At 53.4% G+C, this 230,686-nt stretch carries 199 protein-coding genes, 6 tRNA genes, 1 other RNA gene, 9 pseudogenes and 1 riboswitch (2 of these 216 only partly in view); of the genes and pseudogenes, 103 read left to right on the top strand and 112 right to left on the bottom strand.

Features of this window, described 5'->3' with window-relative positions; all coding sequences use genetic code 11:
- The 17 genes and pseudogenes from tolA to sdhC form a co-directional block, all read right to left on the bottom strand.
- Nucleotides 1–282, bottom strand: partial view of a cell envelope integrity protein TolA gene (tolA, locus tag K6K13_RS06490; protein ID WP_222160038.1) — the 5' portion only. Its footprint begins 903 nt before the window's first position; the window shows 282 of its 1,185 coding nt (coding positions 1–282); the start codon lies at nt 280–282; its stop codon lies off the left edge, out of view.
- Nucleotides 283–359: 77 nt separating this feature from the next.
- A complete protein-coding gene (tolR, locus tag K6K13_RS06485; RefSeq protein ID WP_222160037.1) occupies nt 360–782 on the bottom strand; it encodes a colicin uptake protein TolR in 423 nt (140 codons plus the stop codon).
- A gap of 12 nt (nt 783–794) precedes the next feature.
- The gene (gene tolQ / locus K6K13_RS06480) at nt 795–1,478 is read right to left on the bottom strand and encodes a Tol-Pal system protein TolQ (protein ID WP_222160036.1); all 684 of its coding nucleotides are present in this window, start codon (nt 1,476–1,478) and stop codon (nt 795–797) included.
- Nucleotides 1,475–1,879: pseudogene (gene ybgC, locus K6K13_RS06475) on the bottom strand (tol-pal system-associated acyl-CoA thioesterase). The gene tolQ and the pseudogene ybgC overlap by 4 nt, the downstream one beginning before the upstream one ends.
- A gap of 292 nt (nt 1,880–2,171) precedes the next feature.
- Nucleotides 2,172–2,911, bottom strand: a pseudogene (locus K6K13_RS06470) (IS5 family transposase).
- A 92-nt stretch (nt 2,912–3,003) separates the two neighbouring features.
- On the bottom strand, nt 3,004–3,297 hold the full coding sequence (gene ybgE / locus K6K13_RS06465; protein WP_195314803.1) for a cyd operon protein YbgE: 294 nt from the start codon (nt 3,295–3,297) through the stop codon (nt 3,004–3,006).
- Nucleotides 3,294–3,416, bottom strand: coding sequence for a cytochrome bd-I oxidase subunit CydX (gene cydX / locus K6K13_RS06460; protein ID WP_195314819.1), 123 nt, complete (start codon nt 3,414–3,416; stop codon nt 3,294–3,296). The genes ybgE and cydX overlap by 4 nt, the downstream gene beginning before the upstream one ends.
- A gap of 15 nt (nt 3,417–3,431) precedes the next feature.
- Nucleotides 3,432–4,571 (bottom strand): cytochrome d ubiquinol oxidase subunit II, encoded by a 1,140-nt coding sequence (gene cydB, locus K6K13_RS06455; RefSeq protein ID WP_222160035.1) that lies wholly within the window; start codon nt 4,569–4,571, stop codon nt 3,432–3,434.
- Between the two features lie 13 nt (nt 4,572–4,584).
- Complete coding sequence (gene cydA / locus K6K13_RS06450) at nt 4,585–6,153, bottom strand: cytochrome ubiquinol oxidase subunit I (protein WP_222160034.1); 1,569 nt, start codon at nt 6,151–6,153, stop codon at nt 4,585–4,587.
- A 713-nt stretch (nt 6,154–6,866) separates the two neighbouring features.
- Nucleotides 6,867–7,739, bottom strand: coding sequence for a succinate--CoA ligase subunit alpha (gene sucD / locus K6K13_RS06445; protein WP_222160033.1), 873 nt, complete (start codon nt 7,737–7,739; stop codon nt 6,867–6,869).
- The gene (gene sucC / locus K6K13_RS06440; RefSeq protein ID WP_222160032.1) at nt 7,739–8,905 is read right to left on the bottom strand and encodes an ADP-forming succinate--CoA ligase subunit beta; all 1,167 of its coding nucleotides are present in this window, start codon (nt 8,903–8,905) and stop codon (nt 7,739–7,741) included. Before sucC ends, sucD begins: the two co-directional genes overlap by 1 nt.
- 155 nt (nt 8,906–9,060) lie before the next feature.
- Complete coding sequence (gene odhB / locus K6K13_RS06435; protein ID WP_222160031.1) at nt 9,061–10,281, bottom strand: 2-oxoglutarate dehydrogenase complex dihydrolipoyllysine-residue succinyltransferase; 1,221 nt, start codon at nt 10,279–10,281, stop codon at nt 9,061–9,063.
- Between the two features lie 15 nt (nt 10,282–10,296).
- Nucleotides 10,297–13,104, bottom strand: coding sequence for a 2-oxoglutarate dehydrogenase E1 component (gene sucA / locus K6K13_RS06430; protein WP_222160030.1), 2,808 nt, complete (start codon nt 13,102–13,104; stop codon nt 10,297–10,299).
- Nucleotides 13,105–13,416: 312 nt separating this feature from the next.
- A complete protein-coding gene (locus K6K13_RS06425) occupies nt 13,417–14,133 on the bottom strand; it encodes a succinate dehydrogenase iron-sulfur subunit (RefSeq protein ID WP_222160029.1) in 717 nt (238 codons plus the stop codon).
- A gap of 18 nt (nt 14,134–14,151) precedes the next feature.
- Nucleotides 14,152–15,918, bottom strand: coding sequence for a succinate dehydrogenase flavoprotein subunit (gene sdhA, locus K6K13_RS06420; protein WP_222160028.1), 1,767 nt, complete (start codon nt 15,916–15,918; stop codon nt 14,152–14,154).
- Nucleotides 15,918–16,265, bottom strand: a complete 348-nt coding sequence (gene sdhD / locus K6K13_RS06415; RefSeq protein WP_222160027.1) for a succinate dehydrogenase membrane anchor subunit — start codon at nt 16,263–16,265, stop codon at nt 15,918–15,920. The genes sdhA and sdhD overlap by 1 nt, the downstream gene beginning before the upstream one ends.
- Nucleotides 16,259–16,648, bottom strand: coding sequence for a succinate dehydrogenase cytochrome b556 subunit (gene sdhC / locus K6K13_RS06410; protein ID WP_222160026.1), 390 nt, complete (start codon nt 16,646–16,648; stop codon nt 16,259–16,261). The genes sdhD and sdhC overlap by 7 nt, the downstream gene beginning before the upstream one ends.
- Before the next feature lie 652 nt (nt 16,649–17,300).
- On the opposite strand from sdhC, the gene K6K13_RS06405 reads away from it, so the two are divergent.
- Nucleotides 17,301–18,587: a citrate synthase gene (locus K6K13_RS06405; protein WP_222160025.1), complete on the top strand. Its 1,287-nt coding sequence runs from the start codon at nt 17,301–17,303 to the stop codon at nt 18,585–18,587.
- A gap of 57 nt (nt 18,588–18,644) precedes the next feature.
- Here the strand turns inward: K6K13_RS06405 and nei are convergent.
- From nei to K6K13_RS06360, 9 genes and pseudogenes are all read right to left on the bottom strand, one after another.
- Nucleotides 18,645–19,436 (bottom strand): annotated as a pseudogene (nei, locus tag K6K13_RS06400) (endonuclease VIII).
- A 36-nt stretch (nt 19,437–19,472) separates the two neighbouring features.
- Complete coding sequence (pcp, locus tag K6K13_RS06395) at nt 19,473–20,120, bottom strand: pyroglutamyl-peptidase I (protein WP_222160024.1); 648 nt, start codon at nt 20,118–20,120, stop codon at nt 19,473–19,475.
- A 20-nt stretch (nt 20,121–20,140) separates the two neighbouring features.
- On the bottom strand, nt 20,141–20,878 hold the full coding sequence (gene pxpA, locus K6K13_RS06390) for a 5-oxoprolinase subunit PxpA (RefSeq protein WP_222160023.1): 738 nt from the start codon (nt 20,876–20,878) through the stop codon (nt 20,141–20,143).
- Nucleotides 20,868–21,800, bottom strand: coding sequence for a 5-oxoprolinase subunit PxpC (gene pxpC / locus K6K13_RS06385; RefSeq protein WP_222160022.1), 933 nt, complete (start codon nt 21,798–21,800; stop codon nt 20,868–20,870). The genes pxpA and pxpC overlap by 11 nt, the downstream gene beginning before the upstream one ends.
- Nucleotides 21,794–22,411: a 5-oxoprolinase subunit PxpB gene (gene pxpB, locus K6K13_RS06380; RefSeq protein WP_222160021.1), complete on the bottom strand. Its 618-nt coding sequence runs from the start codon at nt 22,409–22,411 to the stop codon at nt 21,794–21,796. The genes pxpC and pxpB overlap by 7 nt, the downstream gene beginning before the upstream one ends.
- A gap of 206 nt (nt 22,412–22,617) precedes the next feature.
- Nucleotides 22,618–23,361: a type 2 GTP cyclohydrolase I gene (locus K6K13_RS06375; RefSeq protein WP_196906188.1), complete on the bottom strand. Its 744-nt coding sequence runs from the start codon at nt 23,359–23,361 to the stop codon at nt 22,618–22,620.
- 8 nt (nt 23,362–23,369) lie between these two features.
- Nucleotides 23,370–24,824, bottom strand: a complete 1,455-nt coding sequence (gene phrB, locus K6K13_RS06370; RefSeq protein ID WP_222160020.1) for a deoxyribodipyrimidine photo-lyase — start codon at nt 24,822–24,824, stop codon at nt 23,370–23,372.
- A 22-nt stretch (nt 24,825–24,846) separates the two neighbouring features.
- Entirely contained in the window at nt 24,847–25,803 is a 957-nt protein-coding gene (locus K6K13_RS06365) for a YbgA family protein (RefSeq protein WP_222160991.1), read from the bottom strand.
- 221 nt (nt 25,804–26,024) lie between these two features.
- On the bottom strand, nt 26,025–26,231 hold the full coding sequence (locus K6K13_RS06360) for a YbfA family protein (RefSeq protein ID WP_222160019.1): 207 nt from the start codon (nt 26,229–26,231) through the stop codon (nt 26,025–26,027).
- A gap of 378 nt (nt 26,232–26,609) precedes the next feature.
- Between K6K13_RS06360 and kdpE the strand changes: the two genes are divergently transcribed.
- Both kdpE and K6K13_RS06350 read left to right on the top strand, forming a co-directional pair.
- The gene (gene kdpE, locus K6K13_RS06355) at nt 26,610–27,293 is read left to right on the top strand and encodes a two-component system response regulator KdpE (protein WP_222160990.1); all 684 of its coding nucleotides are present in this window, start codon (nt 26,610–26,612) and stop codon (nt 27,291–27,293) included.
- A 112-nt stretch (nt 27,294–27,405) separates the two neighbouring features.
- Nucleotides 27,406–27,834: an EamA family transporter gene (locus tag K6K13_RS06350; RefSeq protein ID WP_222160018.1), complete on the top strand. Its 429-nt coding sequence runs from the start codon at nt 27,406–27,408 to the stop codon at nt 27,832–27,834.
- A 70-nt stretch (nt 27,835–27,904) separates the two neighbouring features.
- Here the strand turns inward: K6K13_RS06350 and K6K13_RS06345 are convergent, their stop codons facing one another.
- Nucleotides 27,905–28,234, bottom strand: coding sequence for a hypothetical protein (locus K6K13_RS06345; RefSeq protein WP_222160017.1), 330 nt, complete (start codon nt 28,232–28,234; stop codon nt 27,905–27,907).
- Nucleotides 28,235–29,171: 937 nt separating this feature from the next.
- On the opposite strand from K6K13_RS06345, the gene K6K13_RS06340 reads away from it, so the two are divergent.
- Nucleotides 29,172–29,777: a response regulator transcription factor gene (locus tag K6K13_RS06340; RefSeq protein ID WP_222160016.1), complete on the top strand. Its 606-nt coding sequence runs from the start codon at nt 29,172–29,174 to the stop codon at nt 29,775–29,777.
- Between the two features lie 167 nt (nt 29,778–29,944).
- Here the strand turns inward: K6K13_RS06340 and pgm are convergent, their stop codons facing one another.
- Both pgm and seqA read right to left on the bottom strand, forming a co-directional pair.
- Nucleotides 29,945–31,588, bottom strand: coding sequence for a phosphoglucomutase (alpha-D-glucose-1,6-bisphosphate-dependent) (pgm, locus tag K6K13_RS06335; RefSeq protein WP_222160015.1), 1,644 nt, complete (start codon nt 31,586–31,588; stop codon nt 29,945–29,947).
- A 39-nt stretch (nt 31,589–31,627) separates the two neighbouring features.
- Nucleotides 31,628–32,161 (bottom strand): replication initiation negative regulator SeqA, encoded by a 534-nt coding sequence (gene seqA / locus K6K13_RS06330; RefSeq protein ID WP_222160014.1) that lies wholly within the window; start codon nt 32,159–32,161, stop codon nt 31,628–31,630.
- Between the two features lie 346 nt (nt 32,162–32,507).
- Between seqA and ybfF the strand changes: the two genes are divergently transcribed.
- Together ybfF and ybfE are read left to right on the top strand one after the other, a co-directional pair.
- On the top strand, nt 32,508–33,299 hold the full coding sequence (gene ybfF / locus K6K13_RS06325; RefSeq protein WP_222160013.1) for an esterase: 792 nt from the start codon (nt 32,508–32,510) through the stop codon (nt 33,297–33,299).
- Nucleotides 33,300–33,466: 167 nt separating this feature from the next.
- Nucleotides 33,467–33,754: a LexA regulated protein gene (ybfE, locus tag K6K13_RS06320; protein WP_222160012.1), complete on the top strand. Its 288-nt coding sequence runs from the start codon at nt 33,467–33,469 to the stop codon at nt 33,752–33,754.
- Nucleotides 33,755–33,829: 75 nt separating this feature from the next.
- On the opposite strand, the gene K6K13_RS06315 is transcribed toward ybfE, so the two are convergent.
- Entirely contained in the window at nt 33,830–35,503 is a 1,674-nt protein-coding gene (locus K6K13_RS06315; protein WP_222160011.1) for a methyl-accepting chemotaxis protein, read from the bottom strand.
- A 453-nt stretch (nt 35,504–35,956) separates the two neighbouring features.
- Between K6K13_RS06315 and fldA the strand changes: the two genes are divergently transcribed.
- Both fldA and fur read left to right on the top strand, forming a co-directional pair.
- Nucleotides 35,957–36,484, top strand: coding sequence for a flavodoxin FldA (fldA, locus tag K6K13_RS06310; RefSeq protein WP_222160010.1), 528 nt, complete (start codon nt 35,957–35,959; stop codon nt 36,482–36,484).
- A gap of 334 nt (nt 36,485–36,818) precedes the next feature.
- Entirely contained in the window at nt 36,819–37,265 is a 447-nt protein-coding gene (gene fur, locus K6K13_RS06305) for a ferric iron uptake transcriptional regulator (protein WP_222160009.1), read from the top strand.
- A gap of 75 nt (nt 37,266–37,340) precedes the next feature.
- Here the strand turns inward: fur and glnS are convergent, their stop codons facing one another.
- Both glnS and nagE read right to left on the bottom strand, forming a co-directional pair.
- Entirely contained in the window at nt 37,341–38,999 is a 1,659-nt protein-coding gene (glnS, locus tag K6K13_RS06300; protein ID WP_222160008.1) for a glutamine--tRNA ligase, read from the bottom strand.
- 230 nt (nt 39,000–39,229) lie between these two features.
- Nucleotides 39,230–40,726 carry an N-acetylglucosamine-specific PTS transporter subunit IIBC gene (gene nagE / locus K6K13_RS06295; RefSeq protein ID WP_222160989.1) on the bottom strand — a complete coding sequence of 499 codons (1,497 nt, stop codon included), beginning with the start codon at nt 40,724–40,726 and terminating at the stop codon, nt 39,230–39,232.
- A 304-nt stretch (nt 40,727–41,030) separates the two neighbouring features.
- Between nagE and nagB the strand changes: the two genes are divergently transcribed.
- The 10 genes from nagB to K6K13_RS06245 all read left to right on the top strand — a co-directional run bounded on the left by nagB (nt 41,031) and on the right by K6K13_RS06245 (nt 47,107).
- Complete coding sequence (gene nagB, locus K6K13_RS06290) at nt 41,031–41,831, top strand: glucosamine-6-phosphate deaminase (RefSeq protein WP_222160007.1); 801 nt, start codon at nt 41,031–41,033, stop codon at nt 41,829–41,831.
- Nucleotides 41,832–41,852: 21 nt separating this feature from the next.
- On the top strand, nt 41,853–43,001 hold the full coding sequence (gene nagA, locus K6K13_RS06285) for an N-acetylglucosamine-6-phosphate deacetylase (protein ID WP_222160006.1): 1,149 nt from the start codon (nt 41,853–41,855) through the stop codon (nt 42,999–43,001).
- Nucleotides 43,002–43,079: 78 nt separating this feature from the next.
- Nucleotides 43,080–44,303 (top strand): DNA-binding transcriptional regulator NagC, encoded by a 1,224-nt coding sequence (nagC, locus tag K6K13_RS06280; RefSeq protein ID WP_222160005.1) that lies wholly within the window; start codon nt 43,080–43,082, stop codon nt 44,301–44,303.
- 280 nt (nt 44,304–44,583) lie between these two features.
- Nucleotides 44,584–46,245 carry an asparagine synthase B gene (gene asnB / locus K6K13_RS06275; RefSeq protein WP_222160004.1) on the top strand — a complete coding sequence of 554 codons (1,662 nt, stop codon included), beginning with the start codon at nt 44,584–44,586 and terminating at the stop codon, nt 46,243–46,245.
- A gap of 245 nt (nt 46,246–46,490) precedes the next feature.
- Nucleotides 46,491–46,567: transfer RNA gene (locus K6K13_RS06270), tRNA-Met, on the top strand.
- A gap of 9 nt (nt 46,568–46,576) precedes the next feature.
- Nucleotides 46,577–46,661: transfer RNA gene (locus tag K6K13_RS06265), tRNA-Leu, on the top strand.
- A 40-nt stretch (nt 46,662–46,701) separates the two neighbouring features.
- A tRNA-Gln gene (locus K6K13_RS06260) sits at nt 46,702–46,776 on the top strand.
- 29 nt (nt 46,777–46,805) lie between these two features.
- Nucleotides 46,806–46,880, top strand: a tRNA-Gln gene (locus K6K13_RS06255).
- Between the two features lie 69 nt (nt 46,881–46,949).
- Nucleotides 46,950–47,026 (top strand) — tRNA-Met (locus K6K13_RS06250).
- Nucleotides 47,027–47,032: 6 nt separating this feature from the next.
- Nucleotides 47,033–47,107 (top strand) — tRNA-Gln (locus tag K6K13_RS06245).
- Between the two features lie 134 nt (nt 47,108–47,241).
- Here the strand turns inward: K6K13_RS06245 and K6K13_RS06240 are convergent.
- From K6K13_RS06240 to ubiF, 3 genes are all read right to left on the bottom strand, one after another.
- The gene (locus tag K6K13_RS06240) at nt 47,242–47,481 is read right to left on the bottom strand and encodes a hypothetical protein (RefSeq protein WP_222160003.1); all 240 of its coding nucleotides are present in this window, start codon (nt 47,479–47,481) and stop codon (nt 47,242–47,244) included.
- Nucleotides 47,482–47,788: 307 nt separating this feature from the next.
- Nucleotides 47,789–48,118, bottom strand: a complete 330-nt coding sequence (locus tag K6K13_RS06235; RefSeq protein WP_222160002.1) for an SMR family transporter — start codon at nt 48,116–48,118, stop codon at nt 47,789–47,791.
- Between the two features lie 75 nt (nt 48,119–48,193).
- On the bottom strand, nt 48,194–49,375 hold the full coding sequence (ubiF, locus tag K6K13_RS06230) for a 3-demethoxyubiquinol 3-hydroxylase (protein WP_222160001.1): 1,182 nt from the start codon (nt 49,373–49,375) through the stop codon (nt 48,194–48,196).
- A gap of 209 nt (nt 49,376–49,584) precedes the next feature.
- On the opposite strand from ubiF, the gene miaB reads away from it, so the two are divergent.
- From miaB to K6K13_RS06185, 9 genes are all read left to right on the top strand, one after another.
- On the top strand, nt 49,585–51,009 hold the full coding sequence (gene miaB / locus K6K13_RS06225) for a tRNA (N6-isopentenyl adenosine(37)-C2)-methylthiotransferase MiaB (protein ID WP_222160000.1): 1,425 nt from the start codon (nt 49,585–49,587) through the stop codon (nt 51,007–51,009).
- 432 nt (nt 51,010–51,441) lie between these two features.
- On the top strand, nt 51,442–52,524 hold the full coding sequence (locus K6K13_RS06220; RefSeq protein WP_222159999.1) for a PhoH family protein: 1,083 nt from the start codon (nt 51,442–51,444) through the stop codon (nt 52,522–52,524).
- Entirely contained in the window at nt 52,521–52,988 is a 468-nt protein-coding gene (ybeY, locus tag K6K13_RS06215; RefSeq protein ID WP_222159998.1) for an rRNA maturation RNase YbeY, read from the top strand. Before K6K13_RS06220 ends, ybeY begins: the two co-directional genes overlap by 4 nt.
- A 286-nt stretch (nt 52,989–53,274) precedes the next feature.
- Nucleotides 53,275–54,153, top strand: a complete 879-nt coding sequence (corC, locus tag K6K13_RS06210; protein ID WP_222159997.1) for a CNNM family magnesium/cobalt transport protein CorC — start codon at nt 53,275–53,277, stop codon at nt 54,151–54,153.
- A 7-nt stretch (nt 54,154–54,160) separates the two neighbouring features.
- Nucleotides 54,161–55,690 (top strand): apolipoprotein N-acyltransferase, encoded by a 1,530-nt coding sequence (gene lnt, locus K6K13_RS06205; RefSeq protein ID WP_222159996.1) that lies wholly within the window; start codon nt 54,161–54,163, stop codon nt 55,688–55,690.
- 438 nt (nt 55,691–56,128) lie between these two features.
- Nucleotides 56,129–57,028, top strand: a complete 900-nt coding sequence (locus K6K13_RS06200; RefSeq protein ID WP_222159995.1) for an amino acid ABC transporter substrate-binding protein — start codon at nt 56,129–56,131, stop codon at nt 57,026–57,028.
- 213 nt (nt 57,029–57,241) lie between these two features.
- Nucleotides 57,242–57,982 (top strand): amino acid ABC transporter permease, encoded by a 741-nt coding sequence (locus K6K13_RS06195; protein WP_222159994.1) that lies wholly within the window; start codon nt 57,242–57,244, stop codon nt 57,980–57,982.
- Entirely contained in the window at nt 57,982–58,659 is a 678-nt protein-coding gene (gene gltK / locus K6K13_RS06190; RefSeq protein ID WP_222159993.1) for a glutamate/aspartate ABC transporter permease GltK, read from the top strand. Before K6K13_RS06195 ends, gltK begins: the two co-directional genes overlap by 1 nt.
- Nucleotides 58,656–59,381, top strand: coding sequence for an amino acid ABC transporter ATP-binding protein (locus tag K6K13_RS06185; protein WP_222159992.1), 726 nt, complete (start codon nt 58,656–58,658; stop codon nt 59,379–59,381). The genes gltK and K6K13_RS06185 overlap by 4 nt, the downstream gene beginning before the upstream one ends.
- Before the next feature lie 82 nt (nt 59,382–59,463).
- Here K6K13_RS06185 and K6K13_RS06180 read toward each other — a convergent pair whose 3' ends face one another.
- The gene (locus K6K13_RS06180; RefSeq protein WP_222159991.1) at nt 59,464–59,949 is read right to left on the bottom strand and encodes a zinc ribbon-containing protein; all 486 of its coding nucleotides are present in this window, start codon (nt 59,947–59,949) and stop codon (nt 59,464–59,466) included.
- 485 nt (nt 59,950–60,434) lie between these two features.
- Between K6K13_RS06180 and leuS the strand changes: the two genes are divergently transcribed.
- From leuS to lipA, 13 genes are all read left to right on the top strand, one after another.
- On the top strand, nt 60,435–63,017 hold the full coding sequence (gene leuS / locus K6K13_RS06175; RefSeq protein WP_222159990.1) for a leucine--tRNA ligase: 2,583 nt from the start codon (nt 60,435–60,437) through the stop codon (nt 63,015–63,017).
- A gap of 14 nt (nt 63,018–63,031) precedes the next feature.
- Entirely contained in the window at nt 63,032–63,589 is a 558-nt protein-coding gene (gene lptE / locus K6K13_RS06170; RefSeq protein WP_222159989.1) for an LPS assembly lipoprotein LptE, read from the top strand.
- Nucleotides 63,586–64,623, top strand: a complete 1,038-nt coding sequence (gene holA / locus K6K13_RS06165) for a DNA polymerase III subunit delta (protein WP_222159988.1) — start codon at nt 63,586–63,588, stop codon at nt 64,621–64,623. The genes lptE and holA overlap by 4 nt, the downstream gene beginning before the upstream one ends.
- Nucleotides 64,616–65,272, top strand: a complete 657-nt coding sequence (gene nadD / locus K6K13_RS06160) for a nicotinate-nucleotide adenylyltransferase (protein ID WP_222159987.1) — start codon at nt 64,616–64,618, stop codon at nt 65,270–65,272. Before holA ends, nadD begins: the two co-directional genes overlap by 8 nt.
- Before the next feature lie 211 nt (nt 65,273–65,483).
- Nucleotides 65,484–65,801 carry a ribosome silencing factor gene (gene rsfS / locus K6K13_RS06155; RefSeq protein ID WP_222159986.1) on the top strand — a complete coding sequence of 106 codons (318 nt, stop codon included), beginning with the start codon at nt 65,484–65,486 and terminating at the stop codon, nt 65,799–65,801.
- Between the two features lies 1 nt (nt 65,802).
- Nucleotides 65,803–66,273 (top strand): 23S rRNA (pseudouridine(1915)-N(3))-methyltransferase RlmH, encoded by a 471-nt coding sequence (gene rlmH, locus K6K13_RS06150; RefSeq protein ID WP_222159985.1) that lies wholly within the window; start codon nt 65,803–65,805, stop codon nt 66,271–66,273.
- A 34-nt stretch (nt 66,274–66,307) separates the two neighbouring features.
- Nucleotides 66,308–68,212 (top strand): peptidoglycan DD-transpeptidase MrdA, encoded by a 1,905-nt coding sequence (gene mrdA, locus K6K13_RS06145; RefSeq protein ID WP_222159984.1) that lies wholly within the window; start codon nt 66,308–66,310, stop codon nt 68,210–68,212.
- Between the two features lie 8 nt (nt 68,213–68,220).
- Nucleotides 68,221–69,333, top strand: a complete 1,113-nt coding sequence (mrdB, locus tag K6K13_RS06140) for a peptidoglycan glycosyltransferase MrdB (RefSeq protein ID WP_222159983.1) — start codon at nt 68,221–68,223, stop codon at nt 69,331–69,333.
- Between the two features lie 14 nt (nt 69,334–69,347).
- Complete coding sequence (gene rlpA, locus K6K13_RS06135) at nt 69,348–70,454, top strand: endolytic peptidoglycan transglycosylase RlpA (protein ID WP_222159982.1); 1,107 nt, start codon at nt 69,348–69,350, stop codon at nt 70,452–70,454.
- 166 nt (nt 70,455–70,620) lie between these two features.
- Nucleotides 70,621–71,832, top strand: coding sequence for a D-alanyl-D-alanine carboxypeptidase DacA (dacA, locus tag K6K13_RS06130; RefSeq protein ID WP_222159981.1), 1,212 nt, complete (start codon nt 70,621–70,623; stop codon nt 71,830–71,832).
- Nucleotides 71,833–71,956: 124 nt separating this feature from the next.
- Nucleotides 71,957–72,220, top strand: a complete 264-nt coding sequence (ybeD, locus tag K6K13_RS06125) for a DUF493 family protein YbeD (RefSeq protein ID WP_222159980.1) — start codon at nt 71,957–71,959, stop codon at nt 72,218–72,220.
- 113 nt (nt 72,221–72,333) lie between these two features.
- Nucleotides 72,334–73,023, top strand: coding sequence for a lipoyl(octanoyl) transferase LipB (lipB, locus tag K6K13_RS06120; protein WP_222159979.1), 690 nt, complete (start codon nt 72,334–72,336; stop codon nt 73,021–73,023).
- A gap of 214 nt (nt 73,024–73,237) precedes the next feature.
- Nucleotides 73,238–74,203, top strand: a complete 966-nt coding sequence (gene lipA / locus K6K13_RS06115; protein WP_222159978.1) for a lipoyl synthase — start codon at nt 73,238–73,240, stop codon at nt 74,201–74,203.
- A gap of 101 nt (nt 74,204–74,304) precedes the next feature.
- Here lipA and tatE read toward each other — a convergent pair whose 3' ends face one another.
- Nucleotides 74,305–74,514, bottom strand: coding sequence for a twin-arginine translocase subunit TatE (gene tatE, locus K6K13_RS06110; RefSeq protein WP_222160988.1), 210 nt, complete (start codon nt 74,512–74,514; stop codon nt 74,305–74,307).
- A 425-nt stretch (nt 74,515–74,939) separates the two neighbouring features.
- Nucleotides 74,940–75,001, top strand: a riboswitch (Fluoride riboswitch).
- A 75-nt stretch (nt 75,002–75,076) separates the two neighbouring features.
- On the opposite strand from tatE, the gene crcB reads away from it, so the two are divergent.
- Entirely contained in the window at nt 75,077–75,460 is a 384-nt protein-coding gene (gene crcB, locus K6K13_RS06105) for a fluoride efflux transporter CrcB (RefSeq protein WP_222159977.1), read from the top strand.
- A gap of 53 nt (nt 75,461–75,513) precedes the next feature.
- Here crcB and cspE read toward each other — a convergent pair whose 3' ends face one another.
- Nucleotides 75,514–75,723, bottom strand: a complete 210-nt coding sequence (gene cspE, locus K6K13_RS06100; RefSeq protein WP_222159976.1) for a transcription antiterminator/RNA stability regulator CspE — start codon at nt 75,721–75,723, stop codon at nt 75,514–75,516.
- A 220-nt stretch (nt 75,724–75,943) separates the two neighbouring features.
- Here cspE and K6K13_RS06095 point away from each other — a divergent pair, with 220 nt between their 5' ends.
- Entirely contained in the window at nt 75,944–76,642 is a 699-nt protein-coding gene (locus K6K13_RS06095; RefSeq protein WP_222159975.1) for an aspartate/glutamate racemase family protein, read from the top strand.
- A gap of 191 nt (nt 76,643–76,833) precedes the next feature.
- Here K6K13_RS06095 and ypfM read toward each other — a convergent pair whose 3' ends face one another.
- Nucleotides 76,834–76,896 carry a protein YpfM gene (gene ypfM / locus K6K13_RS23805; RefSeq protein WP_430361292.1) on the bottom strand — a complete coding sequence of 21 codons (63 nt, stop codon included), beginning with the start codon at nt 76,894–76,896 and terminating at the stop codon, nt 76,834–76,836.
- Between the two features lie 197 nt (nt 76,897–77,093).
- Between ypfM and K6K13_RS06090 the strand changes: the two genes are divergently transcribed.
- From K6K13_RS06090 to K6K13_RS06075, 4 genes are read left to right on the top strand one after another with little or no spacing between them, the layout of a single operon-like run.
- Nucleotides 77,094–77,456 (top strand): ArsC family reductase, encoded by a 363-nt coding sequence (locus tag K6K13_RS06090; RefSeq protein WP_222159974.1) that lies wholly within the window; start codon nt 77,094–77,096, stop codon nt 77,454–77,456.
- A 1-nt stretch (nt 77,457) separates the two neighbouring features.
- A complete protein-coding gene (gene dapE / locus K6K13_RS06085) occupies nt 77,458–78,585 on the top strand; it encodes a succinyl-diaminopimelate desuccinylase (protein WP_222159973.1) in 1,128 nt (375 codons plus the stop codon).
- Nucleotides 78,582–79,256: a M15 family metallopeptidase gene (locus K6K13_RS06080; RefSeq protein ID WP_222159972.1), complete on the top strand. Its 675-nt coding sequence runs from the start codon at nt 78,582–78,584 to the stop codon at nt 79,254–79,256. The genes dapE and K6K13_RS06080 overlap by 4 nt, the downstream gene beginning before the upstream one ends.
- Before the next feature lie 2 nt (nt 79,257–79,258).
- Nucleotides 79,259–79,447, top strand: a complete 189-nt coding sequence (locus tag K6K13_RS06075) for a YpfN family protein (RefSeq protein WP_195314740.1) — start codon at nt 79,259–79,261, stop codon at nt 79,445–79,447.
- A 49-nt stretch (nt 79,448–79,496) separates the two neighbouring features.
- Here the strand turns inward: K6K13_RS06075 and K6K13_RS06070 are convergent, their stop codons facing one another.
- Nucleotides 79,497–80,402, bottom strand: a complete 906-nt coding sequence (locus K6K13_RS06070) for a LysR family transcriptional regulator (RefSeq protein ID WP_222159971.1) — start codon at nt 80,400–80,402, stop codon at nt 79,497–79,499.
- Nucleotides 80,403–80,950: 548 nt separating this feature from the next.
- On the opposite strand from K6K13_RS06070, the gene K6K13_RS23110 reads away from it, so the two are divergent.
- The 7 genes from K6K13_RS23110 (at nt 80,951) to K6K13_RS06040 (ending at nt 86,911) form a co-directional block, all read left to right on the top strand.
- Nucleotides 80,951–81,223, top strand: a complete 273-nt coding sequence (locus tag K6K13_RS23110; protein ID WP_252120433.1) for a hypothetical protein — start codon at nt 80,951–80,953, stop codon at nt 81,221–81,223.
- A gap of 36 nt (nt 81,224–81,259) precedes the next feature.
- Entirely contained in the window at nt 81,260–82,273 is a 1,014-nt protein-coding gene (locus K6K13_RS06065; protein ID WP_252120432.1) for a CitMHS family transporter, read from the top strand.
- 49 nt (nt 82,274–82,322) lie between these two features.
- The gene (locus tag K6K13_RS06060; protein ID WP_222159970.1) at nt 82,323–83,663 is read left to right on the top strand and encodes an acyclic terpene utilization AtuA family protein; all 1,341 of its coding nucleotides are present in this window, start codon (nt 82,323–82,325) and stop codon (nt 83,661–83,663) included.
- Nucleotides 83,663–83,962, top strand: coding sequence for an AtuA-related protein (locus K6K13_RS06055; protein WP_222159969.1), 300 nt, complete (start codon nt 83,663–83,665; stop codon nt 83,960–83,962). Before K6K13_RS06060 ends, K6K13_RS06055 begins: the two co-directional genes overlap by 1 nt.
- 504 nt (nt 83,963–84,466) lie before the next feature.
- Nucleotides 84,467–85,069 carry an acetate CoA-transferase subunit alpha gene (gene atoD, locus K6K13_RS06050; protein WP_222159968.1) on the top strand — a complete coding sequence of 201 codons (603 nt, stop codon included), beginning with the start codon at nt 84,467–84,469 and terminating at the stop codon, nt 85,067–85,069.
- Complete coding sequence (locus K6K13_RS06045) at nt 85,069–85,716, top strand: 3-oxoacid CoA-transferase subunit B (RefSeq protein ID WP_222159967.1); 648 nt, start codon at nt 85,069–85,071, stop codon at nt 85,714–85,716. Before atoD ends, K6K13_RS06045 begins: the two co-directional genes overlap by 1 nt.
- Nucleotides 85,717–85,726: 10 nt before the next feature.
- Nucleotides 85,727–86,911: an acetyl-CoA C-acetyltransferase gene (locus tag K6K13_RS06040; protein WP_222159966.1), complete on the top strand. Its 1,185-nt coding sequence runs from the start codon at nt 85,727–85,729 to the stop codon at nt 86,909–86,911.
- A gap of 39 nt (nt 86,912–86,950) precedes the next feature.
- Here the strand turns inward: K6K13_RS06040 and K6K13_RS06035 are convergent, their stop codons facing one another.
- From K6K13_RS06035 to dapA, 9 genes are all read right to left on the bottom strand, one after another.
- Nucleotides 86,951–88,621, bottom strand: coding sequence for a methyl-accepting chemotaxis protein (locus tag K6K13_RS06035; RefSeq protein ID WP_222159965.1), 1,671 nt, complete (start codon nt 88,619–88,621; stop codon nt 86,951–86,953).
- A 584-nt stretch (nt 88,622–89,205) separates the two neighbouring features.
- A complete protein-coding gene (ypfH, locus tag K6K13_RS06030) occupies nt 89,206–89,823 on the bottom strand; it encodes an esterase (RefSeq protein ID WP_222160987.1) in 618 nt (205 codons plus the stop codon).
- Nucleotides 89,824–90,004: 181 nt separating this feature from the next.
- Nucleotides 90,005–90,409 carry an NUDIX hydrolase gene (locus K6K13_RS06025; protein WP_222159964.1) on the bottom strand — a complete coding sequence of 135 codons (405 nt, stop codon included), beginning with the start codon at nt 90,407–90,409 and terminating at the stop codon, nt 90,005–90,007.
- Nucleotides 90,410–90,416: 7 nt separating this feature from the next.
- Nucleotides 90,417–90,998 carry an LOG family protein gene (locus tag K6K13_RS06020; RefSeq protein ID WP_222160986.1) on the bottom strand — a complete coding sequence of 194 codons (582 nt, stop codon included), beginning with the start codon at nt 90,996–90,998 and terminating at the stop codon, nt 90,417–90,419.
- 64 nt (nt 90,999–91,062) lie between these two features.
- Nucleotides 91,063–93,177, bottom strand: coding sequence for a tRNA(Met) cytidine acetyltransferase TmcA (locus tag K6K13_RS06015; RefSeq protein WP_222159963.1), 2,115 nt, complete (start codon nt 93,175–93,177; stop codon nt 91,063–91,065).
- Nucleotides 93,178–93,190: 13 nt separating this feature from the next.
- Complete coding sequence (locus K6K13_RS06010; RefSeq protein WP_222159962.1) at nt 93,191–93,643, bottom strand: DUF441 domain-containing protein; 453 nt, start codon at nt 93,641–93,643, stop codon at nt 93,191–93,193.
- A 192-nt stretch (nt 93,644–93,835) separates the two neighbouring features.
- A complete protein-coding gene (gene purC, locus K6K13_RS06005; protein ID WP_222159961.1) occupies nt 93,836–94,549 on the bottom strand; it encodes a phosphoribosylaminoimidazolesuccinocarboxamide synthase in 714 nt (237 codons plus the stop codon).
- Nucleotides 94,550–94,677: 128 nt separating this feature from the next.
- Nucleotides 94,678–95,715 (bottom strand): outer membrane protein assembly factor BamC, encoded by a 1,038-nt coding sequence (gene bamC / locus K6K13_RS06000; RefSeq protein WP_222159960.1) that lies wholly within the window; start codon nt 95,713–95,715, stop codon nt 94,678–94,680.
- A gap of 16 nt (nt 95,716–95,731) precedes the next feature.
- Nucleotides 95,732–96,610, bottom strand: a complete 879-nt coding sequence (gene dapA / locus K6K13_RS05995) for a 4-hydroxy-tetrahydrodipicolinate synthase (RefSeq protein ID WP_222159959.1) — start codon at nt 96,608–96,610, stop codon at nt 95,732–95,734.
- A 187-nt stretch (nt 96,611–96,797) separates the two neighbouring features.
- On the opposite strand from dapA, the gene K6K13_RS05990 reads away from it, so the two are divergent.
- The 4 genes from K6K13_RS05990 (at nt 96,798) to arsC (ending at nt 100,207) form a co-directional block, all read left to right on the top strand.
- Complete coding sequence (locus K6K13_RS05990) at nt 96,798–97,403, top strand: glycine cleavage system transcriptional repressor (RefSeq protein ID WP_222159958.1); 606 nt, start codon at nt 96,798–96,800, stop codon at nt 97,401–97,403.
- Nucleotides 97,404–97,405: 2 nt separating this feature from the next.
- Complete coding sequence (bcp, locus tag K6K13_RS05985; protein WP_222159957.1) at nt 97,406–97,873, top strand: thioredoxin-dependent thiol peroxidase; 468 nt, start codon at nt 97,406–97,408, stop codon at nt 97,871–97,873.
- A 321-nt stretch (nt 97,874–98,194) separates the two neighbouring features.
- Nucleotides 98,195–99,610, top strand: coding sequence for a beta-barrel assembly-enhancing protease (gene bepA / locus K6K13_RS05980; protein ID WP_252120495.1), 1,416 nt, complete (start codon nt 98,195–98,197; stop codon nt 99,608–99,610).
- A gap of 240 nt (nt 99,611–99,850) precedes the next feature.
- A complete protein-coding gene (gene arsC, locus K6K13_RS05975) occupies nt 99,851–100,207 on the top strand; it encodes an arsenate reductase (glutaredoxin) (protein WP_222159955.1) in 357 nt (118 codons plus the stop codon).
- On the opposite strand, the gene hda is transcribed toward arsC, so the two are convergent.
- From hda to upp, 4 genes and pseudogenes are all read right to left on the bottom strand, one after another.
- Nucleotides 100,202–100,909: a DnaA inactivator Hda gene (gene hda, locus K6K13_RS05970; protein ID WP_222159954.1), complete on the bottom strand. Its 708-nt coding sequence runs from the start codon at nt 100,907–100,909 to the stop codon at nt 100,202–100,204. The two genes, arsC and hda, sit on opposite strands and share 6 nt — an antisense overlap.
- Before the next feature lie 131 nt (nt 100,910–101,040).
- Entirely contained in the window at nt 101,041–102,510 is a 1,470-nt protein-coding gene (locus K6K13_RS05965) for a tetratricopeptide repeat protein (protein WP_252120431.1), read from the bottom strand.
- A gap of 75 nt (nt 102,511–102,585) precedes the next feature.
- Nucleotides 102,586–103,884, bottom strand: a complete 1,299-nt coding sequence (gene uraA / locus K6K13_RS05960) for a uracil permease (protein ID WP_222159953.1) — start codon at nt 103,882–103,884, stop codon at nt 102,586–102,588.
- A 211-nt stretch (nt 103,885–104,095) separates the two neighbouring features.
- Nucleotides 104,096–104,670, bottom strand: a pseudogene (gene upp / locus K6K13_RS05955) (uracil phosphoribosyltransferase).
- Between the two features lie 370 nt (nt 104,671–105,040).
- Between upp and purM the strand changes: the two are divergent.
- From purM to K6K13_RS05925, 6 genes are all read left to right on the top strand, one after another.
- Nucleotides 105,041–106,078: a phosphoribosylformylglycinamidine cyclo-ligase gene (gene purM, locus K6K13_RS05950; RefSeq protein ID WP_222159952.1), complete on the top strand. Its 1,038-nt coding sequence runs from the start codon at nt 105,041–105,043 to the stop codon at nt 106,076–106,078.
- Nucleotides 106,078–106,716 (top strand): phosphoribosylglycinamide formyltransferase, encoded by a 639-nt coding sequence (gene purN / locus K6K13_RS05945; RefSeq protein ID WP_222159951.1) that lies wholly within the window; start codon nt 106,078–106,080, stop codon nt 106,714–106,716. Before purM ends, purN begins: the two co-directional genes overlap by 1 nt.
- Nucleotides 106,717–106,924: 208 nt before the next feature.
- Nucleotides 106,925–108,049: an ABC transporter substrate-binding protein gene (locus K6K13_RS05940; protein WP_222159950.1), complete on the top strand. Its 1,125-nt coding sequence runs from the start codon at nt 106,925–106,927 to the stop codon at nt 108,047–108,049.
- Nucleotides 108,039–110,159, top strand: coding sequence for a TonB-dependent siderophore receptor (locus K6K13_RS05935; protein WP_222159949.1), 2,121 nt, complete (start codon nt 108,039–108,041; stop codon nt 110,157–110,159). The genes K6K13_RS05940 and K6K13_RS05935 overlap by 11 nt, the downstream gene beginning before the upstream one ends.
- Nucleotides 110,160–110,295: 136 nt before the next feature.
- Entirely contained in the window at nt 110,296–110,871 is a 576-nt protein-coding gene (gene speG / locus K6K13_RS05930; protein WP_222159948.1) for a spermidine N1-acetyltransferase, read from the top strand.
- Between the two features lie 279 nt (nt 110,872–111,150).
- Nucleotides 111,151–111,501 (top strand): hypothetical protein, encoded by a 351-nt coding sequence (locus K6K13_RS05925; protein WP_222159947.1) that lies wholly within the window; start codon nt 111,151–111,153, stop codon nt 111,499–111,501.
- A gap of 122 nt (nt 111,502–111,623) precedes the next feature.
- Here the strand turns inward: K6K13_RS05925 and ybbP are convergent.
- Together ybbP and ybbA are read right to left on the bottom strand one after the other, a co-directional pair.
- Nucleotides 111,624–114,052: pseudogene (gene ybbP, locus K6K13_RS05920) on the bottom strand (putative ABC transporter permease subunit YbbP).
- Nucleotides 114,049–114,768: a putative ABC transporter ATP-binding protein YbbA gene (gene ybbA, locus K6K13_RS05915; RefSeq protein WP_222159946.1), complete on the bottom strand. Its 720-nt coding sequence runs from the start codon at nt 114,766–114,768 to the stop codon at nt 114,049–114,051. The pseudogene ybbP and the gene ybbA overlap by 4 nt, the downstream one beginning before the upstream one ends.
- Between ybbA and tesA the strand changes: the two genes are divergently transcribed.
- The 3 genes from tesA to K6K13_RS05900 all read left to right on the top strand — a co-directional run bounded on the left by tesA (nt 114,706) and on the right by K6K13_RS05900 (nt 117,354).
- On the top strand, nt 114,706–115,371 hold the full coding sequence (tesA, locus tag K6K13_RS05910; protein WP_252120494.1) for a multifunctional acyl-CoA thioesterase I/protease I/lysophospholipase L1: 666 nt from the start codon (nt 114,706–114,708) through the stop codon (nt 115,369–115,371). The genes ybbA and tesA overlap by 63 nt on opposite strands.
- Nucleotides 115,372–115,442: 71 nt before the next feature.
- Nucleotides 115,443–116,219 carry an SDR family oxidoreductase gene (locus K6K13_RS05905; protein ID WP_222159944.1) on the top strand — a complete coding sequence of 259 codons (777 nt, stop codon included), beginning with the start codon at nt 115,443–115,445 and terminating at the stop codon, nt 116,217–116,219.
- 256 nt (nt 116,220–116,475) lie between these two features.
- Nucleotides 116,476–117,354 (top strand): co-chaperone YbbN, encoded by an 879-nt coding sequence (locus tag K6K13_RS05900; protein ID WP_222159943.1) that lies wholly within the window; start codon nt 116,476–116,478, stop codon nt 117,352–117,354.
- Between the two features lie 326 nt (nt 117,355–117,680).
- Here the strand turns inward: K6K13_RS05900 and K6K13_RS05895 are convergent, their stop codons facing one another.
- The gene (locus tag K6K13_RS05895; protein WP_222159942.1) at nt 117,681–118,877 is read right to left on the bottom strand and encodes a nicotinamide mononucleotide deamidase-related protein YfaY; all 1,197 of its coding nucleotides are present in this window, start codon (nt 118,875–118,877) and stop codon (nt 117,681–117,683) included.
- A 206-nt stretch (nt 118,878–119,083) separates the two neighbouring features.
- Between K6K13_RS05895 and tyrP the strand changes: the two genes are divergently transcribed.
- Nucleotides 119,084–120,292, top strand: a complete 1,209-nt coding sequence (tyrP, locus tag K6K13_RS05890; protein WP_222159941.1) for a tyrosine transporter TyrP — start codon at nt 119,084–119,086, stop codon at nt 120,290–120,292.
- Between the two features lie 88 nt (nt 120,293–120,380).
- On the opposite strand, the gene K6K13_RS05885 is transcribed toward tyrP, so the two are convergent.
- The 7 genes from K6K13_RS05885 to menF all read right to left on the bottom strand — a co-directional run bounded on the left by K6K13_RS05885 (nt 120,381) and on the right by menF (nt 128,463).
- Entirely contained in the window at nt 120,381–120,923 is a 543-nt protein-coding gene (locus K6K13_RS05885; protein WP_222159940.1) for a YfaZ family outer membrane protein, read from the bottom strand.
- A gap of 272 nt (nt 120,924–121,195) precedes the next feature.
- On the bottom strand, nt 121,196–122,596 hold the full coding sequence (gene menE / locus K6K13_RS05880) for an o-succinylbenzoate--CoA ligase (RefSeq protein WP_222159939.1): 1,401 nt from the start codon (nt 122,594–122,596) through the stop codon (nt 121,196–121,198).
- Nucleotides 122,584–123,558 carry an o-succinylbenzoate synthase gene (gene menC, locus K6K13_RS05875; protein WP_222159938.1) on the bottom strand — a complete coding sequence of 325 codons (975 nt, stop codon included), beginning with the start codon at nt 123,556–123,558 and terminating at the stop codon, nt 122,584–122,586. Before menC ends, menE begins: the two co-directional genes overlap by 13 nt.
- Nucleotides 123,558–124,415, bottom strand: coding sequence for a 1,4-dihydroxy-2-naphthoyl-CoA synthase (gene menB / locus K6K13_RS05870; protein WP_222159937.1), 858 nt, complete (start codon nt 124,413–124,415; stop codon nt 123,558–123,560). The genes menC and menB overlap by 1 nt, the downstream gene beginning before the upstream one ends.
- A 51-nt stretch (nt 124,416–124,466) precedes the next feature.
- Entirely contained in the window at nt 124,467–125,288 is an 822-nt protein-coding gene (gene menH / locus K6K13_RS05865; RefSeq protein ID WP_252120430.1) for a 2-succinyl-6-hydroxy-2,4-cyclohexadiene-1-carboxylate synthase, read from the bottom strand.
- On the bottom strand, nt 125,285–127,015 hold the full coding sequence (gene menD, locus K6K13_RS05860) for a 2-succinyl-5-enolpyruvyl-6-hydroxy-3-cyclohexene-1-carboxylic-acid synthase (RefSeq protein ID WP_222159936.1): 1,731 nt from the start codon (nt 127,013–127,015) through the stop codon (nt 125,285–125,287). The genes menH and menD overlap by 4 nt, the downstream gene beginning before the upstream one ends.
- 107 nt (nt 127,016–127,122) lie before the next feature.
- Nucleotides 127,123–128,463, bottom strand: coding sequence for an isochorismate synthase MenF (gene menF / locus K6K13_RS05855; RefSeq protein WP_222159935.1), 1,341 nt, complete (start codon nt 128,461–128,463; stop codon nt 127,123–127,125).
- Between the two features lie 593 nt (nt 128,464–129,056).
- On the opposite strand from menF, the gene rcsD reads away from it, so the two are divergent.
- The gene (gene rcsD / locus K6K13_RS05850) at nt 129,057–131,717 is read left to right on the top strand and encodes a phosphotransferase RcsD (protein ID WP_222159934.1); all 2,661 of its coding nucleotides are present in this window, start codon (nt 129,057–129,059) and stop codon (nt 131,715–131,717) included.
- 8 nt (nt 131,718–131,725) lie between these two features.
- A complete protein-coding gene (rcsB, locus tag K6K13_RS05845; RefSeq protein ID WP_222159933.1) occupies nt 131,726–132,379 on the top strand; it encodes a response regulator transcription factor RcsB in 654 nt (217 codons plus the stop codon).
- Between the two features lie 77 nt (nt 132,380–132,456).
- Here the strand turns inward: rcsB and rcsC are convergent, their stop codons facing one another.
- Both rcsC and gyrA read right to left on the bottom strand, forming a co-directional pair.
- Nucleotides 132,457–135,327 carry a two-component system sensor histidine kinase RcsC gene (gene rcsC, locus K6K13_RS05840; protein ID WP_222159932.1) on the bottom strand — a complete coding sequence of 957 codons (2,871 nt, stop codon included), beginning with the start codon at nt 135,325–135,327 and terminating at the stop codon, nt 132,457–132,459.
- 121 nt (nt 135,328–135,448) lie between these two features.
- Nucleotides 135,449–138,085 carry a DNA topoisomerase (ATP-hydrolyzing) subunit A gene (gene gyrA, locus K6K13_RS05835; protein ID WP_222159931.1) on the bottom strand — a complete coding sequence of 879 codons (2,637 nt, stop codon included), beginning with the start codon at nt 138,083–138,085 and terminating at the stop codon, nt 135,449–135,451.
- 220 nt (nt 138,086–138,305) lie between these two features.
- On the opposite strand from gyrA, the gene ubiG reads away from it, so the two are divergent.
- The 15 genes and pseudogenes from ubiG (at nt 138,306) to ybaK (ending at nt 155,062) form a co-directional block, all read left to right on the top strand.
- The gene (ubiG, locus tag K6K13_RS05830) at nt 138,306–139,028 is read left to right on the top strand and encodes a bifunctional 2-polyprenyl-6-hydroxyphenol methylase/3-demethylubiquinol 3-O-methyltransferase UbiG (RefSeq protein WP_222159930.1); all 723 of its coding nucleotides are present in this window, start codon (nt 138,306–138,308) and stop codon (nt 139,026–139,028) included.
- 423 nt (nt 139,029–139,451) lie between these two features.
- The gene (gene nrdA, locus K6K13_RS05825) at nt 139,452–141,737 is read left to right on the top strand and encodes a class 1a ribonucleoside-diphosphate reductase subunit alpha (RefSeq protein ID WP_222159929.1); all 2,286 of its coding nucleotides are present in this window, start codon (nt 139,452–139,454) and stop codon (nt 141,735–141,737) included.
- Nucleotides 141,738–141,824: 87 nt separating this feature from the next.
- Nucleotides 141,825–142,955 (top strand): class Ia ribonucleoside-diphosphate reductase subunit beta, encoded by a 1,131-nt coding sequence (gene nrdB, locus K6K13_RS05820; protein ID WP_222159928.1) that lies wholly within the window; start codon nt 141,825–141,827, stop codon nt 142,953–142,955.
- A gap of 4 nt (nt 142,956–142,959) precedes the next feature.
- Nucleotides 142,960–143,220, top strand: a complete 261-nt coding sequence (gene yfaE / locus K6K13_RS05815; protein ID WP_222159927.1) for a class I ribonucleotide reductase maintenance protein YfaE — start codon at nt 142,960–142,962, stop codon at nt 143,218–143,220.
- 397 nt (nt 143,221–143,617) lie between these two features.
- Nucleotides 143,618–145,645: pseudogene (locus K6K13_RS05810) on the top strand (type VI secretion system Vgr family protein).
- Nucleotides 145,642–146,439 carry a DUF4123 domain-containing protein gene (locus K6K13_RS05805; RefSeq protein ID WP_222159926.1) on the top strand — a complete coding sequence of 266 codons (798 nt, stop codon included), beginning with the start codon at nt 145,642–145,644 and terminating at the stop codon, nt 146,437–146,439. The pseudogene K6K13_RS05810 and the gene K6K13_RS05805 overlap by 4 nt, the downstream one beginning before the upstream one ends.
- Entirely contained in the window at nt 146,439–148,433 is a 1,995-nt protein-coding gene (locus K6K13_RS05800; RefSeq protein ID WP_222159925.1) for a T6SS phospholipase effector Tle1-like catalytic domain-containing protein, read from the top strand. Before K6K13_RS05805 ends, K6K13_RS05800 begins: the two co-directional genes overlap by 1 nt.
- Nucleotides 148,433–149,143, top strand: a complete 711-nt coding sequence (locus K6K13_RS05795; RefSeq protein WP_222159924.1) for a DUF2931 family protein — start codon at nt 148,433–148,435, stop codon at nt 149,141–149,143. Before K6K13_RS05800 ends, K6K13_RS05795 begins: the two co-directional genes overlap by 1 nt.
- An 18-nt stretch (nt 149,144–149,161) precedes the next feature.
- Nucleotides 149,162–149,428 carry a type VI secretion system PAAR protein gene (locus tag K6K13_RS05790; RefSeq protein WP_222159923.1) on the top strand — a complete coding sequence of 89 codons (267 nt, stop codon included), beginning with the start codon at nt 149,162–149,164 and terminating at the stop codon, nt 149,426–149,428.
- A gap of 109 nt (nt 149,429–149,537) precedes the next feature.
- Entirely contained in the window at nt 149,538–149,960 is a 423-nt protein-coding gene (locus tag K6K13_RS05785; RefSeq protein WP_222159922.1) for a tetratricopeptide repeat protein, read from the top strand.
- A gap of 414 nt (nt 149,961–150,374) precedes the next feature.
- The gene (locus tag K6K13_RS05780; protein WP_222159921.1) at nt 150,375–152,039 is read left to right on the top strand and encodes a methyl-accepting chemotaxis protein; all 1,665 of its coding nucleotides are present in this window, start codon (nt 150,375–150,377) and stop codon (nt 152,037–152,039) included.
- Nucleotides 152,040–152,252: 213 nt separating this feature from the next.
- Nucleotides 152,253–153,176: an SPFH domain-containing protein gene (locus K6K13_RS05775; RefSeq protein ID WP_222159920.1), complete on the top strand. Its 924-nt coding sequence runs from the start codon at nt 152,253–152,255 to the stop codon at nt 153,174–153,176.
- On the top strand, nt 153,166–153,624 hold the full coding sequence (locus tag K6K13_RS05770) for an NfeD family protein (RefSeq protein ID WP_222159919.1): 459 nt from the start codon (nt 153,166–153,168) through the stop codon (nt 153,622–153,624). Before K6K13_RS05775 ends, K6K13_RS05770 begins: the two co-directional genes overlap by 11 nt.
- Before the next feature lie 114 nt (nt 153,625–153,738).
- Nucleotides 153,739–154,554, top strand: a complete 816-nt coding sequence (locus K6K13_RS05765; protein WP_222160983.1) for a TraB/GumN family protein — start codon at nt 153,739–153,741, stop codon at nt 154,552–154,554.
- A gap of 28 nt (nt 154,555–154,582) precedes the next feature.
- Nucleotides 154,583–155,062, top strand: a complete 480-nt coding sequence (gene ybaK, locus K6K13_RS05760) for a Cys-tRNA(Pro)/Cys-tRNA(Cys) deacylase YbaK (RefSeq protein ID WP_222159918.1) — start codon at nt 154,583–154,585, stop codon at nt 155,060–155,062.
- 142 nt (nt 155,063–155,204) lie between these two features.
- Here ybaK and K6K13_RS05755 read toward each other — a convergent pair whose 3' ends face one another.
- From K6K13_RS05755 to ushA, 3 genes are all read right to left on the bottom strand, one after another.
- Nucleotides 155,205–155,423: a hypothetical protein gene (locus tag K6K13_RS05755; protein ID WP_222159917.1), complete on the bottom strand. Its 219-nt coding sequence runs from the start codon at nt 155,421–155,423 to the stop codon at nt 155,205–155,207.
- Nucleotides 155,424–155,461: 38 nt separating this feature from the next.
- Entirely contained in the window at nt 155,462–156,847 is a 1,386-nt protein-coding gene (locus K6K13_RS05750; protein WP_222159916.1) for a glycoside hydrolase family 28 protein, read from the bottom strand.
- A gap of 227 nt (nt 156,848–157,074) precedes the next feature.
- Nucleotides 157,075–158,727 carry a bifunctional UDP-sugar hydrolase/5'-nucleotidase UshA gene (ushA, locus tag K6K13_RS05745; protein WP_222159915.1) on the bottom strand — a complete coding sequence of 551 codons (1,653 nt, stop codon included), beginning with the start codon at nt 158,725–158,727 and terminating at the stop codon, nt 157,075–157,077.
- 544 nt (nt 158,728–159,271) lie between these two features.
- Here ushA and ybaL point away from each other — a divergent pair.
- Entirely contained in the window at nt 159,272–160,960 is a 1,689-nt protein-coding gene (gene ybaL / locus K6K13_RS05740; RefSeq protein WP_222159914.1) for a YbaL family putative K(+) efflux transporter, read from the top strand.
- A 52-nt stretch (nt 160,961–161,012) separates the two neighbouring features.
- On the opposite strand, the gene hemH is transcribed toward ybaL, so the two are convergent.
- The 8 genes from hemH to K6K13_RS05700 all read right to left on the bottom strand — a co-directional run bounded on the left by hemH (nt 161,013) and on the right by K6K13_RS05700 (nt 169,246).
- Entirely contained in the window at nt 161,013–161,975 is a 963-nt protein-coding gene (gene hemH / locus K6K13_RS05735) for a ferrochelatase (protein ID WP_222159913.1), read from the bottom strand.
- Nucleotides 161,976–162,203: 228 nt separating this feature from the next.
- Nucleotides 162,204–162,848, bottom strand: a complete 645-nt coding sequence (gene adk / locus K6K13_RS05730; RefSeq protein ID WP_222159912.1) for an adenylate kinase — start codon at nt 162,846–162,848, stop codon at nt 162,204–162,206.
- A gap of 160 nt (nt 162,849–163,008) precedes the next feature.
- A complete protein-coding gene (htpG, locus tag K6K13_RS05725; RefSeq protein WP_222160982.1) occupies nt 163,009–164,898 on the bottom strand; it encodes a molecular chaperone HtpG in 1,890 nt (629 codons plus the stop codon).
- A gap of 207 nt (nt 164,899–165,105) precedes the next feature.
- The gene (recR, locus tag K6K13_RS05720; protein ID WP_222159911.1) at nt 165,106–165,711 is read right to left on the bottom strand and encodes a recombination mediator RecR; all 606 of its coding nucleotides are present in this window, start codon (nt 165,709–165,711) and stop codon (nt 165,106–165,108) included.
- Entirely contained in the window at nt 165,711–166,040 is a 330-nt protein-coding gene (locus tag K6K13_RS05715; RefSeq protein WP_222159910.1) for a YbaB/EbfC family nucleoid-associated protein, read from the bottom strand. Before K6K13_RS05715 ends, recR begins: the two co-directional genes overlap by 1 nt.
- 39 nt (nt 166,041–166,079) lie before the next feature.
- Nucleotides 166,080–168,056 carry a DNA polymerase III subunit gamma/tau gene (gene dnaX, locus K6K13_RS05710; RefSeq protein WP_222159909.1) on the bottom strand — a complete coding sequence of 659 codons (1,977 nt, stop codon included), beginning with the start codon at nt 168,054–168,056 and terminating at the stop codon, nt 166,080–166,082.
- 112 nt (nt 168,057–168,168) lie between these two features.
- Complete coding sequence (gene apt / locus K6K13_RS05705) at nt 168,169–168,720, bottom strand: adenine phosphoribosyltransferase (protein ID WP_222160981.1); 552 nt, start codon at nt 168,718–168,720, stop codon at nt 168,169–168,171.
- A gap of 157 nt (nt 168,721–168,877) precedes the next feature.
- Entirely contained in the window at nt 168,878–169,246 is a 369-nt protein-coding gene (locus K6K13_RS05700; RefSeq protein WP_222160980.1) for a DUF454 family protein, read from the bottom strand.
- 163 nt (nt 169,247–169,409) lie between these two features.
- Between K6K13_RS05700 and priC the strand changes: the two genes are divergently transcribed.
- Together priC and rsmS are read left to right on the top strand one after the other, a co-directional pair.
- The gene (priC, locus tag K6K13_RS05695; protein WP_222159908.1) at nt 169,410–169,949 is read left to right on the top strand and encodes a primosomal replication protein PriC; all 540 of its coding nucleotides are present in this window, start codon (nt 169,410–169,412) and stop codon (nt 169,947–169,949) included.
- Nucleotides 169,950–169,971: 22 nt separating this feature from the next.
- Nucleotides 169,972–170,163 carry a pleiotropic regulatory protein RsmS gene (rsmS, locus tag K6K13_RS05690; RefSeq protein ID WP_222159907.1) on the top strand — a complete coding sequence of 64 codons (192 nt, stop codon included), beginning with the start codon at nt 169,972–169,974 and terminating at the stop codon, nt 170,161–170,163.
- A gap of 159 nt (nt 170,164–170,322) precedes the next feature.
- On the opposite strand, the gene mscK is transcribed toward rsmS, so the two are convergent.
- Together mscK and acrR are read right to left on the bottom strand one after the other, a co-directional pair.
- On the bottom strand, nt 170,323–173,679 hold the full coding sequence (gene mscK / locus K6K13_RS05685; RefSeq protein ID WP_222159906.1) for a mechanosensitive channel MscK: 3,357 nt from the start codon (nt 173,677–173,679) through the stop codon (nt 170,323–170,325).
- 126 nt (nt 173,680–173,805) lie between these two features.
- On the bottom strand, nt 173,806–174,471 hold the full coding sequence (acrR, locus tag K6K13_RS05680) for a multidrug efflux transporter transcriptional repressor AcrR (RefSeq protein ID WP_222159905.1): 666 nt from the start codon (nt 174,469–174,471) through the stop codon (nt 173,806–173,808).
- A gap of 146 nt (nt 174,472–174,617) precedes the next feature.
- On the opposite strand from acrR, the gene K6K13_RS05675 reads away from it, so the two are divergent.
- From K6K13_RS05675 to K6K13_RS05650, 6 genes are all read left to right on the top strand, one after another.
- Entirely contained in the window at nt 174,618–175,799 is a 1,182-nt protein-coding gene (locus tag K6K13_RS05675; RefSeq protein WP_222159904.1) for an efflux RND transporter periplasmic adaptor subunit, read from the top strand.
- Nucleotides 175,800–175,815: 16 nt separating this feature from the next.
- Nucleotides 175,816–178,962, top strand: a complete 3,147-nt coding sequence (locus K6K13_RS05670) for an efflux RND transporter permease subunit (RefSeq protein ID WP_222159903.1) — start codon at nt 175,816–175,818, stop codon at nt 178,960–178,962.
- 163 nt (nt 178,963–179,125) lie between these two features.
- Nucleotides 179,126–179,374 (top strand): type B 50S ribosomal protein L31, encoded by a 249-nt coding sequence (locus K6K13_RS05665; protein WP_222159902.1) that lies wholly within the window; start codon nt 179,126–179,128, stop codon nt 179,372–179,374.
- 30 nt (nt 179,375–179,404) lie between these two features.
- Nucleotides 179,405–179,545, top strand: a complete 141-nt coding sequence (gene ykgO / locus K6K13_RS05660; RefSeq protein ID WP_195315222.1) for a type B 50S ribosomal protein L36 — start codon at nt 179,405–179,407, stop codon at nt 179,543–179,545.
- 497 nt (nt 179,546–180,042) lie between these two features.
- A complete protein-coding gene (gene tomB / locus K6K13_RS05655) occupies nt 180,043–180,411 on the top strand; it encodes an Hha toxicity modulator TomB (protein ID WP_222159901.1) in 369 nt (122 codons plus the stop codon).
- A 62-nt stretch (nt 180,412–180,473) separates the two neighbouring features.
- Nucleotides 180,474–180,677 carry an HHA domain-containing protein gene (locus K6K13_RS05650; protein ID WP_222159900.1) on the top strand — a complete coding sequence of 68 codons (204 nt, stop codon included), beginning with the start codon at nt 180,474–180,476 and terminating at the stop codon, nt 180,675–180,677.
- A gap of 383 nt (nt 180,678–181,060) precedes the next feature.
- Here K6K13_RS05650 and ffs read toward each other — a convergent pair.
- An RNA gene (gene ffs, locus K6K13_RS05645) (signal recognition particle sRNA small type) lies at nt 181,061–181,157 on the bottom strand.
- Nucleotides 181,158–181,480: 323 nt separating this feature from the next.
- Between ffs and K6K13_RS05640 the strand changes: the two genes are divergently transcribed.
- Nucleotides 181,481–181,798 (top strand): MGMT family protein, encoded by a 318-nt coding sequence (locus K6K13_RS05640; protein WP_222159899.1) that lies wholly within the window; start codon nt 181,481–181,483, stop codon nt 181,796–181,798.
- Nucleotides 181,799–181,811: 13 nt separating this feature from the next.
- Here K6K13_RS05640 and K6K13_RS05635 read toward each other — a convergent pair whose 3' ends face one another.
- On the bottom strand, nt 181,812–182,327 hold the full coding sequence (locus K6K13_RS05635; RefSeq protein ID WP_222159898.1) for a YbaY family lipoprotein: 516 nt from the start codon (nt 182,325–182,327) through the stop codon (nt 181,812–181,814).
- A gap of 257 nt (nt 182,328–182,584) precedes the next feature.
- Here K6K13_RS05635 and tesB point away from each other — a divergent pair, with 257 nt between their 5' ends.
- Complete coding sequence (tesB, locus tag K6K13_RS05630; protein WP_222159897.1) at nt 182,585–183,451, top strand: acyl-CoA thioesterase II; 867 nt, start codon at nt 182,585–182,587, stop codon at nt 183,449–183,451.
- A 77-nt stretch (nt 183,452–183,528) separates the two neighbouring features.
- Here tesB and amtB read toward each other — a convergent pair whose 3' ends face one another.
- From amtB to K6K13_RS05605, 5 genes and pseudogenes are all read right to left on the bottom strand, one after another.
- The gene (gene amtB, locus K6K13_RS05625) at nt 183,529–184,821 is read right to left on the bottom strand and encodes an ammonium transporter AmtB (RefSeq protein WP_222159896.1); all 1,293 of its coding nucleotides are present in this window, start codon (nt 184,819–184,821) and stop codon (nt 183,529–183,531) included.
- 33 nt (nt 184,822–184,854) lie between these two features.
- Nucleotides 184,855–185,193, bottom strand: a complete 339-nt coding sequence (gene glnK / locus K6K13_RS05620; protein WP_195315229.1) for a P-II family nitrogen regulator — start codon at nt 185,191–185,193, stop codon at nt 184,855–184,857.
- A gap of 300 nt (nt 185,194–185,493) precedes the next feature.
- Nucleotides 185,494–187,229: pseudogene (locus tag K6K13_RS05615) on the bottom strand (SmdB family multidrug efflux ABC transporter permease/ATP-binding protein).
- Nucleotides 187,222–188,991, bottom strand: a complete 1,770-nt coding sequence (locus tag K6K13_RS05610; RefSeq protein WP_222159895.1) for a SmdA family multidrug ABC transporter permease/ATP-binding protein — start codon at nt 188,989–188,991, stop codon at nt 187,222–187,224. The pseudogene K6K13_RS05615 and the gene K6K13_RS05610 overlap by 8 nt, the downstream one beginning before the upstream one ends.
- Nucleotides 188,992–189,146: 155 nt before the next feature.
- Nucleotides 189,147–189,608 carry an Lrp/AsnC family transcriptional regulator gene (locus tag K6K13_RS05605; protein WP_222159894.1) on the bottom strand — a complete coding sequence of 154 codons (462 nt, stop codon included), beginning with the start codon at nt 189,606–189,608 and terminating at the stop codon, nt 189,147–189,149.
- A 288-nt stretch (nt 189,609–189,896) separates the two neighbouring features.
- Here K6K13_RS05605 and K6K13_RS05600 point away from each other — a divergent pair, with 288 nt between their 5' ends.
- Nucleotides 189,897–190,970, top strand: a complete 1,074-nt coding sequence (locus K6K13_RS05600) for a PLP-dependent cysteine synthase family protein (RefSeq protein ID WP_286206782.1) — start codon at nt 189,897–189,899, stop codon at nt 190,968–190,970.
- Between the two features lie 94 nt (nt 190,971–191,064).
- Nucleotides 191,065–191,763, top strand: coding sequence for a 7-cyano-7-deazaguanine synthase QueC (queC, locus tag K6K13_RS05595; protein ID WP_222159893.1), 699 nt, complete (start codon nt 191,065–191,067; stop codon nt 191,761–191,763).
- A gap of 49 nt (nt 191,764–191,812) precedes the next feature.
- Here the strand turns inward: queC and K6K13_RS05590 are convergent, their stop codons facing one another.
- From K6K13_RS05590 to bolA, 9 genes are all read right to left on the bottom strand, one after another.
- Entirely contained in the window at nt 191,813–192,241 is a 429-nt protein-coding gene (locus tag K6K13_RS05590) for an acyl-CoA thioesterase (RefSeq protein ID WP_222160978.1), read from the bottom strand.
- 126 nt (nt 192,242–192,367) lie between these two features.
- On the bottom strand, nt 192,368–192,706 hold the full coding sequence (locus tag K6K13_RS05585; protein ID WP_222159892.1) for a ComEA family DNA-binding protein: 339 nt from the start codon (nt 192,704–192,706) through the stop codon (nt 192,368–192,370).
- A gap of 176 nt (nt 192,707–192,882) precedes the next feature.
- Nucleotides 192,883–194,769, bottom strand: coding sequence for a peptidylprolyl isomerase (ppiD, locus tag K6K13_RS05580; protein WP_222159891.1), 1,887 nt, complete (start codon nt 194,767–194,769; stop codon nt 192,883–192,885).
- Nucleotides 194,770–195,060: 291 nt separating this feature from the next.
- Nucleotides 195,061–195,333, bottom strand: a complete 273-nt coding sequence (gene hupB, locus K6K13_RS05575; protein ID WP_222159890.1) for a nucleoid-associated protein HU-beta — start codon at nt 195,331–195,333, stop codon at nt 195,061–195,063.
- Between the two features lie 196 nt (nt 195,334–195,529).
- Complete coding sequence (gene lon, locus K6K13_RS05570; protein WP_222159889.1) at nt 195,530–197,938, bottom strand: endopeptidase La; 2,409 nt, start codon at nt 197,936–197,938, stop codon at nt 195,530–195,532.
- A gap of 190 nt (nt 197,939–198,128) precedes the next feature.
- Nucleotides 198,129–199,403, bottom strand: coding sequence for an ATP-dependent protease ATP-binding subunit ClpX (clpX, locus tag K6K13_RS05565; protein ID WP_222159888.1), 1,275 nt, complete (start codon nt 199,401–199,403; stop codon nt 198,129–198,131).
- Between the two features lie 113 nt (nt 199,404–199,516).
- Nucleotides 199,517–200,140, bottom strand: a complete 624-nt coding sequence (gene clpP / locus K6K13_RS05560; protein WP_195315240.1) for an ATP-dependent Clp endopeptidase proteolytic subunit ClpP — start codon at nt 200,138–200,140, stop codon at nt 199,517–199,519.
- A gap of 469 nt (nt 200,141–200,609) precedes the next feature.
- On the bottom strand, nt 200,610–201,914 hold the full coding sequence (gene tig, locus K6K13_RS05555) for a trigger factor (protein ID WP_222159887.1): 1,305 nt from the start codon (nt 201,912–201,914) through the stop codon (nt 200,610–200,612).
- A gap of 286 nt (nt 201,915–202,200) precedes the next feature.
- On the bottom strand, nt 202,201–202,512 hold the full coding sequence (bolA, locus tag K6K13_RS05550; RefSeq protein WP_222159886.1) for a transcriptional regulator BolA: 312 nt from the start codon (nt 202,510–202,512) through the stop codon (nt 202,201–202,203).
- An 11-nt stretch (nt 202,513–202,523) separates the two neighbouring features.
- Here bolA and K6K13_RS05545 point away from each other — a divergent pair, with 11 nt between their 5' ends.
- Genes K6K13_RS05545 through ampG form a run of 3 tightly spaced genes read left to right on the top strand, consistent with a single transcriptional unit; the run spans nt 202,524 to nt 204,869 of the window.
- Entirely contained in the window at nt 202,524–202,697 is a 174-nt protein-coding gene (locus K6K13_RS05545) for a hypothetical protein (RefSeq protein WP_222159885.1), read from the top strand.
- A gap of 54 nt (nt 202,698–202,751) precedes the next feature.
- Nucleotides 202,752–203,330, top strand: a complete 579-nt coding sequence (locus K6K13_RS05540; protein WP_222159884.1) for a lipoprotein — start codon at nt 202,752–202,754, stop codon at nt 203,328–203,330.
- Nucleotides 203,331–203,384: 54 nt separating this feature from the next.
- Complete coding sequence (gene ampG / locus K6K13_RS05535; protein WP_222159883.1) at nt 203,385–204,869, top strand: muropeptide MFS transporter AmpG; 1,485 nt, start codon at nt 203,385–203,387, stop codon at nt 204,867–204,869.
- Nucleotides 204,870–204,938: 69 nt separating this feature from the next.
- On the opposite strand, the pseudogene K6K13_RS05530 reads toward ampG, so the two are convergent.
- Both K6K13_RS05530 and sltY read right to left on the bottom strand, forming a co-directional pair.
- Nucleotides 204,939–205,678: pseudogene (locus K6K13_RS05530) on the bottom strand (IS5 family transposase).
- Nucleotides 205,679–205,777: 99 nt separating this feature from the next.
- Entirely contained in the window at nt 205,778–207,691 is a 1,914-nt protein-coding gene (sltY, locus tag K6K13_RS05525) for a murein transglycosylase (protein ID WP_222160977.1), read from the bottom strand.
- Nucleotides 207,692–208,148: 457 nt separating this feature from the next.
- Between sltY and ettA the strand changes: the two genes are divergently transcribed.
- Nucleotides 208,149–209,816: an energy-dependent translational throttle protein EttA gene (gene ettA / locus K6K13_RS05520; protein WP_222159882.1), complete on the top strand. Its 1,668-nt coding sequence runs from the start codon at nt 208,149–208,151 to the stop codon at nt 209,814–209,816.
- Nucleotides 209,817–209,911: 95 nt separating this feature from the next.
- On the opposite strand, the gene K6K13_RS05515 is transcribed toward ettA, so the two are convergent.
- The gene (locus K6K13_RS05515) at nt 209,912–211,627 is read right to left on the bottom strand and encodes a methyl-accepting chemotaxis protein (protein ID WP_222159881.1); all 1,716 of its coding nucleotides are present in this window, start codon (nt 211,625–211,627) and stop codon (nt 209,912–209,914) included.
- A gap of 225 nt (nt 211,628–211,852) precedes the next feature.
- Nucleotides 211,853–212,764 (bottom strand): LysR family transcriptional regulator, encoded by a 912-nt coding sequence (locus K6K13_RS05510; RefSeq protein ID WP_222160976.1) that lies wholly within the window; start codon nt 212,762–212,764, stop codon nt 211,853–211,855.
- A 116-nt stretch (nt 212,765–212,880) separates the two neighbouring features.
- Here K6K13_RS05510 and K6K13_RS05505 point away from each other — a divergent pair, with 116 nt between their 5' ends.
- Complete coding sequence (locus K6K13_RS05505; protein ID WP_222159880.1) at nt 212,881–213,882, top strand: zinc-binding alcohol dehydrogenase family protein; 1,002 nt, start codon at nt 212,881–212,883, stop codon at nt 213,880–213,882.
- 94 nt (nt 213,883–213,976) lie between these two features.
- Here K6K13_RS05505 and serA read toward each other — a convergent pair whose 3' ends face one another.
- Together serA and rpiA are read right to left on the bottom strand one after the other, a co-directional pair.
- Nucleotides 213,977–215,206 carry a phosphoglycerate dehydrogenase gene (serA, locus tag K6K13_RS05500; RefSeq protein WP_222159879.1) on the bottom strand — a complete coding sequence of 410 codons (1,230 nt, stop codon included), beginning with the start codon at nt 215,204–215,206 and terminating at the stop codon, nt 213,977–213,979.
- Between the two features lie 308 nt (nt 215,207–215,514).
- Nucleotides 215,515–216,171 (bottom strand): ribose-5-phosphate isomerase RpiA, encoded by a 657-nt coding sequence (gene rpiA, locus K6K13_RS05495; RefSeq protein ID WP_222159878.1) that lies wholly within the window; start codon nt 216,169–216,171, stop codon nt 215,515–215,517.
- A 204-nt stretch (nt 216,172–216,375) separates the two neighbouring features.
- Here rpiA and K6K13_RS05490 point away from each other — a divergent pair, with 204 nt between their 5' ends.
- A complete protein-coding gene (locus tag K6K13_RS05490; RefSeq protein WP_222159877.1) occupies nt 216,376–217,269 on the top strand; it encodes a LysR family transcriptional regulator ArgP in 894 nt (297 codons plus the stop codon).
- A 19-nt stretch (nt 217,270–217,288) separates the two neighbouring features.
- Here the strand turns inward: K6K13_RS05490 and K6K13_RS05485 are convergent, their stop codons facing one another.
- The 12 genes and pseudogenes from K6K13_RS05485 to K6K13_RS05430 all read right to left on the bottom strand — a co-directional run.
- Nucleotides 217,289–218,014: an oxidative stress defense protein gene (locus K6K13_RS05485; RefSeq protein ID WP_222159876.1), complete on the bottom strand. Its 726-nt coding sequence runs from the start codon at nt 218,012–218,014 to the stop codon at nt 217,289–217,291.
- 189 nt (nt 218,015–218,203) lie between these two features.
- Complete coding sequence (gene argO, locus K6K13_RS05480; protein WP_222159875.1) at nt 218,204–218,818, bottom strand: arginine exporter ArgO; 615 nt, start codon at nt 218,816–218,818, stop codon at nt 218,204–218,206.
- Between the two features lie 95 nt (nt 218,819–218,913).
- Nucleotides 218,914–219,561, bottom strand: coding sequence for a hypothetical protein (locus K6K13_RS05475; protein ID WP_222159874.1), 648 nt, complete (start codon nt 219,559–219,561; stop codon nt 218,914–218,916).
- Between the two features lie 131 nt (nt 219,562–219,692).
- Nucleotides 219,693–220,556, bottom strand: coding sequence for a small-conductance mechanosensitive channel MscS (gene mscS, locus K6K13_RS05470; RefSeq protein ID WP_222159873.1), 864 nt, complete (start codon nt 220,554–220,556; stop codon nt 219,693–219,695).
- 150 nt (nt 220,557–220,706) lie between these two features.
- Entirely contained in the window at nt 220,707–221,783 is a 1,077-nt protein-coding gene (fbaA, locus tag K6K13_RS05465; RefSeq protein ID WP_222159872.1) for a class II fructose-bisphosphate aldolase, read from the bottom strand.
- A gap of 136 nt (nt 221,784–221,919) precedes the next feature.
- Nucleotides 221,920–223,083 carry a phosphoglycerate kinase gene (gene pgk, locus K6K13_RS05460; RefSeq protein WP_222159871.1) on the bottom strand — a complete coding sequence of 388 codons (1,164 nt, stop codon included), beginning with the start codon at nt 223,081–223,083 and terminating at the stop codon, nt 221,920–221,922.
- Between the two features lie 76 nt (nt 223,084–223,159).
- Nucleotides 223,160–224,176, bottom strand: a complete 1,017-nt coding sequence (gene epd, locus K6K13_RS05455) for an erythrose-4-phosphate dehydrogenase (RefSeq protein ID WP_222159870.1) — start codon at nt 224,174–224,176, stop codon at nt 223,160–223,162.
- A 316-nt stretch (nt 224,177–224,492) separates the two neighbouring features.
- Complete coding sequence (locus tag K6K13_RS05450) at nt 224,493–225,587, bottom strand: glycoside hydrolase family 88/105 protein (protein WP_222159869.1); 1,095 nt, start codon at nt 225,585–225,587, stop codon at nt 224,493–224,495.
- A 67-nt stretch (nt 225,588–225,654) separates the two neighbouring features.
- Nucleotides 225,655–226,567: pseudogene (locus K6K13_RS05445) on the bottom strand (dihydrodipicolinate synthase family protein).
- A gap of 91 nt (nt 226,568–226,658) precedes the next feature.
- Nucleotides 226,659–228,638, bottom strand: a complete 1,980-nt coding sequence (locus K6K13_RS05440) for a YjhG/YagF family D-xylonate dehydratase (RefSeq protein WP_222159868.1) — start codon at nt 228,636–228,638, stop codon at nt 226,659–226,661.
- Nucleotides 228,639–228,751: 113 nt separating this feature from the next.
- On the bottom strand, nt 228,752–229,882 hold the full coding sequence (locus K6K13_RS05435; protein WP_222159867.1) for an ABC transporter ATP-binding protein: 1,131 nt from the start codon (nt 229,880–229,882) through the stop codon (nt 228,752–228,754).
- A 13-nt stretch (nt 229,883–229,895) separates the two neighbouring features.
- A protein-coding gene (locus K6K13_RS05430; protein WP_434064605.1) for a carbohydrate ABC transporter permease crosses the window boundary here: on the bottom strand, nt 229,896–230,686 show its 3' portion. Its footprint extends 94 nt past the window's final position; the window shows 791 of its 885 coding nt (coding positions 95–885); its start codon lies off the right edge, out of view; it ends in the stop codon at nt 229,896–229,898.

The raw sequence follows: 230,686 nt of genomic DNA, 5'->3' as shown, positions 1-230,686 counted from the left end.
TTGCTGTAACTCATCAGCCTGCTGTTCAGCCTGCTTTTTACGCAACTGTTCCGCGCGTTTTGCATCACTTTGTTGCTGTTGCTGGCGGTTGTACTGTTCAACGACGGCATTGGGATCAACCATCACCGCATCGATGGCAGAGCCACCGCCACCACCGCCACTGGCATCCATGGTGGAATTGAATGAGCTCCACACCAGCATAGCAATCAGTATGATGTGCAAAACGGCCGAGACAATAATGGCGCGTTTCAACTTATCAGGTTTTTCGGTGGCCTTTAGCACAAGCGGTTCCCAAATACTGTGTTGCCGTAATAAACGATTGCCAGAAAAAACATCATGCTTTGACTGCAACGCATTGATTATATAGGCTGAGTCATCAGACCTACTGATTTGACCCCAGCCTGGCGCAGCAAGTTCAGCGCTTTGATGATCTCATCATAAGGCACGTCTTTCGCACCGCCGATCAGAAACACCGACTTGGGGTTCTCAGCCATACGCGCCTGGGCTTCCGCCACAATCTGCTCTGCGGGAAGTTGTTCCATCCGCTTTTGCTCAATCACCAGGCTGTACTGACCGACACCAGACACTTCAACGATCACCGGTGGATTATCGTTGCTGGAAACGGTTTTAGAATCTGTCGCATCAGGCAAATCCACTTCCACGCTCTGCGTGATGATCGGTGCCGTTGCCATGAAAATCAGCAACAACACCAACAACACGTCCAGCAATGGAACGATGTTAATTTCGGATTTTAGATCCCGGCGACCACGTGAACGAGCCATGCTGCCTCCTGATTACTTACTACTTTCAGTGAAGGCCTGACGATGCAGGATAGCGATGAACTCTTCCATGAAGTTGTCGTAGTTCTGCTCCAGTTTATTCACACGCTGATTCAGGCGGTTATAGGCCATTACCGCTGGGATCGCCGCAAACAGACCGATTGCAGTCGCAATCAGCGCTTCGGCAATACCCGGCGCCACCATTTGCAACGTAGCCTGCTTCACCGCCCCCAGGGCGATAAAGGCGTGCATGATCCCCCATACCGTACCGAACAGACCGATATACGGACTGATAGAGCCAACGGTGCCCAAAAACGGGATATGGGTTTCGAGCATCTCTAACTCGCGGTTAAAGGAGATGCGCATCGCACGCGAAGCCCCCTCCACCACCGCTTCCGGTGCATGGCTGTTGGCGCGATGCAAACGGGCAAATTCTTTGAAGCCGGAATAGAAGATCTGCTCTGAGCCTGCCAGCGAATCGCGGCGAGTCTGGCTTTCCTGATACAGCCGGGAGAGTTCAATGCCTGACCAGAATTTATCTTCAAAGGCTTCAGCTTCACGCGTGGCGTTGTTCAAAATACGCGTGCGTTGGATGATGATCGCCCAAGAGGCGATAGAAAAACCAATCAAAACCAGCATGATAAGTTTCACTAAAAGACTGGCTTTCAGGAACAAATCAAGGATATTCATGTCAGTCACTGCTTAAACTCCGCGACAATAGACTTAGGAAGCGCGATGGGCTTCATGTGATGTGGATCGATACAAGCGATCAATACGTCGGCCTGACTCAACAGATCGCCGTGAGAATTGAGAATACGCTGAGCAAACGTGAGAGAAGCACCGCGTATCACTGTGATTTCACTCTCTACGTTCAATAAATCATCCAGACGCGCCGGAGAAAAATACTCGACCGCCATACGGCGCACAGCGAAAGCCACATGCTCTTCCAGCAAGGCGCACTGATGAAAGCCGTGCTGGCGTAACATTTATGTCCGCGCACGCTCATAGAAGGCGATATAACGGGCGTGATACACCACGCCACCGGCGTCTGTGTCTTCATAGTAGACACGCACAGGCCAACGAAACAACGTATTGCTCACTCTACATCCCGGTAATACAACGAAACACCGCTACTATACGCAAGAGAAATGAGGTTTGGAATGGGTTGCTTAGAGGGAAATAAAATAATTATGGGTTGGCTGCAACCCATAACCAAACGGAATAGAACATACCCGTCATACTTCAAGCTGTAGGGGCGTTGGCTACGCTCACTCACCAGAATCACTTACCTAAGTAAGTTCACCGAGATTCGCTCGCTTGCGCTGTTCAAAACGCGAACGCTTTGTCCTACAACTCGAATTATTTAGGGTAGATACTAGGGGCTGTTGACAATTAACACAGCCAGACGAATGCAGCAGCGAGCGCAACGAATGATGCGAAGCGTTTTGAGAGTTTGTCGAAGCGTGTAGCTACGCGTCGAAATTGCTTGATACGGCAAAAGAAACGTTCGATCAAATTGCGTGAAGCGTAAAGATGTTTGTCCAGTGGGCGTTGCTCACGGCGATTCTCTTTGCTGGGGATGACAGCCTGAATGCCTACCGACTCCAGATATTGTAGAATCACATTCGTATCGTAGGCTTTGTCTGCAGCCAAGCTTGAAGGTTTCAATTCACCAAGTAAAGGCAATGCTTCTCTGGTGTCGCTCTTTTGACCACCAGTCAAACTAAAACGGGCAAGCATGCCCAGCCCATCAACCAGAGCGTGAATCTTGGTTGTCAATCCCCCGCGAGAACGACCAATCGACTGGTCACCGTTTTTTTGGGAGCGCCCGCTGCATGCTGATGAACCCGTACGATAGTGCTGTCGATGAAGATTTCCTCGAAATCGGCATCGCCCGCAAGTTCAGCAAAAACGGAATGCCATATTTCTGCCCGTGACCATCTGGCAAAGCGTTTGTACACACTGTTCCAGAGTCCGAAATCGGGTGGTAAATCTCTCCATGGGCTTCCAGTTCGGGCGATCCATAAAACCGCTTCGACAAAAAGCCGATTATCTGCTGCTGTTCGTCCCGGATCCGAATCCTTTCCCGGCAAAAACGGGCTAATCCGTTCGTATTGGTCATCACTGAGCATCAATCTTGGCATTCTGCTTTTCCAAAAAAGACAGAATGTAAACAGATTCTTTTACAAAAAAACAGGTTCTTGGCGATGATTGTCAACAGGCCCTAGCGAAAGAAGTAAATAAGCCCTGCGAGCAGGATCACAAAGGCAGGAAAAGGCGCAAAAATTACGCGCCACAGCAGGCGCTGTTGGCGGAACCCTACCCCGTAGATCACTCCGGTACAAACGGCCCATACCAGCAACGGGCCTTGCCACACTTCCAACGCGCTGGTGCGCGCCGCAAAGCGTGTCGGGTCCCACATCACACAGCCCGCCATCAGCAACGCCATGAGCAGGGCAAGAGCCCGTAGAGGGCCCTTGTCCATCAGTTGGTAGAGTTTATCAACCAGACTGCTCATTGCGCGTTATCTTCTGCCGCTTTCGCTTTCGTTGCTTCACTCTGCTCTAACGCCAGAGCGGTAATAATCCCCAGCGAGCAAGCAAGAAGCGTTCCGAGTATCCAGGCAAAATACCACATCATTAAGCTCCTTACTTAGTACAGAGAGTGGGTGTTCTGTTCAATATGCTCTTTGGTGATGCGGCCGAACATTTTGTAGTAACACCATGCGGTATAGGAGAGCACGATGGGTACAAAAATAATCGCGACGATCGTCATCACTTTCAGCGTGTACAGGCTGGAGGTGGCATCCCACATGGTCAGGCTCACGTTCGGTTGTGTGATGGAAGGCATCACAAACGGGAACATGGCAACGCCAGCGGTCAGGATAACGCAGGCGATAGTCAGCGAACTGAACAGGAAGGCCAGACCGCCCTTGTTCGCACGCGCCGTGGCGATGGTCAGCAGCGGCAATACCACACCCAACATCGGGATCGCCCACAGCACTGGATGCGCCGTGAAGTTAGCCAACCAGGCACCGGCCTGATGCGCCACTTCTTTGTGCAGCGGATTAGACTCAGCCGCCTTGTCCAGCACAGAGGTAATGGTAAAACCATCAATACCGTAAATCACCCACACGCCAGCCAACGCAAACGTCACCATCATCACCAACGCCGACAACTGAGCAGCACCTTTCGAACGCACATACAAATCGCCGTTGGTGCGCATCATCAGGTAGGTAGCCCCTTGTGCCAGGATCATGGTCAAGCTGACAACGCCTGCCAACAGGCCAAACGGGTTGAGCAGTTGGAAAAAGCTACCGGTGTAGAACAAGCGCGCACTGGCATCGATATGGAACGGCACGCCCTGCAACAGGTTACCGAACGCCACACCAATGACCACCGGCGGCACAAAGCTACCGATGAAGATGCCCCAGTCCCACATGTTGCGCCAGCGCGCGTCTTCGAGCTTAGAGCGGTAGTCAAAACCGATCGGACGGAAGAACAAGGAGGCCAGCACCAGAATCATCGCAATATAGAAACCGGAGAACGCGGCGGCATACACCATCGGCCAGGCAGCAAACAGCGCTCCGCCCGCGGTGATAAGCCACACCTGGTTACCCTCCCAGTGCGGAGCGATACTGTTGATCATGATACGGCGTTCTACATCATTACGCCCCATCACGCGGACCAGTACGCCAACGCCCATATCAAAGCCGTCAGTGATGGCGAAACCGATCATCAGCACGCCAATCAACAGCCACCAGATAAAACGTAAAACTTCATATTCAAACATAGTGGACTCCTGTTTACCGTGCGTCCTGAGCCAGCGTCAACGGCTGTTCAAAGTGGTAACGCCCTGTTTTCAGGCTGCTTGGACCGAGGCGCGCGAATTTGAACATCAGATACATTTCGGCAACCAGGAACAGCGTATACAAACCGCAGATCAAGCCCATTGATAGCAGGATGTCGCCAGCTGTCAGCGAAGAGTTCGCCACCGCCGTTGGCAGCACCTCACCGATAGCCCACGGTTGACGACCGTATTCAGCAACAAACCAACCGGCTTCAATCGCAATCCACGGTAACGGAATACCGAACAGGGCAGCACGAAGCAGCAGTTTGTTTTTACCGATGCGGTTTCTGATAACACTCCAGAACGACAAGCCGATAATCAGCAGCATCAGCACGCCACAGGCCACCATGATGCGGAATGAGAAGTAGAGCGGTGCAACGCGAGGAATAGAGTCCTTGGTCGCCTGCTGAATTTGCGCTTCAGTCGCATTAGCAACGTCTGCGGTGTAACGTTTGAGCAGCATGCCGTAACCCAGATCCTGTTTGGATTGGTTAAAGGCTTCACGCACTGCAGGATCGGTATTACCTGCGCGCAGCTTTTCCAGCAACTCATACGCTTTCATGCCGTTACGGATACGCACTTGATGACCATCCATCAGTTCACGCAGCCCCAGCACCACACCGTCCGTCGAACGCGTGGCAATAAGCCCCAGCATAAACGGAATACGCACGGCGAATTGGTTCTCCATTCTCTCCTGATTGGGAATGGCGAACAGCGTAAAGCTGGCCGGTGCCGGTTGGGTTTCCCACTCAGCTTCAATCGCGGCCAGTTTGGTTCTTTGTACGTCGCCCATTTCATAACCGGATTCATCACCCAGTACGATAACTGACAGCACAGCAGCGGTGCCGAAGCTGGCAGCAATGGCAAATGAGCGTTTGGCAAAGGCCAAATCACGGCCCTTAAGCAGATAGTAAGCACTGATGCCCAAAATGAACATGGCACCGGTGGTGTAACCTGCAGCGACGGTATGAACGAACTTCACCTGCGCAACCGGGTTCAACACCAGTTGTGAGAAGCTCACCATTTCCATACGCATGGTTTCGAAATTGAATTCGGAAGCGATGGGGTTTTGCATCCAGCCGTTTGCGACCAGAATCCACAGCGCGGAGAAGTTAGACCCCAGCGCCACCAACCAGGTCACTGCCATGTGTTGCACTTTGCCCAGGCGATCCCAGCCAAAGAAGAACAAGCCAACAAACGTTGATTCGAGGAAGAACGCCATCAGGCCTTCGATCGCCAACGGCGCGCCGAAAATGTCCCCGACATAGTGGGAGAAATAGGACCAGTTAGTACCGAACTGGAATTCCATGGTCAGTCCGGTAGCCACGCCCAGTGCAAAGTTGATACCAAACAACTTGCCCCAGAACTTGGTCATATCCTTGTAGATTTGTTTGCCCGTTAGCACGTAGACCGTTTCCATGATCGCCAACAAAAACGCCATCCCCAGCGTTAATGGTACGAAAAGGAAATGGTACATTGCGGTTAAGGCAAACTGTAAACGTGACAGTTCGACTATATCAAACATCTTGACTCCTTGCTCCTCGCAGGAAGGTTTTAGCTTGTCAATGCCAACAAGCCGCTAAACACCCAAAAAGAACACAACAGAAAATTGCTTCAGAACCGGCTTTTATAAACAGCGAGAGTTCACCGTTAAACCAATAACACGCCAAAGAAAACACGTTAAAAATAGCTTAAAACGATACCACAAACAGGGTAGCGGCTATATTACGCCTGTAATCCCCTACAATAAATAGGTTTTTACGTGACACAGATTGTGTTTTTGGTTTCAAATCAACTTTCCCCTTCCGGCGCACCTTTAGTGAAAATTGATGTGGCGCAATTTAAGCGCATTTCCCTATTTATAGCCAGCCTAAGATTTTGATCTGACGCAAATAGCGCCCCGGATGTTAATTTCAGGTTTACCAGGTTTTCTCCATGCGATTATTTGTTAATCAAATGTAGAAATAAACGTAACAACGGTATCAATTAGCAAACCAATTTTTGACTTACTCGCCCAGAGTTAATTTATCGCACTATCAAGCGTAGATGATTTAATGATAACCACATTGTTTAAATTGTTAATTTAATGTTGCTATAGTTAATATATTGAGTGTTAGATTAATAACGGTTCCTAATTATTTTTTGTTTTCATCTTTTATTACTGTACCGACAATAAAAAAGGGCCATCCAAAGATGGCCCTTTTTGCTGTACTTACAGAACGCGTTTATGGCGAGGAACTAACGCGCCAGCACCGCTTTCACGGCATCGCCGATATCCGCCAGGCTGCGCACCGTTTTCACGCCAGCCGCTTCCAGTGCCGCGAATTTATCATCCGCTGTGCCTTTACCGCCTGCAATGATGGCACCGGCATGGCCCATACGCTTGCCCTTCGGCGCTGTTACACCGGCAATGTACCCGACCACCGGTTTGGTGACATGCGCTTTGATATAGGCTGCTGCTTCCTCTTCCGCCGTACCACCGATTTCACCAATCATCACGATGGCCTCGGTTTGCGGATCCTGTTCGAACAACGCCAAAATATCGATAAAGTTGGAGCCCGGAATCGGGTCACCACCAATTCCGACACAGCTTGACTGACCCAGCCCGGTGTCCGTGGTCTGCTTTACCGCTTCATAGGTCAGCGTTCCTGAACGAGAAACGATCCCCACCTTGCCCGGTTTGTGAATATGGCCGGGCATAATGCCAATCTTGCACTCTCCGGGGGTGATAACGCCCGGGCAGTTGGGCCCAATCATTCGCACGCCGCTCTGTTCCAGCTTCACCTTCACGGTCAGCATATCCAGCGTCGGGATGCCCTCAGTGATACAGATGACCAGTTCAATCCCCGCATCAATCGCTTCCAGAATCGAGTCTTTGCAAAACGGTGCCGGAACATAGATCACCGAAGCCGTTGCGCCGGTCGCGGTTACCGCTTCGCGCACGGTATTGAATACCGGTAACCCTAAATGCTCTGTGCCGCCTTTACCGGGCGTCACGCCGCCCACCAATTGCGTACCGTAAGCGAGTGCTTGCTCAGAGTGGAAGGTGCCTTGGCTGCCGGTGAATCCCTGGCAAATCACTTTAGTGTGCTTATCAATCAGAATAGACATTATTTACCCTCCGCTGCCTTCACAACCTGCTGAGCTGCATCTGTCAAACTGGTGGCGGCAATGATATTCAGGCCGCTGTCTGCCAGTTGCTTGGCACCCAGTTCCGCGTTGTTTCCTTCCAGGCGCACCACCACAGGTACGTTAACGCCCACTTCGGCTACCGCACCGATGATGCCGTCAGCGATCAGATCACAGCGCACGATACCGCCAAAGATATTGACCAGTACCGCTTTCACGTTGTCGTCGGAGAGAATGATTTTAAAGGCTTCGGTCACACGCTCTTTGGTTGCACCGCCGCCCACATCCAGAAAGTTGGCCGGCGCGCCGCCGTGCAACTTGACGATATCCATGGTGCCCATGGCAAGACCCGCACCATTCACCATACAACCAATGTTGCCATCGAGTGCCACATAGTTCAGTTCCCACTGCGCAGCATGCGCTTCGCGGGAATCTTCCTGGCTTGGATCGCGCATTTCGCGCAGTTCCGGCTGGCGGAACAGCGCATTGCCATCCGCGCCAAGTTTACCGTCCAGACAGACCAGATCGCCCTGCTTGGTGATCACCAGCGGGTTAATCTCCACCAGTGCCAGATCGCGTTCCAGGAACAGAGTCGCCAGTCCCATGAAAATCTTGGTGAACTGCGCCACTTGCTTGCCGCTCAGCCCCAGTTTAAAGGCCAACTCACGCCCCTGATAAGGCTGCGGACCGGTCAGCGGGTCGAGCGCGGCTTTATGAATCAGCTCCGGCGTCTCTTCCGCCACTTTTTCAATTTCCACGCCGCCTTCAGTCGAGGCCATAAACACCACACGACGCGTAGCGCGATCGACCACGGCACCGAGGTAGAGTTCTTGATCGATGTCAGTTGCAGCTTCCACCAGAATCTGATGCACAGGTTGACCTTGCGCATCCGTTTGATAGGTCAACAAACGTTTGCCCAACCAATTTTCCGCAAACGCGCGAATATCTTCTTTGCTGCTCACCACTTTTACGCCGCCCGCTTTACCGCGGCCACCCGCATGCACCTGACATTTCACTACCCACGGACCGGCACCAATTTTCGAGGCGGCCTCTTCTGCTTCGCGCGGCGTGGTGCAGGCATAACCGGTCGGCGCCGGCAGGCCATATCGAGCAAAGAGCTGTTTTGCCTGATATTCATGTAAATTCATGATGTTCTATCCATCTCGGTTTGAAGATAAGTCGCATGACTTTATTGATATTATTGGATAACGCCGCCAAGGACGGCTGCATAGCACAAAGTAAACCAATACCGTTACCGTATGACCGCCGCTCGGCAGGCGGCGGCGGTCTACGCCATCACGCGCTATACATCCAGCAGCAGGCGTGTTGGATCTTCCAGCATCTCTTTTACCGTGACCAAAAAGCCCACGGATTCACGACCATCGATCAACCGGTGATCGTAAGAAAGCGCCAGATACATCATTGGCAGAATCACCACCTGCCCCTCCACGGCCATCGGTCTGTCTTTGATGGCATGCATGCCGAGAATCGCACTCTGTGGCGGGTTGATGATGGGGGTGGACATCAGGGAGCCGAACACGCCACCGTTGGTAATGGTGAAATTACCGCCGGTCAGTTCTTCTACCGTCAACTTACCGTCGCGCCCTTTTACTGCGAGATCTTTGATTTTCTTCTCAACGTCAGCCATGCCCAGCGCATCGACATCGCGCAGCACTGGCGTAACCAGACCGCGAGGCGTGGAGACCGCGATACTGACATCGAAATAGTTGTGGTACACCACATCTTCGCCGTCGATGGAGGCGTTCACCTCAGGATAGCGTTTCAGCGCTTCCACCACGGCTTTGATGTAGAACGACATAAAGCCCAGGCGCACACCGTGACGTTTCTCAAACGCATCACCGTACTGCTGGCGCAAGTTCATGATCGGCTGCATGTTGACTTCGTTAAAGGTGGTCAACATGGCGGTACTGTTTTTCGCTTCGAGCAGGCGCTCAGCAACACGCTTACGCAGACGCGTCATTGGCACGCGTTTCTCACTGCGATGGGCCAGCGCTGGTGCTGCTTCTGCTACTTTTGCCGCTTTTTTGTCGCTGCCGCTGGCAGCCTGTGCCGCCAGATGCTTTTCAACATCTTCACGCGTGATACGGCCACCGACGCCACTGCCTTTAATCGCAGCCGCATCCAAACCGTGCTCACCGATCAGACGACGAATCGCCGGGCTAAGCGCGTCGCTGTTCTCTTCGGTCAACCCAGCGGTATGGCGCTGGGCAGGCGTAGACTCTTTGTTCTGCGCTTTTTCGCTGGTTTCTTTACCGGAGCTGTCGCCACGGCGCAAGCGACCGAGGATTTGGCGTGATGTCACCGTAGCACCCTCGCTTTCCAGCACGGCATCCAGCACGCCCGCTTCTGGCGCAGGCACTTCCAGCACCACTTTATCGGTTTCAATCTCGACCAGCACTTCATCACGCTGGACGCTGTCACCCGGCTTTTTGTGCCAGGTCGCCACGGAAGCATCGGCTACCGATTCGGGAAGGTCAGGGACAAGAATATCTACGCTACTCATTATCTATCCTTTTATTTAATCAACGTTCAGCGCGTCGTTAACCAGATCTTGCTGTTGTTTCTGGTGCACAGACATATAACCGACCGCCGGAGAGGCGGAGGCCGGGCGTCCGGCGTAACGCAAAGACGCTCCAAAGGGAATCACTTCGCGGAAATGGTGCTGGCTGCAATACCATGCCCCCTGATTGAGCGGCTCTTCCTGACACCAGACAAAATCATTCACGTGCGCAAACGGCGCTAACGCCGCCTGTACCGCCTGCTGCGGGAACGGGTAGAGTTGCTCGATGCGCACAATCGCCACGTTGTTCTGTTCATTCTTACGACGCTGTTCCAATAAATCATAGTAGACCTTGCCGGAACAGAGCACGACGCGCTTCACTCCTTGCGGATCAAGTTCGTCAATTTCACCAATAGCTGGCTGGAACGCACCGTTTGCCAACTCTTCCAGGGAGGAAATCGCCAGCGGATGACGCAACAGCGATTTCGGTGACATCACCACCAGCGGACGCCGCATACCGCGCAGCGCCTGGCGACGTAACATATGGTAAACCTGCGCTGGCGTCGACGGAATGCACACCTGCATGTTTTGCTCAGCACACAATTGCAGGTAGCGCTCAAGACGCGCAGAAGAGTGCTCTGGGCCTTGACCTTCATAGCCGTGCGGCAGCAGCATCACCAGGCCGCACATGCGTCCCCACTTCTGTTCACCGGAGCTGATGAACTGATCGATCACCACTTGCGCACCGTTGGCAAAGTCACCGAACTGCGCTTCCCAAATGGTCAGCGTGCGCGGCTCTGCCGTGGCGTATCCGTATTCAAACGCCAGGATCGCCTCTTCAGACAACACGGAGTCCCAGACGTTAAACGTACCCTGCGCGTTATGCACATGTTCCAGCGGCGTATAGCTTGAGCCATTCTTTTGGTTATGCACCACGGCATGGCGGTGGAAGAACGTACCACGGCCGCTGTCTTCACCGGATATACGAATAGGAATGCCGTCATCCACCAACGTAGCGTAGGCCAGCGTTTCCGCGCCGCCCCAATCAAAGGGCTTGTTACCCAGCGCCATTTCAGCACGGTCAGCGTACACTTTGACAACACGCGGATGCATTTCAATGGCTTCCGGCACTTCACTGATGCGCTTTGCCAATTCTTGCAGGCGTTTCATCTCCACCTTGTGCGGATACGGCTCATCCCACTCGTGGTTCAGGTAAGGCGTCCAGGTGAAGGATTGCATGTCCATTTCACGCCACTCTTCCACCACGCATTCGCCCGCGTCCAGCGCATCGCGATACAGGTTAACCTGCTCGGTGGCATCTTCCAGCGTGATGTTTTTTTCCAGTTCCAGACGATCGGCATACACCTTGCGCGGCGTTGGGTGTTTTTTGATCTTCTGGTACATCATCGGCTGCGTAGCACTTGGTTCATCCGCTTCGTTGTGCCCATGACGACGGTAGCAAATCAGATCGATAAACACATCGCGTTTGAATTCATTGCGGAAATCCAACGCCAGACGCGTCACATAGGCGACCGCTTCCGGATCGTCAGCGTTGACGTGGAAAATCGGCGCCTGCACCATTTTGCCAATGTCGGTGCAATATTCCGTGGAACGAATATCCAGCGGGTTAGAGGTGGTAAAACCAATGCGGTTGTTGATAACGATACGCAACGTACCGCCCACTTCATAGCCACGCACGGTGGACATATTCAGCAGTTCCTGAACCACGCCCTGCCCACTGATGGCCGCATCACCGTGAATCGTCACTGGCAACACGCGCGGACCGCTCTCACTGCTGAGACGATCGAGGCGAGCGCGCACTGAACCGGTCACCACCGGGCTGACAATCTCAAGGTGCGAAGGGTTAAACGCCAGTGCCAGATGCACCAGACCGCCTTCGGTGGCAAATTCAGACGAAAAGCCCTGATGGTATTTCACATCACCGGTGCCGAGATGCTCTTTATGCTTACCGGCAAATTCGTCGAACAAATCCTGCGGTTTTTTCCCCAGCACGTTAACCAGCACGTTAAGGCGGCCACGGTGCGCCATGCCCAGCACCACTTCACGCGTGCCGTTGTTGCCCGCATGGCGGATCATCTCTTTGAGCATCGGCACCAGCGCATCGCCACCTTCCAGCGAGAAGCGCTTAGCACCCGGGTATTTGGCCCCTAAATAGCGCTCCAGCCCTTCCGCCGCCGTCAGCTCTTTCAGGAAGCGATGCTTCTCTTCCAAACTGAAAGAAGGCTGACCGGTAATGGATTCAATACGCTGCTGAATCCAGCGTTTCTCATCGGTGCTGGTGATATGCATGTATTCAGCGCCAATAGAACCGCAGTAGGTGCGCTTCAAGGCGTCATACAATTCACCGAGCTTCATGGTCTCTTTGCCAATGGCGAAAGAGCCCACGTTATAAGTGTCCTGAAGGTCATCTGCCGTCAGGTTGTGGTAAGCCAAATCCAGTTCTGCAACCGGGGCTTGCGGACGTAAATCGATCGGGTCCAGCTTGGCCTGCTGATGTCCACGGAAACGAAACGCGTTTATCAGCTGCAATACTTTGACCTGCTTGGCGTCAATGTCAGGGTCGGTCACAGAGGAGCTAAAGCGCGAGGCATCTTTCGCCAGACGGCGGAAATAGTCGCGCGTTTTGGAATGCAGTTGATCGGGTTTGACCCCCGCCGTAGGCAACTGCTGGAAGATAGACCGCCAGCTAAGATCGATAGAATCCGGATCGGTTAAAAAATCTTCATAGAGCTGTTCTATGTAGGACTGGTTCGCGCCCGCCAGATAGGAGGAATCCAGCCAGGCCTTCATTGCGCCGTTCTGCATTGTGATCCCTTAAGCTAATAAGCTTCGGTTTTCGCCGTGGTTAACATGTCCTGTGCCGTAAAAAAACCAGGCACCGTAAACGGTTCATTTCCCTGTCAGAGACGCAGGGCCAGGGTGTCCTTCCCCTTTAAGGAACCTTTAAAAACCGGTTTGGCGCACAAGCCCGTTTTTAAAGGTTTCCTATCATCCCCCCGCCGTGAGCCGGGGGGATAATCATGTTACGTCTTACCACTGCACAATACGGCAGTTTTACCTCTGCGCCGCGCCGTAATTTCTCTGCGCGGCGGCGCTTACGCCGTTTCGCGGTGTGCCTTAGGCACCGCGTTGCAACAACATCGATTTAATGTGACCAATCGCCCGCGTTGGGTTGAGTCCTTTCGGGCAGACATTAACGCAGTTCATGATGCTGTGGCAGCGGAATACACTGAATGCATCATCCAGCGCATCCAGGCGCGGCTTGGTTTCCGTATCACGGCTGTCGATCAGGAAACGGTAAGCCGCCAGCAGCCCTGCCGGGCCCACAAACTTATCCGGGTTCCACCAGAACGACGGGCAAGACGTGGAACAGCAGGCGCACATGATGCACTCATACAATCCATCCAACTTGGCACGCTGGTCCGGCGACTGCAAATGTTCACGTGCGGGTGGATTCTGCCCATTATTCAACAAGTAAGGCTTTATTTTCTCATATTGGGCATAGAACTGTCCCATGTCCACCACCAAATCACGGATTACCGGTAATCCCGGCAGCGGACGGATAACGATTTTACCTTTGGCCCGTTGCAGCACCGAGACTGGCGTAATGCAAGCCAGCCCGTTTTTGCCGTTCATGTTAAGGCCGTCAGAGCCACATACCCCTTCACGGCAAGAGCGGCGGAACGCCAGCGTAGGATCTTGCTCTTTCAGTTGGATCAGCGCGTCAAGCAGCATCATGTCGCGCCCTTCCTCCGCCTCCAGGGTGTAATCCTGCATGTGCGGTGCGTCATCAACATCCGGGTTGTAGCGATAAATTGAAAATTCAAGTTTCATCGTGCCATCTCCGCGACATTAATAAGTACGTATTTTCGGCGGAAACGCCGGACGTAATTTAGGCTGCATGTTCACCTCACGGCGCGTCATGCTCTCGTGTTGCGGCAAATACAACGAATGACATAACCAGTTTTCATCATCGCGATCCGGATAGTCGAAGCGGCTGTGCGCCCCACGGCTTTCAGTGCGATAATTGGCTGAGACAGCCGTGGCATAGGCCGTTTCCATCAGGTTGTCCAGTTCGAGGCACTCAATGCGCTGGGTATTGAACTCCGTAGAGGTGTCGTCAAGGCGTGCATTTTTCAGACGCTCGCGAATCACCTTCAGCTCTTCCAACCCTTTCGCCATTGCATCTCCTTCACGGAATACCGAGAAGTTGTTCTGCATGCAGGATTGCAATGCCTTACGGATTTCTACCGGATCTTCGCCAGTACGGTTGTTGTTCCAACGATTCAGTCGCTCCAGCGCCGCCTCAACGTCACTGTCGCTGGCATCACGCAGTTCACCCTGCTCTTGCAGTGATTCTTGTAAATGCATGCCCGCAGAACGGCCAAACACCACCAGATCGAGCAGCGAGTTACCGCCCAGACGGTTAGCGCCGTGCACGGAAACGCAGGCAATTTCACCGACGGCGAACAGGCCCGGCACTACCACATCTTCGCCCTTTTCATTAACCGTCAACGCCTGACCGCTTACTTTGGTGGGAATGCCCCCCATCATATAGTGGCAGGTGGGGATGACCGGGATCGGTTCTTTGACTGGATCGACATGCGCAAAGGTGCGCGACAGTTCCAGAATGCCCGGCAGACGCGATTCCAGCACATCTTTACCCAAGTGATCGAGTTTCAGCTTGGCGTGGGGACCCCATGGGCCATCACAGCCACGCCCTTCACGGATTTCAATCATGATGGAACGCGCGACAACATCGCGGCCAGCCAGATCTTTGGCGTTAGGCGCATAGCGCTCCATAAAACGTTCGCCGTGCTTGTTGAGCAGATAGCCCCCCTCACCACGGCAGCCTTCGGTAACCAGCACGCCTGCGCCTGCGATCCCGGTCGGGTGGAACTGCCACATCTCCATATCCTGCACGGGCACACCAGCGCGCAGCGCCATGCCGACGCCGTCGCCGGTGTTGATGTAGGCGTTAGTCGTGGATTGGTAGATACGGCCAGCACCGCCGGTTGCCAGTATCGTTGCACCCGCTTTGAAATAAACCACTTCGCCGGTTTCGATACAGATTGCGGTACAACCTACCACCGCACCATCCTGATTCTTCACCAGATCCAGCGCATACCACTCGGAGAAGATAGTGGTGTGATTTTTCAGGTTTTGCTGATAAAGCGTGTGCAGCAGGGCGTGGCCGGTGCGGTCTGCAGCCGCCGCGGTACGCGCCGCCTGCTCACCGCCGAAATTCTTCGATTGCCCACCGAACGGACGTTGATAAATGCGACCATTATCCAGACGAGAGAAAGGCAGCCCCATATGTTCGAGCTCCAGAATGGCTTCCGGGCCGGTTTTACACATGTATTCGATGGCATCCTGATCGCCAATATAGTCCGACCCTTTTACGGTATCGTACATGTGCCATTCCCAGTTATCTTCATGGGTATTGCCCAGCGCGACAGTAATACCGCCTTGCGCAGACACGGTGTGCGAGCGCGTCGGGAACACCTTGGACAACAGCGCACAGGAGAGCCCCATTTGGGAGATTTGTAACGCAGCGCGCATACCTGCGCCGCCTGCGCCGACAACAACGGCATCAAATTGCCTAATTGGTAAATTCATCACGCACCCCACACCACAACGGTTCCATAAATAACGTACACCAGCAGCGCCACCACGATGGCGAGTTGCAATATCAGACGCAACTCCAGCGGCTTAATGTAGTCAGTCAGCACTTGCCACATCCCTATCCAGGCGTGAACCTGGATGGCGAACAGCGTCAGCAGCGTGAACACTTTGGTGAGGGGCATCGCGAAGAAACCGCGCCAAACGGGATAGGTGATATCCCCCGCCGTCGCGATAAACCCCACGAGATAAATCACGTAGAGCACGATAACAATGGCAGAAGCGCGAATGAGCAGCCAATCGTGAACGCCATTACGTCCTAATGCAGAAGCATTGCTTACCATACGAGGACTCCAGCCAGTAGTGAAAGCACGACAGTAATGATAAAAGAGAGCCTTGCGGAACGATTTCCCGACGCGAGATCTTCTTCCAGAAAGCCAAAGTCCATCATCAGATGGCGTAATCCGCCAACAATGTGGTAGGCCAGCGAGGTGAGGATGCCCCACAGAATAAATTTAACAATCACGCTATCCAGAATGGCCGCGGCGTACAGAAATCCCTCTTCTGAAGCAAGAGAGTGCCCGAGCAGCCACAGCAGAATGCCGACGGCCACAAAGGTAATGACGCCAGAGACACGGTGAAGAATTGAGGCTATCGCAGTTACGGGAAACTGGACCGTTTGCAGATCCAGATTGACAGGTCTTTGTTTTTTCACGGATTTGCCCACACACCTTTATTATTTTTCGTTCCTCCGGACCTGTAACTAGGTCAGACAGCGCGAAGAATGCAGCCACATGCTTCCGGGTGATACGTTGGCCTTAACGTCAACATCCCATGTTAAACGGCACATGACTTATTCACGCTGGGTGCTCCTACTTCAGGGGGTTCCGGAGACCTGACGCGAGTATAAGTACTTCACAATCTTATTACAATTAGCCCACAAATTGTTTAGTGACATTTCGGCTAAACAGTGAGTGAGATCACTTATTTCACATTTTATATAAAATTAACCAACTCATTTGACATGTATTAAACAATTAAATTACAAATAGAGCTGTAATCTGAAAGTCGCCCGTTAAAGAATTCAAGATAGGCTTCCCCAAGTGACATAACTTGTGTAACAGTGGAAAGTCGAATTCCACGTATAAAGTCATGTTAATGACTAGAGTAGACTAGAATTTAGAGAATCGCTACTAACCAGAAGAACACGGTTTTCCTTTGATGGGGTGGTGAGCCCGGCCACTGCCCGATGCTGTATCCTGATAGGTGCAAATGCCAAGACCTCGGCGTTTTGACCGAGTTTCTCCGTTCGGTGTACAGGCATAACGGTATTTCTTCGGTGATAAATTTTTAAAATTAAAGCGCTAAGGAGACTGTAAATGGCTGATAAGAAAGCGACACTTACCCTAAATGGTAAAGAGCCCATCGAGCTTGATGTGTTGTCCGGCACGCTTGGGCAAGATGAAATTGATATCCGTAGCCTCGGTTCCAAAGGCTTTTTCACGTTCGATCCGGGATTTACCTCCACGGCGTCTTGCGAATCCAAAATCACCTACATCGACGGTGACAAAGGGGTGCTGCTGCATCGCGGCTTCCCTATCGACCAGTTGGCGGAGAAATCCACCTATCTGGAAGTCTGCTACATTCTGCTGTTCGGCGAAGCGCCAACGTCGGAGCAGTTTGACACCTTTAAAACCACGGTAACGCGTCACACCATGATCCACGAACAGATTACGCGTCTGTTCCACGGTTTCCGTCGCGACTCTCACCCGATGGCGGTGTTGTGCGGCGTAACCGGTGCATTGGCAGCGTTCTACCACGACTCACTGGATATCAGCATTGAGCGTCACCGCGAAATTGCCGCGTATCGCCTGCTGTCCAAAATGCCGACCGTGGCCGCCATGTGTTACAAATACTCCCTCGGTCAGCCGTTCGTTTACCCGCGTAACGACCTGTCCTATGCCGGCAATTTCCTGCATATGATGTTTGCTACGCCGTGTGAAGAGTATGTGGTGAATCCGGTACTGGAACGCGCAATGGACCGCATCCTGATCCTGCATGCCGATCATGAACAGAACGCGTCCACCTCAACGGTGCGTACCGCAGGTTCTTCCGGCGCCAACCCGTTTGCCTGTATCGCTGCGGGCATCGCGTCGCTATGGGGACCGGCACACGGCGGTGCTAACGAAGCCTGTCTGCGTATGCTGGAAGAGATCAACTCGGTTGAACACATTCCTGAATTCGTCAGACGCGCCAAAGACAAGAACGACTCGTTCCGTCTGATGGGCTTCGGCCACCGGGTCTATAAAAATTATGACCCACGCGCCACCGTGATGCGTGAAACCTGTCATGAAGTGCTTAAAGAGCTGGGCATGAAAGATGACCTGCTGGAAGTGGCCATGGAGCTGGAACACATCGCGCTCAACGATCCCTATTTTATCGAGAAGAAACTCTACCCCAACGTGGATTTCTACTCAGGTATCATCTTGAAAGCGATGGGCATTCCGTCTTCCATGTTTACCGTAATCTTCGCGATGGCACGGACCGTCGGCTGGATTGCCCACTGGAACGAAATGCACGACGACGGCCTGAAGATTGCGCGTCCGCGTCAGCTGTATACCGGCTACGACAAACGCGACTTCACCTCTTCGCTCAACCATCGCTAAGCATCATCAGTAAGGCAAAAACATCAAAAAGCCGGGTTTTCCCGGCTTTTTTACGTCTCAATGCTGGCAATGTGGGCACCAGAAAAACGGGCGCGACGAGAGCATGGTGCGCACGATAGCTTGCCCACAGCGCTCGCACGGTTCTCCTTCACGGTCAAAAACCTTAAAACGGAACAACGCGCCGTGATGGTGGTTGTCATCCACCGTTCCCCGCGTGTGATAGGAAAGGCGCGGCAGTGATAATAACGCGTCACTCAGTTTGGTTCGTTGCCCCTCATCCAACGTCACCGCCGTGTGCTGGGGCGACAGCGCCGCGTGCCATAAAATCTCCGCACGCAAATAGTTGCCCAGTCCGGCTAAAAAAGCCTGATCGAGTAACAAACCACTCAGGCGACGGCGGCGAAACCGCTCGCTTAACAATCGGGCCTGGACTTGCTGCGGAGTGACATGCATATCGAGGACATCAGGGCCAATGCGCTGCAAGAAAGGATGTGCCGCAAGCGCATCCGGCGTGAGCATGGCAATATCCGAGGCGCTATAGAGTAGAATTGCACGGTGTTGCGTTTCCAAGCGTACGCGCAAATCGCGTTTGGTGTCTGGCGTCACGCCCGCCTCAACAACGCGCCACAGGCCATAAAGCTGGTTATGGGTATAAAGCACCCGCCCAGTAGAAAAGTAGGTGAGCAGCGCTTTACCACGCGTTTACAGCTTTTCAATCCTCTGTCCTGTAAGCTCAGTTTCGTAAGGTTTTAATTCAGGGAAAGCAAACCACACTCCGGTTAACGGCTCCCCTGCCACCGCTGCGGCTAATGCGTCGGCGGCACGGCGGATCTCTGGCCCCTCAGGCATCAATCTCTCCTTTCTGGTTGGGTATTTGCCCAGATGCTAATGCGTGGTACCGCCAGAAATAATCGCGTCTTGCTGCTGGGTCACCGCGACAGCAATCATGGAAACCAGCGCCTGCGTCACCATAGCAATCGGCATGGATGGCTCGCCAGGATGGCGCGCAGCCTGTTCCGGTGCATAAGGAATATGAACAAACCCACCGCTGGCCGCATCCGGGTACTGTGCCAGCGCGTGCAATAAGCCGTACATCACATGATTGCACACGAAGGTGCCTGCGGTGTGGGACACCGAAGCGGGAATACCCTGCTCGCGTAATGTATTAACCATCGATTTAATCGGTAAGGTGGAAAAATAGGCGTCTGGTCCCCCTGGGATCACCGGGGTATCAATGGGCTGCTTACCCTGATTGTCAGGAATACGCGCATCATTAATATTGATGGCAATCCGTTCAACGGTGATCTCGGCGCGGCCTCCGGCTTGCCCCACCGCCAGCACGCAGTCGGGCTGATGTTCAGCCAGCGCGGCGTTAAGCTGCTGCAAAGCAAGGTCAAACACGCAGGCTAATTGGCAGGTTACCACCCGTGCGCCAGCAATCTCACGTCCTTGCAATACCTTGACCGCTTCCCAAGACGGATTAATGGCTTCGCCGTCAAAGGGTTCAAACGCGGTCACTAAAACAATTTTCATATTTTATATCTACTTGTGCGTTACGCCGCCCTAACCTGAATCTGGTGCTCATTGAAACACTGACGCAGCTTGCGCGCAAACAGCAGTGCATGATCGCCGTCGCCATGAAGACAAACCGTATCGGCCTCTACGTCAACCCAGGTGCCATCGCTGGCCCGCACCCTTCGCCGTTTAATCATCTCCAGCGTTTGCGCCAGCGCCAACTCATCGCTTTTGATCAACGCGGCAGGTTGGTCACGCGGCACCAGCGTGCCGTCCGGCAGGTAACCGCGATCGGCAAACACCTCCTGCCGTGTTGCCAATCCCAGACGCTGCCCCGCGTGAATCAATTCACTTCCCGCTAGCCCGACCAGCCGCAACGCCGGATTCACCGATTTCACCGCACGCGCAATCGCATCGGCCAGCATGGGATCGCGCGCAGCCTGGTTATACAGCATGCCGTGCGGTTTGACATGCGTCAGCCTGCCACCTTCAACCGCCACAATCGCACTTAACGCCCCCAGTTGATACACTACCTGAGCGAAGACCGTGTCTGCGGATACTGACATCGCTTTACGGCCAAAATTTTCCCGATCCAAAAAGCTGGGATGGGCACCCAGCGCCACGCCGTAACGCATCCCCCAGCGCACCGACTGGCGCATGGTTTGAGCATCGCCCGCATGAAACCCACAGGCAATATTGGCAGACGTCACCAGTTGCAATAGCGCTTCATCGTGGCGACCGCCTTCGCCCAGATCGGCATTTAAATCAATAATCATTGAGCCTCCACGCCAGTTGTTCCAGATAACGCCTTTGCGCCTCTGACGCACGCAGGGCGTCGTCCAGCGTGCAGGGAATGAAATGTATCGGTTCACCGAGTCGAATCTGCGCCAGATGGAATAAATCCGCGTCAATCACGCAGGCAATGCGTGGGTAGCCCCCGGTGGTCTGCGCATCTGCCAGTAACAAGATCGGTTGACCACTGTGCGGCACCTGAATGACTCCCGGCAGCACGCCGTGTGAAAAAAGTTCTCGCGATGTGATACGTGTCAGCGCAGGTCCCTGTAACCGATATCCCATACGGTTACTCTGTGGACTCAATTGCCACCCTGTGCGCCAGAATGTGTCACGCGCCTCTTCACTGAATTCATGATATTCCGGCCCGGGAAGTACCCGCACCCGATTACTGAACAGAATTTGCTTGATGCCCACAGGCTTATGTGGCTTGCGGTAGGCCGCTTTTTTCAGTGGAAGCGTATCGCCATCCTGAAGCGGGCGACCAAGATAACCACCAAATCCGGCTTTCAAATCGGTACTGAGTGACCCGAGCACATCCGGTAGCCCCAGGCCACCCGAAATGGCCAGATAACTGCGCATGCCTCGGCGCGGCATACGCAGCCTGAGCGTTTGCCCCGCTTTCACATGAAAGCGCCAGCCGGTCCAGACCGGTTTCCCGTCGAGCTCGGCGTGACTATCGGCGCCCGTCAACGCAATCCAGCAGGATGAGGTAAAGGTCGCTGCGAATTTTCCGAGCGTAATTTCCAGCCCGGCTTCGGACATTGCGTTGCCCACCAATAAATTGGCGATGCTTAGCGCTGGCGTGTCCAGCGCGCCAGACTGACTGATGCCCAGGTGACGCAGATGGTGACGCCCGGCATCCTGCACCGAAGTATGCAGCCCGGCATGAATGATCTTTAGCATAGGCCCTCCGGTTGCGGTACAAAGCGCACGTTATCACCCGGACGCAGCAACGTGGGTGGCTCCGCGTTCGGATCGAACAGCGCAACTGACGTTCGGCCAATCAACTGCCACCCTCCGGGGGTTGCCAGCGGGTAAATACCGGTTTGCCGGCCACCGATACCTACACTACCAGCGGGCACACTCAGGCGCGGCTCTGCACGCCGTGGAGTATGAAGGCGCTCTGGCAACCCCGCCAGATAAGGAAATCCCGGCTGAAAACCCAGAAAGTAGACCACGTAGTGCACCGCAGCATGCGCTTCCACCACCTGACGAGGAGAAAGCTGGCAATGCGCCGCCACCTGCAACAAATCCGGGCCAGCGTCGCCGCCATACACCACCGGAATCGTGATATCCCTCGCGTCGAGCGTTACCGATTCACTCTCCTCCCACCAGCGCTGCAAACGTTCGATAGCATCGCGCGCTGCCAACTGCGGGTGGGCTAACACCACCGTCAGGTTATTCATCCCAGGGATCGCCGCTTCAACCGCTTCATGCTGTTGAAGACGCTCAGCCAACCCCCAGATACGCTGTTGGCTTTGCAGTGACAGTGGCGGCTCCAATTCCAGCACCACGGCCCGCTAGCCCAATAAGTAACATCGCGCTCGTTGCACGCTCTTCTCCCCATCGCGGTAGGGCATTGCTATGCCATGCCGCCTTGATTCGCACCTCGCCGACACGGTATGGCGATAAGGTTTCTTAATAGACAAGCAATAAAGATGCCACTTTTACCCCACTAAACTTTTTATATTATTTTTAAAAAACAGTGGGTTGATTAACACTAGGCGGGATTGGGGATATCAACAAAGGTCACATCAAACCCGTGCTGCTGTGCCAGCCACTCCCCCAGTGCCTTAATACCGCCACGCTCCGTTGCGTGGTGGCCTGCCGCGTAAAAATGCAGCCCCATCTCGCGCGCGATATGAATCGTCTGTTCCGATACTTCCCCAGTGATGAACGCCTCCACGCCAAAGCGCGCAGCTTGCTCGATAAAGCCCTGGCCACCACCAGAGCACCAGGCCAAGCGTGTTATCTGCGACGGTGCATTATCCCCACAATGCAGCACGGAACGCCCCAATCGCGTCTCCAGACGCTCACGTAATGCCTCACCACTCACCGGCTGAGACAGTTCGCCATAAGGCAGCAGTTGCTCAATCTCACCCAACACGGTGATGTCTAGCAACGCCGCCAGACAGGCGTTATTGCCGAGCTCGGGGTGCGCGTCCAACGGCAAATGATAGCCATACAGGTTGATATCGTTCGCCAGCAATGTTTTCAAGCGGCGCCGCTTCATGCCGGAAATCACCGGAGACTCGTTTTTCCAAAAATAACCGTGGTGTACTAGCACAGCATCGGCCTGTTGAGCAACGGCCACATCCAGCAATGCCTGCGAGGCCGTTACCCCTGTGATAATCCGCTGCACGTTTTCCCGCCCTTCAACCTGCAACCCGTTAGGCGCATAGTCCTGAAATGCGGCAACGTTCAGTTGCTGATTGATCACGGTTTCCAATTCACTGTTGCGCATAACGCTCCTTAATATGCCTGATTGTGGCCTTGTTCCTGCGCTGCTTTCGCCGCTTCAAAAGCCGCCAGCGTCATTTGTCTGGCCTGCTTATGATCGACGATCGGCGTCGGGTAATCCAATGCCCGCCCTTGCCGCTCGGCCCAGCGATGCGGCTGGTGAATGTCGCTGTCCGGCACCTTCGCCAGTTCGGGCACCCACTGGCGGATAAACGTTCCTTGCGGGTCGAAACGCTCCCCCTGCGTGGTGGGGTTAAAAATACGAAAATAGGGCGCTGCGTCCGTACCCGTCGAGGCCGCCCACTGCCACCCGCCATTGTTCGCCGCCAAATCACCGTCCAGCAGTTGAGCAATAAAATAACGCTCCCCTGCCCGCCAGTCGATAAGCAAATCTTTTACCAGAAAACTGGCGCAGATCATGCGTAACCGATTATGCATCCATCCGGTGCCGTTCAGTTGACGCATCGCGGCATCGACAATCGGAAAACCGGTTTTACCCTGTTGCCAGGCGGCCAGCGCTTTTTCGTCTTGTTGCCATAGCACCTGCTGCGTCCACGCCACAAACGGGTGGTGTTGACATAAACGCGGCCAGGCGACCAGCAGATGGCGATAAAACTCACGCCACACCAACTCGCTCAACCAGGTAAATGCCCCGCCGTCAGACTGTTCTAACAGCGTAGGATGCTCTGCACGCAGGCGATTGAAGCACTGACGTGGGGAGAGGACACCCAGTGCCAGATAAGGCGAAAGCTGGCTGGTGCCTTGCTGTGCGGGAAAATCACGCTGTTGGTGATAATCCGCCACGGTGGATTGGCAGAACTGGCGTAATCGTGCCAATGCGGCCTGTTCGCCCGTCGGAAACAGCGTCTCGTCAACCGCCTGTTGAGGGTAATCGAAGGGGGTCAATGCCGCCAATGTCCCCATGTCTACATTGGTGCGCTTTTTCGGCGCTGGGAAGCAGGTAATCTCCATCTCCTGCAAACGCTGAATAAACGCTTTGCGAAACGGGGTAAAGACTTTGTACATCTCCTGCTTTCCCGTCACCAGACTGCCTGGCGCTAGTAGTACGCTATCATCAAACCCCTGACATACCACTTGCCCATGCAGTTTGGCTTCCAGCGCCCGATCCCGATCACGTTCATTGATTTCGTACTGGTAATGATAAAACAGGTGCGAAACATGCTGCTTTTTGCAAAACGCATCAACGGCTTCAACCGCCTGATGAAAGTCGTCACATTGTTGATAAAACAGGGGAATGCCTTTATCTGCCAACGACTGCTGTAATGTCTGGAGATGCTGTAGCAAAAACGTCGCCTGGCGCGCAGCCATGCCGTGCGCCTGCCATTGGCCTGGCGTGGCTATGTAGAGCGCAATAACCTTGGCATCGGGGCTCTGACAGGCCGCATGCAGCGCGGAGTGATCGGTGATCCGTAAATCATGGCGAAACCAGACCAGATGCGTGGTCATAATTGATCCTTACTGGAAAACATTAGTGGCCATAGCGTAAACGCAAAGCTTCGGGATAGGGGTCAAAGTAGCGCTGCTGCGCCAGGTAATCATCAGGGTATTCGGTCATGTAATGACGCAACAGCGTCATCGGCGCCAGCAGCGGTTGCACACCTTGCCGATAACGATCGATGAGATTAGCCAACTCCTGACGTTGCTGGGCGCTAAGGTGGGGACGAAAATAACCCTGAACGTGCATCAATACATTGGTATGGTTGCGACGCGATGCGGGGTGCGACAACAAGCGCATAAAACGCAGCCGGTATTCCGTGGCAAAGGCTTCCAGCGTCGGCCATTGCGCCATGCCGGCAACAAAAGGGCCCAGTTCTCGATAGTCGGGCTGCGAGTGCGCTAGTAATAACAATTTATAGCGACTATGGAACGCCATCAGTGCACCACGCGACAACCCCTGCTGCCAGATCTGCTGCAATTCATGCAAGGCATAAACCCGGGCAATAAAATTTTCTCGCAGCACAGGGTCGTTCAAGCGCCCATTCTCTTCTAACGGCAACCACGGCATATGCCGTTTTAGCGCCTGCGCAAACAGCCCTTCTCCGTTTTTTTGGGCATTTTTCCCCTGACTGTCATAGACCTTTACCCGTTCCATCCCACAACTGGGGGATTTGGCGCACAGGATAAAACCGCACAGATGGCGCAACAATGCCATTTTTTGATCGGAAAACGCGAGCATCTCATCGGTGATATCGATGCCAGAACCGTTGCTGGCACAAAGCCGAATACCCTGCTTACCGGCGTTGACCAAGCGCAGCGCGGGGCGTGGCACCGGTAATCCGACCGCCATTTCGGGACATACTGGCTGAAAATGGCAATAAGGTGCTAATTGATCAACAGCGAAGTCAAAGCGCTTATGCCCTCCGTCAAACCGCACTGGCGCACCGAGTAAACATGCACTTATTCCAACAGGAATAGGAGCTGACATCATAAACGCTCTCCCGTTCGTCAACATTCCCTCAGCATAGCGGATTTCAAGCGGCTACGGAGCACAACGACGAAGATCGAGCGAAAACAAAAATCAGGGTGTATTAGAGGGAAAAGGAAAGAGAGCAAACCAACAGAGCTACTGACCGAGGGGATATAGAGGTCAGTAGCGCACAATGATGTTTTTACTGAATCGATGCTGTTAATTACCCGCGGCGTAGCTTAGAAAAAATCACCGGCCGCCGCTTCTGATTGTGCCATCCAGACCGGTTGATCGCTGGTTTTCAACCAAACACGGTGCAAATAGCTGTAAAAGCGGGCGCGATCGGTACGAAACAGCATCACAGGCAATGCCAGTAAGCCGAAGGCAACAACAGCAACGCGACGCAGGAGAACGCGATACATGGGATAAGCAGTATAAATCGACATAGCGATCCTCCTTCATCAGTGAGCAGCCACTGCAACGACATAGCTCACAAAACCAACACGACGATGAATAACTGCTCAAAATAGTACCGCTTTTGCTGAAACTTTACTACTCATCGGACCAGAAAAAGATCGTGTTTTCGTCATTTTTCCCGAACATTCTGTTATTGGGTTACAAAATGGCTAACGAATTACATTTAATGTATAAATCGATGTTGCGTTTATTGGTTTTTTATCCGCTCCCGCGGTTCGACTCTCCTTTTGCCATCCAAAAGGCTTTTGTCGCAAACGCGCGGAACTATATGATAGCGTCGTAGAGAACCATTTAACGTCGTACTGGCGGGTAAAACCCGCAACTACGAGACAGAAGGAGTCGATGCCCTGCTACCCTCCAGCGTTTTGATCATAGAAGATGAAAAAGAGATCCAGCGCTTTGTACGCAGCGCGCTGGAAAGTGAAGGACTACGCGTTTTTGATGCGCAGACCTTGCAACGTGGCCTGCTGGAAACGGCTACCCGCAAGCCTGATCTGGTGATCCTCGATCTCGGTTTACCTGACGGTGACGGCACCCTCTATCTCCGCGACGTTCGCCAGTGGAGCAGCGTGCCAATTATTGTGCTGTCCGCGCGCAGTGATGAACGGGACAAAATCGACGCGTTGGATGCGGGTGCTGATGATTATCTCGCCAAGCCGTTTGGGATTGGTGAGTTGCTGGCCCGTGTGCGCGTTGCATTGCGTCGCCACAACGCTAATGCGATGGAAAGCCCGGTAGTGACATTCGGCAGCATTACCGTTGATCTCAGCCAACGTTTGGTCAGCCGGGACGGCGAAACACTGCATCTGACGCCGATTGAATTCAAACTGTTGGCACTGCTGCTGGCGAATGCGGGAAAAGTACTGACGCAGCGTCAACTGCTGGTGCAAGTTTGGGGACCCAACGCGGTGGAAAGCAGCCATTATCTGCGCATCTATATGGGGCACCTGCGACAAAAGTTGGAAAGCGACCCCACACGACCTCGTCACTTTATCACCGAAACTGCCGTAGGTTACCGTTTTATGCCTTGAGCTAGCGTACTGAATCAACAGCGGATAACGCTGGTTATCCCCCCGGAGCAGGCGTACCATCCCACGCTCATTCTGTCGATCTCCATCCCGATTTTTAATGCTGAGGCTCATCATGAGTAGTTGGTTACTTTATGCATTGCTCTCCGCCCTGTGCGCCGCCGCAGTGGCCCTGTTTGGTAAAGTGGGATTGCAAAATCTTGACGCCAACACCGCAACAGCGGTTCGTGCCGTGGTGATGGCGCTGTTTTTGGTGGGCGTTGTGGTGGTGCAAGGAAAAACAACCATGATCGGTGAAGTGCTTGCCAATAAAAAAGCACTGACCTTTATTTTGTTAAGCGGGGTTGCAGGAGCGCTTTCCTGGCTGTTTTATTTTTTAGCATTGAAAAGTGGTAATGTGGCTCAAGTTGCCCCCATTGATAAACTCAGCGTTGTGTTTGCTGTTATTTTGGCCGCCGTACTCCTGGGAGAAAAAATATCACTATTAGGCGGCGTTGGCGTTGCCATGATATCCGTTGGTGCACTGCTGGTAGCATTAGGCTGAGGGTATCCCTCGGCTGAGGCCGAGGGCTTATAAAAATAAGGAACAACAGACCGTTAGCAATGGCTCTAGGTTAAAAAAATCTCATCGTATGACAACCGAATCGCTTTCTTTTTTCGCGTAGCCGACATATTGAATAAAATATAAATTGAGAATGCTGTTTATCTCTGCCAGTGAAATAAAAATAGAGATCGTATTTATCCCTCAAACAATTTATCTTTTCCTTATAAACATGCGTCATCATCAAATAAACAGAATCACTCTTTCTTTTAGCATTGATTTTTTTCAATGAACGCGCCGCACATGATTTGTACTGAAGAAAAACATTTTTTCTATCCATATCAATATCCCATAAGGTAAGAATTAAAAAATGCGCTGAGATATAACCCGTTAACGCTGTCATAGACCTATATCCGTTATACCTCACGTTACATATGCGTTGGCTGAGTTCACTCCCCGAATCACTTACCGCCTTCCTGCAACTCGAATTTTTCAGGATATCGTTGTTGTTACTTTTGCCTGCAATTGACCATATTTAGGGGAACGGTCTTCAACCGGGATGCTACGACACGAACACCGTGCTGTATACCACGCATACGCAGCTACAAGCCGTCTCAGGCTGAGAGCGCCAGTTTCACCGTTAATGGTTACAAGTATACGTAATGATAATATCCAATAAACGATAAACGAAAGGCAAACCAATAAAAAAATGCCCCTGCTATGCATAGCGCTACTCGATAAAAATGATCGTCAACTGGGAGAGCAAACGATTACCATTGAAAACCTCAATGAATACCTTTCACTTTTGTCTCTTTAGAGAAAAAACACATCGTAGAACAAAAAAGATATAAATCTCACCATCGTTTTCATTTTAAGAAAATGATTACTATTCATATGTTTTGCTACGGATATCGCACAGTTACAATGGGTATAATTTAAAAGGATAACAGTTACACAACGACTAAACAAAAAAAATGGACATTATAGAAAACCATGCTATTAAATATTAATACAAAGCGCTGTAGACTAAGAGGAAGATTAATCCGCAAACATAAATTCTCATAAAACCAGATAATAAAATAAATACAAGGAAGTTTTTATACCCTAAATAACTCGAGTTGCAGGAAGGCGGCAAGCGAATGAATCCCGATGAGCTTACTTAGGTAAGTGATTCGGGTGAATGAGAGCAGCCAACGCACTTGCAACTTGAAGTATGACGGGTATACATCAATCATTTATTAACTCACCCTCAATGAATGTATTAACCCTACATAGGATCCAGGTGCATTTGCCCATGCAGACAATTTTTCGGGAACAACCGGTTAAATAGGTACTAGACGATGGAAAGAACTGTTGTGCTCCTTCATTTTGATCGCTATTTTACTGTCGGCCTTGGACACCTCATTCATCAATGGTTCCATACCCAGAAACTTGAGGTCAATATTCAATATAACACTGAGCAAATTGAACAAGCGGATATTATTTTCACTACAGCGACTCAGCACGCTCCGCGCTGGTGGCGTCAGTTTCGCCGCAAACGGCGTGCTACCTTGCTTTTCTTGCTGGTAAAGCAGAAGAACACGCTGTGCTGTGGCTATGAAGACGGACAGTTGGCGCTCAGCGATCCACCAGAAGCACTGTCCGCGTTGTTAAATACCTTTGTTGCCAGCCCTTCATCGCCAGGGATTCCGTCCCAGGTACAGCGATATAACATCGTGCAGTGCCTCAGTCCGCGTGAGCGAGAGGTGCTATGGGGCTACAAACAGGGGCTAAATAACAGTAAAATCAATGAGATATCTGGAATATCCATTAAGGCCATCAGCGCGTACCGTAATCACGCAATGCAAAAGCTGATGCTGAAAAATCATGCCGATCTCCATGAGTGGTTACACAGCATCGCCGCCGAGAACCTTTCCTGCTATTTCAAGCAGAAAAAGGAAGTGTGAAAAGGTGAACAACGCAGCAAAATCCGCTGGCCCAGCAATAGCATCCGTCACTCATCTGACAACGGTTCTTATGAAAACAGGCCAAGATTGAATGACAAAGGACGCACAGTGCGTCCTTTGTTCCTCTTCCTCAGTGACCCCCTAAAGACGGCTCACTACAGGAACGCCTATTTGGCATTTGCCAGCACAGCGCTGACAATATCTACCGCTTCTTTCTCAATGCGCTCGCGATGCTCCGCGCCCAGGAAACTTTCGCAGTAAATCTTGTAGGCTTCTTCCGTGCCCGACGGACGCGCCGCAAACCAGCCGTTATCCGTCATCACTTTCAATCCGCCAATCGAGGCGCCGTTACCCGGTGCCGCCGTCAAACGTGCAGTGATCGGATCGCCAGCCAATGTACTGGCAGCAACCTGTTCGGGTGATAGGCGTGACAGTGCCGCTTTTTGCGCATGAGTCGCAGAGGCTTGAATACGGTTGTAACTCGGGGCACCAAAACGCGCCGCCAGCGCATCATAATACTGCTGCGGATTTTTACCGGTTACCGCAGTGATCTCCGCCGCCAGCAAGCACATGATGATGCCATCTTTATCCGTTGACCATGGCGTGCCATCGAAGCGCAAGAAGGACGCCCCTGCGCTCTCTTCGCCGCCAAAACCAAAGCTGCCATCGAATAAACCATCAACAAACCATTTGAACCCGACTGGCACTTCCACCAGTTTACGTCCAAGATCTGCCACTACACGGTCAATCATGGCGCTGGAAACCAGCGTTTTACCGACAGCAACGGATTGCCCCCACTGCGGACGATGGCGGAACAGGTAGTCGATAGCAACGGCCAGATAGTGGTTCGGGTTCATCAGGCCGGCGGGCGTCACAATGCCGTGGCGGTCATAATCAGGATCGTTGGCAAAAGCCAGATCGAATTTATCACGCAGCGACAGTAACCCCGCCATCGCTGACTCTGAAGAGCAGTCCATGCGGATAACGCCGTCATGATCCAGAGTCATAAAGCGGAACGTCTGATCGACCGCATCGTTGACCAAGCGCAAATTCAACTGGTAGTGCTCTGCGATGCGCTGCCAGTAGGCAATGCCCGATCCACCTAACGGATCGACACCCAGTGTTAGCCCTGCTTTCTGAATGGCGGGGATATCCACGACCTCACGCAAGCCTTCAACATAAGGTTGCACCAGATCTTGCTCATGCACATAACCGCTCTGCCAGGCTTTATCCAGCGTCAGGCGTTTTACGGCTTTTAGCCCATCAGCTAACAGGGCGTTGGCACGTTTCTCGATAACGCTGGTGACGTTAGTATCAGCAGGTCCACCATTCGGTGGGTTATATTTGATACCACCATCTTCCGGCGGATTATGAGACGGGGTGATCACAATGCCATCGGCCTGCGCATTGCCCTTGCGGTTATGCACCAGAATGGCATTGGAGATAGCGGGCGTCGGCGTAAAGCCGTTGTCCTGCTGCACCACCACATCAACGCCGTTCGCTGCCAGCACTTCCAGCACCGAGATAAAGGCCGGTTCCGACAGCGCGTGGGTGTCTTTACCCACAAAACAGGGACCGCTGATCCCTTGCTTTTTGCGCTCTTCGGCAATCGCCTGAGCGATAGCCAGAATATGCGCTTCATTAAAACTGTGGCGCGCTGCACTGCCGCGGTGGCCGGATGTTCCGAACTTCACCGCATGTGCGGCGTTATCCACATCGGGGCGTAAGACATAATACTGTGACGTTAATTGCGCCACATTAATCAAATCACTTTGCCGGGTGGGTTGTCCGGCTCTGGGGTGATTAGCCATCGGCGTTCTCCCTGACGCTATTCGTTAAGACACTGTTCGCTAAATGGTACCGCACACTTTTTCGACAAGCTCCGCGGGGAACTGCATCGATTGCATGATTTGTTCAACCATGCTGCGTTTGCGATCCGTATTGGTATTGGTGATGACCCAGTAAGGCGTACCCTGAATATGTTTAGGTTTAGTATGGACGCCATGCTGAAGCAATGTGTGTTCGTCGCCGGCAAAATAAACGCGCGTGCGGCCATGAAGCTGCTCAGTTGCCGCAGAAAAGGTGTTCGGTTCGAGGCAATATAAGGTAGAGAGCACCAGCATAAAGCGATTGATGGCTTTACTTTGCGCGGCATATTCATCGGACAACAGCAGTTCACGCACTGCCCGTACACCATCGCGCGGTTTTGTCGCTACGCTCGCTGGCGCCTGCGCTTTCGTTGTGGCCGTTTCGGAAGCGGCGACAACCTGTCCTGCCCGGAAATTCAGCATACGACGCAGAATATCCGAGGCGCTTTCACCAATGTGCTGCGTGTGGCTGGCAATATAACGATACAGCTCTTCGTCGACCTCAATAGTTTTCATCTTTATCCAGTACTGTTTTTACTCTAATTAATCGGCAAGAAGTATATAGGCGAATCAATACCACCGAACAGCGGCATTACACAAACAATATCGAAAGTCAGACGATCCCCCATCTGCTCCCTCGCCCCATTACCTGTAACCTGCAAAAAGCATATACCCTAAATAATTCGAGTTGCGGGAAGGCGGCAATCGAATGAATCCCGATGAGCTTACTCTGGTAAGTGATTCGGGTGAATGAGTGCAGCCAACGCACCAGCAACGTGAAGTATGACGGGTATAGTCTTCATTTTCCACAGGGCAACACCATCGGCAACAGTCATGATACCCTAAGCGCCTGTGTCTCTGAATGAACTTCACCATGAAATTGAATTATCGCTTGCAAAATGCGCAACAACCCACTCATACGTTGCCTATCGTATTGATTCACGGTCTGTTTGGGAATCTGGATAACCTGGGCATTCTGGCGCGTGACCTGCAAAAGCAGCACGATGTCCTTCAGATTGACTTACGTAATCACGGATTATCACCGCGCACGCCGGAAATGAACTACCCGGCCATGGCTGGCGATGTAAAAGCATTACTGGATGCCTTGTCCATCGATAACGCCATTATCATCGGGCACTCCATGGGAGGGAAAACCGCCATGGCGTTGAGCGCACAGATCCCTGACCGCATTGAAAAAATCGTCGCCATTGATATTGCGCCGGTCGATTACCAACTGCGACGCCACGATGACGTGTTTGCAGCACTGCGTGCGGTTAGCGCTGCAGGCGTTACCACGCGCACCGAAGCTGCAGCCATCATGCGTCATCACCTTAAGGAAGAGGGCGTGGTGCAATTTTTACTGAAATCCTTCCAGCAGGGCGAGTGGCGCTTTAATGTCCCGGTGCTGTGGGAGCAGTATGAGCACATCGTCGGCTGGGAAACCGTACCCGCCTGGCGCAAACCCATCCTGTTCATTCGCGGGGCGTCATCCCCTTATCTGGATGACCGCTATCGAGAAACGCTATTGCAGCAGTTTCCCAATGCCAAGGCGCATGTGATTGCGGGGAGCGGCCACTGGGTTCATGCAGAAAAACCCGATGCGGTTCTGCGCGCAATTCACCGTTTCCTTGAAGAACCCCCGCATAATCCGTAACGATCAGCGGCAGTTACCCATTGTCGCCGCCAGCCTCGCTGGGGTATGATGGCGCCCGCACTAGAGGGACGGCTGAATCAGCCTTATGCACAGTAACCACATCATCAAAATGTCACGCTGAACCGATGCGTGCATTTTGGTCAGACTTCCTTGCAGCAACACTACCTATGGCAAAAGAACAAACGGACCGTACCACGTTGGATCTGTTCGCGGATGAACGTCGGCCTGGTCGTCCCAAAACCAACCCGCTTTCACGCGACGAACAGCTTCGCATTAACAAGCGCAATCAATTGCGTCGTGACAAGGTGCGAGGATTGCGTCGCATTGAATTGAAAATTAATGAGGAAGCCGTGGAAGCACTCAATAGCCTGGCTGAAATGCAGAACATCAGCCGTAGTGAACTCATTGAACGCATGTTGCTGGCGCAGTTGGCGGACAAAGACCTTTCATCCTGATACGTTAATGTCCGGCGTCATCCATGACGCCCTGCATCCCTCCCTGGCAATGACATTGATGGGTAAATCGCTCTCTTAAAATTGTTCCCAGTTATCGTTTCCTGGTGGCAACGCCTTTTTGGCTGCTGTGCCACTTCCAGTGCGTGGCAAGGCGGCAACGGGTGCAGCAGGCGCGGCAACGGGCACGACGGATTCCGACAGTTGGAACACCGCCACCGTCCGGTTAAGCACTGCAGCCTGCTCTTCCAATGACAACGCTGCCGCAGACGCCTGCTCCACCAATGCCGCATTCTGCTGCGTTACGCTGTCCATTTCCGCCACCGCTTGTCCAACCTGTGCAATCCCCTTGCTTTGCTCACCGGAAGCCGAGGCAATTTCCCCCATGATGTCCGTCACATTGGTCACAGCACGTACAATGTCACTCATGGTAACTCCCGCATCTTCAACCAACTGGGAGCCAGTACCCACACAGTGCGCGGATTCAGCGATCAATCCTTCGATCTCTTTTGCCGCCTGTGCACTGCGCTGCGCCAGACTGCGCACTTCACCGGCAACCACGGCAAAGCCGCGCCCTTGCTCACCGGCCCGTGCCGCTTCAACGGCAGCGTTAAGTGCCAGAATGTTAGTCTGGAACGCAATACCGTTGATCACCGTGGTTATCTCGGCAATGCGTTTTGAACTTCCCGAAATCTCCGCCATGGTTTTCACCACGTTATCAACGATCTCGCCCCCTTTTCTCGCCGTATTGGATGCTTGCAACGCCAACTGGCTCGCGTGATTGGCATTTTCCGCATTCTGTTTAACGGTGGCCGTCAACTGCTCCATGCTGGCCGCTGTCTCTTCCAGTGCAGAAGCCTGATGTTCAGTACGCGATGAGAGGTCATTATTACCGGATGCAATCTCGGAGGCGCCAAGGTAGATGGCATACGTGCTGGAACGGATCGTACTGACTGTCGTCGCCAGACTGGTTTGCATATCCCGTAATAGAGGCAACAAACGCCCCACACAGTTACGACCAAAATCATGAATCGGTTTGCCAAGTTGCCCGGAGGCGATAGCGCTAAAGTGCTCGCGTAGCGTATCGAGAGGTTTAACCAAACAGGCCACCAGATAGCGATCGGTGAAAAACAGCAGCAGCAGTCCTACAACCAATCCGGTCAGCAGTATATTTTGGCCAATGGCGGTGATGTGCTGAAAACGCGCGCCCGCTGCGGCGAATTTATCGGAGCCTGCCTTGTTAAAAGCGTTGACCGAGGCCCCGAATTGACGACTCAGTGCTGGCACCGTTTCCTTGGCATAGCGCTGATATTCATCCAAAGCGTTGGCTTGCGCCTTTTGAAACATCGGATCCACGCCCTGAGTAATCAGGTTACCCCAATCGCGCACCACCGCTTCAGCCAGCGCGGCATCCAGCCCTGCGTGATCGATGCTGCTAAAGGTAGCCAGATCGGATTTCAGATTATTTAATGCCGTCAATGCTGACGCCTGTTCTTTATCTGCCAGCGAATTTTCACCACTGCGGCGCCAATCCACTACCCGTGCCAAACGGGTTACCATGCGAAAATATTGATCGTTGCCCTGATTGACTAAATTCATGTTATGAACCAGTAAGGTACTGGTCTGTGACGTCGTGGTCATCTCTTTGAAGGAGAAAATGGTGTAGACGGAAACACCGCCCCAAAGCACACAGAAGCCCCCTAAAACCCATAACATTGCCGTTCTGATGGCGATGTTTCTCAAAAATTGCATAAGCATGCTCCAGATATAAATAACGTGCGGTAGGGTTATTATTTTTTAAAAAATCATAAGGTTTAAAACAATCCCCAACGGGGAAAACGCGCGATGCTTTACGTCTGCAAGCACACGGCGAACCTTCTAGTTTCATCGTCAATATTAAAAGAATATTTAGTAGTTTCCCTCCGTGATCTACCGCACGCCGTCACTAAAAACTAGTGATTATTTATATTTTTCAATAATATAGGGAAACTCGCATTAACAATGCCGCTGCTAAAGTAATTAAAAAAACTGGCGAAATAGCGAAAACGAGCTACCGGATAAATACCCTTGTTTAATAGCGGTTATTTCCGCTTTGGGCCTGGGGAAAGATACAAGTTTCTCCCACCCCCAGCGTCTGATATTATTACTTGATATGTAGGTGATAAACCGCACCATACCATTAAGAATAAAGAGGTTATTTTATCCATGGCACTCATAGGCATTTTCTTTGGCAGTGACACCGGCAATACCGAAAACATTGCCAAGACAATCCAACAGCAACTGGGCAGTGATGTTGCAGAGGTTCATGACATCGCCAAGAGCAGCAAAGAAGATATCGAAGCGTTTGATATCCTGCTGCTTGGCATTCCGACCTGGTACTATGGTGAGGCCCAGTGTGATTGGGACGATTTCTTTCCGACACTGGAAGAAATTGATTTCAATGGAAAAATCGTTGCCTTGTTTGGCTGTGGCGACCAAGAAGATTACGCAGAATATTTTTGTGACGCGATGGGAACGCTGCGCGACATTATTGAACCGCGCGGGGCAACCATCGTCGGCAATTGGTCAACCGAAGGTTACTATTTCGAAGCGTCTAAAGGACTGGCAGACGATAACCATTTCATCGGTCTGGCCATTGATGAAGATCGTCAACCTGAGCTGACCAGTGAACGCGTCAGTGCCTGGGTCAAACAAATCAGCGAAGAACTCAACCTGAAAACGCTGGTGGGTTGATCTCCCCGGTTTAACATAAAGCCCTGATAGCAATGTCAGGGCTTTATTAATAGATAAAACCGATTAAATTAATAGAAACATTTTTTTAACTTCCCGGTCTAAGCCTGTACAATAGTACCCATCGGTTTTGTACGTTTATCAATTTTCTCCATTTTACAACAAGAGATTGCGCGCGAATGCACACTTTCTTTATGGAGACGGTATTGTTAACATCCCATGGTTTTCATTTTTAATGCGCGGTTCTATAATTGGGACGCCATTACAATTTTTGAGCCGACCGATGTCATAGGCTTAATTGCCCCCATCGACGAGAAAGTAACAGGACTAAACCCGCATGACTGACAATAACACCGCATTAAAGAAGGCCGGCTTGAAAGTCACTCTGCCAAGACTGAAGATTCTGGAAGTGTTGCAGGATCCGGAGTGTCATCACGTCAGCGCGGAAGATTTATATAAAAAACTGATAGATATGGGCGAAGAGATCGGTCTGGCGACCGTTTATCGCGTGCTTAACCAGTTTGACGATGCCGGTATTGTCACCCGTCATAATTTTGAAGGTGGTAAGTCAGTGTTCGAGCTGACACAGCAACACCACCATGACCATCTTATTTGCCTGGATTGCGGACGCGTTATTGAATTCCGTGATGAATCTATCGAAGCGCGTCAGCGCGAAATCGCAGACAAACACGGCATCAAACTGACTAACCACAGTTTGTACCTTTATGGTCATTGCAGTACGGGCGACTGCCGTGAAGAAGAAACGCTCCACGACCCGAAATAAGCCAGGCCCTTTTCTGATTGATGCCAAAAAAAACCGCCACACAGGCGGTTTTTTCATTTTAGTCCAGCGCTGGCCTCAGCCAACCCAGGTATCACGCAAACCGACTGTACGGTTAAACACCAAATGTGTTTCGCTAGAATAACGGCGATCGGCACAGAAATACCCTTCACGTTCAAACTGATAGGCTTTTTCCACTTCGGCCTTTGCCAAACTCGGTTCAACAAAGCCCTGAGCCACTTTTAGCGAATCCGGGTTAATCGTTGCGAGGAAATCATCCGCAGCACCGGGGTTTGGCACGTTGAACAGGCGATCGTAAAGGCGGAACTCAGCCGGCAACGCGTGAGCGGCAGAGACCCAATGGATAACGCCCTTTACCTTACGCCCGTCAGCCGGATCTTTACTCAACGTTTCAGCATCATAGGTGCAATACAGCGCGGTGATAACACCCTGTTCATCTTTCTCAACGCGTTCCGCCTTGATGACATACGCATTGCGCAAGCGTACTTCTTTACCCAGCACCAGACGCTTGTACTGTTTGTTCGCTTCTTCACGGAAGTCGGCACGATCGATATAAATCTCACGGCTGAACGGAACCTGACGGGTGCCCATTTCCGGCTGATTAGGATGATTCGGCATGGAAACCCACTCTTCGTGGCCTTCTGGCAGGTTCTCGATGATCACTTTTACCGGATCCAACACCGCCATGGCGCGCGGTGCATGCTCATTCAAATCGTCACGAATGCAGGATTCCAGCGCCGCCATTTCGACATTATTGTCTTGCTTGGTCACGCCGATACGACGACAAAATTCGCGCACGGAAGCAGCCGTGTAACCACGGCGACGCAGGCCGGAGATGGTAGGCATACGGGGATCGTCCCACCCTTCAACCACGTTTTCCGTCACCAACTGATTCAATTTACGTTTGGACGTTACTGCATATTCCAGGTTTAAGCGCGAGAATTCATACTGGCGCGGATGGCAAGGAATGGTGATGTTGTCCAACACCCAATCGTACAGGCGGCGGTTATCCTGAAACTCCAGCGTGCACAGTGAGTGCGTAATCCCTTCCAGCGCATCGGAAATGCAGTGCGTGAAATCGTACATGGGATAGATGCACCATTTTTTCCCGGTCTGGTGGTGCTCGGCAAATTTGATGCGGTACAGCACCGGATCGCGCATCACGATGAACGGGGATGCCATGTCTATCTTGGCACGCAGACAGGCGGTGCCCTCAGCGAATCCACCATTGCGCATTTTTTCAAACAGATTCAGGTTTTCCTGAACGCTGCGATCGCGGTAGGGACTGTTTTTACCGGGGGAGGTCAGCGTGCCACGGTATTCGCGGATCTGCTCGGGAGAGAGTTCGTCCACATAGGCCAGCCCTTTGCCAATCAGTTCGACGGCGTACAGATGCAACTGGTCAAAATAATCAGAAGAGTAGCGAATCTCTCCGCTCCAGGAGAAACCCAGCCATTGCACATCCTGCTTGATGGACTCGACGTACTCGATATCCTCTTTCACCGGGTTGGTGTCATCAAAACGCAGATTACACTGACCGTTGTAATCTTTCGCCACCCCAAAATTGAGGCAAATGGACTTGGCATGGCCGATATGCAAGTAGCCATTAGGTTCCGGCGGAAAACGGGTTTGTACCAGGCTGTGTTTTCCAGACGCCAGATCTTCATCAATGATCTGACGGATAAAATTGGTTGGGCGGGCTTCTGCCTCACTCATGCTTGATTCCTCGATGCAAAACGACACATAACCCGCAATGATCCAACAAGCTACGGCAGGACACAACAGTTACTTGCACTAAATCTTATGAAATACACAGAAAGAAGCAAAACTGCTGATGATTACGCATGAGGTAACTGAAAGTGGGCATCTTGTAATACCCACGGTGATAAAAAATGCGGCGTGAGAAATACCCCACGCCGCACCATTCAACGCTGACAATACAATGATTATTGCCCGTTTTGGATATGCTTCAAGGCCGTGGTGATCGCTTCTGCCTGCGTCCCCACGACAATTTGTACATTCTGTTTATTCAAGCGGATAACCCCTGCCGCTCCCAAGCGTTTTGCCTGTGCCTCATCCACTTGCGCAGAATCCACCACATTGAGCCGCAGACGTGTGATACACGCATCGATCCCCACCAGATTGGCTTTACCGCCCAGCGCCGCCAAATATCCCTGGGCCAGAGACTCCGTATCATTCACTTTCTTTTCGGCAACGCTTTGATTGAGCGTAAAACCATCCGTCTCGCTGCCATCAACCGACTGCTCGCGTCCCGGCGTCAGCAAGTTGAACCGTTTGATAGTGAAACGGAACGTCACATAGTAGATAACAAAGAACACCAGCCCTTGCGGAATCAGCATATACCACTGGGTTGCCAGCGGGTTGCGCGAAGAGAGCACCATGTCGACCAATCCGGCGCTAAAACCGAAGCCCGCAATCCAATGCATACTTGCAGCAATAAATACCGAGATCCCGGTCAACACGGCATGCAGCACATAGAGCACGGGCGCTACGAACATAAACGAAAACTCAAGCGGCTCGGTGATCCCGGTAAAGAACGCGGCAAATGCGGCGGCCATCATAATTCCCGCCACTTTGCTTTTATTTTCCGGACGCGAACAGTGATAAATCGCCAACGCAGCGCCCGGTAAACCAAACATCATGATGGGGAAGAACCCCGCCTGATAGCGTCCCGTGATGCCAACAACTGCTTTGCCCGCATCAATGGACTGCTGCCCGCCAAGGAAATTCGGGATATCGTTGATGCCCGCCACATCAAACCAAAATACCGAGTTCAACGCGTGGTGCAACCCGACAGGAATCAGCAGACGGTTGAAGAACGCGTACACGCCCGCCCCCACCGAACCCAACTGCTGGATATGCTCGCCCAGCGTGACCAACGCGCTAAAAATCACCGGCCAGACATACATCAAGATGAAAGCAACAACGATCATCAGGAACGAGGTCAAGATAGGTACCAACCGACGCCCACTAAAAAACGACAATGCTTCGGGCAATTTGACATGGCTATAACGGTTGTAGAGCTCAGCCGAAATAATACCGACCAGAATACCAATAAACTGGTTTTGGATTTTGCTGAACGCCGCAGGCACTTCCGCCAGCGGGATATGCTGGCTCATTGAAACGGCCGCAGGAGAACACAACGTGGTCAACACCAGAAAACCGACGAACCCGGTTAGCGCCGCGGCACCGTCTTTATCTTTGGACATGCCATAAGCGATGCCCACCGCAAACAGCACCCCCATGTTTTCAATGATGGCAGCACCGGACTTGATCAGCAACGCCGCCAGCGCGCTCTCACTGCCCCAACCGTTTGGATCGATCCAGTACCCTATCCCCATGAGAATCGCTGCGGCTGGCAACGTCGCCACTGGCACCATCAGCGCTCGACCAACCCTTTGTAAATAGCTAAGAACACTCACATTATCCTCTCTCTCCCGCCAGGGGATACTAAACTGCCCGTTAAACTGATTCACAGCAGCCATCCCATACCAGGCGGCTTGTGCTTGAAGTGTAAAAAAAATAATTCGCCACGCAAATTAAACCCTGACATTTTGTGACATAACGCGCAAAACACCCGCATATTAAATCATTATACCTATCGATAGCCCCAGATTATTTCAAGATAAAAAAAAACAGGCTAGACTAACTAATAACCTATCTTTATCATCCAGACAGTAGCAAATCGGTTCACTGGTTTTGGAACGCTTATCCGGAGATTTATGTATGAGACTTATTCCCGTAACCACATCAGAGCAGGTAGGCAAATGGGCGGCACGACACATTGTGCAGCGCATTAATGCCTTTAATCCCAGCGCTGAGCGCCCTTTTGTATTAGGCCTGCCAACAGGCAGCTCGCCGTTAGAAGCCTACAAAGCGCTTATCGTGATGCACAACGCGGGGCTGGTCAGTTTTAAACACGTGGTGACATTTAATATGGATGAATATGTCGGTCTGCCCGCCGCACATCCGCAAAGCTATCACACGTTTATGTATGAGAATTTCTTCAATCACGTTGATATTCAGCAGGAAAATATTAACCTGTTGAACGGTAACGCTCCAGATGTGGTGGCCGAATGCCAACGCTATGAAGAAAAAATGGCCTCCTACGGCAAGATTCACCTGTTCATGGGCGGGGTCGGTAATGACGGGCATATTGCGTTTAATGAACCCGCCTCATCCTTAGCCTCCCGTACGCGGATCAAAACGTTGACCGAAGAGACCCGCACCGCGAATTCCCGTTTCTTCGAGGGTGATGTGTCCCAGGTTCCCAAATACGCACTTACCGTCGGCGTTGGCACTCTGCTGGATGCAGAGGAAGTGATGATTCTGGTGTCTGGCCGTAATAAAGCTCAAACATTACAGGCAGTCGTAGAGGGCAATGTGAATCACATGTGGACCATCAGTTGTCTGCAACTGCATGCCAAGGCAATCATTGTTTGCGATGAGCCTTCGACCATGGAGTTGAAAGTGAAAACCGTGAAATACTTCCACGAGTTGGAAGCTGAAAGCATTATCGGTCTTTAATCTGTAAGCCGGGAGTTCAAGATGTATGCGTTAACCCATTGTCGTATCTATACCGGGCACCAAATACTGGATGACCATGCTATCGTTATCAACGATGACACGATCGACAGCGTGTGTCCCGAATCCGATCTTCCCGACACCCTGCCGCGCCACGATCTGAAGGGCGGGTCGGTGGCCCCCGGCTTTATCGATTTACAGCTTAACGGCTGCGGTGGCGTCCAGTTCAATGACAGCATTGATGCCATTTCCATTGCCACGCTGGAAACCATGCAACATGCCAACCAACGCTCTGGCTGCACCAGCTTTCTCCCTACGCTTATCACCTCCAGTGATGCTTTTATCAAGCACGCGGTTGAAACCCTACGTGCTTATCTCGCGTTACACACCAATCAGGCACTCGGCCTGCACATTGAAGGACCGTGGCTGAATGTAATCAAAAAAGGGACACACGATGTCCGCCTAATCCGTGCGCCCGAGCAACAACTGGTTGACTATCTTTGTGCCAATGCGGATGTGATTGGTCAAATCACGCTGGCACCGGAAAAGGTGCCAGCCGCGATGATTCGACAGCTTAGCCAGGCGGGGATCGTGGTTTCGGCAGGGCATTCCAATGCCACCTGGCAGGAAGCAAAACGCGGATTTGCTGCCGGTATTCGCTTTGCCACTCACCTGTTTAATGCCATGCCGTATATTAGCGGACGCGAACCGGGTTTGGTGGGCGCTATTTATGACGCCCCTGAGATCTATTGCGGCATCATTGCCGATGGCATGCACGTTGATTGGGCCAATATCCGCAACAGCAAACGGATCAAAGGTGAGAAGCTCGTACTGGTCACCGATGCCACGGCCCCGGCTGGCGCTGATATCGATAGGTTCACTTTTGCCGGTAAAACCATATACTACCGTGATGGGTTGTGCGTGGACGATAACGGCACGCTAAGCGGTTCGGCACTGACGATGATCGATGCCGTCAAGAACAGCGTGCAACATGTCGGTATTGCGCTAGATGAAGCGCTGCGTATGGCAACCCTTTACCCAGCGCGCGCCATGCATCTGGACGATCGGTTAGGCAGTATCGAAAGTGGAAAAATCGTCAACCTGACAGTATTTGATGATGGGTACCACGTCCTTCATACCTTCGTGAATGGCAATAGCGTCTATACGCGATAACACGCGTAGCAAACGCTTAGGCTATCTGAGGTAAGGGGGATATAAAACGAGGCCGGAAAGATAAGCGAGCGTTCAAGAATGACGACAGGCGGACAAGCACAAATAGGGAATGTTGATCTGGTCAAGCAGTTAAATAGTGCCGTTGTCTATCGTCTGATTGATCAACAAGGCCCCATTTCCCGCATTCAGATAGCCGAATTCAGCCAACTGGCGCCGGCCAGCGTCACAAAAATCACGCGGCAGTTGTTGGAGCGTGGGCTGATAAAAGAAGTTGACCAACAGGCCTCTACCGGTGGGCGTCGTGCCATTTCCATTATTTGTGAAACGCGGCCTTTCCACGCGATCGCCGTGCGTCTGGGTCGCCACGGCGCCACGATTGCGCTCTACGATCTTCAGGGTAAATCGCTGTGCGATGCCCACTATCCGTTGACAGAAAGTACACAGGATACGCTGGAAGCCTCGCTGTTTGACGCGATCAGCGACTTTATTGCCATCAATCAACGCCGTATTCGGGAACTGATCGCTATCTCGGTCGTGCTCCCCGGCTTGGTCGATCCCTCGGCGGGCATTGTGCATTACATGCCGCACATTAGCGTCGATAACTGGCCCCTCGTACAGTTGCTACAACAGCGCTTCAAGGTCACGTGCTTTGTCGGCCATGATATTCGCAGCCTGGCGCTGGCTGAACACTATTTTGGTGCCACTCACGACTACCCTGACTCCATTCTGGTCCGGGTTCACCGTAGCACCGGTGCAGGCATTTTGGTCAACGGGCAAATCTTCCTCGGTAGCAACGGCAATGTGGGCGAAATCGGGCATATTCAAATCGATCCCCTTGGCGAACGCTGCCACTGCGGCAACTTTGGCTGTCTGGAAACAGTGGTGTCCAACGGAGCGATTGAGCAACGTGTCGCTCACCTTCTGTCGCAAGGGTTCAGCAGCAAGCTGACGCGCGAAGAGTGCACCATCACTGCCATCTGCAAAGCCGCTAACCGGGGTGATACGCTGGCGCAAGATGTGCTTGAGCATGCCGGTAAATATTTAGGCAAAGCGCTTGCCATCGCCATCAATCTGTTCAACCCGCAAAAGGTCGTGATTGCGGGTGAGATCACCGATGCCGAGAAAATTCTGCTGCCTGCCATTCAACGCTGCATCAACACCCAGGTGCTGAAAGAATTTCGGCAGCACCTGCCGATTGAAGTCTCCACATTGAACCACCTCTCCCCCATTGGGGCTTTCGCGCTGGTAAAACGCGCCATGCTTAACGGTGTCCTGTTGCAGCATTTACTCGAGCCCGCTTGATCGTGGACGTTTGCGGGATTATGAAATCAGCAAAAATTCGCCCTCAATAGCGACACTGATTATCATTTTGTCACAAACAAGCCTTTTGCATTGAATAAAACACATGCCAAAGGCTTTTTTCATTAAATGATATTGAATTCAAGTGGCATTTTGATGCTAAATCATTGTCATTGGTACCGCAGAAGGCAACGCGAACCGTTGTGGCATTGTCCCACTCAAGGTTGCTGACGCCATAACCGTGTTATTTCACTTCAGACAGGTGAGCAAGAGGGAGTTCTTTATGTGTTCTATTTTTGGTGTGTTGGATATCAAAACCGATCCGGTTGAATTGCGTAAAAAAGCGCTGGAGCTGTCTCGGCTGATGCGCCATCGCGGCCCGGACTGGTCTGGTATTTATGCCAATGAAAAAGCGATTTTGGCCCACGAACGTCTGTCTATCGTTGACGTCAACACCGGTGCCCAACCGCTCTACAACCAGGCACACACCCATATTCTGGCTGTCAACGGTGAAATCTATAACCATCAGGCACTGCGCCAGCAGTACGGCGACCGTTATGCCTTCCAGACCGGTTCTGACTGCGAAGTCATTTTGGCACTGTACCAGGAAAAAGGGCCGGAATTCTTAGACGATCTGCGCGGCATGTTCGCTTTTGCCCTGTATGACAGTGAAAAAGACGCATACCTGATTGGTCGTGACCATTTGGGCATTATCCCGCTGTATATGGGCTACGACGAACACGGCAACCTGTACGTGGCCTCGGAAATGAAAGCGCTGGTGCCAGTATGCCCCACCATCAAGGAATTCCCGGCAGGCAGCTACCTGTGGAGCAAAGACGGTGAAATTCGCGAATACTACCGTCGTGACTGGTTCGACTACGATGCCGTCAAAGACAACGTGACCGACAAAGAAGCGCTGCGTGAAGCGTTGGAAGAATCGGTGAAAAGCCACCTGATGTCCGATGTGCCTTACGGCGTACTGCTCTCTGGCGGCTTGGACTCTTCCGTTATTTCCGCGATCACCAAGAAATTTGCCGCACGCCGCGTGGAAGACGACGAGCGCAGCGAAGCCTGGTGGCCGCAGTTGCACTCTTTCGCCGTTGGTCTGGAAGGTGCACCGGATCTGAAAGCCGCGCAGGAAGTGGCAGAGCATTTGGGCACAGTGCACCATGAAATTCATTTCACCGTGCAGGAAGGTCTGGATGCCATTCGCGACGTGATTTATCACATCGAAACCTATGACGTCACCACCATTCGTGCGTCTACCCCGATGTATCTGATGTCACGTAAAATCAAAGCGATGGGCATCAAAATGGTGCTGTCCGGTGAAGGCTCTGATGAAGTGTTCGGGGGTTACCTGTACTTCCACAAAGCGCCTAACGCCAAAGAGCTGCACGAAGAAACGGTACGTAAGCTGCTCGCGCTGCATCAATACGATTGCGCGCGTGCCAACAAGGCCATGTCCGCCTGGGGCGTGGAAGCGCGTGTACCGTTCCTGGATAAAAAATTCCTGGATGTAGCAATGCGCATCAACCCTCAGGACAAAATGTGCGGCAACGGGAAAATGGAGAAACACATTCTGCGTGAATGTTTTGAATCCTACCTGCCACACAGCGTCGCCTGGCGTCAGAAAGAGCAGTTCTCTGATGGCGTAGGGTATAGCTGGATTGACACGCTGAAAGAAGTAGCAGCAAAACAGGTTACCGATCAGCAACTGGAAACTGCCCACTTCCGTTTCCCGTACAACACGCCGACCTCCAAAGAAGGCTACTTGTATCGCGAAATCTTCGAAGAGCTGTTCCCGGTACCGAGCGCCGCAGAATGCGTGCCTGGAGGCCCTTCTGTCGCCTGTTCTTCGGCAAAAGCGATCGAATGGGATGAATCCTTCAAAAAGATGGACGATCCGTCAGGTCGTGCGGTTGGCGTTCACCAATCAGCATACTGAGCGTAGCCCTTATAGAACATTGCCTTATGGTAATTGTCTCGAATAAAAACGGGCCCTTTATGGGCCCGTTTTTTTCCCTTTTGTCGCAGGAAAACCTGTTTTATTGTCGCTTTTCTCATCATACTGTTCACAACCCAAACAAACGAACCGTCACAGGCGTTTTTAGGGAAAAAATGTGTTGACGCAATTCGGCCAACTACGCATAATGCGCCCCGCAACGCCGATGAAGGTGACGCGGAAAAGATGGCTACGTAGCTCAGCTGGTTAGAGCACAGCACTCATAATGCTGGGGTCACAGGTTCGATTCCCGTCGTAGCCACCATATTTTCTTGCGGGAGTGGCGAAATTGGTAGACGCACCAGATTTAGGTTCTGGCGCCGCAAGGTGTGCGAGTTCAAGTCTCGCCTCCCGCACCATTCCTTCACGGTGGTTAAGCAACAAGGCATGTTAGGGTATTGGGGTATCGCCAAGCGGTAAGGCACCGGTTTTTGATACCGGCATTCCCTGGTTCGAATCCAGGTACCCCAGCCACCTTAATGCCGCATCAGATTGCACGTTGTTGGGGTATCGCCAAGCGGTAAGGCACCGGTTTTTGATACCGGCATTCCCTGGTTCGAATCCAGGTACCCCAGCCATGTAATTGATGCTATGTGATTGAAGTTAAAAGTTTTTATTGAAAAGCAAAAAACCAAGATGTACTATTTGGCTACGTAGCTCAGCTGGTTAGAGCACAGCACTCATAATGCTGGGGTCACAGGTTCGATTCCCGTCGTAGCCACCACATTTTTGGGGTATCGCCAAGCGGTAAGGCAGTGGATTCTGATTCCACCATTCCGAGGTTCGAATCCTCGTACCCCAGCCAAAAAAACGCTGGTAACACAGCGAGAAACAGGGCGACAGTCGAAAGACGTCGCCCTGTTTGCTTTTGTGCATGATTCAATAAACGATTAAAGGCCACCGGGCGGTAACCCGGTGGCCTTAGTTACGTTTCCGGCATTATGTCAGGAAAATGCGGATCAGCGCCAAAAAGGCTAACAGCGCCTTTAGAACGATGATCGCCGATTCTACAATCGCTCTCATCCGTTTGCTCCCGTTGGGAGCGCGATTCCCCTGATCGTTACCTTTACGCTGCCTGCACGAAGGATTATCGCCTTTGTTAGTAACAATTGTCGCGCTCAGGCCAAGGTACCGAACCAGCACCACCTGTAACCCGGGCAGGTCTTTACCTCTCAACATGACGTGTTCTACATAACCATGGCTCTGGAACGCAACCGCACACTAACGACTAAAGAGTAAAAAGCGGTCCTGAGTAACACCATTAACGCACAGTAAACAGGCAAAAAAAAAACCCAACAGCGAAGTTGGGTTTTTTGCTTGCCAAGGGTGGTAGCCTCAGCATAGCGCGACAATCGTTACTAACGGATTGAGTCTACCTTCTCCATCGGCTAATGACAACACTACCAAGGTGACGATCGTAGCGAGAATGTTAAACCGCGATTCAACAAAAGAAGGCCACTTCGGTTTACCTGTCAACGATACCGTTTCAATGCGCCACCGACTTAGAAAACAGGTTAATCACAATCACGCCCAGGATAATCAGTAACATCCCCAGTATCGCCGGCAAATCGAGCTTTTGGCCGTAAAATAGCCAGCTCACCGTGGCGATCAGCACAATCCCAACCCCAGACCAGATGGCATAAATAATGCCAGTTGGCAGCGTGCGCATGGTCAGAGAGAGGCAATAGAACGACACACCATAAAAGATCACAGTAATGATGCTGGGCATTAAACGACTAAAGCCGTCCGAAAGCTTGAGCGCCGAAGTGGCGATCACCTCTGCCACAATGGCGAGAGAAAGAAACAGATACGTCATAAACAACCGCTACCTTACAGAATTGCGCCAAGCGCTTTAGATATCGACAACTGCCACCACACTAACTCCCGCGCATTACACACCGATGGCATATTTCAGCGCCAGCGTTTTGAGATGTCCTGCGCGTTCAGCAGCCAGCAATGCCATGTTTCTGGCAAAGGTTAACGGCGGTAAATTATTGCTAAACGCGTTATAAAACAGGTCCATGCCATTTTGCATTAACACGTTATCGGCCTTACGCCGACGCTGATAGCGCAGCAAAACGGCTTCACTGTGCCAGCACTCCCCTGCATCCCGCGCGCCAGTGACCACATCAATCAACGCGTCGACGTCACGATAGCCGAGATTCACGCCCTGCCCGGCGAGTGGATTAATGGTATGGGCGGCATCGCCCACCAAGGCGACGCCTTCAGCCACATACCGTTGTGCATGCCGACGCACCAGCGGGAACGCACCGGCGGCAACCGACTTCACGGACCCCAACCGCGCGGGAAAGGTTTCTGCAATCGCGTTATCCAGTTGCGGCAACGACAGTGATTGGAGTTGACGAATGCGGCGCGGACTGTCATACCACGCCAGCGCACCCCATGACCCAAACAGCGGCAAAAATGCGCGCGGCCCCTGAGTGGTAAACTGCTGCCAGGTACAATCCTGTTGAGGTTGCTGGGTATCCACGGCAACCAACATACACGATTGCCGATACTGCCACCCATTGATGCCGATACCCGCCCACTGGCGCACACGCGAGTTCGCACCATCCGCGCCGAGCACCAAAGGCGCACTCAATGTCTCTCCGCTCTCCAGCGCGATATGCCAGCTCGCCGGCGTGCGAACCATGCTGCGTATCTGCGCGGGGCAGCGAATATCACACCGCTGCAGCTCAGCCAGGCATTGCCACAATGCCAGTTGCAATACCCGATTTTCCACCATAAATCCCAATTCGGGCAGGTGCAGGTCGGCAGCGCTGAAAGCAACGCGTGCATCATCCCATTCCCAGGTTTCCAACCGACGATAAGGCGCACAGCGCATCTGCTCAACGCCCGACCATGCTCCCAACGACTTTAACAGTGCAACAGAGGCATATCCCAGCGCTGACACCCGAATATCCGGTACGCCGTCGTCTATAAAGGCAGCGGGGGCCGTCTGCTCCAACACCGCGACCTGAAAACCGTTGCGCGCGAGCCCGAGCGCGACTGCGGCACCGACCATCCCGCCACCGACCACGATGGCATCATACCGTTGATTTATTCCGTTCATCGTGCCTAAACCGACTCAAACTGTGTGACTGATAGGCACAGTGTACTGGATTTTCGACGACCGCGTTGACTCTGCGAAAAAACGCTCAACAAATTTCGCGCGCTGGTCACAACCGCAGCAAAAGATTACAATACGTGCCCCGTCCGTATTTCCGGGCATCTATGATTTGGTAATACGCTTTTTCACCCGCACTGAGTAATGACAAGTCGATGACAAAGAAACTGCACATTAAAACCTGGGGCTGTCAGATGAATGAATACGATTCATCCAAGATGGCTGACCTGCTGGAAAGTACGCACGGTTATGAGCTGACCGAGGTGGCCGAAGAGGCTGACGTTCTGCTGCTGAATACCTGTTCTATCCGTGAAAAGGCACAGGAAAAAGTTTTCCATCAACTTGGCCGCTGGAGAGCGCTGAAAGAGAACAATCCCGACCTGATTATTGGTGTGGGCGGTTGTGTTGCTTCTCAGGAAGGCGAGCATATTCGCGAACGCGCCAGCTATGTCGATCTGATTTTTGGCCCACAAACGCTGCACCGCCTGCCAGAAATGATTAACCACGTTCAGGGCACACGTAGCCCGGTGGTGGATATCAGCTTCCCGGAAGTTGAAAAATTTGACCGACTGCCGGAACCGCGTGCCGAAGGACCAACGGCGTTTGTTTCTATCATGGAAGGGTGCAACAAATACTGCTCATTTTGCGTGGTGCCTTATACGCGCGGTGAAGAAGTCAGCCGCCCTTGTGACGACGTCTTATATGAAATTGCGCAGTTGGCCGCACAAGGGGTACGCGAAGTTAACCTGTTGGGTCAAAACGTCAACGCCTATCGTGGCGAAAATTTTGATGGCAGCATCTGCTCGTTTGCCGATTTGCTGCGTCTGGTGGCCGCGATAGACGGTATCGACCGCGTGCGCTTTATCACCAGTCACCCGATTGAATTTACCGACGATATCATTAGCGTCTATGAAGATACGCCAGAGTTGGTGAGCTTCCTTCATCTGCCGGTGCAAAGCGGTTCCGATCGTATTCTGACCATGATGAAACGTCGCCATACCGCGTTGGAATACAAAGCCATTATTCGTAAACTGCGCAGCGCGCGACCGGATATTAATATTAGCTCCGACTTTATAATCGGCTTCCCCGGTGAAACCCAGGAAGATTTTGAACAAACCATGAAACTGATTGGTGACGTCAATTTTGATATGAGTTTTAGCTTTATCTACTCTGCGCGTCCGGGGACACCCGCCGCAGACATGGTTGATGATGTCAGCGAAGAAGAAAAAAAGCAGCGCCTGTATATTCTGCAAGAACGTATCAGCCAGCAGGCAATGCAGTTCAGCCGTCGTATGTTAGGCAGCATCCAACGTATTTTGGTGGAAGGAACATCACGTAAAAGCGTGATGGAACTGTCAGGCCGCACGGAAAATAACCGCGTGGTTAACTTCGAAGGCACCCCGGATATGATCGGTAAGTTCGTTGACGTTGAAATTGTCGACGTTCGTCCGAATTCACTGCGCGGAGTGGTTGTCAAAACCGAAGACCAGATGGGCCTGCGCATCAGCGAATCTCCTGCCTCCGTGATTGCGCGTACTCGTAAAGAGAATGATATCGGCGTTGGCCTCTACCAGCCCTGATGAATGCGCTGCACGGGCGATGTCCTCGCCCGTGCACTTACCTGCCGCACACTGTCATATACCCTACATACTTCGAGTTGCAGGACAAAACGTTAACGTTGTGAACCGCGTTTGCGCTGGTCCTTTAAGGCGAGGCTGATTGATAAGTCTCGTAACGCGGCAAGCGAATGAATCCCGATGCGCTTACTCAGGTCAGTGATTCGGGTGACAACTCTGCCGGGAGCCGATTTGAACGGCCTCGTAAGAGGTGAGGCCCAGGAATGGGCCGAATAACGAACGCCGCCTACGCCTCTGCAACTTGAAGTATGACGGGTATGACCATATTGCCACTTGCACCTTTCCCTATTACCGATAAATAATTCAATCATCATCTCGCACTTTATTGTTCTCATCACTCACGATGACGAGCCTTGATATACCAAGAGGAATAATTTGAACGTTACGATAAAAGAGATTGCCCTCGAACCTGCTGATAATAAACGCCTGCTCAACTTGTGTGGCCACTTTGATATTAATATCAAACAGTTAGAGCGCCGCCTCGGAATCGAAATCAACCGTCGAGACAATAAATTCAAACTGGTCGGAAAAGGGCTGTGCATTGAGGCGGCGGCAGACATTCTGCAACGTCTCTATGTTGATACCGCCCCCGTGCGCGGCGTGGAAGGGGATATTGACCCCGAGCAGATTCATTTGGCAATCAAAGAATCGGGCGTGCTGGAGCAAAGCGCCGAGAGCGTGCCGGATTTTGGCAAGGCGATCAACATTCGCACTAAACGCGGCATCATCAAGCCACGCACGCCGAATCAGGCGCAGTATATCGCCAACATACTCGACCACGATATTACCTTCGGTGTAGGTCCTGCGGGTACAGGGAAAACCTATCTGGCCGTCGCGGCGGCGGTGGATGCGCTCGAGCGTCAGGATATCCGCCGCATTTTGTTAACACGCCCGGCCGTTGAAGCGGGAGAAAAACTCGGCTTTCTGCCCGGTGATTTGAGCCAAAAGGTCGATCCTTATCTGCGCCCGCTCTACGATGCGTTATTCGAAATGCTGGGGTTTGAGCGCGTGGAAAAACTCATTGAGCGTAACGTGATTGAAGTAGCGCCGTTGGCCTATATGCGCGGTCGCACGCTGAACGATGCCTTCATCATCCTCGATGAGAGTCAGAACACCACGATCGAACAGATGAAGATGTTCCTGACCCGTATTGGCTTCAACTCCAAGGCCGTCATCACCGGCGACATCACCCAGATTGACCTGCCACGCAATATCAAATCGGGGCTACGCCACGCCATCGACGTATTGGCCGATGTGGAAGAGATCAGCTTTAACTTCTTTCACAGTGAAGATGTGGTACGCCATCCTGTGGTCGCACGCATCGTAAATTCCTATGAAGCCTGGGAAGAAGCTGACCAGAAACGTCGTGCCGCGCAGGCAGAAGAGCGTAAACGCGAAGCACAAGCCGTCAGTACACCCGCCGCGTCAGAGGCAGGTGATAAGCAGGAGTCACAATGAGTCAGGTTATTCTCGATTTACAAATCGCCAGCGACAATACAGCAGGACTGCCGAGCGAACAGGATTTTCAGCGTTGGCTGGAGGCGGTACTGCCGCAGTTTCAGCCAGAAGCGGAAGTGACCATTCGTATCGTCGATGAAGCGGAAAGCCATGAGCTGAATCACACCTATCGCGGCAAAGACAAACCCACCAACGTGCTCTCTTTTCCCTTTGAAGCACCGCCGGAAGTCGAACTGCCGTTATTGGGCGATCTGATCATTTGTCGCCAGGTGGTGGAACAGGAAGCCATTGAACAGCAAATAACCGCAGACGCCCACTGGGCACATATGGTGATACACGGTTGCCTGCATCTGCTGGGTTATGATCATATCGAGGACGACGAAGCGGAAGAGATGGAAGCATTGGAAACCGATATCATGCAACAAATGGGCTATGCGGACCCTTATCTGTCCGAGAAAGAGTAAGCCGATACACCAGCAAGTTGAAGTATCACGGGTATATTCTGTTATTATGAAAAATACAGTAGATTACGATAAGCCTCGGTATTTTTCTTGATGGCGCACTTTTCGCTATGATGCCGTCTTCGTCATCATAGCGTAACGGCGTTATGGTTAAACATAACGCCACGCGCGGTTATCACCGTGCACCTTTATGTCAACCCGCCCGCGCGCCTGATGGTCTTAACAGCGCATGCCCCTTTTGCGTGGTTGATGATGATTGACTAACCAGAGAGACAGTAAATAAAACGCCATGAGCGACGACCATTCTCAAAACAGCGATAGCCCCAGTCCCAAGAAAGGATTCTTCTCACTGATCCTTAATCAGCTTTTTCATGGTGAACCCAAGGATCGTAGTGACCTCCTCGCCTTTATCCGAGATTCCGAACAAAACGATCTGATCGATCCAGACACCCGCGACATGCTCGAAGGGGTGATGGATATCGGGGAGCAACGCGTACGGGATATCATGATACCCCGTTCGCAGATGATCACTCTGAAGCACAATCAAACGCTGGAAGAGTGTTTGGATGTGATTATCGAATCAGCGCATTCGCGTTTTCCGGTGATCAGCGAAGATAAGGACCACATTGAAGGCATCCTGATGGCCAAGGATCTGCTGCCGTTTATGCGCAGCGATGCTGAGCCGTTCAGCATGGAACAGGTGCTGCGTCCCGCGGTCGTAGTGCCGGAAAGCAAACGCGTGGATCGCATGCTGCATGAGTTCCGTTCGCTGCGTTACCACATGGCTATCGTCATCGATGAGTTTGGCGGTGTTTCTGGTCTGGTCACCATTGAAGATATTCTTGAGCTGATCGTTGGCGAAATTGAAGATGAGTACGACGACGAAGAAGATCGCGATATCCGCCAACTGAACCGACATACCTACACCGTCCGTGCGTTAACACTGATTGAAGATTTCAACGAGGTGTTTGGCACCCAGTTCAGCGATGAAGAAGTGGACACCATCGGCGGGCTGGTGATGCAGGCCTTCGGCCATCTGCCAGCGCGTGGTGAAACCATCGACATCAACGGTTACCTGTTCAAAGTTGCCATGGCGGACAGCCGACGTATTATTCAGACTCATGTCAGAATCCCTGACGAGGCGCCTCAACCAACACTGGAACCTTAATTCGACAATGTCTGTCATGTCTGTTTTACGACGCCAACGGGTGCGCATCCTGTTGGCGCTGTTCTGCGGTGCCTGGGGCACCCTGGCGTTTTCACCGTTTGATTTCTGGCCTGCCGCGCTGGTTTCGCTATGCGGATTGCAAGCCCTGACGTTGAACAGAACCTGGCGGCAATCCGCCGCCATTGGTTTTAGCTGGGGCTTTGGCCTGTTTGGCAGCGGCGTGAACTGGGTGTACGTCAGCATCGCCGAGTTCGGTGGCATGCCGGAAGCCGTTAACGTGTTTCTGGTGGTGCTGCTGGCGCTCTATTTATCGCTTTACCCCGCGATCTTCTCGGGACTGTTAACACGTATATGGCCGCGAACGACGCTGGTGCGCCTGATCGTGGTCGCGCCAGTCCTGTGGCAGTTCACTGAGTGGTTGCGCGGTTGGGTACTCACCGGCTTTCCCTGGCTGCAATTTGGCTACAGCCAGATTGACGGCCCGCTACAAGGCCTGGCGCCACTGCTTGGGGTTGATGGTATCAACCTCTTGTTGGTCATCATTGCCGGCCTGCTGGTGTTCGGTACCACACGCCGCAAAACCATCCCGCTTTACTGCGCCATTGCGTTGCTGCTGCTTCCCTGGCCGTTGAAGTTTATCCACTGGTTTACGCCTCAACCTGAGCGCGCGGTCAACGTTGCATTAGTGCAAGGCAATATTGCCCAGGCCCAAAAATGGGATCCCAACGCGCTGCAACAGATTCTGAATATCTACCGCGACGCCACGCTGCCTTATCTGGATAAAGCACCGATCGTTATCTGGCCAGAATCGGCCATCCCTGATATAGAAACGCGTCAGCAAGACTACTTGCAGTACATCGACGACTTGCTGCGTGCACACAGCAGCAGTCTGGTCACCGGCGTTGTGGATGCACGCCGCCGCACAAACGAGCAGGTTGACTTCTACAACAGCATTATCGTGCTGGGCGGCAGCGAACCGTACCGTTATCCCAGCACCAACCGCTATAACAAGAATCATCTGGTGCCGTTTGGTGAATTTGTTCCTCTGGAAACACTGCTCCGCCCGTTAGCACCGTTCTTCGATCTGCCGATGTCTTCGTTCAGCCGTGGTCCTTACCAACAGCCTCAGCTCACGGTCAACGGCATACGGATGACAGCCACGGTGTGCTATGAAATTATTCTCGGTCAACAAGTACGCGATAATTTCCGGCCTGATACCGATATGCTGCTGACTATTTCAAACGATGCCTGGTTTGGTCGTTCTATCGGCCCATGGCAACATTTCCAGATGGCCCGCATGCGTGCTCTGGAGTTAGGGCGTCCACTGCTGCGTGCGACCAACAATGGCGTGACAGCCGTTATCGGCCCACAGGGTGAGATCAGTGCCGAACTGCCGCAGTTTACGCGCAAAGTGCTGCTTACCAAGGTGACACCGACCACCGGCATCACCCCTTACGCCCGCTTCGGCGCCTGGCCAATGTGGATCATTCTCGCCGTGCTGGCCGGTATAGCCTGCGTCATTCGCCTGCGGCGTTAACGCGACCACCGGCAGGCGCGGCCTGCCGGTTTCTCATCAATCCCCACCATACCTTTGTGTAATACCCGCCATCGCCCATTTGCACAATTGGCACATCATTTGCTTGTTATTCATTGAATAACAGAGTGTAACGGGATGATTCCGTTGTTTGTTCTCTGAAAACCAGCGAAAAAGCACCCTGATGGGGCAATCAGCGCACCAAAATAGTGCTAAACGATTTTAGTGCAGTGATTTAGTGCAGTTGAGTTCTCAAAAGACAAACAAATTTATTTCATTTTGTTCACAATCGGCTATTTTTTAAAGATAAAGGCAAGTACTCGCTCTTTTATGGTGCATACCCTGTCGCACCCGGGAGAGCGCTCTATCGGCATGATTGAATTCGCAACCGCCTTAGCGTCATAGCGACTGCCGTCATCACAACAGCAAAGGAGTTACAACATGCAAATGCGTAAACTGGCACTGTCACTGCTTCTGATTGGTACAGCCGCAAGCAGCCTGGCTCATGCAGAAGAATTAACGGGGACGCTCAAAAAAATCAAAGAAAATGGCGTCATCGTTGTAGGCCACCGTGAGTCTTCCGTGCCATTTTCCTACTATGACAACCAGCAGAAAGTGGTTGGTTACTCTCAGGATTACTCGAACAAAATTGTCGATGCGGTAAAAGCGAAAATTGGCGTTGCCGATCTTCAGGTCAAACTGATCCCGATCACGTCTCAGAACCGTATCCCGTTGCTGCAAAACGGCACCTTTGATTTTGAATGTGGTTCCACCACCAACAACCTGGAACGCCAGCAACAAGCGGCTTTCTCCAATACCATCTTTATCGTTGGTACGCGTCTGCTGACTAAAAAAGACTCTGGTATTAAAGACTTCCCGGATCTGGCAGGCAAAACCGTGGTGGTTACCTCCGGCACCACCTCTGAGAAATTGCTGAATAAGCTGAACGAAGAGAAAAAACTGGATATGCGCATCATCAGTGCCAAAGACCATGGCGATGCCTTCCGCACCATGGAAACCGGCCGTGCCGTTGCCTTTATGATGGATGATGCGTTGCTGGCTGGTGAACGCGCCAAAGCCAAACAGCAGAGCGACTGGGTGATCGTCGGTACCGCACAATCCGAAGAAGCTTATGGCTGTATGCTGCGTAAAGACGACCCGCAGTTCAAAAAACTGGTTGATGACACCATCGCGACGTTGCAAACCTCCGGTGAAGCGGAAAAATCCTTTGATCGCTGGTTCAAACAGCCAATTCCGCCTAAAGATCTCAACATGAACTTCGATTTGTCAGCAGAAATGAAGGCGCTGTTCACAGCCCCTAACAATAAAGCATTAAACTAACAACAAGTGAAAACAAGGGCAGACAGCTTGCCCTCGATTGTTGACTTGTGGCTGGACAGACAGGCGTCAGACGGTCGTTCCCCGTCTGGCGTCCCGGCCCACGCGGTGGATGTCGCAGGTGTTGATTAACCGCACTGCCCTCTCACCAATGGGTTATCGCCACTCATCAATCTTCAGGGTAGCTCTGCTACCCTTTTTTTACCGGATTTTGCTATGTCTATAGATTGGAACTGGGGTATTTTTTTACAAGCCGCCCCGTTCGGTAATACCACGTATCTTGGGTGGATTTGGTCTGGGTTGCAGGTCACTGTAGCGCTGTCCATTTGCGCCTGGATCATTGCCTTCGTTGTCGGCTCTGTTTTCGGCATTTTGCGCACCGTACCCAACCGGTTTCTGTCAGGTCTCGGCACCTGCTATGTGGAAATGTTCCGTAACGTTCCGCTTATCGTTCAATTTTTCGCTTGGTATCTGGTGGTTCCTGAATTGCTGCCGCAAAGCATCGGCATGTGGTTCAAGGCGGAGCTGGATCCCAACATTCAGTTTTTTGTCTCCTCCATGGTCTGTTTGGGCCTGTTTACCGCGGCTCGCGTCTGCGAGCAGGTGCGCGCAGGTATCCAATCCCTGCCGCGTGGCCAGAAAGCCGCTGCACTTGCCATGGGGCTAACGCTGCCGCAGACCTACCGCTACGTTCTGCTGCCCAATGCCTATCGCATTATCGTACCGCCCCTGACGTCTGAAATGCTCAACCTGGTGAAGAACTCGGCCATCGCCTCGACCATCGGGCTGGTGGATATGGCCGCACAGGCGAATAAACTGCTGGATTACTCTGCGCACGCCTATGAGTCCTTTACCGCCATCACGCTGGCGTATGTCGCGATTAACGCCATTATTATGCTGATCATGCAAGTGGTTGAGAAAAAGACCCGTTTGCCCGGCAATATGGGGAGTAAATAATGTACGAATTTGACTGGAGCTCCATTGCGCCAAGCATGCCCTACCTGCTGCAAGGGCTAGTGGTCACACTGAAAATCACGGTGATTGCCGTGGTGTTTGGCATCCTGTGGGGAACCGTATTGGCGGTGATGAGGCTGTCGACTTTCGCCCCGATCCGCTGGTTTGCCAAAGGTTATGTCAACATCTTCCGTTCCATCCCGTTGGTGATGGTATTGCTGTGGTTCTACCTTGTGGTTCCTAGCTTATTACAAAATGTGCTTGGGCTATCACCAAAAACGGATATTCGTCTGATCTCCGCTATGGTAGCCTTTTCGCTGTTTGAAGCCGCCTATTACTCTGAAATTATCCGTGCGGGCATACTCAGCATTTCACGCGGACAATCATCCGCTGCGTTGGCGCTCGGCATGACACAGTGGCAATCCATGAAGCTGGTGATCCTGCCGCAGGCGTTTCGCGCCATGGTCCCATTGCTCCTGACGCAAGGGATCGTTCTGTTTCAGGACACCTCGCTGGTGTATGTCCTGAGCCTGGCGGACTTCTTCCGCACCGCGTCAACCATTGGCGAGCGCGACGGAACCCAGGTGGAAATGGTGCTGTTTGCCGGGTTGGTTTATTTCGTTATCAGCATTAGCGCATCAATGCTGGTCAGTTACCTGAAAAGAAGGACTGTTCGATGATTACTCTAAAAAACGTTTCCAAATGGTATGGTCACTTTCAGGTGCTCTCCGATTGTTCAACAGAAGTGAAGAAAGGTGAAGTGGTGGTGGTATGCGGGCCATCAGGCTCGGGGAAATCCACGTTGATCAAAACCGTTAACGGCCTTGAACCCGTGCAACAAGGTCAGATTGACGTTAACGGCATCTCGGTTAACGACAAGAAAACCAATCTGGCGCAATTGCGTTCCAAAGTGGGCATGGTGTTTCAGCATTTTGAACTGTTTCCCCACCTTTCCATCATTGAGAACCTGACGTTGGCGCAGGTGAAAGTGCTTAAGCGTGACAAAGAGGTCGCGCGTGAAAAGGCCACCAAGTTGCTCAATCGCGTGGGGTTGTCCGCGCACGCTAACAAGTTTCCCGGCCAGCTTTCCGGCGGTCAGCAGCAGCGTGTCGCCATTGCGCGCGCACTCTGCATGGATCCGGTCGCTATGCTGTTTGATGAACCGACTTCTGCGCTCGATCCGGAAATGATCAACGAAGTACTGGATGTCATGGTCGAGCTGGCGCACGAAGGCATGACGATGATGGTCGTTACCCACGAAATGGGCTTTGCGCGCAAAGTGGCACACCGCGTCATCTTCATGGATGAAGGCAAAATTGTGGAAGATACGCCAAAAGACGAGTTCTTTAACAATCCTAAATCCGATCGCGCCAAAGATTTTCTGGCGAAGATCCTGCACTAAAGCATCATCTCGGATCGCGACATCAGGCGCTGCCTCTTTCGTTCCCGCGCAAGCGGGAACGTATTTCTGTTAAGCTACCCCGTCAGGGCTGAAAAGGTTGACGCTGAAACTGATCGTGCTCGCACTTCGGACAACGAGGCAGCACTTCCGGCGTATAGAATGCCACATGGTGATGACAGTTTTCGCACACCAAATTTCCCAACCCGACCACTTCACCACTGTGGTAAACGCCGTGATGACTGACATCTTTAAACAGCGCTTGCCATTCCAGCTGGGTTTTATCCGTGATATCCACCAGCTCTTGCCACAGACTCTCCTTGATAACACGCAGAAACACGCTATCGGATAAATCCTCTTCCTGGCTGTCCGTGTAACGCTGGGCAAATTCGGCCAAATCGCGCTCTACGGACTGAATAATGTCTTCGCGTTCGCGGTGGGTGAGGTCTTCACTGTCGTGCAAGCTTTCGCGGGCGTGTTGGAGCATCTGTGTCAGATCGCGTTCGCCGGCGCTTAAACGCGTCATGATGGAAGACATCAGCGCACGATAATGCCGAGCTTTCTTGTTCATGGTGCCTCCTGATTACGCGGATTGATTAACATTGACGGGGCAATGACGATACCTCTGTAGCTATCCCTCTCTATTTTAGACGGTTTTAAACACTATTCTTGCGCATCATTTCGCTTTGCCCCACTTTTTACCAACTTTGCGGCTTGCATCCCTATACCCTAAATATTTCGAGTTGCAGCAAGGCGGCAAGGGAGAGAATCCTGAATCGCCTACTCAGGTCAGTGATTCGGGTGACAAATCTGCCGGGAGCCGATTTGAACGCCGCGTGCGGCGGCCTCGTAACAGGTGAGGCCCAAGGATGGGCCGAATAACGCATGTAGCCAACGCACCTGCAAGGTGAAGTATGACGGGTATAAATCGGCGCTTAGGGTGCAGAGACGGTTGTTGCCAGCGCTGCTTATCAGCTATGCTATGCGGATCATTATGATGAATCGGAATACGCTACGGGTGTAGCGCTTCTTTACTCAATAGGACCCCTGGCTGCCATGCAAGAGCAATACCGCCCAGAAGAGATAGAAACTCGCGTCCAGCTTCACTGGCAAGAAAACAAAACGTTTAAAGTGACCGAAGAGCCCGGCAAGGAAAAGTACTACTGCCTTTCCATGCTCCCCTACCCTTCTGGCCGCCTACACATGGGGCACGTTCGTAATTACACCATCGGTGACGTTATTTCCCGCTATCAACGCATGTTGGGAAAAAACGTCCTGCAACCGATCGGGTGGGACGCTTTCGGCCTGCCGGCGGAAGGCGCTGCGGTAAAAAACAATACCGCACCGGCCCCCTGGACCTATGCCAACATCGATTACATGAAAAACCAGTTGAAGCTGTTGGGCTTTGGCTATGACTGGGATCGTGAAGTCGCCACCTGCAAACCCGATTACTACCGCTGGGAACAGTGGTTCTTCACCAAGCTGTATGAAAAAGGGTTGGTCTACAAGAAGACCTCTGCGGTGAACTGGTGCCCGAACGATCAGACGGTGCTGGCCAACGAGCAGGTTATCGATGGCTGCTGCTGGCGCTGTGACAGCAAAGTGGAGCGCAAAGAGATCCCGCAGTGGTTTATCAAAATCACCGATTACGCCGATCAGTTGCTCAACGATCTGGACACGCTGGAGAGCTGGCCGGAGCAGGTCAAAACCATGCAGCGTAACTGGATTGGCCGTTCTGAAGGGGTGGAAATCACTTTTGACGTGGCAGACAGCGCTGACAAGCTGACCGTCTACACCACGCGTCCAGATACCTTTATCGGTGCCACCTATGTCGCGGTAGCTGCCGCCCATCCGCTGGCGCTACGCGCCGCCGCCACTAACCCGGCGTTGACCGCCTTTATCGATGAATGCCGTAACACCAAAGTTGCCGAAGCAGATATGGCGACCATGGAGAAAAAGGGCATGGCGACAGGCCTGTTCGTGGTACATCCACTGACCGGCGAAAAACTGCCCGTGTGGGCAGCCAACTTCGTGCTGATGGATTACGGTACTGGCGCGGTAATGGCCGTTCCGGGCCACGACCAGCGCGACTGGGAATTTGCCACTAAATATCAGTTAACGATCAAACCCGTTATCCTGAACCTGGACGGCAGCGAACCCGATATCTCAGCGCAAGCCATGACCGAGAAAGGCGCCCTGTTCAACTCAGGCGAATTCAGCGGTCTGGATCACGAAGCGGGCTTTAACGCCATTGCTGACAAGCTGGTCGCACTCGGCGTTGGCGCACGCAAAGTCAACTATCGCCTGCGCGATTGGGGGGTTTCCCGTCAGCGTTACTGGGGCGCACCGATCCCGATGGTGACGTTGGAAGATGGCACTGTTATCCCGGCACCCGAAGATCAACTGCCGGTGATTCTGCCGGAAGACGTGGTGATGGATGGCATTACCAGCCCCATCAAGGCCGATCCCAACTGGGCGAAAACTACCGTCAACGGTCAGCCTGCACTGCGTGAAACCGATACCTTCGATACCTTTATGGAATCGTCCTGGTACTACGCGCGTTACACCTGCCCACAATACGATCAGGGTATGCTCGATCCTGCGGCGGCCAACTACTGGCTGCCGGTCGATCAATACGTGGGCGGTATCGAACACGCCATCATGCACCTGATGTATTTCCGTTTCTTCCACAAGCTGATGCGTGATGCGGGTCTGGTCACCTCCGATGAACCTGCCAAGCGTTTGTTGTGTCAGGGTATGGTGCTGGCTGATGCCTTCTACTACACCGGCAACAACGGCGAACGTATCTGGGTATCACCGTCTGATGTCACCGTGGAACGCGATGACAAAGGGCGCATCCTGAAAGCCTTCGACGCAGAAGGCCGCGAACTGGTGTATGCCGGGATGAGCAAGATGTCGAAATCGAAGAACAACGGTATCGACCCGCAGGTGATGGTAGAGAAATACGGTGCCGACACCGTGCGTCTGTTCATGATGTTCGCCTCTCCGGCAGAGATGACGCTGGAATGGCAGGAATCAGGCGTTGAAGGGGCTAACCGCTTCCTCAAACGCGTGTGGAAACAGGTTTACGACCACACGGAAAAAGGCGCTACCCATGCGCTGGATGTGGCCGCGCTGACGGAAGACCAAAAAGCACTGCGTCGCGATCTGCATAAAACCATCGCTAAAGTCACCGATGATATTGGTCGCCGTCAGACGTTCAACACGGCTATCGCCGCCGTGATGGAACTGATGAACAAGCTGGCCAAAGCGCCGCAAGAGAGCGAGCAGGATCGCGCGCTGACCCAGGAAGCATTGTTGGCCGTGGTGCGCATGCTGTATCCGTTCACACCGCACGCCTGCTTCACGCTGTGGCAGGCGCTGGGCGGCAATGGCGATATCGACACGGCTCCGTGGCCTGTCGCCGATGAAGACGCCATGGTGGAAGACTCAAAACTGGTCGTGGTGCAAGTGAACGGCAAGGTGCGCGGTAGAATTACCGTTGCCGCCGATGCCACGCAAGAGCAGGTTCAGGCACGTGCCGCACAGGAACATCTGGTGGCAAAATACCTGGAAGGCGTTACAGTACGTAAAGTCATTTACGTTCCGGGCAAACTGCTTAACCTGGTTGTCGGTTAAGCCAAGGAGGCACTGTGCGACATCGTTTATTCACGTTGTTGCTGGGGTTGGCGGTGTTGGTCACCGCCGGCTGCGGTTTTCATCTGCGTGGCACCACACAACTGCCCAGCGAATTGAAGGTATTAACGCTGACCAGTAACGATCCCTTTGGTCCGTTGACCCGAGCCATTCGCGATCGGTTGCGTGCCAGTGATGTACGAATCGAGGAAGACGCAGCGCGTCAGGATATCGCATCCCTGCGTATTCTCGGCGCCACGGAGACCAGAGACACTGTCTCTATTTTCCAGGACGGGACCACCGCAGAGTATCAGTTGGTACTGACCGTTCATGCGCAGGTACTGCTGCCGGGTGAGGATATTTATCCACTCTCGGTCACGGTGTTCCGCACCTTCTTTGATAACCCGCTCGCCGCGTTGGCAAAAGATGCCGAGCAGGACATTATACGTAAGGAGATGCGCCGTCAGGCTGCCGAGCAGTTAGTGCGTAAACTGGTGACCATCAATGGCAGTGATGAGGTGAAAAACCGTCAGCAACGTGCCGCCGCCATTAGCGCTAACAACGGGCGTTCATGATCCGCATCTATCCGGAACAGCTTGCCGCGCAGCTCAATGAAGGGCTGCGCGCTTGCTATCTGCTGCTTGGCAACGACCCACTGTTGTTGCAGGAAAGTCTGGATACGCTACGCCATCGCGCGCGTGAGCAGGGCTTCACCGAGCATTTCAGTTTCACACTCGATCAAAGCACCGATTGGGATGCTATTTTCAGCGTTTGTCAGGCACTCAGCCTGTTCGCTTCTCGGCAGAGCCTGCTGCTGCAACTGCCGGAAAACGGCCCCAACGCGGCCATGGCAGAAAATCTGGTCAAACTGGCTGGGCTGCTGCATCAGGACGTATTGCCTATTCTGCGCGGCAGCAAACTTACCAAAGCGCAAGAAAACAGCGCGTGGTATAAAGCACTGTCGCAAAACGGTGTAATCATCAACTGTTTAACACCAGAACAGGCGCAATTACCGCGCTGGGTGGCGCAACGCGCCAAGCAATGCAAACTGCAACTGGATGATGCCGCCACGCAACTGCTGTGTTACTGCTATGAAGGCAATCTTCTGGCGTTGATGCAGGCGCTGGAACGTCTGTCACTGCTCTATCCTGACGGCAAGCTCACGCTGCCACGGGTCGAGCAGGCGGTAAACGATGCCGCACATTTCACGCCGTTTCACTGGCTGGATGCCGTGCTGGCAGGTAAAAGCAAACGCGCCTGGCATGTGTTGCAACAGTTACAAGCAGAAGACAGCGAACCCGTGATTCTGCTACGCATACTGCAACGTGAGTTGACGCTGTTGGTCACCTTACAACGCAACATGGCGACGACACCGTTACGCACCCTGTTTGATCAGCATAAGGTGTGGCAAAATCGACGTACACTGCTCACTCAGGCACTTCAACGGCTCGATGGACGCCAGTTGCAACAAGCCATGCACCTGCTGACGCGCTTGGAACTGACGCTCAAACAGGATTATGGCCAATCCATCTGGCCAGAAATGCAAACGCTGACACTGTTATTGTGCGGCAAAGCGCTTGCGACGGGTATGGTCAACACCGATGACTAGCGCTACTCCCGCTAAATTGATCGCCTATTTCGGCGGCACTTTTGATCCGATTCATTATGGCCATTTACGCCCCGTCACCGCGTTGGCGGATGAAATAGGCGTAACGCGCATCACGCTGATGCCCAATAACGTACCGCCCCATCGCGAACAACCTGAAGCCACCGCGCAACAGCGAAAACGCATGGTGGAACTCGCCATCGCCGAGGCGCCGTTATTCAGCGTGGATGACCGTGAATTGCAGCGTGTAACACCGTCCTACACTATCGATACGCTGGAAACGCTCCGTGGCGAAATGGGTGATGACCAGCCGTTAGCGTTTATCATCGGACAGGATTCGCTGCTCACCTTGCACACGTGGCACCGTGGGCGCGATCTGCTTAACGTCTGTCATCTGTTGGTCTGCGCCCGCCCAGGTTATCGCACCACGCTGGACACGCCAGAACAGCAGGCGTGGCTGGAAGCGCACAGCGCTGAACATGCCGCCGCCCTCCACGCGCAACCGCACGGATTGATCTATCTGGCACATACGCCGTTGGTCACCATTTCAGCCACAGATATTCGCCAGCGCCGCCAAAAAGGTGAACCCTGTGACGACCTGGTTCCACCTGCCGTGCTGCATTTTATGGATGCTCACGACTTATACCGTTAACCCGCTTCCCACATACCACTCTCTCACCGGGCATGCTATACTCCGCCGCTGGTTTTTCAGTCCGGTAAAAAACGGTAAAGCGCGTTGTCTACGCCACCAAATGGGTCGTTAATACCCTGAAACACCAGCGGTGCGTCACGCATAAACACGCAACCTTTTTTATCCCGCCGGAGCACATTTCTCCGGATGAACCGCCAGGCAGGAGGAACCTTTGCAAGGCCAAGCACTCCAAGATTTTGTTATTGATAAAATAGATGATTTAAAAGGCCAGGATATCGTTGCGCTGAACGTGCGTTGCAAATCCAGCATTACCGACTGCATGATTATCTGCACCGGTACATCCAGCCGCCACGTCTCGTCTATCGCCGACCATGTGGTACAAGCCTCGCGCGCCGCCGGTATGATCCCGCTGGGCGTGGAAGGGCAGCAAAGTGCAGACTGGGTGGTTGTCGATCTCGGTGATGTCATGGTGCATGTGATGCAGGAAGAAAGCCGTCACCTGTACGAACTGGAAAAGTTGTGGAGCTAGTATGAGGCTGCAACTGGTCGCCGTTGGCACCAAAATGCCGGACTGGGTGCAGACAGGTTTTTCAGATTATCTGCGGCGTTTCCCCAAAGACATGCCCTTCGAGCTCACGGAGATCCCTGCCGGTAAACGGGGGAAGAATGCGGATATCAAACGCATTCTTGAGCGAGAAGGTGAACTGATGCTGGCAGCAGTGGGCAAAGGTAACCGTATTGTGACGCTGGATATTCCCGGTACACCGTGGGAAACCCCGCAGCTTGCCAGCCAGTTGGAACGCTGGAAGCAGGACGGGCGCGACGTCAGCCTGCTGATTGGCGGCCCAGAAGGGCTTGCCCCCGCGTGCAAAGCGGCAGCGGAGCAAAGCTGGTCGCTATCACCGTTAACGCTGCCGCACCCGCTGGTGCGCGTATTGGTGGCCGAGAGCCTGTATCGGGCGTGGAGCATCACCACCAATCACCCTTACCATAGAGAGTAAGACTGTACGATGAAACACACGAAATAGTTGCCGGATGAAAACAGAACATAAACCCTTTCGTGATTATTCGGCGGAATCCGCCCTTTTCGTACGTCGTGCTTTAGTGGCGTTCATCGGCATTTTGCTGCTTTCCGGCGTGCTGGTGACCAATCTGTACCATTTACAAGTGGTGCGCGTTGATGACTACCGCACACGTTCAAACGCAAACCGCATCAAGCTGGTGCCCATCGCGCCCAGCCGCGGCATCATTTACGATCGCAACGGTATTCCACTGGCGCTAAACCGCACCATTTACCAGCTTGAACTGGTGCCAGACAAAGTTGATAACCTGCAAGATACGCTGGCTGCGCTGAAACCCATCGTCAATCTCACTGATGATGATCTGGAAAACTTCGAGAAAGAACGTAAACGCTCACGCCGCTTCACCTCCATTCCAGTCAAAACTGCCTTAAGCGACGTTGATGTTGCCCGTTTTGCCGTCAACCAGTACCGTTTTCCCGGCGTGGAAGTCAAAGGCTATCAACGCCGCTATTACCCGTATGGTTCAGCACTCACCCATGTCCTCGGATACGTATCAAAAATCAACGATAAAGACGTAGAGCGACTGAGCAAAGAAGAAAAAATTGCCGATTACGCCGCCACGAGTGACATCGGTAAACTGGGTATTGAGCGCTATTACGAAGATATTCTGCACGGTAAACCCGGTTATGAAGAGGTGGAAGTCAATAACCGTGGCCGCGTTATCCGTCAGTTACATGAGCAGCCACCGCAGGCAGGCCAGGACATTTACCTCACTATCGATCTCAACCTGCAAATCTACGTTGAAAAACTGCTGGAAGGCAGCCGTGCTGCGGTGGTGATTATCGATCCGCGCGATGGTGGCCTGCGCGCACTGGTTTCCACGCCAAGTTACGATCCCAACCTGTTCGTTGATGGTATCTCGACCAAAGATTATCGCGCACTGCTTAATGATCCCAACAAACCACTGATCAACCGTGCCACGCAAGGGCTGTATCCTCCGGCTTCAACGGTGAAACCCTATATTGCCGCCTCTGCGTTAAGCGCCAATGTCATTACGCCCACCACCTCGCTGTTCGATCCCGGCTGGTGGCAGCTACCGGGTTCGGAAAAACGGTTCCGCGACTGGAAAAAATGGGGCCATGGCCGCTTGAATGTGACCAAATCGCTGGAAGAATCTGCAGATACCTTCTTTTATCAGGTCGCTTATGACATGGGTATCGATCGCCTGGCTGAATGGATGAACAAGTTCGGCTACGGCGAATACACCGGTATCGACCTGGCGGAAGAACGTTCAGGAAATATGCCCACGCGCGAATGGAAGCAAAAACGCTTCAAACGTCCTTGGTATCAAGGGGATACCATTCCGGTCGGCATCGGTCAAGGCTACTGGATTGCCACTCCGATTCAAATGGCGAAAGCACTGACGACGCTTATCAACGATGGCAACGTGAAAACCCCGCATTTGCTTTATAGCGCGCGCAATAGCGGCGTCATCGTACCTTATCGTCAACAAGAAGCGTCGCGGCTTAGCGATGTGCGCGCCAGCTATTGGGAAATTGCCAAAGACGGGATGTACGGGGTTGCTAACCGTCAGAACGGTACTGCGCATAAATTTTTCGCCGATGCGCCGTATAAGATCGCGGCAAAAACCGGTACGGCGCAGGTATTTGGCCTGAAAGAAAATGAGACCTACAATGCACATAAAATCGCCGAACACCTGCGCGACCACAAACTGCTGACGGCATTTGCCCCCTATAACAATCCCAAGATTGCTATCTCAATCGTTTTGGAGAATGGCGGTGCCGGCCCTGCGATCAGCGCCTTGGTACGCCAAATGCTCGACCACATTATGCTGGGCGATAACAACACCGAATTGCCCGATGCGCCACCGAGCGCACCCGGTTCTGAAAGCGAGTAACCGCCGCCATGACTGAAAGCCAACAAAAAAGGTCGATCTGGACCAAGATTCATATCGACCTGCCCTTCCTGCTCTGTATCCTGGCGCTGCTGGGGTACAGTTTATTCGTGATGTGGAGCGCCAGCGGCCAGGACATCGGCATGATGGAGCGTAAAGCGGCACAGATAGCCATTGGGCTTGCCGTGATGATCGTCATGGCGCAAATTCCGCCGCGCGTCTACGAAGGCTGGGCACCCTATCTCTATATCGTGTGTGTCATTCTGCTGATCATGGTGGATGTGTTCGGCCAGATCAGTAAGGGCGCACAGCGCTGGCTCGATCTTGGCTTTGTGCGTTTTCAGCCGTCAGAAATTGCCAAAATTGCCGTACCGCTAATGGTGGCTCGTTTTATCAACCGTGATATGTGCCCACCGTCGCTGAAAAATACCGGGATCGCCCTGGTATTAATCTTTTTGCCGACCCTGCTGGTGGCGGCGCAACCCGATCTGGGCACGTCGATTCTGGTCGCGGCATCCGGCCTGTTTGTGCTTTTCCTCGCAGGTATGAGTTGGCGACTGATCGCCGTGGCGCTGGTGTTGCTTGCGGCGTTTATTCCCGTACTCTGGTTCTTCCTGATGCACGATTACCAACGCGCCCGCGTGATGATGCTGCTCGATCCGGAAAGCGACCCGCTGGGTGCAGGCTATCATATTATTCAGTCCAAGATTGCTATTGGCTCCGGAGGCTTGTCGGGTAAAGGGTGGTTACAAGGCACCCAGTCACAGCTCGAGTTTCTGCCAGAACGCCATACCGACTTTATTTTTGCCGTATTGGCAGAGGAGTTGGGATTGATTGGGGTGCTGATTCTGATCGCCATGTATCTGTTTGTCATCATGCGCGGTCTGGTGATTGCCGCCAATGCCCAGACCTCGTTTGGCCGGGTGATGGTCGGCGGCCTGATTCTCATTCTGTTTGTCTATGTTTTTGTTAACATCGGTATGGTGAGTGGCATATTGCCTGTGGTCGGGGTACCGCTCCCACTTATCAGTTACGGCGGCTCGGCGTTGGTGGTGTTGATGGCCGGATTTGGCATCGTGATGTCAATCCACACGCACCGTAAGATGCTCTCGAAAAACTTATAAAATGAGGTAAACACATGCGTAAGGACTGGCTTTGGATCGGCATCGTCACCTTGATGCTTGCAGCCTGTACCACCACGGAAGCCCCGCGAGCACCGATCACGCCGACCCCGGCTTATAACGGTCCGGTGGAAGAGATTGGCGGAGCCGAGCCGCGCTATGAGCCCTATAATCCCAGCACGTTGCAGGATTACACCATCAAGGGCAAAACCTACAAGGTTGTCCAGAACGCACAGAACTTCTCCGAGGTCGGTCTGGCAACCTGGTATGGCGCTGAAGCCAACGGTAATCGTACCTCTATCGGCGAAATCTTCGATCCCAACGCCATTACCGCGGCGCACCCGACGCTGCCATTACCCAGCTATGTCCGCGTGACAAACCTGAGCAACGGCCGCCGTTTAGTGGTGCGCGTGAACGATCGCGGCCCGTATACGCCGGGCAGAATCATCGATCTGTCCAAGGCGGCTGGCGATCGCCTCAATATCTCCAACAACACCAAAGTGAAAGTTGAAGCGATTGTGGTCGCGCCGGATGGCACGCTGTCCGGGCCAGGCACCATTGGGACCTCCGTTGCCAAACAGAGTTTCGCCTTGCCCGATCGCCCCAACCTCGGTGCCAGCGGGTTGGGTACGCCGATGATGGAAACCAGTGCGCCGACAGCCATTGCCAGCCGGCCCGTCAACAACAGTGCTCTCAGCGAACACCGTAACGGCGACATGCCTGCCAGCAGCACCAGTGCAGGCCAAAGCGGATTTTTGGGTGCCCCGACGGCCCTGCGTTCTGGCGTATTGGAAGATACCCATGCCGCTACGCCCACAACCAGCGCACCAGCAGCCACGACAGCTCGCCCGCTTGCTGTGACCCCCGCAGCGACACCCCTTGGCAACAGTAACGGACGCTATCTGGTGCAAGTTGGGGCGCTGAGCGACCCACAGCGCGCGCAAACCTGGCTGAAGAGCCTGAGCGAACGCTTCCGCGTGACGGGGAAAGTGACGCCCAGCAACGGGTTGTATCGCGTTCAGCTTGGCCCTTTTCAAAACCGCCAACAAGCCACTGACCTTCAGCAACGTTTGGCAACAGAAGCGCAGCAGCACGCCTTTATCACAGCGGCAGACGCGCAATAATCCTCTCTTGCCCCTGCCCGCCACCTGTTAACGTGCGGGCATGGGGTTGTTACGCCATTCTGCTTTAGCAAAATCACGTAACGGAATGTCTGGTGCCGCGCTATAACGCATCTGCTATAGTACGGCTCGTTTTTAACTTCACTCCACGGATGTTGTAGTTCCAATCATGAATATTGTTATCACGTCTCGTTTCACCCTAGGTACAGCGCTGGGCACGCTGCTTGCCGTCAGCGTTGCCACAACGGCCCATGCGGAAGACGTCAATCTCAAGACGATGATCCCCGGCGTACCACAAATCGACGCCGAGTCGTACATCCTGATTGATTACAACTCTGGCAAAGTGTTGGCGGAAATGAATGCCGATACGCGCCGCGATCCCGCCAGCCTGACCAAAATGATGACCAGTTATGTTATCGGACAGGCATTGAAATCCGGCAAGATCACGCAGAATGACATCGTGACCGTCGGTAAAGACGCCTGGGCAACCGGCAACCCAACCTTTCAGGGATCGTCGCTGATGTTCCTGAAACCGGGCGATCGCGTACCGGTTTCACAACTCAGCCGTGGCATCATTCTGCAATCGGGTAATGATGCCTGCGTTGCGATGGCAGATTATGTGGCGGGTAGCCAGGATGCCTTCGTTAGCCTGATGAATAACTATGTGAAAGCATTGGGTTTGCAGAACACCACATTCCAGACCGTGCACGGTCTGGATGCACCGGGGCAGCACAGCTCCGCGCGCGATATGGCGCTGATTGGTCAGGCACTGATTCGCGATGTGCCGGATGAGTACGCCATTTATAAAGAAAGAGAGTTCACCTTTAACAACATCAAGCAGACCAACCGTAATGGCCTGCTGTGGGACAGCAGCCTGGCCGTCGACGGCATCAAAACCGGCCACACCAATGCGGCAGGTTACAATCTGGTTGCCTCTGCCACTGAAGGTCAAATGCGTTTGATCTCAGTAGTGATGGGCGGACGCACCTTCAAAGGCCGCGAAACCGAGAGCAAAAAATTGCTCACCTGGGGTTTCCGTTTCTTTGAAACCGTTGCTCCGCTGAAAGCAGGCAAAGAGTTTGCGTCTGAGCCCGTCTGGTTCGGTGATAGCGACAGAGTGTCCCTGAGCGTGGAAAAAGATGCCTACCTCACCATTCCGCGCGGCCGGATGAAAGATCTGAAAGCCAGCTACGTGCTCAATAACACGGAACTGCACGCACCGCTGAGCAAGAACCAGGTGGTCGGCACCATCAACTTCCAGTTGGATGGTAAAACCATTGAGCAGCGTCCGCTGGTCGTGATGAATGAAGTGAAAGAAGGGGGCATTTTTGGCCGCCTGTTTGACCACATTCGCCTGATGTTCCATCGCTGGTTGGGCTAAGCCCTTGGATTAGCCATTTTTGGCCCCATATTCAGAGATGATTACTCCCGCTGCGGCGGGAGTTATACTTTATGTTGAACCAAACGCTATCATCAGCATGGGCACCGATCCATCTGGAGAACACATGAAAACCAAACTCAATGAACTGCTCGAATTTCCCTGCTCATTCACCTACCGGGTGATGGGACACGCGCAGCCAGAATTGGTAGACCGCGTTGTCGAAGTGGTGCAACGCCATGCGCCGGGTGACTATAGCCCACAGGTCAAACCGAGCAGCAAAGGTAATTACCATTCGGTTTCCATCACCATGACTGCCACGCACATTGAGCAAGTCGAGACGCTCTATGAAGAGCTGGGCGCTATCGATATCGTGCGCGTCGTGCTGTAAGGGCATGACCCTGCCTGGCCGGATAATCGCGGGAAAATGTGTTTCAGTGCTGTTCGCTGGCGCTTCCCGCGACTATAATCGGCTCCATTGTTTTCCTTAACCTGAAGATCACGATGTTGCTACAGGATAAGATCATCGTACGTCAGCTTGGCGTACAACCCTATGAGCCAGTCTCATTGGCGATGCATCAGTTTACCGATTCGCGTGACACACAGAGCGCAGATGAGCTTTGGTTGGTGCAGCACCCTCCCGTTTTTACCCAAGGTCAGGCAGGCAAGGCAGAGCATCTGCTCACTACCGGCGATATTCCGGTGATCCAGAGCGATCGCGGCGGTCAGGTGACCTATCATGGGCCGGGTCAGCAAGTGATGTATGTGCTGGTGGATTTAAAACGCCGAAAAGTGGGTGTGCGAGAGCTGGTCACCGCCATTGAAAATACCGTGGTCGGTACGCTGGCGCAGTTCGGCATCGTCGCTCATGCCCGCGCCGATGCGCCAGGTGTGTATGTGCAAGAATCAAAAATCTGTTCACTCGGTCTGCGTATTCGCAAAGGCTGCTCTTTTCATGGACTGGCACTCAACATCAACATGGACCTGACGCCGTTCTTGCGCATTAACCCGTGCGGCTATGCGGGTATGGTGATGACACAGGTCAGCCAGCAAGCACCCGCTGTGACAGTGGCAGATGTCGCCCCCGTATTGGTAACCACCTTTATGCAACAGCTTGGTTACACGCAACAAGCGCCGCTGGTATGGGATTGGGCCACTCAGGGGGCGCCCACACCGCGCAATAGGTTGGCGTGAGAAAGCGCCATTTGTTTTATGCCTATCGGCGCCAAATCACATTCCGTTTACATTATTTATGCATTTGTGCGACGTAAAGGCTGAATGTCAGACAGCAATGATGGTATAATTTTTTATAGTTTTTAAAAAAAAGTTTAATTAGAAACATAATCCATTGAATCATAGAGCTTAAATCATGATTCAACCTGTGATTCAGAACTGGAACCTGGCTATCATGAGTAAACCGATTCAGATGGAACGCGGCGTTAAATACCGCGATGCAGACAAAATGGCACTCATCCCGGTACGCACCGTCGTCACTGAGCGGCAGGAGCTACTGCGTAAACCTGAATGGATGAAAATCAAGTTACCTGCCGATTCCAGCCGTATTCAGGGCATCAAGGCGGCCATGCGCAAAAACGGCCTGCATTCCGTCTGTGAAGAAGCCTCCTGCCCGAATCTGGCCGAATGTTTCAACCACGGCACGGCAACCTTTATGATTCTGGGTGCCATTTGTACCCGCCGTTGCCCATTCTGCGACGTGGCACACGGTCGCCCGGTGACGCCTGATGCCAATGAGCCGGAGAAACTGGCGCAGACTATCCATGACATGGGGCTGCGCTATGTGGTTATCACCTCCGTTGACCGGGATGACCTGCGCGACGGCGGCGCACAGCACTTCGCCGACTGCATCGCCGCTATTCGCCGTAAAAATCCGCACATTCGCATTGAGACGCTGGTGCCCGATTTCCGCGGCCGTATGGATAAAGCGTTGGATATCCTGAACGTAACGCCGCCGGACGTGTTCAACCACAATCTGGAAAACGTACCGCGCCTCTACCGTCAGGTACGCCCTGGTGCTAACTACGAGTGGTCATTGAAGCTGCTTGAGAACTTCAAAGCCATGCATCCTGAAATCCAGACCAAATCCGGCCTGATGGTTGGGCTGGGGGAAACCAACGCAGAGATCGTTGAGGTAATGCGTGACCTGCGCCGCCACGGCGTCACCATGTTGACGTTAGGGCAATATTTGCAGCCGAGCCGTCATCACCTGCCGGTGAAACGTTATGTGAGCCCGGAAGAGTTTGACGAGATGAAAGCCGAAGCGATGGCGATGGGCTTTACCCACGCAGCCTGCGGCCCGTTCGTGCGTTCGTCGTATCACGCCGATCTGCAAGCAAAAGGCATTGAGGTTAAGTAAGCGCCTCGGGGGGTAACAATATTTAGTTACACATTGCCCCTGCTACTCGTAGACCTCAGCAAAAGGGCAGCCCAATGGGCTGCCCTTTTTGATTACGGTGATTAGTCCTTGTTATGACGAATTTCACCGGCAGGTGCTGCATCATCCCCTGCGGTGGTCGGTTTCACTGACTGATCGTCATTCATCGCTTTCTTGAAGCCTTTAATTGCTGCCCCCAAGTCACCGCCCAACGAGCGCAGTTTATTGGTGCCGAACAGTAAAACAATCAGTGCGCCAATCACCAATAGCTTGGCAATGCTAATACCTTCCATCACACACCTACCTGATTACGAATACTGGAATACCAGCGAAAAAATACCGATATTGTTTATTTATGCTTACTACAGCGCGAACACAACATCCATTTGTAACAAAATTAGACCCTACTCCTGATACGTCTATTGCCAGTGTTTGAGTCCAGATACTTCTATACCCTAAATAATTCGAGTTGCAGGACAACATGTTTAGGTTTTGAACAGCGCCTGCGCTGGCCCGCAGGGTGAACCTCAAGGATGAGGTTCATTCATCCCACTGTGCTTACTGAAGTAAGTGATTCAGGTGAAAAATCTGCCGGGAGCCGATTTGAACGCCGCGAGCGGTGGCCTCGTAAGCGGTGAGGTCAGGGATGGGCCGAATAACGCGTGTAGCCAACGCATCTGCAACTTGAAGTATGACGGGTATAGCCGCTACACTGTTTTTGTCATATGGAGATGGCATTCCTCCCTAACCGCCTTTTGGGCTGATGATGCCTACGTACGCCTCAGAGCAGGCGCGTAGGAGTCTGCCCGCTCTGAATCACTTTCAACGTAAAATAATGCACAACACGAGGTCATTATGTGGATGATGTTTCTGGCCGTATTTATTGGCGGCGGAGCGGGAAGCGTCGCCCGGTGGGTATTGGGCATGCGCTATAACACGACGACAGTGTCAGTACTGCCAGTAGGCACGCTGATGGCAAACCTGATTGGCGCTTTTGTCATTGGTGGCGCCCTCGCCTACTTTTCGCGTCATGCGGAAGTACCGCCACATTGGAAGCTGCTGATAACCACTGGGCTGTGTGGCGGATTAACCACATTTTCCACCTTCTCGGCGGAGACCTTCCTGTTTATCAACCAGGGTCAACTCTCAGCGGCAGCCATTAACATTCTGTGTAATCTGGTAGGCTCGCTGCTCATGACGGCGCTGGCATTCGCACTGGTCAACTGGCTGGTATCCTGAAAACAGGATAAAAAAAACCCGCCATAAGGCGGGTTTTCAAGAAATCGGTATTATTAAATAGCGATAACGTTAGCCGCAGATGGGCCTTTAGCACCGTCAGTGATTTCAAACTCTACGCGCTGACCTTCAGCCAGAGTTTTGAAGCCATTGCTCATGATTGCAGAGAAATGTACGAATACATCTTTGCTGCCGTCTTCCGGAGTGATGAAACCAAAACCTTTGGACTCATTGAACCACTTAACGCTACCTTTAATCTTAGACATCAAACTTACCTTTAACATGAATGAAAGACACAAAATGTGTGTCCGGTACAGTACAGCAATTAGTAACGCATTTGTCCAGTTGAACTTGGATAAAAAGTGATGAAAATCGCTAAATATACGCTCCGATTTACCAATAGTTTGAAATGAGACACCTTTGTTACCGTTTTCTCCCCACACACTGTGTCGGGCAACCGTAAATGACCCTCAGGATAAACGAACGATGAAAACCCTTGGATTGATCGGCGGCATGAGTTGGGAATCCACCGTGCCCTACTACCGTCTGATTAACGAACGCATTCAGCAGCGTCTGGGTGGCTTACACTCGGCGAAACTGATACTGCACAGCGTAGACTTTCATGATATCGAGCAACTCCAGGCACAAGGCGCATGGGAGCAGGCGGCACAGCAGCTTTCTGACATTGCCCTCGGGCTACGTCGGGCAGGCGCAGAAGCGATCGTCATCTGTACCAACACCATGCACAAGGTGGCTGAGCCGGTAGAAAACGCCTGCCAATTACCGGTATTGCATATCGCCGATGCCACTGCTGACAGTCTGAAACAGCGTGGCATGACGCGCGTCGGCTTATTGGGGACTCGCTATACCATGGAGCAGGATTTCTACCGTGGCCGCTTACGAGAGCGCCACGGCATCGATGTCATTGTTCCACAACCCGATCAACGCGACGAGATCAACCGAGTCATTTACGAAGAGCTGTGCCGCGGCATAGTGAATGACCGTTCACGGCAAGCATTTAGCACCATCATCGATCAACTGGCCCAGCAAGGTGCTGAGGGCGTGATTCTGGGCTGCACTGAAATTCCCCTTTTAATCCATCAATCTGATACAAAAATTCCCCTTTTTGATACCAGCTATCTGCATGCCATTGCTGCGGCAGATTACGCGATAAAAAATAACTAATTGATATATAATCATAAATACATCTACCATTGTTTTAAATCACAATTTCCTGAGTAAAACACTCAAGATTTCCTCATTTTACCCATGAAAAAAGGCAGTCAGAACGTTCTGGCTGCCTTTGCATTGGGTGGAATGTTGTTCCTGGTTCTGTACTCAAATCTATCAATGGGAAAAAACTAGGTAACCGATAATTATTTTTTACGTAGCATTTCTTCAATGAAGTCTTTCCAGTGACGCACTTCTACTTCTATCATCATGTCCCCCTGGTGATTAACTGCGGCCAGTATACACCCACTTTTTAACCAGCGAAACGTTTTCCTGTCGAATAAAAAGCGAACACGATCCCATTCTGAGCAGATTGCATCGGTGGATCTCCCGGCCATTTTTCGGCATGCTGACACATTCACCTGCCGCCTTAATGGCCTCCCGATGAGAAAGGACTGTTATCACCATGACGCTGATGATGTACGGTATCAAAAACTGCGATACCATCAAAAAAGCACGACGCTGGCTGGAAGCGCATCAGATTGCCTATCAGTTTCATGATTACCGTGGCGATGGGTTGGAACATGCGCAATTAACCGCCTTTATTCGTCTTGTCGGTGATTGGCAACCGTTGCTCAATACGCGCGGAACCACCTGGCGCCAGTTAAGTGACGCTGAGCGCGCCGCTGTCACCGATCCCGAAAGCGCCTGCGCCCTGCTGCTGGCCCATCCAGCCTTGATCAAACGCCCGCTACTGGTGAGCGGCGAGCGCGCCCTGTTAGGCTTCACGGCCGAAAGTTACCACGCCTTTACCGCGGAGAAAGAGTGAGATGTCCTGCCCCGTTTTAGAACTTGCACAAGAATTGATTAAACGCCCATCGCTCAGCCCGCGCGATGAAGGGTGTCAAGCACTACTGATTGAACGCCTGAAAGCGGTGGGCTTTACCATTGAAAAAATGGATTTCGGCGATACCGAAAATGTCTGGGCATGGCGCGGTGAAGGCAAAACGCTGGCGTTTGCCGGGCATACCGATGTGGTTCCGAGCGGTGATGCCAGCCGCTGGCAGCACCCACCGTTTGAACCTACCCTGCGCGATGGTTTTTTGTATGGGCGCGGCGCGGCAGACATGAAAGGGTCAGTTGCCGCCATGGTGGTGGCCGCCGAGCGGTTTGTACGGGCAAATCCCCATCATCAGGGCCGCCTGGCGTTTTTGATCACCTCAGATGAAGAAGCCAGTGCGGTAAACGGCACGGTGAAGGTGGTTGAAGCGTTAATGGCACGTAATGAGCGCCTGGATTACTGTCTGGTGGGTGAACCTTCCAGCACCACCAAACTGGGCGACGTGGTAAAAAACGGGCGTCGTGGCTCTATCACCGCCAATCTGACCGTACACGGGGTTCTGGGCCACGTGGCCTATCCGCATCTGGCCGACAACCCGGTGCATCGCGCTATGGAAGCCCTGAATGAGTTGGTCGGCACCGAATGGGATCAGGGTAATGCCTTCTTCCCCCCCACCAGCATGCAAATTGCGAACATCAACGCGGGCACTGGCAGCAATAACGTGATCCCCGGCGAGCTGTTTGTGCAGTTTAATTTCCGCTTTAGCACAGCGTTGACGGACGACGTGATTAAAGCCCGCGTCGCCGCCCTCTTGGATCGCCACCAGCTTAACTACACGCTAAACTGGAACCTCTCCGGCCAACCCTTTTTAACCCCGCCGGGGGATCTGGTCGATGCCGTGGTGACCGCCGTTGAGCATTACAGCGAAATCACCCCGGAGTTGCTGACCAATGGTGGCACGTCGGATGGGCGCTTTATCGCGCAGATGGGCGCACAGGTGGTAGAACTTGGCCCGGTAAACACCACCATCCACAAAGTGGACGAGTGCGTCAGCGCCGCCGACCTGCAATTACTGAGTCGCATTTATCAACGCATTATGGAGCAGCTCATCGCATGATGACGCACGCCATGCTCACGGGGAAAACCCGTGAGCACCTTGTCCCGCTCGGTGAGACACACAGCCTGCAACCGGCCGCCCTCGCCGCCTTTACTGGCTTACAGCAGGCGGCTGCGCGTGATGGCTTTCAGCTACAGCCCGCCAGCACCTTTCGTGACTTTGCCCGCCAGCGCCACATCTGGAATCAAAAATTCAACGGCGAGCGCCCGTTGCTGGATAAAAACAGCCAGCCGCTGGTGGCAGCAGCGCTTTCTGTGGCGGAACGCTGTGCCGCGATATTGCGCTGGTCTGCCCTGCCGGGCGCCAGCCGCCATCACTGGGGCACTGAACTTGATATCTACGATCCGTCACGCCTACCTCAGGGTGCCCGCCTGCAACTGGAGCCGTGGGAATATCAGGCGGACGGTTATTTTGCTGAACTGAACGACTGGCTTACTGCGCATATGGCGCAGTTCGATTTTTACCGCCCCTTTGCCCACGACCGCGGCGGCGTAGCGATAGAACCCTGGCACATCAGCTACCACCCCTTGGCCAGACCGGCGGCGCAACAGTTGACGCCAGAGGTTATTCTGGAAGCCTGGCAACATGAAGATATCGCGGGAGATGCTTGGTTACGCCCGCACCTGCCTGATATTTTTTCCCGCTTTATCATGAATATTGATGAGGATTGAACATGTCGTGGCTGGCTGATTACTGGTGGGTGATTCTGATTATTCTGGTTGGCATGGTAATTAATGGCATGAAAGAACTGAGCCGCCTCGACCATAAACGCTTTCTCAAGAATAAACCGGAACTGCCTCCTCACAGAGACAACAATGCCGAGTGGGATAAAGAAGATGACTGGCCGGAGAAAAAACCCTGATGGTTTCCTCTTCCAGCCCATGCCCGGTGGGCCGTTTTTTAATAAAGCGTCAGGATACTGAGCGCGGGGTGAAACTCTCCGCTTTTTCCAGCAAAAATTCATAGAACTCTTTGGCACATTGCGACAACTGCCGCTCTTTGTCGGTCACCAGATAGATGCCACGCTGTAACGACAGATCGCGAAACGGCACAATTGCGATATCTTTGTGCTGAAACTGAAACAGCGTCAGGCCAGTCACAATGCTCACCCCATAGTTGGCCGCAACCAGCCCCATCATGGTGGTCAGTTGACGCACTTCAAGCACGTAGTTAAAACTGTGCGGCGCCATCAGTTGATCGGTGTACTGACGGATGCTGGTCCCCTGAGATAAGCCCACAAAGGCGTGCTGCGCCACTTCGGCAACGTCAACGCTCTGGCGCTGTGCCAGAGGGTGATTGCGATGGCAAATCAGGAAAAACTCATCGGCAAACAGCATTCGGGAACTGAACGTGCCCGGAGAAGGCTGACCTGCGGTTAATGCCAGATCCGCGCGCCCATCCAGAATAGCTTTTAGGCAGCGATCCCACTGCGTATCCAACAATTCAACCTTGATATCAGGATGTGCGCGATGATGCTGTGCCAGCACCTTCGGCAACCATTCCACCGCCATTGAGGGCAACACTGCCAATACAATTTTGCCTTTGTATCCGGTGGCATACGACTGAATCTCCACGACGGCGTCATCATGTGACTGAATGAGTCGACGAGCAATATCAATAAAGTGGATGCCATTTCCGTTTAACTGTACCTTGCGCGTATCACGGTCAAAAAGACGATATCCCACCTCATCTTCCAATGTCGCGATCAACGCGCTAAAGGCAGGCTGCGACAAGTTTATTTTCTGCGCTGCCCGGGTAAAGTTTTCAGTTTCCGTGAGCGCAATAAATGCCCTCAATTGTTTTATGGATAAGTTCATAACACCTCTATCTGAAATATACCCGTCGTAATTCAAGTTGCAGAACAAAACGTTAACGTTTTGTTCTGCAACTCGAATTATTTTGGGTATAGACCTTACACATCGGTAAAAAATTAACAAACTTTATTTCAATCAAGCGACTTATTTTGTTTTTATGATCACTGCCACAATTATTTAATCTTATTTGGCCTTCAGATAAAAGATGCAATTGCTACATTTTGAAGCAGAATCACAACACCTCACCTACGCCTATCGAAAATTATTCTTCGATATCATTTCAAAACAATCAGTTACCTATATATAGGTAATTTATGTCTATTTATTTGATCTGCAAATAGAATAAACCAATTCTGTTTTCAAATGAATCCATTGCCATTATGAGTTAGTCTGAACCAATTCCAAATGATAAAAATAGCGCAGCCAACAATATCTGTTCTGGGTTAGGCGTTGATTTTCATGTTTGTTATAAAAAAACGATATTTTTTAACATAATCGTTAAACCAGCATGCATTGTCAACTGCGCACAATAATAAGTAGAGGAGTGCTGTATGTTAGCGTTAATCGGGGTGCTCACCATTGCCACCCTATTATTTTTCATCATGACCAAACGAATGTCACCGCTGGTGGCATTGATTGTCATTCCGATTGCTGGAGCATTATTAGCAGGAAGCGGTACTGACACAGCAAAATACGTCGTGGACGGGATCACCAAACTGGCACCGATGGCCGCCATGTTTGTGTTTGCCATCTGCTTTTTCGGCGTCGTTACCGACGCTGGCATGTTTGATCCTATCATTCGCGGCATCTTGCGCATGGTGTGAACCAGCCCGGTAAGGATCATTATCGGTACTGGGGTATTGGCCCTGCTGGCACACCTGGATGGCAACGGTGCGGTCACCTTCCTGATCACGGTGCCAGCCATGCTACCGCTGTTTAACAAGCTGGGCATGGACAAACGCATTCTGGTAGGTATCACCGCCCTGAGCGCCGGTGTGAACTTCCTGCCGTGGACCGGACCGATGATCCGCGCCTCAGCGGCATTGAACATATCTACCCACGACCTGTTTATCCCGTTAATCCCTGCGCAGATTTGTGGCCTGGTCTTCATGGTGCTGATGGGCTACTACTGGGGTAAGAAAGAGGAGAAACGCCTGGGTCTGTCGGGTAGCAACCCGCTGGCGGGTAGCTCTGCGTCGTTCGATGCCCAACAGCACGTAAAAGAACTGACTGACGAAGAGAAAGCGCTGCGTCGTCCACACATGTTCTGGATCAACATCGCGCTGGTAGTGTGCGTGATTGGCACCATGGTCTTCACCAAGATCTCGCCGACCGTGGCCTTTATGGTCGCGCTGACCGTCGCACTGATGGTGAACTATCCCAATGTTGAAATGCAGAAAGCACGTATCAATGCGCACGCCAAAGCAGCACTGATGATGGCCAGTATCCTGTTCGCCGCAGGTGCCTTCACCGGCATCATGGGTGGCGCCGGTATGCTGAAAGCCATGTCTGAAGCGGCCGTCGGCTTCGTTCCTCCAGCACTGGCATCTCACATTCCGTTCGTGGTGGGTCTCATCTCCATGCCGCTGAGCCTGGTGTTTGACCCGGACTCTTATTACTTCGGCATCATGCCCGTTATCGCTCACACCGGCGAAATGCTGGGCGTCCCGGCCATTCAAGTGGCACAGGCCTCCGTATTGGGTCAGATGACCACCGGTTTCCCCGTCAGCCCGTTGACCCCAGCCACGTTCCTGCTGTGCAGCCTGGCAGGCGTCGATTTGGCCGACCACCAGAAATTCTCTATTCCCGTGCTCTGGGCAGCCAGTGTCGTCATGACATTTGCCTGCGTCATCTTTGGTGTGTTCCCGCTTTAAGCGCCAGTACACCGTAACCAGAGCCGTTTTAAATATAGAAGGTAAAGCTATGAAAACTATCCGTATAGGTTCCGGCGCAGGCTATGCCGGCGATCGCATCGAGCCCGCTCTTGAGCTCGCGCAAAAAGGCGATATCAACTACCTGGTATTCGAATGCCTGGCAGAGCGCACCATCGCTATCGGCCAGAAACAGAAGCAGCAAAACCCGGAAAAGGGCTACAACGAGCTGCTGGCAGACAGAATGTACGCGGTGCTGCCAACCTGTCTGGAAAAAGGTATCAAAATCATCACCAATATGGGTTCTGCCAACCCAACGGCAGCGGGCCAGCGCGTGCTGGAGATCGCCAAAGAACTGGGCGCCACACAGCTGAAAATTGCCGTGGTCACCGGTGATGACGTTCGCGATGTATTGATTCAACAAGATGCACGTCTGGATGAAATCGGCCAGCCAGTTTCTACCTGCGGTAAAGAGATCCTTTCCGCCAATGCCTACATGGGCGCTGATGCCATGGTCAAAGCGCTGCATGACGGTGCAGACATCATTATCGCCGGACGCGTATCTGACCCGTCGCTGTTCCTGGCACCGATGATGTATGAATTCAACTGGGCAGCCGACGATTGGGAACACTTGGGCAAAGGCACCTGCCTTGGTCACCTGCTGGAATGTGCTGGACAGATCACCGGTGGTTACTATGCCGATCCTGGCTTCAAGGATATTCCGCATCTGGAGCGCCTTGGCTTCCCGATCGCGGAAATTGACGAAAACGGCGATGCGGTTATCACCAAAGTTGCCGGTTCTGGCGGCCGGGTTTGCGTGGACACCTGCAAAGAGCAGATGCTGTATGAAATCCACCGTCCGGACAGCTATATCACTCCCGATGTCGTGGCCGATTTCACCGGTGTCACCTTCACTCAGGTGGGTGAAGACCGGGTTCGCGTTCAAGGTGCCACGGGCCGCGCCAAAACCGACACGTTGAAAGTCTCCGTCGGCTATCAGGATGGCTTTATCGGCGAAGGGGAAATTTCCTACGCTGGACCGGGTGCTGTCGCGCGCGGACGTCTGGCGCTCGATATCGTCAAAGGCCGTTTTGAAGTATGCGGTTTCGCACCGTCAGAAGTGCGTTTCGATTTGATTGGCGTAGACGCGCTGCACGGCGCAGAACGTTCTCAACGCAGCGAGCCTTATGAAGTGCGCGCGCGCGTGGCCGCTCGCTGCGCCACTCGCGCACAGGCAGTGAAAGTGGGCAACGAAGTGGAAACGCTGTACACCAACGGCCCTGCGGGTGGCGGTGGCGTCAATAAAGGCGTTAAAGAGATTCTGGCCATGGATTCCACCCTGCTGGCGCGCGCTTTCGTTACCCCAGCGGTTAACTACCTGGAGATCAAATAATGAAACTACGTGAAATCGCTCACTCCCGCACTGGCGACAAAGGCAATACGTCGAATATCTCGCTGATTGCTTATCGTGCGGAAGATTTTGAGAAAATCAAAACGGCCGTTACGGCGGAAAAAGTTAAAGCCTGGTTTGCCGATATCGTCACCGGTGACGTCGTTCGCTACGAACTGCCCGCCATTGGCGCGCTGAACTTTGTCATGTATGGCGCACTGGGTGGCGGTGTTACCCGCTCACTGGCGCTGGATATGCACGGCAAAGGGCTGAGTGCAGCCATTCTGGACATGGATATCTAAACGATTGCCACGGGTTCGCCCGTGGTACGGCTAAAAGCGTATACCCTAAATAATTCGAGTTACAGGACAAAACGTTAACGTTTTGAACAGCGCTTGCGTTGGCCCTTTAGGGCGAGACGCATTTATGCGTCTCGTAACGCGGCAAGAGAAGGAATCCCAATGAACTTACTCAGGTAAGTGATTCAGGTGACAAATCTGCCGGGAGCAGATTTGAACGCCGCGTGCGGCGGCCTCGTAAAAGGTGAGGCCCAGGGATGGGCCGAATAACGAACGCAGCCAGCACACCTGTAACGTGAAGTATGACGGATATAGTGGGGCAACGACTATTGCCCCACTATACCACCCGATTATCTGGATAACGATTTTCGAAAATTATCACTAATTTTCGATGGGATCGCCGTTGCCTAAAAACAGCAATAGCGTCCTTTGATTGATGGAGTAGCTGAATAATGAAAAACAAAATCAGTGATGCCAGTTATTTCCGATCTTTATTAAAAAGACGGAATGACAATTATGTTCGGTGGTTTTATGGGTGTCGGAACCCCGGATTTATTGGTAAAAGAAATCATCAAATCCGGCGTCACTGATTTAACCCTGATTGGTAATGACACGGCATTTCCTGACACCGGCGTTGGCCCATTAATTGCCAACGGTCAGGTTAAAAAAGTCATCGTTTCACACATTGGCACCAACCCGGAAACGGGCAAGCGCATGATTGCCGAAACGCTGGATGTCGAGCTGGTACCACAGGGCACACTGGCAGAACGTATTCGCAGTGGCGGCGCCGGACTGGGTGGTTTTCTCACCCCGACAGGGGTTGGCACTGTGGTGGAAGAAAATAAACAAAAAATCACCCTCGATAATACGACCTATTTATTGGAATTACCGTTAAAAGCCGATCTTGCCATTATTCAGGCAAGCATCGCTGACACCCGTGGAAATCTGATTTATCACCTTACCGCCCGTAATTTTAATCCTCTGATAGCACTTGCCGCAGACAACGTGGTGGCGCAATGCGAACAGGTTATTCCTGTCGGCCAATTAGCGCCGGAATGCATTGTGACGCCTGCTGCACTGGTCGATCACCTTTATGTTGGAGAAAAATAATGGACGCTAAATCAATTATTGCTCGCAGCGTCGCGCTGGAGTTAAACGACGGCGACGTTGTGAATTTAGGGATTGGCCTGCCAACTCAGGTCGCCAACTACGTCCCCGAGGCCATTGAAGTAACCTTCCAATCGGAAAACGGCTTTCTCGGTTTAGGTGCCATTACCGACATCGACACCAATCTGGTTAACGCGGGTGGACAACCCTGCGGTATGGTGCCGGGCGCGGCGATGTTTGACAGCGCCTTCTCCTTCGCGCTGATCCGCGGTGGTCACGTTGACGTGTGCGTACTCGGCGGTTTGCAGGTGGATGAACATGCCAACCTCGCCAACTGGGTGGTGCCCGGCAAAATGGTGCCCGGCATGGGCGGTGCCATGGATCTGGTGGTTGGTGCTAAAAAAGTGATCATTGCGCTGGAGCACTGCGCTAAAAACGGTGCACCTAAACTGCTGCATGAATGTACCTATCCCCTGACCGCCGCCAACAAAGTCAGCATGGTGGTCACCGAACTGGCGGTATTTGAATTTATCGACCAGCAGATGGTGCTGCGCGAAATCAGCCCGGATATCACCCTCGACGAACTGCTCCAGAAGACAGAAGCCAACTTCATTGTCTCCGACGACCTGCAACCGTTAAAAGTCCACTAAGGAGACCCTGATGAACACACAAGATTCCGTGGTAATTGTAAGCGCTAAACGTACTGCGATCGGTAAATTCGCGGGCAGTCTGGCCACAACGTCCGCCGTTGAACTGGCAAGCACCACGATAAAAGACAGTCTGTCATCCCTGCCGCAGGGTTTGAAAATTGATGAAGTGATGCTGGGCAATGTGCTGAGTGCCGGTTTAGGCCAAAACCCGGCGCATCAGGCGAGTCAGGCTGCCGGGCTCGGCATTGAAACGCCCGCCTTTACTGTCAGCAAAGTGTGCGGCTCCGGCCTCAAAGCGGTAGCGCTCGGTGCACAATCCATTGTTGCCGGCGACAATCAGGTCTGTATCGCGGGAGGTATGGAAAACATGAGTGCCGCCCCTTACCTGCTGGAGAAAGCGCGTCAGGGTTACCGCATGGGCGATGGCAAATTAATCGATTCCATGATCAAAGACGGTCTGTGGTGCGCTTTCAATGATTACCATATGGGAATCACGGCCGAGAATATCGCCAAACAGTACGGCTTTACGCGGGAAGATCAGGATGCTGTCGCTTTCGCATCGCAGCAAAAAGCTGCCGCTGCACAGGCCAGCGGTCGCTTTGAGGCTGAGATCACCCCGATTGCGCTGCGCGTGAAAAAAGAGACGCGTATCTTCAATCAGGATGAATTCGTGCGTGCCGAGACCACGTTGGATTCATTGGGTAAACTGCGCCCGGCGTTCCTGCCGGACGGCACCGTCACGGCGGGCAACGCCTCGGGAATCAACGATGCGGCCGCAACGCTGGTGCTGATGCGGGAATCGGAAGCTCGTCAGCAGGGGATCACGCCGCTGGCACGCATTCGCAGTTGGGCCTCAGCCGGTGTTCCGAGCGAGGTGATGGGATTAGGTCCAATTCCTGCCACCCAAAAAGCGCTGATCAAGGCAGGACTGACCATTCAGGATATCGATCTGATCGAAGCCAATGAGGCGTTTGCGGCACAATTCCTGGCCGTACAGCGCGATTTGGGTCTGGACCCGGAAAAAGTTAACGTCAACGGCGGCGCGATTGCGCTGGGCCACCCGATCGGTGCCAGCGGTGCACGTATTCTGGTTACGCTTGTCCACGCGCTGCACAGCTACGACAAAACGCTGGGGCTGGCAACGCTGTGCATTGGCGGCGGCCAGGGCATCGCGCTGATCGTTGAACGCCTGTAACCGGGCCGCAGCACGCCTCACGGCCCCGTGTTAAGCGGTCTAAAACGCCTCCCAGTTGTGTTCTGATCGACGCCCGGAGGCGTTTTTCACCGCAGGTAATAATCCTTGCGTACCGCGTGTAAACGGCTGTGCCGCAGCAGGCGGCACGCTTTGGTTATTGCCAATATTGAATGCCGACACGGCACCTTGTAAAAAGCCCGCTTGCTCCTCCAGAGAGGCTGCCGCAGAGGCGGATTCTTCTACCAGCGCCGCATTCTGCTGCGTCACCCGATCCATTTCGCTCACCGCTTGTCCCACTTGATCGATGCCACGGCTTTGCTCATCGGACGCCGACGCAATATCGCCCATAATATCGGTCACGCGACTCACCGCCGTGACAATTTCCTGCATGGTGTCTCCCGCTTCCCGCACTTGCATCGCCCCGGTGCTGACGCGATTGACCGAATCGTCAATCAGGGTCTTGATCTCTTTGGCCGCCTGCGCGCTGCGCTGTGCCAGCGTGCGCACTTCGCCTGCCACCACGGCAAAACCACGGCCTTGATCGCCCGCTCGAGCGGCCTCCACAGCGGCATTCAGTGCCAGAATGTTGGTCTGAAAAGCAATACCATCGATCACATTGGTGATATCCGCGATTTTTTGCGAGCTGTCGGAAATCTGGTTCATGGTGATCACCACATGGCTGACTTTTACCCCACCTTTGTCTGCCGTCTCCGACGCCTCTTTTGCGACCTGCGCCGCCTGCCGCGCGCTGTGTGAGTTCTGTTTTACCGTGGCGGTCAACTGTTCCATGCTGGCAGCGGTTTCGCCCAGCGACGCGGCCTGCTGCTCAGTACGCGATGACAGATCGTTGCTGCCTGCCGAGATCTCGCTGGCACCGGTGTAAATCGACTGTGCACTGTCACGCACCGCGCTTACCGTATCAATTAATGAACGCTGCATATGATGCAAACCGGTGGCAAGCTGGCTCATCTCATTTCGTCCTTCAACGTCAATCGACTGTGTCAGATCGCCTTTGGCAATCGCATTGATATGGCGCATCAGTGCACGCAATGGTTGCAGCAAGATACGCTGTAACCCTACCCAACTGAGCACGATCACCAGCACCACCAGCAGTGAAATAGCCCCTAATAGCCACAACATCTCCTGAAAAGCACGATGGTTATCGCGCAGTCCATTATCGGCTACCTGCGTTTGCGCCTCACGCCATGCCAGGTAGTTTTCTTGCATCGCCACATTGAGCGGTGCCGCCCCCTCATGCAGTTTCATTGCCGCCCCGGCCAATCCTCCGGCCAGCGAATTGACGATATCGTTCAACAGTTTCTGATAAACGACATAACTCTCTTCCAGTTTTTTGATCAGCGCCGGATCCACCCCCGGCGACGGCGGAAGGGCCTGATAGGCCTTGTAGCGACTTTCGGAACTGGCAATGCGCTCCTTCGCCATTTGCAGCAGCGACTGCATCGCGTCTTTATCCGCATTTCCCATCATCATATTTTGAATCATGGTACCGACGGCAATACGCGTTTGATTCATCATAATCCAGGCATCGGTAAACGCCGCCACGCTTTGATTCGCACGCTGTGAAGCCTGAAATCTTTCTCGGTCATTGACCAGCGCACGCATGGAAAGTGCACCGGTGAGAAATTGTGAAATACCCAGAGTTAAGAGAACAACAATAAGAATGGTCACAACTTTTATACGTTTGAACATATAACACCCTTATTTCCTAAAAGGACGTGACATGTATATACCCTCAATGATTCGCGCCGCGCCATTGACGCAATGATGCAGCGGCAAGAATAACCGGCGTTAAAGAGGCCAGCGACGCAAATACATATGGGTATAGCGGGAAAAACGTCAGACATTATGGTGTGTATATACCCTAAATAATTCGAGTTGCAGGACAAAACGTTAACGTTTTGAACAGCGCTTGCGCTGGCCCTTTAGGGCGAGACGCATTTATGCGTCTCGTAACGCGGCAAGCGAATGAACCCCGATGAGCTTACTCAAGTAAGTGATTCGGGTGAATGAACGTAGCCAACGCACCTGCAATTTGAAGTATGACGGGTATAGTGCACTACCGATGCAATGCAACACATAAACAGTGCAATAACATCGTCGGCCATTCAACGTTATTTAAATATGGAAAAATTCACTTTTTATATGGACAGAAAAACTACTCAACATGATTTTGGCGCGATATCTCATTCAGTGCGGAGGGGAAATAGCGAGGAAGGGCAAAGAAAAATAAAGGCGATTCATGGGTAGAACCGCCTTACCAGCAACGTGAGTGGTTATGCCAGATAACCCAGCGCCTGTTGCAGCATCAGACCATCAATCGAGTGACCTACCCCCGCAATCATATCGAGTGAATGCGCACTGCCTAACGAATGCATGCGCTGAGCAGCAGCCTGTGCATGCACAGGCAAAATCACGCTGTCCTGTTCTCCGTGGATAAAATGCACCACCGCTGGCGTCAATGCAGATTCAGGCAACGAGGCAAAACGGCCGCTAAAGGCGATAACCGTACCGGCAATCCTCGGGTTCGCCTTGAGCGCTTCCAGAGACATGATGGTCCCCTGCGAAAACCCAACCAGCACGGTATGTGCAGCATCGACCCCAACCTTATCCTGCCAATGGCGCACCGTTGACAAAAATCCCGGTATCGCCGCATCAACGCGCGCCTGACGGTTCTCTTCGGTCACCCCTTGCACGGAGAACCACTGACGCCCGGCGCCCCATTCGGTGCTTTCTGGCCCATTGAGACTGACAACACAGGCATCCGCCAAGGCATCGGCGAAATAACGCCCCAGTGCCGCCATACCGTTGGCACTGTCGCCAACACCGTGAAACAGCAGGACCAAACGCTGCGCCTGCTCCGGTTGTTGTACTGTAATTGCATCGCTCATGATATATCCCGTTTTGTCGTGGTATTCCAGCATGATACCCCTGCGGCTATCGCGTGCTATCGGGATTTATTGAACAAGTCATTCCATTATTTCCAATGACACGCCCTCACCTCGTTCACCCCATAGGCAGGAAAGAAAAAGAGAAATACCAGGCTGACACAGTGGTCAGCCTGTCACAACGGCATCAAAATGCGGCGGCAAGGGGCAATAATTGTTGCTGAGTCAACGGGGCCAGGCGCAATGTCGTCGGCGCGGTTGGGTTAACCCAGGCGATTTCGGCAATTTCAGCCGCCGGAGTTACGCTACTCACCCCCTGCACCCGGTACACATCGGCTTCAACAACATACCCAGGCTCATTGACCGCGTGATCGGAAAAATGACCAAGATACGTCAGATCCGCTATCGCAATCTGAATCGACAATTCTTCTTTCAGTTCGCGCACCAGCGCCTGCTCTGACGTTTCACCGGGCTCCATTTTCCCCCCCGGTTGCATAAATGCCGTTGTGCCCTGCTTGCGAACCAGCAGGCAGGCACCTGTCGCATCGGTGATCACGGCAGCGGCAATGCGAATCACACGGGACGTCTCCATCACTGTCTCACCCTACCTGACGAAACGCAGGCGTCCACTTATGCGGCGGCGTATAAGTGGCGAAAACGCGCAGAATATCCTCAATGCTGTCGGAAAACGTGAGCATATCGGCATAGGGTTGCTTCATAAAACCCTGACAGACCATCGTCTCATTCATGGTTTTCAACGGGTCAAAATAGCCGTTAACATTGAGAAACGCGCAAGGTTTGTCATGGATCCCCAATTGCGCCCAGGTCCACTGTTCAAAAATCTCTTCCAGCGTCCCCGGACCACCCGGCATCGCGATAAAACCATCGGCAATCTGCGCCATTTTGGCTTTACGTTCATGCATGTTTTCCACCACATGCAGCGTGGTCAGGCCCGGATGAGAAAGCTCTTGATCGGCCAGCAAGCGCGGCATGACACCAATCACCTTGCCGCCCTGTGCCAGCGCCGCATCCGCGACCGCGCCCATCAACCCGACACGGCCACCGCCGTAAACAATCGCAATACCGGCCTGCGCCAGCGCTTTTCCCGTCACGCGCGCCGCATCAATAAAAGCAGTATCACTTCCCGCACTCGAACCGCAAAAAATTCCCATCACCATAATATGTCGCTCTTCTCCATATCGATTACTGCGTATGCCGGCAGACAGGTCCATTCCGCCAAGGCATTTATTTATTCAATCGGAAACCACCCGGTTGCGTCCAGCGTTGCCAACGCGCACAGGTTGCTGCATCAAGCTCGGCAAGAGCCTGAGCCGTCTCCTCACGCCAGCGTTGTAACAGCGCTTTTTTACCGCTTAATGAAAACCGCGTCACCCCACGCTCTGGATCGTGCGGATGGGCATTGAGCAAACGCAACGCAGGCAGCGGCAGCCCGGAGCGTGCCAGCAGGGAGGTCAACGCGGCAAAAGTCGGCTCCATGCCACGATGCGCAAAAGCGAACCCGGCCAGACTGCGCCACTCGGCGTCATCGAGTCCGGCCAGACTGCGCCACTCGGCGTCATCGAGTATAGAACGATAGGATGCCGGCAGTTGCAACGGCAGTGCCAGAGGGATGAGGCGGCGCAAGGCTGTCCATTCCTGAGCAAGACGCCGTTCGGCACGCCTGACCAGTTGCCGACCTTCTTCACTGATAGGCAAAACCGCCATCGCGCTATAGCAGCCACTGCTCGCCTCGCGATGGCTGCCAATACGCACCAGTTGAAACCCGCAAGCCTGCCAGAATGCCCACAGTTCAGACTGATAGCCAAAGCTGACCGACAGAAAATCAATACCCTCATTGCTCGCGGTATCTCGTTGTGCGGCAATCAGTGCATGACCCATCCCACTGCGCCGCTGCCCTGCGACAACCGCAATACGGCTGATACGCCGCGAACGTAAACACGGGGCTTGCCACTCATCACCGTGCGCTGCCAATGATTGTGCCACCAGATTACCGCGTGGGCGACGACGCCCCGCCCACACCTCATGCGCTAACGCGGGTGACAGACCGCCTTCATCAACCCACCAGGCTACACCGCACAACGCCTCGCCCCGTTGGGCGCCGTAGAGATGCATATCGGGCGCATCCAGCAAGCGCCGCAAATCAAGCGGTGAGGTGCGGTAATGCGCGCTGCATAGTAAGGCATAATACCAATGCAAACCTGCCGGTTCGCTCAACCACGCTGTCGCCAGACATTTCGTCACGACAGCAGGCACTCTCGCGTCCCCCAGATTCAGGGCATCGACATCGGTAAACGTGTCACGAAAAAGCAGGGCCTGATCCAGAAAACGCTCCAGCGGATCGTCTGCGGCCCAGCGCAGTGGTTGATCCAACGTCAGTATGTCGCACTGTGGCAGCGAGGCACAAAATTTCAGCAGAAAACCACGCCCGGTTCCTTCATACCCTTGCACCGTCGTGAGCATCAATACGCGAGGGAAGTAGCTTACCAGCGCCTGCAACATTGGCGCAGGGATCGCCGCCGCCTCATCAATCAACAGCCAGTCAAGCGGCGGCGCAGATGACGATTGGCAATGTGCGAGCACGGCATCCGGAGCGTAAAACGGCAATTCAGCCCCAGCGTATTGCAGCAACTGAACGGCAGCATCGCGGGAAGGGGATGTCACCCAACAGACGCCTGTGCACTGCGCGGCCAGCATTCCCGCCAGCGTCGATTTACCGCGCCCGCGCGCGGCAGTAATCACATAAACGCCCGGTGCCGCAGCCTGTAGACGGGTCAGCAATGCCTGCTGCTGTGGCGTTGGATCACCACTGGGAGGGTGCCACGGTGCACGAGGAGCCAGCGGTTTTAGGGCGCCCTCTTCCCCCTGCCGCCACAGCGTGATTTCCTCATCCGCCAGCAGCTGTTGCTGAAAATGCGTAATGAAATTCGGGGTGGCTATCGCCTGCGATTGCTCACTCCAGCGCAGACTATCAGCATCGGGTTGTTGTGCCCACGTATTCCAGGGCGGGACCAGCAGCAGCAGCCAACTGCCCGCACGCAACGTGCCAGCCACGATCGCCAGCGCTTCCACATCCAGTCCGATACGGGCATCAAAGACGGCATGCTGATACTCCTGCCCCAGCAGCATCCGCGCTTTGCCAAAGGGTATGCTGTCAGGGTGCATGCCCCCCAGCCAAAGCCAATCCCCCGGCGTCTGTCGGCACAGCGCTTCCACCTGCCGTTGCACCCAATTCACCTCACCGCTGATAACCAGCAGGCGACGCGCGCCAACACGCTGCAGCAGCGTAGGATCGCCGTTCGCGTCAGCACTGAGCAGGTTTGGGGTAAGGAGCTCAGACATGTCAATACGGCTCTCAGGATTTGCCAATCAACAACGAGAGCAGACCTGCCGCAATCAATGGACCTACTGGCACGCCGCGGAATAATGCGACACCGGCCACAGTACCAATCAGCAATCCCGACACCACGGAAGGTTGATTGCTCATCAGAGAAACACCGCGACCACCGAGCCAGGAAACCGCAACGCCCACCGCAATCGCTACCAGCGATTTCCAGTTGAGGAATGCCTGAAAGAAGTCATGGGCGCTGATTTTCCCACTGGCAATCGGGGCCATCACGCCGATGGTCAGAATCAGTATCCCGATGCTCAATCCATATTTTTCCACCAGCGGGAAGTATCCATTGAGCGGCGTCAAGCGTACCGCTAGCAGCGCCAACATCGCCCAGGTGACCGTCATGTTGTGGCTGATAATACCCAGTCCCGCCAGGCCAAGCAGGATCAGAAGCGTGGGATCGAAAGAAGTCATGAGGAAGGGGTTTCCTGCCATGCTGATGTCAAAATATCGGTTTCATTCAAGACTCAGATGATAGCACTGTTTTGACACGGCTAATTAGCCCAATACTCACATTGGTACGGGTAACCTGCCATTCTCCGCTTAGCACAGAGAATGGCAGGCAACGGCACGCACGCAAGGCTTAACACGAAAACGATTGCGCGTTTAGTCCAATTTTACGCCAAGACGGTGTGCAACTTCTTCATAGGCTTCAATCAAACCACCCAGACTTTGACGGAAACGGTCTTTGTCCATCTTGTTCAGGGTTTGCTTGTCCCACAGGCGGCTGCCGTCGGGAGAGAACTCATCACCCAGCACCACTTCACCTTTGAACAAGCCGAATTCCAGTTTGAAATCCACCAGAATCAAGCCTGCGTCATCAAACAGTTTGCTCAGCACGTCGTTGGCTTTGTAGCTCAGTGCTTTCATGCGCGCCAGGTGGGTTTCATTCACCCAACCAAAGGTTTTGCAGTAAGACTCGTTCACCATCGGATCGTGCAGGGCATCATTTTTCAGGAACAGGTCAAACAGCGGCGGGTTCAGGGTAATGCCCTCTTCCACACCCAGGCGTTTCACCAGAGAACCAGCCGCACGGTTACGTACCACGCACTCTACCGGTACCATCTCCAGCTTTTTCACCAGCACTTCGTTGTCGGACAGCAACTTGACCATTTGCGTCGGGATGCCCGCTTCTTCCAGTTTACTCATGATGAAATGGTTGAACTTGTTGTTCACCATGCCTTTACGATCAAACTGTTCAATGCGCGCGCCATCACCGGCTGACGTATCATTGCGAAACTCCAGCACCAACAGATCGGGATCTTCAGTGGTGTAGACCGTTTTCGCTTTTCCGCGATACAACTCAGCTAGCTTTTGCATCTTTTATTACTCCACACAGTTGTGGGCCACCGACAACGGGCCCGATGATTTAATACTTGATTAACAATAAAAATACCGGCATTCGCCGGGCCGAATAAAGAAGGGCCGGATGTGACCGGCTCTTGCTGTTAGTGACTGAGTGCCGCCTGGAAGACGGCGACGAGCGCGTCGTTTTTCGACTGGCTGAGCGTATGCCCTTTCGCGTCGATAAACTGCAACGTACTGCGGTTACCCAGATCGCCAACCTGCAATTTGTAATCGCCGTTGGCCAATTCAGGGTCTTTCGCCCCCAGACGTTCCCAGGCGCTGCTGCCCGGAGCCTTGTAGGTCACCGCAATGGAGCCTTGTGGACGGCTGCGATCGTTCACTTTCATGCCGACTTTTTCCAGCGCGGCAGGAAGTCGATCCCAGACCACCGAATAAGGACCACGCACCACCAGCAACGGCAGGCCGCTATCATCCGCACCGCTCAGTACGTCCAGCGTACCAACGGCACGATGGGTCTGCGCATTCTCACGCGCAGCCGCCTGTTTCTCCAACGCATCTGACAGGGCATTGGCCATCAGGCTGGTATAACGTTGCACCTGAAGCGCTTCTGCCACTGGCGTATTTTGCACTTCAAGGCCGAGCAATTTCACCACAACCGCAACCTGATACCCTTGAGGTTGAACGGAGATCTGATAACGCGCGCGGTACGGCACACTTTCATCGTCTCGCGGCCAGAAGATCCAATCGGTGGTCAGCGTCTGCGAGGCATCCTGACGGCTGGCAATCACATAGCCCTTGTCCTGAATGATCTGCACCACCTGCGGCCACAAACGGCTCGCCTGCGCACTGTTTTCGATCATCAAGGTAGCCGTATCACCGGAAATTTGCGTGCGCGATCCGCTTAACAACGCCAATGGCTGGAGAGGAGGACAAATATCTAACGCTTTACCCAGTTCACCGGTTGATGCGGCTGCCGGGATCTCGTAATCCCCATTTTGCACCGGAAGGATCATTCCTGCCGGTGCCACTAACGTCCTCGGTTGTGGCGCTTTCAAATACGATTCATCGCCGCTGACCTGACGTTTGTGACGCTGATCTCTGGAACAGGCTGCTAACAGCATAACCAGCGACAAACCAACCACTTTTGCCACCATGGACTTTTGCACTGAAGAAGTCATCAAATCTCCCTAAGGGTTACTGCAAACCAGCTTGCTTCAATGCGCGCTCCATCACTGCCCGACCGGCGTCAGTCAGCGGCGTCATCGGCAAGCGAAGCGTATCGGTCGCCATCAATCCTAATGCCTTGCATGCCCATTTCACTGGGATCGGATTAGGTTCAACAAATAATTTCTGATGCAGTGGCATCAGGCGCTGATTCAAACGGCGCGCCGCAGCGAAATCACCTTGTGCCGCCAGGGCGCACAGCTGTGCCATTTCCCGTGCGGCAATGTTCGCCGTCACGGAAATCACGCCGCGACCACCGAGTTGCATAAAATCCAGACTGCTGGCGTCATCACCGCTCAGCAAAATGAATTTATCATCAACCAACTCTTGGATCTGACTCACACGACTTAAGTTCCCGGTGGCTTCTTTCACCGCAACAATATTTTTTACTTCGGAAAGACGGGCGATGGTTTCCGGCAGCATGTCACAACCGGTACGCGACGGTACGTTATACAGAATCTGCGGTAGATCGGTGTGCTCAGCGATCGCTTTAAAATGCTGGAACAACCCTTCCTGCGTTGGGCGGTTGTAGTAAGGGGTTACCGTCAGGCAGCCCACCACACCGGTGCCGTGAAAGCGTTTGGTCAGAGAGATGGCTTCCGACGTTGCATTGGCACCCGTTCCCGCGATCACCGGGATACGTCCGTCTGCCAGTTCCAGCGTCATCATCACCACGTCGCCGTGTTCATCATGGCTCAACGTGGCGGACTCTCCGGTGGTTCCGACGGACACTATCGCCGCGGTACCGCTATCAACATGATAATCAACAAGTTTTTTTAAGCTTGCACGATCGACGGCGCCGTTGTCGTCCATCGGCGTTACCAGTGCAACAATACTTCCCGTAAACATTCGCCATCCCCTCCAAAAACAAGTTCTTCATGGTACTTTTGACTTCACTGCAAAAGCAAGCGCGCAACCGCGTTGTCGGCGTCTGACATGCGGTTTTTTTCTTTCTGCATGCCGCGACTGACGGCGGCGCGGGAAAACGCACGCAGAACAAACTCAAAATTGCCCCAGACAATTTTTTGTGTTTACCATGTTACTCTCAACCCGATGCAGAGGAAGCAAGATTTTGCCGAGCCAACAAGAACACTCTCTGGTTATCACCGCCCTCGGCGTCGATCGTCCCGGGATTGTGAACGCCATCACACGTCACGTCAGTAGCTGTGGCTGTAACATTGAAGATAGTCGTCTTGCGATGCTGGGCAAAGAGTTCACGTTCATCATGCTGCTGTCGGGAAGTTGGAACGCCATCACGCTTATCGAATCCACGCTGCCGCTCAAAGGGGCGGAAATGGAATTGTTGATCGTGATGAAGCGCACGGAGTCTCAGGCTCGCCCACCAATGCCCTCGACGGTGTGGGTCAAGGTTGAACTGGCAGATTCCCCGCATATCATTGAACGCTTTACCGCGCTGTTTGACGCCCATCACATGAACATTGCGGAGCTGGTTTCAAAAACGCAGCCCGCCACCAGCGGACATCCGTCAACGTTATATATTCAAATCACTGCACACAGCCCTGAAACGCTAAATGGCGCAATTATTGAGCCAGCCTTTCATCAGCTATGTACAGAACTGCACGCACAAGGCAGTATTAGCGTCGTGAACTATCCACAGCATGAAGAGAAAGATGGAGAGTAGTGATGAACACACTGAAAGCCGGTGATACCGCACCGAAATTTAGCTTGCCCGACCAGGATGGCGAACAAGTAAATTTAACCGACTTCCAGGGACAAAAAGTGTTGGTCTATTTTTACCCTAAAGCAATGACGCCGGGATGTACCGTGCAAGCCTGTGGTTTGCGCGACAACATGGACGATCTGAAGAAACATGGCGTGGAAGTACTGGGTATCAGCACCGACAAACCGGAAAAACTGTCTCGCTTTGCGGAAAAAGAGTTGCTGAACTTTACGCTGTTGTCCGACGAAGATCATCAGATCTCACAAGCCTTCGGCGTATGGGGCGAAAAGACATTCATGGGAAAAACCTACGACGGTATTCACCGCATCAGCTTTTTGATTGGTGAAGACGGTAAAGTGGCGCACGTGTTTGATGATTTCAAAACCAGCGATCACCACGATATCGTACTGAACTATCTGAAGAGCGCCTGATAGCGCGTCAGGTGTCCACCGACACTGTTAAGGTGTCGGTGTTTTTGCATTAGTCTGATTTATGTTGCGCGCAACCTTGTGCATGCTATTTTTTGCACGGTGCGCTGTTATGCTGCACTTTTCCCGCATTCCACTTTGCATGCTCCCTCCGCGCTGGCTAAGATAGGCGCTAATCGCTTTTACCGTGCAGTCGAGAAGGTCCCATTCATGGTCTTCAATTGGTTAGGTGCTGAACGTCCTCGCATTAGCGCTCCGGCAGGCAAGACGTTTCTGCGTGGATTGAGAGTAAAGAAAACCCTGACTGCGCTGCTGTTCGGCGCAATGCTGGGCGGCGTCGCGGCTCCCGTGGTTGCAGATATGCAGGATCAGCTTCCCGATATGGGAACCACTGCGGGCGGTACGCTCAGTATCAATCAAGAAATTGCCATGGGTGACTTCTACCTACGGCAAATGCGCGGCGGTGCACCGCTGATTGACGATCCTCTGCTGGTACAATACATCAACCAACTGGGCCAACGGTTAGTCAAAAGCGCCAACTCAGTGCGCACGCCTTTTCACTTCTTCATTATTCGCAACGATGAGCTGAACGCCTTTGCCTTTTTCGGTGGCAATGTGGTCATCCATTCTGCCTTGTTCCGCTACGCGGAAAATGAAAGCGAACTGGCCTCGGTACTGGCGCATGAAATCTCGCACGTCACCCAACGCCATCTGGCGCGCGCCATGGAATCACAACAGCGCAGCGCCCCGTTAACCTGGATGGGTGCATTGGGTTCTATTCTGCTCGCCATGGCAAACCCGCAGGTGGGGATGGCAGCACTGAGCGGCACGTTGGCGGGCGCACAACAGGGAATTATCAGCTTCACGCAGTCCAATGAACAGGAAGCCGATCGTATTGGTCTGCAAGTGTTGCAGCGGGCCGGGTTTGATCCACAGGCTATGCCTAACTTTATGCAAAAACTGGCCGATCAATCACGCTATGCCACTAAACCGCCGGAAATGCTGTTGACCCACCCGTTGCCAGAGAGCCGTCTGGCCGATGCCCGTAACCGCGCCAACCAGATGCGCCCGGCACCGACCCAATCCTCACAGGATTTTCTGTTTGCCAAGATGCGCGCGCTGACGATGTACAGCACCGCGTATAAGGCCACCGCTGATGAGACCATTGATAACTGGCTAAAAGGCAATGTACGCGAGCAGCTTGCCGCACAGTACGGTAAAGCGGTGCGCGCGTATGAAGAGAAGAAATATGACGATGCCCGCGCCGTGCTTCAGCCGCTGCTGGATAAAACCCCGGACAGTCCCTGGTTTCTCGATCTGATGACGGATATCGATCTGGCGCAAAATAAAGCCGCATTGGCCATCGCGCGCTTACAAAAAGCGCCGGGTGCCCAGAACAACCCAGTGCTGCAATTGAACCTGGCGAACGCCTATGTCACAGGCGGTCAGGCCGCCGCAGCCAGCCGCCTGCTTTATCGTTATACCTACGCCAATCCGGGCGATCCCAACGGCTGGTCGCTGCTGGCGCAGGCCTCCGCCGCACAGGGCATGCGCGCCGAAGAGCTTGCCGCGCGCGGAGAGGAGCTGGCGTTATCCGGAAAATTGGATCAGGCCATCGGGCTGTTCAGCAATGCCAGTTCACTAAGCAAACTCGGCAGTCTGGAGCAGGCGCGCTATGATGCCCGCATTGACCAGTTACGCCAGTTACAGCAACGTTTCCGTCAGTTTGAAAAGTCTTGATATACCCTCAATAATTCGAGTTGCAGGACAAAACGTTTACGTTTTGAACAGCGCAAGTGAATCAATCCCGATGAGCTTACTCAGGTCAGTGATTCGGGTGACAAATCTGCAAGGAGCAGATTTGAACGCCGTGTGCGGCGGCCTCGTAAGAGGTGAGACCCAGGGATGGGCCGAATAATGAGTGCAGCCAACGCACCTGCAACGTGAAGTTGTACGGGTATAAACAGCAAGGAACAGCCCATGTCACAGAATATCGTTATTTATCACAATCCGCGCTGCTCCAAGAGCCGTGAAACGCTGGCGCTGTTGCAGCAACACGGCGTCACGCCACGCGTGGTGCTCTATCTGGATACGCCACCGGATGCTGCACAGGTTCGCCAACTGTTATCACAGTTAGGCTTTAGCAGCGCACGTGAAGTAATGCGCCAGAAAGAAGATCTGTACCGCGACTTAAACCTGTCGGATGCAACGCTGAGTGAAACACAGCTGATTGCGGCACTGGTTGAACACCCCAAGTTGATGGAGCGTCCCATTGTGGTCAACGGTGAGCGGGCACGAATCGGCCGCCCACCGGAGCAAGTGCTGGCGCTGTTATAGCCCCAGGATCTCTTTGACGAAGGGGATAGTCAGCTTACGCTGGGCGGTAATCGAGGCGTGATCGAGTTGATCGAGCGTCATAAACAGCGTGCGCATCTCACGATCGAGCCGCTTCAACAAAAAGCGGCTCACATCTTCTGGCAGCTCGAAACCTCGCAGACGGGCGCGCAACTGTAACGCCTCGCCTTTCTCTTCATCAGAGAGCGGCTGCAACTTATAAATCTGTCCCCAATCCAGACGAGAGGCCAAATCAGGCAGATGCAAATTAAGCTGACGCGGTGGGCGATCGCCGGTGATCAACAGCCGGGTGTGCCCCCCTTCCTGAATGCGGTTGTAGAGGTTGAACATCGCCATTTCCCAGGCATCATCGCCAGCAATGGATTCGATATTGTCGATACAGACCAGCGCGAGTTGCTCCATGCCGTCCAGAACTTCAGGCACAAAATAAGCGCGTTTGTCTAACGGCACATAGCCCGCCGCATCGCCCTGACGTGATAACGCCGCGCAGGCGGCATGCAGCAGATGGCTGCGCCCTCCCCCTTCCCGTGACCAGAAGTAAATATAGCTACCGTGCTCTTGTTGCAACACGTTGTGAAGGGCGGCCAGAAGTGACGCGTTTTCTCCCGGGTAGAAACTGGCAAAGGTTTCGTCATCAGGCAAAGAAAGTGGCAGTGAAAGCTGTGCCGGCGTATTCAGAAGCACCTCATGTTCAATTCGGCGGGAAAACGGACTGAGTTTACCACAGAAAGCGAGCCCTGTTGATAGCGCATCAACCGGGCTCGCTTTCTCGATGCTGCGTCACTGTTCAGGCGAATTGTCCTAAGGCAATACGGTTACCCGGCATGTTGAACATAGGGCTTGATAATCCCGGTCGCCAGCAGATCTTTTTCCTGTCCGTTGATGCGCGCCGTGGCGGAATCGATCTGGAATGTCACGTCACCCGGCTGGCAAAAGTCTTTGGTTTTTTGTGGAACCAGTTCGGCGGAACGAAAGGAGCTGTATTCCCTGCCGTACAGGGTTTCGTTCATGGTGTTCATGCCAAAGGGGGCAAACGCCAGCGTGAATTGCCCGCTGGCACCCTCGCGGTTTTTTAGCGTGACGACGACGCGCAAGTTGGCCACTTCAGCAAGTTTGTTGGTATCAACGATAAAATGATTTTCACATTTCAATGCGCCACCGTTGCCACCGAGAAAGGTCGACTGGTTTTTCAACACCAAGGCGGGCAAGGTTTGGCGGTTTTCTTCACGCCCACGCTTATCGTTGACGCAGTGCGCCATATAGCTGACTTTGGTTTCGCCAGTGCGCCCCCGTTCACGATACTCCCAGGCCTTCTGGCAATCGCTGGTCACGCCCTGACCGTTGTAATAGATCCAAGCGAGGTATTTTGCCGCCCGCGATACGCCTTTGTCGTAGGCCTGGGTAAACAGCGCTCGCGCCTTGTCATAATCAACGTCAATCTCTTCACCGGTGTAATACATTTCTCCCAGATTGATCATGGCATCTTTATTGCCCTGCTGCGCGGCACGTTCAAACCAGGTGACAGCCTCTTGCGCATTAGCATCGACGCCCCAGCGACCTTCGCGATAGGCCAGGCCAAGAAGATTCTGCGAGTCCGGCTCTCCGCCCTCTGCGGCGCGGCGAAACCACCGCATCGCCTCGATGTCTTTCTCTTTGATCGGGGAGTAACCAAAATTATAAAAATGGCCGACGTAGAAGTTTACTTTGGGATCGCCTTGCTGTGCCCAACGCTTTGCCAGCCGTAACGTATCGCTTTTACTCAAGCCGAGGCGGCTGAATATCCGACGCGTTTCGTCATCGGCAGTATTTAAATAGCGGGAAACATATTTCAGGATCGGGGCGCGCATCTCTGCATCGGTTTCAGCCTTGGCTTTGGCTTCATAAATGGTGTGCCCGAGCGACTTGGTCGTTTCGATATCAATATCTGCGGCATTAATCTTTTCCAGCAGTTGGCTGGCCCGGGCGTTATCCTGCGGCACGCCGATGCCATATTGATAAAAATACCCGGCGTTATAACAACCATAATCACCACCCAGCGCACACGCTTGCTGATAATAGTCGATGGCCTGTTGGATATTTTTGGGAACGGAAACGCCAAACTCGTAGACAAACCCCAGTAGGGAGAGAGCATGAGGGTCCTGACGTTTAGCCAAATCGGTGAGAGCGGTCAGCGCGGTATTATCTTGCTGTTCGAGGCGATCGTAGAGCCTGTCGGCGTCATCAGCCTCTTGGGCAAAAGCAGAACACGAAAGACCCAGTAACAACGCCAATATTGTTTTTTTCATGATTAACAATCCCTTGTCATATTTTTTCTGTTTCCGGGGATAATACCATCCCCGGAAACCAGAGCAATGCGCAATTTATGACGCGCGCGAGGTCTCCTCGGCATCATCTTCGGCATCCAACACCACTTCTTCGCTTCTGAAACGGTTGATCAGTGCGAACAGCAGGCTCAGGGCAATACCCACTACGGTGGCTAATGCCATGCCTTTCAATTCAGCAGCGCCCAGGTGCACTTTCGCTCCGCTCACCCCGATGATCAGGATAACCGAGGTCAGAATCAGGTTTTGTGCCTTGTTGTAATCCACTTTGGATTCGATAAGCACACGAATACCGGAAGCACCGATTACCCCGTACAGCAGCAGAGAAACGCCGCCCATGACCGGCACCGGCACCGCCTGAATCGCAGCCGCCAGTTTGCCCACACAGGAGAGCAGAATCGCCAGTATTGCCGCACCGCCGATCACCCAGGTGCTGTAGACCTTGGTGATCGCCAGCACACCAATGTTTTCGCCGTAAGTGGTATTCGGCGTAGAACCGAAGAAACCGGAGATCATGGTAGAAAGACCGTTGGCAAACATCGAGCGATGCAAGCCAGGATCGCGCATCAGATCTTTTTTCACGATATTGGCAGTAACCACCAGGTGACCCACGTGCTTCGCAATCACTACCAGCGCAGCAGGCAGAATGGTCAGAATGGCAAACCATTCAAAACGCGGCGAATAGAAGGTCGGCAGAGCAAACCAGTGCGCTTGAGCGATAGGCGCGAAATCCACCACGCCCATGGCAAACGACAGGCCATAACCCACCAGCACGCCGATCAGAATCGGAATGATAGCCAGAAAACCACGGAACAACACAGAGCCCAGCACGGTAACGCCTAAGGTCACCAGCGAAATGATCACGGTTTTGCTATCCACTGACACGCCGTCCGCAGGCAGCAGACCGGCCATGCCCGCGGCAACCCCGGCCAATTCCAGACCGATGACCGCAACAATCGCCCCCATCGCCGCGGGGGGAAAAATCACATCCAGCCAGCCAGTGCCAGCGCGTTGCACAATCAGCGCCACCACGCAAAACAGCACGCCGCACATGATAAAGCCGCCCAGCGCCACTTCATAACCCAGCGGCAGCAGCAACAGTACCGGAGAAATAAAAGCAAAGCTGGAGCCCAGATATGCCGGGATTTTGCCCTTACAGATAAACAGATAGAGCAACGTGCCAATGCCGTTGAACAACAGCACGGTCGCAGGGTTGATTTTGAACAGAATCGGCACCAACACCGTCGCGCCGAACATGGCAAACAGGTGCTGGAAGCTCAGCGGGATGGTTTGTAGCAAGGGGGGTCGTTCACTCACCCCGATGGCGCGACGAGTCATCGTTTATATCCTCTGTAAAAGTCACTTGATGTTGTGGTTAGCCGGTTTGTCCAGCATCGTTATCACAGCCCAGCCGCCCCCACGCGTCACCGCGTAGGGAAGCGAGGCTGATTATAAAAATCGTGCGAAATATGGGTGAAAAACCGTCATACGCGTTGCACCGCGAAACCGGCGCAAAAAAAAGCCGACTTACTCAGTCGGCTGATACGGCTTATTTAGTACCAAAGAGCTTATCGCCCGCGTCACCAAGACCCGGCATGATGTAGCCATGCTCGTTGAGCCCTTTGTCGACCGAGGCGGTATACAGCTCAACGTCAGGGTGCGCTTTTTCCAGCGCGGCAATCCCTTCCGGAGCCGCCACCAGCACCAATACCTTGATGCTCTGGCAACCCGCTTTCTTCAGCAGATCGATAGTGGCAATCATCGAACCACCGGTTGCCAGCATGGGATCCACCACCAGCGCCATACGTTCATCAATGTTGGAGACCAGCTTCTGGAAGTAAGGCACTGGCTCCAGCGTCTCTTCATTGCGGTACATACCCACCACGCTGATACGCGCACTCGGTACGTTTTCCAGTACCCCTTCCATCATACCCAGACCGGCACGCAGGATCGGCACCACGGTAATCTTTTGCCTTTGATCTGATCGACTTCCACCGGACCGCACCAGCCCTCGATAGTCACTTTTTCAGTGACCAGATCGGCCGTGGCTTCATAGGTCAATAAGCTGCCGACTTCGGATGCCAGTTCACGAAAGCGTTTTGTACTTATATCGTTTTCACGCATCAGGCCAAGCTTATGTTTGACGAGCGGGTGTTTAACCTCGACGACCTTCATTCTATTCCCCCTATAGAAAGTGGACGGATATCCTCACGACGCAGAATCGGTGCGCCGAGGGCGAACATGGCAGCCCATCATAAAAAAAAATCGCGGGATTATACCGCTTTTTTGCTTAAGCGCTACAGGTTATAGCCTGATCCAGATCAACCGGGCAGGGAAATTCTCATTGAACAGGAAAAATGCAAAGCAGGCAACACACCACTCGCAAACGATTGCTCTCGCTGTTAGAATTAGCGCGCTTCGATAGGGGTAGATCCACCAGGCTGGATATGCTCGCTATCTCACCACCAATTGTATTCTCCGTGGGGACTCCGCAGTGACCGACAAAACCTCTCTTAGCTACAAAGACGCAGGCGTGGATATTGATGCTGGTAACGCATTGGTAGACCGTATTAAAGGCGTAGTGAAACAAACCCGCCGTCCTGAAGTGATGGGCGGTCTGGGCGGTTTCGGTGCCCTGTGCGCCTTGCCCCAAAAATACCGTGAACCGGTTCTGGTTTCCGGTACTGACGGGGTCGGCACCAAGCTGCGTCTTGCCATGGCTCTGAAACGCCACGACACCATCGGTATCGATCTGGTGGCCATGTGTGTCAATGACCTGGTAGTTCAAGGGGCCGAGCCGCTGTTCTTTCTGGATTACTACGCCACGGGGAAACTGGATGTCGATACCGCCGCCAGCGTGATCACCGGTATCGCCGAAGGCTGCAAGCAGTCTGGCTGTGCGCTGGTCGGCGGTGAAACCGCTGAAATGCCCGGCATGTACCACGGTGAAGATTACGACGTTGCGGGCTTTTGCGTCGGTGTTGTTGAAAAATCAGAGATCATCGACGGAAGTAAGGTGCAGGCAGGTGATACTCTGATCGCACTGGCAGCCAGTGGCCCACACTCTAACGGCTATTCGCTGGTACGTAAGATTCTTGAAGTAAGCCAAACCGATCCGGAACAGACGACGCTTGAAGGAAAATCGCTGGCCGATCATCTGCTGGCCCCGACCAAAATCTACGTCAAATCTATTCTGGCGCTGATTGAAAAAGTGGATGTCCACGCGATTGCTCACCTGACCGGTGGCGGTTTCTGGGAAAATATCCCGCGCGTGTTGCCGGAAGGCATGCAAGCCAACATTGATGAATCCAGCTGGCAGTGGCCCGCCGTGTTCAACTGGCTGCAACAGACGGGTAACGTCAGCCGTCACGAAATGTACCGTACTTTTAACTGCGGTGTGGGTATGATTATCGCACTGCCTGCTGAACAGGCAGAGGAAGCCGTGGCATTCCTCACTAGCCAGGGTGAAACCGCATGGAAAATTGGCGTTATTCAACCCGCTAACGCCGGAGACGCAGTGGTCATTAATTAATGAAAAACATCGTTGTCTTGCTCTCAGGTCAAGGAAGCAACTTGCAGGCGTTGATTGACGCCTGCGCGCGCAAGCGCGTCAAAGCGAATATCGCGGCCGTGTTCAGCAACAATCCAGAAGCCTATGGTCTGGTGCTGGCGCAAGAAGCCGACATTCCGGCTCATGTCATCGACCCGCAAGGGTTTGCTGACCGAGCCGCCTTTGACGCCGCAATGGCAGAAGAGATGGCGCAATACCAGCCGGACCTGGTGGTACTGGCAGGTTATATGCGCATCCTCAGCCCGGAGTTCGTTGCGCTGTTTGCAGGCAAAATGCTGAATATCCACCCTTCCCTACTGCCCAAGTACCCGGGCCTGCATACCCACCGTAAAGCGCTGGAAAAGGGCGATAAGGAACATGGCACCTCGGTTCATTTCGTGACTGACGAACTGGATGGCGGCCCTCTGATTCTGCAAGCCAAGGTCCCGGTGTATAGTGATGATACGGAAGAAGTGCTCGCCGCTCGGGTACAAACCCAGGAACACACCATCTATCCACTGGTGGTGAACTGGTTTGCCGAAGGGCGTCTTAAAATGCGCGAGGGCGAAGCCTGGCTTGACGGCGTGCGTATTCCCAAACAGGGCTACGCTGCCGAATAGCGGAAATCCCCATTGACGTTCAGGCGGCAGAACCCTGCCGCCCTGAAAGTTCCCATTGAACGACACTTTATTTATTTACAAAATTATTACCATCCTAATGATATAAAACAACATTATTTTTTTGTCGCACTTTCCCCGCCTTAGCATTATTGATAATCACTCTCATACTCATTAACTTCCCCTGCTCGATTTTATGCAGAGGGCGACTATGCGTGCGTTATTCCTGACCAAAGCGTTACTGGTCATGCTGCTGTTGGCGAACACCACCGCCTGGGGAAAGACCGTTACCGATCTGCTGGGGCGCCAGGTAGCGATTCCCGATAATCCTTCACGCCTCTTTCTTGGCGAAAGCCGTTTGCTCTATACCCTTGCGTTGCTGGAACCCGGCAATCCGGCACAGCGAGTGGTAGGCTGGCCCGGCGATCTGCCGCGTTACGATGCGCAAAGCTGGGAAAAATACACCGCTGCGTTTCCTGCCATTGCACAAATCCCGCGTCTTGGCGATGGGGGCCCACGCACACTGAATGCCGAAGCCATTCTGCCGTTAAAGCCCGATCTGGTCATCCTGCCGCGCCTGGCTAAAACGTCGACGGAAGATGAGGCGCTACAACAAACGCTTGAACGCGCAGGCATCCCGGTGATTTATGTCGATCTGCGCGTCGAACTGTTGAAAAACACCCTGCCCAGCATCCGTTTACTCGGCGAGGTGCTGAACCGCACTGAGCGTGCCGCCACGTTCAGCGCGTTTTATCAGCAGCATATGGATGCCATTTCGCAACGGCTGGCACACTATCACGGGCAAAAGCCTACCGTGATGTTGCACCTGCATCTGGGTCGCCGCGATACCTGCTGTACCACGGCGGTCGGTGGCAATCTCGGTGAACTGTTAGCCTTTGCGGGTGGCGATAACATTGCAGCCGACAGTATTCAGCGCGTCTACGGTGAACTCAACCCGGAAAAAGTGCTGGCAGCCAACCCGAATGTCTACATCGCCACAGGCATGGCGGGGCCAGAAGGAAAGCGGTTCTCAACGCTGATGCTGGGCCCGGACGTTTCCGAGCAGCAAGCGCAAAACAGTTTTACCACCCTGCTACAACACGAACCCATTCTGTCACACCTTCGTGCCGTGCAGCAGGGGCGCGCCTGGAGTATGTGGCACAACTTCTACCTAAGCCCGTATCACGTGGTGATGGTGGAGATGTTTGCCAAAGCGCTTTACCCCGATCTGTTTGCCGATCTGCAACCGCAAGACACCTTAAAACAACTCTACCAACAATTCTTACCTATTGAATTTTCAGGGACATTCTGGAGTCACATCGCACATGAACGCTAATTTTATCCGTCGCGGCTGGCCACTTATCGCGTTGTTGCCACTGGGTTCGCACGCTTCCTCATCGAGCGCGCAGGAAGATACCATGGTGGTCACCCAATCTGACCGCGCCGCCGCCGATACAGACAGCAGCTATCAGCCGCACAAAAGCGTGACGGGCACCCGCACCGAAGCTCGTCTGCTCGACGTGCCGCAGGCGGTTAACGTTGTGCCGCCGCAGGTATTACGCGATCAGGCGGCACGCACGCTGGACGACGCGCTGTACAGCATCAGCGGTATTACCCAAGCCAACACGCTTGGGGGGACGAAGGATGCGGTGATCAAACGTGGATTTGGCGACAATCGCGATGGGTCGCTGTTTCGCGATGGCATTCGTTCGATTCAGGCCCGCAACTTCACCCCCACCAGCGACCGCGTTGAGGTCCTCAAAGGCCCCGCCTCGATGCTGTACGGCATGGGTGAACCCGGCGGCATAATCAATATCATCAGCAAAAAACCGGAACTGGTTCAAAAAACCCATATCGAAGGCTGGCAAAGCAGCTTTAACGGGGGCGGCGGTCAGGTGGATGTCACCGGCCCACTGGGGGACAACGGTCTCGCTTACCGCATGCTGGTCGATCACGGTGAAACCGATTACTGGCGCAATTTTGGCCGCAAACGCCAAACCACCGTTGCACCGTCGGTGATGTGGTATGGCGATGACACCACGGTGCGCCTTGCCTATGAACATCAGGAATACCTGACACCGTTCGATCGCGGCACCATCATCAATCCCAATACCGGCAAGCCGGTCAATACACCGCGCGACCGCCGCTTTGACGAGCATTACAACGCCACGCGCGGCGATCAGGACACCGTGACGCTCCAGATGGAGCGAACGCTTAACGATCGCTGGAAAAGCAACCTCGCCTACTCCTATGCACGTAACCGCTATAGCGACAATCAGGCGCGCGCCACCAAATTCAACGCGGCGACCGGAATACTCACCCGTCAAGCGGATGCAACGGCAGACGCTCGCAGCCAGGCGCAAATCGTCCAACTGACCCTGAATGGCGATGTAGACTGGGGACGCATCAACCATCAACTGCTGTTTGGTGTTGATTATGAAGCCGATCGTACCTTCCGTGGCGACATGATCCGTGGCACAGCAACGTCAGGTTTCAACATTTACAACCCGGTCTACGGCACCCTGCCCGCGTCCACCACAGTCAGCGCCAAAGACAGCGACCAGCGTGAGAATATCGACAGCACCGGCTTTTTCGTGCAAGACACCCTGCGCCTGAACGAACGCTGGCAGTTGCTGGGCGGGTTACGCTACGACAGCTTTGATGTCATGGCAGGCAAAGGCCGCCCATTTGTCACCAACACCGACGGTTCCTACCACCGCCTGGTACCACGCACCGGCGTTATCTACAGCCTGACACCGAACAGTTCGCTCTACGCCAGCTACAGCGAATCGTTCAAACCCAATTCATCTATTGCCACTCAAATCGGCGCACTTCCTCCTGAACTGGGCCGTTCTTATGAAGTGGGCACCAAAATCGATCTGCCGGACCGTATCACCGCTAACCTGGCGCTGTTCGATATCGTGAAACGTAACGTGATGGTGGATGAAACCATCGGCACTGAAACAGTGACACGCACCTCAGGCAAAGTACATTCACAGGGTATTGAGCTGGACATGGCCGGTAAGCTCACCGATTCCCTGAGCCTGATCGGTAGTTACGCCTTTACTGATGCGCGTGTGGTGGCCGATCCGAAAAATAACGGTAACGAAATGACTAACGCCGCTCGCCACACTGCCGCGCTGTTCCTGACGCAAGATTTCGGGTCGCTTGGCTGGCATGCCGGAGACGACCTGCGCGCAGGTGCCGGTGCTCGCTACGTCGGTCGTCGTGCGGGAGATGCGGCCAACAGCTTCTACCTCGATGATTACACCGTTGCTGACGCTTTTGTAGCCTATACCGTGCCGTTTAATGGCTACAAGGTAAAATGGCAGATGAACGTGAAGAACCTGTTTGATAAAACCTACTACCCGTCCAGCGGCAACAACCTGCGCGTGGCGGTGGGTGAACCACGTCAGGTGCTGCTGCGCGCCAGCGTAGATTTTTAATCGCGCTATGCCGCGCCCTGTGATCTTAACGATAAGGGCGCGGTTATTACCTTCCCCCTCGCAAACGGTGGTTCTGCGAACAAAGCAGGCTATACTCATCGTGTTGCCATGTGGCAAACAGGTAATGGGAGGAAACATGTCTGGCGCGAGCAATATCGTGCGTTTACGGCCTCTGGAACAAGAGGATCTCAATTTTGTCCATCAGTTGGATAATAATGCCAGCGTGATGCGTTATTGGTTTGAAGAGCCCTATGAAGCCTTTGTGGAATTGTGCGATCTCTACGACAAGCACATTCACGACCAAAGCGAGCGGCGCTTTATCATCGAGTTTGAAAAAAATCGGGTAGGTCTGGTCGAGTTGGTGGAAATCAACCATATCCACCGCCGCGCTGAATTCCAGATTATTATCGACCCTGCCTATCAGGGGCGTGGTTATGCCAGTGCCGCCGCCAAGCTGGCAATGGATTATGGGTTTTCCGTGCTGAATTTGTACAAGCTGTACCTGATTGTCGATAAAGAGAACACCAAGGCTATCCATATTTATGCCAAGCTGGGCTTTGAAGTCGAAGCCGAATTGCGCCACGAGTTTTTCATCAACGGCGAATACCGCAATACCATTCGCATGTGCGTTTTCCAGCACCAGTATATGGAGCGGTATAAAGCGAATGCGGCGTCAGAAAAACCGTCACCGGAAGCCGATATTACACGCTAACAGGTTACTTATCTAAATCTTCGATTTAAAGCCGGTTGTCCTGATTCAGGATCGTCGGCTATTCCCCCCGGTCATAACCTGCCGACTTTTATATCACGTTGACAGAAAGAGCACCTGAGCTTTCCACTTACAGCACATGCCATTGAGACGACGTTAGCCTTGCATCGGGGAAATAACATATTACTGCTCAAAAAATACCATTCATCAAACAAGAACGCTTTATGATTCACGACTCTCTGCCATAAAAATTACTATCAAAACTCAACGAAGGAGATAAGCATGCCATTAATTCCAAATGCCAATAATCGCTATTCTTTACTGACCAACCCGATTACCACAACTCGCCACGCAGATAAGAAAAGTGATAACAATCTCATAAAGCAACTCAGTAGTGTAAAATCATCAGCAGATAAAACCATCTCTATATCCAATAATGCGGGGAATATGGAAATAGACATACTTTATCCCAAGAAAAAATTTTGCATACCGCTACTCTTTTCAATATCGAAACAAAAAAAGATAACCCTCTCCCCAGAAAACTGTCAAGGCATCATGCTAACCCCCTCCAATGACCCAAATAACAAAATGGGGATCAATATAAATCTTATCACCTATCAACCTTCCGATTGACACCATTAACCGGTTAAATAACGCCATCCCATAACGCGTATTTATTTTGTGGATGGCGCCATGGCTCAACGCTAATTAATACCTACAACAGAGCCAATGGCGCCAACATATCAACGGCCAGACTACCCTGAGAATTGCCGAAACAACGCTTTACCGCTTAACAGCCGCAGTCCCAGCCAACCGCCGCACAGCGACAGTAGCAAGGCGGCACTGAGTGGCAGTGCCCCCCACATCACCACATTAGGCTCCCAGGGGAAATCAAACACTTTGCGTTGTAACAGCCACAGCGCCACTTCCGCGCCAATGGCGGCCGCTACCCCCGACATCAGCCCCAATGCAGCAAACTCGCACCACAAGGTGCCACGCAGCAAGCGACGTCCGGCCCCCAGCGTGCGATACACCATCAACTCCTGACGCCGCTGACGCATGCCAACCTGAATTTGCGCCAACAGCAGCAGTATGCCGCAGAACAAGACCAGCACCACCATCACTTCCAGCGCACGACTCACCTGCTGCAATACCTGACCAATCTGGCGCAGCATCGTGCCCACATCCAGCACACTGACCGTGGGAAATTGACGGTTAAGCTGCACGATAAGTTTGTCATCACCGTCGTGGCGGAAACTGGTCAGCAGCGATTGCGGCTGTGCATCCAACGCACCGGGCGGGAAAATAAAGAAGAAGTTCGGCCGCAGGCTCTCCCAATCCACGCGACGGAAGCTGGTCACCGTGGCGCTAAAAGGCTGCGTGTCGCCGGTGAAGGTCAGGGTATCGCCGAGCGTGATCCCCATCTCCTGCGCCTCATTCGCTTCCATCGAGACTTCCCCCGCTTTCGGCGCTTGCCCGGCCGTCAGCACGTTGTGATCGGGTAAGCCCTCCATCCACGTCAGGTTCAGTTCGCGGTTAACGGTATTAGCACCCGGATCGTTTTCGTGTATACGCTCGGTCGCAACCTGACCGTTAATCGCCGTCAAGCGCGCACGAATGATCGGATAAAACGCTTCCGGTTTCACCGCGTGCTGTTCAAGGAACGTTTTCAGTGGTGCCGCCTGAGGTGGCGCGATATTCAGCAAGAAAAAGTTAGGGCTTTCCGGCGGCAACTGACGCTGCCAGCGCTCCAACAGATCGCCGCGCATCACCAGCAGCAACGCCAGCAACATAAACGACAGAGAAAACGCCGCCAGTTGGCTCAGGGTGGACCACGGCTGACGCAACAGTCGATTAACCGCCAGACGCAGCGGCAAATGCTTGACCGTCAGCCGACGCAACACCAACAGCCCCCCCAGCCTACAACGCCCAGCAACAGCGCCAGCACGGCCGTGCCGCCGAGCAACGCCCACAGCAACATGCCGCCGCCAGAGAGCAGTGCCAAGCCGGCCACCACAATCAGCGCCACGGCGGGCAGATAGTAACGCAGCGGCCAGACGTTCGCCGTGATATCCTGACGCAGCACCCGCAGCGGCTGGGTCGCCAGCAGCAGGCGATATGGACGTAGCCCCACCAGCAGCGAAATCACCACCAGCGATCCCAATGCCCATACCCACGGCCACAGCCCTGCCGCAGGCAACGCGGTGGGCAGCACCGGCGCTAACAAACGCGTGAGTATCGCTTCAAAACCCAGCCCGACCAGGCTGCCGCACACGCCAGCCAGCGCCAGCACCGACACCCATTGCCCGACAATCAAACGCCGCAGTGCACCTTTGTCCGCGCCCAGCGTTTTGAGTACCGCCACCAAATCGTAGCGGCTGCGGCAATAGTGCCCCATGGCAACGGCCACCGCCGCAACGGATAACAGCAGTGTCAACAACGCCGACAGCAGTAAAAACTGCTGCGAGCGTTGCAGAGACTTACTCAATGCCCCGTCGCTGTCTTCCATGCCATACCAGCGCTGATCCGGTTTCAGCAACGGTTTGATAAAATCGCCAAACAGCGTGATACGCGCTTGATCACCGGCAAACATATAGCGCCAGGTAATGCGCCCACCCGGCTGTATCGCACCGGTTTTTTCCACATCGGCGCTGCTCATCAACACGCGCGGGGCGGTATCAAACGGATTAAACCCTTCGTCCGGCTCCTGAATCAGTTCCCCGGCGATTCGCAGCGTAGTATCGCCAACATCGAGGTTATCCCCGACCTTCAATCCCAGTAATGCCAGCAGTCGCGGAGCCACCAATACCGAGCCAGGCACCGGATGTAACCCTTCCGGACGTGTCTGGAGCTGGCCGTAGAGCGGATAGCGATCGTCCGCCGCCTTGACGCGCGCCAACTGGGCCTGTTCGCCCGCATAGGTCATGGTCATGAATGACACCTGGCGACTGACCGTCAACCCTTGTTGCTGTGCCGTTTGCAACCAATCTTCATCGACCGGACGTGCAGCGCTCAGCACGCGATCGCCCGCCAGAAAATCACGGCTTTGCTGGCTTAGCCCTTTCTCCATGCGATCGCTGATATTGCCCAACGCCAGCACACACGCCACCGCCAGCGTTAACGCTAGCCACACGATCAGCAGCGACGGGGATCGCCACTCCCGCCAAAACCAGCGCCAGATCATGCCACCTCCTGCAATTTGCCGTCCAACAGGCGCAAACGCCGTTCGCAGCGTGCAGCTAACTGCTCATCGTGGGTAACCAGGATCAGCGTGGTGGCGTAATCACGATTTAGAGAAAACAACAAATCCACAATACGTTCGCCGGTTTTGCGATCCAGATTGCCGGTCGGTTCATCCGCAAACAGCACTCTGGGCCGCCCGCTAAAGGCACGCGCGATGGCAACACGCTGTTGCTCACCGCCGGATAGCTGCGCGGGCAAATGGTGCAAACGCTCGCCCAGTCCCAATTGACGCAACAACTGTTCTGCCTGCGCACGGCTTTGTGCATCACTTTCACCGCGTAGCAGTGCAGGCAAATGCACATTTTCCAACGCATTCAGCGTCGGCACCAACATAAATGCCTGAAACACAAATCCGACATCGCGGGCACGCAGTGCAGCACGCCCATCTTCATCCAGGGCCCCCAACGATTCGCCGAGCAGTTTGACATCACCTTCACTGCCGTCATCCAGCCCAGCGAGTATTCCCAGCAGCGTTGATTTGCCCGAACCGGATTCACCGATCAGTGCAATCGACTGCGCGGGTTTGACAACCAGCTCAACTCCGGTGAGGATGGAAAGCCGATGTTCACCCTGACCGACGTGCTTACTTAAATGATGAACTTCCAGAATATTTTCCGCCGACGCGGTGGCTGCCGAAGAGACGCCATTCAAAGACATATCTACATCCTTTTGCTGCTGGGATTACTCAGCGCCCGCGCCTTTGCGGCGGAAACGCTCCTGGTATTGGGAGACAGCCTGAGCGCGGGCTATCGCATGCCCGCCGCTTCCGCTTGGCCCGCCCTGCTCAATGAGCAATGGCAAAAAGCGAGCCCTGACGGCATCACAATCGTCAACGCCAGCATCAGCGGCGATACCGCATCACAAGGGCTGGCGCGCTTACCGGCACTGCTGCAACAACATCAACCACGCTGGGTGCTGATTGAAATGGGCGGTAATGATGGCCTGCGCGGCTTCCCACCACCGACCATCGAACAGGACCTGACCACCATCATCAATCAGGTGAAAACGGCTAACGCGCAGCCCTTGCTGATGCAAATCCGCCTGCCTGCCAACTACGGTCAGCGCTATACCACCACGTTCAGCGCTATTTACCCGCGACTGGCGCAGCAATTTTCCATCCCGCTGGTGCCGTTCTTTATGGAACAGGTTTATCTTAAACCTGAATGGATGCAAGACGATGGTATCCATCCCACGCGCGAAGCGCAGCCGTTCATTGCCGACTGGATGGCAAAACAGCTTAAACCGTTAGTGAACCTGTGACCGCTTATTTGCGTCTTATTGCTAGTTAACCACGACTCTTGAAAAATAGGGCTTTTTACTTAGGTAAAGTTATGCAAAAAACGGTTTTGGTTACCGGTTGCTCCAGCGGTATTGGTTTGATTGCGGCAGTAGACTTACGCCAGCGCGGCTACCGGGTGTTGGCCGCCTGCCGCCGCGCCGAAGATGTGCAACGCATGAGCACGCTGGGACTTGAAGGGATCGCACTGGATTTAGACGATCCCGACAGCGTGGATGCCGCGGCTGAGCAGGTTATCGCATTGACTGGCAATCGACTGTACGGGCTGTTTAATAACGCTGGCTACGGGGTTTATGGCCCATTAAACACCCTTTCGCGTCAGCAACTCGAACAACAGTTCGCCAGTAACCTGTTCGGCACGCACCAACTGACACAGCGCTTGCTGCCGGCCATGCTGCCGCACGGCGAAGGACGTATTATCCAAACCAGCTCCGTGATGGGGTTTGTCGCCACACCGGGACGCGGTGCCTACGCCGCCAGCAAATACGCGCTGGAAGCCTGGTCGGATACGCTGCGTATGGAGTTGCACGGCAGTGGATTACTGGTCAGCCTGATAGAACCCGGACCGATTGCCACGCGCTTTACCGATAACGTATCGCAAATGCAGGCGGAAGCGCCTGTCACTAATCCCGGTATCGCCCGACGTTTTACCCTACCGCCCGAAGCAATACTTCCCAAATTGCGCCATGCGCTGGAAAGTCCGCGCCCCAAACTGCGCTACCCGGTTAAGCTGGTAGCACATGCGCTTACCGTACTGCGCCGCCTGCTGCCCGCCCGCTGGCTGGATGGGATATTGCGTACCCGTTCTTGATTAACGGCATATACTATTGACCCATAGCCATCACGATTCCGCGCGCAATACGGCGGAACGATGAACGTTACACCGCTTGAAATGGCGTTATTCGCCCCCATTTATACCCTAAATAATTCGCGTTGCAGGAAGGCCGCACGTGAGTGAATCCCGATGATCTTACTGAGGTAAGTGATTCGGGTGCGCGAACGCAGCCAACACACCTGCACCGTGAAGTATGACGGGTATATCCCTGAAACGGATGAGAGAGACTGCCATGCTAGACCCTAATGCCAACACAGCCCATTACGCGAGCGTGATGGATGTTAATGAGACCAACCTGCACCAGTTGTTGGAACAATCCATGCAACTGCCGGTGCTGTTTTATTTCTGGTCAGAGCGCAGTCAACACTGCCAGGCACTCACGCCGGTGCTGCACAAACTGGCACAGGAGTATGCCGGTCAGTTTATTCTGGCCCAGGTCGATTGTGATGCCGAGCAGCGCGTTGCGGCCCAGTTTGGTCTGCGCGCCATTCCGACGGTTTATCTGTTTAAAGACGGCCAGCCGCTGGACGGTTTCCAAGGTCCGCAGCCTGAAGAAGCGATCCGCGAACTGCTGCAACGGGTGTTGCCGCGTGAAGAAGAGCTGAAAGTGGCAGAAGCGCAGCAGCGTATTCAGGAAGGCAATCTCCCGGCGGCGCTGACGCTGTTGAAAGACGCCTGGCAGTTGAGCCAGCAGCGCAGCGATATCGGCCTGATGCTGGCCGAAGTCCAGATTCAATTGAACCGCAGCGACGATGCACAAGCGGTACTGGACACCATCCCGTTGCAGGATCAGGACACGCGTTATCACAGTCTGGTGGCACAGATTGAATTGCTCAAGCAAGCCGCCGATACGCCAGAGATCCAGCAGTTACAGCAACAGCTTGCAGCCGACCCCACCAACGCGGAACTGGCAGTGAAACTGGCGTTGCAGTTGCATCAGGTAGTACGTAACGAAGAAGCGCTGGAAAGCCTGATGGTGATGTTGAAAAAAGATCTGGCTGCCGCCGACGGCAACGCCCGTAAAACCATGATGGATATTCTGGCGGCACTGGGGACTGGCGATGCGCTCGCTTCACGCTACAGACGCCAACTTTACGCGCTACTGTATTAATCCGCACTGTTGTATGAGGTTTTAAGGTCTTGATCTCCCCCGCGTCCAATGATGCTGAGCAATAAGGGGACGCCAGGATGAGCCGCAGGGATGCGGCGAAAGCGCCTGCCGTGCCGGGAGCACGTCAGGCGCGGTCCGTCCAGCGACCCCGTTTGCGAAGGTACCGCGCAGCGGCATCATTGCGCAAAAAGCGCGGGGTCGAGGGGTGTGGGCGACTGCACACCCCTCGTCGGGCGCGAGCTACGCAAGTAGCAGAGAACCACTGCGTTCTTCGCGCACGAAAACATCCCCGTCACTCACCTAAATCGCTTTTGCACCTAGGGTGCCTACCCTAATGTTTCCACCACTGTGATCCACCCATGCCCACCGTACGGTGACCAGCCGTTCAACCAGCGGCGCAGCATGTTCATCGCCAGCATGGCAACCACTTCCTGATGGGTTTGCAGGCTATAGCGCGTCACATTAAACGAAATCGCCTGAGCAAAGGTGCCCTGCGGTGTATGCAATGCAAGGGACAAACGATCGTCCTGACGATCGCTCACCACCAGCGCCAGCGAAGACTGATGCTCGTCAGCCAAGCGGTTTGCTACCTCTGCCAGCACGGTCAACGAAGCAAACGGCGTTTGCGACCACAGCGCACCACCATTAAGCGGCACCTGTGCGGCATTCAGTTGCCAATGGAGCAGGCCAGCGGTAAATGACTCCCCGACGGTCAACGTCAAATCTTTCTCAGTCAAACGCTGCGCCAGTTGGGCCGGCAAACCTTGCGTCCCTTCGAACAAGGAGTTTTCCCCCGCCACCGCGCGTACCGTCTCCCATGCGGATTCCATTGCGGCTCGCTGAGACGCCGGGCCGGTCAGCTTCAGTTCAATGATCGGCATGGAAGAACGATAGCCCAACACCACCCCCTCCGGCAGCGGCAGGCTGTCGAGCTGGTTTGCCAAATCACTCTCTGAGCGACCAAAAGTGGTCAAGCGCAGACACAGCGGCGCAGATGTCACAGAAAAACGTTCGCGCAGACGCGGCACAATCTGCTCATCTACCATCCGTTTAAATTCGGACGGTACGCCGGGCGTAAAGAACATCAAACAACGGTTCAGCGTTAACATAAACCCGCACGCTGTCCCTATCGGGTTATCCACCACCTCGGCACTGGCCGGAATCTGCGCCTGTTTACGGTTGCTCGGGGCCATTACACGTCCGCGCTCAGTGAAAAATGCCTCCATGCGCGCAATCCACTCAGGGTGTTCTACCAGCCCTTCGCCCACTGCCGTTGCGGCCGCTAACGCGCTCAGATCGTCACTGGTCGGCCCCAAGCCGCCGTTCACAATCAGCACATCTGCAATCTGACTACGTTGCGTCAGCGCCGCCACCAATTCTTCCAGCTTATCACCGACCGTCATTCGGCTGGTCATCGGGATGCCTTGTTCAAACAGGTAATCCGCCAACCAGGCCGCGTTAGTATCCAGAATTTGTCCGTGGAGCACTTCGTCTCCGGTACACAACATCTCCACCCTCAGCATGTGCTATTCCTGTGTTTTTCTTTCACTGTAAAAATTCCCTCTCAGAAAGACAATCGCTGCGCTCACCGCCGCACACTTTTTGTGAAAGCGCCTAAATCGTAACGCCAGCTTTACAGCCGTCGTAACGACGTTTTGACATACTTTACGGAATACTCTAGTCTGCGCAGCCATAAGAAAAAGAGATAGCATCACACTCAGGAGAAAGGGTGAAAAATCGTACATTTGGCAGCATATTTATCGTTGCGGGCACCACTATTGGCGCAGGTATGCTCGCCATGCCGTTGGCAACCTCCGGCGTGGGTTTCAGCGTGACCTTCGCTATCTTGTTGAGCCTGTGGCTGTTGATGTGCTACAGCGCGTTATTACTGGTCGAAGTCTATCAATATCAGCCGTCCCATACCGGTTTGGGCACGCTGGCTAAAATTTATCTGGGTCAGTGGGGCCAATGGCTCACCGGCTTTAGCATGCTGTTTTTGATGTATGCCCTCACCGCCGCCTATATCAGTGGTGCAGGCGAACTGCTGGCAAGCAGCCTGCACCAGTGGAGTGGCTACGCGCTTCCATCCTCTGCGGGTATCCTGCTGTTTACCCTGTTAGCGGGCAGCGTGGTATGCATCGGCACCACATCGGTCGATTTCTTTAACCGTGTGCTGTTTAGCGGAAAATTACTAATGCTGCTGGTCATGCTGGGGATGATGATTCCGCACGTCGAAAAACAGAACCTGCTGACGCTCCCGCTGCAACAAGGGCTCACGCTCTCCGCACTGCCTGTGGTGCTGACGTCGTTTGGCTTTCACTGCAGCATTCCCAGCATTGTGCATTATATGGGGGGAGACAGTCGCAAGCTGCGCCGTATCTTTATCATCGGTAGCGCCATCCCGCTGTTTGTGTATCTGTTCTGGCAATTGGCAACACTTGGCGCGCTGAGTGGCAACACCTTCACAGCAATCCTGGCGCAGCAAGCCGGTTTAAATGGGTTGATGCACGCGATCCGAACGTTGGTTGCCTCCCCGCACGTAGAAGTTGCGGTCCACCTTTTCGCCGATCTGGCGCTGGCAACCTCCTTCCTTGGCGTAGCGCTTGGCCTGTTTGACTATCTTGCCGATTTGTTCAAACGCAAGAACACGGCGCGTGGACGACTACAAACCGGTGTCCTGACATTTCTGCCACCGCTGATTTTTGCACTGTTCTATCCGCAAGGATTTGTCATGGCGCTGGGGTATGCCGCCATTGCGCTCGCGGTGCTGGCGTTGTTAATTCCGGCGCTGCTCAGTTGGCGCGTGCGGCAACACCATCAGGTAGGTAGATCGACGCCGGGCGGTACACCGGCGCTACTGCTGGTGTTTTTATGCGGTATCGGCATTATTGCCATCCAATGCGCCATGGCGAGTGGCTGGCTACCAACGGTCGGCTGATCGCCTATCCCATTAGGGCTCACTACCCCCCAACAAAAACGGGTGCCGCTGCTGCGAACACCCGTTTTTTATAACGCTACGCGTTGGCTTAGAAAGTAAAGCCTGCGCCCAGGTAGAACGTATCGGCCACTTTGTTATCAGAGCGACCGCTTTCACCACCGATATTCATATAACGGTAGCCAAGATCCAGGTTCAGCGGACGCAATACCTGCCAGCGCACGCCACCCTTAGCTTCTACATAGTGATCGATATGGCTGGAGAACGCATCCGGCGCATAATACCCTTCACCATACAGGGATAAATAACGGTTGATCGGGAACTGCAACCCACCGCCCAGCGCCACACCGTAACCATCGGTCGCGTGTTGCTGGTTCAAATAGAGCGCTTTGCCACCCACCGTCAGTGATACCGCGCCCAGCGGCAACGTATAGCCCAAGCCGAAACCGTACACGTCATTATTGTCTTTACCATGACTGTAACTGACGTTAGCACCGAGACCAGGAACGCCCAGACCAAAGCCCGCGCTCGCGCCCGCATAGTCATCGCCCGCTTCCCCGGAAAGGCTGATAGCCTGAGCCGTCGCTGTTGCCAGCAGCAAGCTGCCTGCCAGGGCAATCGCAATCTTTTTCATTGTGTTTATCCTTAAATCGATCATTAAACGCTATACCCTAAATAATTCGCGTTTCAGGAAGGCAGCAAGCGCTGACACGCAGGGATGAGGTTCATCCATCCCGATGCGCTTACTCAGGTAGGTGATTCGAGTGAGCGCAGCCAACGCACCTGCAACGTGAAGTATGACGGTATACAAGCAAAACATCGCATCTGAGGGATTTTACCTGAATCAGCCCCGGTGACCAGCAACAAATTGCATTAATATCATCAACGAACGTGTAAAAAAGCCGCTTAATTCGCGCCATTACGGTAGATTTTTTCCGCCCAGGCCTGCACCCGCGCAATTTTGATGCCACCGCCTTGTAATTCGGTGGGCAAAGCGTAGTAGGCGACTGGGCGTTGAAAGCCCGCCAACTGCGGCGTGAGCCAGTCGCAGATCGCCGTGAGCGTCACCTCAGGGGAGACATCGATCACGGCCACCGGGCGCTGACCGAATTCGGCATCCGACACCGGCACCACACACGCTTGTCTAACCTTAGGGTGTGCCAGCAGCAGCGCTTCAATATTTTCCGGCTGAATACCTTCACCACCGCTGAAGAACTGATTATCCAAACGCCCCAGCACGTGCAACTCATGGTATTGGAATACGCCGCTGTCGCGCGTATGAAACCAACCGTCGCTGTCAGTGAGCGGCAGCAATGCACCATCACGCCAGTACCCTGCGGCCATGCTGTCACCACGCAGCAGAATCTCCCCATCCTGCACGGCGATTTCTCGCGCCAGCAAAGGAAGACCGACGCCAGCTTGGCCATCGGCCCGCTTGGCACAGACCGTAGAGGCCATTTCCGTCATGCCATAGCCGCACCAGCAACGAATGCCGCGCGCCTCGGCCTGCTGAGTCAGTTCTAGCGGGATCGCCGCACCGCCGAGCAATACCGCGCTTAACGAATCTGGCAAAGTGCCTTGCGCCAACAACCGCCACAACTGCGTCGGCACCAGTGAGGCATACGAGCAATCCTGCAACGCGTGCTCGAGCGGTTGTGCACTGCGCAGCACCAGTCGCGCCCCCGCCGTCAACCAGCGCCAGACAATGCCCTGCCCGGATACGTGAAATAAGGGCAACGACAGCAGCCAACTGTCCTGCGCGGTAAAGGCCATCAGTTCAATCACCCCTTGCGCACTGGCAATATGGGCGGAGAACGCATGCACCACGGCCTTCGGCAGCCCGCTGGAACCGGAGGTCAGCGTCAGTGTGGCAAGGCGTGAGGCCTGCCATGCAGGGGATTGCCGTTCTGGCGGCGTCTCATCGGTAACCTTATCGGGATAATGAAGCAGATTGCATGACAGCGGAAAATCAGCGTCGGACGGTGCGACAGAAAGAAAATGCGCCACGCCAAGCGAGGGTAGCAGCGTAGACAGCAGCGCCGCTGGCAATTGCGGATTCAGCGGCAACACCCGCGCACCGCATTGCAGCAACGCCAGATAGCTGAATAGCATCGCGGCACTGTTTTTCCCACGCAGCGCCACGATATCGTCAGGGTTGACCCCTTGCCGGGAAAAATCGGCGGCAAGGGCAGTGCAATGCGATGCCAGCCGTTGCCAGCTCCATGGCTGCGCTTCCACCGTCAGCGCCAACGCCTGCGGTTTACGCGCGGCCCAATATCGCCAGGGCCAGTCCGTTATGCCTGCCATACCTTATCCAGTGATTCCAACGATTGCAGCGGCAGCACACTGTCCGGCCAGGCGCGCACCACCTGTTCCTGCATCAGATCCAGCGTATCCAGACCGGGAACCACGTTCGGCGTCAACCACTGGGCGATACGTGCCAATTGCGTCAGCCCCAAACTCGACTCAATGCTGGAACTGATTACCGCCGTCAAACCGGCCTGATGCGCTTCACGCACCAATTGCTCGCAGCGTGCCAGACTGCCCACCAGCGTCGGTTTGATGATAATCGCACTTACGCCGGGCTCCGCCTGCACGCGAAAATCGGCCTCACGTACGCTCTCATCCCAAGCGATAGCAATACCGGTGTCACGCGCAAAAGCGCGGGATTCTTCACGGGTTTTGCACGGCTCTTCAAGAAACGCAATGCGTGAACGCAGTTCCGGTGCCACATAGCGCGCAAAGCCATCAGCCTTGACGCGCGTCCAACTGCGGTTGGCATCCAGCCGCAGCGTCAAATCCGGCAGCGCTTCCAGCAGCACATTGACGATCATGCCGTCACGCACCGCTTCGTAAAGCCCAACCTTGATTTTCGCCACTTTGTCGCCCGGCATGTCTTGCAGCAGTGCAAACAGCTCATCCGGATCGCCGCTGCACAACGGCGCTTTGCGGTAATCAGCAGCCTGTGGCAAGCGCGCATCGCACTCGGCAAGCGCACAGCTGAGCCCGAACGCCACCGACGGTGGCAATCCGGCGTCATCCGACACGTCTCCCGTTTTCCACTGTGTCAGCGCAGCACACAGGGCGGCCTGCGCTTGTGGCAGCGTTTCCTGACTGAATTCCGGCAATGGGGCGACGTCGCCCCAGCCTTGGTGCGCGCCATCGCGCACGTGCAGGATCAGCCCCTCTCTGGTTTTTAGGCGCTGATTACGCAACACCACGCCTGCGTCCATCGGAACGCTATAGCGATAAACCGACGCGCTACGCATTATGGATTACGCTTGAATTTGCCGAAGTCAGGCTGACGTTTCTCGTTGAAGGCGTTACGGCCTTCCTGCCCTTCTTCCGTCATGTAAAACAACATGGTCGCGTTGCCAGCCAGTTCCTGCAGCCCTGCCTGACCGTCGCAATCAGCATTGAGTGCCGCTTTCAAGCAGCGTAACGCCATCGGACTGTTTTGCAGCATTTCGCGACACCAGCGCACCGTTTCTTTTTCCAGGGACGCCAACGGCACAACGGTGTTGACCAATCCCATATCCAGCGCCTGAGCAGCATCGTATTGGCGGCACAGGAACCAGATTTCTCGCGCTTTCTTCTGACCCACGATACGCGCCATGTAAGAAGCGCCCCACCCGCCGTCAAAGGAACCGACGCGCGGACCGGTTTGCCCGAAAATCGCATTTTCAGCCGCGATGGTCAGATCGCACATCATGTGCAGCACATGGCCACCACCGATGGAGTACCCTGCAACCATCGCCACAACCGGTTTCGGGCAGGTACGAATCTGGCGCTCGAAATCCAGCACATTGAGGTGATGAACACCGCTGTCATCCTGATAGCCGCCGTAATCGCCGCGCACTTTCTGATCGCCACCGGAACAGAATGCTTTGTCACCGGCACCGGTAAGAATAATCACGCCGATACCGTCATCGTAGCGGGCATTTTCCAGCGCCTGGAGCATCTCTTTTACCGTCAGCGGACGGAATGCGTTGCGCACCTGCGGACGGTTAATGGTGATTTTGGCAATGCCGTCCGTCGATTTATGGTAGAGAATATCGACAAAATCACCGCTGCAATCGTGCCATTCAACCGGGGCATACAGCAGTTCTTCACTCGGATAAAGCATGGTGTTCCTTCCTTCATAGGGTGCCAGGGCGCTACCGTGGCAGAGAGAGAATCAGCCCTGCGCCTGTAGGGCGTCGGGCAAAGTGATAAACCTACGTATTTGTTGCGCATAGCCTGCCGGGTTGGCGCGGTGCGCATTGTGGCCCGCCCGTGCAACCGACAGCAACGGCAAACGGTAAGTCTGGGCGATAGCCTGAAATTTTTGATCTTGAATGCCGCACAGATAACCAAAGGGTAAGCCGCTACGGCACACCGCATCCACTAACCACGGTTGCCGGCCGAGCGAGGTGGCTTCCAGCATATCGGCCACGGCAACGGCATCGTTGCGACTGCGCAAGGATACTAACGTCTGGCGTGCTTCATCATCCAGATCGGCAAACACGCCCTGACGATACCAGTCAGCCAGCACTGCAGATAAGGGGTCGTGGCGAAAACGCCACGACCAACGCGCATCATGCTCCCTGCGTGCCTGACGCTCTGCCTCTTCCGGCAGCCCAGGGTTGCCGCCTTCCACCAGCAGGCCGCATAATCCTTCCGCCGGTTCCCCTGCGCGAGAGGCCGCGAAATCCATTGCGATACGCCCCCCCAGCGAATAGCCAATCAGCCAGTAACGCGTGATGCCCTGCGCACGCAATGTCAGCGCCAACTGCTGGCGCATCTCGCTGAAATCACGGACACGCACACGCGTCGATGCACCATGACCGGGTAAATCCACTTGCAGAATGGGCCACTCTGGCAGCAGAGGGCACAGCGCCTGCCAGTCATCACCGCGACCAAGTAACCCGTGCAACAGCACCAGCAAGGGTGTCTCTGGCGTAACGTCGGGAGGCGTAATACGCTGGCAGTGCAAGCTCATGGCGGGACCAGCACTCATAGCGGGAGCGGTTCTAAACGCGCAATGTCGCTTTCCAGCTGTGTCTCAATCTCACCGTTGGCAACCTGGGTTGCGAGTTGATTGAGCGTGTCAGCCCACGCTTTGGCTTCAACGACGGCCTCCAGCAAGGTTACGCCACCTTGCGCCCAGCAGGCCGCCGTGGCTTCGCTCACCTGTTGCCAGCTTTCCGCACGTACGTAGTTCAGTCCGAACATGGCGGCGACGTGGCTGAACTCCACGTCTTGCGGCATACAGTAAAAGGTTTCTCGCGCCCGAGCGGGTGTCGGCAGCAAAGAGAAAATCTGTCCACCGTTGTTGTTCACCACCATCAGCACCAACGGAGCCGGTGCCTGGCGCAACAACGCCAGCGAATTCATGTCGTATAGCGCAGAGAGATCGCCCACAATCCCCAATGTCGGTAACCCGTTTGCACGCTGGACTCCCGCCATCGTGGCGATCAGGCCATCAATGCCGCTGGCACCCCGATTGCCATACACGTTATAGGCACCCGGTAACTGCGCCAGGGCATCGATCAGACGAATCACCAGACTATTGCCCGCAAACAGTTGCCCGTTGGGCGGTAGCAGTGCCGCCACACGGTGTGCCAAGGGTGCTTCACCAAAAGGTCCCGCCAACCGCGCGGCCACATAATGACGAACCGCCTCGACGCATGCCGACAATCCGCGCGCCCACGGTGCCTGCGCCTGCGCCGGGTGGGCGTTAAGCCAGTCACTGACCGGGGCCACCAGACGACGCCCACGATGATGGGCCGGATCGAGCCGCCCCGGCATCGGGTCAATCAGCCAGAATTCTTGTGGGCAGCAGGACTCCTGCCAGTGCAACACGCGTTTTCCGGTCAGACTGCCACCAAATTGCAGTACCACTTCGGCCGTCTGCAATTGCTGCGCTGCCGTCGGATGCGCCAGCCACAAATCCGCATAAGGCAACGGTTGACCGGTTTGCGAGAGCGCATCGCCAATCAACGGCCAGCCTAACGTTTCAGCCCAGGCCGTCAACTGAGCCCCTTCTTGCGCGGTTACCCGGCCCACCAAAACCACACCGCGTTTTTTACGCCACAGCGGCCAATCGGGCTCCACGGCGACCGCTGTGGGGTGCGCTACCCGCAGCCAGGGCGCACGCGTTTGCCACCATCCACCCAGCGTAGCCAGCCAGTCCTGATACAAATCATCGTCATCGGGGCCATACAGCGGTTCAGCAAAAGGGCAGTTAATATGCAACGCACCGTGGGTTAACGCTCCCACCGCCCCATCGATCGCCGACACCAGCCAGCGCGCGGGCAAATCCGGCGTTGGGCGCGGCAGATTGAGCACCTGAGTAGGGTGAGAAGCATACATACCCTGCTGGCGAATGGCCTGATTGGCCCCACAGTCAATCAATTCGGGCGGACGATCGGCCGTCAGCACCACCAGTCGCTCGCCGGTCAACCCAGCTTCGATGATCGCTGGATAAAGATTGGCAGTAGCCGTACCCGACGTCACGATGATCGCCACGGGTTCACGCGATGCCTTGGCTAAGCCAAGCGCAAGATGGCCCAGCCCACGTTCGTCGAAATGGGTATGGCAGATTACCGAGGCATGCGCAGCCGCCGCCAGCGTTAACGGTGTTGAGCGCGAGCCCGGCGCGATGCAAATATGGCGAACGCCATGACGAGTCAACGCCTCAAGCAATAATGTGGCCCAGCGACGATTAAATACACTTGTTGACATGGTGGACTCGACTGCTCTGATTTCAGGATATGCCGCTTATTATATTTTTTTTCATGAGACTGACTTTGATATAAACCCGCACTCTGCACAACAAAGATAAAACAAAACTATGACACTTCGCCGTCGAATAGCGTCTTTAACCCTGCTGCTTTGTTATCCAGCTCAACCCATTCTTGCTCTGGATCAGATCCCGGCAAAATGCCTGCACCGGCATAGAGGTTGATTTTATCGCCATTGATCTCTGCTGATCGCAAGGCAACGCAAAATTCGGCCTGCGCCAGAGAAAGATAACCGGCAGAACCCGCGTACCAGCCGCGCGTAAACGGCTCGACCTGACGAATAAACGCACGCGCTGCCTGACGGGGCAAACCAGCCACCGCCGCTGTCGGCTGCAAATCATTCAGGCAGGCGGTATCAGAAGCCTGATGCAGCGTGGCGCGGATCGCGCGGCGCAAATGTTGCACTTTACGCAACCTTATCACTTCCGGGGGCATAACATCCAACGTAGCGGCGGATTGCTGCAACCGCTGGCTGATATCCTCCACCACGAATTGGTTTTCGCACTGGTTTTTTCTGTCGTTCATTAACCACTGCGCCAGCGTCTCGGCGGTGCGGTCATTGTCATCGCTGGCAACCGTTCCGGCCAGTGCTTCCGTGTTCAGGGTGGTCCCCTGACGTAAATAAAGGCGCTCAGGACTGGAGCCCATAAAAGCCTGTTCTGCATTGTGGGCCAGCATAAAGTGGAAGCAACGATGATTGGCGGCGCGGCTGGCAGCCATCATACTTGCCTCGCGCAGCGGCTGCGACAACGTCAGCGTGGTACAGCGCGCCAACACCACTTTTTCCATCTCATCAGCAGCGATACTCGCCAATGCCTGTTCGAGCATGCTAACCCACCCTTCCCGCGAAGGGTGGTGCTCTTGCGCGACAATGCGGCTGGTCAGCGGCGCAATAGGATGCGCAGGCAGCAGGAATTTGATAAATGCAGCGGCTTCATCGGCATCCGCCTGCAATGAGGTCTCACTGAACACATTCACCTTGAGACTTAGCTGGTTACCCTGACGAATGACTTCAACGCGCGGTAAAAAGAGGTAGTCAGCCGATTCTCCCCCATCCGCAGTGGTACGCTCAAAACCGTTGAGGCCCCAGACACGCACATCTGGCGCACTGCGATAATGCTGAAAAAAACTTTCGGCATCACTGACATGGCGAAAACCGCGCACGATACCGCACACAGCAGCCTCTTCCGGCTCCTGCCGGTGCTGCCAGTAAAACTGGGGATAAACGGGCTGGGTGGCCAACCAGGGCAACAATGATGGCTCACTCTCTTCTGCCGCCGCGACATCCATGGACAAAGAGACGACGAGTTGTCGGCTTCCCGGCAATGCTGGCTGCGGTTCACGCAATACCTGCTGCATACGACGCAACAAGTGAGAAAGTTGTTTCACCCTTACCCCAAAGCTCAAACGTAAAGCACGGGATTATACGGCAAAAAGCGGATGATGTGAGACAGGCTTACGTGCTATCCACGGTCAAATCATTGTAAACAATCACAACAGCAAATGGGTGCTGTGCATTACGGATGCTATCGCGCAATAATTAATCGCATCAATCGACAAAAGCGCCGAACACAACGCGGTAAAATAGCGTTGCTATCATCATTTATTTCCCAATTTCCGATCCTTTAGCCGGTTTTTACCGGCTTTTTTTTGCCCCTATGCTTACGACCTCCTGAGGATCCCCTCTCACCATTGGCGAATATCACAGCAAAAAGGGTTAACTGTTCCGATTAATATTAGAAGTTACACTACGGGGTTAAGGAAGTTTCGATTCAGTGAGGAAGTTATGATAAAAAGGGAGCCGGACAAAGAGAAGGTGGTGCGTGGAACATGGGCAAAGTAACGCGAGAAGCGCAAGGCCAAATCGAGAACGCGGAGACAAAAGAGACCGCACAAGGCCCAGGTTGTCCTTATTTGTTGCTGGCTGAGGTCAGTGCATTTCATTCTCTCATCTTACGCTCTGCCAAGTAGGAACTGTTATCATGCCTGCGAGTCTGCTTCGCTACCTTACCCTGTTTGCGCTGCTGCTACTGCTGACAACCGGCACGCTGAGCTACAATATCGTGAACAACTGGTTGGCAGAGAAAAAGGCTACGCTCAACACCCTCGCGCTCGGGATGCAAAAGCGCATCGATACCTATCGCTTTTTTACCTACCAAATCTATAGCAATCTGAACAACGACGCCGCCGCTGGCGGAGAAGATAACGTCAATGCCATCAGTTTGCTGCCGGATGTGTTCTATGTGGAAAAAAACGGTCAGAAAACCGATGCGCTCATCTTTGGTCAGCACGATAAATCAACGCTGAGCGCGGTGCGCAAGATTTCACGTTATCTTGATATCCTGTGGGGTGCTGAGAGCGATATCTACTCCATGTACTACCTTAACGGTGTAGATAACAGCCTGAGCATGATTTCCACGCAGATACTGAAAGACATTTCCGCACAGTTTCGCGGCAGCTATATCACGGCGATTGCCGAAGCCCGGCGCACAGAGATGCTGCAACAGTCAAACGCGCTCGATGAACGCGAAAGCTTCTCCCCCATCCGCAAGCTGCGCTTTTACAATGACTACTATTTTACGCTGCGCACCACGTTCAACCAGCCGGGCCATCTGGCAACCATCATTGCCTTTGATTTGCCCATCAACGATCTGATCCCACATACGCTGTCGCGCGACAACTTCATCCTGCGCGCAGACACCGTGGGCACCAGCAGTGAAGCATTCACCAACAACGAAGATACCACCCGTGTTCAGTTAAACGGTTCGCTGCTAGAGGTAGCCGCACCGCTGGTTAACGCGCCGGTCAACATCGTTTATCAGTTACCTCTGCGGCAATTCGCAGCCGATATGGCGCGTAATAATATCTGGTTGCTGCTGTTGAATCTGGCGCTGTTGGCGCTGGCCCTCACTGGGTTCTACCTGTGGCGCCAGCCTAACCGCGATGCGCGCGACGATCCCTCACCGCGCTTGCGCAAACAGCAGGCGCTTTATCAGGAGATCGTTAAACGCATCCCGATTGGTATTCTGGTCTATGATTTTTCTGCCAACCGCGTGGTGGTACAAAATGCCATTGCCGAGCATCTGTTGCCCCATTTAAGTTTGGAGAAAATCGCCGCGATGGCACGCGAGCATCAGGGCGTGGTGCAGGCAACCATCAATAACGAGATGTACGAGATTTTGCAGTTCAGTCACCCGCAAATGCCAGAGCACAATCTGTTTCTGATTCGCGAGCAGGATAAAGAAATCCTGGTGCATAAAAAGATGCAATTGGCACAACGCGAATATGATAAAAACGTGCTGGCACGCCAACGGCTGTTAACCCATCTTCGTCAGGAGCTGCATACGCCAATGCAGGCCTTGCAGCAACATTTACGGTCCGTGGCACAAACGGTGGACGACGATGTGCGCGCCAAACTGTTACGTAAAGCCTCGGATGAAACAGCGCAAACCATCGCGCTGCTGGACAATATTGCGCTCCACGACCGGCTCGACAGCGATACATGGCAACCGGACGTGGTGCCGTTTTCTCCCCTTGCGATGATGGATAGCTTGCTGCTCACCAGCCTGCCGCGTCTTTCGCAAAAAGGATTGCATCTGTTTCATCACTACCGCTTAGAGCCGCAACGTTTGTATGTGGGCGACATGGCCATGCTGCAAAAAGCGCTGCTGTTGTTGCTCGATTACGCTATCACCAATACAGATTACGGCAAGATAACCTTCACGCTGGAAGCGGATGCCCAGCAGGCGGACAAAATCGCTATCCGGCTCAGCGATACCGGCACTCGCATGTCAGCAGCAGAACTGGATAATCTGCGCCACCCCTGGATAACAGCGCCAGCGGCGGATCGCGCCCAACAGAATTCGGGTTTTGCGCTGTTTCTGTGCCATCAACTTGCACGCAAACTTGGCGGCGATTTGAGTATCTCCTGCAAACAAGATCTCGGCACGCACTACCACTTAACGGTCACGCTGCCCGCCAGCGCTAACAGCGGAGATGAAGACGAAAAACTGCTGGAAGACATGACGGTGCTGTTAGACATCACCGCCAATGAGGTACGGCAGATCGTACAGCATCTGCTCTCCAGTTGGGGGGCCGAATGCGTCAACGCCGATGAGCGTCAAATGCCTCAGGAGTTCGATCTGCGTATTGTCGATGATGAAGCAAAAATGGCAGATAACACGCTGCTGGTGAACGGTGAGGATACCGAGGTGACCTTATTGGCACCGCGTCGATTACGTACCAATTATAATATCAGTCAGCTACTGCAAGATGCATTGTTGGCGTTGATTGAGCAACAATTTGAGGTCGCTACGCACGATGCTGCGCCAACGGATATTCAAGAATACGCCCGACAACTAAAAGCCAGCGACTATTTTTCGCTGTTCGTTGAAACGGTACCCGATGACATTGTCAAACTGTATACTGATGCAGAAACAGGCGACTTTTTAACGCTGGCACAAACGGCGCATCGACTTAAGGGTGTGTTTGCCATGCTAAATCTGCACCCTGGCAAACAATTGTGTGAACAACTTGAGCGGCATATTACCGAACAGGCGAGCGAAGAAATCAAACACGATATTGATGAGATCGACGAACTTGTCAGTGTATTATTGCAGCCTAATGGCCAACAAGACGAGTAAATAAAACGATGAGTAATTTAAACGTAATTATCGCTGACGACCATCCGATTGTCCTTTTTGGCATTAAAAAATCGCTTGAACAAATTGAGTGGGTTAACGTGGTGGGTGAGTTTGAAGACTCAACAGCACTGATCAATCATCTGCCGAAACTGGATGCCAACGTATTAATTACCGATTTATCCATGCCTGGCGATAAATACGGTGATGGCATCACGCTTATCAAATACATCAAACGCCATTTCCCCCATCTGGCAATCATTGTGCTGACCATGAACAACAACCCCGCCATTTTAAGTGCGGTGTTGGATCTTGATATCGAAGGCATTGTATTGAAGCAAGGGGCACCAACTGATTTGCCCAAAGCGCTGGCTGCCTTGCAAAAGGGCAAGAAATTCACCCCGGATAGCGTTGCCAAGGTGCTGGAAAAAATCAGCGCCAGCGGTTACGGTGACAAGCGCCTGTCACCGAAAGAGAGTGAAGTGCTGCGCCTGTTTGCAGAAGGCTTTTTGGTGACGGAGATTGCTAAAAAGCTGAACCGCAGTATCAAAACCATCAGCAGCCAGAAAAAATCGGCCATGACCAAACTGGGTGTTGATAACGATATTGCCCTGCTGAAATACCTCTCTTCCATCAACGGTGCCGAACCGGGAGAAAGTGCATAAGCACTCAGCCATCCCTTTCAGCGATCGATCCGTCGTTCCTGCTGACTCAGGAACGACGAACATCACCGTAAACACGCTTACGTCGCGCTACCCCGCTTTTCACGCACGTGAAGACTGTACTGCGACAAACACTGTTGTAACACATCCAGCGTAACCGGTTTCGATAAACAGTTGTCCATCCCCGCCGCCAAACAACGTTGTCGTTCTTCCGCGAGCGCGTTGGCGGTGACACCAATGACGGGCGCGTCCCAGCGCTGTGCACGCAAGGTACGGGTCAACGTATAGCCATCCATATTCGGCATGTTGACATCGGTCAGCACGATATCCGCCGTTTGCTTCGCCAGCGCGCTTAGCGCATCCACGCCATCATTAGCGGTAATGACCTGATAACCCAATGACCCAAGCTGATCGGCGAGCAAACGACGGTTGATCGGATGATCGTCTACCACCAGAATCAAGATGTCGCTATTGTCCACCAGGTTATAGTGCGTTTGGGCGCGCGTATTCAGCACGGCCAGGGTTTCCTCTTCCCCCTCTTTATTGCGGCACAAGCGTTCCAGCAGCGCCGGCAAATCCGGCAATCCGGCGGTGCTGATAACCCAGTGCCCTGCCTCACTCTCCTGCGCGCTGCCGATGTGCACGTGACTGAATAACACGCTAAAGCGCGAAAGCGGCGGCGTAGCCTGCGGATAATCGCTGATGACAATGTCATCTTCCTGCACAGCCTGGTCAGAATAACGGGTAGCAGAGAGGCCATATTGATGCAGCAAACTGAGCGCGTTGTGCTCAAGACTGGCATTACGCATCCGCAGCCAGCAGGTTTTCTGCCGGAGCGCATCGCTGACCGTCGGGACGACGTAATGTGCCTGGTAGAGCGGAATACGAATGCCAAACTGACTGCCCAGCCCGGGTTCCGATATCAATGACATGTCGCCATCCATCAGATTCACCAGCTTTTCGCAGATGGCTAACCCCAATCCGGTTCCCTGAAAATGGCGCTGAACGCCGCTGCCCGCCTGGAAAAAGGGATCGAACAGCTTGAGCGCCTCGCGGGGATTAATTCCCACGCCAGTGTCACGTACCCAAAACTCGAGATAGCCGTCGGTGCAACACACCTGAAAGATGATGCAGCCGGTATCGGTAAATTTAATCGCATTGCTCACCAGATTAGAGAGTACCTGCTGCAAGCGTACCGGATCACCCGACAAGGTTGCCGGCACCGACGGATCGATAAAGCAGTAGAGCGTCAGGTTTTTTCGCACCACCAGAGGCAGATAGTTGCTGGTGATATGGCTAACCACTTCCTGTGGCGTAAAAATAGCCGGTTCGATTTTAAGCTGTTCCGACTCTATCTTGGAAAAGTCGAGAATATCGCTGATGATTTTGAGCAGCAGCGCTGAGGAGTTCTGCATCGCCGCCGCTAATCGATTAGCATCTTTCGACAGGCTTTTAGTACGGAGCAAGTCCAGATTACCGATAATCCCGTACAGCGGTGTGCGCAGTTCATGGCTGACCGTAGCCAAAAACATCGATTTTGACTGGCTTGCCTGTTCAGCGGCATTGGCCATTTCTTGCAGAGACTCTTCCATTTTCACCCGTGCACTCACATCGGAGAGCACGCAAATCGCCACATTTTCATTGCGATAGCGCGAATGAACGAAACTGATTTGCAGATGGTGGTTCCGGCTGGTGACCACATCGACATATTTTGATTGCTGTTCACAGATAATGCGCGTGATCTTGAGCCGATCTTCATGGGTTAACAAATTCAGGTAGTTATGCGCCAGTTCGTTACTTAGCAGGTTAGTGCCGTCATTGATGCGCAAAATACAGATACCTACTGGCGCAGAAGCCACGATCTTACGGTTAAACTGTTCGTTCTCTTCCAGTTGAAACGCATTAATCTGCGCAGGCAGAAACATCTTGCGTTCGAACGTCCAGGCGAGAATAAACAGCACCAGCGCGGAGAGCAGGTTTAACAACACGATGTTGACAATCAGCGCGTTTAACTGCGACAGCAGCACGCTGAACGGCATGAAATAGACGATATTAAAAGTGGTTGGCGGTAAGGCCTTCTTCAGAATAATTTCGTCGTAACCGTCCACATAACCAAAATAGGTACGATCGTTCGGATAGCTGGACGTCAACGATCCGTTGCGCTCTTTATCGGTAAATTGCAGCAACGGTTGATTAAACTGATCGAGCAGTTTGGCACCGACCGTAAATTTACCCGCAGCGACAAAATCATCCAGACGAATGGTTTGCTCGATACCCATCAGGGTTTCCAGCCGATCCCCTTTATAAATCGGCGTAATGGCATACAGATAGCCAATGTCGGGATCGGAGGCCGGGGTTATCCAATACACCGTTTCATCGCGCCATTCGCCCTGCGTCGCATGCTTTTTATCGGCAAACCGTTCTTGCAGGTTCTGCAATAAATTATCGCGATCCAGTGCCTGATTACGGATACCAAAATCCATCATGCACTGCCAGGCACCATCGACAAAAAACACCCGGTTCAGATCGTATACCGTGGAGAAGTTATCCTGCCAATCGGTAAAAAATGCGCTGACGGCATCCAACTGCCCTTTTTGGCTCTGATAGATCGTCTGGCAGTCTGCACCTGTGGTTAAAGGATAGAGCGAAAGCAGCGGTGTACGCAGGGTATTCGCGGCAGGCGGCGTGGCATGCGCGGGCGCCATATTGACATGACTGACAGCCACGTAGCGTAGTTCCCGCACGATGTCCGTGGTGCGACGAATATACTCCTGCGACTGATCGTAGCTCTGGTTATATTCCAGGCGTAACTCAGCTTCTTTATCGTTGAGTACCTTGCTGAAATAGAAGATGGAAATCAGCGCCCCCAGCATCCATAACATCATCGCCAGCACCCTGAACAGGTAGCGGGAAATTTTCAGCGTCGTGTGAAATGAAGCGAGGTATTTCAAAGTTATTCCATCAAGTAGGTAAAGGGTTGCAGGGGAAAGGCGTGTCGATACAGTACCGAGAGCGCATAAAAAAAGCCAGCATCTGAGGTGCTGGCTTTTGTTTCATCGATGTAGCTCGCGATTATTCGTCGTCAGCCACATCGTCGTCGGTTTCAGCATCATCAATGCCGTCTTCTTCTTCCGCGATTTCACCCGGCGCAGTTGCCACGCTGTCGAGCTCTTCATCTTCGACCGGCTCAGCAACACGTTGCAACCCTACTACGTTTTCGTCTTCCGCGGTGCGGATAAGCGTCACGCCCTGGGTGTTACGGCCTACGATGCTGACCTCAGAGACACGGGTACGCACCAGCGTACCTGCATCGGTGATCATCATGATCTGATCCAGCTCATCGACCTGCACCGCACCAACAACCTGACCGTTACGCTCGCTCACTTTAATAGAGATAACGCCCTTGGTCGCACGGGATTTGGTCGGGTATTCACTCACCGCAGTACGCTTACCGAAGCCGTTTTGCGTGACGGTAAGGATATCGCCTTCACCGCGCGGCACGATCAGAGACACAACGCGATCGTCACCCTGAAGGTTGATACCGCGAACACCGGTAGCGGTACGTCCCATGGCACGCACTGCCGCTTCAGAGAAGCGCACTACCTTGCCTTCGGCAGAGAACAGCATCACTTCGTTCTCACCGTCCGTCAAATCAACGCCGATCAGTTCATCGCCCTCATTGAGGTTAACGGCAATAATCCCTTTCGAACGCGGATTGCTAAACTCGGTCAGCGCCGTTTTCTTCACCGTACCGCTGGCGGTCGCCATAAACACGTTTTGACCTTCTTCGTATTCACGCACCGGCAGAATCGCAGTAATGCGCTCTTCCGGCTCCAACGGCAACAGGTTGACGATAGGACGCCCACGCGCACCGCGGCTCGCTTCCGGCAGTTGGTACACCTTCATCCAGTAGAGGCGGCCACGGCTGGAGAAGCAGAGGATCGTGTCATGGGTGTTAGCCACCAGCAGACGGTCGATAAAATCCTCTTCCTTGATACGTGCCGCTGACTTGCCTTTGCCCCCACGACGCTGCGCTTCATAATCGCTCAGCGGTTGGTATTTGACATAGCCCTGATGGGACAGCGTGACCACCACATCTTCCTGATTGATCAGGTCTTCGATATTGATGTCAGCGCTGTTAGCCGTAATTTCAGTGCGACGCGCATCACTGTACTGTGCCTTGATGGCTTCCAGCTCTTCACGAATGACTTCCATCAAACGCTCAGGGCTGGTCAGAATGCGCAGCAATTCGGCAATCTGCAACAGCAACTCTTTGTATTCATCCAGCAGCTTTTCGTGTTCCAGACCGGTCAGTTTTTGCAAACGCAGATCCAGAATCGCCTGAGCCTGCTGCTCGGTCAGGTGGTATTTACCGTCACGAATCCCGAATTCCGGCTCCAGCCAGTCCGGGCGCGCAGCATCGTTACCGGCACGTTCCAGCATCGCTGCAACGTTGCCCAGATCCCACGCACGTGCAATCAATGCTGCTTTGGCTTCCGCCGGGTTTGGCGCATTGCGAATCGCTTCAATGATCGGATCGATATTTGCCAGCGCAACCGCCAGCCCCTCCAAAATATGGGCACGTTCGCGCGCTTTACGCAGTTCAAAAATGGTCCTGCGCGTCACCACTTCACGGCGGTGGCGAACAAAGGCAACCAGAATATCCTTGAGCGGCATGATCTTCGGCTGACCCTGATGCAGTGCCACCATGTTAATGCCGAACGAGACCTGAAGCTGAGTCAGCGAGTAGAGGTTATTCAGTACCACTTCACCTACGGCATCGCGTTTGATCTCAATCACGATACGCATGCCGTCTTTATCAGATTCATCGCGCAATGCGCTGATGCCCTCAACGCGTTTCTCTTTCACCAACTCGGCAATTTTTTCAATCAGACGCGCTTTGTTCACCTGATAGGGAATCTCGTGCACGATAATAGTCTCACGACCATTCTTATCGTCCACTTCCACTTCGGCGCGTGCGCGGATGTAAATTTTGCCGCGCCCGGTGCGGTAGGCTTCTTCAATGCCGCGTCTGCCGTTGATGATCGCGGCGGTCGGGAAATCCGGCCCTTTAATATGCGCCATCAACCCTTCCAGGCTGATGTTTTCATCTTCGATATACGCCAGGCAGCCGTCGATCACTTCAGTCAGGTTATGGGGCGGAATGTTGGTCGCCATCCCCACGGCAATACCGGAAGAACCGTTTAACAGCAGGTTAGGAATACGCGTCGGCATGACATCGGGGATCTGTTCTGTGCCATCGTAGTTGGGCACAAAATCGACCGTTTCTTTTTCCAGATCCGACAGCAGCTCGTGGGCGATTTTCGACATGCGGATTTCGGTATAACGCATGGCCGCCGCCGAGTCACCGTCTATCGACCCGAAGTTGCCCTGACCATCGACCAACATATAGCGCAGGGAAAAAGGTTGCGCCATACGCACGATGGTTTCATACACGGCGGAATCACCGTGCGGGTGGTATTTACCGATAACGTCGCCGACCACACGGGCCGATTTTTTATAGGGTTTGTTCCAGTCATTTCCCAGCACGCTCATCGCGTACAGCACGCGCCGGTGCACGGGTTTCAAGCCGTCACGAACATCAGGCAAGGCACGCCCGACAATAACGGACATGGCATAGTCCAGATAGGAGTTTTTCAACTCATCTTCGATATTGACCGGTGTTATTTCTCTGGCAAGGTCGCTCATGGAGCCGCTATCCCTCTATTAATGCATCAACCCGAGTTCAAAAGGTGGAAAATGATAGCACAAAACCCACCTCACAGGGAAAATACGCGCACCAGTAATGACGCTTTTCTTTCATTCCCCCCCTTTCCCGTCGCCACGGCGAAAAGGAGAATCGCTACTACATCCTGCCTGCACCCGATATACTTACCGCAGATGAGAATAACAAAAGGTTGTATACCGCATGAACGCAGAAACACAGACACAGAATGTCGATCATGATGAAATTGCCAAGTTTGAAGCCGTCGCCTCGCGCTGGTGGGATCTGGAAGGCGAGTTCAAACCGCTGCACCGCATCAACCCGCTGCGACTTGACTACATCGCGCGCCGCGCCGATGGGCTGTTTGGCAAGCAGGTGCTGGATGTCGGCTGCGGCGGCGGCATTCTGGCTGAGAGCATGGCGCGCGAAGGGGCAGAGGTGACCGGATTGGACATGGGTGCCGAACCGTTGCAGGTTGCCCGACTGCACGCGCTGGAGAGCGGTGTCAGCGTGCAGTATGTGCAGGAAACCGTGGAGTCTCACGCGGCGGCACACGCCGGGCGCTATGACGTGGTGACCTGTATGGAGATGCTGGAACATGTGCCAGATCCGCAATCAGTGGTGCGCGCCTGCGCCGCGTTGGTCAAACCCGGTGGACACGTGTTCTTCTCTACCATCAACCGTAATGCCAAAGCCTGGCTGTTGATGATTTTCGGCGCCGAATATGTGCTGAAAATGGTGCCTAAAGGCACCCATGACGCGAAAAAATTTATTCGCCCGGCAGAGTTGCTGGACTGGGTGGACGGCACCTCACTGGCGGAACAGCACATCACCGGTCTGCACTATAATCCGCTGCGCGATCGTTTTACGCTGGGCCCTAATGTGGACGTGAACTATATGCTGCATACGCAGCGCGATGCTGAATAAGCCAGCGTTGGCTGGCTTCACCGCTTGCCTTTACAACGCAGATTGGTGATATCGTCGCCAATCTGCCATTCCCTCTTCAGTCATAACCTTAGACGCTGATCAAATTAAGAATTTTCTGTGCGCGGAAAAAAGCGGCAACCGATCAATTTTTTATTTTTTTATCCCCATCCATTGACAAAAGTTAAGGCCGCAACGCTACAGGCGTTTAGCCACTGTGTAACAATTCCTCCCCATGTTATCCACAATTTCAGTGTGTTTTGTTCACTTGCAATAGCCGAAAATTCTCACTATCTTGTTATCATTCTAAACTAAACCCCCTATATGTAGTGTTTCCTCCACACACCGCAGCACTAGACTGTTGTGTGCGTTTTCGATCCGGGAAAACACTATTGCAATAGGAAACACGGATAGGTACTACACCACATGAACCAGAGCCTGCTAGTAACCAAACGCGATGGCAGCAAAGAACGCATCAATCTGGACAAGATTCACCGGGTGATTACCTGGGCAGCAGAAGGCCTGCACAATGTGTCAGTGTCTCAAGTCGAGCTGCGCTCCCACATTCAGTTTTATGACGGCATCAAGACCGCCGATATTCATGAAACCATTATTAAAGCTGCCGCCGATCTGATTTCACGCGACAGCCCGGACTACCAATATCTGGCCGCGCGTTTGGCCATTTTCCACTTGCGCAAAAAAGCGTACGGCCAGTTTGAGCCGCCGACGTTATTCGATCACGTCACCAAAATGGTGGAACTGGGCAAATACGATACCCACTTATTGCAGGACTACACGCCAGAAGAGTTCGCTCAGATGGACGCTTTCATCGATCACTGGCGCGACATGACCTTCTCTTACGCTGCGGTCAAGCAGTTGGAAGGGAAATATCTGGTGCAAAACCGCGTCACCGGTGACATCTACGAAAGCGCCCAGTTCCTGTATGTACTGGTGGCAGCCTGTCTGTTCTCCGGTTACCCGCGCGAAACGCGTCTGGATTACGTCAAACGCTTCTATGACGCGATTTCTACTTTCAAGATTTCGCTGCCAACGCCGATCATGTCCGGCGTGCGTACCCCGACCCGCCAGTTCAGTTCCTGCGTGTTGATCGAGTGCGGCGACAGCCTGGATTCCATCAACGCCACCTCCAGCGCTATCGTGAAATACGTTTCACAGCGTGCCGGTATCGGCATTAACGCCGGTCGTATCCGTGCGCTGGGTAGCCCGATTCGCGGTGGTGAAGCGTTCCATACTGGCTGTATTCCGTTTTATAAACATTTCCAGACCGCGGTGAAATCCTGCTCACAGGGCGGCGTGCGCGGCGGTGCGGCAACGCTGTTTTACCCGCTGTGGCATCTGGAAGTGGAAAGCCTGCTGGTGCTGAAAAACAACCGTGGTGTGGAAGGCAACCGCGTCCGTCACCTCGATTACGGCGTGCAGTTGAACAAGCTGATGTATCAGCGCCTGGTCAAAGGGCAAGAAATTACCCTGTTCAGCCCCTCTGACGTGCCCGGCCTGTATGACGCGTTTTTCGCCGATCAGGACGAGTTCGAACGCTTGTATCAGCAGTATGAAAAAGATGACAGCATCCGCAAGAAATCCATGAAAGCGGTCGATCTGTTCTCGCTGATGATGCAAGAGCGCGCCTCTACAGGCCGTATCTACATTCAGCACGTCGATCACTGCAACACCCACAGCCCGTTTGAACCGACCATCGCACCGGTGCGTCAGTCCAACCTGTGTCTGGAAATTGCGCTGCCAACCCATCCTCTGGAAGACGTCAACGATGAAAAAGGCGAGATCGCGCTCTGCACCCTCTCCGCATTCAACCTTGGCGCATTGAATAGCCTGGATGATTTGGAAGATCTGGCACGCCTGGCAGTCCGTGCGCTGGACGCCCTGTTGGACTATCAGGATTACCCGATTCTGGCGGCCAAACGCGGTGCCATGGGCCGCCGCACGCTCGGCATCGGTGTTATCAACTTTGCCTACTATCTGGCGAAAAACGGCGTGCGCTACTCCGATGGCAGCGCCAACAACCTGACGCACAAAACCTTTGAAGCCATTCAGTACTACCTGCTGCAAGCCTCAAACGAGCTGGCGCGCGAACAGGGTGCCTGCCCGTGGTTTGACCAAACCACCTATGCCCGTGGCGTGCTGCCTATTGACACCTACAAGCGCGATCTGGACGGCATTTGCAGCGAACCGTTGCATTATGATTGGGAAGCACTGCGCGACAGTATCAAAACGCACGGTCTGCGTAACTCCACGCTCTCCGCGTTGATGCCATCGGAAACCTCGTCACAAATTTCCAACGCCACCAACGGGATTGAACCACCGCGCGGACATATCAGTATCAAGGCGTCGAAAGACGGTATTCTGCGCCAGGTGGTGCCGGATTATGAAACCCTTAAGGATGCCTACGAGTTACTGTGGGAAATGCCGAACAACGACGGCTATCTGCAACTTGTTGGACTGATGCAGAAGTTTGTCGATCAGGCTATTTCTGCCAACACCAACTACGATCCGGCGCGCTTCCCGTCAGGAAAAGTGCCGATGAAACAGTTGCTGACTGACTTGCTCACCGCCTATAAATTTGGGTTAAAAACGCTGTATTATCAAAACACCCGTGACGGCGCGGAAGACGTTCAGGAAGATATCCTGACCGACGCACAGGATGACGGCTGCGAAGGCGGTGCCTGCAAGATTTAAACCGTTTCCCGCATAGGATATTGTTTACGTAAGTTTTTTTCAGGAGGCGGTCAAACGCCTCCTGTCCCTTTTTGGAGATACAGCCCTATGGCTTATACCACCTTCTCACAGAATAAAAACGATCAGCTTCTGGAACCAATGTTCTTTGGTCAGTCCGTTAACGTAGCGCGTTACGATCAGCAAAAATATGAGATATTCGAGAAGCTGATCGAAAAACAGCTCTCTTTTTTCTGGCGTCCGGAAGAGGTGGATGTGTCTCGCGATCGCATCGACTATCAGGCGCTGCCGGAACATGAAAAGCACATATTCATCAGCAATCTGAAATACCAAACGCTGCTGGACTCCATTCAAGGACGCAGCCCTAACGTCGCATTATTACCGCTGATATCCATCCCTGAATTGGAAACCTGGATAGAAACCTGGGCATTCTCAGAAACCATTCATTCCCGTTCCTATACCCATATCATCCGCAATATTGTCAACGCTCCGGCACTGGTGTTCGATGATATCGTCACCAATGAAGAGATTCTGAAACGTGCAAAAGACATCTCTGCTTTCTATGACGATCTGATCGAACTGACCAGCTATTACCATCTGCTGGGAGAAGGCACGCATCAGGTGAACGGTAAAACCGTCACCGTAAATCTGCACGCCTTGAAAAAACAGCTCTATCTGTGCCTGATGAGCGTCAACGCATTGGAGGCCATTCGTTTTTATGTCAGTTTCGCCTGCTCATTCGCCTTTGCCGAACGTGAACTGATGGAAGGCAATGCCAAAATTATCAAACTGATCGCCCGCGATGAAGCGCTGCACCTGACCGGCACCCAGCATATGCTGAACCTGATGCGCTCCGGCCAGGACGATCCGGAAATGGCGCAAATCGCCGAAGAGTGCCAGCAGGAATGCTACGACCTGTTTGTGCTGGCGGCACAGCAGGAGAAAGAGTGGGCGGAATACCTGTTCCGCGACGGCTCGATGATTGGCCTGAACAAAGACATCCTCTGTCAGTACGTTGAATACATCACCAATATCCGCATGCAGGCGGTGGGGTTGCCATTGCCGTTCCAAACGCGCACTAACCCAATTCCGTGGATTAATGCCTGGCTGGTCTCTGACAACGTGCAGGTTGCTCCGCAGGAAGTGGAAGTGAGTTCTTATCTGGTCGGCCAAATTGATTCTGAAATCAACGCCGATGACCTGAGTGACTTCCAGCTCTAAGCCAATGAGCACCTCAACCATCACACTGCGCGTCTCGGGCGCGCAGCTAGCCAACAACGACAGTGCCACCTCGTTACTCGACGTGCTGGAACAACACCGCGTGCCGGTGGAATATCAGTGCCGCTCGGGCTATTGCGGTGCCTGCCGTTTACGGCTGGTGAAAGGCCGCGTCGCCTATCGCCAAACGCCCCTTGCCTGTGTACAGCAAGATGAAATCTTGCCCTGCTGCTGCATGCCTGTAAATGATATTGAATTGGAGTTGTAAGCGTTCGATATACTCGGTGCAATGCTCAAAATGCGCTGCGCCGTGACGCTCATGAGTCCAACGCCCTTTCAGAATAAATGCGCACTCTGCGCAATTTCTTGCTCACTTCCTGGCATAAATCACTTTCTGCGCAATGTTTGCAAATGATTCACGAGGTCTGCGCAACTTCTTGCGCAAAATTGACATTCGCACCTCAGCAATAGATTAATTATCAATAAAAACAATACATTAAAAAACGGCATGGTTTTTGCCTGTCTCTCGAAAGCGTCTGTCCAAAGGGATAGCGCCGCTAACCCGGCCCCGTGCCGGTTTTTTTGTTCCATACGGCCCTTAGTTCTGCCAGCCCAGACCTGAGCGCAGATGCGGTTTTGATCATGGGGAAACAAGGGGAACAACGTTGGCAAACAGCACAGGATTGCAGTTCACGGTCAAGATCGGCGGATTACCTGAATCCACCTTTGCCGTGGTGGATTTTCAGCTCGACGAGGCATTAAATCAGCCGTTTACCCTGTTGTTGAATCTGGCGAGTCCTCAGCCGGATATCAACTTTGATGATGTCCTCGACCACGTCTGCGAGTTGTACATCTGGTACCAAGGGAACCTACAGCGACGGATCAATGGGATAGTCAGCACCTTTGCCCAGGGTGATACCGGTTTTCGCCGCACGCGTTATCAGGTGCGAGTGCGCCCTGCACTATGGCGGCTAAGTTTACGTACTAATGCGCGTATCTTTCAGTCACAGAAACCGCACGAGATTATCAGTATCCTGCTGCAAGAAGCGGGAATCAGTGATTATGCCTTTGCGCTACGCGACGAGCATGCCCCACGCGAATACTGCGTGCAGTATCGCGAAACCGATCTGGCGTTTATCACCCGGCTGGCGGCAGAGGAAGGGATGTACTTCTTTCACGAGTTTTAAGCTGGCAAACACCGTGTGGTATTCGCTGATGATGCCAGAGCGCTGGCAGCGGGCCCTGAGCTATTTTTCAATCTTGCGGCAAAGGGGTTGAGTGAAGGGGAATATGTTCGGCGTTTTCGCTATACCGAATCCGTCAGCACCGCAGAAGTGGAACTAAAAGACTACAGCTTCAAAACACCTGCTTATGGATTGTCACACAAAAAGAGAAGCGGCGATCTGGCGCATCAGCAGGAGAGCTACCAACACTTCGACTATCCCGGACGGTTTAAGCAGGACCCGAGTGGTAAAGCGTTGACGGGCTATCGGCTGGATGCATTACGTGCTGGCGCGATGACGGGCACTGGCGAATCCAACGCAGCGGCATTGATGCCGGGCTGCCGTTTCTCACTGACCGAGCACCCTAACCCTGAGCTCAACACCGACTGGCAACTGGTGGCCCTTACCCATCAGGGGCAACAACCGCAGGCACTGGAAGAAGAGAGTGGCGGTGAGCCCACCACTTACACCAACAGCTTTGACGTGATTAATGCCAACACCACCTGGCGCGTTGTCTTACCCTATAAACCGATGGTGGATGGCCCGCAAATCGCCACGGTGGTTGGTCCTGCTGGGGAAGAAATCTACTGTGATGAACACGGCCGGGTGAAACTGCAATTCCCGTGGGACAGATACGGTTCCAGCGATGACCAGAGTTCGTGCTGGGTGCGGGTAAGTCAGGGCTGGGCGGGTAGTCAGTATGGCATGATTGCCATCCCGCGTATTGGTCATGAGGTGATCGTCAGTTTTCTTGAAGGGGACCCCGATCAGCCCATCGTAACGGGCAGAACCTATCATGCTACCCAGCGCCCTCCTTATGACCTGCCGACCCACAAAACCCGTACCGTATTGCGTACCGAGACACATCAGGGAGAGGGGTTCAATGAACTGCGCTTTGAAGATCAGGCCGGACAGGAGGAAGTCTATCTGCACGCACAAAAGGATCTTAACGCGTGCATTGAGAACGATGTTGTCTGGCACATCCGGCACGATGCCCACGCGGACATTGATAACAACCGCATCACCCGGATTAAAGCCAACGATCACCTGACCGTAGAGAACGAGATGCGCATTCAGGTTACAGGCGATCATTCACTGACGGTGGATGCCTCGATGCACCAAAAACTGGGGCAGGCTTTGCTGGTTGAAGCTGGTCAGGAAGTGCACGTGAAATCCGGGGCAAAAATGGTGCTTGAGGCCGGGGCGGAGTTAACCCTGAAAGTTGGCGGCAGCTTCGTGAAGATTGACCCCAGCGGAGTGACAGTCGTAGGCCCTGCCATCAAGATGAACTCAGGAGGACGTGCAGGCAGCGGCTCTGGCTGGGCGGGACAAAGCCCAGAACTCCCGAGCGGTGTTGTCGTGCCCTCCGCACCGCCCGCGACCTTGCCTGCCCCGGCTATTCATAAAAGCATGGTGTCCATGGCTCCCCTTGCCAAGCCTTGCCAACTCGCCAAGGAAGGTGACGCATGAAGGTGAGTGAGTGGCAAACGCAGCAGAGTGGACACCTGCTTGCCATCGTCGACGGTGCCGCAGATCCCACAGCGGTAACCCGATTTTATGCACTCAGCGACGGGGAAGCCTTTCCGCTGTTTGCCGGTACTGCATTTGGCGATCAAGCGGCGTTGGGGCCCTGGCTGCTGTCTGCACCTTCGCCTGAGTTTGTTTCGGGCTCACCGGCGTCAAGCGGGTTTTATCTGGTCAGCGACCAGCCGCTCGCGGTTATTCGCCGTCACTGGCAAAGCCTGATCGAAGTGATAAGAGACGGGGAAGCCGTCATATTTCGTTTCGCTGACCCACGTATTTTTTTGCCAATATTGCTCGCTATGACGGCAAACGAGCGGGATGCCATTCTGGGCCCCTGCTCTGGACTCTGGATTGACGGCCACGCGTTTACGCGTAATGCCGCCCTCCCCAGTTCAGTGCCCTTGAAAGCCCCCTGGTTTGCTATCCACTCACACCATCTTGCTGCGCTGTATGACGAAAATCGCCACGCCTATATTCTTCGTCGCCGTTTTTGGCAGGTCATGACCACGATGATGGAGCGACATCCGGATCCCGCCAGCACGATTTTTCCGGTACTCAGACAAGCCAATATCGACAAGCTTCAGGACGATGTACTTGATGGCGTGGTGGCGGGCACCCTAACCGTACAGACAGGGCTGCCACTGGAAAGCATTCGTACGCCGCTGATGTTGACCGAAGCTGAACTGGCACAGATCCGCCACTGGATGGCACAGCACGCTGAATTAACGGGAGTGAATTAATGGCCGCAGATCCGCACTGCATCCCTTGTGAACGTTACGATAACTGGATCGAGATTGATATCCGGGATGAACACAATGTCGCCTTTAAAGGGCTAAAGGCAATATTGACCGATGAAACCAGCAAGTCGCAGACGATCACGCTTAAAGACGGGCCCACGCTGGTACGCGGTTTTGCCGTCGGACCCATCGCGGTAAAACTGGAGACGCCCGCCTGGCTTAAAGCCGCGCAGTCGCGTGAAGCTCTCAAGCAGGGACAGAGCACTGTATCGGCTTATACGGCAGAACGCAGCGGGCATGAGAAAACACCGCGTGAACACCTGAAAGTCACCACCGGCGACCTGTGTCTGACAGCCCCCGAGCCCCCCTTACCTGAAGCGCATCAGGAAGGCAAAGCTGGAGAGGCACGTTTCTTTACCAAACATTCTTATGTGATTGAAGTAAAGGGCTATACGCTCAATGTGTTGCGCATCGGCGTTTTCTTCGATGGTACCGGGAATAACACCAGTAATGCCGAATCCGGCATGAAAAAGGTGGAACAGTGGCTGGCAGAAACCTGTTCAGATCCGGCACAACGTGAGAAAGAGCTGCGTGGCTGTCAGATGGGCCAATTGCCGATCAGTGACAGTTCGGCAAATGACCTTACCAATGTGGGTAAACTGTTTAAACAATACGACATTACTTCTGGTAACTTGATAGCTCATAGTTACATCAGTGGGATTGGTACCCGCGATCCGGTCCCCGGAAATGAGGGTCAGGAATACCGTTCAGATGTGACTTTGGCACTGGCAATGGATCTTAGCGTACTGGGGGAAGATACCTCCATCGTAGGTAAAGTGAATCAGGCCTGTGAACAGGGGATTGTTGCTGGAATTAACGACGATTTAGGGAAAACATTACCTAATATAGAGTGCATCCACCGCATCGTATTTGATGTGTTTGGCTTTAGCCGGGGAGCGGCGGCAGCGCGTCATTTTGTTAACGTTATCGACCAGATGGACGATCATCCGCTGGTGCAGGCCGTGACTAAAGATCCCTCTCTCCGTCTCAAAGCCGGGTTTGACTGGCGCAGCCGGGACGATGTACGTATTGCCTTTTTAGGGCTTTTTGATACGGTGACCTCCTCGTATAACCCCGGGGTCAAGACTCGCTTGCGGGATGACTGTGCCGAACGGGTGGTGCAACTGAAGGCGCTGGATGAGGTTCGCTACCATTTTCCGCTGACGCGCATTACCCCAACGGCGATCGGCACCAGCATTCCGCCCCATTTTACCGAACTGGCCCTGCCGGGTGCCCATTCGGATATCGGTGGCGGGTATTACAGCCGCTGGAGCCTGGCGAACCCGAACAGTGACCCAGCGCTGATCGAATGCATTGAGCTGGAACGTTTTATGAGTCAGGAAGAAACGTCCACCCCTGAAACACAAAGCCGTGCCTTCAAACAGGCGCGGGCCTATGCCGAGGAGAAGGTATCTCTGGGATGGGTTGATCGCATTTGTACGCAGTCGATACGTAGCGCGACACCGCAGGTGGGCGCCATCAGCCTGATCCCTTATGCGTACATGCGCCGGCGCGGAAAGGATGACTCGTGGCCACAGAAAGCGGTCTATGTCGACGTGGTGATGAGTCGGGTGGTGGAAGGGGAATACTCCCGCATTCCGCTGCATATGATGGTGGAAGCGGGGCGTGCTGTGGGGGTGCCATTTAGAATATGGGACTCAACAGTTACCGACCATAGACTTGATTCTGGTGCCGCTAAAGAGCCAATGGCAAATCTCACGGCACTGGATCAACACTGGGCAATGGCCGCCACCGAACAAGGGGTGGTGAAAAACCTGGGGAGTCATTTGGCACCCGAGGTTTACCGGGCATTACGCCGTGACTATGTGCACCACAGCGCCAGGAATCAGGGGATCACCAACCCGGCCAACACCAACAGGCGGGAAGCTTCCGTTAGCAAGGAGCGGCGGCATATCATCGGCAATCAGGAGGTATGATGTTCAGGTCTCTGATTATCTTTATCGGGCTCAGTCTTTCTCTGGTGGCGTGCTCCAGCCCGAAGGCAATAAACCATGTCAGTTGGCGTTATGGTACAGGTAGTAATATTGACATCACGAGCAACACACGAACTGAATTTTTTCGAGATGGAAGGCTTGTCTATTCCGACCAAGGTTCTGGCGGCGGTGCAGGTGGCCTCTTGAGCGATCGCATTAGCGGGCAACGTTACTACTGGGCTGGCGGTGGGGGATTTCCAACCAATGGCGTTCCCGTACCTGACAAAGCATTAATAGAAATGGTCTCCTTCCACGACCGCAAACGCTATCGCATCAAGGTGAATTTACCTGCTAATTTAGCGCAACAGATAACAACGGTTTATCACGTTGAAGGACGCGATGATCGCCGTAACCGTATTTATTTTGGTCTGGCTCCAGGTGGCTACTATGAGGTCGTTTTAATGGGATGGGAACATGGAGCAAGCCCGGATATTTTGCTAACCAGAGGCATTGCCGAGGAAGTCACGGATAATTGGTACGATAAAAAATTTCCAATAGGCGTCAGCCAATATACCGTCACACTCGAAGAATTCGATAAGAAATATGGTGCATTATTTAAGCAATATCCGGTGCCGCAAGGAATGGCCTGGGCCCCGATAATGGATGACTACCGTGCTAAGCAGCCAAGAACCGATCAACACCCGATCCAATAAATACGCCTGGAATAAACAATGGGAAACGCCGTCAAAATAGGCGATAACGATACCGGGCACGGTAGCTATCCGCCAACCTCCGTCGTTACAGGGTCATCAACCGCCAAGGTTGATGGTCTGCCACTGGCCCGACAAGGCGATCCCCTGGCTCCCCACGGACATAGCCGAACCATCAGCGGCGGTTCGTCGAGCGTCTTTGTTGACGGCAAGCCCGCCGCACGCACAGGGGACACCGTTAGCTGCGGTGGCGCGTTAATTGGCGGAGGAAGTGTCACTATCGGTTGATAGGCGTTGGAGCGTGCACACGCTTCGGGAAGCGGTAATTTACTGATAATATTCATTCGGGTAGGCATGCCTGTGGTTTCAACGGCAAAGCGTAATAAAGGTGTTGTAAATGGCGTTAAGGATGAATCGGTTGGTTGTGCTGGCACTCGCCGGCTTTCTGTTGTCGGCTTGTGATAACAATACGCCTGACGCCGCTGAGCAATATGCGTTAGGTAGCGCTTATGATGATGGCGGCACACAACAGATTGATTATGAAAAAGCCAGGTATTGGTATGAGAAATCGTCTGCGCAAGGAAATCTGGATGCGATGAGGGCGCTTGGCTTTATGTACGAAAAGGGCAAGGGGATGGAGGTCAATTACACGAAAGCCATTAAAATCTACACAGAAGCGGCTGAAAAAGGTGATTATCACTCCCATATCAATTTATGGTGGATGTACTCCCAAGGGCTTGGTGTGGAAAAAAACAGCACTGTTGCAGCACAATGGTCTCAAAAGGCCAAGGAGCTAGAGGCGGCAGGAAAAGCTGACTAGGGGGAAATGGTCCCCGCTATTACGGCAGGGGCATAACAACAGCAAATAGTTTAGTCGGTATATTATTTCCAATTTGTATTTATCAGCGTGAATATAATAAATTGAAAAGGTTTATCTCACTCTTATTATTTAAACCCTTTTTTAGGATAAAAACGGTCTAAATCCCCGCATAATTTTACTTATATACTGAGCTAGCCTCCATCGTGCTGTTACGGCAGTTATTCTTGCCTGCACTGCCCGCAGCGGAAAGAAGGACCACATTGTTATACCCGTCATACTTCACGTTGCAGGTGTGTTGGCTGCGTTCGTTCACCCGAATCACTTACCAGTGTAAGCACATCGGGATTCATTCACTTGCCGCCGTCCTGCAGCTCGAATTATTTAGGGTATATAATTCTTATAATAGGGACGATAATGAAATTTTCAGATCTGAAAATCGCCACGCGCCTGGCGATTGGCGCTATCATCAGCCTGCTCATCCTGATTATTTTTGGTATATTGGCCTTTGGCGGGCTTAAAAGCTTCCATGAGCACATCGACGCCGTAGTAAAGAAAAACTACCCTACCGTGATGCTGTCCAACAATGTTATGAGCAGTTTAAATAACGTATTTATTAACCAATCCGCATTCTTTGCCCTGACCGCAGAAAATGATGAAAACAATATCAACACGACGGTTGAACAAATCAAAAAAGACCGCAGCGTTATCGTTAAACATATTACGACGCTCAGCAACTCAGTACAGGACGACGCTGAACTCACAGCTGCGTTAAATACCATCAAGCAGGATTATAGCAAGTTTGCCGACGCCAGCGATGCGCTGCTGAATCTGGCGAAAAACCGCCAGGACATACGTCATCAGGCGCTCGAAGTCACCTGGCCTCTGGGCACTGCGCTCAAAAAAGATATCTCACAGTTCATCAGCAAAGCCGAATATCGCATGTGGCAAGCGGACCAAACGGTGAATCAAAGTTACAGCAGTATTCGCATTGTACTGTTGTGCATTATTCTTGCTGGCGTCGTTATCAGTCTGACGCTGTCCTTCGTGACGGCGCGCAGCGTGGTACTGCCCTTGCAGCAAGCGGTGTCATTGGCAGAGTCCGTTGCACAAGGCAACCTGACACGTTCGATCGCTCATCAGCGTAAAGATGAGACAGGCATTTTATTGAATGCGCTGAACAAGATGACCGCCAATCTCCAGCAGCTCGTCGGGCAACTGCGCGATAGCGCACACAGCATTGCTTCCGCTACCGCACAGATTGCGGCCGGTAACCTGGATCTGTCTGGCCGCACCGAAGAGCAGGCCAGTTCTCTGGAAGAGACGGCCGCATCAATGAACCAACTGGCCGCTACCGTCAAAAACACCGCAGAAAACACTCAACAGGCGAATACGCTGGTGAACGATGCCGCTTTGGAAATGGAAAACAGCGGCAGCAAAATGTCCGATGCCGCCAGCAAAATGCATGAAATCCGTGACTCTGCCAATCACATGGTAGAAATCATCGCCCTGATCGACGGCATTGCTTTCCAAACCAATATATTGGCACTCAACGCCGCCGTTGAAGCAGCGCGTGCAGGTGAGCAGGGTCGAGGGTTTGCCGTGGTTGCCAGCGAAGTGCGTAGTCTTGCGCAGCGTAGCGCCGCCGCGGCAAAAGAGATCAAAGCGCTGATCGACGATGCCGTGCACACCACACAACAAGGGATGGAACTGGTGGAAGGTGCCGAAACATCGATGAAAAACCTCAGCGCCAACGCCTCGCACATGAGCAACATTATGGCGGAAATTGCGCACTCCAGCCGGGAACAAAGCGTCGGGATCGATCAGGTCAACATTGGTGTCGGGCAGCTTGATGCGTCAACACAGCAAAATGCATCGCTGGTGGAAGAAGTCTCTGCGGCTGCACAATCGTTGCAAAATCAAGCGCAGCGCCTGACGGATGCCGTCGCCGTGTTTGTCATTACGCCGACCAGCTCAACGACCGTAGCGTCCCCGACAGCAGCAATGAAAACACCGCGACTGGCTGCTGCAAGTACGGGCTCCACCACCGTATCCTCAAACGATAACTGGACAACCTTTTAATCCAGCCTCTTGCCGGGGCGTATTCGCGCCCCCGCTTGCCTCATCTCTCGTTTTTGCTATTTTCAGATAAAACGCCAATGACAGCGCGCGATTACGCCTACGAAAAGATAGGCTTTATGCACCGACGGCGCTAAAATAACTTTTTCAGGATGAAGAAAAATATAGTTTTATTTCAATAAATTATTTTTAAAACTACCTTTGGAGGTGAAAACCATGCTGAGTGTCATTCCCGTATTGATATTTGTTGCGCTGGTTATTGTATGGTCAGGGATCAAGATCGTGCCGCAAGGTTATCAGTGGACCGTAGAACGCTTTGGCCGCTACACCAAGACACTGATGCCGGGGTTAAACCTGGTGGTGCCGTTCATGGATCGCATTGGTCGCAAAATCAATATGATGGAGCAGGTACTTGAGATCCCCTCCCAGGAAGTGATTTCCAAAGATAACGCCAACGTGACGATTGATGCCATCTGCTTTATTCAGGTGGTGGAAGCGCCACGTGCAGCCTATGAGGTCAGTTCGCTCGAATTGGCGATCAAAAACCTGACTATGACCAACATCCGTACCGTGCTGGGCTCGATGGAGCTGGATGAAATGCTGTCGCAGCGTGACAGCATCAACACTCGCTTGCTGCATATTGTTGATGAAGCCACTGGCCCATGGGGGGTAAAAATTACCCGTATTGAGATCCGCGACGTGCGCCCTCCCGCCGAATTGATCGCCTCGATGAACGCCCAGATGAAAGCCGAACGCACCAAACGTGCCGATATTCTTGAAGCGGAAGGGGTGCGTCAAGCCGCCATTCTCAAAGCAGAAGGTGAAAAACAGTCACAAATTTTGAAAGCCGAAGGGCAACGTCAATCCGCGTTTCTGGAAGCAGAAGCCCGAGAAAGGGCCGCAGAAGCAGAAGCACGCGCCACCCAAATGGTCTCTGATGCCATTGCCTCCGGTAATATTCAGGCCATCAACTACTTTGTGGCACAAAAATATACCGATGCATTGAAAGAGATTGGTTCCGCCGACAACAGCAAAGTTGTCATGATGCCGCTGGATGCCAGCAACCTGATGGGTGCTATCGGCGGTATCGCCGAGTTGATTAAAGATAGCGGAAACGCCCGGAGCCAGCATGGACGTTGAACTGCTGGCTGAGAATGCCCACTGGGTGTGGCTCTCGCTGGGTGGTCTACTGCTGGCAGCTGAGATGCTTGGGGCCAGCGGTTATTTACTGTGGAGCGGCGTGTCTGCCGTTATCATTGGTTTGTTAACCTGGGTATTACCGTTGCCTTGGGCGTGGCAGGGAACGCTGTTTGCCGTGCTGACCATCATCATCGCGCTGCTGTGGTGGTACTGGTTGCGCAGCCGTTCACGCCGGATAACCGATGCCACACTGTTGAACCAACGCAGTCGGCAACTGATAGGGGTACGTGTCACCGTCACCGAAGCGGTTGAGGATGGCATCGGCCGTGCCAGAATCGGAGACAGTACCTGGCGGATCAAGGCAGATGAAGCCCTGCCCGTCGTCACAACCATTGAAGTGATTGCTGTTAATGGCATTACGCTACACGTGCGCGCCCTCAAGAGTTAACCGCCCTCCCCGACTATCCCCACCGGTAACACGGTCGGGGATTTTTCATCCTTATGGCAGTATCCTCGCGCTACATAAGCAGTTAGCATGAACGTTTGTGGTTGATGGAGATATATCATGACGTTACTGCGCCAACTGGCCACGTGGTTGGGATTAGTTTCCCCGGTCACCTATGCCTATCCCGCACTGGATGTTTCTCTGATCAACGGCGGACGCCTGCATTTGGTGGGCAGTATCCATATGGGCAGCCAAGCCATGTCTCCGTTGCCAGAGGTGTTGCTGCAACAATTGCAGCAGTCTACGGCACTGGTGGTAGAAGCCGATATCTCCGATATGGGTTCGCCGTTGCAGGAAGAATACGAGCCCATTCCGCTGGCGGAGCGTCTGGATCCAGAACGCTATCAGCAGTTCCAGCAACACTGTGAGGCACTGGCGCTTAACCTGAACCGCGTTGAGCATCTGCCCGCCTGGCACGCCGCGCTGACGCTCCAGGCGATGCAAGCGCAATCGCTCGGCCTGCGGCCTCACTATGGTATCGATTATCAATTGATTCAGGTCGCCAAAGCGGCAAACATTCCGGTGATTGAGCTTGAAGGACAGCAAGAACAGCTCGCCATGCTGCGACAATTGCCGCAGGGGGGTGTAGCATTGCTGGAAGATACGCTGGATCACTGGCACGTTAATGCGCGTTTGCTTCAGGTGATGACCGGCTGGTGGCTGGAAGGTCCTCCGGCAAAATCCGCTGCTGCGATTCCGGCGACATTCAGCCACGCCTTGTCCGAAGTATTGATGCGTCAACGCAATACCCGTTGGCGCGATCAATTACAGGCACTGCCGAGCGGGCAGTATGTGGTGGCTGTCGGTGCATTGCACCTGTATGGCGACAATAGCCTACCTTCCCTGCTACAACCTGATAGCACTGAGCGATAACGACGGGATTGACTAAGGAACGAGCACCATGACACCCGCAGTAAAACTTCTGGAAAAAAATAAGGTCGCTTTCCAACTTCACAGCTACGACCATGACCCAAACGAAACCAATTTTGGCGAAGAAGCCGCACGTAAGCTGGGATTGAATAAAGAGCAGGTGTACAAAACGCTGCTGGTATCGCTGAACGGCGATGCCAAACATTTGGCTGTAGCCATCACCCCCGTCTCTGGGCAGTTGGATTTAAAGAAGGTGGCGCGAGCCTTTGGCGCCAAAAAAGCGGATATGGCCGACCCGATGCTGGCTCAACGGGTTACGGGTTATCTGGTAGGCGGTATCAGCCCGTTAGGACAGAAAAAATTACTGCCAACTGCCATTGATGAACCCGCACAGCACTTCCCGGTGATTTACGTTTCCGGCGGCAAACGCGGACTGGATATCGGACTCGCGCCCGCCGATTTGGCGAAACTGCTGAAAGCGTCATTTAGTGATATTGCCAAGCGGGATTAGTGAAGGAATTCCGAAGCGCTGACTCAAGTCAGTGATTCGGGGACGGAGCGCGGCCAACGCCGCCACGGCGGGAAGTCCCCCCATTTTTACGCGAAATAATTCACGTTGTGGCAAGGCGGCAAGTGAAGGAATCCCGATGAGCTTACACCAGTAAGTGATTCGGGTGACTGAGTGCGGCCAACGCCGCCACGGCGGGAAGTCCCCCCATTTTTACTCGAAATAATTCGCGTTGTGGCAAGGCGGCAAGCGAAGGAATCCCGATGAGCTTACACCAGTAAGTGATTCGGGTAACTGAGCGCGGCCAACGCCGCCACGGCGGGAAGTATGAAGCGTAAAAGAAGCTGATGGCAGAGGACTCCACGGCCAGTGTGTCCCCTGCCACCGCTTCAAAACGGGTAATTAATCGACCTTAGCCCCTTTTTCGACCAACAGCGTCGGCCCTTGCTTCACGTTAAGGGTTAAGCCTTTGGTTTGCACTTCGGCGTTACGCACGCGGATCCCCTGATCGGCATCGATACGCACGTTGTCAAAATGGAAACCGCTCAAGGGTGCTTCAGGTACGCCAATGATGTACGCAGCAGCTTTGCTTTTGCCGGTTGATTCCAGGTTCTCGATCGTCACATTGCTAAAATGCGGCGTCTTGTATTTATCAAACGGCTGTTTGGCATCGGTATCTGGCGGGTAAATTTGTTCACCCATGGTGAAACCGCCTTCTGCCAGCAGTTTGTCCACTTCGGCTTGCACAATGGGAGCCGCCTTGTAGTAGCCTGCAAACACCAACGGAATATCGACATCGACCATTTTGGTATTGCGGTAGGTGATGTTTTTCACCTCACCGCCTTTACCACGCAGCGTCTTGATACGAATACCGTACATCGAACCTTCGAACTGGTTATTTTCCACCAGTACGTTGTTCACACCACCAGAGGTTTCACTGCCGATAGAAATACCGCGCCCTTGACACAATAAGTTGTTTGCAATATAGATATTGTCGACGACGCCTTCAGGGAAGCGCGCATCGGGCTTCTCTGCCTTGATGGCAATGTGGTCGTCGTTACAGTCGATAAAGTTATTGGTGATGCGAATGTTCTGACTGTCGATAGGATCGATGGCATCGGTATTCGGTGCATGCCAGGGCGACAAAATTTTTGTATTGTTGACATTGACGTCATGCGCGTAACGCATCACTACGTGGAAACTCGGCGAGTGCGTCAGGGTAACACCGTCCACCAATACATTGCTGGAACGGGTGATATAGATTAAACGCGGGCGATCGGTCCCCCCCTTTTTACCCGTGGCACGGATATTGGCACGCCAGCGCTCCCACCACACGGCACCTTGACCATCAATGGTACCTTCACCGGTGATTGCGACGTTCTTGGCATCAGCAACGCTGATAAACGGCAACCAACCATTTTCCGCCTCGGCGTATTTGGTCTGCTCCGTGGCACGATAGGCCGCTTCTTCTGTCGACGCCACAATGGTGGCGTTCTTCGCCAGGTTCAGACGCACATTACTTTTCAGGAACAGTGGGTTGACCAGATAGTTACCTTCCGGCACCAATACTGTACCGCCGCCTGCGGCCGCACAATCATCGATAGCGCGTTGGAATGAATCCGTATTCAATGCAATTTGCAGGCGATGGCCTTCCGCGCCATATTGCGTGACATCACACACCTTGCCATTATCGGTAAAAGTGACAACGGCAGGTAAGGCTGCGGCACCCGCCTGAGAACTGACCGCAATACATGCGCCAAGCAATGACAAAACAAACCCCTTCTTCATTCCAACACCCTCTATTGAAAAGACGTTTTAATAAAATATCAAAGACTTTTCAATAAAAAACAACAACAGATCACGTTTGTGATGCTGAGCGCGCTAAAAATGTTATTGCTAACATTTAACTGTTATATCCATCACAAAAGAGCGATTCACACTCAATGAGCGGCAGATGTAAAAAAAGAGGGCTTGCCAATCCGCAAGCCCTCTTTAATGTTAGCGCGACCATTTTATCAACGGTATTGAATTTCGCCTTTGGGCGCATAGGCCGCTGCATCAAGCGGTGAATGCTGCTCGATATACTGTTTCAACACCTCTGCATCGACAAAACCGGTGTTGACGTAGGTCGGCAAGCCATCCAGACGCGGATAACCATCACCGCCCATCGCATTGAAGTTCAGCGTGGCCATGCGGTAGGTTTTATCCGCCTGCAACGGTTCACCCTTGATTTTCACCTCCTGCACGCCCTGCCCATCTGCCACCAGGCTGACGTTCAGGAATTGGGCATAGGCACCGGAATCCACTTTCTTGTTCGCCACCGCGGCCAGATATTTCTCAACCTCGTTGCCTTTCATATCGACATAGACCAAGGTGTTAGCAAACGGCTGCACTTTCAGCACCGTTTTATAGGTGATATCACCGGGCTGAATGGAATCGCGTATCCCACCGCCGCTCATCACGGCAAAATCCGCATTGGCACGTTCGCGTTGGGCCGATAACAGCAGATGCCCCAGATTGGTTTGATAGAAACGCACCTGCTTGCGATCGCCATCCAGCGTACCATTGACGCTTCCCACCTTCACGTCCAACTGCGCCTGGCCTTTCTCCTGGAACGGCGTCAGCATTTTCACCACGCCATCATCTTGTTTGATCTCCTGGGTATAATAGACGCGCTCGGTGCCGCCACCGGTCTTCTCCACCTTTTTCTTCAGGTTGACCGGAATAAGTTGGTAATGAGCCAGCGTCAGCGTGCCATTTTTGAACGTGAAATCAGCGCGCCCAACATATTTACCCCATTCGTGAGCCTGCACGATCCAAGTACCATTTTGCCGGTCCGGCGCACAGGGGGTACCCGGCACATAATCCACCTGTTTCTTGTTTTCACTCGCCATGCAGACCGGATCTTGTGAGTGACCACCCACAATCATGTCCAGATAGCCTGCCGGCAGGCTACGCGCCATTTCGACATCCCCTGGCGCATTAGAGCCGTGCTGGCCATCGTCATAGTGCCCCATGTGGGTTGCAGCGATAATCACATCGGGTTTTTCGGTGCTACGCAACTGATCGACCACCGATTTCACTTCCGTAGACGGCTTGCGAAACTCAATATCGGTGAAAAATTCCGGGTTACCCAATTTTGCCGTGTCATCCGTGGTCAGGCCGATAACCGCAATCTTGATGCCCTGCTTATCAAACAGCGCATAGGATTTGAACAGACGTTGCTGTGTACTCTTTTGATAGATGTTGGCAGACAACAGCGGGAATGTTGCCCACTTCTCTTGCTGGCGCAAAACAGAGAGTGGATTATCAAACTCATGGTTACCGAGCGCCATGGCATCATAGCCCACCATATTCATGCCACGAAAATCGGGCTCTGCATCCTGCAAGTCAGATTCCGGCACCCCGGTGTTAATATCCCCACCGGACAGCAACAGCACGCTGCCGCCTTTAGCAGCCACCTCCTGACGAATCTGATCCACCAGCGTTTTCTGCGCAGCCAACCCATATTCGCCGTATTCGTTATGCCAGAAATGGCCGTGGTGATCGTTGGTGTGGAGGATGGTGATGTCATAGGTTTTATCTTTTTCCCACGCCAACGTCCCTGCCGAGGTAAAAACCAGCGACATCGCAATAGCACGTCCTAACGCTTTCGTTGCAAAACGCATGGAAACTCTCCGTTAAGTAAACAACCCCTGTTAAAAGAATGCGATAGCAGCCCTCTGCCCGTCCTGGTCTTAGTCAGGTACGCGCAGGTTGAGATCTCCCTCCAGAATAGCGCACTTTTCCCGAACGCTCGATTTCATTTGCACCCTGTGACCTGTATCACAAGAAAAACCGGCGTTACACGTATGAATCACCAGAGAAAGCTGATGAAAACGGTCAGTTCATTTGATTCTGTTGTATTTATGTCATTTACCCCCGCTATTCTAAGGTTTTTAATGCCGAGAAACCGGTTCCTCTCAATGCGTGGGATGAAAATGCAGCATAACAGACATGAGAAAGTATCTTCATGACAGCAATAACGTTGGTTTATCAATGCTAATCTGACGAAAGCATCATGAAATCTATATTAGACTTAGATTCAATGAATAAACGAAGATTTTTACTAGAATACCCTCATTTTCCCAAGCAGGATTTCTTCAAATGAAATAGAATTTGTTCAAGAAGTCTGCTCATGAACGTTTTTCAACAATGGCAAAAGGAGTCGGGATGCATGCAACCACACCACTAATATCCACCATTGCCGTAGGGCTGGTCCTCGCGTTCTTGCTGGGGATTCTGGCCAATCGACTACGCATTTCCCCTTTAGTCGGCTATCTGGTCGCCGGGGTTCTGGTGGGGCCGTTTACCCCGGGTTTCGTCGCGGATACCGCGTTAGCACCTGAATTGGCTGAACTTGGGGTTATTCTGCTGATGTTTGGTGTCGGCCTGCATTTCTCACTGAAAGACCTGATGGCGGTGAAATCCATCGCTATTCCCGGCGCCATTGCACAAATTGCCGTTGCCACGTTGCTGGGTATGGGCCTTTCCTCTCTGCTCGGCTGGAGCCTGGCGAGCGGGTTGGTGTTTGGGCTTTGTTTATCCACCGCCAGTACCGTGGTACTGCTGCGCGCGTTGGAAGAACGGCAACTGATTGACAGCCAGCGAGGACAAATCGCTATTGGTTGGCTGATCGTGGAAGATTTAGCGATGGTGCTGACGCTGGTATTGCTGCCTGCGTTCCGTGACATGATAGGCGCGGAGCATGCCGATACCGGTAAGCTGATTCGTGATCTGGCATGGACTATCGGCAAGGTCGTTGCCTTTATCACACTGATGATTGTGGTCGGTCGCCGCCTGGTGCCCTGGGTGCTGGCAAAAAGCGCCGCAACCGGCTCACGGGAGCTGTTTACCCTCGCCGTGTTGGCGATGGCACTTGGTATCGCTTTCGGCGCTGTGAAGCTGTTTGATGTCTCATTCGCGCTGGGCGCCTTCTTTGCCGGTGTGGTGCTGAACGAATCAGAACTCAGTCAACGCGCCGCCCACGATACGCTGCCGCTGCGTGACGCCTTCGCCGTACTGTTTTTTGTTTCGGTGGGCATGCTGTTCGATCCGATGATTCTGGTGAATGAGCCGATGGCCGTCATCATTACGCTGGCCATTATCGTGTTCGGTAAATCGGCTGCCGCGTTTATGTTGGTTCGCCTGTTTGGCCACTCCAAGCGTACCGCGCTGACCATCTCGACCAGTCTGGCGCAGATTGGCGAGTTCGCCTTTATCCTGGCAGGCCTGGGCGTTGTGCTCGGTCTCTTGTCTGAACAGGGGCGCAATCTGGTGCTGGCAGGGGCGATTCTGTCGATTATGATCAACCCATTGCTCTTTACGCTGCTGGAACGCTATCTGGAGAAAACAGAGACCATTGATGAGCAGATCGTGGAAGAGGCCATCGAAGAAGAGAAGCAGATCCCGGTTGATATGTGTAATCACGCGCTATTGGTCGGTTATGGCCGCGTTGGCAGCCTGATCGGGGCCAAACTGCATCAGGAGGGTATTCCTGTTGTGGTTATCGAGAATTCGCGTGCACGGGTAGATGCTCTGCGCGAACAAGGCATCAAGGCCGTGTTGGGGAATGCCACTAAAGTAGAAATCATGGAGTTGGCGCGGTTGGATTGCGCCCGCTGGCTGCTGTTGACCATTCCTAACGGCTACGAGGCAGGAGAAATCGTTGCGGCAGCGCGTGAAAAACGCCCGGACCTGGAGATCATTGCGCGCGCACATTATGACGATGAAGTCAGCTATATCACCGAACACGGCGCCAATCAGGTGGTGATGGGTGAACGCGAAATCGCCAACAGCATGATTACCCTGCTACAGCTTGAGCAGGTAAAAGCGGAAGACCTCAAAGAGTGCCCGATTTGATAGCGATGCGCAGCGGTAGTCCCGCTGCGCCTTTTTATCTGTGCTGTTTTAACTATTCGTCACGAATCAACGCTTCAAACACATCAATGTGCCGCGCATCGTCATTTAGCGCCGGAATATAAGCAAACCGTTCACCGCCAGCATGCAGGAAAATCTCCCGGTTCTGTTCCTGAATCTCTTCCAACGTTTCCAGACAATCGGCAGCAAACCCAGGACAAATAACCTGAATGTGTTTGATCCCCTGCGCGGGTAATCCCTTTAACGTTTCATCCGTATAGGGAGTGAGCCAGGGTTCACGGCCAAAACGTGATTGAAAGGTCATTTGCACCTGTTCCGGTGCCAACCCCAACGCAGCGATCAGCGCCTGTGCCGTTGCCTGACAGCGCAGGGGATAGTCATCCCCCTCTGTAGCATAACGCACCGGAATGCCATGGAACGATATCACTAAGCGGTCCGGCACGCCGTGCCGGGCAAATGATGCCTCGACACGCTGCTTTAGCGCATCGATATAGACCGGGTGCGTTGCATAATCGCGGATAAAACGGATACCGGGCAACTGGCGGCGCGTGCGCAGTGCGTCGGCCAGCCCATCCCATACCGCCCCCGTGGTGGAGCAAGAATATTGTGGGTAGAGAGGCAGCACCACCAGTTGAGTGACGCCTTGCGACAACAGGCTATCTAACGCTGACGGCAAGCTCGGCGAACCATAGCTCATGCCTAGCGCCACCGGAATATCGTCGCCTAAACGGGCGGAGAGCGCGCATTCCTGACGTCGACTGAATGCCAACAACGGAGAACCGTCAACCGTCCAGATGGACTGATACAGTTTGGCGACACGGGGAGAACGAAAAGGCAGGATCACGCCATTTAACAGCGGCCACCAGAGCCAGCGCGGCGTATCCACCACGCGTTTATCACTAAGAAACTGAGCCAGATAGCGTTTCACCGCCTGCGGCGTCGGGGCTTCGGGCGTCCCCAGATTCACCATCAGTACGCCCACTTTTTGTTGACTCATCGTCTGCCCTCATAAAAAGGCTGCTCGCCGTACACATGTGGTACACCGGGAAGCGGTTATCGTTACCAGCGCTGAGTGTAGCGAAAATGTTGCCCGGACGGGATAGGAAAAGCGATGTTATTACCGATACTTGCCATTGAAGTCGCGAATGGCAGACGATAATGCGGGAAGCAGGCAAAAAAAACCGGCACACAGGGTACCGGCATTTTCACGCGACGCGGCGATAGGTTAACCCAGAATGGATTCCAACTCAGCGCGCACTTCTGCTACCTGACGGGTTCCGTCTACTTTGTGGTAGCGGGTATTACCAGCTTTGGCATCTTTCTGGTAGTAATCCACCAGCGGCGCAGTTTGCTGATGATATTCCACCAGACGTTTACGCACGGTATCTTCATGATCGTCTTTACGGATGGTCAATTCTTCACCCGTAACATCGTCTTTACCTTCAACCTTTGGCGGGTTGTACTTCACATGGTACACACGGCCTGATGCCGCATGCACGCGACGGCCAATGATACGATCGACAATCAGTTCGTCAGGCACGGCGAACTCAATAACGTTATCAACCTGAATATCAGCGTCTTTCATGGCATCCGCTTGCAGAATGGTGCGAGGAAAGCCATCCAGTAGGAAACCGTTACGGCAATCATCCTGGGCGATACGCTCTTTCACCAGGGCAATAACCAATTCATCCGTGACCAGTTTGCCTGCGTCCATGATTTCTTTGGCCTGTTTGCCCAGTTCGGTCCCGGCTTTCACCGCCGCACGCAACATATCACCCGTGGAAATTTGCGGAATGCCATACTTTTCCATAATGAATTGTGCTTGAGTGCCTTTGCCTGCGCCCGGAGCGCCCAGCAGAATAATACGCATTGCGTAAATCCCCTTGCTATGTAGATTTTTTAAAATAAATTTGAAAACGCTCAACCATACCATTCCAGAGGCTTATCCTCAAGGAACGGGCTCGCTTCAGCGTGTCGCAAAGCGAAAAAAAACCCGGTTAAAAACCGGGTTTTCGGGAAAGTGTGAGCCGTTATGCACTCAGCAGTTGATTCATACGACGGATAAACTGATTAGGATCTTCCAGCGTGCCGCGTTCAGCCAGCAGCGCCTGCTCCAGCAGCAGTTCCACCCACTCGCCAAACTGTGCATCATCACCCGTGTCTGCGGCACGTTTCACCAACGCATGCTCCGGGTTGAGTTCAAAAATATATTTCACTTCCGGCGCATTCTGCCCAGCGGCGGCAAACAGCTTCGCCATCTGCGTGCTCATGTCATTGGCATCGGTGGTTACGATGGCAGGGGTATCGGTCAGGCGATGCGTCAGGCGCACCTCTTTGACGCGCTCACCCAGCAGCGTTTTCACACGCTCAACAAACGGTTCCAGGGATTTTTCCGCCTCTTTGCGCGCGTCGTCATCACTGGCATCATCCGCCAGCTTATCCAGCGCTTCATCCGCTTTGCTAACGGACTGGAAGGACTTGCCGTCAAACTCGGTCAGGTAGCTCATCATCCACTCATCGACGCGGTCAGAAAGCAGCAGTACTTCGATGCCTTTCTTGCGGAACAACTCCAGATGCGGGCTGCTCTTCGCCGCAGCATAACTGTCGGCAGTGATGTAGTAAATTTTCTCCTGCCCGTCGACCATGCGGCTGACATACTCTTCCAGCGATACCGTCGGAGCAGCGCTGTCGCCATGGGTGGAAGCAAAGCGCAGCAGTTTGGCAATGGCTTCGCGATTGCCACCGTCTTCCGCTGGCCCCTCTTTCAACACCAGGCCAAACTGTAGCCAGAAGGTTTGGTATTTTTCGGCGTCGTCTTTTGCCAGTTTTTCCAGCATCTGCAACACACGTTTGGTCAGCGCATTGCGCAGATTCTGCGTAACACGGCTGTCTTGCAGGATTTCACGGGAGACATTGAGCGGCAGATCGTTGGAATCTATCAAGCCACGCACAAAGCGCAGGTAGTTCGGCATGAACTGCTCGGCGTCATCCATGATAAACACGCGCTGAACATAGAGTTTCAGGCCATGTTTATGATCGCGGTTCCACATGTCCCACGGTGCCTGAGAAGGGATGTAGAGCAGGCTGGTGTATTCCTGTTTCCCTTCCACACGGTTGTGGCTCCAGCTCAGCGGATCGCTGAAATCGTGGGCAATATGCTTGTAGAATTCTTTGTATTCTTCTTCGGTCACATCCGCCTTGTTACGCGTCCACAGCGCCTGCGCCTTGTTAACCTTCTCCCAGGTGACCGTCGGCTCGCCACCCTCTTCTTCGCTCGGCGTATGGGTTTCAATTTCCACTGGCAGCGCGATGTGATCGGAGTATTTACCAATAATGGAACGCACGCGCCACTCATCGAGGAACTCATCTTCCCCTTCGCGCAGGTGCAGGGTTATCTCGGTACCGCGATCGGCCTTGACCACATCTGCCACGGTGTATTCACCTTCGCCCGCCGATTCCCAGAACACACCTTCTTCTGCCGCTGCGCCCGCCGCACGGGTACGCACCGTCACTTTATCCGCAACGATAAACGCCGAGTAGAAGCCCACACCGAATTGACCGATGAGTTGGCTGTCTTTGGCCTGATCGGAGCCGATAGACTCTAAAAACGCTTTGGTACCCGATTTGGCAATGGTGCCCAGATTATCGATAACTTCATCGCGGCCCATCCCGATACCGTTGTCAGCGATGGTCAGGGTACGTTGCTCTTTATTGGTGGAAACGCGCACACGCAGCTCTCCATCCCCTTCATAGAGCGCTGGCGAAGATAAGGCGCGAAAACGTAACTTGTCTGCCGCATCAGAGGCGTTGGAGATCAATTCACGCAGGAAAATTTCTTTATTGGAATACAGTGAATGGATCATCAAGTGCAGCAATTGCTTCACTTCAGATTGAAAACCGCGCGTTTCTTGGCCCTTCATGCTCATTGTCACTTACCTCAATCCTAATAGTTAGTCAGGCTGATAATGTTCAATCCCTGTAGCGGGTATGGGAATGGTGCCGGTATTTCCGGCCAGTAGGCAAAAGGTGGGGATAAGAGGAAGGATTTTCAAGAGCAAAAAACAATTTATCCCCAGCGCGGCGTCAGATGAAGACGACACCGCACCGGAGAAAATGCTGCACAGCCGCTACAAGCGGATGGGATGACGCCCCGCCAGCGAATGGGAAAGCGTGGTGCCATCCACCATTTCAAGCTCTCCACCGACCGGCACGCCGTGCGCAATGCGGCTCGCCACTACGCCGTGCTGGGCACACAGCTCAGCAATGTAGTTGGCAGTCGCATCCCCTTCCACCGTCGGATTGGTGGCAAGAATCACTTCTGTCAGGTTTTCCTGCCCTAAGCGCTGTTCCAGCAGATCGAGCCCGATATCATCCGGCCCAATGCCATCCAGCGGTGACAGGTGTCCCATCAACACAAAGTAACGTCCAGCAAACTGTCCAGTCTGCTCAATGGCATGGATATCTGCGGGGCTTTCTACCACGCAGATCTGGCCCGTTTGCTGCCGACGTGGATTGGCACAGATCGCGCAATGTTCCTGCTCGGTAAAGGTGCGGCAATCCACACAGTGGCCGATTTCGGACATGGCGCGCGTCAGTGCCTGCGCCAAACGCATACCGCCGCTGCGATCGCGTTGCAGCAGTTGAAACGCCATGCGCTGTGCTGATTTCGGACCCACGCCCGGCAAGCAGCGCAGTGCCTCCATCAATGACTCAAGGAGCGGACTGGTTTGCATCAGAACGGCATCTTGAAGCCCGGCGGCAACTGCATGCCGCTGGACACTGACGCCATTTTCTCTTTCTGGGTTTCGTCGATGCGGCGCGCTGCATCATTGAACGCCGCGGCGATCAAGTCTTCCAGCATCTCTTTATAATCTTCCAGCAGGCTGGGATCGATTTCGACACGGCGGCAGTTGTGTGCACCGTTAATGGTCACTTTGACCAGGCCTGCGCCTGATTCACCCGTTACTTCCAGGCTGGCAATCTCTTCCTGCATTTTCTGCATTTTGTCTTGCATCTGCTGAGCCTGTTTCATCAGATTGCCCAAACCACCTTTACCAAACATATGCTTCTCTCTATTGCATGGCTGCAAGAATTGCAGCGGTTAAACGGGGCGGATACTCTCTTCGTCCAGTTCCGCATCAAAGAAACGCCGCAGCGTTTGAATCGTTTTGTCGGCCGTCAGAGACTCGCGCGCTTGCGCCAGTTTCTCTTCATAAATCGTCTGACGCCACTCCAGCGGTGTTAACGTACTGGGGTCGTCATCTTCTACCACCACCAGGGTGATGGGTTTTCCATAATGCGCTGCCAATGCATCCAGCAACGTTTTTTGTGCCGACGGTGAATTCAGGTGGCGCTGCGATGAGCGTAAATGCAGCGTCACCGTGCCGTCATCCGTGTCGACCTTGAATGCGTTAAGCGCCAATTGCTGAACCAGCTTCGGTAGCGGTAAACGCTGCACCTCTGCCGCCCAGGCATCGCGCGCTTGCGCTTCTTCCGTCAATTTAGCCGCTAACGCCGGCGTTTTCTCGTATTCCAGCACCGTGCGCAACGCTTTTGGCGTGGCGATGGTTTCGGTCACGATGGTTTGCTGTTGCTGCGCGCGCCAGCGGTACGCCTCAGGTTTTTTCTGTGCCTCGCCGTTATTGTCAGCCGCCTGACGCTGCTGACTGCGTTCCGTCACCGAGGCAAGACGTTCCAACGCCGATACCGCCGTGCCCGGCCGTGCGCCTTCCTGCGCCGCCGGTTCAGGCTTTTTTGGCGGCGGCGTACCCTGCCGTTGCAATAACTGGCTACGCGCCTGTAACAGTTGCGAAGTCGCATCCGGTAGCGGCGCGGCGGGAGCAACAGCCACCTCCGGCGTGGCTACCGGCGATGACGGTGCTGCCGCAGGGGATGGCGGTGCACTGGGCGCAACGGTCTGACGCGCAGGCGCAATCTGCGCTGGTGGTGCGCTCATTGCCACTGGCACGGGTGCTACGGGTGCAATCACCGCCTGCGGGTGAAACGCCAAGGCTCTTAGCAGCGTCATTTCAACGCCCATACGCCGGTCTGGCGCATAGGATAATTCTTTTCGTCCCACCAACAACGTCTGATAGTAGAGCTGCACGTCGGCAGGCGGTACGGTACGCGCCAGGGAGCGCAAGCGCGAGGCAATGGGGGAATCTTCCGGTCCGAGCGCCGTGGGCAGCAACTGTACCATCGCGATACGATGCAATAGCGTAAGCATCTCAACCAACAGCGCTTCCCACTCAACGCCACGCGACGCCGCCTGCTGAAGCAACACCATGGTCTGCTCACCGTTGGCATTGACGATAGCTTCAATCAGCGCCAGCGGTTGTTCAGCATCCAACGTGCCCAGCATGCGTGCGACCGCGTCGGTCAATACCGCTCCCTGCCCCATGGCAATCGCCTGATCGGTCAGGCTCAGCGCATCGCGCAGGCTGCCTTCTGCCGCACGCGCCAGCAGTTGCAGGGCGCGCGGTTCAGTCGCAATCGCTTCGGCTTGCAGCACCTGCTCAAGGTGCTGACGAATTTGCTCCACATCCAGCGCTTTGAGATGAAATTGCAGGCAACGAGAAAGAATGGTGACCGGCAACTTCTGGGGATCGGTGGTCGCCAGCAGGAATTTAACGTGCTCGGGGGGCTCTTCCAGCGTTTTTAACAGCGCATTGAAGCTGTGGCGGGACAGCATGTGCACTTCATCGATCAGGTAGACTTTGAACCGACCGCGCGCAGGGGCATATTGCACGTTATCCAGCAGTTCGCGGGTGTCTTCTACCTTGGTGCGCGAAGCGGCATCAATCTCGATCAGGTCAACAAAACGCCCTTGTTCAATTTCTCGGCAATTCGCACACTGCCCACAGGGCGTGGCGGTAATCCCGCTCTCGCAGTTCAGTCCTTTCGCCAACAGGCGAGCGATACTGGTTTTTCCCACGCCACGCGTGCCGGAAAACAGATAGGCGTGATGAACCCGCCCCATCGAGAGACCATTGGCCAATGCGGTCAGCACATGTTCTTGACCGACAACATCAGCGAAAGATTGAGGACGCCACTTACGGGCCAGTACCTGATAGCTCATCAATACCGCAACGGTTGTGTGATTGAGGAGGCCATGCTAACACAGCCTCGCCGGACACGGCGAGACTGTTTATGAGGATAGCCAACAGATTTACAGCGGAAAAAAGGCAGGATCAATGGCCCGGGAAATTCACCAGACTGTAGCAGTTGATACCGAGGTTATTCAAACGCTGCTCGCCGCCCAGATCGAACAGATTAATGATAAATGCCGCATCGGTGACGTCTCCGCCCAAACGGCGAATCAGCTTAACCGTGGCTTCAATGGTGCCACCGGTGGCCAGCAGATCGTCGATCACCAATACTTTGTCGCCCGCGTTGATGGCGTCAGTGTGAATTTCCAGGCTGTCAGTGCCGTACTCCAATTCATAGCTTTCTGAAATTGTCGGACGTGGCAGCTTGCCAGGTTTACGCACCGGCACAAAATCCACGCCCAACGCCAGTGCCACCGGGGCACCGAACAGAAAACCGCGCGCTTCCGTGCCTACCACTTTGGTTACGCCAGTGTCACGAAAACGGTTTGCCAGCATCTCAATACTGGTTGCATACGCAACGGGCGCTTCCAGCAGGCTCGTGACATCACGGAACAAGATCCCCGGTTTGGGATAATCGGGAATGCTTTTAATGCTGTTTTTGATTAATTCTGACTGCTGTGCGGTTACGCTCATCATCTTTTGCCTGATAGTACGCTTTAAAAATCTTACCCATGACCGCTGCTGCTCCTTGCCTCTCATCGATACTGAGAGATAACCGGAGGCGAACGGCACACGAAAACGCTCAAATCTAGTCAAACTGACGATCAAATGCAACAGCCCACGGTGGGTTTTATTGTCGCGGATCAACAACCGGCAGACGCAGCATAAAGGTGAGCAAGACCGCCATTATCGTTAGCAGCAGCACTCTGACCCATACCATATCCACCAGCCACAGCGAAATGGCGAACGTCAGCACGATCATTATCACCGCTTTGCCTTTCGCCCCCGGCGGCAACGCCCGATGATCCTGCCAGTGACGCAAATAGGGACCAAACCAGGAACGGTAGAGCAACCAGGCATGAAAACGCGGTGAGGAACGGGCAAAGCACCATGCAGCCAGCAGCAGGAAAGGGGTCGTCGGCAACAGCGGCAACACAACGCCTAACGTCGCCAACGCAACCGCTAACCATCCCAATACCACCAACCCGATACGATACATCACTGCTTATCCTCTTCACGTTACGCCCTGGCACTCTAGCATCCCGCCCTTTCCTGACGTTAGTTAAGATGCGATCATCTTTCTCTCCCACAAGCAAAAGGCTTGTGCCTGCTGACAATCCTGTGCAAGCTTGGTTTTATCATTTCATTATGTGGGTCAATCTGTGAACCGCCACCACTTTCTTCAGGCGTTGGAACATCAACTGGTCCTGTTGGCTCAGGCGGTCGCTCCGCTGGCAGACAGGCCGTTGGCCTATTCCCGTTTTGACAGGCAGCTGTTTCAATCACATGGCACGCGTTTGCGCGATTATCTGAGTGAAGTTGAGCAAAATTTTCAGTCCTTGCGCCATCTGGTAGCAGAAAACCGTACCGAACGCGTCGCGTTCATGACGGAAAAACTGGTCGCGCAGATCGGCGCGTTACAGCGGGAACTCTCCACACAAGCGTTACGTCGTCAGGAAGAGAAGACGCCGATCGCGATTGCCAGCGATCTGTATCAAAAGCTGGCAGAACACCAGGACTATGAACGACGGCTGAATCTGATGATTCAGGACCGGGAAAGCCAACTCGACAGAGCAACAACGCTGAACGCGCAGCAACAATTGCAACGTGAGGTCGCCGCGCTAGAAGGCCGCTTGGCGCGCTGTCGTCAGGCGCTGGCGCGTTTAGAGCGTCAGGTGGAAAGGCGTGAGCAAGGGCTGTAACCACAATCAAAGGACCTAACGCATGTCGCTGGAAAACGCCCCGCCAGAGGTAAAGCTGGCAGTAGACCTGATTATGCTGCTGGAAGAGAGCGATATCGCGCCTAATGTGGTGCTGGATGCGCTAGAGATTGTGCGACGTGACTATGAATCCAAATCATATGCGGCAACCGGGTCTGTGCCTGCCCAGCCGCCGAGCGATCCTCAGATAAAGTAGCGCAAAGACAGGGGCCACGGGGCGAAGGCGATTGAACGCCCCGTGTCGGGCGCGTGCGATGTACGGTGCAAATAACCGCGTAGGCCAACGCGCACGAAATGTTCACTGCACCAACAAAAAGGCTTGGCCTTATGCGAGTGGGAATCCCCCCTTAAACGCTTATGCGGGTTCACCTACCCCGTTACCGCCCAACGCGCGGTTTATCTCCTGCACTTCACTGCCCTGTTTGTTATGCAGGTAGACTTCAAGCTGATTAAACGCGATATCAATATTATTTTCCCGACACAGCCTGTCGATACTGCGGTTTAACTCATCCACCGTATAGCTGCGATCGCGCAGTTCCCGCACATAGAGCCGCAGTTCGTGATCCAGAGAGCTGGCACCAAATGCCAGGAAAAATACCTGCGGTTCAGGATCGGTCATCACGCGGCTGTTCTCATGTGCCGCCTGCAACAACACCGCTTTCACCTTGTCCAGATCGGAGCCGTAGGCCACGCCAATTTTAATCAGCACGCGCGTGATGGTGTCCGACAGCGACCAGTTGATCAATCGCTCGGTCACAAAAGCCTTATTGGGAATAATCACTTCTTTGCGATCGAAATCCGTAATGGTGGTGGCGCGGATACGAATTTTACTGACCGAACCGGAATAGGTGCCAATGGTGATGGTATCGCCAATGCGTACCGGGCGTTCGAACAGGATGATCAGGCCGGAAATAAAGTTGGCGAAAATCTCCTGCAAGCCGAACCCTAACCCCACCAACAACGCCGTGACCAGCCACTGTAACTTGTCCCATGACACCCCGATCGAACTGAGCGACGTCGTGGTGCCTACCGCCATGATCAGGTAGCTCAGCATGGTAGTAATGGCGTAAGAGGTCCCCTGGCGCAATTGCAAACGCGACAACACCAGCACCTCCAGCAAGCCCGGCAAGTTGCGCATTAACACATAGGCCACCACCGCGACGATGATCGACAGCATCAGATTGCCCAGCGTCACTGCCTGCAACACGGCATTGCCTGCCACGGTGGCGTTGTAATGCCACAGCGTAATGCTGTCGAGGTAGGACATCACCGTCACCAAATCGGACCAAATCCAGTAGAGCACGCCGGAAAAAATAAGCAACAGCACCATGGTGGTCAACCGCAACGATTGCTGACCAATCTGATCCAGCGCCAACGGCGGCTCTGGTGCTGGTTCGCTGCCCTCTGCGCCTTCTTTATTCAGGTTCTGACGTCGCGCCACTGCACGACGGTATGCCAATCGACGTGCCGCCACGCTCAAACCGCGAATCGTGGTGAGATAGACCAGGTTCCACACCAGCAACAAATACAGGCTTTCCACCCAGCGCCCCAGCAATCGCAGCGTGGTGTAGAAGTAGCCGCACACCATCAAGCCCAGCAGCACCAACGGCAGGATCGCCATCACGGTAATCACAATCAGCCGGATCGTGTGCGTCTCTTTTTCCCGCCAACTGTCACGACAGAGCGGGAATACCAGAATGCCTAACAGAATCAGGTTACAGAAAATCACAATCTGCCCGATCACGTCATCCACCAGATAGAGCGGCGCTTTCTCACCGATAACCGACCAGAAGATCAACGGTAGCAGCGCTCCGCCCAGCCACAGCGCCTGACGGCGGTAGTGGGCTGCCAGTGAAACGCTGAAATTGAAGTGCCGCTCACCGATACCGCCGGGTTTCATCGCCCGATAGAGCAAACCAAACACCAACCACAGCAGCGCAAACTGCTGGCTCATGCCCCACACGGCATCCCCGACGGCGTTTTCGGCATAGTGAAAGCACAGACCGAACGCGAGGATCAGCATAATCCCCGGCAGCACCATCACGGTTTCCAATAACAATGCCTGCGGCGTATGGCGCTGCGAATCCCGTTTTAGCTGTCCGACATCATTCGACAAGCGCTCGATATACCCGGCAATAAGACGCCGCCGCCAATAGATAATCCCGCTCACCAGCAGCATCGGTACAATAAAGAGTAGCGCCCCCTGACGCCAGTCATCCCACTGGAAAGCCAGATTGGAATGACGTACTTGCTGTTTCAATCCCCCGGGCAACTCTTTCAGCCAGGTCCAATCCATCGGTTTATTACTGCTGACCCAGAAAATCTGCTGCGTCAGCGTATGCTGCAATGACGCCGTGACGCTGACCAACTGTTGGCGGTTGATTTGCAGGTTAATGGCCAGCATCAGTTGGTTGCCCAGTTGCTTATTCAGCTGATCGAGCAGCTCACGTCGCGTATCAAGGATCTGGTCCAGCGCATCGTGCACTTCATCATCCAGCGTAACACCCTTGTTGGCCGCCAGCAGTTTGCTGATGTATTCGTCACCACGAAACAGCACATCACGCTGCTGATTGATCTCAAACTGCTCCAGACGCAGATCGGCAATTTGCGTGCTCATGTCGTTCATGGAGGAGGCAGAAGGCAGGTTAAGCTGCTGCTGATACAAGATGCGCGACAGCAGCAAACTGCCCTTGAGCACGGTAACCTGCTCTTTGAGGTTACGTTCGGATTGCAGGGTGCGATCGAGCCAGTTTTTCACCTGAATGCTTTCCTGCACCAGAGTATTGCTCGACTGTGTCGCCGTAACCAGGCGCTGGCTGAGTTGGTGGTTGGTTTCCATCTCCGCCTTCACCAAGGGGTTGTCCTGAATGCGCTGCGTGTCTTCCGTGGTTTGTGCCTCTTTGGCAGTTTTCTCCGACAGCGTTAATCGCTTGCCGTTGAGCACCCCTTGCAACGCCTGCACCATTTTCTCTAACTGGTTAATCTGGGCAGAGGCATAGTCACGCTGTTTCTGTAGTAAATCTTGCAGCGTGGTGTTCACTTCCAGGCTTTTACGCTGTTGCTCCATCTGCAAGCCCACCAAGGCCTGATCGGTTTGCAGCAGCGCTTGCTGGCTGGCACGCAGCGCACTCTGCCCTGCCTCCACGCCGTTAAGCTGGTTGCGAATCTGCTGACTGCGTTGCGACAGCGCTGTTAATGCGCTTTGAACACGTTCCGGCTGGGTTTGCAAAGAGATCAACTGGCTGTTGTAGGCAGAGAGGTTTTCCTGCGCCGACTGCAAATTATCCAGCGATTCATTGAGGCGGGTTTCCAATTGACGTAGCGAGAGCGTTTCGAGCGACGCCGTGGCAACATCGTTGTTGCTTAACGCCGCCAGATCGTCGGCCACCTGACGCAGTTTGGCGGGCGCTTGCGCCGCCTGCTGCTTTAGCTGCGCCGTCTCCTGACGTACCCGATCAATGGCATCCAGAGACTCAAGCGTGTGGGTGAGATCCTGCTGCGTCAGTTTATCGACTTCTGTCAGATTTTTCTGTTTGCCAAGCGCGTCCAGTCGCCCCTGAATCTCACTGCGCGTGGGAATATCATTACTGGTCGCAGCCTGTGCAACAGTAGAAAATCCAATGGAAAATAGCACTAAAAGGGCAACGCAGCGGGAAACAATCGATAGAATACGCGGGAAATCAAGGGCGCGAGAAAGGGACTTGCAGTACATGATACGTCGTCAGGCATAAAAAGAATGGCGAAGAATATCACGGTTCTGCACGCTAACGCACGGCGCAAACCTGACGAAAAAGTAACGATTCATTATAACGGACAGTGTGTTATAACAGATTGAATCTTATTCGGCGTTTTCTTGTACAGGCGTGGTAAGCGGCAGCCTGAGCGCCGGGCTGAAACGCAGCATGTCAACAAAGCTGTCTACCAAGGTTGGCGCCTCCTGGTGGATATCAAAGCTCTCGGGCAAAAACAGCCAGTTCTCCAGAATACCGGAGAAATAGGCGCGCAAGGTCACAGCGGCACGACGCAAATGCAGATCGGACGGCAGGAAACCCAATTGAATACTGTGATTGAGGCTATCCTCAATCTGTTCATAGCAGGAGAAATAGAGCGCCTTGCGTGCGTTATACGACGGTAACATTTCACCGACAAACTCACACTTATGGAAATTGATCTCCATAATCGAGCGCCACTGGGTGTCGGTCGTCGTCAAACGCAGCATATAGATCAGTAGCTCACGCATCACATGCAGTGGATTATCAGGGAATTTTGCCTGATACTCAGATTCGAAATCGTTAATTTTCGTCTCGGACAACGCCCATATTGCATCAAACAACTCAGCCTTGTTTTTGAAGTGCCAATAAATCGCACCGCGCGTGACGCCTGCCGCGGCAGCGATACCCGCCAGCGACGTGGCGGAGACGCCGAACTCGGAGAAGAGGCGTAAGGCCGTATCAATAATGTGTTGTCGTGTTTCCTGGGCCTGCTGTTTGGTTTTTCGTGCCATAGCGCTGTTTTTTTAAAGGAAGCGTGTTATGTTACATACATTCGCGAATGTATGTAACATAACACGCTTGCAGGATTATCGCAGCAATGGGTTTTAGGGCTTGTGATCCATTGGTCAAATTCAAATCGGACACTTGAGGTTTATTTATGAACAAAAACAGAAGGCTTATGCCTCTGGCGGCAGTCCTGATGCTTTCTGGCGGCTTAGCGCTCACCGGGTGTGATAATAAAAATGAAGGTCAGCAACAAGGCGGCGGACAGCAAGCGCCTGAAATCGGCATTGTGACCCTCAAAACACAACCGTTGAACGTGATTACCGAACTTCCAGGGCGCACTAACGCATTCCGCATTGCCGAGGTTCGGCCTCAGGTGAGCGGTATTATTCAGAAGCGCCACTTCGTCGAAGGGAGCGACGTGAAAGCGGGCACTTCTCTGTACCAGATTGATCCGGCAACCTATCAGGCGGCTTACAACAGCGCGAAAGGTTCGTTGGCACAAGCACAGGCTCAGGCAGAAATCGCCCGTTTGACCGTGAACCGCTACAAACCGCTGGTTGGCACCAATTATGTCAGCAAGCAGGATTACGATCAGGCATTGGCCACACAGCGCCAGGCAGAAGCCAGCGTACAAGCCGCACAAGCCTCTGTGGATTCTGCGCTCATCAACCTGAACTACACCAAAGTACTCTCCCCGATTTCAGGCCGTGTCGGTAAATCGACGGTCACCGAAGGGGCGTTGGTGGCTTCTGGTCAGGCGACGGCGTTGACCAGCGTTCAGCAACTCGATCCGATCTATGTTGATGTGACGCAATCCAGTAATGACTATTTGCGACTGAAGCGTGAGCTGGAACAAGGCACGCTGAAACAAGCTGGTGGCAAAGCGACCGTGCGTCTGTTGCTGGATAACGGCACGGAGTATGCGCAAAACGGTACGCTGGAATTCTCTGATGTCACGGTGGATGAAACCACGGGCTCTATCACCCTGCGCGCTATCTTCCCTAACCCGCAACACGATTTGCTGCCGGGCATGTTTGTGCGTGCACGCCTCGATTCAGGCGTGAACAATGACGCGCTGCTGGTGCCGCAACAAGGCGTGACCCGCAATCCGCGCGGTGAAGCCACCGCCATGGTGGTGGGTGAAGGTGACAAGGTTGAAGCACGCACGCTCACGACGGCCCAGGCTATCGGCAGCAATTGGCTGGTGACCTCCGGCCTTAAAGCAGGCGATCGTCTTATCGTGACTGGGTTGCAAAAAATCAGACCGGGCGCGCCCGTCAAAGCAAAAGAGACGGCACCTGGGAATGGTGAAGAAAAACCTGCGAAGTCTTAACAGGAGCCTGTAATTCATGGCTAAGTTTTTTATTGATCGTCCCATCTTTGCATGGGTGCTCGCCATTATGGTGATGCTGGCGGGGGCGTTGGCAATTATCAAGTTGCCTATCGCCCAATATCCGACCATTGCACCACCGGCCATTGAAATAACGGCGAACTACCCGGGCGCGGATGCTTCTACACTGCAAGACTCCGTGACTCAGGTTATCGAACAGAACATGAACGGTATCGATAACCTGCTCTACATGGCATCCAGCAGTGATTCATCGGGTACAGTTCAGATTACGCTGACGTTTGACTCGAAAGCGGATCCGGACATTGCTCAGGTCCAGGTACAGAACAAACTGCAACTGGCGATGCCGCTGTTGCCGCAGGAAGTGCAGCAACAGGGCGTGAGCGTACAGAAATCGAGCAGCAGCTTCCTGATGGTAGCTGGCTTTATTTCTGAAGACGGCTCATTGACGCAGCAGGATATCGCTGACTACGTGGCAGCGAACATCAAAGACCCGCTCAGCCGTACCAACGGTGTCGGTGACGTGCAGTTGTTTGGTGCCCAATACGCCATGCGTATCTGGTTGGATCCGAACAAGCTCAATAGCTTCCAGATGACCACTGGCGATGTGGTGGCTGCCATCAAAGTGCAGAACAACCAAATTGCCTCCGGACAACTGGGGGGTACACCGCCGCTGCCGGGGCAGAAGCTTAACGCATCGATCATTGCCCAAACGCGACTGAAATCTGCCGATGAGTTCTCCAACATTCTGTTGCGCGTCAACGCTGACGGTTCGCAGGTACGCTTGCGTGATGTCGCCCGCGTGGAGTTGGGTGGTGAAGACTACAGCGTTATTGCGCGCTACAACGGTCAGGCAGCCGCTGGTGTCGGTATCAAGCTGGCAACCGGTGCGAATGCGCTGGATACGGCTTCCGCCGTTAAAGCCGAGTTGGTTAAGCTACAGCAGTTCTTCCCGGCTGGATTGAAAGTGGTTTATCCCTACGACACCACACCGTTCGTTAAGATCTCGATTAACGAAGTGGTAAAAACGCTGGCGGAAGCCATCGTGCTGGTGTTCCTGGTGATGTACCTGTTCCTGCAAAACTTCAGAGCCACGTTGATCCCGACGATCGCGGTGCCGGTGGTGTTGTTAGGCACCTTTGCCATTCTTTCTGCTTTCGGTTACTCGATTAACACCTTAACCATGTTCGCCATGGTACTGGCCATCGGCCTGCTGGTGGATGACGCCATCGTGGTGGTGGAGAACGTCGAGCGCGTAATGATGGAAGAAGGGCTCCCGCCCAAGGAAGCCACCAAGAAATCGATGTCGCAGATTCAGGGCGCGCTGGTCGGTATTGCGCTGGTGCTGTCTGCGGTGTTTATTCCGATGGCGTTCACGGGCGGTTCTACCGGTGCCATTTACCGCCAGTTCTCCATCACCATTGTATCCGCGATGGTGCTGTCGGTACTGGTGGCATTGATTCTGACGCCGGCGCTCTGTGCCACGTTGCTCAAACCGATCGCCAAAGGCGACCATCACGAGAAAACAGGTTTCTTCGGTTGGTTCAACAAACTGTTTGAAAAGAGCACCACCCATTACACCGATAGCGTTGCCAACATTTTGCGCAGCACCGGTCGTTATCTGGTGGTCTACCTGCTGATTGTGGTTGGCCTCGCCGTGCTTTTCATGCGTCTGCCAAGCTCCTTCCTGCCGGAAGAAGACCAGGGCGTGCTCTTGACCATGGTGCAACTGCCCGCCGGTGCAACCCAAGAGAGTACCGAGCGCGTGCTGGAGCGAGTGACCAAGCACTACCTGGAGAATGAGAAAGACAACGTTAACTCGGTCTTTACCGTTAACGGCTTCGGTTTCTCCGGTCGTGGACAGAACGCCGGTCTGGTGTTCGCCAGTCTGAAAGACTGGGGTGAACGTCCCGGTGCGGCAAACAAGGTCGGCGCCATTGCCGGTCGGGCTAACGCTGCCTTCTCGCAAATCAAGGAAGCGATCGTTATCGCCTTTAACGTCCCTGCCATCGTTGAGCTGGGTACCGCAACCGGTTTTGATTTCCAGTTGCTGGATCAGGCTAACCTGGGACACGAGAAACTGACCGCGGCGCGTAACCAACTGCTGGGAATGGCCGCACAGCGTCCTGATACCGTGGTCGGTGTACGTCCAAACGGCATGGAAGATACTCCGCAGTTCCGTATCGATATCGATCAGGAAAAAGCGCAGGCGCTGGGGGTGTCCCTGTCGGATATCAACGCCACGCTGGCAACCGCACTGGGCGGCAGCTACGTCAATGACTTTATTGACCGTGGCCGTGTGAAGAAAGTGTATGTGCAGGCTGATGCGCCGTTCCGTATGCTACCAAGCGATATTGAGCGCTGGTATGTGCGCGGTAGCAATAATCAGATGGTGCCGTTCTCTTCCTTCTCACAAAGCCACTGGACGCACGGTTCACCGCGCTTGGAACGCTATAACGGACAGCCGTCCATGCAGATTCAGGGTGAAGCAACGCCAGGTAAGAGTACCGGTGAAGCGATGGCCTTGATGGAAGAGTTCGCCAGACAGTTGCCGGAAGGTATTGGCTACGACTGGACCGGGATGTCCTATCAGGAGCGTCTGTCGGGTAACCAGGCACCGGCCCTGTATGCCATTTCGCTGATTGTGGTGTTCCTGTGTCTGGCCGCGCTCTATGAGAGTTGGTCTATCCCCTTCTCCGTCATGCTGGTGGTGCCGCTCGGGATTATTGGTGCGCTGCTGGCCGCCACCATGCGTGGATTGGAGAACGACGTCTACTTCAAGGTAGGGCTGCTGACCACCATTGGTCTATCGGCGAAGAACGCGATTCTTATCGTTGAATTCGCCAAAGACCTCATGGAGAAAGAAGGCAAAGGCTTGGTGGAGGCGACGCTTGATGCAGTACGTATGCGTCTGCGCCCCATCCTGATGACCTCGTTGGCCTTTATCCTCGGCGTAGTGCCGTTGGTCATCAGCTCCGGTGCCGGCTCCGGCGCACAGAACGCCGTAGGTACTGGCGTAATGGGTGGGATGATTACCGCAACGGTGCTGGCGATCTTCTTTGTTCCTGTGTTCTTTGTGGTGGTACGCCGCCGCTTTAGCAAGAAAAATGAAGATATTGAACACAGCCATATCGTTGAAAAACCGTAACTGAGTTATTCCCCAAAGGCCGCGCAAGCGGCCTTTTTTTTGCCCGCCTGCTTTGACCACCACCCTGCCCCCACTGCGTCAAACCCTCAGACACAAGAGGGTTGATCTTGTACCCGAAGAAGCGCACAATTAGTTATGTTATAACATAACAACTAGGTTTTTAATGAAAGCGAATATCCACCCGCACTACCGTACCGTAGCCTTTCACGATACCAGTGCTGATGCGTATTTTATGGTTGGCTCAACCATCCAGACAGACCGCACCATCGAGCGGGACGGCGTAACCTATCCCTATGTCACGATTGATGTATCGTCAGCATCGCATCCCTATTACACCGGGAAACAAAAAGAGTATGCCAAAGAAGGAAGTACGGCACGGTTTAACAAGCGTTTTGGCCATTTTTTAAAATAGCGAAATATGTAATTTCCAGTGGGGGAAAGTATGCAGGTTCTCAGTTCATTACGTTCGGCAAAAACACGCCATAAAGATTGTAAGGTTGTGCGCCGGCACGGGCGGGTTTATGTTATTTGTAAGACAAATCCACGTTTTAAGGCCGTGCAAGGCAGAAAGAAAAAACGCTGACAATGGCAGCAGCGCACCGTTCAAGCCCTAGACCTGTCCAGGGCTTTTTATTACATATCAATGCGTTAATAAAAGTCCATTCCCAACCACTCACGTCATTAATTTCCTTTGCGCGCGTGATGATAAAGCCAGCCAAGTAACCGTTATAAGATAATTCTCGCTCAAATTTGTAAGAGAATTTAATAAAGTAATATTATGAAACACAGTATCACTTATTATATATATCGGCTATACAGCGCGTCTATCTGATTAAATAGGGTCAAAAACCTTACTTATTTTTTGCGATAATCTGTGATTCTTTTGCTATAGTTAGCGTATGGGTGGTGCGGTATGCCGTGTAATCCGTACTTTCCATCAGGATAAATGTGAGCTTATTTCATCACTTAACCAAGGAGTTACCAACTGTTGTCAGGGTTTTCTATTACGTTCCATCAGCGTTGCGGGTTTCACGGGCAGCCTGAGGTAATGTGAAATAACAGCATGACGGAGTGAACGATATGGATGAGTACTCACCGAAACATTATGATATTGCCCAACTCCGATTCTTGTGTGAAAATCTCTGTGACGAAAGCATCGCCACATTGGGGGATAGCAGTCATGGCTGGGTCAATTACCCAACATCTGCGATCAATCTCCAATTAAATGAATTGATTGAGCATATAGCTACATTTATTCTGACATTTAAAATAAAATACCCCGATGAAGACGAGCTTTCAAAACGGGTCGAGCAGTATTTAGATGACACCTATGCGTTGTTCAGTAACTATGGGATTAATGGTGCCGAACTGCAACGTTGGCAACGTTCTAAAGCCGCGTTATTAGGAATGTTCTCACAGGAGAACGTCTGTTCATCTGCTAAATCTTAAGCAATAGATGCTTTTATATTAATTAACCACCAGGTGCTGGTATTGTTTTGATAAAGGTCGCCATGAAAAAAATTGATTATTTGATGCGCTTACGCAAGTGTACAACGATTGACACGCTTGAACGCGTTATCGAGAAGAACAAGTATCAGTTGTCTAGCGATGAGCTGGAAATGTTTTATTCTGCCGCCGATCATCGTTTAGCCGAGCTAACGATGAACAAGATTTACGACAAGGTCCCTACCGCCGTTTGGAAATACGTCCGCTAAAGCATGGTGTTTATATACCCTAAATAATTCGAGTTGCTGGAAGGCGGAAAATGAGGGAATCCCGATGAACTGATACAAACCAGTGATTCAGGTGAGCGAACGCAGTCAACATACCGGCAATGTGAAGTATGACGGGTATATTTTACCGGCGTGAAATCCGTCAACTTATCCCAAATCAACAATATTTTGTCACGTTTACCGTCATCATGTTTTTTAGATAATGACGCCACAGTGCTTATCCACATACGCTTTAATACCAATAGGGCACATCATCAGCAACGGGATATCATCAATAAACGTATTCAATATGCAAAACAGAAAGAAAAGAATGAGAATAAAAAAGCGCGGAAAATAAAAATGACGATGAATAAAAAGGGTGGAGGCCCTGCCAGCTGCATCCCGGCACACACGTCTCCTGCTGCGGCTGCTTCCTTCCGGACCTGACCGAGTCCACAGGGTAATGTTGCGGGAGAACCGACAGGGCCTCCATTGATTCGTTTGCTCTGCGTGGTACAGAGCGTGGGCATTATCGGGTATGCGCACCGCAATTGCAAGTTGACCACAGCCGACCGTTGTTTTCTTATTCGATTTCAGTTTCTCGACCGGCGAAACGTCCGTTTGCAAGCCCGAACACCTGTGCCACTATACCCTAAATAATTTGCGTTGCAGGAAGGCGGCAACTGAAGCCGTCTCGATGCGCTGACTCAGGTAAGTGATTTGGGTGTGTGAACGTAGCCAACGCACCTGCAACGTGAAGCATGACGGGTATATGTTGATTCGTCGTAGTATTAACAGGAGTAGCGATGGAGCAGGACAACTTTCGCCAGCGCGTTTTTCATATTGTAGCCGCCATCCCTTGGGGCAAAGTTACCACCTACGGGGAAGTGGCCCGCCTGGCGGGTTCCGCACGCGCTGCCCGCCAGGTCGGCGGCGTATTAAAAAAGCTGCCCGAAGGCAGCTCGCTTCCCTGGCATCGGGTAACAAATCGTCATGGTGAAATTTCGCTGACTGGCCCGGATTACATTCGCCAACGCGAAGCGCTCAGGGCCGAAGGGATAACCTTTACGCGTCAGGGCAGCATCGATCTCGCTCGCTATGGCTGGCAGGGCGAAACGCCCTGAGAGCCATGAGGTGTTATCCCTCAGTGTTTAGCGGCGTATGGGCACTGGGGGTCAACAAGCCACCCTGCGAGTGCGTTGGCAGCGCCACTGACTCCACGGGAATCAACAGCAAATCCGCGCGCGTCACACCATTGTTGATCACGGCGGGGATGTCCTGCGTCGCCATCACCACGCGGTTATCAATCGTTACCGCTGCGCTGAGCAGAATACGCGCATTTGGCGAAACGTCGGCAGGGTTATACGGTAAGGAGAAGATAAACGGAGCCTGTTTCCCATCCGTCCACGCCACTTTTTGCGCCAGCACGCGCGACGGCGCATCCGACACGGTGGCATCAGAAACGGTAACCGTTAAGGCTGCATTGGGCGGCAACGCGATGCGCTGATGCAGATTGATGGTACCGCTGACCGCAGGCATGGCAAGCTGGGTTTGTGAAGCGCTCGGCGAATCGGTGACCGTTGTCGCGGCTAGCGCCGCGCCAGTCAACACGACAGATAACGTGATACTACCTAAGATATGCCATAATTTCATTGGCGAGTCTCCTTTCGTTATTGTCTGTAACGACGTCAGGCTTGAGCTGCAATGCACAACACAACCGTGTTGTGCTGCATGCTTACACTGACGTGATAATGAAAGTATGACCCACATTAGCCATTTGGCAGCGTTCAACATTCTGAATTTATCATTTTTCGAAAATGCCGATGCGAAAGCTTGCTGCCGCCCCAATAGGCTTTATGACTTACCGTTATACGTTAACAACACGCGATTACCACCAAGGGAGAGAATCCATGAGCCATGCACTACAGCATCTTCTCGAATTGCTGAAGTTGGAAAAGATTGAGGAAGGACTCTTCCGGGGACAAAGCGAAGACTTAGGATTACGCCAGGTGTTCGGCGGACAGGTAGTCGGTCAGGCATTGTATGCGGCCAAACAGACCGTCGAGGCGGGTCGAGGGTTGCACTCGTTCCACAGCTACTTTTTATTGCCGGGCGACAGCCGAAAACCGATTGTCTACGATGTGCAGAACCTGCGTGATGGCAACAGTTTTAGCGCACGGCGTGTCAGCGCCATCCAAAATGGCAAGCCCATCTTTTTTATGACCGCCTCTTTTCAACGCCAAGAGAGCGGCTTTGAACATCAAAACACCATGCCGGAAGTCCCTGGGCCAGAATCCTTGCCTTCAGAACAAGAGATTGCGCAGAGCATGGTGCATTTACTGCCTGAACAGTTTCGTGACAAATTTCTGCAACAGCGTGCCATCGAAATGCGTCCGGTAAAATTTCATAACCCCCTCAAAGGCCACGTGGATGAGCCCATCCGTCATGTATGGTGCAGAGCCAACGGCGTCATGCCCGATGACGAGCGAATTCATAAATACCTGCTGGGTTACACATCGGACTGCAATTTCCTGCTCACCGCATTGCAACCACACGGCGTAGGTTTTCTTGAGCCAGGAATGCAAGTCGCCACCATCGACCACTCTATGTGGTTCCACCGCCCTTTCCGCCTCGACGACTGGCTGCTCTATACCGTGGAGAGTACATCGGCTTCAGGTGCCCGTGGCTTTGTTCGTGGCCAGTTCTACACTCAGGACGGGACGCTGGTAGCTTCCACGGTACAAGAAGGGGTCATGCGGCGGCATGATGCGCCTTAACACAGAAAGCACGTTCCCTTATTCTTAAGCAAAAAAAAACGCGGGCCTTGGCCCGCGTTTTTTATATCGTGCAGAAATTACTGGTTGTAAGCATTTTCGCCATGGCTGTTAACATCCAGGCCTTCACGCTCTTGTTCTTCCGGCATACGCAGGCCAACGGCCAGGTCTGCGACTTTGAATGCGATGAAGGCAGCAACACCGGACCAGATGAAGGCGACGATCACGCTGAACAGCTGTACCCAGACCTGATGCGCCATGGTAACGCCTTCCGCGTACCCCGTGCCGCCCAGAGAAGCCGAGGTAAATACCCCCGTCAGGATACAACCAACGATACCGCACACGCCATGCACACCGAACACGTCACACGGGTCATCCACGCGCAGCCATCTTTTCAGTACCGTTACGCCCCACAGGCCAGCGAAACCACCGACCAGACCAATGATCAGCGCCCCCCCCACACCCACGGTTCCCGCGGCTGGCGTGATAGCAACCAAGCCTGCGATACAACCGGAACAGGCACCCAGCAGAGAAGGCTTACCACGCGCCATCCACTCACCGATAACCCATGCCAGAATCGCACCCGCGGTCGCGACTACGGTGTTCAGGAATGCCAGACCAGCAATTTCGTTCGCAGCAGCGGCAGAGCCTGCGTTGAAGCCGAACCAGCCGATATAGAGGATAGCCGTGCCGGTAAACACCATCGGCAGGTTGTGCGGTTTGAAGGCTTCTTTGCCGAAACCGGCACGTTTGCCCAGCAGATAAGCACCGGTCAACCCCGCAACCGCGGCATTGATGTGCACCACAGTACCGCCTGCGAAGTCCAGCGCGCCATCAGCCGCCAGGAAACCGCCGCCCCACACCATGTGCGTCAACGGCAGATAAGAGAACGTCAGCCAGATAGCAGCAAAAATCAGTACCGCAGAGAAACGGATACGTTCAGCAATCGCACCAACCACCAGCGCGACAGTAATGCACGCGAAGGAAGCCTGGAAAGCGACGTGAATCAGTTGATAAATCGTGCCAGATTGTGATTTCAGCTCAATGCCTTTGAACATGAACATATCCAGGCCGCCAAAGAAGGCATTACCGGTGGCAAAGGCCATGCTGTAACCGTAGATAACCCACAGCACACACACCATGGCAAACGTTACGGTAACCTGCGTCAGCATGGAGAGCACGTTTTTAGAGCGAATCAGGCCGCCGTAAAACAGCGCAATGCCGGGCAGCGTCATGAACAGTACCAGCGCGGTACAAATCATCATAAAAGCGTTATCCGCTTTGTCGATTGCCGGTGTATCAGCGGCCATTGCCAGCGACGGAAGTAACGCTGCGGCGGCAAGGCCTAATAATGAAGAGACACGTATTTTCATTTTCATCCATCCCAATTTTTCGTCAGCCAGGCATTACAGTGCGGCGTCGTCAGTTTCGCCCGTACGAATACGGATAACGCGTTGCAGTTCAGCAACAAAAATCTTACCGTCGCCAATTTTACCGGTGTAAGCCGCTTTACTAATCACATCAACGACTTCATCAACCTGATCGTCAGCGATGGCAATATCAATTTTCACTTTCGGCAAAAAGTTAACGCTATATTCAGCACCGCGATACAACTCCGCATGGCCTTTCTGGCGTCCAAATCCCTTCACCTCAGTGACGGTGAGCCCCTGGATGCCGACAGAAGATAAGGCTTCACGCACATCTTCCAGCTTGAATGGTTTTATCACCACAGTAACCAGTTTCATTATCTTCCCCTTACCAATTAAGTTCAGACTTACGCCCGCCACCATTTCGAATAACCTTCACGACAGGGATAAAGCAAAGGCTGTGCCACAAATGAGTGGAACCGATAATTGCACAGGGAAATAACGTGGAACCTGCCTGGAGAAGTAAAAGGAAAGGATAAAGATGTGATGTTGCGCACGCGCAATGCACTCATTTGGTGCATTGCGCGTAATTGCGGTGCATGGCACAGAAAAATGAAAATCATCTGCCTGTTGATGGTGCGCGGGTAAAAACGATCGCAACAGGCAGCGTGCCTTTAGTCAGATGACGGAAACGGGTTCATCCTCGCTGGCAGCCAGTTCCTGCCCCGCCAGTTGCAGCTGATACATCTGGTAGTAACGCCCGCGACGTTGCAGTAATTGTTCATGCGTACCCTGCTCCACCGTTTCACCATGATGTAGCACCAGTATGTTGTCAGCCTCGACCACGGTGGAGAGACGGTGGGCAATCACCACCAGCGTGGTGTGACGGCGGATAACGCGCAATGCACGCTGAACCGCTTGTTCAGTACCGGAGTCAATGTTAGCTGTCGCCTCGTCGAGAATCAGTATTTTGGGTGGTTTCACCAGCACGCGGGCCAGAGAAAGCAGCTGTTTCTGCCCGACAGAAAGCGTATTGCCTTGCTCACCGATGGCGGTATGTATGCCCTCGGGCAGTGCCGTTGCCAACCCAGAGAGTTGCACAATCTCCAATACACGCCACACGTCATCTTCTGGAATATCACGCCCCAGCGTAACGTTGGCATAGAGTGAATCCGCCAACACCATGGGGTCTTGTTGCACCATTGCGACATTTTGTCGTAATACCTGATGGGATAGCGACGTCAGCGGACGGTCATCCAACCGAATCTCCCCCTCATCCGGCTGATAATACCCCATCAGCAAACTCGCTAACGTACTCTTGCCGCCGCCGGTGTGCCCCACCAGCGCCACAAAGCCGCGCGCTGGCACCTGTAGGTTGATATGGTTCAGGACACGCTGATTATCACGGTAAGCAAAAGAAACGTTATCCATCTCGATAGCACCCGCCGTTAACGGACGCGAGTCATCGCCGTAGGACTGCTGCACCGCATCCATCAGTTCAAAGATACGCTCACCGGCTACCACGGCCTGTTGCAACATGGACTGCTGGGTAGTCAGCGCAATCAGTGGCTCGTTGAGACGCCCCAGATAGCTGATAAAGGCATAGAGCACGCCAACGCCAACCGTTCCCACTGAACTGAAACCGAACTGAATCAACAGCCCACACAGTACCATGGCGGAAAACAGGCTCAATAGTGGACGCAGCAGCACGCCATCCAGTCGTAACGTCTGCATCCGCGCCTGGAAATGCGCACGGCTGCACGGCTTGAAGCACCCAGTTTGTCACCAAAACGCGACTGTTGGCGGAACTGCTGGATCACCGACATGCCCGAGATCGCTTCATTAAAGCCATCGTTAATGTCAGCCAGATAGCGGCGCAGTCGTCGCACAATCGGCGTACTGAAATGCTGGTAGACCGCCATCACAATCGCCACCGCTGGGAAGATCATCACGGCAATCAGCGCCATGCTGCGCAGCACGGTGGAAACGACGGTGACATACAGATCGCGCACTACCTCGGTATCGTTGGTTACGCGAGAAATGAGTTGTCCGACCGGTTGTGTATCAAAGGTACTTAATGGTTGACGCAACGCGGCATCCATCACATCAATGCGCAACTGCTGTACCACGCACACCGCAACGCGGTTGAACAACAGCGATTGCACGTAGTGCAATAGCGCTGCGGACAATTGCAGCAGGATATAAACCGCAGCCAAGCCCCCCGCCAGTGCCAGAGGAATATTGCCTTTTGCCACCAGATTATCGATGAAATAGCTTACTAATGCGGGTCCTGCCACCTCGGCCGCCGCTGCCACCCAGAGCATTAGCACGCCCAACATCAGGGATTTTCGCCAAGGGGAACTATACGCCAACAGCCGCTTTAATGTCGGCCATAACTGCTTTGCGTTAGCCAATTGTCATCTCTCCCTTGACCGGATCTTCATCCAGTGCCGCTTCCAACTGCTGATAGCGAAACATGTCTCGATACCATCCGGCTTGCGACGCTAGCGCGCCATGGCTGCCGCGCTGGGCCACGCTAGCCTGCTGTAAAACCAGAATTTCATCGGCCTCAGTGAGGGCCGAAAGACGGTGCGCGCTGATAATCAGGGTGCGTTTCTCCCCCCAACGCTTCAGGTTTTGCAAAATATGGTGTTCAGTACGCCCATCCACCGCCGACAGCGCATCATCCAGAACCAATATCTCTGCGTCCAGCAGCAGCGCACGCGCGATAGCAATACGCTGTTTTTGTCCACCGGAGAGCATCACGCCGCGCTCACCCACCTGCGTTTCATAGCCTTGTGGTAAGCGCGTAATGTCATCATGGACGCTGGCCAGACGCGCAGCATGTTGAATCTGCGCCAGCGTGGCACCTGGGTTCCCGAGTGCGATATTGTTCGCCACGGTGTCGGAGAACAAAAATGGCGTTTGCCCGACCACCGCGAAACGTTGGCGCAGGCTATCCAGATTCAGCGTTGCGAGCGGAAGACCATGAAAGCGAATCTCGCCGTCATCAAGATCGTAATGGCGCAGGATCAGGGCCAACAGCGTGCTTTTACCGGAACCGGTGGGGCCACACAGTCCCAACATGTTGCCCGGCGCGAGCGTGAACGCCACCCGGTCGAGCACCGGGCGCGGTTGCTGTGGATACGCAAAGGCGCGAACATCAACCTCCAAGTTACCACGACCCGATGGCAGTAGTGCCTCACCGTCTGCCACCACCGGTGCTTCATTCAACAGTTGGCGGATACGCCCGTAAGCTGCACTCCCGCGCTCCACGATATTGAACATCCACGCCAAGGCTAGCATCGGCCAAATCATCAGGCCCAGATACATCACGAAACTGGTCAGTTGCCCTAACGTCAACGTCCCCTGAATAATCATCCAACTGCCACCGCCAACGGCAAGCAGGTGTGAGAAACCGACGGCGATATATATCGTCGGATCGAAACGCGCATCAACCCGGGCCACGTGCATGTTTTTTTGACCCGCATCCTCAGCCACCGCCGCAAATCGGTTTGACTGATAATCTTCCAGCCCAAAGTCCTTGATCATGCGAATGCTGGTCAGGCTTTCTTGCGCCTGATCGTTCAGCGAAGAGAACGCCGCCTGCGCGCCCTTAAAGCGCTGATGCAACTGCGTACCATAGTGTTTGATCACTATCGCCATGATAGGCATCGGCAGCAGCGCCAATAGCGTAAGCTGCCAGCTGATTTGGGTACTCATCACCACCAATACCGCACATCCCATTACCAAGGAATCCACCAGCGTCAACACCCCTTCCACGGCGGCAAATACCACGCGATCGACGTCGTTGGTTGAGCGGGCTATCAGATCGCCGGTACGATGACGCAGATAAAAGGCAGGATGCTGGCGGCTCAACTGGCGGTAGAAATCGTCGCGCAACTCCACGGCCAACTGGTATGAAGCGCCAAACAAAAAGATGCGCCACACATAACGCAACAAATAAACCATGACCGCGATCAGTAGCATCACGCCGATCCATTTCATCACCGTCGCCGCAGACATCGCATCGTGCGTAACGCCATCCACAATTACACCGACCAGCTTGGGTGGCAGCAGTTGCAGGATGGCAATAATGATAAGAAGAACCACGGCCCCAAGGTATCGCCGCCATTCTCGACGAAAATACCACGCCAATTGAGCAAAAAGTCGCACGCTGTTGTTATTCCATTTTCCAGAAAGGGCTGCAAAACATCACAGCGCCATTATACAGAAAGCTTATGCGCGTCATCATTTATACCCGAAATAATTCAGGTTACAGGAGGGCGGCAAGCGCTGCCACGAGGGCTGAACCTCAGAGAGAAGATTCCTCATGGCACGATCGGGAGTGCGGTGGTGTGCTTTATCCGCTCCATGGCAAAGCTGGAGGTCACATCAATCAGGCCAGGAATGCCGCTGACCAGACGTTTATAAAAACTATCATAGCTTTTCATGTCGGCGACCTGAACCTGCATCAGGTAATCATATTCTCCCGCCATGCGATAAAATGACAACACTTCGGGCATATCCGACACCACCTGGGAAAATTTTTCATACCAGGCACTATTGTGCTGCTGCGTTTTTAATAGCACAAAAGCCGTCAACCCCAGCCCCAGACGTTCGTTATCCAGCAGCGCAACGCGAGCACGAATATAGCCTTCTTCTTCCAATCGTTTTAGACGTTTCCAGCAAGGGGTCGATGTCAAATGCACCGCATCAGCCAACGTTTGCAACGACAAGGTGCAGTCGTGTTGCAACAGGTTAAGCAGCGTACGATCGATTTTATCAAGCATAGCGGCATTCCAGAATCATTTTTCCTCTATTTCACGCGCAACAGAATGAAAAGGCAACCAATGTGCAGGAAAACCCGTTTTTTTCCTTTTATCAGCGCTCGCCAGGAACGTAAAAACACATTATTTCCCACTAACTCTAAAACAAGAGAAAAATAGTCTCCAATAAAGCGATTTAAAAGAAATTAAAACCCTAAAAACCCCTACTGAAGTTTAAAAAAACAATCCTTTTTCCTGCAAAACCGGATAGGCTACCCCCATAGATGCAAAACAGGCAAAGAGAGCAATATTATGACAACGGCATGGGTGAAACAGGCCATTAGCGCGATTGATGCGGATTTTCAGCGTTCAGCCGATACCCATTTGATTCGCCTGACGTTACCGCACTATCCAGGGATTTACTTCTATCTTAAAGATGAAAGCACACACCCAAGCGGCAGCCTGAAACATCGTCTGGCACGATCGCTGTTTCTTTATGGCTTGTGCAACGGCTGGATTAAAGAAGGCACCCCCATTATTGAGGCGTCCTCCGGCAGCACCGCCATCTCTGAAGCCTATTTTGCTCGCCTGTTAGGCCTGCCTTTTATTGCCGTTATGCCCAGCTGTACTGCCAAGCGCAAAGTGGAACAGATAGCCTTCTACGGCGGACACTGCCACTTCGTCGAGCAATCCAGTCAGATCTATGCGGCATCGGAGCAACTGGCTCGTGAACTGAACGGCCACTATATGGATCAGTTTACCTACGCCGAACGCGCTACCGACTGGCGCGGCAATAACAACATTGCTGACAGTATTTTCCGCCAGATGGCGCGTGAACCCTATCCGGTTCCCGATTATATCGTGATGAGTGCGGGCACCGGCGGCACTTCCGCCACCTTAGGTCGCTATATCCGCTATCAGGGTATCGACTCACAGTTGATGGTGGTCGATCCGCAGAACTCTGTGTTTTTTGATTACTACCATCAGCGAGACCGTGCTCTGACGGGGCACTGTGGCAGTAAAATTGAGGGGATTGGTCGCCCACGCGCAGAACCCTCTTTTATTCCTGACGTGATCGACAGCATGATGCAGGTGCCGGATGCGGCCAGCATTGCCACGCTGTATTGGCTGGAAAGTATTCTGGGACGCAAGGTCGGCGCCTCCACCGGCACGAACGTCTGGGGCATGTTACAACTGGCTGATCAGATGCGTGCGCAGGGTAAACAAGGGGCGATTGTCACCTTGCTGTGTGACAGCGGGGAGCGTTATCTGGATACCTATTACAATGCCGAATGGGTCGCGCAAAACATCGGCGATATCAGCCCGTATCTGGCGCAACTCAACGCGGGGCAGGCACAGAATCAACGAGAGCTGACGATAGCCTGAACCGAGTTAACGCTGAAAACGACGCGCTTTTGCGATAGCATGTACCTCCTCCGTCACACTGGGCACATCGCCCTTAAGCACCAAAGGTAGAGCAATGACAAAACGCGCGGTTGTCGTATTTAGCGGTGGGCAGGACTCCACCACTTGTCTGATTCAGGCACTCAGCCTGTATGATGAAGTGCACTGTGTCACATTCGACTACGGTCAGCGCCACCGAGCGGAAATCGATATTGCGCGCGCACTTGCAAGCCAATTGGGAGCCAAGGCACACAAAGTGCTGGATGTCGGTTTACTCAATGAATTGGCAGTCAGTAGCCTGACGCGCGACAATATTGCCGTACCGGATTACGACGCCTCTGCATCCGGTATTCCCAGCACCTTTGTGCCCGGACGCAATATTCTGTTTCTTACGCTGGCGGCCATTTACGCCTACCAGGTCGGTGCGCAAGCGGTGATCACTGGCGTCTGTGAAACCGACTTTTCGGGCTATCCTGACTGCCGCGATGAGTTTGTCAAAGCCTTGAATCACGCGATCGTGCTCGGTATCGCCCGTGATATTCAGTTTGTTACGCCGCTCATGTGGCTCAACAAGGCGGAAACCTGGGCGCTGGCTGACCATTACCACCATCTGGATACCGTACGCAACCAGACGCTTACCTGCTACAACGGGATTCAGGGCGACGGTTGCGGCCACTGCGCAGCATGTCATTTACGTGCCAATGGCTTAGCACACTATCAACAGGATCGCGTCGGCGTGATGGCATCAATGAAACGCAAAACCGGTTTGCAATAAGGTCACCGGATAGTGGGGTGAGCAGGCGCGAACCTTCCCCCCACGTTCACTAGGCTAGCGGTGAATCATTGGATGAAGGTGGCTGCATAAACGCCTGCAAATGCTTTAACAACTCGCCTTCCAGCGGCAATGCCTTCTGCGTCGTAAGATCGATACAGACAAAGGTTAAGGTGGCATCGACCACCAACGCTTCATCGGTAGTACGCACCATCTTTTGGCTAATCACGCCACTTTTGGCATTCAAGTGCAACAATGTGCTCTCAATACGCAATACGTCCCCTAATACTGCCGAGGTACGATAATTGATATTGATATTAACCACGATAAACGCAATACCGTGCTGTTGCATCCACTGGAAAGCGGGCAAATTCTCCAGCCATTGCCAACGCGCCTCCTCCATAAACTCCAGATAGCGTGCGTTGTTGACATGCTGATAGACATCGATGTGAAAGCCGCGAACGGTAATAAAGGTATGCACCACGTAACCACTCCTCACAGATTAACGCCACTAACTGGTTGGACCTGCCGGTAAGGTTAGCAGAAAATAACGGCAGTGAATAACCACACTGCCGTCCAGAGAGCAGGAACGCTACGTATCTGACGCTTACAACACCAGGCGAGCCCGGTTATTCTCGATCAGCGTCGGCCCGATGCCGGACACCTCCTGCAACTGTTCAATATCGGTAAAAGGACCGTTCTCATCGCGATATTGAACTATCGCCTCCGCCTTTCGCGCGCCTATCCCTTGTAACTGGGTCAATTGCTGCACGGTCGCCGTATTGATATTCACCGTTTCCTGCATCGACGCTGTTGCCTGTGACGCTGGCGATGAGGCACTGCTGTTTGTTGCCTCCTCGCCCGTTTTCGCCAGAATCCCCCCCGTGAAAGCGGATAACCCCAGGGCCAGGCATAAACAGAGTGCTGACATTCCTTTCCTTTTCATACGGTATCTCCCTATTGATTAGTTGGCAGGTACAGGGTGCCTAAATAAGGGACATCGCACAAACCACGGCGTTAAAATGTGGAAAAGGCCGCGAAAGCGGCCTTTTGTTATTACAGCGGATTACAAATTAATGCATATACCCTTCATACTTCAGGTTGCAGATGCGTTGGCTGCACTTACTGCGGTTGCTGCTCCTGAGCGGCTGCACCTAATTTGATGGTCGCTTCGGTGCGCAAGCTGGAAACCAGGGTATCAAACAGCGTTGTCACTGCGCTCTGCTCAACCTGGCTGGAAAACTGTGCTTTTTGCTCATCAGTGATGGTGTGGGGTTTCACGCTGTCCAGCGCAACCAGCACCACATTCCCTTCCTGATCGCGTGCCACACCGTAGCTTACCTTGTCCTTTTGCGGCACAGGCAAGGCAAACAAGCTTTCTGCCAACACGTTGCCCTGAGAAACGGACGAGAGCGTCTCAGGCTCGCCAAAGCTGAGGTTAGCGGCTTTCAGCGAGTCCTCTTTGCCTTGTTTCAGGTCAACCACAATTTTTTCAGCCTGTAGGTTAGCCTGTTGCTGCGCTTTCTGCACTTTCAGCACCTGAACAATCTCATCACGTACTTGATCCAGAGGACGCGATGTTTCTGCACGGTGATCGGTGATTCGCAGCACAATCGCACGATCGCCATCGACGCCAATCACATCGGAGTTGCTGCCCGGGGCACCGTTATCGCCTAACAGGGTGCCGCCAAAAATAGCCTGCGTCACCTGCGGGAAATTCAGCTCAGCAGGCACTTGATCGTGGCTAAACCAAGCCGTTTCAGCGGCTTTTTGACCCGCAGCCTCTTCCGCTGAAGCCAACGATTCATTGTCATTGCTTGCCGCTTCGCTGACTTTACGTTGCACAGCAAAGAATTCATCCAGCGCTTTTTCACGTTTTGCTCTGACCGCAATGTCATCGCGCACCGCACTCAACGGTTTAACCTGCGCGGCCTGAATGTCATCCAGACGAACAATCAGGTAGCCCACTGAGGATTTTACCGGCTCAGAGAGTTGGCCTTTTTCGGTCAGTTTTGCCTGCTGCAATTCATCGACCGTAGCATTGGCATCCATCCAGCCCAGATCGCCACCGTTACGACGCGATACCACATCCTGCGATTTTTCTTTTGCCAGTGCGGCAAAATCAGCACCGTTTTTCAGTTCATCCAGCACGGCACGAGCGTCCGCCTCGGTTTTCAACTGAATCACGCTAAAGCGCTTGCGCTCAGGTTGGGTAAACTCTTGCTTATTCTTTTCGTAAAAGGCCGCGATATCAGCATCAGTGATTTTCACACTGTCCATAACGCGTGCGGCATCCAGCAGCAGATAGCTGACTTTGAAAGCTTCAGGGTCGATAAAACGGCCCTTGTTGCTGTCGTAATAGCCCTTGATCTCTTCATCCGTCACGTTCAGCGTTTTGGCAATGGCCGCCACGTCAATCGTTGCCGTTCTCACCACACGATCCTGAGCGGCCTGCGCCACCAGACTGTCGATCTCTTTTGGCAGCGAGAATTGCGTCGCGCCCAGCCCCTGAATCAGTTGCTGCGTGACCAGTTGCTTACGCAGCAATTCCGCGTAGCGATCCGGTGTCAGGCCCAAGCGGCGTACCTGATCCAGATACTTTTCGTTATCGAACTGATTGTTGGTCTGGAAAGCGGGAACAGCAAATATGGCCTGTTTAATCTGCGCATCGCTGATGTTAAGCCCAAGCTTACGAGCATACTGGTCAATCAGCGCTTCATCGATCAGTTGCGAGAGCACCTGCTGACGCATCTGCTGCATATAACCGTCATTGCCTGCCAGCACGGAAAAGTTTTCTCCCAACTGTTCCTGCATGCGGCTACGCTCGTTTTGTACCGCTTGTTCAAACTGCGCACGACCGATTTCCTGCCCGTTGACTTTGGCGGCGTAATCGTTAGAACCGCCGATAAGGTAATCACCCACGCCCGTCAATACGAAGGAGGCGACGATCAAGCCCAGAATAATTTTCAGCACGACGTTATTAGCGGCCGCGCGTAAATTGTCCATCATAATGTGACAACACTCCGCTGTAGTATGGATAAAACGCCCTGCGTTGGCTAAAACCACGCTTCCCTGCGTTTCTGGCGAACCGTAATGCCAGAACATGACATGCCAGAGAGAGGAGCGGGAAAGACGTTACGCCGCAATGCGACGCCCCGCAGGGTGATGGGCAGTGTTCGCCCGTCATAAAAAAGGCACATCATAAAATGATGCGCCCCTTATCTTACCTTACCGACACCGTGGCGTCAGGTAGTGTTTGGTAACGTACTCGGATTACAGCACAAACCTGTGACGAGATAATCAGTTAACGGCGTCTTTCAGCGATTTAACGGCACGGAAGCCCGGTACTTTTGCTGCTGGAATGCTGATTTCCTTGCCCGTTTGCGGATTGCGCCCAGTGCGAGCAGCACGCTCACGCACGGAGAACGTTCCAAATCCTACCAGTGCAACGTCATCCCCTGCTTTCAGAGAATCGGTAACAGAACCAATAATTGCATCTAACACACGCCCTGCTGCCGCTTTGGAAATATCAGCATCTGCGGCAATTTTGTCGATCAATTGTGACTTGTTCACACTCTCATCCCCTCTGAAATCCTGTTGTCACGCTGAATATCCCAAAACGCGACACGTAGCTTTTTTCAATCCTGTCAAACCTTAGCACAGCGTACTTGCTAAGACTAACAGTGCCATAACTTAGCGGTACAAAAAAACGCTGGCAAGCGCCATTTCTGCTGCCAGCGTGATTTTTCTCAAGGGTTTTTGCGATAGGTCACTCTTTCGCGGCCTTGGCGGGCACCGTTTTCGCCTTGGCAGGCGCTCGCTTGGCCTTAACAGGCTCCGGCTGCATACCGTCTGGCGGGTTTTGTAACGCTAACGCAAGCACTTCCTCGATACGTTTGACCGGATGGATCTCCAGGTCCGCAATCACATTCGCCGGAATTTCTTCCAGATCGCGTTTGTTCTCGTCAGGAATCAATACCGTCTTAATGCCACCGCGATGGGCTGCCAACAGTTTCTCTTTCAAGCCCCCGATCGGCAACACCAAACCCCGCAGCGTGATTTCCCCGGTCATCGCAACATCAGCGCGCACCGGATTGCCCGTCAGGCAGGAGACCAGCGCGGTACACATGGCGATCCCGGCGCTTGGGCCATCTTTGGGCGTTGCCCCTTCCGGCACATGCACGTGAATATCACGTTTTTCATGGAAATCAGCATTGATACCCAGCCGTTCAGCACGGGCACGCACCACGGTGAGCGCCGCCTGGATAGACTCCTGCATCACTTCCCCGAGTGAACCGGTATAGGTCAATTTTCCCTTGCCCGGCACGCACGCGGTTTCAATGGTCAGTAAATCACCGCCAACTTCCGTCCAGGCCAGCCCAGTGACCTGCCCAACGCGGTTTTCTTCATCCGCGCGGCCGTAGTCAAAGCGCTGAACGCCAAGGAAATCTTTAAGGTTATCGCCCGTAATTTCAATATGCTTAACGGTTTTATCCATCAACAGCGTTTTTACCGCTTTACGGCACAGTTTGGAGATTTCGCGTTCCAGACTGCGCACGCCCGCTTCACGCGTGTAGTAACGGATGATTCCGGAGATAGCACTGTCTGCAACGGTCAACTCACCTTTCTTCAGTGCGTTGAGTTCAATCTGCTTCGGCAGCAAATGGCGCTTGGCAATATTGAGCTTCTCATCCTCGGTGTAGCCAGACAGGCGAATCACTTCCATACGGTCCAGCAACGGCGCAGGAATGTTCATCGAGTTAGAGGTCGCCACAAACATCACGTCGGACAGATCGTAGTCCACTTCCAGATAGTGGTCGTTGAAGGTGACGTTCTGCTCGGGATCTAAGACCTCGAGCAGGGCAGACGCGGGATCGCCACGCATGTCAGACGACATTTTGTCGATCTCATCCAACAGGAACAGCGGGTTTTTTACCCCAACCTTAGCCATCTTCTGGATCAGTTTGCCCGGCAGTGAGCCGATGTAAGTACGGCGGTGACCACGAATTTCTGCTTCATCACGCACGCCGCCGAGCGCCATGCGCACGTATTCACGCCCCGTCGCCTTGGCGATGGACTGGCCCAGAGAGGTTTTCCCTACCCCCGGCGGCCCGACCAGGCACAGAATCGGCCCCTTGATTTTGCTGACACGGCTCTGTACCGCGAGATATTCAAGGATACGCTCTTTGACGCGATCCAAACCATAATGGTCGGTGTCCAGGGTTTCCTGCGCTTTGACCAGGTCTTTTTTCACCTTGCTGCGCGCATTCCACGGCACCTGAACCATCCAGTCGATGTAGCTGCGCACCACCGTCGCCTCAGCGGACATCGGTGACATCATCTTCAGTTTTTGCAGCTCGGCTTCGGCTTTTTCCCGCGCTTCTTTCGGCATCTTGGCCGCTTCAATCTTGCGTTTCAGCGCTTCATGTTCGTCCGGCGCATCGTCCATCTCACCGAGCTCTTTTTGAATCGCTTTCATCTGCTCGTTGAGGTAGTACTCGCGCTGGCTTTTTTCCATCTGCTTTTTCACGCGACTGCGAATACGTTTTTCCACCTGCAACAGGTCGATTTCCGATTCCATCATCGCCATCAGATATTCGAGGCGTTCCGTAATATCAGACATTTCCAGCACGGACTGTTTGTCAGCCAGTTTCAGCGGCATGTGTGAGGCAATGGTATCCGCCAGACGTGCTGCATCTTCAATGCTGTTTAGCGAGGTCAATACTTCCGGCGGGATTTTCTTGTTCAGTTTGATGTATCCCTCGAACTGATTCACCGCCGTGCGCATCAGGACTTCCTGCTCGCGCTCTTCAATCGCCGGCGACGAGAGATATTCCGCCTGGGCAGCAAAATGTTCACCGCCGTCAGACAACGTGGTGATACGCGCACGCTGTAACCCTTCGACCAGCACTTTAACCGTGCCGTCCGGCAGTTTCAGCATTTGCAGAATGGAGGCGACCGTTCCTACCGAGAAAAGATCGTTAATACTGGGTTCATCCGTTGAAGCCTCTTTTTGTGCCACCAACATGATCTTTTTATCGTGATCCATCGCGGCTTCAAGGCAACGAATCGACTTCTCCCGGCCAACAAACAACGGAATGACCATGTGCGGATAAACCACCACATCGCGCAACGGCAATACGGGGATTTCAATGCGTTCGGAACGCTCAGGGTTCATAGAGCTCTCTCTTAGTTTCGTTTCCGCCAGGTTAAAGGAATCTCGTGAAACGCGTATGTCACGGGTTTCGCCAACAAGTATTGGAGTATATGGGGATAAATATCCGACATTCAACGACCAGAACATGCGAAAAAAAAATGGGAGATAAAATCTCCCATTTTCAACTTCTGTCAGGCGTGCAAGTGACGATTTATTCGCCAGATGCCTGTTGCGCTTCAGGTTTACCGTAGATCAGCATCGGTTCTGATTGACCGGCAATCACCGATTCATCAATCACCACCTTATCGACGCTCTCCATGGAGGGCAGGTCGTACATGGTGTCCAGCAACGCCGCTTCCACAATGGAGCGCAAACCGCGTGCACCGGTTTTACGCGCCATGGCTTTTTTGGCAATCGCCGTCAACGCTTCTTCACGGAATTCCAGCTCAACCCCTTCGAGATTGAACAGTGCCTGATACTGTTTGGTCAGCGCGTTTTTCGGTTCGCGCAGGATCTGGATCAGCGCATCTTCGCTCAGCTCTCTCAGCGTCGCGACCACCGGTAAACGGCCAATAAATTCAGGGATCAGGCCGAACTTGATCAAATCCCCCGGTTCTACCTGGCCCAGCAATTCGCCTTCGGTAGCCTTTTGCGCCGAGCCCTTCACCGTTGCGGAAAAACCAATACCGCGACCAGTATCAACACGCTGCTCGATCACTTTATCCAAACCAGCAAATGCTCCACCGCAGATGAACAGGATCTTGGAGGTATCAACCTGCAAAAACTCCTGTTGCGGATGCTTGCGCCCACCTTGCGGCGGAACCGCAGCGATGGTGCCTTCAATCAGTTTCAGCAGAGCCTGCTGCACCCCTTCGCCCGACACGTCACGGGTGATGGAGGGGTTATCGGACTTACGCGAAATCTTATCGATTTCATCGATGTATACAATGCCACGCTGCGCTTTCTGTACGTCGTAGTCGCATTTTTGCAACAGCTTCTGGATGATGTTTTCTACATCCTCACCCACGTAACCCGCTTCGGTCAGCGTGGTGGCATCTGCCATCGTGAAAGGCACATCCAGGAAACGGGCCAGCGTTTCAGCCAACAGGGTTTTACCGCTCCCTGTCGGGCCAATCAGCAGAATGTTGCTCTTGCCCAGCTCGATGCCGTTGCTGCTGTCGCCATTACGCAAGCGCTTGTAGTGGTTGTAAACCGCAACCGCCAGAACCTTTTTCGCCTGCTCCTGACCAATGACATAATCATCCAGGTGGCGGCGAATTTCATGGGGCGTGGGTAACGCACTGCGTTCACGATGCGGAGCCACTTCCTTTATCTCTTCGCGAATGATGTCATTGCACAGATCGACACATTCATCGCAGATATACACTGACGGCCCGGCAATCAGCTTACGGACCTCATGCTGGCTTTTGCCGCAGAAAGAACAGTACAGCAACTTCCCTGAACCGTCTTTGCGCTTGTCTGTCATCAGTAAACCTCTTCTTTTATCTCTTGCCCGCAGGCCCAACAGCGATATCACTACAACCTGAATCACGCGCAAGCGCGCATTCGTGAACCACAGGTACGCCATGGCCGGCGGCGTTATTCGCGGTGCGTCATCACGGCGTCAACCAATCCATACTCTACTGCTTCATGGGCAGAGAGGAAACGGTCACGCTCAGTGTCACTCTCTATCACTTCGAGAGGTTTGCCCGTATGTTCAGCCATCAGCTCATTCATACGTTGCTTCACTTTCAGTATTTCACGCGCATGGATTTCGATGTCCGTCGCCTGCCCTTGGAATCCCCCCAGCGGTTGGTGAATCATCACGCGCGAATTCGGCAAGCAGAAACGCTTGCCCTTGGCACCGGCAGTGAGCAGGAAAGCCCCCATGGAGCAGGCTTGTCCCATACAGATGGTGCTGACATCCGGTTTAATGAATTTCATGGTGTCGTAAATCGACATTCCTGCGGTAATCACGCCACCCGGAGAGTTGATGTACAGATAAATATCTTTCTCCGGATTTTCGGCTTCCAGAAAAAGCATCTGAGCAACGATCAGGTTGGCCATGTGATCTTCCACCTGACCCGTCAGGAAGATGATGCGTTCTTTAAGCAGTCGGGAAAAAATATCGTAAGAACGTTCCCCGCGCGAAGTCTGTTCTACCACCATCGGCACCAAAGCCATTTGGGGTGCTAATTTTTCTTGTTCGCCACTGTATAACATTCACCTCTCCTCGATAAAATGCTTTTGGTGCCATGTATCAGATTCTACTTGAGATAACGACGGTTGACTATCACGGTCACCCCGACGTTTCCCTTAAGAATGACACCGACTCGCCAAAATCCATGACCGCGCGCCTCTGTTTCTTCTAGTTGGGGCATTGCGCGCTATTTCAAGCTTACACTATCCTTTATTTTAGATTAAAGGGTTATCGTGCCCACTGCGTTTACAATGCTTTGCATAGCAAACTGCGTTTTGCATAGAAACTAAGATATTGCACTCCCAAGAGACAATGCGGATTTTATCACTTGCGAAACGTTTCAATGCCACACCCACACTGTTTTATCATAGTGCAATCTGGCACATCCGTGGCGATAGGGCTTTTCAAACCTAAATCAGTGATAGCAAAAAGCCCACGCCAGAGGCGCGGGCTTTTTTTGGCAAAGATAACCGACCGAAGCCAGACAGCGAATTACGCCGTAGCAGGCTGGTTCATCAGATCGTTAAAGCTGACGGTTTTCTCGACCACTTTCGCCTTGGACAACACGACTTCAACCGCTTGCTCTTCCAGAGCAACGTTGCGCATGTTGTTCATCAGCTCTTTGTTTTTGCTGTAGTAAGCAACCACTTCCTGCGGATCTTCGTAGGCAGAAGCCATCTCTTCGATCAGCGCGTTAACGCGAGCGTCATCTGCTTTCAGTTCGTTGGTGCTGATCACTTCGCCCAGCAGCAGACCTACGACAACGCGGCGTTTGGCTTGCTCTTCAAACAGCTCACGCGGCAGTTCAGCCGCTTGTTTGGCGTTACCGCCAAAGCGTTGTGCCGCTTGCTGACGCAGAACGTCAATTTCGCCGTCGATCAGCGCAGCAGGAACGTCGATGTCATTGGCTTTCACCAGACCGTCGATCACCTGAGATTTGATACGGTTACGCACCGCGCCTTTCAGCTCACGCTCCATGTTTTTACGCACTTCAGCGCGCAGACCGTCAACAGACCCATCCGCCACGCCGAAACGTGCGATGAAATCAGCGGTCAGTTCCGGCAATTCACGCTCTTCCACTTTCTTCAGGACGATAGCAAACTGAGCCGCTTTACCTTTCAGGTTTTCAGCGTGGTAGTCTTCTGGGAAGGTCACGTCGATAGTGAACTCTTCACCGGCTTTGTGACCCACCAGACCTTCTTCAAAGCCTGGGATCATGCGGCCCTGGCCCATCGCCAGAACGAAATCAGACGCTTTACCGCCGTCAAACACTTCACCGTCGATAGTGCCGGTAAAGTCAACGGTTACGCGATCTTCTGCGCCAGCGGCGGCATCGGTGTCTTTCCAGGTGGCTTGTTGCTTGCGCAGCGTTTCCAGCATGGCATCAACGTCAGCATCAACCACGTCAACCAGCGGTTTTTCTACTTCGATGGTGTCCAGGCCTTTCAGCTCTACTTCCGGATAGACTTCAAACTCTACCGCGTAGGTGAAATCGGCATCCAGCTTGTATTCGCCCGGCACATAGTTCGGTGCACCAACGGGATTGATTTTTTCTTTGATGATGGCGTCTACGAAATGACGCTGCATCAGATCGCCCAACACGTCTTGACGCACGGATGCGCCATAACGCTGAGCGATAACGTTCATCGGCACTTTGCCTTTACGAAAACCGTCAACGCGCGCTTTTTTAGCAACGTTAACCAGCTCTTTTTTTACCGCTTCTTCAATGCTATCAGCAGTGACGGTAATTGTTACGCGGCGACCAAGGCCTTGGGTGGTTTCAACTGAAACTTGCATCTTGTTACCTCAAAAAATCACAGTGCTCGGTCAGCTCCAAAACCATATACGCATGGGTGTCGGTTTGGACATAACCCCACAGAACCGGGACAGCAACAGCTGGTATCTGAACCCCGTTCCTTGTCGTCAGAAGCGTCCCGATGACATTTCCGGAAAATAAGACGCGGCATTATAGCGGCATAGAGGGAGTGAGTCGAGAACAGCGCGCAGACTATTATGACAAGATAAGCGTGCTTTGATGTCGGTCACCTCTTATACGTCTCTTTTTATGCGTCTTCGGCAGTAATCAGGCGTCAATACCTGCACCGCCACAGGCAGGCGATTTGGGGGCCTGGCCCTGCGCATCGCCCCACTCTTGCGGCGTGTAAGTATGCAGCGCCAGTGCGTGCAGGCCATTTTCTAATTCCGCCGCCAACGTGGCATAAACCGCACGATGGCGGCCAATGGTGCGCTGTCCGCTAAAGGCGTCACTCACCAGCACCACCTTAAAATGGCTTTGCGAACCCGCAGGCACGCGATGTTGATGACTTTCATTGATCACATCCAGATGCGTGGGGGTGAAGGCAGCGCGCAGTTTCGCCTCAATGGTGGCATGCATGAAGGAGTCCCTTGTTACTTGTTGAGCTTGCCAGACAGTATATTCCGCTGGCAGAAAAATGCGGTGAACACACTATCGGTCAATCCGGCGATCGCGATATCTCATCGCATCGCGCCGAAAAAAAGGCCACTTCCAGAGTATTTCCCCTGAATTCGTCCTTTCACCCGCTGTCGGCAATGGTATGATAACGGGAATTTTTTACCAGCGAACCACCCTAATCATTACTGAGAAAATGCACAATGTTAAAAAAACTGTTTTTTCCCGTATTGGCCGTGCTGATGCTCGCCGGATGCGCCAATCAAAGCAACACGCTTGATGTCTCTCCAAAAATTAACGTGCCAGCGCAAGACCCAACCCTGATGGGCGTTACCGTCAGCATCAACGGGGCCGATCAACGTGCCGATCAGGCATTGGCCAAAATCAACCGCGACGGGCAACTGATCGTGCTGACGCCTTCACGCGACCTGCGTTTCCTGTTGCAAGAAGCGTTGGAAAAACAGATGTCTGCGCGCGGTTACATGATCGGTACCGGTGGCCCGGTTGCGCTGCAAATCGTGGTAAACCAGCTGTATGCTGACGTATCAGAAGGTAACCTGCGTCATAATATTACCGCACGCGCGGATATTTCGATCATCTCTCAGGCGGCCAACGGCAACAAGCAGGTCAAGAATTACCGCTCAACCTATAACGTTCAAGGCGCATTGACCGCGACCAACGAAAAAATCACCAATGCTGTCAATACGGTATTGGGCGATGTCATCAATGACATGGCACAAGACACCACTGTCAGCAGCTTCATTAAGGCTAACGCCCGATAATTCCTACGCTGTTTTCCTCTATCCTGTTCGGTGGGATAGAGTAAAGGATCTGCCATGCTACATCGTTTTTTCACCCTTGTTCGTCAGCCGTATTCGCTGTCACTGCTGTTACTGGGTTTTGCGTCTGGGCTACCGCTGGCGCTAACTTCCGGTACGTTGCAGGCATGGATGACGGTTGCTAACGTCGATTTGAAAACCATCGGTTTCTTCTCCCTGGTGGGACAAGCCTATGTTTTCAAGTTTATGTGGGCACCGATGATGGACCGCTACACCCCGCCCTTCCTCGGCCGTCGCCGTGGCTGGCTGCTGGTCAGTCAGGTGCTGCTTATCGGCTTGATTGCCTCGATGGCACTACTGGAACCCGGCAAGCATCTGTGGTGGTTAGCCGCGATTGCGGTATTGGTGGCATTTTGTTCCGCGTCCCAGGATATCGTGTTTGACGCCTACAAAACCGACCTGTTACCCGCCGATCAACGCGGCTCGGGCGCGGCCATTTCCGTACTGGGTTACCGTCTGGCCATGCTGGTTTCCGGCGGACTGGCACTGTGGCTGGCCGATCGTTATCTCGGCTGGCACGCCACCTATGTGTTGATGGCACTGCTGCTGCTACCGGGTATCATCGCCACCCTGCGGGCGCCTGAACCGGTATTGGATGCCCCGGCACCGCGCACCCTTGAACAGGCCATGTTTGCCCCGCTGCGTGACTTCTTTTCGCGCAATAACGCCTGGCTGATTTTATTACTGATTGTGCTGTATAAGCTAGGCGACGCCTTTGCGATGAGCCTGAGCACCCCGTTCCTGATTCGCGGGGTGGGCTTCAATGCCGGCGACGTTGGACTGGTCAACAAAACATTAGGGTTACTCGCTACCATTATTGGTGCTTTGTACGGCGGGTTGTTAATGCAACGCATGACCTTATTCCGTGCGCTGCTGCTATTCGGCATCTTGCAGGCCGTCTCTAACGCAGGTTACTGGCTGCTGGCGATCACAAGCAAACATCTGGTTAGCATGGCGGGGGTTATCTTTCTGGAAAACCTGTGCGGCGGGATGGGCACGGCAGCGTTTGTTGCATTACTAATGACCTTATGCAACACGTCGTTTTCCGCTACCCAGTTTGCGCTGCTTTCCGCACTCTCTGCCGTGGGGCGCGTCTACGTTGGCCCGATTGCAGGCTGGTTTGTAGAAACCCATGGTTGGGCCTGGTTCTATTTATTTACCATTGCGATCTCAGTGCCGGGATTAGTCCTGCTACTGGTGTGCCGACAAACTCTGGAGTACACCCAACGCACCGGCACCTTCATGGTACGCATGACCTATCCCCGCCATTACCGCTTCGCGCTGCGTATGTTGGCGGCCGGGTGTGCGCTGTTATTCATCTGGCTGACCTTGACCATCGCCCACGCGTTGGGTGCCAATGCGGTCGAAACCATTAATGATAACCTTCTGATGCTAGGGGGTATTTTGGTCATTTCGGGGGCACTACTCGGGAGTGTGCTCGACTATTTATCGCTGCGTAATTCACCGTCTTCTGAAGCCTGAAAATAGCGATAAACCTGCGTGGTTATCACCGCATTGTATTATTTTTTTTTCACTAGGGGCTGTTGACAATTAACACAGCCAGACGAATGCAGCAGCGAGCGCAACGAATGATGCGAAGCGTTTTGAGAGTTTGTCGAAGCGTGTAGCTACGCGTCGAAATTGCTTGATACGGCAAAAGAAACGTTCGATCAAATTGCGTGAAGCGTAAAGATGTTTGTCCAGTGGGCGTTGCTCACGGCGATTCTCTTTGCTGGGGATGACAGCCTGAATGCCTACCGACTCCAGATATTGTAGAATCACATTCGTATCGTAGGCTTTGTCTGCAGCCAAGCTTGAAGGTTTCAATTCACCAAGTAAAGGCAATGCTTCTCTGGTGTCGCTCTTTTGACCACCAGTCAAACTAAAACGGGCAAGCATGCCCAGCCCATCAACCAGAGCGTGAATCTTGGTTGTCAATCCCCCGCGAGAACGACCAATCGACTGGTCACCGTTTTTTTGGGAGCGCCCGCTGCATGCTGATGAACCCGTACGATAGTGCTGTCGATGAAGATTTCCTCGAAATCGGCATCGCCCGCAAGTTCAGCAAAAACGGAATGCCATATTTCTGCCCGTGACCATCTGGCAAAGCGTTTGTACACACAGTTCCAGAGTCCGAAATCGGGTGGTAAATCTCTCCATGGGCTTCCAGTTCGGGCGATCCATAAAACCGCTTCGACAAAAAGCCGATTATCTGCTGCTGTTCGTCCCGGATCCGAATCCTTTCCCGGCAAAAACGGGCTAATCCGTTCGTATTGGTCATCACTGAGCATCAATCTTGGCATTCTGCTTTTCCAAAAAAGACAGAATGTAAACAGATTCTTTTACAAAAAAACAGGTTCTTGGCGATGATTGTCAACAGGCCCTAGCACCTAGTAACGCTGCCCCCACTCCGCTGACGTCAATACGCTGTCATTCTGACGCAGAAAGTAGCGGTAGAAAGCATCGTAGGCCAGCACGTTTTTCACATAGCCACGCGTTTCGGTAAACGGAATACTTTCAATAAAGGCAACCGGATCGAGACGCCCTGCGCTGTTTTTCAGCCAGGTATTCACGCGCGAAGGCCCGGCATTATAGGCCGCACTGGCAAGGATACGGTTGTTATTGAAGGTCTGATAGACATCATCCAGATAGGTAGTGCCTAACAGAATATTGGTTTCGGGATCGAACAGCTGGCTGCTGTTGACATAGCCGCTCAGGTTGCTCTTTTTCGCGGTATGCTGTGCGGTGGCTGGCATCAGTTGCATCAGGCCGGAGGCACCGACCGGGGAGCGCGCCTGCGGGTTCCAGGCGCTTTCCTGGCGAGCGATCGCCATCGCATAACTCTGTTGAATGGCACGCCCTTGCGTCATGCGCTGGAAAGTGTCGCGCCATGCCAGCGGGAAACGCTCTTCCAGATTGTCCCACAGCTTAGCCACAATGGTCGCCTGCACGCTGAGGTCAGCCCAGCCTTGATCAAATGCGTAACGCGCTAACGCTCCCTGACGCGGCTTATCACTGTTTGCCACCAGCTCCCCCCATTCGCTGCGCGCCAGATTGTCCATGTTCCAGTACATCAGCTCACGCACGCGCGCAATTTCCGGACGTTGCGCCAGAGTTTTATCCGGGGTGGACGACGCAATGGTCAACGAATAAGGGATACCGAGCTTCTGCGCGGCAACCATCGGGTAGAAGCCCCGTCCCTGCATCAGCGCTCGCAGTATGGCCTCACCATCCTGACGCTGCCCGTTATCTAACAGCAACATCGCTTGCCAGTAGCGCCACTCCTCTTTCTGTAACGCCTCAGCCGGAAGTTTCGCGAGCCAGAAGCGCAGACCCGCTTTATCCCCTTCTCCGAGCGTCATACGCACCCTGCGTTCAATCAGGCTGGTTGATTGGCTGCGCTGCGCCACGGCATCACGCCAGACGGCCTGTTCTGGCGTCGCACCGGTTCCCATCCAACGCCAGGCTACCGCTTCTTCCATCTCTCGGCGATCGGCTTCGCTCATTTTTTGCAGCCGCACCAATACGCTGATAAGCGCGCGGGCGCCCTCTTCATCCTGTCGAGCCAATTGGCGGAAGGCGACCAGCGTGGCATTGCGTGTAAAATCGGTTGGCCCCACGCTGCGAGCAAAACGCTCTACCGTTTTGGGGTCGTTCTGCAACTTCATCAACGCATCGCTGATGGTGCGGTAATCCGGTGGAAGCTGTTTCACCAGATAGTTCACCAGCCCGGTGCTGCCCTCGTTCATTGCTAACCGAATGCGCTCCAGTACGGCGATGGGGGTCTTTTCACCGGCAGCTTCCCAGACGGCAAACAGCTTATCGCAGGTGGTCGGCAGCGAACGTCCGGTCAGCCAGATGGCCTTTGCTTCATCCCACACGCCCTGACGTTGTCCCGTTGCGTAGCGGGAATAGAGGTGATTACAGTGCGCCGCCACCGGTTTGGGTGAAGTGGGTGCAAACGCCAGCAGGCCCGCCCAATCCTCGCGGCGCGCCAGTTCATTCACAAACAGGGATTTCAGGTTACGCGCAGGCGGTAACGTTGGATAACGCGCGGAGAATGCACTGACGTCGCTGTTGCTCACCTGCCCCAGCGATTGTGTTAACGCACGGTATTCCAGATAAGGATAAAGCGGGTAATCGCGCAAGGTTGGCATCAACGCCTGCACGGTATCCATCTGATTACTGTCCCACGCCTGCTTAACCTGCTGATAGCGTTGGCGTTGAGCATCCAGCGTATCCGCCATGGCCGAGCTTGTAACCCCCGCCAGACACAGGATGGCAATGCGCACCCAGCGCCCCATGTTACCCTTCATCCAAACCACCTCATCCCAAACGGTTATCGACATGCAATGTGCACATCACTGATACATTTCGCCTCAGAACGCCGCCGTCAGTGCAAACCCGGGGTTTGCATCAGCAAAATTTGCATCATCCAGACGACATTTGCTGCCCTCCAGTGTGGCACAGGATGCGCGGCGGCGATATGTCGTAAAAGGGAATAAAATGTCAAGCAACGTAAGGATAACCGTTTATAAATTCCGGGTTGACTACAGTGCACCAAAACGCCGCCCTTGGAGCCATTTCACAGAGTGGCAGACAGTGAGGGATGATGGCTGGGATCGCACGGCGAAACCAGCTACACTCCGCATCAGCATAACGATAAATCGAAGAGGGCGACGCCCCACCTTCATCGTTAACCTCGATGCAGCGCGGGCTACGCACTGTATCCATTAACCCATAGAGAGGCGAAGTCGCAACGTGGCTCAATACGTCTATACCATGCACCGCGTCGGCAAAGTGGTTCCGCCGAAGCGCCATATTTTAAAGAATATCTCCCTCAGCTTCTTCCCGGGCGCAAAAATTGGCGTGCTGGGTCTGAACGGCGCAGGGAAATCCACCCTGCTGCGCATCATGGCAGGGATCGATAAAGACATCGAAGGGGAAGCGCGCCCGCAACCTGGCATCAAAATCGGCTACTTGCCGCAGGAACCTCAGCTCAACCCGGAACACACAGTACGTGAATCCGTCGAAGAAGCGGTATCGGAAGTGGTCGGTGCGCTCAAACGACTGGATGAGGTGTATGCACTGTACGCCGATCCGGATGCCGATTTCGACAAGCTGGCGGCTGAACAAGGTAAGCTGGAAGAGATCATTCAGGCGCACGACGGCCATAATCTGGATAACCAGTTAGAACGCGCTGCTGATGCGCTGCGCCTGCCGGAATGGGATGCGAAAATCGCCAAGCTGTCCGGGGGTGAACGCCGTCGCGTGGCGCTGTGTCGCCTGCTGTTGGAAAAACCCGACATGCTGCTGCTCGACGAACCGACCAACCACCTGGATGCGGAATCCGTGGCCTGGCTGGAACGCTTCCTGCACGACTTTGAAGGCACCGTGGTTGCCATCACCCACGACCGTTACTTCCTCGATAACGTGGCTGGCTGGATTCTGGAACTGGACCGCGGCGAAGGCATTCCGTGGGAAGGTAACTACTCTTCCTGGCTGGAACAAAAAGACCAGCGTCTGGCACAGGAAGCCTCTCAGGAAGCAGCTCGCCGTAAATCCATTGAGAAAGAGCTGGAGTGGGTGCGTCAGGGTGCTAAAGGCCGTCAGGCTAAAGGCAAAGCCCGTCTGGCTCGCTTTGAAGAGCTTAACAGTACCGAATACCAGAAACGTAACGAAACCAACGAACTGTTCATTCCACCAGGTCCACGCCTGGGCGACAAAGTGGTGGAAGTCACCAACTTGAGCAAGGCCTACGGTGAGCGCCAACTGATTGACGGCCTGTCGTTAGCGGTGCCCAAGGGGGCAATTGTTGGGATTATCGGCCCGAACGGTGCCGGTAAATCAACGCTGTTCCGTATGATGTCCGGCCAAGAGCAGCCCGATGGTGGCACTATCGAATTGGGCGAAACGGTAAAACTGGCGTCAGTTGATCAGTTCCGTGACAGCATGAACAACAGCAAAACCGTGTGGGAAGAAGTCTCCGGCGGGCTGGATATCATGCGTGTTGGCACCACCGAGATGCCAAGTCGTGCTTATGTTGGCCGCTTTAACTTTAAAGGCACCGATCAGGGCAAACGCGTCGGCGAATTGTCCGGTGGTGAACGCGGTCGTCTGCATCTGGCGAAGCTGTTGCAAGTCGGCGGCAACGTGCTGCTGCTTGATGAACCAACCAACGACCTGGATATTGAAACCCTGCGCGCCCTGGAAAACGCCCTGCTGGAGTTCCCCGGCTGTGCCATGGTCATTTCCCACGACCGTTGGTTCTTGGACCGTATTGCTACTCACATTCTGGATTATCAGGATGAAGGCAAAGTGGAGTTCTTCGAAGGCAACTTCACCGAGTACGAAGAGTACAAGAAACGCACGCTGGGCGCAGATGCACTGGAACCTCACCGCATCAAGTACAAGCGTATCGCGAAGTAATGTGCCGTTAACGTCAGACAGCTAACTGGCTCATTGTATCAAACGCCCCGGTTCTTGCCGGGGCGTTTTTTATGGAGTTTAGCGCTCAATCGCGATCAAAAGGTTTCCCAATTCTGACTGTCATCCGGTTTGACCCGTTTTGTGCCTACCGCAGGCAACGCAGGGTTGCTGCGCACTGACGTTGACACAGCAGCGCCCGTCGAGGCTGCCAATGCATGTGCAGGCGCTGACGAGGCTATCTGGAATACCGCAACCGCCTGCGTTAACCGCCCGGCCTGATCTTCCAGCGATACCGCCGCCGCAGAGGCTTCCTGTACTAACGCCGCATTCTGCTGCACTGCGCTGTCCATTTCCGATACCGCCTGACTTACCTGACTGATGCCTCGGCTCTGCTCATCAGACGCGGAGGCAATTTCCCCCATGATGTCAGTCACGCTGGTGACCGCCTGAACGATCTCACCCATGGTATCCCCCGCCTGTGAAACCAAATGCGCGCCGGTATCAACCAAACGGCCAGACTCACCGATCAGGGATTCAATCTCTTTCGCCGCCTGTGCACTGCGCTGCGCCAGACTGCGCACTTCACCGGCCACCACGGCGAACCCGCGACCTTGCTCACCGGCACGGGCGGCTTCAACCGCAGCATTCAATGCCAAGATATTGGTCTGGAAAGCAATGCTGTTAATCACCGAGGTAATGTCCGCAATCTTGCGTGAACTGGTAGAGATATCGTTCATGGTGTTCACCACGTTATTCACAATATCACCGCCTTTCTCCGCTTTGGTTGAGGCATTTTTCGCCAGTTGACTGGCATGGTGGGCGTTCTCTGAGTTTTGCTTCACCGTGGCCGTCAATTGCTCCATGCTGGCTGCCGTCTCTTCTAGTGCGGCGGCCTGCTGCTCGGTGCGTGAAAAGAGATCGACGTTACCCGCGGAAATTTCCGTGGCCCCCAGATGAATCGCCGTTGCCCCTTCGCGCACCACGCTAACCGTTTCTGCCAATGCGGCCTGCATGTTCTGGACGTTCTGCCCCAGAATACCGATTTCGTTACGTCCCATCTCACTGGCACGTTGGGTTAAATCCCCGGCGGCAATGCGTTGAATGCGCGTCACCAACCGGTACAGCGGAGCCAGTAATGCATTGCGGATAATCACATAGATGATCGCAGCCATCACGATAGAAGCTACGAAGGAGAGCGCCATCAGCATAAAACCCCGGCGTGAATTGGCCTCAGCATGCTGATTGATTTGCGTGGCATTATCCGTCAGATAACGCACCGCTTTACGCACCGAGAGCGCGTAGTTTTCATCCAGTTTGCGCGCTTCATCGCTTTCCAGTGAAATGACTTCTTCAAATTCGCCTCGTTTTGCCGCCTCAATAATCAGTTTGACCGCCTTGTCACGGTACGCTGCGTAGTTAACGGCAAGTTCATCATCCAATCCGGCGGGCGCGTTGAATTTATCCGGCCTGGCCAGATATTCGTCGAAGCGTTTTTGTGAGCTTTTTACCCGGTTTTCCGCCAGCGTCAGTGCGCTTTTATAGCCTTCGGCATCACCAACGCGTTGCGTTGCCGCCGCCTGAACCAGCAGTTGGCGAGCAACACGCAGCTGATCCATGCTGCTGCTGATAACCGCGCGCACATCCGAAACCAGATTGGCCCGGTCTAATGCATCATTACTCTGTTTAAGAAAATAACTCGCCGTACCGATGGAAATAGCGAACAGTAATAAAATTATCGTTAACAGACTAATAAATAGCGTAACAAGTCTGATGTTATTGATATAACCTGAATTTCCTTTTATCTCGGACATGATTGTTATTCTCACTTCGACAACGGCTGGTATGGATATCCCTTCCGCAACGCATCACAAACAGCCTCGGCGTTGCTAAAAAAACATCGGCAGATTCATGTTTTATCGGCAATGGCGTGAAAACATCCACCTGAAGGCCGTGATCACAATCACACTTCAAATAAAGTGGTGTTATATTTCTAAAAATAAGAAATACATTTTCATATTAAGCGATGTATCACACCATCAGGATGAAAAAGGTGCCGGCGTAACATATTCCGCCAGCGCATCATGTTGCAGCACAAACTCAATAAAGCAGGCCATGGCGGGAGAATTAAGCTTTCTGCTCGGATAAACCAAATAGAGTTCATTGGGTTCTGCACGCCATTCAGGCAATACGCGCACCAAGGGCTGGGACAGATCGACGCCATCCACCAGAAATGCCGGTAGCAGAGTGATGCCCGCGCCCGCCATCGCACATTCACGGGCATACAGCAGATTATCCGTGGTGTGCGTTAACGGAAGCAGCCAACGATAGTCCTCACTGCCGCGCTGTAAGGCCCATTCCGCCCAGGCACGATGGGCAATGCATTGATGAGACTGAAGCTGCTGCGGGTGCACCAATGCCGGATGGCGCGCCAGATAGTGCGGTGAGGCCACCAGATAACGCGGCGTCACACCCAGCGGTCTGCCAATCAGTGAAGAATCCAGCGGCTTGCCGGTGCGAAAGGCCACATCAAAGCCTTCATCGACTAAATCCACCAACGTGTCAGAAATGGCAATTTCCAGAGACACGGCGGGAAAGCGGCGCTGAAACTCGGTGGTCAAGCGCGCCAGCAGCGTGGCACCGAAACCAGCCGGGCTGGTGATGCGAAGCCGTCCGCTCGGATTATCGCGCAAATGTTGAATGGCGAGATCGGCACGCTCACTGGCCTGCGTCATCTCCTGACAATGGATCAGGTAACGCTCGCCAGCAAACGTCAGGCTTATCTTGCGCGTAGTGCGGTTTAGCAGCCGTAATCCAAGCTGCTGTTCGAGCTGACTGATACGCAAGCTGAGGCTGGATTTGGCCATGCCAGCCTTAAGCGCGGCCTGTGTCACACTGCCACACTCGGCTACCAGCGCAAACAGCGCCATATCCTGCCACTGCCTGAACATGGAGGGTTTAAACATTATTGTTCGTCCACAACAAACACTTCGTTAATGATTGTCCATCTTATCAGCACGATGAGTTCGTTCTACACTTTTCTCATCGAAACAATGAGGAACAGATCATGACCGTAAATGCTATTGCCGTTGACCCACAACATCCTGAACGTTTTATCGCCATTACCCAAGCGCAACCGCAACCGGGCCCACACGATCTGCTGGTTGAGGTAAAAGCGGTATCCATCAATCCCGTCGATACCAAAGTCCATGCCGGGTTGCGTAAAAACGGATTGGCAGAGCCGCGCGTATTAGGCTGGGATGCCAGTGGCACCGTACTGGCCATTGGCGATCGCGTCAGCGGTTTTCAAGTGGGCGATGAGGTGTGGTACGCGGGCGATATCACACGCGCTGGCAGCAACAGCTCGCATCAGCTCATTGATGCACGGATTGTGGCGCACAAACCGGTATCCCTCGACTGGGCCGCTGCTGCTGCGCTACCGCTGACCGCACTCACCGCCTGGGAAGGACTGTTTGAACACCTGGAGATTCAAGACGCTGACGCAGGGAAAAACCTGCTGATTATCGGCGGTGCGGGCGGCGTTGGCTCTCTGGCTATTTCACTGGCGGCACTGCGCAGTGAGGTAAAGGTTATCGCTACAGCATCCCGTCCTGATTCAGCAGAATGGTGCCGTCAGCGCGGCGCAGACCTTGTGGTTGATTATAGTGATTTGGTCAGTGAATTGAAAAAAGCAGGCATTACCCAGGTGGATTATATTTTCTGCCTGAACGACACCGACGGCCACTGGAGCGCGATAGGCTCCTTGATTGCACCGAAGGGCAAAATTTGCACTATCGTGGAAAACGAACGTCCGCTGGATCAGAACGAACTGAAGCGTAAAAGTGCCTCGCTGCATTGGGAATTCATGTTCACTCGCAGCATGTACCAAACGCCGGACATGGAACAGCAAGGGAAAATTTTGCAAGAAGTCGCACATCTGGTGGACGCGGGCAAACTGCAAGGCACCGCCAGTGAAGTCCTGAACGGGTTAAGCGTTGAAACACTGCAACAGGCTCACGCCAAAGTGCTGGAAGGGCATATGCGCGGTAAGGTGACTATCGCGCTATAAACCCTCGCGTTATAAACCCTCGCGCGGTCAGCCTCTTTAAGCAAACAGCCCCAAAAGGGGCTGTTTGTCATGGCAGTAAACGCTCGACGCGCACTTAGAACAACAGGCGGGCACGGATGGTGCCAGGGATCGCCTTCATCAATTGCAGCGCGGTATTCGCCGCATCGGTTTCCACGTCGATCACCACATAGCCGATATCCGCGCTGGTTTGCAGATACTGGGCAGCAATGTTGATACCTTGCTCGGCAAAAATGGTGTTGATAGCCGTCAGTACGCCCGGGCGATTTTCGTGAATGTGCAGCAAACGTGCGCGATCGCTCTGTACTGGCAGGGAAACTTCCGGGAAGTTAACCGCTGACAGCGTCGAACCGTTGTCAGAGTACTTCGCCAGTTTACCGGCCACTTCCGTACCGATGTTCTCCTGCGCTTCCTGAGTGGAGCCGCCAATGTGCGGCGTCAGCAGCACGTTGTCGAACTCCAGCAGCGGGGAAACAAACGGGTCGCTGTTGGTTGCTGGCTCTTGCGGGAAGACGTCAATCGCGGCACCAGCAATGTGTTGGCTGCGCAGCACTTCGCACAATGCAGGGATATCGACGACTGTACCGCGTGAGGCGTTGATCAGGATAGAACCCGGCTTCATCAGCGCCAGTTCATCCGCGCCCATCATGTTCTGGGTGCTCGCCGTTTCCGGAACGTGCAGGCTGACCACGTCGCTCATGTTCAGCAATTCGGACAGGTGACGCACCTGCTGAGCATTGCCTAACGGCAATTTGCTCTCGATGTCGTAAAAGTAGACGTGCATCCCCAGGCTTTCGGCCAGGATACCCAACTGGGTGCCGATATGACCGTAGCCAATGATGCCCAGTTTTTTGCCGCGCGCTTCAAACGAGCCCACAGCCAGTTTATGCCATACGCCGCGATGCGCTTTCGCGTTAGCTGCCGGAACGCCGCGCAGCAGCAGCAGCATTTCACCAATCACCAACTCTGCCACACTACGGGTGTTAGAGAAGGGGGCGTTAAACACCGGGATGCCGCGCTTGGTGGCAGAAGGCAGTTCTACCTGATTAGTACCGATGCAAAAACAGCCCACGGCAACCAGTTTTTCTGCGGCAGCAAACACTTCTTCCGTCAGATGAGTACGGGAACGCAAACCGACGAAATGCGCGTCACGAATGGAGGCTTTCAACGCTTCCGTATCTAACGCACCTTTATGGTATTCAATGTTGGTGTAACCCGCTGCGCGCAGGTTTTCCAACGCGCTCTGGTGAACCCCTTCCACCAGGAGGAATTTAATCTTGTCTTTTTCCAGTGATACCTTTGCCATTTCCCGACCTTATATTCAGACTTCAGATGCCAATGAACCCATTTGCCAAACAGCCTCTGCCAACATAACAAAAATTACGCCAGCAGCAAGACAATCGATTGCTTCCCCGATGCTGCCAACGGCGTCACAAACACCCTTTTACAGTAAAAAATAGGGATAACGCGTCGCCTCGCCAGATGTGCAGGGAACAAAATAAGAAAAAGTGATATTAAGTACCAAAAGTGAGACTTTAACAATGGTAGGGTTTTTAAGCAAAAAAAATCGGACGTTAGCCTCTTCATGCCAACGCCCGATGTGCAGGAGAGAAATTACTTCAGGGTTTTCACCCCGTCTGCAGTACCGACCAACGCAACGTCAGCGCCACGGTTAGCAAACAGACCAACGGTCACCACGCCCGCAATCCCATTGATACGGTTTTCTACCGCAATGGCATCTGAGATATCGAGGTTGTGCACATCCAGAATGACGTTGCCGTTGTCGGTAACCACACCCTGACGATAGACCGGCTGACCGCCCAGTTTCACCAGTTCACGCGCCACGTACGCGCGGGCCATGGGGATCACTTCCACGGGCAATGGGAATGTGCCAAGAATATCCACCTGCTTGGTGGCATCGACGATACAGATAAACTGACGCGCAATAGCGGCAATGATCTTCTCACGCGTCAGCGCAGCGCCGCCGCCTTTAATCATTTGCATGTGCGGGTTAATCTCATCGGCACCGTCCACATAGATATCCAGTTCATCAACCTCGTTGCTGTCGAATACCGTAATGCCTAAGCTTTTCAACTTTTCGGTAGATGCCACGGAGCTGGATACTGCGCCTTTAATCTGGTGTTTGATGGAACCCAACGCGTCAATGAAGTGCGCTGCCGTTGAGCCCGTCCCCACCCCAACAATCGTATCCGGGCGGACATAATCCAACGCGGCCCAGCCGACTGCCTTTTTCAGTTCATCTTGTGTCATGGTCTGTATCGTGCCTGCAAATTACAGTGAGAAGAGAGAGGCGTATTATAGAGCAAGCGCCACCGGAAACGACGCCCAATCGCCACGCGCCACCCGATTATTTTCGGCCATGAGTGTGAAATAGGACAGATTTTTAGCGTGTTCCGTCGGAAAAATGTGGCATAGTGCAAAGACCAAGTTTTATCCATAGGAAATGGCACCTTCATGAAACGACAGGACTATCGCACACTTCAGGCTTTGGATGCCGTCATCCGTGAGCGCGGATTTGAACGCGCCGCGCAAAAATTGTGCATCACGCAATCCGCCGTTTCACAACGCATCAAACAGTTGGAAAACCTGTTCGGACAACCGCTATTGGTCAGAACCATCCCACCGCGTCCCACCGAACAAGGACAAAAACTGCTGGCGCTGTTGCATCAAGTGGAGTTGCTGGAAGAAGAGTGGCTGGGCAACGATGCCAGCAGCGATATCCCACTGTTGCTGTCGCTGGCGGTCAACGCCGACAGTCTGGCAACCTGGCTGTTACCGGCGTTGCAACCGGTACTGGTCGATTCCCCTATTCGCCTTAATCTGCAAGTGGAAGATGAAACCCGCACGCAAGAACGTTTGCGTCGTGGTGAAGTGGTCGGTGCCGTCAGTATCCAGCCGCAACCGTTGCCGAGCTGTCTGGTGGATAAACTCGGTGCGTTAGACTATCTGTTTGTCGCCTCTCCGGATTTTGCCGCACGCTACTTCCCGAACGGCGTGACCCGCTCCGCGTTGCTGCGTGCTCCTGCGGTTGCCTTTGACCATCTGGACGACATGCACCAGGCATTTTTGCAGCAGAATTTCGATCTCTCGCCCGGCAGCGTTCCTTGCCATATCGTTAACTCGTCAGAAGCATTCGTACAGTTGGCGCGACAAGGCACCACTTGCTGTATGATCCCACACCTGCAAATTGAGAGAGAATTGGCAAACAGCGAGCTGGTCGATCTGACACCGGGCCTGTTTCAGCGCCGCATGCTCTATTGGCACCGCTTTGCGCCAGAGAGCCGGATGATGAGAAAGGTGACGGATGCCCTGCTCTCGCATGCGCATCGCGTATTGCGCCAATCCTGAGGCGCCCTTTAAGAAGACGTTACTGATTAGGTTGCAGCTCGAACACCACGTCAACCTGATCGTCAAACTGAATGCTTTGCTGCTCGTAAGTCTGTGCCACATCGGCTTCTGCCGCGACGCCCGCCGCTTTAAACATCCGGGCCATGGGAACGGGCTGATAATTGGCAACCTGATAGCGGATGCTGTAAATCGGCCCCAGCTTGGCGTTGAACCCGGTAGCCAGTGCTTTCGCCTGACTGGTCGCCGTTTCGATTGCCCGTTGACGAGCCTGATCTCGATAGGCTTCCGGGTTGGCAACCCCCAGCTCCACGCCGCGGATTTCCGTCAACCCCGCGCGCAGCGCACCGTCCAACAAAGCGTTTAGCTGATCCAACTGGCGTACCGTTACTGCCACCTGGCGCACCGCACGATACCCTCTCAATTCAGAACGACCATCTTTCAGAAAATCATATTCAGGATGGGTACGCAGGTTGGCGGCGCTGATGTCTTTCCTTTCAATACCGTGCTTTTCCAGATAGGCAAAATATTGTGCCACGCGATCGTCCACCTGCTTTTTTGCATCAGCCACATCTTTCGATGAAACGCTGACTTCAATCGCCAGATTCGCAATATCCGGCGTAGCATCCACGCTCGCTTTGCCCGATGTCACGATGTGCGGTCCGTTCGGCAATTCAGCAGCCTGACCGGACAGTGGAAGCGTACTTAATCCTAACAGGGCGGCTATCGCCAGTGCTTTTAGCTTCACAGTGTCGTTTCTCCTGATTCCATTAATAGTGCGCCGTTGCACGCCACGATCACGGCGGTGCGCCTGTGCAATGAATATGCTTAGGGCTAGAGATAAACATGGCGTTATTGATAAATATAGTGCACTGGCTGGCTTGGCTTAACTATAGGTGAATTCCGGAATACCGTAAAAAAACGTCAACTTACAACACTATTGCATACCAGAGTGTGCGAGTTGCAGTGCAATACTCCACATGATGACGCCAACAAAGGCATTAATCACGCGCTGTGCTTTTGGCGTGTTCAGCCACGGTGCCAGCCAGGAGGCCAGCAGCGCTAATGCAAAGAACCACAGGAAGGAAGCAGTAATAGATCCCAAGGCAAACCAACTGCGCGCATCGGGTGCCATCTGCCCACCAATGCTGCCCTGCACCACAAAAGTATCCAGATAGACATGCGGATTCAGCCAGGTAACCGCCAACACGGTAGCGATAACGCGCCAACGGCTTTGCCGTGCGATATCCACGCTCACCACGTCGAGCTGACGCTTGAAGACCACGCTAAACGCGCCCCAGCCATACCAAAGCAGAAAGGCAACGCCTCCCCAGGTGATCAGTGACAACAACAGCGATGACTGACTCAGCAACGCGCTGCCGCCAAAAATACCGGCGCAAATCAAGATGACATCGCTTAATGCGCACAGCAGGGCAATCATCAGATGATACTGACGTCGAATCCCCTGATTCATCACGTAAGCATTTTGCGGCCCCAGAGGTAAAATCATCGCCGCGCCCAGAAAAAATCCCTGCCAATACATGCCAAACATGGTTCTCTACACTCTCCCAAATGAACAATTCGAGGGAGTGTAAGGGGGTTTTCTCATTAACTGAAATTGAAGATTCTAATTATTCATTATAAAATCTAATTTCGCACATCATGCAATACCGAACGAGAGACCGGTAGCGTTTTGGCGCCAGCCTGCTTGTCATTACGTTGCAACAGGAAAGCCACAGCAAACAGCGAAAACATAAACGGCAGTTCAAACAGCTCTTCCAGCAAATCCGTACGCGCGGTGTCGTAGACAAAGAGAAACGCGAATAATCGGTGATGTTCGATGGTATCGACGATAACGAAATAGAGCACCAACAAGACGATATCCCACACCGGCAGGCGTTCTTGCCGAAAACGGCGAATAATCTCTCGACGAATCACGGGCAACAGCAGCGCACAGGCCGTCACCCCAATCAGCACGATGGAGATAATGCGAAAGTAGAGCTTAGGTTCATCCGGAAAATAATCCCGCCCCCAACTGATCCCCCGGCCAAACAGTAAGATCCACCAACTGATGCTCCACAGCCAAAACGACTTATCATCCGTCTCGCACCGTAACGGCCTGATGTAGCACCAGGTGAACAGCGCACCAAACAGCAGCCATAAGGATTGAAACGTCTCAATCGCCAGCACGGCCTGGCTTTGTAGGGAGAAAAGCCGATTCCCGGTGTACAACAGAGAGATGGCAAAAATCGCGATTGCCACGGTGTGGGGATACAGGGTTTTATCAAGTTTCATAACACGACGCATATCAACCAATAACAACGGTTAGGGTAGGTCGATACACAGGCTGTTTTTTTGCTTTTCGAGTGAAAGCGTTTAGGCATCCGTGCGCTTAGCACCGGATGCCTAAAAAGGACTAACGAAAATTACGTATTCGTTGATGTTGACGAGGTTTGATGCAAATGCACATCCATTTGCGGATAGGGTATGCCGATCTGGTGCTCATCCAGCGCCCGTTTAAAACTTTCTAACAGATCCCATTTCACCGCCATGGCATCGCCGTTAGTCGTCCAGACCCACACGACAAAATTCAGTGTCGATGCCGCCATTTCATTCAAACGAATGGTGACGCCACGATCATGCTGAATGCGCTTATCTGCCGCGACGATATTCCCCAACACCGTTTTTACCTGGTCAATATCAGCATCATAGGCCACGCCAACGATAATTTCGGTGCGCCTGTCTGGCTCACGGCTGCTGTTAATGATATTGCCAGCAATGATTTTCCCGTTGGGAACGACGATGATTTTGCCATCTGGCGTGCGCATCGTGGTGGAGAAGATCTGCACCTGTGTCACCGTGCCAGAAACCCCGCCCAGATCGACAAATTCACCGGTACGGAACGGGCGGAACATCACCAACAGCACCCCCGCAGCGAAGTTTGACAGCGAGCCTTGCAGCGCCAAACCCACCGCCAAGCCCGCGGCGCCCAGCACCGCGATCACCGAGGCGGTTTGCACGCCAATGCGGCTCAATACTGCAATCAGCGTAAAGGCAATAATGCCATAACGTACCAGTGCCGCGAGGAAATCCGCCACGGTGGTATCAATGCCCCGCGCCACCATCACTCTGCTGATGCCCTTAGAGACCACACGCGCGACCAACAGGCCGATGAGCAAAATGATAATGGCGGCTACCACGTTCACCGCATACTGAATCAGCAAGGCCTCGTTATTGACCACCCATTGCCCCATACGGCTCAGGCTTTCGGTTACATCCAGTTCTTCCATTTGCACTCTCCCCTTTTTTGCATTTCACCCTTTGAAAGGGATGGTTCACACCCAAAATAGCCACAAAGCAGGCCAGAAAAAAATAAGGCTCCTGATAAAAGGAGCATCTTATTTTCATGCATTGTCTATCAATGCACTTATTAATATAGATTACAGTACGTCGATCGCGTTCAGTTCTTTAAACGCTTTTTCTAAACGAGCCACCATGGTTGCCTGGCCAGCACGCAGCCAAACGCGCGGATCGTAGTACTTCTTGTTCGGTTTGTCTGCGCCTTCCGGGTTGCCCAACTGCCCTTGCAGGTAGCCTTCGTTCTTTTTGTAATACGCCAGCACGCCTTCCCAGGTTGCCCATTGGGTATCGGTGTCGATGTTCATTTTGATCACACCGTAGCTCACCGCTTCGGCGATCTCTTCTGCCGTAGAGCCGGAACCGCCGTGGAATACGAAGTCCAGGCTGTTGTGCGGCAGGTTGAATTTCTTGGAGACATATTCCTGCGAGTTGTGCAGGATTTTCGGCGTCAGTTGCACATTACCCGGTTTGTATACGCCATGCACGTTACCGAACGATGCCGCGATAGTGAAACGCGGACTGATGGCGTGCAGTTTTTCGTAGGCGTAAGCCACATCTTCCGGCTGGGTGTAGAGTGCGGAGTTATCAAGGTGGCTATTGTCCACGCCATCTTCTTCACCGCCGGTGCAACCCAGTTCGATTTCCAGCGTCATGTTGATTTTTGCCATGCGCTTGAGGTATTCGCTGCAAATCTCGATGTTTTCTTCCAGAGACTCTTCCGACAGGTCAATCATGTGGGAGGAGAACAGCGGTTTGCCGGTTGCAGCAAAGTGTTTTTCACCGGCTTCCAGCAGGCCATCCAACCAGGGCAGCAGTTTCTTCGCGCAGTGGTCAGTGTGCAGGATAACAGGAATGCCGTAGTGTTCAGCCATCAGGTGAACGTGTTGTGCGCCAGAGATGGCACCGAGGATAGCGGCTTTCTGACCTTCCGCTTTCAGGCCTTTACCTGCGGTAAATACAGCCCCCCCGTTAGAGAACTGAACGATAACCGGTGCGCGAACTTTCGCTGCCGCTTCCAGCACCGCATTGACGGAGTCAGTACCGACGCAGTTGACTGCGGGCAGAGCAAAGCCATTTTCCTTTGCTACTGCGAAAACTTTCTGAACGTCATCGCCAGTGATGACACCAGGTTTTACGAAATCAAAAATTTTAGACATGTTACGTGTCCCGTCTCGTTGGCCGTGGAGGGTTGAGATAATTGACTACGGGCCGGACGCACAGCGTCCGAACCCACCGTTGCCCCCTCGAGGAGGGGGCAACGGGTTGCCGGGTGACACCCCCGGCAAAGCGGCATTACTGCTTAGCACGCTCTTCCAGCATGACTACCGCAGGCAGTTTTTTCCCTTCCACGAACTCCAGGAAGGCACCGCCGCCGGTAGAAATATAAGAAATCTTGTCTGCAATACCGAACAGGTCAATCGCGGCCAGCGTATCGCCACCACCGGCGATAGAGAACGCGTCGCTGTCTGCAATCGCCTGAGCGATGATTTCAGTCCCTTTGCGGAAGTTCGGGAATTCGAACACGCCAACCGGGCCGTTCCACAGGATAGTCTTGGCATTCTTCAGAATATCAGCCAGACGCTCAGCGGACACATCACCCAGGTCCAGAATCTGTTCATCATCTTTGATGGCAGTAACAGACTTCAAGGTTGCGGTGGCGGTTTCGGAGAATTCCGTTGCTACACGCACGTCGCTCGGAACCGGCATATCGCAGGTTTCCAGCAGTTTTTTCGCTTCAGGGATCAGATCCGCTTCGTACAGCGATTTGCCCACGTTGTGACCTTGTGCTGCCACGAAGGTGTTGGCGATGCCGCCGCCCACGATCAGTTGGTCAGCGATTTTGGACAATGAGCCCAGCACGGTCAGTTTGGTAGACACTTTAGAACCGCCGACGATTGCCACCATCGGGCGCGCCGGGTTACCCAGCGCTTTACCCAGCGCTTCCAGTTCGTCTGCCAGCAGCGGGCCTGCACAGGCGATATCAGCAAACTTGCCCACACCGTGGGTAGAAGCCTGCGCACGGTGTGCCGTACCAAAGGCATCCATCACGAACACGTCGCACAACGCCGCGTATTTCTTCGACAGCTCTTCGTCGTCTTTCTTCTCGCCTTTGTTGAAGCGAACGTTTTCCAGAACCACCAACTCACCTTCGGCAACATCAACGCCATCCAGATAATCCTTCGCCAGACGAACCGGAGAAGAAATTTTATCTTTCAGATAGTTAACAACCGGCAGCAGGGAGAATTCTTCGTTATATTCCCCTTCGGTCGGGCGTCCCAGGTGGGAAGTCACCATGACACGCGCACCTTGTTTCAGGGCGTTTTCAATGGTCGGCAACGACGCACGGATACGTGCATCAGACGTCACTTTACCTTCTTTAACCGGCACGTTCAGATCCGCACGAATCAGTACGCGTTTACCCGCCAGATCCAGATCGGTCATCTTAATTACAGACATGGTGAATCCTCTTGTTGATTCTCTTATAAAGTTGTGTGATCGAGATTAAAATCCCTGACAATTCAATTACATATAACTAAAAACCGCAGACCACCATCGCGCGTGTCGTATCCAGCATGCGATTGGCGAAACCCCATTCGTTGTCGCACCAGACCAGCGTTTTTATCAGGTGCGATCCACTGACCCGCGTCTGCGTACCGTCGACAATGGCACTGTGCGGATCGTGATTAAAATCAGCGGAAACTAATGGTAATTCCGTATAGTCAACTATACCACGAAATGCCCCATGCGCTGATTTTTGAAAAATAGCATTGATTTCATTAACATTTACGGCTTGTCTTACCGTCACGCTCAAATCAATGGCAGTGACATTGATGGTCGGTACGCGTACCGAAATCGCCTCAAAACGGTCAGTAAACTGCGGGAAGATACGCGTAATGCCTGCCGACAGTTTGGTATCCACAGGAATGATGGACTGGCTGGCCGCGCGGGTACGGCGCAAATCGCTATGGTATGCGTCGATCACGGGCTGATCGTTCATTGAAGAGTGGATGGTGGTGACCGTGCCGCTTTCAATACCGAACGATTCATCCAGCAATTTAATAATGGGGATAATGCAGTTGGTGGTACAGGAGGCGTTAGACACAATGTGGTGTTCTGGCTTCAACATTGTGTGATTGACGCCAAACACCACGGTGGCATCAATATCGTTGGCGCCGGGGTGAGAAAACAGCACCTTCTTGGCACCGGCGGCCAGATGCGCTTCGCCGTGCGCACGACTGCCATAGACGCCGCTGCAATCGAGCACCACATCAACGCCGAGTTCTCGCCAGGGCAGTCCCTCAATCTCACGCTGATGCAATAGCAGGATGGCGTCATCACCCACATAGAGCTGGTCACACTCCTGGCGTACATCCCAGGCAAAGCGTCCATGGCTGGTGTCATATTTAAGCAGGTGCGCCATACCTTCTGCGCTCGCCAGCTCATTGATCGCCACCACGCTAATATCGGCCCGGCGTCCGGATTCGTACAGCGCCCGTAACACACTGCGGCCAATACGACCAAAACCGTTTATCGCAATACGAATTGTCATCGCATTCTCTGTATCAAGCTGAACACTCGAATAGGTAAGCTGTATAGAATAATCAGTACCAACAGCGGAATAAACTGTTTAGTAACACTATTCTCGGGCAACGCCCCTGCCCTTGACGATCCACCTGCGGGATAATTCGCCGCTGTTCGGGATCAATCGCCCTAATTACGCCAACTGAAACGCTTCAGCTAGCATAATGCAAATTTTCATCAAAAGAAATATATCGCCCCTGGCGCTTGCAGAACAGTGACGCAGTTCAAAGAAAAGGCGGTATCGGCATGGCAAGAAACGGCGTCTTGCCATGCAAACCGGCGTATCAGACGGGCTTAGTATCCAAGAGATGAGGGTGGCGCAACATTTCTGCCAGTGCCAGCATCGCCAATGATTGCCCATAGGAGCGCTGGCGAATCGGCACGTCGGTATATTCTGGCAATGTCATAAACACCGGAGTACCGGAAGAGACTTCTGCCAGTTGCCCCTGTTGATCGATGCGCGCCAGCAGTGCGGCAATGGCGTTAACACCAGCATCGGCAAAGCGGCTATCGAGAATGCCGAGCCGATACCCCTTCAGAAAGGCGTAGGCCATCGCCGCTGTGGCTGACGACTCCTGATAGCTGTGCGGATCGTTGAGCAGCGTGTGCCACATGCCGTTTTCCGCCTGAGCGCTCAACAATGCTTCGCTCTGGCGCAAGAAGTTCTGTTCGATAAAACGCGACGACGCAGAGTGGCTTGCTCGCGTCAATTCCAGCAGTTCAACCGCCGTTATCGCCGCCCAGCCATTGCCCCGCCCCCACAGCGCACCGGCAAAATGGTGTTTTTCTGTGAAATGCCAGCCGTGCCGCCACAGGCCGCTGATGGGGTCACTTAAAAATTGCGTATGCAGCAAGAACTGATAGATGACGTCTTCGCAATAAGCCGGCTTGTTGAGCAGTTGTCCGGCCTTGACGTGGAACAGGCCGCTCATAAACAGCGTATCGACCCACAGTTGTCCCTCATTATTGCGCGTAGCCGTGGTATGGGCGAACCCGCCCATTTCGGTACGCAGCAGGTCCTGCGCTATCCACTCACCGTATTCATTCACCAGCGCGCGCCAGGGTGCATGTTCCTGCTGCTCCAACAGCGACACCAGCGTCAGCATCGGCGCGACGTGGTTGACATTCTTCACTGCCGCCTCTGCCTGATGGCGTTCAAACCAGGCGCTCAGGTAGTCGACATAAGTCTGATCCCCAGTCGCTTCGTACAAGCGCCATATGCCATACAACCCGACGCCTTGCGACCAGTCCCACAGTTCGATAGACATATCTGAACCGTAGGCACCGATGGATTTGAGATAAGCATCATCCTCACGAATGGCAATGATCTCCTCATATAACGCGGCGAGTTTTGCGGTAATGACTGATTTATCCAGCATGAGTTTCTTCCTGAAGGTTGGGTTACAGAGACGCGCTTAGCAGCAACATCTCTGTAACGTGGGGAGGTTATTCCCCAATGGCGACATTCGCCTCACGCAGCAGAGCGATTAAGTGCTGTTTCATTTCCGCGCTGGGCGGCGTCGCGGGAGCGGACACGGCGGCAGAAATTGACGAACCGGTGAGGCGAATCGCTTCTTTCTATCAGACCGGTAAACGGCACTTCCAGGGTATAGATCTTCGATAACACGGCCAGACGGCGTAGCAGCGCTTGCACCGCAACCATGTCCTTATCCAAAAAGGCCTGATAGATGCCACAGGTGATTTCCGGCGCAAAGTTGGAGGTGGCAGGGATCACACCATCGCCACCGAGCAGCAGCGTATCCAGGGCGTATTCATCAAAGCCGCAGAACACCAGAAAATTAGGATGGCGGTCTTTCACTTCCGTGATCACCTGGCGAATATGGCTCATGCAATCAACGGTATCTTTGATGCCCACAATATTGGCGCAGTTATCTGCCAGACGACCAATCAATTCCACAGACAGGTTTTGTCCAGTTAATGCCGGGAAGTTATATAATAACTGCGGAATAGCCACCGCATCAGCAATAGACTTGTAGTGATTATAAAGGCGTTCATCGGACATCAGCGCATAATAGGGATTCACAATCATCACCGCATCCGCACCAATATCTGATGCGTGTTGCGTTAATGCAATGGCTTCCTTCGTGGAACAGGATGCAGTCCCGATAATAACCGGTTTTCGCCCATTGACTTTTGCGACGCAAAATTCAGCAATGGCCTTGCGTTGCTCCTGCGAAAAATTGGCAAACTCCCCCGCACTCCCCAAAAATAAAAAACCGTTTACGGCAGAGTCGATTAATCTTTCAATTAATATTCCCATGCCTTCCGGATCAAATTGACCTTGCGCATCAAGAATCGTTGGAACCGGAGGAATAACACCCGCAAGTGTTTTAAACATAAGTCACCACCTTTTTCCGTATGTGGAAAATAAATATCGTTGCTATAATGAGGGTGGGCGCGCAGTGGGCCGCCCGAATTAAAACTAAAAATTAATTGCTGTTATTCTCTTTTAACGCTTTCAAACCGGCATTGATAACGTCAAGGATCTTGTCGGTATCATAAATACAACCTGCCCACGTTCCGCCACTGACCGCCTGCAAAGCCGCCCATAAGCGCGTATCGTCGGGCAAATCGGGGTGCGCCCGTAATTCAGGATGTAGCGGGCGGTTCGCCAGCTCGACAGCCCCCTCTTCGGGAGACAACGGGTGCCCTTCTGTACCAATAAAGTTGATGGAGCCAACCAGTTGATTACGGTCAATGATCATTTCGATAATGTCGCCATCGCGCAGCTTGCCGATCGGCCCACCCGCCAAGGCCTCCGGCCCAATATGACCAATACAGGCACCGGTGGATACGCCAGAGAAACGCGCATCGGTCAGTAGTGAAACGAACTTGCCATAGGAGAGGTGTTTCAGCGCTGACGTGAGCTGGTAAGTCTCTTCCATTCCGGTGCCCGACGGCCCACCGCCCATCACTACCATCATGTCACCCGCCTGAATCTCTCCGTGTTTGATGGCACGAATCCCCGCTTTTTCCGAGGTGAACACCTTGGCCTTGCCGGTGTGGCGATAAATGCCTTGTTCATCCACCACCGAGGCATCGATCGCCGTCGATTTAATCACGGACCCTTCCGGTGCAATGTTGCCGGAGGGAAAGGTAATGGTGGAGGTCAAACTGCGCGCCTTGGCCTGCTCAGGGCTCATGATCACTTCATCAGGCTGAACACCGTCACACGCCACCAGCAATTCGCGGAAACGGCGTCGACGCTCCGAGCGCTCCCATACATCGAGATTGTCGCCCAGCGTTTCGCCCGTCACCGTGAGCACATCTTCATGCAGCAACCCGAGTTTGCGCAGATGCAACATCACTTCCGGTACACCACCGGCCATAAAGGCCCGGACAGTAGGATGGTAGTCAGGTCCATTCGGCAATACGCTAACCAAGCGCGGCACTTTACGGTTGATGGCCATCCACTGCTCAACGGTCGGCGCTTTACAGCCCGCCGCATAGGCGATCGCAGGGATATGCAGTAACAGGTTGGTTGAACCGCCAAACGCAGCATGTACCGTCATCGCATTTTCAATGGCTTTGTCGGTGATAATATCTTTGGTAGTCAATCCCTTGAGCTGCATCAGCAGTGCCGCACGGGCAGACTGTCTGGCGATGTCCAGCCACACTTCCTGCCCCGAGGGTGCCAATGCCGAATGGGGCAACGCCATCCCTAACCCTTCGGCCACCACCTGTGAGGTGCCGGCAGTACCGAGGAACTGACAGCCGCCCCCCGGAGAGGCACAAGCCCGACACCCCAGTTCGGCAGCCTCTTTCAGGCTCAGTTCCTGGTTGGCAAAGCGAGCACCAATCGTCTGAATTTTTCCGGCATCCTCACCGTGCGTCGGCGGCAACGTTGCGCCGCCGGGCACGATAATCGTCGGTAAATGATGCGTTGCCGCCAGCGCAATCATCATCGCGGGCAAGCCTTTGTCACAGGTTGCCACGCCAATCACCGCTTTGCGGGTCGGCAAGGAGCGAATCAACCGCCGAAACACCATGGCGGCGTCATTGCGATAGGGCAAGGAGTCAAACATGCCGGTTGTCCCCTGCGAACGGCCATCGCAGGGATCGCTGACATAAGCGGCAAACGGCACGCCATTCTCTTTCGCGATGGTTTCAGCGGCGGCGCGCATCTGCAAGCCGATTTCCCAGTGCCCGGTATGATATCCCAACGCAATCGGACGACCATCCTCTGCGCGAATCCCCCCTTGCGTACCGAGGATTAGCACTTCGGTGCCGAGCAGGCGGTTTGGGTCCCACCCCATTCCCGCATTCAGCGTTAAACCAAAAATATTGCCGCTGGGTGAATCCACCAGCATTTCTGGCGTTAACGGCAGCGCCCCAGCCGGGCCTTCCGCGTGTGTTTTGATATTGTAGATGCCGGGATCTGCGCTATTAAAGATAACGTTAAGCGACATGATGGGAACTCCTTAATGGCCCGTATGCCTTACCCAAAAATACAACCGAAAATCTATTATCCTGCTGATGGCATTATTTGGCTGTTAAGCCATCGGCACTTGGTGCACGTTATCTACGCCAGCGAAATATTTCGTTCCGTTTTCGCGTCAAAGATATGGCACTTATCCATGTCAAACTGGAAATAGACCGTTTTATGCATCGCGCTGGCGATAATCACTCTGGCCTGTTCGGAAGTCATACGGCAGGTCAATTCGAAATTATCCACCTTCAGATACATAAAGAATTCGTGGCCCATGTTTTCCACGCGAATCAATTCTCCCTGAGAATGGCTTTCCGCAAACGGGGTTAATGAGACGCTGACATATTCCGGGCGCACGCCAAAAAACACGTCCTGACCGAGGTAGGCTTTGACCTTGTCCTGCTGCGAAGCATTGAGTGCCAGCGTGGAATTTCCCACCACCAATGCCACCTGCCCGTCCCGCTCCACCAGTTTGCTCGGTTTGATGTTCATCTCCGGCGCACCGATAAACCCCGCCACGAACATGTTCTTCGGGTAGTGATACAGGTTGTCTGGCGTATCCACCTGCATGATATGGCCCAGTTTCATCACGCAGATACGGTCGCCCATGGTCATCGCTTCGGTCTGGTCGTGGGTGACGTAGACGCTGGTCGCGGGTTTACCGCTTTTCTTTAACTGCTTGTGCAGGTCAGAAATGCGGATACGCATCGAGGCACGCAGCTTGGCGTCCAGGTTGGATAACGGTTCATCAAACAGGAACACATCCGGCTTTTTGACAATAGCGCGACCGACGGCGACGCGCTGCGCCTGACCACCGGACAACTGGCGCGGCAGACGATCCATCAGCTCTTCCAGTTCCAGAATTTTAGCCGCTTCGTTAACCTGTTCGTCGATCTTCTCTTTCGACAATTTTGCCAACTTCAGGCCGAACGCCAGATTCTCACGCACCGTCATATGGGGATAGAGCGCATAGTTCTGGAACACCATCGCAATACCGCGATCTTTCGGCACCAGATTATTCACGATGCGTTCGCCGATACGTACTTCACCGCCGCTGATGGTTTCCAACCCCGCCAACATGCGCAGGGTCGTTGATTTTGCACAACCCGAGGGCCCGACAATCACCATGAACTCACCGTCTTTGATGGTCAGGTCGATGCCATGCACCGCTTTGAAACCGTTGGAGTACACTTTCTCCAGTTTATTAAACGTAACTTCAGCCATGATAAATCCTCAATTAACCTTTAATTCCGCTGCTGGTGACGCCCTGTACGAAGTAGCGTTGAGCAAAGAAGAAAATAATGATGGACGGCAGAATAGAGATACTCGCCATCGCCAGAATTTCATTCCACGGCGCGCCTTCCGTCACGTCGATGGACATTTTCAGCGCCAGTGCAATCGGGTACTTATCCACGCTATAGACGTAGATCAGCGGACCGATAAAGTCGTTCATGGACCACATGAACTGGAACAACGCCACAGAAATAATGGCCGGTTTGAGGATCGGGACGACTACATACCACAGCACCTGGAAGGAGTTACAACCATCGATCTGGGCGGCCTCTTCCATATCACGCGGTACACCGCGCAGGAACTGGATCAGCATGAAGACAAAGAAACCCTGCGTGGCAAAGGCCAGCGGAATATAGAGCGGCATGTAGCTGTTCAGCATGCCCATTTCACGGAACATGATGTATTGCGGAATCAACAACACGGTGCTGGGCAGCAACATGGTGGTGATCAGCGTGGCAAACCAGAAGTTCTTCCACGGAATTTCAAAACGGGCAAAACCGTAGGCCACGATAGTGGAGGAAATAATGGTCAGTATGACTTTCGGGATCACATACTTGAAGGTATTCAGCATGTAATGACCAAAATTATATTCAGTACCGGTTTTCCACCCACGCACAAAGCCGTCACTGGTGGGATTCTCCGGCAACAGCCCCAGCGTGGTAAAGATCTCGTGGTTCGGCTTAAAGGAGGCCGAGAACATCCACACCAGCGGATAGAGCATCAACAGACCGACAA

This window comes from Symbiopectobacterium purcellii, assembly GCF_019797845.1.
Lineage (GTDB): Bacteria > Pseudomonadota > Gammaproteobacteria > Enterobacterales > Enterobacteriaceae > Symbiopectobacterium > Symbiopectobacterium purcellii.
The sequence above is the reverse complement of the archived record's forward strand: the minus strand, read 5'-3'. Positions and strand labels throughout refer to the sequence as shown.

Bases quoted from the DNA above. Each gene is read 5' to 3' on its own strand.
- tolR (WP_222160037.1), bottom strand. From the start codon at position 782: ATGGCTCGTTCACGTGGTCGCCGGGATCTAAAATCCGAAATTAACATC.
- ybgE (WP_195314803.1), bottom strand. From the start codon at position 3,297: ATGAGCAGTCTGGTTGATAAACTCTACCAACTGATGGACAAGGGCCCT.
- cydX (WP_195314819.1), bottom strand. From the start codon at position 3,416: ATGTGGTATTTTGCCTGGATACTCGGAACGCTTCTTGCTTGCTCGCTG.
- cydB (WP_222160035.1), bottom strand. From the start codon at position 4,571: ATGTTTGAATATGAAGTTTTACGTTTTATCTGGTGGCTGTTGATTGGC.
- cydA (WP_222160034.1), bottom strand. From the start codon at position 6,153: ATGTTTGATATAGTCGAACTGTCACGTTTACAGTTTGCCTTAACCGCA.
- sucD (WP_222160033.1), bottom strand. From the start codon at position 7,739: ATGTCTATTCTGATTGATAAGCACACTAAAGTGATTTGCCAGGGATTC.
- sucC (WP_222160032.1), bottom strand. From the start codon at position 8,905: ATGAATTTACATGAATATCAGGCAAAACAGCTCTTTGCTCGATATGGC.
- odhB (WP_222160031.1), bottom strand. From the start codon at position 10,281: ATGAGTAGCGTAGATATTCTTGTCCCTGACCTTCCCGAATCGGTAGCC.
- sucA (WP_222160030.1), bottom strand. From the start codon at position 13,104: ATGCAGAACGGCGCAATGAAGGCCTGGCTGGATTCCTCCTATCTGGCG.
- K6K13_RS06425 (WP_222160029.1), bottom strand. From the start codon at position 14,133: ATGAAACTTGAATTTTCAATTTATCGCTACAACCCGGATGTTGATGAC.
- sdhA (WP_222160028.1), bottom strand. From the start codon at position 15,918: ATGAATTTACCAATTAGGCAATTTGATGCCGTTGTTGTCGGCGCAGGC.
- sdhD (WP_222160027.1), bottom strand. From the start codon at position 16,265: ATGGTAAGCAATGCTTCTGCATTAGGACGTAATGGCGTTCACGATTGG.
- K6K13_RS06405 (WP_222160025.1), top strand. From the start codon at position 17,301: ATGGCTGATAAGAAAGCGACACTTACCCTAAATGGTAAAGAGCCCATC.
- pcp (WP_222160024.1), bottom strand. From the start codon at position 20,120: ATGAAAATTGTTTTAGTGACCGCGTTTGAACCCTTTGACGGCGAAGCC.
- pxpA (WP_222160023.1), bottom strand. From the start codon at position 20,878: ATGATTATTGATTTAAATGCCGATCTGGGCGAAGGCGGTCGCCACGAT.
- pxpC (WP_222160022.1), bottom strand. From the start codon at position 21,800: ATGCTAAAGATCATTCATGCCGGGCTGCATACTTCGGTGCAGGATGCC.
- K6K13_RS06375 (WP_196906188.1), bottom strand. From the start codon at position 23,361: ATGCGCAACAGTGAATTGGAAACCGTGATCAATCAGCAACTGAACGTT.
- phrB (WP_222160020.1), bottom strand. From the start codon at position 24,824: ATGACCACGCATCTGGTCTGGTTTCGCCATGATTTACGGATCACCGAT.
- K6K13_RS06365 (WP_222160991.1), bottom strand. From the start codon at position 25,803: ATGTCAGCTCCTATTCCTGTTGGAATAAGTGCATGTTTACTCGGTGCG.
- K6K13_RS06360 (WP_222160019.1), bottom strand. From the start codon at position 26,231: ATGTCGATTTATACTGCTTATCCCATGTATCGCGTTCTCCTGCGTCGC.
- K6K13_RS06350 (WP_222160018.1), top strand. From the start codon at position 27,406: ATGAGTAGTTGGTTACTTTATGCATTGCTCTCCGCCCTGTGCGCCGCC.
- K6K13_RS06345 (WP_222160017.1), bottom strand. From the start codon at position 28,234: ATGACAGCGTTAACGGGTTATATCTCAGCGCATTTTTTAATTCTTACC.
- K6K13_RS06340 (WP_222160016.1), top strand. From the start codon at position 29,172: ATGGAAAGAACTGTTGTGCTCCTTCATTTTGATCGCTATTTTACTGTC.
- pgm (WP_222160015.1), bottom strand. From the start codon at position 31,588: ATGGCTAATCACCCCAGAGCCGGACAACCCACCCGGCAAAGTGATTTG.
- seqA (WP_222160014.1), bottom strand. From the start codon at position 32,161: ATGAAAACTATTGAGGTCGACGAAGAGCTGTATCGTTATATTGCCAGC.
- ybfF (WP_222160013.1), top strand. From the start codon at position 32,508: ATGAACTTCACCATGAAATTGAATTATCGCTTGCAAAATGCGCAACAA.
- ybfE (WP_222160012.1), top strand. From the start codon at position 33,467: ATGGCAAAAGAACAAACGGACCGTACCACGTTGGATCTGTTCGCGGAT.
- K6K13_RS06315 (WP_222160011.1), bottom strand. From the start codon at position 35,503: ATGCAATTTTTGAGAAACATCGCCATCAGAACGGCAATGTTATGGGTT.
- fldA (WP_222160010.1), top strand. From the start codon at position 35,957: ATGGCACTCATAGGCATTTTCTTTGGCAGTGACACCGGCAATACCGAA.
- fur (WP_222160009.1), top strand. From the start codon at position 36,819: ATGACTGACAATAACACCGCATTAAAGAAGGCCGGCTTGAAAGTCACT.
- glnS (WP_222160008.1), bottom strand. From the start codon at position 38,999: ATGAGTGAGGCAGAAGCCCGCCCAACCAATTTTATCCGTCAGATCATT.
- nagB (WP_222160007.1), top strand. From the start codon at position 41,031: ATGAGACTTATTCCCGTAACCACATCAGAGCAGGTAGGCAAATGGGCG.
- nagA (WP_222160006.1), top strand. From the start codon at position 41,853: ATGTATGCGTTAACCCATTGTCGTATCTATACCGGGCACCAAATACTG.
- nagC (WP_222160005.1), top strand. From the start codon at position 43,080: ATGACGACAGGCGGACAAGCACAAATAGGGAATGTTGATCTGGTCAAG.
- asnB (WP_222160004.1), top strand. From the start codon at position 44,584: ATGTGTTCTATTTTTGGTGTGTTGGATATCAAAACCGATCCGGTTGAA.
- K6K13_RS06240 (WP_222160003.1), bottom strand. From the start codon at position 47,481: ATGTTGAGAGGTAAAGACCTGCCCGGGTTACAGGTGGTGCTGGTTCGG.
- K6K13_RS06235 (WP_222160002.1), bottom strand. From the start codon at position 48,118: ATGACGTATCTGTTTCTTTCTCTCGCCATTGTGGCAGAGGTGATCGCC.
- ubiF (WP_222160001.1), bottom strand. From the start codon at position 49,375: ATGAACGGAATAAATCAACGGTATGATGCCATCGTGGTCGGTGGCGGG.
- miaB (WP_222160000.1), top strand. From the start codon at position 49,585: ATGACAAAGAAACTGCACATTAAAACCTGGGGCTGTCAGATGAATGAA.
- ybeY (WP_222159998.1), top strand. From the start codon at position 52,521: ATGAGTCAGGTTATTCTCGATTTACAAATCGCCAGCGACAATACAGCA.
- corC (WP_222159997.1), top strand. From the start codon at position 53,275: ATGAGCGACGACCATTCTCAAAACAGCGATAGCCCCAGTCCCAAGAAA.
- lnt (WP_222159996.1), top strand. From the start codon at position 54,161: ATGTCTGTCATGTCTGTTTTACGACGCCAACGGGTGCGCATCCTGTTG.
- K6K13_RS06200 (WP_222159995.1), top strand. From the start codon at position 56,129: ATGCAAATGCGTAAACTGGCACTGTCACTGCTTCTGATTGGTACAGCC.
- K6K13_RS06195 (WP_222159994.1), top strand. From the start codon at position 57,242: ATGTCTATAGATTGGAACTGGGGTATTTTTTTACAAGCCGCCCCGTTC.
- gltK (WP_222159993.1), top strand. From the start codon at position 57,982: ATGTACGAATTTGACTGGAGCTCCATTGCGCCAAGCATGCCCTACCTG.
- K6K13_RS06185 (WP_222159992.1), top strand. From the start codon at position 58,656: ATGATTACTCTAAAAAACGTTTCCAAATGGTATGGTCACTTTCAGGTG.
- K6K13_RS06180 (WP_222159991.1), bottom strand. From the start codon at position 59,949: ATGAACAAGAAAGCTCGGCATTATCGTGCGCTGATGTCTTCCATCATG.
- leuS (WP_222159990.1), top strand. From the start codon at position 60,435: ATGCAAGAGCAATACCGCCCAGAAGAGATAGAAACTCGCGTCCAGCTT.
- holA (WP_222159988.1), top strand. From the start codon at position 63,586: ATGATCCGCATCTATCCGGAACAGCTTGCCGCGCAGCTCAATGAAGGG.
- nadD (WP_222159987.1), top strand. From the start codon at position 64,616: ATGACTAGCGCTACTCCCGCTAAATTGATCGCCTATTTCGGCGGCACT.
- rlmH (WP_222159985.1), top strand. From the start codon at position 65,803: ATGAGGCTGCAACTGGTCGCCGTTGGCACCAAAATGCCGGACTGGGTG.
- mrdA (WP_222159984.1), top strand. From the start codon at position 66,308: ATGAAAACAGAACATAAACCCTTTCGTGATTATTCGGCGGAATCCGCC.
- mrdB (WP_222159983.1), top strand. From the start codon at position 68,221: ATGACTGAAAGCCAACAAAAAAGGTCGATCTGGACCAAGATTCATATC.
- rlpA (WP_222159982.1), top strand. From the start codon at position 69,348: ATGCGTAAGGACTGGCTTTGGATCGGCATCGTCACCTTGATGCTTGCA.
- dacA (WP_222159981.1), top strand. From the start codon at position 70,621: ATGAATATTGTTATCACGTCTCGTTTCACCCTAGGTACAGCGCTGGGC.
- ybeD (WP_222159980.1), top strand. From the start codon at position 71,957: ATGAAAACCAAACTCAATGAACTGCTCGAATTTCCCTGCTCATTCACC.
- lipB (WP_222159979.1), top strand. From the start codon at position 72,334: ATGTTGCTACAGGATAAGATCATCGTACGTCAGCTTGGCGTACAACCC.
- lipA (WP_222159978.1), top strand. From the start codon at position 73,238: ATGAGTAAACCGATTCAGATGGAACGCGGCGTTAAATACCGCGATGCA.
- tatE (WP_222160988.1), bottom strand. From the start codon at position 74,514: ATGGAAGGTATTAGCATTGCCAAGCTATTGGTGATTGGCGCACTGATT.
- crcB (WP_222159977.1), top strand. From the start codon at position 75,077: ATGTGGATGATGTTTCTGGCCGTATTTATTGGCGGCGGAGCGGGAAGC.
- cspE (WP_222159976.1), bottom strand. From the start codon at position 75,723: ATGTCTAAGATTAAAGGTAGCGTTAAGTGGTTCAATGAGTCCAAAGGT.
- K6K13_RS06095 (WP_222159975.1), top strand. From the start codon at position 75,944: ATGAAAACCCTTGGATTGATCGGCGGCATGAGTTGGGAATCCACCGTG.
- K6K13_RS06090 (WP_222159974.1), top strand. From the start codon at position 77,094: ATGACGCTGATGATGTACGGTATCAAAAACTGCGATACCATCAAAAAA.
- dapE (WP_222159973.1), top strand. From the start codon at position 77,458: ATGTCCTGCCCCGTTTTAGAACTTGCACAAGAATTGATTAAACGCCCA.
- K6K13_RS06080 (WP_222159972.1), top strand. From the start codon at position 78,582: ATGATGACGCACGCCATGCTCACGGGGAAAACCCGTGAGCACCTTGTC.
- K6K13_RS06075 (WP_195314740.1), top strand. From the start codon at position 79,259: ATGTCGTGGCTGGCTGATTACTGGTGGGTGATTCTGATTATTCTGGTT.
- K6K13_RS06070 (WP_222159971.1), bottom strand. From the start codon at position 80,402: ATGAACTTATCCATAAAACAATTGAGGGCATTTATTGCGCTCACGGAA.
- K6K13_RS23110 (WP_252120433.1), top strand. From the start codon at position 80,951: ATGTTAGCGTTAATCGGGGTGCTCACCATTGCCACCCTATTATTTTTC.
- K6K13_RS06060 (WP_222159970.1), top strand. From the start codon at position 82,323: ATGAAAACTATCCGTATAGGTTCCGGCGCAGGCTATGCCGGCGATCGC.
- K6K13_RS06055 (WP_222159969.1), top strand. From the start codon at position 83,663: ATGAAACTACGTGAAATCGCTCACTCCCGCACTGGCGACAAAGGCAAT.
- atoD (WP_222159968.1), top strand. From the start codon at position 84,467: ATGACAATTATGTTCGGTGGTTTTATGGGTGTCGGAACCCCGGATTTA.
- K6K13_RS06045 (WP_222159967.1), top strand. From the start codon at position 85,069: ATGGACGCTAAATCAATTATTGCTCGCAGCGTCGCGCTGGAGTTAAAC.
- K6K13_RS06040 (WP_222159966.1), top strand. From the start codon at position 85,727: ATGAACACACAAGATTCCGTGGTAATTGTAAGCGCTAAACGTACTGCG.
- K6K13_RS06035 (WP_222159965.1), bottom strand. From the start codon at position 88,621: ATGTTCAAACGTATAAAAGTTGTGACCATTCTTATTGTTGTTCTCTTA.
- K6K13_RS06025 (WP_222159964.1), bottom strand. From the start codon at position 90,409: ATGGAGACGTCCCGTGTGATTCGCATTGCCGCTGCCGTGATCACCGAT.
- K6K13_RS06015 (WP_222159963.1), bottom strand. From the start codon at position 93,177: ATGTCTGAGCTCCTTACCCCAAACCTGCTCAGTGCTGACGCGAACGGC.
- K6K13_RS06010 (WP_222159962.1), bottom strand. From the start codon at position 93,643: ATGACTTCTTTCGATCCCACGCTTCTGATCCTGCTTGGCCTGGCGGGA.
- purC (WP_222159961.1), bottom strand. From the start codon at position 94,549: ATGCAAAAGCTAGCTGAGTTGTATCGCGGAAAAGCGAAAACGGTCTAC.
- bamC (WP_222159960.1), bottom strand. From the start codon at position 95,715: ATGACTTCTTCAGTGCAAAAGTCCATGGTGGCAAAAGTGGTTGGTTTG.
- dapA (WP_222159959.1), bottom strand. From the start codon at position 96,610: ATGTTTACGGGAAGTATTGTTGCACTGGTAACGCCGATGGACGACAAC.
- K6K13_RS05990 (WP_222159958.1), top strand. From the start codon at position 96,798: ATGTTACTCTCAACCCGATGCAGAGGAAGCAAGATTTTGCCGAGCCAA.
- bcp (WP_222159957.1), top strand. From the start codon at position 97,406: ATGAACACACTGAAAGCCGGTGATACCGCACCGAAATTTAGCTTGCCC.
- bepA (WP_252120495.1), top strand. From the start codon at position 98,195: ATGCTGGGCGGCGTCGCGGCTCCCGTGGTTGCAGATATGCAGGATCAG.
- arsC (WP_222159955.1), top strand. From the start codon at position 99,851: ATGTCACAGAATATCGTTATTTATCACAATCCGCGCTGCTCCAAGAGC.
- K6K13_RS05965 (WP_252120431.1), bottom strand. From the start codon at position 102,510: ATGAAAAAAACAATATTGGCGTTGTTACTGGGTCTTTCGTGTTCTGCT.
- uraA (WP_222159953.1), bottom strand. From the start codon at position 103,884: ATGACTCGTCGCGCCATCGGGGTGAGTGAACGACCCCCCTTGCTACAA.
- purN (WP_222159951.1), top strand. From the start codon at position 106,078: ATGAAAAACATCGTTGTCTTGCTCTCAGGTCAAGGAAGCAACTTGCAG.
- K6K13_RS05940 (WP_222159950.1), top strand. From the start codon at position 106,925: ATGCGTGCGTTATTCCTGACCAAAGCGTTACTGGTCATGCTGCTGTTG.
- K6K13_RS05935 (WP_222159949.1), top strand. From the start codon at position 108,039: ATGAACGCTAATTTTATCCGTCGCGGCTGGCCACTTATCGCGTTGTTG.
- speG (WP_222159948.1), top strand. From the start codon at position 110,296: ATGTCTGGCGCGAGCAATATCGTGCGTTTACGGCCTCTGGAACAAGAG.
- K6K13_RS05925 (WP_222159947.1), top strand. From the start codon at position 111,151: ATGCCATTAATTCCAAATGCCAATAATCGCTATTCTTTACTGACCAAC.
- tesA (WP_252120494.1), top strand. From the start codon at position 114,706: ATGAACTTCCAGAATATTTTCCGCCGACGCGGTGGCTGCCGAAGAGAC.
- ybbA (WP_222159946.1), bottom strand. From the start codon at position 114,768: ATGTCTTTGAATGGCGTCTCTTCGGCAGCCACCGCGTCGGCGGAAAAT.
- K6K13_RS05905 (WP_222159944.1), top strand. From the start codon at position 115,443: ATGCAAAAAACGGTTTTGGTTACCGGTTGCTCCAGCGGTATTGGTTTG.
- K6K13_RS05900 (WP_222159943.1), top strand. From the start codon at position 116,476: ATGCTAGACCCTAATGCCAACACAGCCCATTACGCGAGCGTGATGGAT.
- K6K13_RS05895 (WP_222159942.1), bottom strand. From the start codon at position 118,877: ATGCTGAGGGTGGAGATGTTGTGTACCGGAGACGAAGTGCTCCACGGA.
- K6K13_RS05885 (WP_222159940.1), bottom strand. From the start codon at position 120,923: ATGAAAAAGATTGCGATTGCCCTGGCAGGCAGCTTGCTGCTGGCAACA.
- menE (WP_222159939.1), bottom strand. From the start codon at position 122,596: ATGGCAGGCATAACGGACTGGCCCTGGCGATATTGGGCCGCGCGTAAA.
- menC (WP_222159938.1), bottom strand. From the start codon at position 123,558: ATGCGTAGCGCGTCGGTTTATCGCTATAGCGTTCCGATGGACGCAGGC.
- menB (WP_222159937.1), bottom strand. From the start codon at position 124,415: ATGCTTTATCCGAGTGAAGAACTGCTGTATGCCCCGGTTGAATGGCAC.
- menH (WP_252120430.1), bottom strand. From the start codon at position 125,288: ATGAGTGCTGGTCCCGCCATGAGCTTGCACTGCCAGCGTATTACGCCT.
- menD (WP_222159936.1), bottom strand. From the start codon at position 127,015: ATGTCAACAAGTGTATTTAATCGTCGCTGGGCCACATTATTGCTTGAG.
- rcsD (WP_222159934.1), top strand. From the start codon at position 129,057: ATGCCTGCGAGTCTGCTTCGCTACCTTACCCTGTTTGCGCTGCTGCTA.
- rcsB (WP_222159933.1), top strand. From the start codon at position 131,726: ATGAGTAATTTAAACGTAATTATCGCTGACGACCATCCGATTGTCCTT.
- gyrA (WP_222159931.1), bottom strand. From the start codon at position 138,085: ATGAGCGACCTTGCCAGAGAAATAACACCGGTCAATATCGAAGATGAG.
- ubiG (WP_222159930.1), top strand. From the start codon at position 138,306: ATGAACGCAGAAACACAGACACAGAATGTCGATCATGATGAAATTGCC.
- nrdA (WP_222159929.1), top strand. From the start codon at position 139,452: ATGAACCAGAGCCTGCTAGTAACCAAACGCGATGGCAGCAAAGAACGC.
- nrdB (WP_222159928.1), top strand. From the start codon at position 141,825: ATGGCTTATACCACCTTCTCACAGAATAAAAACGATCAGCTTCTGGAA.
- yfaE (WP_222159927.1), top strand. From the start codon at position 142,960: ATGAGCACCTCAACCATCACACTGCGCGTCTCGGGCGCGCAGCTAGCC.
- K6K13_RS05805 (WP_222159926.1), top strand. From the start codon at position 145,642: ATGAAGGTGAGTGAGTGGCAAACGCAGCAGAGTGGACACCTGCTTGCC.
- K6K13_RS05800 (WP_222159925.1), top strand. From the start codon at position 146,439: ATGGCCGCAGATCCGCACTGCATCCCTTGTGAACGTTACGATAACTGG.
- K6K13_RS05795 (WP_222159924.1), top strand. From the start codon at position 148,433: ATGTTCAGGTCTCTGATTATCTTTATCGGGCTCAGTCTTTCTCTGGTG.
- K6K13_RS05790 (WP_222159923.1), top strand. From the start codon at position 149,162: ATGGGAAACGCCGTCAAAATAGGCGATAACGATACCGGGCACGGTAGC.
- K6K13_RS05785 (WP_222159922.1), top strand. From the start codon at position 149,538: ATGGCGTTAAGGATGAATCGGTTGGTTGTGCTGGCACTCGCCGGCTTT.
- K6K13_RS05780 (WP_222159921.1), top strand. From the start codon at position 150,375: ATGAAATTTTCAGATCTGAAAATCGCCACGCGCCTGGCGATTGGCGCT.
- K6K13_RS05775 (WP_222159920.1), top strand. From the start codon at position 152,253: ATGCTGAGTGTCATTCCCGTATTGATATTTGTTGCGCTGGTTATTGTA.
- K6K13_RS05770 (WP_222159919.1), top strand. From the start codon at position 153,166: ATGGACGTTGAACTGCTGGCTGAGAATGCCCACTGGGTGTGGCTCTCG.
- ybaK (WP_222159918.1), top strand. From the start codon at position 154,583: ATGACACCCGCAGTAAAACTTCTGGAAAAAAATAAGGTCGCTTTCCAA.
- K6K13_RS05750 (WP_222159916.1), bottom strand. From the start codon at position 156,847: ATGAAGAAGGGGTTTGTTTTGTCATTGCTTGGCGCATGTATTGCGGTC.
- ushA (WP_222159915.1), bottom strand. From the start codon at position 158,727: ATGCGTTTTGCAACGAAAGCGTTAGGACGTGCTATTGCGATGTCGCTG.
- ybaL (WP_222159914.1), top strand. From the start codon at position 159,272: ATGCATGCAACCACACCACTAATATCCACCATTGCCGTAGGGCTGGTC.
- hemH (WP_222159913.1), bottom strand. From the start codon at position 161,975: ATGAGTCAACAAAAAGTGGGCGTACTGATGGTGAATCTGGGGACGCCC.
- adk (WP_222159912.1), bottom strand. From the start codon at position 162,848: ATGCGTATTATTCTGCTGGGCGCTCCGGGCGCAGGCAAAGGCACTCAA.
- htpG (WP_222160982.1), bottom strand. From the start codon at position 164,898: ATGAAGGGCCAAGAAACGCGCGGTTTTCAATCTGAAGTGAAGCAATTG.
- recR (WP_222159911.1), bottom strand. From the start codon at position 165,711: ATGCAAACCAGTCCGCTCCTTGAGTCATTGATGGAGGCACTGCGCTGC.
- K6K13_RS05715 (WP_222159910.1), bottom strand. From the start codon at position 166,040: ATGTTTGGTAAAGGTGGTTTGGGCAATCTGATGAAACAGGCTCAGCAG.
- dnaX (WP_222159909.1), bottom strand. From the start codon at position 168,056: ATGAGCTATCAGGTACTGGCCCGTAAGTGGCGTCCTCAATCTTTCGCT.
- apt (WP_222160981.1), bottom strand. From the start codon at position 168,720: ATGAGCGTAACCGCACAGCAGTCAGAATTAATCAAAAACAGCATTAAA.
- K6K13_RS05700 (WP_222160980.1), bottom strand. From the start codon at position 169,246: ATGTATCGTATCGGGTTGGTGGTATTGGGATGGTTAGCGGTTGCGTTG.
- rsmS (WP_222159907.1), top strand. From the start codon at position 169,972: ATGTCGCTGGAAAACGCCCCGCCAGAGGTAAAGCTGGCAGTAGACCTG.
- mscK (WP_222159906.1), bottom strand. From the start codon at position 173,679: ATGTACTGCAAGTCCCTTTCTCGCGCCCTTGATTTCCCGCGTATTCTA.
- acrR (WP_222159905.1), bottom strand. From the start codon at position 174,471: ATGGCACGAAAAACCAAACAGCAGGCCCAGGAAACACGACAACACATT.
- K6K13_RS05675 (WP_222159904.1), top strand. From the start codon at position 174,618: ATGAACAAAAACAGAAGGCTTATGCCTCTGGCGGCAGTCCTGATGCTT.
- K6K13_RS05670 (WP_222159903.1), top strand. From the start codon at position 175,816: ATGGCTAAGTTTTTTATTGATCGTCCCATCTTTGCATGGGTGCTCGCC.
- K6K13_RS05665 (WP_222159902.1), top strand. From the start codon at position 179,126: ATGAAAGCGAATATCCACCCGCACTACCGTACCGTAGCCTTTCACGAT.
- ykgO (WP_195315222.1), top strand. From the start codon at position 179,405: ATGCAGGTTCTCAGTTCATTACGTTCGGCAAAAACACGCCATAAAGAT.
- tomB (WP_222159901.1), top strand. From the start codon at position 180,043: ATGGATGAGTACTCACCGAAACATTATGATATTGCCCAACTCCGATTC.
- K6K13_RS05650 (WP_222159900.1), top strand. From the start codon at position 180,474: ATGAAAAAAATTGATTATTTGATGCGCTTACGCAAGTGTACAACGATT.
- K6K13_RS05640 (WP_222159899.1), top strand. From the start codon at position 181,481: ATGGAGCAGGACAACTTTCGCCAGCGCGTTTTTCATATTGTAGCCGCC.
- K6K13_RS05635 (WP_222159898.1), bottom strand. From the start codon at position 182,327: ATGAAATTATGGCATATCTTAGGTAGTATCACGTTATCTGTCGTGTTG.
- tesB (WP_222159897.1), top strand. From the start codon at position 182,585: ATGAGCCATGCACTACAGCATCTTCTCGAATTGCTGAAGTTGGAAAAG.
- amtB (WP_222159896.1), bottom strand. From the start codon at position 184,821: ATGAAAATACGTGTCTCTTCATTATTAGGCCTTGCCGCCGCAGCGTTA.
- glnK (WP_195315229.1), bottom strand. From the start codon at position 185,193: ATGAAACTGGTTACTGTGGTGATAAAACCATTCAAGCTGGAAGATGTG.
- K6K13_RS05605 (WP_222159894.1), bottom strand. From the start codon at position 189,608: ATGCTTGATAAAATCGATCGTACGCTGCTTAACCTGTTGCAACACGAC.
- K6K13_RS05600 (WP_286206782.1), top strand. From the start codon at position 189,897: ATGACAACGGCATGGGTGAAACAGGCCATTAGCGCGATTGATGCGGAT.
- queC (WP_222159893.1), top strand. From the start codon at position 191,065: ATGACAAAACGCGCGGTTGTCGTATTTAGCGGTGGGCAGGACTCCACC.
- K6K13_RS05585 (WP_222159892.1), bottom strand. From the start codon at position 192,706: ATGAAAAGGAAAGGAATGTCAGCACTCTGTTTATGCCTGGCCCTGGGG.
- ppiD (WP_222159891.1), bottom strand. From the start codon at position 194,769: ATGATGGACAATTTACGCGCGGCCGCTAATAACGTCGTGCTGAAAATT.
- lon (WP_222159889.1), bottom strand. From the start codon at position 197,938: ATGAACCCTGAGCGTTCCGAACGCATTGAAATCCCCGTATTGCCGTTG.
- clpX (WP_222159888.1), bottom strand. From the start codon at position 199,403: ATGACAGACAAGCGCAAAGACGGTTCAGGGAAGTTGCTGTACTGTTCT.
- clpP (WP_195315240.1), bottom strand. From the start codon at position 200,140: ATGTTATACAGTGGCGAACAAGAAAAATTAGCACCCCAAATGGCTTTG.
- tig (WP_222159887.1), bottom strand. From the start codon at position 201,914: ATGCAAGTTTCAGTTGAAACCACCCAAGGCCTTGGTCGCCGCGTAACA.
- bolA (WP_222159886.1), bottom strand. From the start codon at position 202,512: ATGCATGCCACCATTGAGGCGAAACTGCGCGCTGCCTTCACCCCCACG.
- K6K13_RS05540 (WP_222159884.1), top strand. From the start codon at position 202,752: ATGTTAAAAAAACTGTTTTTTCCCGTATTGGCCGTGCTGATGCTCGCC.
- ampG (WP_222159883.1), top strand. From the start codon at position 203,385: ATGCTACATCGTTTTTTCACCCTTGTTCGTCAGCCGTATTCGCTGTCA.
- sltY (WP_222160977.1), bottom strand. From the start codon at position 207,691: ATGGGGCGCTGGGTGCGCATTGCCATCCTGTGTCTGGCGGGGGTTACA.
- K6K13_RS05515 (WP_222159881.1), bottom strand. From the start codon at position 211,627: ATGTCCGAGATAAAAGGAAATTCAGGTTATATCAATAACATCAGACTT.
- K6K13_RS05510 (WP_222160976.1), bottom strand. From the start codon at position 212,764: ATGTTCAGGCAGTGGCAGGATATGGCGCTGTTTGCGCTGGTAGCCGAG.
- K6K13_RS05505 (WP_222159880.1), top strand. From the start codon at position 212,881: ATGACCGTAAATGCTATTGCCGTTGACCCACAACATCCTGAACGTTTT.
- serA (WP_222159879.1), bottom strand. From the start codon at position 215,206: ATGGCAAAGGTATCACTGGAAAAAGACAAGATTAAATTCCTCCTGGTG.
- rpiA (WP_222159878.1), bottom strand. From the start codon at position 216,171: ATGACACAAGATGAACTGAAAAAGGCAGTCGGCTGGGCCGCGTTGGAT.
- K6K13_RS05490 (WP_222159877.1), top strand. From the start codon at position 216,376: ATGAAACGACAGGACTATCGCACACTTCAGGCTTTGGATGCCGTCATC.
- argO (WP_222159875.1), bottom strand. From the start codon at position 218,818: ATGTTTGGCATGTATTGGCAGGGATTTTTTCTGGGCGCGGCGATGATT.
- K6K13_RS05475 (WP_222159874.1), bottom strand. From the start codon at position 219,561: ATGAAACTTGATAAAACCCTGTATCCCCACACCGTGGCAATCGCGATT.
- mscS (WP_222159873.1), bottom strand. From the start codon at position 220,556: ATGGAAGAACTGGATGTAACCGAAAGCCTGAGCCGTATGGGGCAATGG.
- fbaA (WP_222159872.1), bottom strand. From the start codon at position 221,783: ATGTCTAAAATTTTTGATTTCGTAAAACCTGGTGTCATCACTGGCGAT.
- pgk (WP_222159871.1), bottom strand. From the start codon at position 223,083: ATGTCTGTAATTAAGATGACCGATCTGGATCTGGCGGGTAAACGCGTA.
- epd (WP_222159870.1), bottom strand. From the start codon at position 224,176: ATGACAATTCGTATTGCGATAAACGGTTTTGGTCGTATTGGCCGCAGT.
- K6K13_RS05450 (WP_222159869.1), bottom strand. From the start codon at position 225,587: ATGCTGGATAAATCAGTCATTACCGCAAAACTCGCCGCGTTATATGAG.
- K6K13_RS05440 (WP_222159868.1), bottom strand. From the start codon at position 228,638: ATGTCGCTTAACGTTATCTTTAATAGCGCAGATCCCGGCATCTACAAT.
- K6K13_RS05435 (WP_222159867.1), bottom strand. From the start codon at position 229,882: ATGGCTGAAGTTACGTTTAATAAACTGGAGAAAGTGTACTCCAACGGT.